Genomic DNA, 229,694 nt, shown 5'->3' on the forward strand with positions numbered 1-229,694 from the left:
GCCAGTGCCTCGGCCTCGGCCGCGGTCGCGCCAGCGCGCAGGCGTCCGCTCAGGTCAAGCTCCCACGAGACGTCCAGGCCCGCGCCGACGGTCTTGGTGTCTGGAAAACCCTGCTTTTTGGCAGTGTCGTAGTTGGTGCTGCCGTTGGCGCCGAAGGCGGACACGCCAACACTCGGGGACAGCCAGGAGCGACTGATCGTCTCGCCGGCGCGTGCGGCGCGCACGCGCTCGGCGGCGATCTTGATGTCCCGGTTCTCGCGCATCGCGCGGCGCACCAGATCTGTCAACACCGGGTCGTTGAAGGTCTTCCACCACGCGGCTTCGGGTTCCATCTCGGAGGCCGTGCTTGCGGCGAACTTTGCCGGCAGGTCTACCGACGGCTTGAGGACCTCCGTGGAGCAACCGGTCAAGATCAGGGCGATAGACGCGGCGAGCGCCGCACCAACGACGACGCCGACCAGGCGTTCGGCATGTTGGAAGGTTGTCTGCCCGGCGTAGCGGGTCAGCGGATGGGGGGGTGGAAGTCGCTGCATTGGGTTGGACTCGTGTAGATTCGAGATGGCATCAGCGTAGGGCCCGGTGTGCGCGAAGTCGTCAGCGAAGCGTCGCCGTTCGGTCGCCATATCGAGCGCTCATTTATGTTGGAGACGTCATTCGCCGTCGGCATCTGCCGTGTGCTCGCCGGCCGCTGACGCGAGGTCCGAGTCAATCGACTCCAGCAACGCTTCGGCGGACGAAAAATCGCGCTGACGCCCGGTGACCAGGTTTTCGAGGCGGCCCACGAGGGCCCCGGGCATGGCATCGCTACGCAGCTTCACGACGTACGAGCGGCGGTTCGGGTACTTGGATTCAGGGTTCAGGCTCATTGCAGACCAGGGGGGCAAGAAAGTTCGACGACAGCGTAGGCCGCCCCCTGGGTCGAGTCGTAAGCGAAAGGTCAGACTTCGGTCGGGACTGCGCCTGCCCCGCACAGAAGTCGTGTCGCTTCAAGCCAGCTTTGCAGCCTGAAGCAGCGAGCGTGCACGTTTCACCAGCTCGGTTCCGTCAGTTTCGGGTGACTGGTCAACCAGCGTCGCCAATGCCTGGTGATCCTCGGCCGTGGCGTTGTGGTGCCCGCACAGCTCGACCAGCGCGAGCAGCTCCAGCCACGGTGCTTCCTGGGTACGAGCCTCCTCAATCGCATGCCGAACCGCAGTGTTACCGGCGTCGAACCGGCCCTGCATCCGCGCAATCGCTGCCTCCAGTAGCAACAGTTGCGGCAGGTATACGCGCTCGCCCAGTTCTTCCCCCACCCGTAGTGCTTGCTCTAGCTCGACTCGCGCGGCGTCGCAATCACCCGCCAGCAGCAACGCCTCGGCGGCGTAGCCGAGCACCTCGCTGGCACCGGAGCGCATGCCGAGCCCGGTGTGTTCTTCGTAGGCCTCGCGGATGCGTCGGTAGCCGTCGCGCGGCGCACCATTGCGCGCATCGGCCCAGCCGCGCCACCAGCGGCAAGCCGTACGCCCCAGTGCGAGCGAATACTCATCGACCAGCTTCTGCATGTCGTCAGCCAGCGCTGCTACACGTACAGGGTTGCCCATCCGCACCTCGATCAACACCTCCTGCCAGGTGGCGACCAGCCAAGTCATGGGTTGGCGAAGCACCTGCGCGCGGGTCCGCGCCCGCTGCATGTGGGCTCGGCCTTGCTCAATCAGGCCAGAACGCACGAGTTCTATGGCCAGCATACCGTGCAGCATGACCTGAGGATCGGCCGCAAAAATCTCGTTCGCCCCGATGTCCAGCGGCTCGGCAATCGCGAGGGCGCGCTCTAGCCAGCTACGGGTTGTCTGCGTGCGACCCTGGAGGTGATGCACCTCGCCCTGCACGATGCACGCTGCGAGCATGAGCGCTGGATCGTTCGCCTCGCACGAGAGGGCTTCGGCACGTTCCGCCACCTCCAGCGCCAGCGCATAGTCACCGCGCAGACCAAGCAGATAGCCGAATCCGTGCAGCAGGCGACCGCGCATTGGATGTTCGGGTACATCCGCTAACAGCGTGTACGCGCGTTCGAACGCGTTCCTGGCTTCGTTGCCGACACCGACCGTGTGAAAAGCCGACACGCCCTGCAGCGTGGCCAAGGTGATTTCGAGCGTATCGCGCTCGGTCCCTTCTGGTGCCTGCGTCAGCAGGACCAACGCGCGCTCAGTGAGGGCGATGCACAAGGTCGGGCTGAAGTGCAGCAGCGCGGCTTCTGCGGCCTCGGCGTAGTAGCGCAGCGCGACCATCGGCTGCCGAGCCCGGTCGAAGTGCATTGCCAGCTCCGAGGCAGCGACCGGCATACCGGCTGTGCGCTCGCGTTCGAGGGCCGCGCCAACCTGGCGATGGAGGTGGGTGCGCAATGAGCGTGGCGTGCGGTCGTACAGCACCTGGCGGAAGAGGGCATGCCGGAACGAGTAGGGTAGCTCTACCGACTCTTCAACGTCGGTGGCCCGCGATCGTGTGAGCCATACCTGCTCGCGCACCAGTTCTTCGCAGGTGTCGGCCACAGATGCGAGGTCGCGCTCGAGGGCCAGCGAAACCGTCTCGATCCGGAATTCGACTCCGCACACCGCTGCCGCCGAGAGCAGCGCACGCTGCTCCTGCCCGAGCTTGGTGATGTAGTGATCGATGATGGCCGCGAGGTTCTCGGGGACCGCCAATCCTGCCAGCCGAGCCTCGATGGTGGCGTCGTCGTCCGTTGGGTCCATCACTTCACTGATGACTGACGATACAAACAACGGCACACCGTCAGTGCGCTCGTGCAGGGCACGTACGAAAGTTTCATCTTGCGCCAACGAGAGGGAATGCAGCGCAACATAGTCAGCGACCTCGGTTTCCGAGAACGGATCGAGCACCACTTCCTCGCACAGGCGTTGCAGGCGCAGTTCGTGGCGCAACGAGCTGAGCGGATGATCGAGCGCTACCACCTCGGCGAGGCGAAAGCTCGACAGCCACATAAGCCGCATGGGGCTACGTCGCCGCGCCAGATAGTCGATGAGCTGGACCGTCGCCCGATCGCTCCAGTGCAGGTCTTCGGTCACCAGCAACAGCGGGCGCTGCTCTGTGTAGCGGTCCAGCAGTTCGCCCATTTCTCGCAGCATGCGGTCCGGGCCGACGCCGGCAAGCTCGCGCCGCAATGCATCTCGCTCCTCCATAGTGCTCAGCCACGGCAGTTGCAGCAGCCAGGTCGGCGCCACGGCGCGCAACAGCGTCGGCAGGGTGGGGTCGCTGCGGCACAGATCGGCCAACGCCTCCAGCACCGGCAGGTACGGCTCGCCGGCACCGTAGTGTTCCACGCAATGGCCGCGTGCGCAGGCGATGCCGCCGCCAAGGCTGGCGAGGAAATGTTCGATCAACGTCGTCTTGCCAATCCCCGGTTCTCCGGCGAGCCAGACCACTGCACGTTGGCCACCGTAAGCCCGCTCCCACGCCCATTGCAGCTTTGAAACCTCGTCGGTGCGACCGATGAATGGTGGCGACGGATGCGCGCCAGCCGCGGGTAACGTCGTGGATGCAGGCGGCATCGAAGGGGCAGGGGACGGCGCGGCGATGAAGCGATAGCCGCGCCGCGACACAGTCTCGATGAAGCGGGGCCGCCTGGGGTCGTCGCCCAGCACCTTGCGCAGATCGCTGATGGCCGTCTTCAGCACCGAATCGCTGACAAACCGATGCCCCCACACTTCATCAAGCAAAGCATCCTTGGTCACCAGCGATCCCGGCTGGCGTGCAAGTGCGCAAAGCAGGGTGAAGGGCGTTGGCGCCAACGCCACGGCTTCTCCATTACGTGACAAGCAGGCGTTGGCCTCGTCGAGCTCGAAGTCGACGAAGCAGAGCTGGACTGGGTTCGGATGGGGCTGCGGACGCGCCACGTTGGATTCCTGAAGACTAAAACATAGTTGTGCGCTGTGAAGCATGGCTCCAATGACAACGCTGTTCGGCTCAGAAGCCAAGCCTCACCGGTCGGAAACTGACGCAAGCGTGACTTCACTCCTCTGGCATCCGGGATTCATCTCTTCGGACCGCTCGATTCGCAAGCCTCCTGACACTCTCAGCACAGCCCGCGTGGCCTCATACCGGTGTGGTAATGACCTCAAAAATTAATGACAAAAACATCAATATTGAAATATGTCTCAATTTTACATATCTTCACATTGCCTGACGATGAGACCTGCGCGTCCCACGACTTCAATCACAACAAGGGCTCGATATGAACAACAACAAGAAAGTATCCGAACTGCCTCCTACCGCCGTCGATGTGCTGGTCGTCGGTAACGGTCCGGTAGGTGCGACAATCGCGGCGCTGCTCGGCCGCTATGGGGTAAAGACACTGGTGCTGGACAAGACCCATGAGGTCGTACTGATGCCCCGCGCCATTGCCCTGGACAACGAGGCGCTGCGTATCCTGCAACTCGCCGGATTGTCGGAGGACGCTTTCGAGAAGATCGCTATCCCTGAAGTGAGGATGCACTCCCCGGTTCTCGGGCAATTCGGTCGCGCCAACACTGCAGGGTGTATCGACGGCCATCCCAAGCTTGTGACCTTCTATCAACCCGACCTCGAACGAGCGATGCGCAGCCAGGTTTCCCGGCTGAAGTCAGTGACCAGTCTGGGCGGCTTTGAGCTCGAGAGCCTGGTCGAGGAGTCGGACTGCGTCGTCGCCTCCGTACGGGATCAGGAGGGTCACTCGCACTCCGTTCGCGCCCAGTACGTGGTCGGTGCGGATGGCGCAAGCTCCAGGGTCAGAACACTGATTGGCCAGGAGTTCGAAGGGCAGACCTATGCGGAGGATTGGCTGATTGTCGATGTCATGAACCGGCATAAGTCAGCGATTGATCACATTGAGTTTCTCTGCGATCCACGGCGCCCAACGCCGCACATGCCCGCACCCGGCGGCAGGGAGCGCTGGGAGTTCATGCTGCAACCCGGCGAATCGCGTGAAGAGCTGGAAAGCCCGGAAAGCATAGCCCGGCTGATAGCGCCATGGATCAATCCGCGGGAGCTGGAAATCGAGCGCAAGGCTGTGTATCGATTCCATGCGCGCTGCTGCAACAGATTCAGCAAGGGACGTGTTTTCCTCGCCGGCGACGCAGCGCACATCACGCCCCCTTTTGTCGGGCAAGGTCTCGTAGCGGGACTTCGAGATGGCGCCAACCTGGCCTGGAAACTGGCCTGGGTCCTTCGCGGCTATGCCGCGCCTGCGGTGCTCGACACCTATGACGTAGAGCGCCGTCCTCATGCTCAGGCGATGATCAATCTAGCGAAACTCATGGGCCGCCTGGTGATGCCCAAGAACAAGATCGCAGCTTTCTTCATCCACGGCCTGATGCGCATGCTGACGTTGACCCCCGCTACCCGGAGGTACTTCGAACAGTTGGACATCAAGCCGAAGAACATCTTCAAGCACGGTCTGTTCGTGAAGCACAGTCGGGGCGACAAGCTGGTACGTGGCAGCCTGTTTCCCCAGGCCTGGGTTCGCAACATGCAAAAGCAGATCAAGCTGAGCGACGATGCTCTTGGAGACAACCTGACCCTGGTTGGATTCGGTGTTGACCCGCTGTCAGTGCTGACACCTGCTCAGATCGTTTCCTGGGAAAAAATGGGAGGCCACTTCTTACAGATCAGAACATGCGGCCAGCGCTCAGGCGGCAGTTGCGACTTCATCGAAGACTTGAACCATGACATCCTGCCGCTGGCTGCTAAAGGCACGCTGGTCGCGGTTCGCCCCGACCGTATCATCATGCACCACGCCCCTGGCGCAGAAGCGGCCAGTTTCCTCAGAGACTGCCGAGGTCTTTTGGCCAGCGAAGATGTCACTGCCGATAGCGTTTCCATTACCATCAACGAACCACCTCGATTAAGAGCCTGAAGATGCCGTCCCCCATTTTTCCTTCAGTAGCAACTGCGCAAGAGCCTCTCACTCGAGGCCACAAGAAGCGTGAACGCACCCGTCGCGGCCTGGTGGACGCGGCATTGCGTCTTGTCGCACGCAAGGAGGTGGGGGAGATCGCACTGCTCGAGGTCGCCGCAGAGGCCGAGGTATCCAACGGCACGATCTACAACTATTTTCGAACTCGCGATGAAGTACTCGAGGCGGTCGGCATCGCCATGGCGGCCGAGTTCTCCGATGCCATTTCCGCCCTGAGCTCGGACGTGCACTGCGGCGCACAGCGGCTTTCGATTGGCGTGCGCATGTTCGTATGCCGGGCCGCGTACGACCATCAATGGGCCAACGCATTGCTGCGCATCATCCATTCCGATCAGGCCATGCGCTCGCGATTGGCTGACCATGTGCTGGGCGACCTGCGTGAAGGTCTGCGCGCGGGCACTTTCGCTTACGAGGACGAAGGGATCGCCCTGGACTTGGTCGTATCCTGCACAACCGGAGCCATGCGCTCGGTTGTCGAGGGACGCACGGTGGCGGAGCACGATATGCGGGTCGCCGAGATGATTCTCAAGGCTCTGGGCGTAACACCTGCCAAAGCCAAGAGAATCGCCGGCAAGCCGCTACCCTGATGTCATCCTCGACCCGCTAGGACTGGCTGACCCATTGCCGATAGTTCTTCGCCTGGCGACGAGATTTCAGCTGATTGCCGATCAATGCCAAGAGTGGCGACGTCCCGGGTTTTGTCCGTTTCCCTTGGCTCAACAAGCCGAGCTGCTTCTTGACCACCGACGCCAATGCAAGCGATGCCAGCGCCTTGTTCTTCCAACGCACGACGATGGGCTCCACTTCGGTGTTCTGACCTGCCATCCACTGGCTTGGCAGGGCCGGCTCGATTGCCAATGCAGTGGCAAGCCCCACCATCGACACCGAGCCGCTCACCACTCGCTCCGCGACCTCCTTTCTACGCACGCCGCCGGTGACCATCAGCGGCATGCGCGCTATTTCTCCTATTCTCTGCGCGATCTCGAGAAAATAGGCTTCTCGAGCCAGACGGCTGCCATCGCGGGTCTGTCCCTGCATCGCCGGGCTTTCGTAGCTGCCACCTGACAACTCGACCAGGTCGACCGCTTTGGCGTTGAGCATTTCCACCACGCGAGCCGCATCCTCGGCATCGAAACCGCCGCGCTGAAAGTCCGCGGAATTGAGCTTCACCGCGACGCAAAAGGTCGGTGCCACTCGCTGACGTATGGCGTCGATGGTTTGCAGGAGAATTTGCGCACGATTTTCCAGGCTGCCACCCCAGCGGTCGCTACGCCGGTTGGTCAAGGGCGAAAGGAATTGGCTGAACAGGTAGCCATGCGCCGCATGAATCTCCACGCCGGTGAATCCGGCACGCTCGGCCAGCACTGCAGCATGGGTATAGCGCTCAATCAGCTCTTCGATCTCCTGCTCATTCAAGGCCCTGGGCGGCACAAAAGCCTTTGATAGACCGGGAATGTCGACGGCAACCGCGGAGGGCCCCCGTGCCGATTGCCCCATTGAAGCCAATAGCTGCCGTCCGGGATGATTGATTTGCATCCAGGCCTGGGCTCCGCGACTGCGGCAAGCATCGGCCCATAGCGTGAATTTGCCCAGGTTCCGATCGTCCTCAAGCACCACGCCAGCCGGTCCGGTCAAGGCGTGGCGATCAACCATGACGTTGCCAGTGATGATCAGACCGGCTCCACCGTCCGCCCAACGCCGATAGAGCCTGGCCAGCGCTTCCCCTGGAGCGTGATCCTCATTGGCAAGGTTCTCCTCCATGGCAGCCTTGGCGATTCGGTTTGGAATCACCGTGCCGTTAGGCAATCGAAGCGGTTCGAAGAGCTTTGAGCCGGTCATGTTCTGTCCTTCAGTTAATGAAAAATCGGCCAGCCGCCGCGAAGGGGCAATACCTGAGGAGCAACGCAGGCACGGCGCTCCTCAGGTTTATTGAGGTCCTGGTTTACATCGATGGGCCGGTTTGATGGCCCTACCGAGAAGATGGGCCAGAAGCACGACGCAGATGAACACGCGTGTTCATTTAAGTCAACATGTAGAAATCTAAAGACCCTCCATGGACCTGCCATATCACTCATAACATCCAGATTCATGAGGCATAGAACGGTTTTTATTGTGAGGCGCGCTCTTGATTCAAAAATCCTTGTTGACGGCAGCTGAACACGAGTGTTCAATTCGGCCATAAGGTAATTCTGGAGAGAGAGTGTGGAATCCCTAAATCCGATACAGCGCCGCATTCATCAAGCCGCCTTTCGCCTGTTCGCTGAAAAAGGCACCTCTGAGGTGAACATCCTCGACCTTGCGCAAGAGGCAGGAGTGGCGCGCGGAACGATCTATAGCAATATCGACAGCATGGGAAGCCTATTCGAGGAAGTCGCCGGCTATCTCGCGAGGGAGATGCATGAGCGCGTCAACAAGAGCTTCAACTCCCTCTCCGATCCGGCTCAGCGCCTTGCCAATGGCATTCGATTCTTCATTCGTCGAGCTCACGAGGACCCCCAGTGGGGGGCGTTCATACATAAATTCGCCATGAGCAACTCTTCGCTGCGCGAAATGTTTAGCAGCCAAGCGACTACGGATCTTCTGAGCGGACTTTCCAGTGGGCGGTACACGTTTGCGCAGGAGCAATTGCTCTCAATACTGACGCTAATATCGAGCAGCGTCCTCGGCTCAATTTTCCTGGTGCTGGAAGGGCACAGAACGTGGCGCGAATCGGGCTCTGACACGGCCGAGCTAGTGCTGCGGGCATTGGGTGTGCCGGCAGGGGAGGCGCGAGCGCTGGCGACCAAAGAGTTGCCGGCACTTCCCCCTCTCGACTGAGCGCGGTAACCGACTCAACAAAAAACACCTCTGGCATTTTCAGGGGGTCGGGGATCGCTTTGCCCTGAAAAACCGGAAAACAAGAACAATGAACAACAAAAATGAAATGCCCCAGTTGGCGACACAACATCCTGCCCGGCATCCGCAGCCGACGGTGAAGGCCCAGGATCTGACTCACTTGATCTTTCAACGGCCGGACTTGAACGAGGCGGCGCGTTTCCTGACTGACTTCGGCTTGACGGTCAGTCATCAGAACGCCGATACGCTCTATCTGCGCGCCACTGAACCGGCTCCCTATTGTTACCGTGTTCATCGTGCAGAACATGCGCGCTTTGTCGGGTTCGGACTGGCAGTCCAGTCTCTCAAGGATCTGCAAAAGCTGGCTCGAATCCCTGGCGCGTCAGCGGTCGAGAAATCGGTACATCCTGGAGGTGGACATTGCGTCAGGCTGACCGATCCTTCCGGGTTCATTGTGGAAGCTGTTTGCGACCAGGCTCAAAGTAAAACGCTGGTACACAGAGCCCCACTTCCTTGGAATCTGGCGCAAGAGCAGCCGCGCATCAACTCCACGCAGCGCCCGCCGATTGCACCGCCTGAAGTACTCAAACTTGGCCACATCGTGATTGAAGTGGCCGACTACCAGGCGACCTGTGCCTGGTATACGCAGCATTTCGGGTTTATTCCCAGCGATGTGCAGGTACTCCCCGACGGCACACCTATCGTCGCCTTCATGCGCCTTGACCTCGGTGATATTCCAACGGCTCACCATACGCTCGCGATAGCGCAAGGGTTCATGGCTACCTATAGCCATAGCGCCTATGAGGTCGTCGATGCAGACGCGGTGGGCATGGGGCAGCGCGTCCTGCGGGAGCGGGGTTGGGAGCACTCATGGGGAATTGGCCGGCACATCCTGGGCAGTCAGATCTTCGATTACTGGCAAGACCCTTGGGGCGATAAGCACGAGCATTACTGCGACGGGGATATCTTCACGGCCGTACAGCGTACAGGCATTCATCCCGTGAGCCCCGAGGCAATGGCGCAGTGGGGGCAGCGTATGCCCAAGAGTTTTACAAAGCCCAAGATGAACTTGACCAGTCTGCGTGCGCTGATCCGTAACCTGCGACGCAGTCCGGACCTGACAGTTCGCAAGTTGATAACGCTGATGCGGATGTTCGGGTAGATCCGCCAGCCCTTCCTCAGAACAACACCACAGTTCTCGCGCCGCCGCGCGCGGGACAACGCTGCTCCAGGAGTACCTTCAATGTCTGCTGTACACGTAGTCCGCTTTGAGTTTCAGAACGGTATCCACTGGGGCGTGCTACGCCAAGGCCGTATCACTGTTGTCCCCGGTGCTTTTGAATCCACCGGTGACTTCATTCGCCAGAACAGTCTCGACGACCTCGCTCGAATGAAAGGTGCGGAGTTGGATGAAGGCGAAGTGAAACTGCTGTCGCCGGTGACCCGTAACCAGCAGTTCGTCTGCCAGGGCGCCAACTACCGTCAGCACATGATCGAGTCGGGCATGGACCCGGATGCGAAGAAATTCAACATGATCTTCACCAAGGCGACGAGTTGCCTGGTGGCGGCTGACAGCGACCTGATCAAGCCGCGCAGCGTGCGCTTCCTTGACTACGAGATCGAACTGGGGCTGGTGATGAAACGCGCGATCACCGGCGCTGTTACTGTCACCGACGCCAATCTGCATGAGTTCATCGCAGGCGTCGTCATCGTCAATGACTACTCGGCTCGTGACATTCAGATTCCCCAGATGCAGTTCTACAAGGGCAAGAGCTTCCGCACTTTTGGCCCGGTCGGCCCCTACCTCTGCCTTCTGGGTGCCAAGGACATGCATTACCTGAAAGCACTGCAACTGCGCCTGACGGTCAACGATCAGGTACGACAGAACGACAGCACGGCCAACCTGGTTTACGGCCCCGCTGAAACCCTTACCGAGCTTTCCTCCCTGCAAGATCTCGCCGCTGGAGACCTGATCGCCACCGGCACTCCTGCCGGCTGTGCTCTAACGGTACCTTCGCCTGCCAAACAGCGCATTGCGGCCCTGATGCCAGAAGCCACCAAGTGGAAGCTTTTCCTCAAGGCGCAGGAGAGCCGGCCGCAGTATCTCAAGCCAGGTGACATGGTCGAGGCGCGCATTCGCAGCGCCGATGGCGTGATCGACCTCGGCGTACAACGCAACCGAGTCGTGGAGGAAGTCTGATGACGGTACAGACCCTGAGCGACATCGAGAGTCTCGAACGAATCCCCTTGTCGGAGCGCGGCTTGGCGGCCAGTACCTACGACGCGTTGCGACAAGCGGTCGAACGCACTCCCCACGCGCCAGCCCTAAGCTTCTTCGCCGATGCCGCCGATTTCAGGCGCATCTACCAGTGGACCTATTCTGAGCTTTTCGCGGATATAACCCGCGCGGCGAATGCTTTCCACGACCTGGGGATTAAACCAGGCGAGGTGCTTGCCTTCATCCTGCCCAACTTGCCGGAAACTCACTTCACTATATGGGGCGGCGAGGCGGCAGGCATCGTCATGGCGATCAATCCTCTGCTCGAGGCCAAGCAGATGGCTGGCTTGCTGAATGCCGCAAAGGCAACCGTGGTGGTGACGCTTGCGCCGACTGCGGGCAGCGATCTATGGCCAAAATTGGCCTCGCAGCTGGATCAATTACCAACAATCAGGCATGTCGTTTGGGTCAGCATGCAGGACTATGTCGTCGAACCTGTGCGTGAGGCCCTGAGAGCAGCGGCCCTAAAGGAGCGAGACTTACACAGCGGTATCGCGATCCACGATTTGCAATCGCTGATGAATACTCAGCCGCACACGCACCTGAAGAGCGGTCGGCAAATCCGCCCGGATGAATGCTCCTCCTACATCTGTACCGGTGGCACCACCGGGCTTCCCAAGATCGCCGCGCGCACCCATGGTTCTGAAGTATTCAATGCATGGGCCGTGGCCGCTCACTTGCAGCCGCGCAATGGTGGCCAGGTTATCTTTTGTGGTCTGCCACTATTTCATGTCAATGGACAACTGGTTACTGGACTGATGCCTTGGACTCAAGGCGACCATGTGATCCTTGGGACGCCTCACGGGTATCGTGGCGAGGGGGTGATCCCACGATTCTGGGAGATGGTCGAGCACTTCGGTATCAACTTCTTTTCCGGCGTGCCAACTGTCTATGCTGCACTTTTGCAAAATGAATGGCAGGGTCGCGACCTATCCAGTCTTCGCTATGCAATGTGTGGCGCCGCCCCAATGCCAGCGGAGCTTTTCCGAGAATTCGAGCGCCGGACCGGGGTGAAGATCCTCGAAGGCTATGGCCTCACGGAAGGCGCCTGTGTCTCCTCGGTCAATCCTCCCCATGGCGAGCGCCGTATGGGCTCCATCGGGATACGGATCGCCTATCAGAATATGCGCGCGGTCTTGCTCAATGATTCTGGAGAGTACCTGCGTGACGCCAATGTGGATGAAATCGGCGTCATCACGATCAGTGGTCCGAACCTCTTCGATGGCTATCTGGAGGAGAGTCATAACCGGGGTCTTTGGATCGATATCGACGGTCAGCGCTGGCTGAATACGGGCGATTTGGGTCGCCAGGATGCACAGGGTTACTTCTGGCTGACCGGACGCAAGAAAGAGTTGATCATCCGTGGCGGCCACAATATCGATCCCAAGCAAATCGAGGAGGCGCTGCAGGCACATCCCGCCGTAGCCTTAGCCGCTGCAATCGGCAGCCCCGATGCCTACTCGGGCGAGGTGCCGGTCGCCTACGTTCAACTGCGACCCGGGCAAGCCTGCAACGCCGAAGACCTTCAGGTGTTCGCTCAGCTCAACATCAGCGAGCGGGCTGCAGTTCCCAAGCGCATTGAAATCCTCGAAACGCTGCCACTGACTGCCGTGGGCAAGATATTCAAGCCCGCCTTGCAGCAGCGTGAGATTGGCAGGGTAGTCCAGCAGGAAGTGGAGCGCCTGTGTCTGCGGGAGATTGCGGTCGAGGTGGTACAGGATGGTCGTCGTGGGCTAGTCGCATGCATCCGGGCCGGGGCCGATGAGGAAAACCTGGCCCTCCTTCTAGGTCGCTACAGCTTTCAAGTGGAATGGCTTAAATGAGCCCGAATTCGCTTCCGTAAGTCCAGCAAACATGCCCTGGTACTAATCAGCCAGGGCCTTTTACACAACTTCGATCAACTCCAACCGGCACTGACAAGTGCACAGGAAGGCGAAGCCTTGCCTGCGTGCAATCAACAAAAACAATAAATAAGAGGTGGAATATGAAACTGAATAGCCGTGCGATCCCGTGTCTCTCTGCTCAGCGAAAGTGTGCGGCGTGGATTAAGTTCACCAGTACCATGGCACTACTCAGCGCCTCTACAATTGCAGGAGCCAATGGCATTGCCCTTAACGAACAAAGTGCCAGCAGTGCGGGAACTGCTTATGCGGGAAGGTCGTCATCCGCGCTGGACGCCAGCACCATCTACGGAAACCCTGCAGGTTTGACCAAGTTGCAGCGCAGTGAAATTTCCGGCGGGGCCGCGGTCGTCTCGGTGAGCAACGACATCAGTGATGCGCAGAGCAGTGTTGCAGGAACAAGTAAGGGGAACTCGGTACCTTTGGGGGTAGTGCCCTTCTTCTATATGTCGACGCCGCTTGATGATCGTCTTTCGATTGGTCTTGGCCTCTATGCTCCGAGTGGTCTGATCAATGACTACGAGAGCACTTTTCAGGGCCGCTACCATGGTTCCTATAGCTCGACCAAGGAGGTGACCCTGCAGCCCACCATTGCCTATCGGATCAATGATTACTTGTCCATTGGTGGCGGACCGACCATAAACCATTTCGATGCAAAACTTCAGAACTACTTGGCCACCGGCGCTCTGAACAACGGCCAGGACACACGGGTCACCATCAAGGGCGATGACACGGCATTGGGCTACAACGTCGGCCTCTTGGTCGACTTGAGTGATGCAACGAGTTGGGGGATTAACTATCACTCGAAGGTGAGCTATCAACTCAAAGGGCATACTACGGTTTCCGGCTCCCCGGCTGTTCTCCCGGTGGACGGAAGTTATCCCGCCAAGATAGCTATTGTTATGCCCGAATCAGTAGATACGTCCATCACCCATCATTTCGATAGTCGCTGGACCGGATACCTGGGGGCCACCTGGAAACGTTGGAGCCGGCTCGACAAGTTCGAAGCAATCAACAGCGATGTTTCCGCCGCTGGTCAGAGTGTCGGCCTGGGGAGTGTGGGCGAACCATTGAACTGGCACGACACTTGGTCCACCGCGGTTGGCGCATCCTATCAATTAACCCCGCAATGGCTGATGCGCGCAGGCTACGCCTATGATCCGTCGCCAGTAGGAAATGCCGATCGCAGCGTGCGCATTCCGGTTGGCAACCGCCAAGCCGTGACCTTGGGCGGCGCTTATTTGCCGAATCCCGATCTGACGATAGACTTCGCTTATGGTTATCTCTGGGATTCCAAAGTCTCGGTAAATCAGCGGAACACCTCCGGTCTTCAACCTGCATACAGTGCCAGTTACGAAAACAGTGCGAATGGAATTTCAGTGCAGGCAACATATCGGTACTAATCGACACGACACCCCATTTTAAGGGAGCCCATTTTCGCAAGCGCTCCCGAAGGTTTACCTTTAATCGACAGGCAACTATCCCAACTTGGGCTTGACGCAGTTTCGCCTGTCAATCAGCACCAACTGCCGCGAACACTTTCGCGGTAGTTGGTGGGTTGTCGGCAACAACCCATTCGAGAATTTGCCGGTCGATTTGAGGTACCGTAACCTTCAATGAATCGCTTCATGATCGCCCCCTGCGAAAGATACTCAAGGGTAAGAGACGGTTGTTGGCCCAGCTCTGCCAGTCGTCATCGGTGCTTTTGGCCAGAGCGGACATTGACGTCATACCGCGGACCTGTAGAAGCGTGCTTGCCCGCGAAAGCATCACAGCGGTGCGCCTGATAAACCACGTCGCCTGGATCGCGGGCAAGCCCGCTCATACGGGTCCGCGGCGCACTGGCTGCTTCTTTTTTTGCCATTGCGGCGGTGTTCTTCGAGCAGGTTCATCAGCAAGAAAATGTCCACGCTGAGACAGATGACGGCGAGCAAGTGAGACGGATGGGCAGCCTATCCACGACCAGTCGAGCGACCGATCAGCAATTGCCGGTCGTTCGCTAATCGCTTCCAGATCGATAGAGGGCCGGGGAGCCAGGAATACCACCTGGAATACCAAAACGGCTGGAACTCAAAAAACTTCTGCGGAGCCACGTAGCGCTGAAAGCCCCGTATTTACTGGATTTCAGGCACAAAAAAAGACGTCCGTGGACGTCTTTAGATGTTGAAGTGGTGGGCCGTACCGGGTGCCCGTCTACTTAGTTAGATGCCAAGCAAGGTAGCTGGGCAACCTGCATTCGCCATATTTCTTTTCCGGTGCGGGTTTGATCACGCAAGCACGCTCTAGCCCGCGTCTGGCGTTGCTGGACAGCTCAATAGCCTTTCTGTGTGGGTATTATGTTTTAGATAAACATTATCTATCGAATGGATGGCGGCCAAACATTGGATAACACAGCTACTGAATAGTCAGGCCTAGGGGTACCAACTCCTAGGCCAGGGAACGATGGTGCACCCAAGTGCATAAGTTAAGAAAATACTCAGCTTGTTGTTGATATGTAAATCAACAGCGGAGTAGTAACCATGCAGCGTCATCCTTCCAACAGAAACCTGAGCATTCATTGCGGTGAGACCTTTGAGGGTCTCCCGGTCATGGTCAGCAAAGGTCCTTTCATATACGAACATCTGGCAAAGCTGAAATTGACTATGGAGCGTGCTCTCGGTCAGTACCCACGAGTATTCGCATTTCGGTGTGATCTACGATTCCCTACTCACGTTCAGTTGAGTGAACAGGCCTACTCGAATGCTGCGATTGGCGATTTCATGGAGTCGTTCAAGTTCCAGATTGAGAGTAACCGCAATATGGCAACTCAACTGAACAAGCATGCACATACCAGCGAGGTACGCTACGTATGGGCTAGAGAGCAGGGGCAGGGCAGTCGAGTGCACCATTACCACCTGCTCATCCTGTTGAATCAGGATGCGTTCTATACAGTCGGAAGGCTTGGCTCTGCAAACTCCAACATGTTTCACCGACTGGAAGAGGCTTGGGCCAATGCGCTGAGGTTGTTGGTGGCTGAAGTGCAGGGTCTAGTCGAAGTGCCTGACAATGCTACGTACCGCATACAGCGTAATGACCCCGTTGGGCAGGCGGCGTTATTCGAGAGGGCAAGCTATCTCTGCAAAGCGGCAACCAAGCCATTTGGTAATGGCTATCACGTGTTTGACAGTAGCCGTAACTGAAAAAACAAACCCCAAACAGACTACAGCCGAACCCATGATCATGGGGTTCGGCTGTAGTCGACTGGCGTGAGGTTTACTGTTGGCGACAGGCCTTTGCAGCAGCCATCACGTCATGCAACACGCTTTCAGGTGTACTTCATTGTTCAGCCGCCAGCGCCTGGCTTTTCTACTGCGTTTTGCGCTCGTCTAGCCGCCTGGACTTCACTGACTGCTCGGGTGCAAACAGATCCGGCGCGTACTTATCTCGTCGACAAAGATCTAGGAGTAACACTTGGGCTTTGGCGTAGCTGAAGCTCTCCCGATACTCCTGCTTCAGGCCAGCTTGTACAACGCGGATGATCACGCGAGGGGAGTTCAAAGAGTATGCCGTTGGCGTTCTTGGCCTCGTCGGGGCTGAAAATCCCCTGCGCAGGCTCACGCGAACCTGCTGGCAGAAGGTGTCATGCTGCGGCTGGGCCAGTTTCTATGCGGCTCGGTCGCGTAGGCCGTGATTGCATCCCAGATGGGAGCAAGTTCTCGTACTGATCTCCCAGGCAGTCTAGGGCTTGTAGTGCTGACAGCTACGAGGAGATACATCGCTGCTACAGTTGGATGTGCCTAGGAGAATATATGCACGTTCTGACCAGGGAGCAGCGAACATTCGAGTTGGCCTTGCTGAATGCGGAATATGCACAGGAACGTTTGTGTGAAGTTCTGGTACCGGTTCATCGAATAGTGACGGGAGCCTGATATGCCATGGAGTCCAGGACAACTCGTCCGCCACATAGACGACCCGGCGAAAACCGGCACGGTCACCGATCAGACCCGGTTGCGCGCCTCCGGCTCCCAGTACCGGGTAAACTGGAGTGGCCGCCTGGACTGGCATTATGAGGAGGAGCTCGTCGCGGCTGAGTCGGGCGACAACGACGTCTACGAGCTGATCCAGGAAGGGCACTACGGGCGAGTGGACGACCTGCGAAGGCTGCTCACGCATGTCCACCTCGAGGGACGGCTGGCGAACGTCGTCTACGCCATGGGGTTAACCCAGACTGACTTCTATCCGCACCAGTACAAGCCGCTGCTGACCCTGCTGGATTCACCGGTCAACGGCCTGTTGATTGCGGACGAGGTGGGCCTGGGCAAGACGATCGAAGCCGGCTTGATCTGGACCGAGTTTCGTGCCCGTTACGACATGCGCCGGCTGCTCGTGGTTTGTCCCGCGATGCTGAGGGAGAAGTGGCGGCTTGAGCTGTCGTCGCGGTTCGGTCTCGAAGCGCGCGTCGTCGACGCGGCCGAGCTCCTGCAGGAGCTCGAGTCCAGCGAGCGCCGAGAACGGGCATGGATCATTAGCTACCAGGGCATCCGTGTACCTGGAGGTTGGGATCCCGCCGAGAGCGACGCGTCCCGGCGATCAGTCCGGGCCAGGCTCGCCGATCTTCTCTATCGCCATGCCGACCGGGAGCCCCTGCTTGATATGGTGACCTTCGACGAAGCGCACTACATGCGCAACGAAGGGACAGGTGCGTGGCGAACCGGTAGTCTGCTGCGCGACGTCAGCACGCATCAGGTGATGCTGTCGGCGACGCCGATCAACCTCGGCTCGGACGACCTGTTCAACGTGCTGCGCTTACTCGACCCAGACCACTTCGAATTCCCGGACGATTTCAGGAACGTCGTCTTGGCCAACAGGCCGGTAATCGCGGCCAGCGACATCGTGCGCAACCCATCGAGCGACGCTCTGGACATCGTGGAGGCGATTCACAAGATCAAGTCGTCGCGTTACTTCGAGAGATCCGAACGCGTCGACCGCCTGATCGAAGAGGCTGAGGCGGTCGACGAATGGACGAACGAAAGACGTGTCGAATTCGCGGCCAAGATTGAGCGGCTCAACCTGATCGCACACATCGTCACCCGAACGCGAAAGCGTGAGGTGGAGATGAAGAGGGTCTTGCGCGACGTCACCGTGTTCGAGGCGGAGATGTCGCCCATTGAAGCCGAGCTTTATCAGGCGATCACGGAAGGTACGCGGGAATACGCGCTGATAAACGGCATCGAACACGGTTTCCTCCTCAGTACGCCCCAGCGGATGGTCGCCTCCAGCCCTGCCGCACTGCTACGCACTTGGCGCGAGGATATGGTGGACGCGGACGCAATGGCCATCGCGTCGGACGAGGCGGACGAGGACGAAGACCGGGTACGGGACGCGTCGTCGGGGCTTAGGCGGTATCTGGCCGGTCGAGTATTCCGCGAGTTCGATGCGGGCGAACTCACTCGGCAGGATTCGAAATTCGCGGAGTTGAAGGATGCTTTGAGAAGGTTCCTGGCCGAGGATCGTGAGGACAAGGCGATTGTGTTCACGACCTTCCGGGGCACGGCCCGCTATCTCGTCAATCGACTTTCCGCCGAGAACGTCGAGGCAGGTTTGCTGATGGGGGGAGAGGAGTTCGACAAGGAGGCCGTGGTCAACGCGTTCCGGGAACATCGCACCTGCCGTGTGCTCGTCTGCACCGACGTGGCGGCAGAGGGTGTCGATCTGCAGTTCTGCAGACTCGTGGTCAACTACGACCTGCCGTGGAACCCGATGCGCATTGAGCAGCGTATCGGCCGTATCGACCGTATCGGGCAACAGTCGAACCGTATCCTGGTCTGGAACTTCGTACACAAGGAGACCATCGACGCCCTGATCCTCACCCGTTTGGCCAAACGAATAGGGGTCTTTGAGAGCGCGCTAGGTGAAACGGAAGAGATCATTGGCAAGGTCCGACGTCTCGAGGATGTACTGCTGTCCAAGCACCTGACGGCCGATGAGGAAACGCGCCTGATTGAGGAAGTGGCACTCGCGATTGAGAACTCCAAACGCAAACAAGAGGAGCTGGAGCGTGAGGCGATCCAACTGGTCGCCCACGGCCAGCAGTTGCTGGCACAGATTGAGGCGGCGCGTGGAGAGGGAAAAACAGTCACCCGGCACGACTTGATTCGATACGTGGACGGTTACCTCAGGACTGTTCCTGGCTGCCGGGTCGTTGCTGCACGTGGCGAGCCAGACACCTTTGACATAGGTCTGAGCCCGAGCTTGGCGGCGGAGTTGGACGAGTTCGTCAGAAAGGAGAATCTGGTCGGAAAGACCGGACTGGGCTCGGGGCAGACAAGGCGTTGCCGCTTTACCGACAGAATCACCGAGAAGCCGAAACCCGGTGAAGAGATCGTCCATCGCTTCCATCCGATCGTCCGCTTCCTGTCACACAAGGCCGAAAACTGCGAGGCTCGCTTTCCGCTCTATGCGTCCAGAGTCACCGCCAATGGCCTCACGGCGGGCCGGTACGCCGTGATGACCCGATTTGCAAGTTTTTCGGGCGTGAAGGAGGAAGAGCATCTCCTCGTCGCCGCCATAGCGCTAGATCGGGACACCCCCTTGGATGTTCGGGTAGCGGAAGCTCTACTCGATACGGTCAGGAAATCGGGCGTCGACTGGCCGACGGTTGCGCTCGATGTCTCTTCGGAGTCCGGGGTGGCCGCCGTAGAGCGATGCGAGGAAATTCTCAGAGATCGCTACAGGGCACTCAATGGCGAGAAGCGGCGCGAAAACCGTGATCGTGCCGACGTGCTATCGCAGCTATTGGAGGACCACGTCCGCAAGAAGCGTGACGGATTCGAGAAGCGCATTGAGGGTCACGAGACATTCGCTTCGCTGTATGGGAGCAGCCCGGATGGCAAACGACGCAAAGGTCTGGCGAACGCAGAGCGCAAGAAAATGGAGGACTTTCTGGCGAGGATGGAGACGCGCCGGGCAACGCTGATCAGGAAGAGCCAGACCTTTTCGGCGGAAACGCGCGAGATCTGCGTCTTACTCGTGGACGTAGTGCGGGAGGGGGAAAGGCCATGAAGAGCTGGAAGGAACAGCTACGGGACGTGAAACGAACGTTGCAGGGGGAGCATTCGAACGAGACGCGGGAAGAAAAGCCGACGATAGTCGACTTCATTCCCCCTACTTCTTGGTTAGAGGCCTCCGACAACAGCGGGGACGACACTCTACCTTCTGGCTCCAAATCATCGGTTACCCATGGGCGTCGAGATTCCTGCAAGCCGAATCGGTCCACTGCCGCAAGGACAGCTTCCGCTCCTGCCGGGGCGTGTTCCAAGGGAGGAGGGGCCGGTGCGAATAACCAAAAGGAAGATGCAGCGAAGAATTTGCCGGGTAATTCCCAGATATCAGATGATGCGCGATCACCCACACAGAACCATACGGAGCCGACGCCAGTCTTTCGGCCACATATCGATGGGGGACGTTCTTTGGCCATGCCCGGCTGGGCTGACGCCAGTAGCTCGTTGCAGCATCCCGAGCACCAGAGTGGGAGAACGGCGCCCATGGTGGTCAGAATCGGGGTGGATTTCGGAACCGCCTTCACGAAAGTAGCGATTCGGGCGGGCGTCGACCTAGTCCCCGTCGACTGGTCCGCGGTCACCGGTGACGAGTCGACAACCGGGCGATATGTGATACCCGGCTTCGTCCACCGTGCACAGGATGGCGAGTACTTCTGGCGGCGACTCGCGGAGACCGATATCCAGGGCAACCTCAAACTCCCGCTCATCGAGATGGCAGGTTCCGATGAGTGCCCGATGTCCGCCCTGGCTTATCTCGCATTGGTCATTCGCTACGCCAGGGCGTTTCTTTATCAGCACCCCGAGGTCGGGCGGAAACTAGCGGCCCGTTCGCTTCGTTGGGAGTTGAACGTCGGATGCCCCACCGAACCACACGAGCGACCGGAGATCGTCGACCTTTTCCGGCGCATAGCTCGGACCGCTTGGCAACTGGCGGGAGTAAGCCATCTTCAGGAGTCTAACATCACTGCCGCGTGGAGGAGTGGCGAAGCGGACGTCGGCCTCGAGACGGAGCCGGGCGTCGTGCCGGAGTTCGTGGCGCAGATCGCCGGTTACCTCGGTTCGCCCCAGGTGAGCGAAGGATTGCACGTGCTGGTCGATATTGGTGCGGCTACTCTCGATGTGGCGACGTTTAACGTCGTTTTGCCAAATGATCTCGACTCCTCGCCGCGAATTCCAATCTTCTTCTCCGCCGTCCGTCCACTCGGAACCCACTACCTGTACCACAACCGTCATTCCAGGCTCGACCTTGATTTTGCATGGGACGATGCGGCGCCTGTCGAGCCTGCCGATGGCTTCGCGAAACGACACGGCAAGCGTCGGGATGATGTCGATACTGTCGACTCGGAGTTCGCGAACCGAGTCGCGAGATGCATCGCCGGGGTGACCGATGGCACCCGTACCAACTCACGGGGAGATCCGCGAAGCTCTGCCTGGAGTGAAGGGCTGCCGATATTCGTCACCGGCGGCGGATCCAGTTGTGAACTCTATCGCCGGGCAATCGAAACCGGAGAGCTCAATCTGAAGCGAAGGATGTACTTACCGAGCAGCTTCCGATTCATCGAACTGGATCCACTCGGCGCGAAGTTCCCGCACTTCGGTATCGAAATCGGAGGCCGGCTCAGCGTCGCGATCGGTTTGACGGAGGATGCGGAAAGCATCGCCCGTGTCGTTCCACATCGCGATATCGGGCCGATTGTGCGGTCTGTGACGGAGCGTATCGACCATACGGAGCTCTATGACGACTGATGAATCGGTGTGAAGCCTTTTTGAATCGCCGAGCTCTAGCAGGGCATGCGCATCAGCCTGATCTGCAAAGGGCGCGGCGATGTAGCCAAAACGCCGATGTCCGACAAGTGCGCGCCCGCAAACTGACCATGCTGGCAAAAAGCATTGAGTATGGCTTTACCCATGTTCAGGCAGTGGATAAGGTGACGGACATCGCATCATGGCAGGCCGTGGTACCCCAGGGTTGACCGATTTACAGCGTTATCTGCGAGCACGAACGCTGCCGTTTCAGCCCTCGAACTCCATACCTGTACCCAAGTGAATTAGTGCTTTGCGCCCATAAAACGCGCCGGGCATAAGCTTTTGCTCATCCGTATCCATCAGTTAGATGATTACGGTGCTAAGGAGTTAAGAATGACCGCAATGGCGGAAGACAGCGGCTACCGCGATATCCCGGAACCGGGCCAGCTCGTCGAAGTTAGACGCCGGCAGTGGGTGGTGGCCGAAGTGGATGCTTCCAAACTGGGCAGTGTGCAGCAGCATGCCATCACGCTGGCTTCGATCGATGAAGATGCCCTGGGCGAAGAGCTCCAGGTGATCTGGGAGGCCGGGGTAATTTGAATTCGTTAAGTAAGATATTGATTTATAACATTAATATCTGTTTTTATTTTTAGTTGGAATACCAATTGGAATACTGCACTCCACTTGACCACCCGTTTGCATTCGATCTGACCACCGATTGCATCGGAGTTGACCAGCATGCTTCGTAATCATGATAGGCAGAGAACTGCCCGAAGCGGACATCCCGGTGGCATGCTTAGTGTGAGATTACGTCGTCTATTTCCCGAACTTCGCCCAGTCCCTCCCCAGTGATGCGTTCGGTCATGTGGGACCGGGCGCAGTCTTTAGGTCCCCGTCGCGTCATAGTGCTCCTTGATCAACACTAACATCTGCGCCTGGTGCCGGTTGATAGCAGGCGCATCCCATTCCATCTCGGCTTTGCCACTGAAGATGTGAGCAAGTTTGAGCGAGTCGTAACGGGGCTTGCCCTTGAAGTCTTCTCGCTTCTTACCGACGCGCTGGTTGCTATAGGACGAGTTTTCGCCAGGACTCAGCAGCACCAGGTTGCCAAAGCTGTCGAGGTGAACCTTAGCCAACTCAACGCCGAACTCCTCCCGCTGGGGATGGACATGCTCCACAGAGTTCTTCGAGGTGATTCGGTAGGCCGCCAGCTTGGACGCGTCAAAGAAACCGAAGCGGCTGCGCTCTCGCCAGAGAATGTATTCCAGTTTCTGGAACCAGTAATGCTCGAAGCGAGTGCCGTTGGGCTCGTTCAAGTCATCGATAACTGTGTCGATGCCCCGCATGGCGAAGTCATGACCGGCCAACAGCGCAAAACTGGCTTCCTTCTGACTGTCTTCGGCCAGGGACAGTTGATTGTCAATGCGCTCCAGCAGCGCCACGACCTGCGCTTGCGTCTTTGCCTCGCCAGCCACCAACGCCCCGAGAAACGGCGTCAACCAATACTGCGCGCTTCGCTCGCCGGTGAAGTTTCGCACACTCTGCAACTGGCTCAGGTCGCTGCTTTCCAGCCGGGTGCGGGCAAGCCGCCAGCCGTTGTCGGAGCGGCTTCGGCTGACGCTGGTTTGACGCAGATTCCAGACCTGGCTGTCAGGCTCCGGCAGCCATTTTACTACCCACAGGTCGAACTGATAACGCACCGCCCACAGGCATTCGATGAAGGCCTTAGCCTGTCTTTCGGTGGCGTGGGCGATGAAGTCGGCAAAGTAGTCGTTGAGCCGACTGTCATGCAGGCGCACCTCGACATCGTCCTGGCGGTGCTCCTTGAGATAGATGCGGTAGGCGTGCATCAGCAGGAGGCCAAAACTGATAATCGGGCGACAATAACGTACGGGCTCTTGCCGTGCTTTGGACTCGTCCGATTCGACCACTGACAGTTTGGCTAACTGTGCAATGGTCTTACCCTGCACATCCCCGGCGGGGACGCGTTTGAGCGGGAAGGTCGTCACACAATGCCTGGCCAGGTCATCCTGTTTCAGGCGTTTCCAATCCGCGTCCGGAAAGACATTGCGCAGATTGCGCTCGAAGAAGTCTTCCATGTTTTCACAGGCCTGCCAGATAGCATCGAAGCGCAGCTTCTGCGTCTCGATCACAGCCAGCAGACGGGACTTGAGAATGTCACTGTGCTCCAACTGCACGCCGCTGTTGTTCATGGTCGAAAACAGTCGGTTCAGGTCCATGCCCGGGGGCATGATGTTGTTCACCCATCGCACCTTCGCATACAGGTACTCGGCCACCTCGGCCAGATACGTCTCCCCCCGCTGGCTGCGCAATGCGCCCAACCGATCGGCAAGCGCCTTGCGGGCAGCGGACAGGTGCTTGATGTAAGCTTCGTCCGACTCAGAGGCCCTGCCCGTATTTTCCTCGGCATCAAGCCCGGCCCACGCCGCAAACAGTCGCTGCACTTCGTCACGAATGGCAAAGGTCAGCCGGGGCTGCTTGTTCCATACGATGAACTTCGCCAGCGCGTTGTCGGGCACCACCGCCGTCAGCGCGAGGGCAAGCAGCATCAAGGTGGTCATGCGCTGCTGACCGTCGATCACTTCATAGAGAGTGTGGGTGTGTCCTGAGTCGCGTGGGGTGACGGCGGACGTCAGTACCGTGCCGATATAGTAATGCGGCGCGTCGGTGTCGCAGGCCACCATGATCTGCTCCAACAGACCGACAACATCCTCGCTCGGCCAGACATAAGGACGTTGGTAGCTGGGGATGACCAGGGTGATCTCTGCAGCGCACAACAAGGCTGGCGCCTGGACATAGGAACGGACACTGGCACTCATTGCACACCTTCCTGGCTGGAGGAGAGTTTTTCGAGCATGCGGTTGATGACATGCTTGAGTTCACCATCAAAGTCCGTCTGAAGCGCTTCGCCCGGCTTGCTCAAGCCCATCGAAAAGTACGCCTGCACAGTACGCACGAACCGGTACTTCACACTATTCTCATCCAGTCGCTCGGCAATGGAATAACTGAACCTCTGCAAGATTTCGATCAGCTCGTCATGGGTGTAGCTGTAGGCGATCCAGTCCAACACCGGATTGTGCTTGGCAAAACTCTGCGCTGTGCTTTCACGCACGGCCTTTTCATTGCTCAACCGCGGCGAGAAAATCACCCTGAACAACCAGCACCCCGCCTCCAACAGCCCTTGTCGACCAAACTGGCTGACATACAGCAACACCGCACAGTCAAATAGCTTGCGTAAAAATTCGCTGCCGTTGGCCTTAACCACCAACTCGTCGTACAGCTGATGAAAAGGCGCAAGGCTGTCGTCATCACGCCTGATCAATACCGTCCGACGCAGTTCATGGAAATAATCGAAGTAGTGAATGGCATTGGTACCGGCATTGATTGGCTGACGCATCGCGTATCCACTGTCCACCTGCAAAGCCTGGCCCTGGCCAAAATGGCTGACCCGCGCGGTGCGATACGCCATATCTAGGCCCTGCCCGGTGCGCTCGGCCAACTCCGCGACGATCTCCTCACGCATCTGCAGTGGCTGGCGGTGGCTCGAGAGACTGCGCCACTTCAGCTGTTGCCAGTGACGCGCCTTCATCAGCGCATCCATCGTGTCGTCCAGCTTGCCCCAGGCCTCCCAGCGCCGCGCGTGCTTGTCCTGCTCCTGCCGCGACACCCCGCGCAAGTGATGCGCCTTGAGGATCGCTGGGCCGTCCAGTCGGACCCCGCCGGTGTTCTGCGTCTCGAAAAAGCGGTAGGCGTCATCTTCACTGCGGGTGACGACCAAGGTGATGTTCATCCGCGAGAAGTCCACCGATGGCAACGGCTGTTGCTCAAGCCAGCGCAGATTGCCCAGGGCGCGGGTCTGGGACTCTGGAGAGGCCAATTCGATGCCTTGGGCGAGATCTCGTTGCTTCAGCACATGTGCCAGCAATGCCAGGGTAATCAGGCGCTGCTGGCCATCTATGATGTTCAAGACGTCGGTGCGCATTCTTGGCGGGCGCGATTGGTGGACGATGATGCTACCCAGGTAGAAGTCGTGCTCAGGCGGCGTTGCACCCGTAGGCGGTGAGAAGTATTCGGTGAGATCGTTCAGTAGGCGTTGCAGGTGTTTGATCTGCCAGCGGTAAGGGCGCTGGTATTCGGGGATGGTCAACCGGCCTTCTATGTGGCGGTCGTCGCTGCCGCGGATCGACTGGCCGCCTAGCAAGGTGGCAACGGAGGTGCTGGCTACGACGATATCGGGGGTGACGAGGCCGCTTAGCAGCGTTTGAACTTCGTCCTTGATCGGCTGCGTCATGTGTAGCGTTTTTCCAGGAGTTGGCGGAACCTGCGGAAGGGGTGGAATGACAAGTCTCATCCCAAGTGATGGCTTGATGATGTCAGTGAGGCGAGGTGGAAACAAGCAGGCGATGCACGCAGGGGGACGCAGCCATCAAGGGCCACCAAATGTCGACAACATTTTACGGGACCGTGCTGCCTCTGACTTTTTGAAAAACAATGATTTAGGTGTTTTGAAAAACGTTCTGATCCCCCCATTTGTTCCCCCACTTTTTTGTGGTTTTTTGCACTTGGAAGCAAACCGTGGTGCCTCTGAGCGATGCACTGCTGCCTGGGGAGTGGTTTGAGCGCTGCTCGAAGTGTGGGAGCAAGGAATTGAGGATGCGGGCGGCAGGGTGGTTGGAGAAAGCGGTGGCGGAGTATTTGCGGCGGTGTTGATGGCTGTAAGTAAGGGCAGCAATTACACCTCGCGAGCGGACGTAGCGTTTACGCTGGTCTATGACCTGGTAAACGGCATTGTGAGGCCCTGAGTTTGATCAGATGAGCACCTCAGAAGGGGGCTTACATCCCAGTTGAAGATCCGGGCCTGATCGCTTGTATGCAAGCTGTAACAAGCGATCAGGCTTCAGCTCTAGGGCTGGGACTCAGGCCGCTTCCAGAATAGCCATACGACCATTGGGCAGGGACAGCAGCAGCCGGTTTTCTTCCGAGTGGATCAGTTGTTTGGCTTTGTGTTCGATGCGATGGAAGATTTCGGCCTTTTCGCCGATGCTGCCGCGGATCAGATTGCGGTGTTGTTCGTTTAGGAAGTTTTTGTAGAGATTCATGGCTCCCTGGTAGCGCTCGGCACCGTCCTCCAGGATTTGCTGGGCCAATTGTGGTTTGCCGACGCGGGCGGCCAGCAGGTATTCGGTGTGCATTCCCAGGGGCATGATTTCCAGCATCATGTGGGCGAAGTTGACCACCAGTTCGTAGTGTTTGTTGGTCAGTTCGTTGCTGTTATGCGCCAGGTTGAGGATATTGTCGATGAAGGACAGCGCGTGGTTGCGCTTGGCCGCTGAGGTGGCCAGCAGTGGGTAGGCCACTTCCCTGATCTCATGGGCCAGGCTGCGGTCCTTCAGCAGGGTGCGGGCAACTTCTATCCCTCCGATGTAATCGGTGACTTTGTCCATGTAATAGACAATGTTCTGGGCGTGCAGGTCTTTGGCGATTTCGTCGACGGTGTTCTGGATCTTGTCGAGTTTTGCGGCCAGATATTTGGTCTGGATGATCAACGCGCCGAGGATCACGCAGGTGGAAGCGGCTGCGGCCATGACGGTTGTCATTTGTGCGGCTTTGATCGCTTCTTCGGCGGACTTGATCATGGTTTCCTTGAATGGCAGGTGTTGAATAATCCCACTCTCGCCACTACCTGCTTTCCAGTAGGCCACGCCGTCATGGATCACAGCTTTACCCTGAGCCAAGGCGTCGAGCAGTTTTTTGGAGAAGGCGGCTTCATCGAGAACCCAGATTTTCTGCAGTAGGTCGGCGGCGGCTTGCATCAGAAACGGTCCTCTTTTTCGTATTTGCGGCGCATGTAGGCGATCTGGATGACCGCTGGAATGGTGACCCGATAGGCGGTGCCGCTTAGCAACGGTATGGTCACGGCGATAGCCGCGACCGGCCCGGCGAAGGCGGCCACGGCGCGTCCGCCAATCAACGCAGCGGCACCACCGGCGCCCATGACCAAGGCATTGCCGAAGTACTGGCGGGCGGAATTGGCGAGCCAAGCAGACCACTCGAAGGACCCTATGCCGCCTGAGCTGATAGCTTTGATGATTGCGGCCAGGGGCATAGATTCAATGGCCCCAGGAAGATTCATCGACTCCATGGCTTTGCGTTTTTCGGAGTCAGACATGCTGTCCCAAGACTGCTCGACCAGGCGTTCGATCAACTTGTTTTCGATGTCATAGGCAGACGATTTGCTATCGTACTTGGCTTTTGCCTTGTCGCAGACGTCGCAGAGCATTTCCTTGTACAGCACTCCCTGGCGGCGAAACAAGTTGACGATCGAATCGCCACCGAAATGCTGCAGTTCACCGGCCACCAGTTTCCAGCACTGGCGCCACTGGTCCGGCTGGCCCTCCAGTTTCTTGAATTGCTCATCGTTAGCGATCTCACTGGCAACTCGTTTTTCGCCATCGTTATCGAGCATCAGGTACTTGGCCAGCTGGCGGATGTCTTCCTCCGTGCAGTACTGGAGAAACGCCAGGTCGTCATCTTGTCTGTAGGTGATACCCATTACTGGAATCCTTTATCTGTGGTGAAAAGTGTGGCGAACACGGCCTAGCGATCTTCCTGTGTCACCCAGCGCACTTCGATGCGCCGTTGCTGGGCATCCTCTGGTGCGATACCTGGGATAGGCTGGGAGTCGCCGTAACCGGCCACCACGACGCGCTTGGCGCTGACAGTGTCGCCGAAAGGGATTCATACAATGCCACTCCCTTACAGACTCATGGTAACAACCAGACTGTACTGGGGCGGGCGGTTCGACCTATACCTACTGATCCACATGCTTCAAGAATCGGTAGCACATACGTGATCACCATGGGCCCGGCACTACCACCAGGTTCTCTGCGTGCAGCCTGGCAAAGCGGACTTGCCAGCAAAGGGTCTTTATTGGAGCCGATAGCGACCTGATTGGAATGCCCCTGATGTCCCTGAGTGAGCAGATAGTCCAGCGTCTGTTCAAATGCCTGCCGCGAAACACTGACAGTGCTGCTGTGTGTCGCTATGGTCACGTGAGTAGGGCTGACTGCCTGAACTTCAAAATCCGACCGGTTGGCAGGTGTATCTAAACGCTGGCCACTGAGGTTGGAAATTTGTGCCCAAAGTGCATTAGAAACTCGAGGAGTGGTCATCAATCTTGCTCCGGATAATTTTGAAAATACGTTTGTCGGCCGCTCGAAAAGTCCAGCCAAGCCCTACCGCTTCCCAATGCCCAATCCATTGGTAATCCGGCACTTGCTCGGTTCGACACCACCCCAATGGTTGGACGGAAACGGCCCGGCATTGACCACCGTTCCATCGGCAGTTTGCACCTCCAGGACTGCATTCCACAGTGACACCCGAGGGGCTTCGAGGAATGGATCGAGGCAGAGCAGGTGGGTGACGTTGGTCTGGGACTTGGCACCTGCTACTTCTACCACCTGACCTTGATAGCCAACGACCAGTAACCAATGACCTTCGCCGCCCGGCCAGTCGACCCCGATGATGGTGGAGTAGCCATTGGTTACTGCTGCCACCAGCTCGGTCACCATGGAGCGAGTGTTGCCGCTGAATTTCTCAAGGCTGATCTGGTTGCGAAAGCAGTCGACTAGCCAGTCCAGGTCACATCCGTTGGTACCGTTATTGATCAGACCGCCGAATTCGGCCAGGCGGTTATGGAATTTACCCAGCCGGGTACGGCCGTCGTTCAGCCCCATGTAGCTGGCCTCGAAGCGGCTGATGATGCCGTTGGCAACTAGCGCCATCAGAAGGCTGTAGGGGCCGCAGGCGCCGTCAAGGTCGCCTTGACGAAAATGCACTTGCTCCCCAGCTTCGTTAACCGGGCCACAGGGGGACAGGGACAGTTGGGGCATTACGTTCATCACATTCATGGTGCGCAGCATCCGATGCAGTAGGTTGGGTCGTTCTCAATGTTCAACAGGGACAGGGGATCAGGGCAGGTCACCGCCGTTAATGCTGGCCACCCTGCTTCCCCAAGTGCTTCAATCATCGCCGTCTGCACCCCAGATTCGCCCGCTCCACTCCATCGGTAACTTCGGTACCGAAACTCCGATATCTTTGAAATCCACCGCCGCTGGGCTCGCTGCGCCCATCCTCATACAAGCGTTCGTCGGGCCCGATGGGGTAGTCGATCAGTGGGGGCGGGTGCGACAAGGTGCGTCGTGGATTTGGCGATGGCATCGTGCATGTGAGCTGCCCGCAACGATGATGGCTAATTGCTTTGCCTCTGTCGAGAGTGCTGTATGGCTCGGTGCCGGACCTGGCGTGTGCCAGCAAGCATGAGCAGGCGTTTTCGCCGATCTACATCGGTACCATCAACGGCGGGGGGCTGGCGCTGGTGCAGCTTGGCAGCCTAGGTGACGTCACGGGATCCCTGCTACCGACGCTGCCCATGTCCTGGTGTGCAGCTGGTCCTGGATGCCGATGAGGCGCCAGGCTGGACGCAAACTACTGCCATTTTTTAGCCTTTATGCAGCCTGCAAGTTGGGATGAGCTGAGTGCCATCATGCAGCGCCCTATGGACTCGCCAAACCTCACCGGGCAAGCTTCGTGTTTTTGTGATGGCACGGAGATGGCAATGCCGAAAGAGATAGTATTCACCATCCGCCCACGCGGCCTTGTCAGTGCTCTGCTTGTATCGCCGTTAGTCGTCCTAGCCGCTTGGTGGATCTTCAATTGGCCTTGGGGAAATCCCAACGCGCCAGCATGGGTTCAGGCTGTGGGTTCCATCGCGGCCATACTGGCATCGGTGTGGATAGCAAATGCGAAGGATCGACGTGATGAGGAGAGGGCGCTGCGCGAAGTAGAGAAGGCAAAGGAGAAGATGACTTTTCTTCAAAATTCAATAAGCCATACCGCCCTATCCATGCACGACTTTGCTGTACGCCTGTTGGACTGCGTTCAGGGCTGGGGGGTGCTGACTAAAACAGTTGATTGGGGTCAGGTAAGGAGATCACTTGAAGGCTATTACGAGCAGCTGAATAAGCTGAGCGCATTGGATCTGCCCAGCGACCAGCTGGCGAAAGCTTATCTAAGCTTGTGGGGAGCAGTGAGAGAAGCTCATGCCGAGATCAGCATTTCGATGAGTGACAGTCAGCACGAGAATTTGGTCCCTAATGCCATTTCTGGCTGCAAGCGAATCATTAAAGCTGCCCACTATTGGTCTGAGACCACGAAGCTCGATTAGCGCTGTGTATTCCAACCACCTACGCGTGCACAGGTGGAGAGTAAGACAAACCGGCTTTCTGTGAGGTTGGTGATGCTGCCATGGGTGCCCCATAAGTGATACCAATTTGGAATGCGGCGCGTATCGACACCGGCGCTCCGTGAGGCGCGGGACAGTGAGTGCTGGTCAAGTGCCATTATTCTTCGTTAAAGTTGAAATAATTTGTTTGCGCTTATGCACATGATCGCTGCCAGAGCCAGTCTAAGGAATGACGCAATGTCCCAACGCTCTAACTTCTTCTTCCTTGCCGAACACGACCCGGTTTTCAACAAGTTGGCCGTAAGCGCCGAGCAGGCTTTCAGCAGCGATCCCAACATTACGCTGATCAAGCTCCGACAGTTGGGAGAAGCCCTAGCGCAGGACCTTGCCAGCCGTGCTGCCATCGAATTTGATGTCAAGACCACCCAGGCTGACCTTCTTTACAAACTGGGCCGTGAAATCCAGCTTGATCGAAATATTGTCAGCCTGTTCCATACGCTGCGCATTGAAGGAAACAAAGCGACCCACGGGTTCAGCACCTGCCACCGGGAAGCGCTCGATGGCTTGAAAGTCGCCCGCGAGCTCTGCGTCTGGTACCACCGCGCTGCTGGTAAAGCCGACAGGACATTCAAGCCTGGCCAATTCATCACGCCAGCAGACCCCAGCGCGCCGCTGCGCGAACTCCAAAGCGAAATTGATCAACTCAAGGCACAGCTGCGCGAGTCCGATCATCGACTGGAGGATGACCAGCAACTGGCAGATCTGCTCACGCGTGAAGCCGAAGAGCACGCAGAGCTCGCGCGTCTAATGGAAATCGAGTCGCGCAACTATAAACAGAAGGCGGACGAGCAGGAAAAGCAACTGTCCGATTTGCGGGCCGAGCATGAAAGGAATCTTGAGGCCTTGCGCAAAGAGCTGGCCTCTCAAGCCAAGGTCTCTCAAGCGTTTGCCAAGAAAGCCAAGCGAGCGACCAGACAGTTCGATCTGGATGAAGACCTTACCCGTATTCTCATCGACCAGCAGCTCAATGAGGCGGGCTGGGAAGCCGACTCTTTGGATCTCACCTATACCAAAGGCGGGCGTCCGGAAAAGGGCAAGAACAAGGCAATTGCCGAGTGGCCCATGTCCAATCTGAATTCCAAGGCAGACTATATTCTGTTCCGCGGCCTGATGCCGATTGCTGTAGTCGAGGCCAAGCGCAAGCGCATCAACATCGCGGAGCGCATTCCCCAAGCCGAACGATACGCTCGAGGGCTCGATCCCACCGCACACGTGACCGCCTGGAGCCAAGCGGGTCGCTCCGACGCATGGGAAGACGGAGAAGGCGGCCGCTTCCAAATCCCCTTCGCCTTTGCCTGCAATGGTCGCCCGTACATCCAGCAGCTTGCCGAGCAATCCGGCACCTGGTTCAGAGACCTTCGCAGCCCCGCAAATACCCGTCGTGCCCTTCAGGACTTCCACCGGCCAGACGATCTGCTCGATCTGCTCAAGCAGGACCGGGCAAAAGCCGAAGCCAAACTTCATACAGAGGGTTTCGGCTATCTGAAGCTGCGAGACTACCAGGAGAAAGCCATTCTGGCTGTCGAAAAGGCCTTGGCTGAAGACAAACGCAATTGTCTACTGGCCATGGCCACCGGGACTGGCAAGACCCGTACTATAATCGGCCTAATGTATCGCTTCCTGAAATCATCACGGTTCAAGCGCATCCTGTTCCTGGTAGACCGCAGTGCCCTGGGTGAACAGGCAATCGATTCGTTCCACGATATGCCACTGGAGCAAAATCAGACCCTCGCGCAAATCTACGACGTCAAGGTACTCGGCGACATGGCGGCCGAAGCGGAGACCCGCGTCCAGGTAGCGACCGTCCAGGCGATGGTGAGCCGCATCTTCCGCTCGGATAATCCACCGCCGGTTGGCGAATTCGATTGCATCATTGTCGACGAAGCGCACCGTGGTTATACGCTCGATCAGGAGATGACTGAAGGCGAGCTTTCCGTTCGTGACCATAGCCAATACCTTTCGCAATATCGTCGCGTACTCGACTATTTCGACGCCTGTCGCATTGGGCTGACCGCCACCCCGGCGATACAGACAACGGAGATCTTCGGAAAACCGGTGTTCACCTACAGTTACCGCGAAGCGGTCGCGGATGACTGGCTGATCGATCATGAACCCCCGATCAACTACAGAACCGAGTTAAGCGAAAACGGCATTCATTTTGACAGAGGCGATAAGGTCAGCGTAATCAACACGCAAACTGGCGAAGTCGACGTCGCCGAGCTGGAAGATGAGCTGGATTTCCAAATCGAATCATTCAACCGCCGAGTGATTACACCTGACTTCGACCGGGTCATCTGCGAAGCCCTTGCTGGAGATATCGACCCAAACGGCGAAGAGAAATCCATGATCTTTTGCGTCAGTCAGGCTCACGCGGAAAGGGTGAAAAACCTTCTCGACTCGGCCTTCAAGGATATCTACGAGGAGAGCTACAACCAGGCTGCGGTACAGGTCATCACAGGCCAGAGCGACCATGTTGAAAGTCGTATTCGCCATTTTAAGAACGAGAAATATCCCAATATCGCGATTACCGTCGACCTATTGACCACCGGTATTGATGTGCCCTCGATCTGCAACCTGGTGTTCATGCGTCGCGTGCGTTCTCGCATCCTCTATGAGCAAATGAAAGGCCGCGCGACCCGGCGCTGCGATGACATAGGCAAGACCGTATTCCGCATCTATGACCCAGTGGACCTGTACGCCAGCCTGGAATCGGTCGATACGATGCGGCCACTGGTAAAAGACCCGAGCATCACGTTGGAGCAATTGCTGGATGAAATTACCAGCGACCATAGCCACGAAGCGCCGGGCAACAATGAGCAGACGAGTCATGCCCATGACGTACTAGACCAACTCAACCAGCGCATCATGCGTATCCTACGCAAGGCCCAGCACAGAGCTGAGACGCGGCCGGACATCAAGCATAAACTCGATGAGCTACATGAACTCTGGGGAGTAGAGCCGGCTAGCCTACACCAGCATCTTCATGAGCTGGGCCCCCAGCAAGCAGCAAATTTCGTTCGTCAGCACAGCCAGCTGCTCAATCAGCTTGCCACGGTGAACGAGTTGCTCGGTACCTATCGTTATCCGGTGATCTCGCATCACCCGGATAAGCTGTTGGTCCGTGAACAAAGTTATGGTCATTACGGCAAGCCTTCCGACTACCTGGACAGCTTTCGCGAGTTCATCCACCTGCAGATCAACCAATCCGCGGCCCTGTCTGTAGTGGTAAACCGCCCGAAGGATCTGACACGTGAACAACTCCGCGAGATCCGCCTGTTGCTCGATCAGAATGCATTCGGTGAAGCCAGTCTGCGTAGCGCCTGGTTCAATAACAGTAATCAGGAAATCGCTGCCAGCGTGATCGGCTACATTCGTCAGGCTGCACTGGGTGAAGCGCTGATTCCTTTTGAGCAGAGGGTCGCCAACGCCATGCAGAAAATCTATGCCCTTCAACCCTGGAACCAGGTCCAGCGCAGATGGTTGGATCGCCTGGCGACCCAATTGGTCCATGAAATTGTGGTCGATAAGCAGCAACTGAACCGTGCATTTTCCAATGACGGCGGATTGAAAAGGCTCGACAAGCTGCTTGGAGGCCAGCTGGAGCAAGTGCTGGATACACTCGGCGATAACCTCTGGTCCGCCGCCGCGTGATCAGCCGTGGGCGTCGGGATGGTCTCTTGCAATGTCAGGCAGATCTCCATACGCTCCCGTGCCACATGCTGGCCAGCTTCGGCCACCGCAAAATTTTTCTTTCGATTTTTACATAGGTCGATGACTCGCATGGGGCTGCCACGCCTTTCCCGATCGACCCTATACCTTCTTTTCTCAGGGCAACCAATGACCAACAGCGATATCGTCCAGAAACTCTGGAACCTCTGCGACGTCCTGCGCGACGACGGCATCAATTACAGCGATTATGTGACCGAACTGGTCCTGCTGCTGTTCATCAAGATGGAATACGAGCAGGTTCAGAACAACGACGACTTCAACCACAAGCTGCCGGCCGGTGCCCGCTGGCCAGACCTGTCGAATAAGTCAGGTCTGGATTTGCTCAACCATTACCGCCAAATGCTCCTCGATCTAGGCAAGAGCAGCGATCAATTGATCGCCGCCATTTATACCGACGCCCAAACCCGTCTTAAGGAGCCACGCCATCTCGAACAAATGGTAAGGAGCCTAGATGGAATCGACTGGTTCAGTGCCCGTGAGGACGGCCTCGGCGACCTTTATGAAGGTCTGCTGGAAAAGAACGCCAGCGAAACCAAATCCGGTGCCGGCCAGTACTTCACCCCGCGCCCATTGATCGACAGCATCATCAACTGCATCAAGCCTCGGCCCGGTGAGGTCGTTCAGGATCCGGCTGCCGGCACCGCGGGGTTCCTGATTGCCGCCGATGCTTACATCAAAAGTAAAACCGACGACTATTACGACCTTGATGAGAAGGCTCGCAGCTTCCAGCGCAACCGTGCCTTTGTCGGCGTAGAGCTGGTACCGGGCACCCGTCGTCTGGCGTTGATGAACACCTTGCTGCACGGCATGGAAGGTGACGAAGAAGGCGTGGTGCACCTAGGCAACGCCCTAGGCCAAACCGGCGCCAACCTGCCCAAAGTCGATGTCATCCTTTCCAACCCACCGTTTGGCACCGCAAAGGGCGGTGGCGGTCCGACCCGTGATGACCTCACCTACAAGACCAGCAACAAGCAACTGGCCTTCCTGCAGCACATCTACCGCGGCCTCAAACCCGGTGGCCGTGCCGCCGTGGTATTGCCGGATAACGTGCTGTTCGAAGCCGGCGTCGGCACCGACGTACGCCGCGACCTGATGGACAAGTGCAACCTACACACCATTCTGCGCCTGCCAACGGGGATCTTTTACGCTCAAGGCGTGAAGACCAACGTGCTGTTTTTCCAGAAAGGCTCGGTCGATAACCCGCGTCAAGATCAAGACTGCACGCAGCGTGTGTGGGTTTACGATTTGCGTAGCAACATGCCTAGTTTTGGGAAGCGTACGCCGTTCGGTGCGGCTTACCTGAAGCCATTCGAAGTCGCGTTCGGTGAGGATGCCAACGGCAACAGCCCGCGCGCCGAGAATGTCGAAGGAATCGGCGAACTCAGCCGCTTCCGCGTATTTACCCGCGAACAAGTCCGGGAGCGCGGCGACTCGCTGGATATCATTTGGTTGAAAGATGCCGACAGCCTCGACGCTAATAAGCTGCCCACCCCGGAAGTACTGGCTGGCGAGGCCATGGCCGAATTGACCGAGGCGCTGCATGAGCTGGAAGAATTGATGAAGGCCCTCGGTGCGGGAGATGAAGTGGCGGCGCAAAAGCAGTTGATGGCGGAGGTGATGGGGTTGGTGGTGGTTCGGGAGAATGAGGATGAGTGAGTTGCCGAAGGGGTGGGTATCAACCACTATTGGCGGGGTTAACGCTTATTCAGGAAGCAACATTGACCCACTTAAAAGCCCCGAGCAGATGTTTGAGCTCTATAGCGTACCGATTTATCCGACTCGTAAGCCTGAGACTGTTAATGGCCAAGAAATAGGATCAACAAAACAGTCTCTTGAGCCGAATGATGTGCTGCTTTGCAAAATAAACCCACGCATTAACCGTGTCTGGAAGGTAGGGCCCGTCGGGGATTTTACACAGATAGGGTCGTCTGAATGGATCGTGATACGACAGTCACTAATTAATGCAGATTTTCTGAGATACCAACTGAGCGAAGGTGGCTTCAGAGAAGTACTGTGCGCAGAAGTATCCGGCGTTGGCGGCTCTCTGACACGAGCGCAACCAAAGAAGGTGATTAATTACAGCATCGTATTGCCGCCACTCGCCGAACAAACCCGCATAGCCAAAAAACTTGATGAACTTCTGGCTCAAGTCGACACCCTCAAAGCCCGTGTTAATGCCATCCCCACCCTGCTCAAACGCTTCCGCCAATCCGTCCTCGCCGCAGCGGTTTCCGGGCGGTTGACGGAGGAGTGGCGGAATACCAATGGGGCATTGCAACTTCAAAACCTGCAACAAGCATTGAGTTATCTGAAAAAATTCAAATCCGAGCAGATAAAACTTAAAAATGTCAAAAGCGACCTAGCTTTTGGAGAAAGCCCAACAGACGGTGAGTACCTAGGGAATATCCCTGACGTTTGGAAAAAACTCAGAATTAGAGATATATCTATAAAGATAACCGATGGCGAGCATGCAACACCAAAAAGGCAAATCCATGGTCATTATTTGCTTTCAGCAAGGAATATTGGTAACTCAGAGATCCTTTTATCGGATGTAGATTACGTCGGAGATGACGAGTACCAGCGAATTAGAAAACGATGCGACCCTTCTATTGGTGATGTGCTCATTTCATGTTCTGGCAGCGTCGGGCGCGTAGCGCTAGTTGACAAAAACGATGCATATGTAATGGTCAGAAGTGCTGCATTAGTTCGGCCGCTGAAAGAAATAGTTAACATAAAGTATCTAATGTACTTTCTTCAGTCACCACTTGCACAAGTCCAAATTGCGACCAGGTCAAAATCGACGGCACAAGCGAATCTTTTCTTAGGGGAAATTAAAGAAATAGAGTTTTCCTATCCTTCTTTAGACGAACAAGCCGAAATAGTCAGCCGCGTCGACCAACTCTTCGCCTTCGCCGACCAACTGGAAGCCAAAGTCGTCTCGGCCAAGACCCGTATCGACCACCTGACCCAAAGCATCCTGGCCAAAGCCTTCCGTGGTGAGTTGGTGCCCCAAGACCCGAACGACGAGCCTGCCAGCGTTCTATTGGAGCGCATCAAAGCCCAGCGTGCCGCTGCGCCCAAGGCAAAACGTGGCCGCAAGGCGTCGGTCTGAATTCAAGGAAGGAAGCGAATATGGCCATTCCCGATTTCCAGTCCGTCATACGTCCCGTATTGGCCGTGGTCGCCGATGCCTGCCTATCAGCCTCAAGGCCTTGCGTGAGCAGGTCATCGAGCAGTCCCTGCTAAGCGAGGTCGGACGCGATGAAATGCTGCGGTCAGGACGGCAGAGAGTAATCAATGCCTACCTACGTCTAGCCTAGCAACTGATCAGCAATTCTCGACCGTTCCCTAATCGCCTCCAGATCAATAGGGCGGTGAGTCGATAATAATACCGGGTGGCGTCGGAGTGGTCTTTCAGGTGCTGAGTGAGAAACCAGCGCACATGCTTGAGCTGCCAGGTCCAGGGATTATCGCGTTGCCATCGTCGTTGAATGGCCGCTTGCATGATTCGGGCTTGGCGTAGGTGGCGTTGCTGAGTAGCCTTCGAGCCGGTCAGTACGCCGCTCAGGAATAGAGTCATATCGAAGGGCTTGGTCACGCTCTACCTCCAATGTAGGCCGAGACCACATCGATCCGGTTATGCCCGAGCTCAAGGCTGATCTGTTGACGCGCCTGCTGATCAAGGTCACGGTCAATGCAGTAGCAATGGCCACCACTGACTGGTGCGGCGTGGCCAGTGAGTTGTTCGTAACGCTTGCAGGCGTAGGCCGCTCGCAGTTCATGGAAACCCTTCAGCCCGTGTTCATGCAGTATTTCGCGGGCGGGGAGTACGGTCTGTTGCAGGAACGCGGCGTAGCTTTCGTCTCGGGCCAGCAAGTTGCGGCTGCGGGGCGGCGATGCATGACGAGCCAACTGTAGAGCCGCTTTCACCGCTTCATTGGCCACGACCCAGCGTGGCGCTGAAGCCCCTGAGCGGCCGCCTTTGGTGCCGTCCTGGATGTTGATGCGGCCTAAGTGTTCGGCTTCGCGTTGCAAGCGTGGCAGGTCAGCCAGGATCGCTTCGCGCAGGCGCATGCCGGTTGCTCGGGTCAACAGGACAATCGCGGCCACCCGCTCGTGTTGCTGTCCGCCAAGCGCCTCCACGACTCGATGCACCTGTTGGCGGTCCTGACCATCCGGCGCGCGGGTGCGTACGGTCGAGCGCTGCAGTCCTAAGGCCTGGCTCGGGCTGGCGATCCTGACATCCTGATCACCACGCAGCGCAGCGAGGGTGCGGTTGATGCTGCTCAGGCGGTTCTGCGCGGTAGCGATGCAGAGTTCACCTTGCTGGACCTGCTGTCGTAGGTAAGCGGCGTAGTCTTGCAGCGTCCGTCGATCGATCTGGCGCGCATCGTTGTAACCTGGGCCGTCCACTGAGCGACACCAACGCACGAACGCTTGCCAGCGATCGCTATGCGCTCTGACCGTGGCGAAGTGGCCACCGGCAAACAGATCCTTGAGCGCTTGTGGGCCGGCGTAGCTCAGCTGGCGGCCATAGCCAAAGTTGCGACCATCACGCCGACCGACCAGTGCCATCGTCATCACCGTTTTCGTTTGTTTGCAGAAAGAGCAGCATGGCTTTCCAGTGGGGGCTGAGCCTGTCCACCTGCTGCCAGTGTGTCGGACGGATCAGGAGGGCGTTCTCCTGGTGTTCCAGTAGTGCCCCTTCCTCACGCAGTTGCTCGATCAGCAGGGCGATGTCGGCGGGGGCAAGAAGTGGTGTGGCGACAGCGGCGACAGTGGCTACAACCCGCGTCATTCTTGGCTTGGCGCGTGGCGACAAGGTGGCGACAGAAGCGGTGACACGCGGTGCTTCTGGTTGCGATTGATGTTGTGCCTGGTAGCAGCGCACCGCGTCATTGAGGCGAAACATGGCGGACCTCGAAAGTTTTGGCATCGCGACTGTTCACCCAGTTATGCGTGATCAGCTCGACGAGCAGTGTGGCGGTGTGATGGCTGCTCTTGCGTGCAAAGCGAGGGCCGTTGCGATTGAGATCGCGGATGGTGAATTGGGTCCAGCCTTTTTGCGTCAGCCAGCGCAGCAGTCGATCCGCTTCCTCGCGTAAAGTGTTGATTGGCTCTTGTTCGGTCAGGCGTTGGATCTCCGCCAGGTAGTAATCCATCAGTGTTGAGGCGCGTTGAATATGGGCCTCACTCACTACGCTCGCATCTTCAATTACCGCGAGCACACCGGCGATGCGCAGCACATTGGCCGCCGCTTTTCCTGCGACGGATTGGACGCACGCCAGCTCACCGAATTCGCCGGACTGGCATTCGATGGTGTCGTGAATATCAATCCAGGCAGTGCGAGCGCTGGCCGTCAGTTCCAGCCTAGCGGGGTTAAGTGAACCGTCTTTGTGTAGCGACAATGGCTTATCCAGCAGGGCGGTGATGCGCGTTTGGTAGCGCTGGACCTTGGCATCTCGCGTCAAGTCGACTGCCTTGTACAAACGCCCGCCGACCAGGCGTTCGGGCCAGCTGATTAGGCAGCGGCCCAAGATGCCTTGGCCATTGATCGCCGGGTCTTTGAGTAGCTGGTTGGCCAAATAAGGCTGTAGCATCAAATGCAGGCTGAGGCGGCGATCATAGGCACGCAGGCTTTCCCCGGCCATGGAGCGAGCCCGGTCGATCGGACTGCCATCCCACAGAGTAGACAAGGTGGTAATCGCCTTGAGCAGATTATCTTTGCTCATGGTGCTGCCGCCCAAGAACTGGCCACCTTCATCATTGAACAAGCCCATGCTGGGCAAACCATGGCACAGGCTTTTGATCAGGGCCTCAATGGTGGGTTCGGCAATGATCAGCCTCGGCGGGACTGGCTCAGATAGTTCGCTGCCTTCCGGATCCGCGTGTTTCTTTGAGGTTTTTGGTTTGGCCATGGTGTTGGTAGCGGCGCGATAAGCTTTGAGTTTTTCCGCATACAGGGTCCACTGCTGTCGTTCCCAGTCGCGCGCCGTCTTCAGTGCCAGATGATCCACCGCGCTTTTGCGATCACCCGAAGACGCCACCGTCAGCAGGTAAAGGGACAGCGGATAAGTTCGGCCGTCGAGTTGGACATTGGCATGACCCTGGCTTACCAGAGCAGCGCTTGCCAGCACCGATTGTGCAGCCATGGCGCGGGGCACGCAGATCACCTCGGCCAGGCGTTCGACCGCGGGGCCCAACAGATCCCCAAGTGCTTCGACCGGGTAGGGCAGTGGCGCTTGCTGGTATTCCAGCAAGGGTTGTGGGGGCTCGAACGCTTCGCACAGTTGCATCGCTATTCTCCTGAGATGATCAACGTTGTCTTCACTCATCCCGCCACGGTTGTTGAGTGTTATCAGGGATCAAGGCCCCTGCGACCTGTGAGGGTTGTCCGCTAACGCGGGACTGACGGCTCTTTACGACCGGGAGCTTGGGCATCTCAAGATCTGTAGCCTCCTGAACACTTCCGAAGAAGTGGGCGGGTGGAGGCTGCGCTGGCTGACGAGACCTGCGCCGCGAGATCCTGAGTCGGGTGAAAGCAGTGATTCGATGATCGGGGCATGCCTGACTGTCAGTCAGGTGCAGTCCATTCCCTGGGTTGCGGCACCATCATCTGGATCGCTGTTGTTGGTGACTTCGGTGTTTGTCACGCCGATTGTCACGAGGGGGATAGCCGCAAAGGCCCGTGTGAGCAGGGCTGCAGCAGTGGTAGGAGCGCCCGTCTCTTTAGGGGGCAAAGAGACGGGCAACAGGTTGGCGCAAGGAAATGGCCAAGCGGATAGGTTGCTGCAGGGCAGCTATAAAGGGGTATGAGTTGCCGCAGTGGCACTCTAATAGAAGTAGGCATCCATCACATCACTGTGAGCGTGCGAGCCGCCGGACGCTAATCGCACTTGGGGAGAACCACCACGGCGTGGCGTAGCCTCAAAGGTTCTAGCTACCTGGGTGCTGTCGAGGACAGCGCTGGTACGGTTCTGGTTTAGCGCTCGTTCTGCTGGCGGTCAACCGTATTTTGGGGGGGACTCTTGCGCCCATTGGTAGCGCTGGAAGGCCTTGGAGGCCGGTGGTTTTCCATGGCCGGTTGGTCGTTCGTCGGTTTTTAATGTGAGTCCATGCGAGTGGGAATGCGGAGCCTTCCCGCTCGCGTGGGCTTAGTCAAGAAAGCCCCAAGAGCGAGGCTTGCAATGGCGACAGTCGCCACCTCTGTCGCCATGCTGCACGCCACGGAATACGCGGGTTGTCGCCGGTGTCGCCGACGAAAGAGGCGTATAGAGCTATCGAGATTCAGTCTTGCTTAGCTAGGAAGCTGCGCAGGCTTCCAAGTAGAGCGCTTCAGGTGCCGGTGTTCTATCGTAACGTGACTACCGGCGATACCGTGTCGAGGCCCTCCTGAGGGACCACCCTAGCTGTGGACTGCGCCGCGCAAGAAACAAAAAGCCCCGCACGATGGCGAGGCTGGGAATATGGAGCGAGGGCGGATTTGAACCAGCGACCTTTATGTTATGAGTCAACGAGCTACCCGGCTGCTCCAACCCGCATCAGAAACGAAAAAGCCCGGTAAAGAGGCCGGGCTTTTCCTACGAAGGTGAAGTTGATCAGCAGATCATGACGGGTTTCTCAATGCCTAGTCTTGCACACGCTTCCTTGAGATTTTCGTCAGCCTCTTGGAATTGACGAACGCGTGCCAGCGTGTATTCGCGACCGGTCATGGCGTCTTTACGTGGCTTAGACTCGTTCTTGGCTTGATACTCACTAGCGCAAAAAGTCTTCATGATTCCTTTCCTTTACAAGGGAATAAAGCAATCTTTGTTGCTTTGGTATGCTTCTAACAGATGATGCAATTCATGCTTATAGGTCACCTGCGGCGTAGCTACTGTTGCCGCGTGGATCTGTGACAACCCTTGATGTTCAAGGTAACGGTAGAACAGGTCGTCAAACATATCCACCTGCTCACGAACGCTCGATCGAATTGCCTTATCTTTAAAATCGTCAATAAAGCAATAATAAGGCCCATTCGGCCATCTCGGCCGGTGGTACAGCAAGACCGCAGGCTTGAGCGGGTTTACCGACACTACCCGGCCTTCACCTGGATCGCCCTTCAGGTTGATAGGATCCAGAGCAAACCAGAGCCATAAAGTAGCAGCGCAGCTCATCGCAAATCGACCCACTGCAATCTCTACATCAGCATCCGTGCGTGCGAGCGCTTCAATGAGGGCTTGCAGTTGCATTACGTTACCGCCGGGATTAGCCCACAGATAGATGCGGTACTTCTTGCCCAGAGGCGCATTTCGCAGCACCTGAATCAGTGGTTCTACCGCCGGCTGTTCAATACTGGAAAGCTCGATGGTTTCCCTTTCGTCTTTCACCACATGCAGCTGAGGCGCTACGGATTCAACGGCAGTTCCGTCTTGCTCAGCGGTCGCACCTACGTCCATGAAAACCTATACCAAAGACGCAAAACGCGTCAAAAAATTTATCCATATACTGGCATTTGGCCAGCTCTATGGTTGCAAAAAACCCGACTCTCGGCCGGGTTTGTTGTGCAGACCCCTAAAAAGGGCGGGATCCAGTAATGGCGAGGAATTTCGCCTATTTCCTGAAACCTGTCAAGTAACACCATGTGTAAATCTACGGTGCCCGCCATCGCTTTCGCATGACGTGCGACTGATTTGTCGATCGCTCACGTCTATGAGGGTGAGTTAAGGATGGGCGCCATATCGGCCATCCGCTTGTAGCGGGCCTTGCCAACGGCCTGCAGGTCGCGCAGGTCAGCGATGGCGGTTCTGTGCAGTGCTGATGATTTTGGGGGGAGCGGAGCGTCCTCGGCCACCTGGTGCGCGGCCATCTCGCCGATGTTGATGATCTGGCGGAGGACCGACCAGTTCGTCATGTGGCGCATGTAGGTCATGGCATTGGCCACCGACGCTACGTCACGGCGTATGCCATCGCACTCTGGTCGCTGTGCAGACTGCGATGGATCGCACCAATCGTCACCGCGTCGACCGGCATATCGCTCAAAGTCTGGACCCGCCATCAATGATGCTTTGAGCCTATGGTGAGGCTTACATCGCTTATCGTCGAAGGACCGGTTCCGCCCCGAGAAAACTCACCGTATGGGCACAATTTTCCGATCTCTGGATTCATTGATCGCAGATGCCGATAGGTTGCCAGTGGCCGCTTTCTGGATGTGCTCACTCCACCAAGCCATCATCGGACGCCGGCGCTCGATGTAGTCAGCTCGGTTGTAAGCGCTTCGGACTTCGTCCTTGTCGACATGCGCCAGCGCGACTTCGATTAGCTCCGGATCCCACCCATGCTCGTTCAGGATGGTGCTGGCCATGGAGCGCATGCCATGGCTGACCAAGCGGTCCTGGAAACCCATGCGTTTCAACGCCATGTTGGCGGTCTGGCTATTGGCGTGAGTACGTGGGTTTCGGTCTGCCGGGAAGACATACTCCCGGTGACCGCTATGGGGCTTGAGCACCTCGAGCAATGCCATTGCTTGATCGCTCAACGGGATGCTGTGTGGACGGCGCTTCTTCATCCGCTCCGGTGGGATAGTCCAGACACGCCTTTCGTAGTCGATGTCTGCCCAGCGAGTGGTAGCCGCCTCAGCAGGTCGAGTCATGGTGTGCAACTGCCATTCGATCAGGCAGCGGGTCGTGCGCTTGATGCTGGCGTTTGCAATTTCCAGCATGAGCTCGGGTAGTTCCTCCGATGCTAGCGCAGCCATGTTCTCTTTCTTCGGCTTCTTGAACACCGCCCGAATTCCATTGAGCGGATTTGCGAATATCAGCCCGGAATTGACCCCGTAGGTCATGATCTCGTTGAGCCGTTGGCTCAATCGCTTCACGGTCTCCAGGCTGCCTTTGGCCTCGATTGGGCGAAGAACCTTGATGACCATCGGGGCGGTAATTTGCGAGAGCGGCGTTGTTTTCATGCTTGGAAAAACATGAAGCGTAAGCGAGCGCCAAATGTCCTCGGCATAGGCCTTGGTAACCGAGTCTTTCTTCAGCTCGAACCAGGCTGTGGCCACCTTCTCGAAGGTATGCTCAGTCTCGGCGAGCTTAGCTTGTTTTACCTCATCACGTTGAACTTTGGGATCAATGCCGAGGGCGAGCAGCTCACGCGCCTCCACAGCTTTTTTCCGAGCGTTGGCCAATGAGAGGTCAGGGTAGGGACCGAGCGCCATGTTGATACGGCTTCTGGTCAACGGTTCACGGTAATTGAAGTTCCACATCATCGAGCCGCTTGCTCTGACGCGAAGCTGAAGACCGTCACCGTCGCTGAGGACGAAATCCTTACCGGTTGCCTTGACCGCCTTTAGCTGACGGTCGGAGAGACGGGTTGCTTGGGTAGGCATGAGAGTTACCCCCTGCACCGTTTTGGTATCCTAAAAATAGCACCGGGTAGCCCGGGATACCACCTGGGATACCAAACCGTCTGGAACTCAAAAAACCTCGCTGGCCCTCAAAAGCGCTGTAAGTCCTTGATTTCATCGGATTTCAGGCACAAAAAAAGACGTCCGTGGACGTCTTTGATTGATCAATTGGTGGAGCCGGGGGGATTTGAACCCCCGTCCGCCAGTACTCCGCTGTCGGTACTACATGCGTAGCCGTGTCTATTAAGTTAACCCTCAGCGACCCGACGGGCAGGGTGCTTTGGGCGAGTTGTGTAAGTTTTAGCCGCTTCGTCCACAACGTACTGCACGGCGATTCTGTTCTATATGACAATCACTTTGGGTTTACAGACATCCCCTGATGATTGCTGGCACCGAAGTGACCAGGAGGGAAGGGCTAAGGCTGCTTACGCAGCGAGAGCGTATTCCCCGTAGGTTTCGTCATTGGCAACTATAAGTAGTTGCAACAGTGGATTTACGAGTTCTGTTACCAACTCGGCATGCACCTAGAGTTTCGCAACCGGCGTCGAATCCTAAACGGCCCCGAACCTGCTGTGCATAACCAGCAGGTAGGTGCAGTGTACGCCAATGCGCGCGGCGAGTCGACCTTCTGTCTGCGCCTGTGCGTAAGGGCCTGCTCTGGATTGGCTCTGGCCCGGCCCTATTGGCCATTCGTGTGACTTTGAATGTCCTGGAGCGCCTGCTGCGCCAGGGAAACACACTCTTTGTCATTGTTTGCGTTGTGGGCGGCCTTGGCTTGTTCGGTTTTGGTGACGACGACACCTTTGGTGGCAGCGTCCAGCGTGGTAGTGCTGGCCAGCTTGTTATTGACTGCTTGAAGGTTCATCACACATTGATCGCTATCGTTTGAAGCGAATGCCGGCGAGGCCAGCATTGTTGCGGTGATGAGCAGTCCAGCCAGGGCAGAACGCTTCATGGGTATCTCCTGGAACAGATGGTCTTTGAGCCACACTCGTTGAGGCTTAACACATGGACTGTGGCGGCGTGTAAGGGTTCTGTTTTGCTTGCAATGAGGTGAAGATTTTTCCGGGGAACGGGTACGAAAAAGGGGCAAAAATGCCCCTTTTTCAGTGCCTCGCTTTCAGACCGCTCTGGCCTGGGTGACCCGGTCCACGAGGTAGACCAGCCCATGATAATCGATCCCGCCATGCAGGCTCAGGCCAATTTCACAGGTGCGGCTGGTGGAGATGCCTTCGCTGCAATACTGCACCGCATCCTTCAATGTGCGTAGTGAATGAGCATTCAACTCTGGCGTGGTAAAGCCCTTGTCGCCGGCAAAACCACAGCAGTGTATGCCTTCGGGAATGACCACGTTGTTGCTGCAACGGCGGGCCAGATCGATCAGCGCCTGGCTTTCCCCAAGGTGTTGAGTACTGCACGTGACATGCACCGCGATGGGTTCTTCCTGAGGCGTGAAGTCGAGCCTGTCCATCAAGTGCGTGCGGATAAAACGCACCGGGTCGTAGAGGTCCAGCCGTACATCGCCGAGGTCTTGCACCAGGCGCAAGGTGCAGGGGCTGGTGTCGCAGTAGATCGGATCGAGCCCGCCGCGACTGGCGTGCAGCAGAGCGCCGATCAGTTCCTGACGCTTGTGTTCGGCTTGTTCGGTGTAGCCTTTGGAGGCGAACGGCTGACCGCAGCAAAGGTTGTCCTGATTGTCCGGGAACACTACTTGGTAACCGGCCTTTTCCAGCAGGCTGCGGGTCTTTTCGTAGAGCGATATCTGCTCTTTATCGCCCGCCGCTGGCCCCATGATTCGCGACACGCAGGCGGCCAGGTACACAACACGCGGACGTTGATCCGTCACTGGCGGACTGAAGCGAATCGCCCGTTCCGGTTGCGGCATGGCGTTGGTCCATTGCGGGACTTTGCCTTTGGACAGTTTGCTCAGCGCAGCAGACATCTTCGCCAGCCGCGGCGCACCCAGCAACCTGCGTGCACCGTTGGCGGCGTGCAGAGTGAAGCGGGCACTTTGCAGCGCAGTCTTGAAGTTCGTCGCCAGCCATTCGGCGGTTTTGGTGTGGTTAGCGCTGCGGCCGCGCAGCTTCTTCACCAGTTCGCCGGTGTTGATTCCCACCGGGCAACGTTGCGCGCACAGACCGGTGGCGGCACAGGTGTCGATGCCCTGATATTGGTAGGCCTCCTCCAGCTCCGAGGTATCAATGCCAGCGCGTTTTTTCGCCTGGATATCACGCCAGATCACGATGCGCTGGCGTGGGCTCAGGGTCAGGCCTTTCGAGGGGCAGACCGGTTCGCAGAAACCGCACTCGATGCACTTATCCACAATCTCGTCGGCGGCGGGCAGCGGCTTGAGGTGCTTGAGGTGGATTTGTGGATCTTCGCTGAGCACCACATCCGGGTTGAGAATCCCGTGCGGATCGAGCAAGCGTTTGAGCTGCCACATCAGTTGGTAGGCGTCGCTGCCCCATTCCAGTTCAACGAACGGTGCCATGTTGCGCCCGGTGCCGTGCTCGGCTTTCAACGAACCGCCGAACTCCACCGCCACCAGTTGCGCGACGTCGTCCATGAAGGCCTGGTAGCGCGCGACTTCTTCGGCGCTGTTGAAGCCCTGGGTGAAGACGAAGTGCAGATTGCCTTCCAGCGCGTGGCCGAACAGGATCGCTTCGTCATAGTGATGCTTGTCGAGCAGCTCGATCAAACGGTTCACGCCGATGGCCAGTTGTTCCACCGGGAAGGTCACGTCTTCGATGATCACCGTGGTGCCGGTTTTGCGCACCGCGCCGACCGCAGGGAAGGTGTCTTTGCGGATCGCCCAGAGTTTGGCGTTTTCCACAGGGTCTTCGGTGAAGTCGACCTGCTTTTCCACCGGGAATGAGGCCAGCGAGGCCATGATCTGCGCCAGTTGCTCCTGCAGTAGCGTTGAGGTGGCGGCGCGGGATTCGATCAGCAAGGCGCAGGCGTTGGCGGACAATTGCTGAACGAATGCCGGCATTCCGGGTTTGTCCTGCACCGAGCGCAGGCTGCGGCGGTCCAGCAGTTCGACGGCCGAGACCGGTTGGCTTTTGAGTACGGTGACGGCGTTGCAGCAGGTCTCGACATCAGGGAACACGATCAGTGCCGAGGCTTTGTTCGGATGGTCGATGACCGTGTCGTAGGTCACCGCGCTGATGAACCCGAGCGTGCCTTCGGAGCCCACCAGCAAGTGGCTGAGAATATCCAGCGGCTCATCGAAATCCACCAGGGCGTTGAGCGACAGGCCGGTGGTGTTTTTCAGGCGATATTTGTGGCGGATTTTCGCGGCCAGTTCGGTGTTGGCGCGAGTCTCGCGGCTGAGGGTCGCCAGCCGTTCCAGCAGCTCGGCATGACTGTCACGGAAGGCCGCAACGCTGTGGGCGTCTTCGGTATCGAGACAGCTGCCATCGGCCAGCACCAGACGAATGCCGGCCAGGGTGTGATAGGTGTTTTGCGCGGTGCCGCAGCACATGCCGCTGGCGTTGTTGGCGACGATGCCGCCAATCTTGCAGGCGTTGATCGAGGCCGGGTCCGGGCCGATCTTGCGTCCGAACGGCGCCAGCCAGGCATTCGCTTGCGCGCCGATGACGCCCGGTTGCAGACGGATCTGCGTGCCCTGGCCGCGAATCTCTTTGCCGCCCCAGGTGTCTGCGAGGACGATCAGCACCGAGTCGCTGATGGCCTGGCCGGACAGGCTGGTGCCCGCCGCGCGGAAGGTCACCGGTACCTGGTCGCGCTGGGCCAGTTTCAGCAGGGCGACCACCTCGTCTTCAGACTCGACGCGGATCACCAGTTTGGGGATCAGTCGATAGAAGCTGGCGTCGGTGCCGAACGCGAGTGTCGAGAGCGGATCATCGAAACGCCGATCTTGAGGAATCAGTAGCTGTGCATCACGCACAAAAGCGGCTGGCAGACTCATTGGTCCTCCAGGATCAGTACCACCAGGTCTTTCGGGCCATGGGCGCCGTAAGCCAGTACTTGTTCGATGTCGGCGGTCTTCGACGGGCCGGACACCAGCAGGGCGTTGGTCGGCATGCCTTGGGCCCATTCGAATTGCTGCTGCACCTGATAGAAGTTGTCATGGATTTCGCTGGCCTTAAGCAGGGCGAAATGCACCGGTGGCACCAGGCTCATCAAGCGGGGTTCTTCGCGGGTCGGCCAGATGATCAGGCTGCCGGTGGCGGCGATGGCACCGAGGGTGGTGGTGAAGCTGGCCGGAGTGTCGTTGAACAGCTCGGCTTTCCATTCTTCCACGGGACGGTCATAGGCTTTGAGCGTCGAGGGCTGCGGATTGCTCGCCCAGTGCTCGGTCACACGCTTGCCGTGTGGCGTCGTCGGCGCGATCAACAGGCTTGGTAGTTGGCGGTCACGCAAAAGTTGCGCGAGCAGCTCGGGCCACGCCTGTTCGGACGTCAGGTGGATTTCGGTGTGCACCGCTTCCATCTGTTTGCGCAGTTGGGCGATGCGTTGTTCTGGTGGATAAGTCCACGGCTCGGTCACCAGCGCTTCGTCGAAGTTGTCGGCCAGCGGCGTGGTGCCGGTCAGGCTTTTGCGCAGTTTGTTGAGGATGTTCTGTTTGGCGCTCATCAACGATCTCCCTGTTTGGCCAGGTGCTCGCGGGCCATGTCGTGCAGTGAACGGGCGGCAGGCTTGGGTGCGCTGTGGTTTTGCGTCCAGGGGCCGACATTGCTCGGTGTGAGGGCGCGCAGGCGGGTGGCGAAGAAGCCAAACAGTCGGTACAGCGTCGGCGAACTGTTGAGCCGCGCCCAGGTGTTCCAGATGAAGCGCTCTTTGCGCGAGTACTTGCTGCCTTGGCCGCGCATCACTTGATTTGGGCTGTCGGGGGCTTTGACGTTTTCTTCGCGCAGGCGGCGCAGCAATGCCGGGATTGGAATCTTCACCGGGCAGACTTCACCGCAAGCACCACACAGCGATGAGGCACTCGGATGATCGGGGACTTTCGCCAGACCGACCATGTGCGGGGTGATGATTTTGCCGATCGGGCCGGGGTAGACCTCGCCGTAGGCATGGCCGCCGATGCGGGTGTAAACCGGACAATGGTTCATGCAGGCGCCGCAGCGGATGCAGTTCAGGGTCTGGCGCAATTCGCTGTCGGCAAAGGCCTGACTGCGGCCGTTGTCCAGCAACACCAAATACACTTCTTGCGGACCGTCGAGCTCATGGGCTTTGCGCGGGCCGGAGATCATGTTGACGTAAGTAGTAATCGGCTGGCCGAGGGCCGAGCGGGTCAGCAGCGAGAGCAGGGGAACCACGTCGCGCAGGTTCTCGACGACTTTTTCGATCCCGGTGACGGCGATGTGCACGGGCGGAACGGTGGTCGACATGCGGCCGTTGCCTTCGTTCTCGACCAGCAGCAGGGTGCCGGTTTCGGCCACGGCGAAGTTGACGCCGGAGACACCGATGTCCGCTTCGAAGAATTTCTGCCGCAAGACCTTACGACCGATCTGAATAAGTTGGTCAACGTCCTTGGTGTACTCCACGCCAAGTTTGTCGTGGAACAAGGACGCGACCTGACCGGCATTCTTGTGGATCGCCGGCATAATGATGTGTGAAGGCTTCTCGTGGTCGAGCTGGACGATAAATTCGCCCATGTCCGACTCCAGGCATTCAATGCCTTGAGCCGCGAGGACATGGTTCATTTCCATCTCTTCGCTGACCATCGATTTGCCCTTGATCACTTGCCGCGCCTCGTGAGCCCGGATGATCGAGAGGACGAGGTCATTGGCCTCGTCCACCGTTTCCGCCCAGTGCACTGTCACACCGTTGCGGGTCAGGTTCTGTTCAAGCTGCTCGAGCAGGTCGGGCAACCTGGATAACGCACGAGCGCGGACGGCATTGCCCAGCGCTCGCAAGTGTTCTCTTTCGTGGGCGTCGCTGAACGACGCCGCACGTTTGCTCATCAGTGAATCCATCGCATTGCGAAAGTTGTTTCGCAGTTGCGTGTCCCCCAACGCCTGGCGAGCCCGGGCGCGGAAATCTTCCTGCGTTTCTACGTGCTCCTGATGAACAGGAATCAGCCTTGGCGTGCTCATCTCGCACCTCCGGTACGCTGCCAGAGGAAGCTGGCCAGATGCTGCCCGCGTAACGCTTCGTTCTGTTTTTCCAGCGAGCCGTTGATGTTCATCAAACAACCGCAGTCGGCACTCAGCACCTGGTGCGCGCCGGATTCCTTCAATGCACGGGTCTTGTCGGCGACCATCGCACCGGAGATGTCCGGCATTCGGACGCTGAAAGTCCCGCCAAAGCCACAGCATTCGCTTTCGTGGCTGTGTTCTACCCGTTCCACGTTGCTCAATTGCGCCAACAGCTCCCGGCCGTGCAGATGGGTGTTCATCTCACGACGCGCCGAGCACGAGGTGTGCAGCGCCACCTTGACCGGCTGGCCGCGGTCCTTGAGCTGCACCTTGCAGACGAACAACAGGAACTCGGCCAATTCGTAAGTCCGCGCCGCCAGGGCCTGAACCTGTTTCAAGGTGTCCGGCTCATCCTTGAACAAGTCGGCGTAGTGTTCACGCAACATTCCTGCGCAGGAGCCCGAAGGCACCACCACGGGATAGTCCCCGGCGAACAGCGCCAATTGCGCGCGCGCGACCTGCCGTGCCTGCTCGGTGTAACCCGAGGTGTAGGCCGGCTGCCCGCAGCAGCTTTGCCCTTGCGGATACTCGACACGAATGCCTTCGCGCTCGAGCAGGTGAATCGCGTCCATCCCGGCTTCGGGATAAAACAGGTCAACCACGCACGTTCCGAACAGATAAACCTTTTGCGGTTTCTCGCTCGGGTATTGGCGCGGTTCGGGCAGCGGCGGGGCGAGGCGGGTCGCGTTTGGCACTGCGTTGTAAAAAAGCTCGCTCATCAGGCGCGTCTCCGGGTGGTCCCGGTTATCTGTCTGGCGCAGCTGCTGAAATGTAGAGTGTGGAGCTTTCAGCAGCCTTGCAGACCGGGTTGTGAATAGCTGACGCCCAAGGCGTCGGTTTTTACCGTAATGCGTGTGGCTCTTAATGCACCAGCATGCCGGTGAACCAGTAAGCCTGAGCCAGGGTGATCAGGCCGACGATAGTGGCAAAGAATAGGCTGTGCTTGAGCGTGAAGCGGAACAAGTCGGATTCCTTGCCCACCAGACCGGTCGCGGCGCAGGCCACGGCGATCGATTGCGGCGAAATCATCTTGCCGGTTACGCCGCCGCTGGTGTTCGCCGCAACCAACAGGGTGTCGTTGACTCCGATCTGGTGCGCGGTGGTCGCTTGCAGCGAGCTGAACAGGGCGTTGGACGAGGTGTCCGAACCGGTCAGGAACACGCCCAGCCAGCCGAGGAACGGCGAGAAGAACGGGAATGCCGCACCGGTCGCGGCCAACACCAGGGCCATGGTCGACGACATGCCGGAGTAGTTGGTGACGAAGGCGAAGGCCAGGACCATGCCAATCGACAGAATCGGCCAGCGCAGCTCGTAGAAGGTTTCCTTGAAAGTGGTCAGACCAGTTTTAAGGTTGATCTTCAGGATCAGCATCGAGATCAGCGCGGAGAAGAAAATCGCCGTACCGGTCGCGGAAATCGGGTCGAGTTTGAACACCGCTGGAATCGCGGTCGGGGCGGCTACGATCGGGGCAGTCTTGATCACCAGTTGATCAAGGTGCGGGATCGCAAAGTTGAACACCCAGCTGTACATCGAACCGCCGGCGGCGAACATCGCCTTGAAGGGCTTGAGGGTCCAGATGGTCACCAGCGCGGTGAGGATCAGGAACGGCGACCAGGCCTTGAAAATCTCGCCAAGGCTGTAGGGCGAAGGCTGGGTCGTACGCGGTTGGCCGAAACCTCCGGCGCTTCTCACGGTTGCGGCACCGACGCTGGCGGTCGCTTCGGCGAACGAACGCTTGGGCTGCCAGACCTTGAGGAACAGGGTCAGAGAGACCAGGCTGACCAGTGCCGAGGTGATGTCCGGTAGCTCCGGGCCGATGAAGTTCGAGGTGAAGAACTGGGTCACGGCAAAGCTCAAACCCGCCACCAATGCTGCCGGCCAGGTTTCCTTGACGCCGCGCAGGCCGTCCATCATGAACACCAGCCAGAACGGCACGAACACCGACAACAGTGGCAGTTGGCGACCGGCCATGGCGCCGATCTTGACGGCATCGATACCGGTTACTTGCCCGGCCACGATGATCGGAATCCCCAGTGCGCCGAAGGCGACTGGCGCAGTGTTGGCGATCAGACACAGGCCGGCGGCATACAGCGGGTTGAAGCCCAGGCCTACTAACAACGCCGCGGTAATGGCGACCGGTGCACCAAAACCGGCGGCACCTTCCAGGAACGCGCCGAAGCAGAAGCCGATCAGCAGCACTTGCAGGCGTTGGTCGTCGGTAATCGACAGCACCGAGCTGCGGATCACTTCGAACTGTCCACTTTTGACCGTCAGCTTGTAGAGGAAAACCGCGGCGACGATGATCCAGGCGATAGGCCAGAGGCCGTAGGCAAATCCATAGCCCGCCGCTGCGAACGCCATGTCTACCGGCATCTGGAAAGCAAAGATCGCCACCAGGATAGCCAGAGCCAGGGTAATGCTCCCGGCGACGTGTCCTTTGAGGCGGAACACGGCCAAGGCCAGGAAGAAAAATACGATGGGGATAACTGCCGCGAGAGCAGACAAGCCGAGACTGCCGAGCGGGCTGTAGAGCTGTTGCCAGGTTTGCATATGGGATGGCCCCTAGTTGTTGTTGGTCAGGCACTGGTCAGCGTTCTTGGATAATTGGTAATACCAATTTACAATCGCTGTTGGCTAGGTTAAAAGCCTTATGAGTGGCGTGTCAATTTGTCGCCCTGAAACTTTTGTCGTAGGGGCTGCGCAAGTGCCTGCTGAGTAGCTCGATCAAGCGCTGTCTGGTAGGTGCTGGCACGGCGCCAATAGGCCAGAATAGAGAGCCCGGCGAGTCGTCGGGATGGTGGGGAGTGAGTTATGGGGTTTGATCAGATTCGTCAGCGCCGTTTGTCTGACGATATTGTCGAGCAGCTCGAGGGGATGATCCTTGAGGGCACGCTGAAGTCGGGTGAGCGGCTTCCGGCCGAGCGGGCGCTGGCCGAGCAATTTGGTGTGTCCCGTCCTTCATTGCGCGAGGCGATCCAGAAGCTGATAGCCAAAGGGCTGCTGGTCAGCCGTCAGGGCGGTGGCAATTATGTGGTGGAATCGCTGGGTTCGACCTTCAGCGATCCGCTGTTGCATCTGTTGGAAAGCAATCCCGAAGCGCAACGCGATCTGCTGGAGTTCCGGCACACCCTCGAAGGGTCATGTGCTTACTACGCGGCATTGCGGGCGACCGAAGTCGATCGCGAACGATTGGCTGCGGCGTTCGACGAATTGCAGGACTGCTATTCGCGTTCTGATGAAGTGAGCCGGGCGGAAGAGGGCGCAGCTGACGCGAAATTCCACCTGGCGATTGCCGAGGCCAGTCATAACGCGGTGTTGCTGCACACCATTCGCGGTCTGTTCGATTTGCTCAAGCGCAATGTGGTGACCAACATCGGCGGCATGTACAAACAGCGCACCGAAACCCGCGACATGCTGATCAGTCAGCACCGGGAATTGTATCTGGCGATTATCGAAGGGCGAGCGGAGCAGGCGCGGGAAGTCTCCAGCCGACACATTTTGTATGTGCAAGAAGTGCTGGAAGAAGTGCGTCAGGAAGTGCAGCGCATGGCGCGGGCGGAGCGGCGTAAGGGGATGTAGGTTCGGCTCATGATCGTTCCCACGCGCCCGCGTGGGAATGCATCCCGTAACGCTGCGCGTCACAAAGCGGAAGCAGGGCGTCCATGGCGGCATTCCCACGCAGAACGTGGGAACGATCAGGTAAGGAGATTAATCTTCCTTACCCTTGGATCGCACTGCACGCTGCAATTCACGATCGGAATCGCGTTCGCGCTCGGTGTGACGCTTGTCGTATTCCTTCTTGCCCTTGCCCAGAGCGATCTCGCACTTGATCAAGTGCTTGCTCCAGTAAAGCGAGAGGCAGACGCAGGCGTAACCCTTTTGCTGCACGGCGGCAAACAGCTTTTCCAGCTCACGCTGGTTGAGCAGCAGTTTGCGACTGCGAGTAGGGTCGGCGATGACATGCGTACTGGCGGTGGTCAGGGGAGAGATATGGCTACCGAGCAGCCAGGCCTCGCCATCCTTGAGCAGCACATAACTGTCGACCAGTTGTGCCTTGCCCGCACGCAAACTCTTTACTTCCCAGCCGGCCAGGACCATGCCAGCCTCGAACCGATGTTCGATGAAGTAATCGTGACGCGCCTTTTTGTTTTGCGCGATGGTCCCTGTTGGGTGTTTCTTCTGTTTAGCCATAGGGGCGGCATTATAGGGAGTTGCACGCGTGTCGGCTACGGTGAAGCTGCGTGCTTGAGCACGTTGAGTGAATCCCGGACAATGCGCCCTCTTTTTTGATCGGTTGGGCGTGTTAACGATGTCGACAGGCAAGGTTTCTGTCCACGGCGGATGGGCTAGTCGCTGGGACTCTATACTCGTTGCGACCGGCATCCGTCGCGGTTGGGTGACTTTCTGGCTGGCATTTATCTGCTGGTTCGTTGGTTTGGGGACGGTGTTCTCCTTCAATATCTGGCAACAAACAGCTGTGGAAGTGACGCTGACATGACGACACATATTCAACGTTCGGCCCTGCTGCCGTATCCGGCGCAAGCGCTCTATGACCTGGTCAATGATGTGGCGCGTTATCCGGAGTTTTTGCCTTGGTGCTCTTCTGCCGAGGTTCTGGAGGCCAGTGACGAGCATATGCGCGCCAGCCTTGCCGTCGCAAAAGGTGGGCTCAGCCAGCATTTCGTAACCAGCAACACCTTGGTCCCGGGGCATTCGATTGAGATGAATCTGGAAGAAGGCCCGTTCAATCAGCTACACGGTGTCTGGGTGTTCAAACCGTTGGGTGAGAAGGCCTGCAAGATCAGTCTTGATCTGGCCTTTGACTATGCCGGCCCGATTGTCCGGGCAACCTTGGGGCCGCTGTTCAACCAGGCCGCTAATACCCTGGTCGATGCTTTCTGCCAGCGCGCCAAGCAACTGCATGGTTGAGTCATTGATTGAGGTCGAGGTGGTGTATGCCGCTGTAGATCGTCAGGTGTTACTCAAGGTCGGTGTGCCGGCGGGTTCTACTGTGCGGGCGGCTCTGTTGCGTTCCGGGATCGGTGCGCAGTTTCCCGAGCTGGATCTGAAGAATTGTCCGCTGGGGATTTTCGGCAAGGTGGTCGCCGATCCGGACAGTCGTGCGGTGCAGGCGGGGGATCGAATAGAAATTTATCGTCCGCTTCTGGCCGATCCCAAAGAGGTCCGCCGATTGCGTGCAGCCAAGGCCGCGCAAGCGAAAGCGCGGGACCAATAGCTTTTATTTTACGACAGGCAACAAAAAACCCGGCATGCCGGGCTTTGTTGTCTGTCGCAAATTATTGCGGCGAGGTTCCCAGTGGTTCTGGAGTCGGGACTGGAGTGGTTTCCACTTTGTCCACGTCCTTCTGGATCTGGTCCAGCAGGGAGCCCGGCTTGACCGGTTTTTCTGGTTTCTCTGGTTTCGGCTTCTCGGCGTTTTCCGCTGGAGCCGCCACCGTAGTGCCGCTGCTCTTGCCGAGAATGGCTTCGTCACGGCTTACGCCAGGCCTGAAATCACCTGAAAGGCTGACGAGCTGGTCGTTGGAATTGAAGATTACGCTGATACGTTCCTGTTGGCGTTCACCGCCGCCTGGCTGCAGGCTATACAGATAATCCCAGCGATCGGCGTGGAACGTGTCGGTCAGCAGAGGGTTGCCCATAATAAACCGTACTTGCCGACGGGTCATTCCCGGGCGTAACTGGTCTATCATGTCCTGTGTGACGACATTGCCCTGCTGGATGTCGATTTTGTAAACCCCGGGGAATGAACAACCGGCGAGTGCGAGCAGTCCCACGAAGGTGAAACTGGTTAGCAGGAGCTTGGTGTTTTGCATCGGTGGGCGACTTCCACTATCTTGGCTGGGACAACGTAAACCCCGATCATACCCGCATTAAGAGAAGCTGCGAAGCAGCATCCGCGAGAAAGCTGACCATGGTTGAAAATAGCGAACTACGTAAAGCCGGCCTTAAAGTGACCCTTCCACGGGTCAAAATTCTACAAATGCTCGATTCTGCCGAGCAGCGACACATGAGCGCCGAAGATGTTTACAAGGCGCTGATGGAAGCTGGCGAGGATGTCGGTCTGGCCACGGTTTACCGTGTTCTGACTCAGTTCGAAGCAGCTGGACTGGTGGTCCGTCATAATTTCGACGGCGGTCACGCGGTATTCGAGCTCGATGACGGCAAACATCACGACCATATGGTCAACGTTGAGACCAGCGAAGTGATCGAGTTCTTCGACGAAGAAATCGAAAAGCTTCAGAAGGCGATCGTTGAGAAGCATGGCTTCGAGATGGTGGATCACAATCTGGTGTTGTACGTACGCAAGAAAAAGTAAGCATGTCGCGTGGGAAACCGCGAAACGATCGAAGGCGACTCTAGGGTCGCCTTCGTGCTTTCTGCTGCCTTAGATTTTGGCGGTGACAACCATCTTTTTCGCGTGTGCCAGGGACTCCTTGGTGAGATCAATGCCACCCAGCATACGCGCCACTTCTTCGACCCGTTCGGTTTTGCCCAGTCTGGATACAGCGGTGTGGGTGGCATCGCTGCCGCGTACTTTGTGCACGAAAAGGTGTTGATGGCCCTGGGCAGCCACTTGCGGCAAGTGGGTGACGGTCAGGACTTGCCCGCGCTCGCCCAGTCGGCGCAGCAGCTGGCCGACAATCTCGGCTGTCGGCCCGCCGATACCCACGTCCACTTCGTCGAACACCAGCGTCGGCACTCGGGACGTTTGCGCGGTAATCACCTGGATTGCCAGGCTGATGCGTGAAAGCTCACCACCTGACGCTACTTTGGCCAGCGCCTTGAGCGGTTGCCCGGGGTTGGCACTGACCAGTAGCTCCACCTGTTCCAGGCCATTAGGCAGTAGTTCATTGCTGGTGTTGGGGTGCAGCTCAATGGTGAAGCGTCCGCCGGGCATTCCCAGGCGCTGAATTTCAATTTCGACGGCGCTGGCCAGGCTCGTTGCAGCCTGATGGCGCAAATCGCTCAGCTCTCTGGCTTTCTCCTGATAATGCCGGGCGAATGACGCCAGCTCATCACTCAGTCGCTCGATGGATTCGTCGTTGGCGTTCAGCGTTTCGATCTCATCCAGCAGCTTTTGCTGCATGTCTGAGACTTCGGTGGGCTGGATACGGTGTTTGCGGGCCAGGGTGTAAATCGCATCGAGGCGCTCCTCGAGTTGCTGAAGGCGTGCCGGATCGGCGTCGAAGTGATCGAGAAACCGATTCAGTTCGCCAACGGCCTCTTCAACCTGAATCTGCGCGCTCGTCAGCAAATTGGTTGCCTCGCCCAAGGCGCCTGTTGAATTATTCACGCTCGACAGACGATTAAGGCTGGCCGTCAGGGCATTGAGGACATTTCCTGAATCGCTTTCACTGCACTGTTCGACAACTTGCCGGCAAATGCCCAGCAGGGTTTCGGCATTGGTCAGGTTTTTGTGTTCTTGTTCCAGCTGCTCCAGCTCATTCTCGCCAAGACCCAGGTTTTCCAGCTCTTCGAGTTGGTAGCTGAGTAGTTGATGCCGGGCACGCTGTTCATCGCCAGAATTGGAGAGATGCTCCAGTTCCTGTCGTGTCTGGCGCCAGCGTTGGGCGGCGAGCTGTACCTGGCGGGCCAGATCAGTAGCGCCAGCGTATTCGTCGAGCAGGCGACGATGGGTGTCGGTTTTCAGCAGGGACTGATGTTCATGCTGACTGTGAATGTCGATCAGCAGCTCACCGAGGGCTTTCAGGTCACCGAGCGGGCAGGGGCTGCCGTTGATGTAGCCGCGCGATCGCCCTTCGGCAGTGATTACCCGGCGTAGAATGCACGGGCCGTCGCTGTCGAGGTCGCGTTCGGCCAGCCATGCGCTGGCTTCTGGAATGTCCACCAGGTCGAAGGTCGCCAGAATATCGGCCTTGTCTGCGCCCGGGCGAACGACGCCGCTGTCGGCGCGATCACCCAGGGTCAGGCCCAGGGCGTCGAGCATGATCGACTTGCCGGCGCCGGTTTCGCCTGTGATTACGCTCATCCCGCGATCCAGTTCCAGATCGAGATGTTCAACGATGGCGTAGTTATGTACAGACAGGTGAACCAGCATAGAGGCCGCTCCCAGGCTTTAGGTGTGGATATTTATACAGTGTTTTGTTTCTGGCTGACAATGCCCTCCCTTAGCTTGATTTGTTTGAGTCGCGATGTTTTTTAGCGCACTCGGGAATTGTGATCTCCGGGCTTTATGAAGGGTTAAGGGCTTTTGCCGCTCTGTCAGCCCTTGAAGCTGAAAATTGCGACCCCATATACCGGGGCAGAAGAGCGAGTCGAGCTCGCGGACGAAATTGAAAGGAGAAAACTATGGCTGACGAACAGACGCTGGATACGCAAAATCTAGACGCCGATCAGGCTCCCGAGGCTTCGGGTGATGACCTGGCGGCTCGTGTGCAACTGCTCGAAGAGCAACTGGCTGGCGCCCATGATCAGGCTTTGCGTGTTGCTGCCGATCTGCAGAACGTCCGCCGTCGCGCCGAGCAAGACGTGGAAAAAGCCCACAAGTTTGGCTTGGAAAGATTTGCTGGCGATCTGCTGCCGATCATCGACAGCCTCGAGCGTGGTCTGGAAATGTCCAACCCGGACGACGAAAGCATCCGTCCGATGCGCGAAGGGATCGAACTGACCCTGAAAATGTTCCAGGACACCCTGAAGCGTTATCAGTTGGAAGCGATTGATCCTGAAGGCGAGCCTTTCAATGCGGCACTTCATCAGGCGATGGCCATGCAGGAAAGCGCCGACGTCGAGCCAAACAGCGTGCTCAAGGTGTTTCAAAAGGGTTATCAGCTCAATGGTCGTTTGCTGCGTCCGGCCATGGTCGTGGTCAGCAAGGCGCCTGCGGCAGTTTCGCCTTCGATTGACGAGCAAGCTTGAAATTAGCCGCAAGGCCCCCATTTAGAAGTCAAACGTTTTAGTGCTACCGCAGTTAGCCACCACTGCTGCGGCAACCAAATCCAAAGTTTCAGGAGAGTTAACATGGGCAAAATTATCGGTATCGACCTGGGGACCACCAACTCCTGCGTCTCCGTTCTTGAAAACGGCAAAGCCAAAGTCATCGAAAACGCTGAAGGCGCGCGTACCACGCCGTCGATCATTGCATATGCCAACGACGGTGAAATCCTGGTTGGCCAATCGGCCAAGCGTCAGGCTGTGACCAATCCGCACAACACCCTGTATGCGGTGAAGCGTTTGATCGGTCGTCGTTTTGACGAAGAAGTCGTACAGAAAGACATCCAGATGGTCCCTTACAAGATCGTCAAGGCTGACAACGGCGATGCTTGGGTCGAAGTCAACGGCCAGAAAATGTCTCCGCCTCAGATTTCGGCTGAAATCCTGAAGAAAATGAAGAAGACTGCCGAAGACTATCTCGGTGAGTCGGTGACCGAAGCGGTGATCACCGTTCCGGCCTACTTCAACGACAGTCAGCGTCAGGCCACCAAAGATGCGGGTCGCATCGCGGGTCTGGACGTAAAACGTATCATCAACGAACCAACCGCAGCCGCTCTGGCTTACGGTATGGACAAGGCCAAGGGCGATCACACCGTGATCGTTTATGACCTGGGTGGCGGTACTTTCGACGTTTCCGTGATCGAAATCGCTGAAGTCGATGGCGAGCACCAGTTCGAAGTGTTGTCCACCAACGGTGACACCTTCCTCGGTGGTGAAGACTTCGATATTCGTTTGATCGACTACCTCGTTGACGAATTCAAGAAAGAAAGCGGCATGAACCTCAAGGGTGACCCGCTGGCGATGCAGCGCCTGAAAGAAGCTGCTGAAAAGGCCAAGATCGAGCTGTCCTCCAGCCTGCAGACCGATGTCAACCTGCCGTACATCACCGCAGACGCTACCGGTCCCAAGCACTTGAACGTAAAAATCTCTCGCGCCAAGCTGGAAGCGCTGGTTGAAGACCTGGTTCAGCGCACCATCGAACCATGCCGTATTGCACTCAAGGATTCTGGTATCGACATAGGCGCGATCAACGACGTGATCCTGGTCGGCGGTCAGACCCGTATGCCACTGGTTCAGAAGCTGGTGACCGAGTTCTTCGGTAAAGAAGCTCGTAAAGACGTTAACCCGGACGAAGCTGTAGCCATGGGTGCTGCTATCCAGGGCGCGGTATTGGCTGGTGATGTGAAAGACGTTCTGCTGCTCGACGTCACTCCGCTGACGCTGGGTATCGAAACCATGGGCGGCGTAATGACTGCGCTGATCGAGAAAAACACCACGATTCCTACCAAGAAATCCCAAGTGTTCTCGACTGCCGATGACAACCAGGGCGCAGTGACTATTCACGTACTGCAGGGCGAGCGTAAGCAAGCCGCGCAGAACAAGTCTCTGGGCAAGTTCGACCTGGCCGAGATTCCACCAGCTCCACGTGGCGTGCCGCAAATCGAAGTGACCTTCGACATCGATGCCAACGGCATCCTGCACGTAGGCGCCAAAGACAAGGCTACCGGCAAGACTCAGTCGATCGTGATCAAGGCCAACTCCGGTCTGTCCGAGGACGAAATTCAGCAGATGGTTCGCGATGCTGAAGTCAACGCTGACGAAGACCGCAAGTTCGAAGAGCTGGCCAGTGCCCGTAACCAGGGTGATGCCCTGGTTCACTCGACTCGTAAAATGATCGTAGACGCTGGCGACAAAGTGACTGCTGAAGAGAAGACTGCGATCGAAGCTGCTCTGGTTGCACTTGAAGCCGCTGTTAAAGGCGACGACAAGGCTGCCATCGATGCCAAGGTTGAAGAGCTGTCCAAGCTGTCTGCCCCGATTGCTCAGAAAATGTACGCAGAGCAAGCCAATCCGGCGGACGCAGCGGCCAAGCCAGCTGAATCCGCTGGAAAAGCTGACGACGTTGTCGACGCTGAGTTCGAAGAAGTAAAAGACCACAAGTAAGCTAGCTTGTTGGTCGGCCGGTTGACTGCGTTCGGGCGGTGACTGGTAGGATGTCGCCGCGCGGGAGCTTGCTCCCGCGTTGGCGTGTCTGGAGTAAGTGAATTTTTTACAGCATGCGACAACGTTCGGGTGCTGGCGGTACGGTCGGGATGCTCCTGCTTTTCGGTCAACAAATACCGCACCCGCGGGCCAGTTTATTGGCCGCAAATCAAAGACCAGGATCGTTGAATTGACGTGAGTTGGGTCCGGGCCTGTATTGGGGCTCAACGAGTTTGGCGAGGCTCAGGAGGGGTTTGCCGAACGTCCTTAAGAGTGCAAAGAATTATGGCAAAGCGTGACTATTACGAAGTGTTGGGTGTGGAGCGCGGCTCCAGCGAGTCGGACCTGAAGAAGGCTTACCGTCGTCTGGCGATGAAGCACCACCCGGACCGTAATCCCGATGACAAAGCATCGGAAGATCTGTTCAAGGAGGCCAATGAGGCCTATGAAGTGCTGTCCGATTCCAGCAAGCGTGCTGCCTACGATCAGTATGGTCATGCAGGCGTTGACCCGAGCATGGGGGGCGGCGGTGCCGGTTTTGGCGGTCAGAATTTCTCGGACATCTTTGGTGATGTGTTCAGTGATTTCTTCGGCGGTGGTCGCGGCGGTTCTCGTGGCGGCGCTCAGCGCGGCAGCGATCTGCGTTACACCCTGGAGCTGAACCTGGAAGAAGCGGTGCGCGGCACGACCGTGAATATCCGTGTTCCGACACTGGTCAACTGCAAGCCTTGCGATGGTTCCGGTGCCAAGAAGGGCTCCTCGCCGATCACTTGCTCGACCTGTGGTGGTATTGGTCAGGTGCGGATGCAGCAGGGGTTCTTCTCGGTGCAGCAAACCTGCCCGCGTTGCCATGGCCAAGGCAAGGTCATTGCCGATCCATGCGACTCCTGCCATGGCCAGGGTCGTGTCGAAGAATCCAAAACCCTGTCGGTAAAAGTGCCGGCTGGCGTTGACACCGGCGACCGTATTCGCCTGTCTGGCGAAGGTGAAGCGGGTACTCAGGGTGGGCCGACTGGCGACCTGTACGTGGTCATCAATGTGCGCGAGCACGCGATCTTCCAGCGTGATGGCAAGCACCTGTTCTGCGAAGTGCCGATAAGCTTCGTTGATGCTGCACTGGGTGGTGAGCTGGAGATCCCGACGCTCGATGGCCGGGTCAAGCTGAGGATTCCTGAAGGTACGCAAACCGGTAAGCAATTCCGGGTTCGCGGCAAGGGCGTTGCGCCGGTTCGTGGTGGTGGTGCGGGCGACTTGATGTGCCGTGTTGCGGTCGAAACTCCGGTCAATCTGAGTCGTCGTCAGCGTGAACTGCTCGAAGAACTTCGCAATTCCTTGGCGGACGACAATACTCATTCGCCCAAAACGACCGGCTGGTTCGAAGGCGTGAAGCGCTTCTTTGGCGATCTGTAAGGAGACAGGCATGCGACGTATAGCTGTGATGGGCGCTGCCGGGCGCATGGGCAAGATCCTGGTCGAGGCGGTGCAGCAGCGCGCGCCGCTCACTGGTTTGACCGCAGCGATCGTACGTCCTGGCAGTACTTTGATCGGGGTGGATGCCGGTGAGCTGGCATCGCTGGGGCGTATCGGTGTGTCGTTGACCGGCAGCCTGGAGAAGGTGGCTGACGAGTTCGATGTGTTGATCGACTTCACGCTCCCGGAGGTCATGCTGAAAAACCTGGCATTCTGCCGCAAGGCGGGCAAGGCCATGGTGATCGGCACCACGGGATTGGGAGCCACGGAAAAGCAGCTGCTGGTCGAGGCGGGCAAGGACATTGCGATCGTGTTCGCGGCCAATTTCAGTGTCGGCGTAAACCTGTCGCTGAAACTGCTCGATATGGCGGCTCGCGTGCTGGGCGATGATGCCGATATCGAAATCATCGAAGCACACCATCGGCACAAGATCGATGCGCCTTCAGGTACGGCTTTGCGCATGGGCGAGGTCATTGCCAGTGCGTTGGATCGTGATCTGCAGAAGGTTGCGGTCTATGGGCGTGAAGGCCATACCGGTGCGCGCGAGCGCGAAACCATCGGCTTTGCCACCGTTCGTGGTGGTGATGTTGTCGGTGATCATACGGTGCTGTTCGCCTGTGAGGGCGAGCGACTGGAGATCACTCATAAGGCGTCGAGTCGCATGACTTTCGCCAAGGGTGCCGTTCGTGCCGCTTTGTGGCTCGATGGTCGTGCGCCTGGTCTGTATGATATGCAGGACGTGCTCGACCTGCGTTGAGATGTGCCGAAAACAGGGTTCGAACGTGAGTTTGAGCCCTGTTTTCAACCGCTAAGCGACGCCCTGTCGCATTCTCCTGCCTTTAAGGCTCATTAGCGGTGGACCAAAAAAGCCTTTTTCTGTAAGCTACAGCTTTAGTGTGTCCACTAAAAGCGCGCAGATAATTCGACGAAGAAGCGGGGTGACGTGTCTATACGTCATTCCGCTTTTTTGCAACCTGCGATTGCCCTTCAGGCTTTATTTACGGGAGGTCTTCTTGACTAAGCCAGCCATACTCGCCCTTGCTGATGGCAGCATTTTTCGCGGCGAAGCCATTGGAGCCGACGGTCAAACCGTTGGTGAGGTGGTGTTCAACACCGCAATGACCGGCTATCAGGAAATCCTTACCGATCCTTCCTATGCCCAACAAATCGTTACCCTGACCTACCCGCACGTTGGCAACACCGGCACCACGCCGCAAGATGCCGAGTCGGATCGTGTCTGGTCGGCCGGCCTGGTAATTCGCGACCTGCCACTGGTTGCGAGCAACTGGCGTAACACGATGTCCCTGTCCGATTACCTGAAAGCCAACAACGTTGTGGCGATCGCCGGTATCGACACTCGCCGCCTGACACGCATCCTGCGTGAAAAAGGTGCACAGAACGGCTGCATCATGGCCGGCGACAACATTTCCGATGAAGCAGCGATTGCAGCTGCACGCGGTTTTCCAGGCCTCAAAGGCATGGATCTGGCGAAAGTCGTCAGCACCCAGTCAAGCTACGAGTGGCGTTCCACTATCTGGGAGTTGAAAACCGACAGTCACGCAACCATCGACGCGTCCGAACTGCCCTACCACGTGGTTGCCTACGACTACGGCGTCAAGGTGAACATCCTGCGCATGCTGGTAGAGCGCGGTTGCCGCCTGACCGTCGTTCCGGCACAAACCCCGGCCAGCGAAGTCCTGGCGCTCAAGCCAGATGGCGTATTCCTGTCCAACGGTCCAGGTGATCCAGAGCCTTGCGACTACGCAATCCAGGCGATCAAGGACATCCTTGAAACCGAGATTCCGGTGTTCGGCATCTGCCTCGGCCACCAGCTGCTGGCCCTGGCCTCTGGCGCCAAGACCGTGAAAATGGGTCATGGTCACCACGGTGCGAACCACCCGGTTCAGGATCTGGACTCCGGCGTCGTCATGATCACCAGCCAGAACCACGGTTTTGCGGTAGACGAAGCGACCCTGCCAGGCAACGTTCGCGCGATCCACAAATCGCTGTTCGACGGCACCCTGCAAGGCATCGAGCGTACCGACAAGAGCGCATTCAGCTTCCAGGGTCACCCTGAAGCCAGTCCTGGTCCGAATGATGTGGCGCCACTGTTCGATCGCTTCATCAACGAGATGGCCAAGCGACGTTAATCGTTGGCCTTGAGCATGTAGCGAGAAGCTCCTGAGGGTGGCCCCGGTATCCGGCGGCCCCCGAAGGACTTCAGAGATTGATCAAGACGGCTTCTCCTCGGGGGATTGCCGTCGGACCTGCGGATTTGAGTGACTACCCATGCCAAAACGTACAGATATTAAAAGCATCCTGATTCTCGGCGCTGGCCCGATCGTTATCGGTCAGGCCTGTGAATTCGACTACTCCGGCGCCCAGGCCTGCAAAGCCCTGCGCGAAGAGGGTTACCGCGTCATCCTGGTGAACTCCAACCCAGCGACCATCATGACCGATCCGGACATGGCCGACGCTACCTACATCGAGCCGATCAAGTGGCAGACCGTTGCCAAGATCATCGAGAAAGAGCGTCCGGACGCGCTGCTGCCGACCATGGGCGGCCAGACTGCTCTGAACTGCGCCCTGGACCTGGAGCGTGAAGGCGTTCTGGAAAAATTCGGCGTAGAGATGATCGGCGCCAACGCTGACACCATCGACAAGGCTGAAGACCGTTCGCGTTTCGACAAGGCGATGAAATCCATCGGCCTGGCCTGTCCGCGTTCCGGCATCGCCCACAGCATGGAAGAGGCCAACGCGGTTCTCGATAAGCTCGGCTTCCCATGCATTATCCGTCCGTCCTTCACCATGGGCGGCACCGGCGGCGGTATCGCTTACAACCGTGAAGAGTTCGAAGAAATCTGCGCCCGCGGTCTGGACCTGTCGCCGACCAAAGAGCTGCTGATCGACGAATCGCTGATCGGCTGGAAAGAGTACGAAATGGAGGTTGTCCGCGATAAGAAGGACAACTGCATCATCGTCTGCTCGATCGAAAACTTTGACCCGATGGGCGTGCACACCGGTGACTCGATCACTGTTGCGCCGGCACAGACCCTGACCGACAAGGAATACCAGATCCTGCGTAACGCCTCCCTGGCGGTACTGCGTGAGATCGGCGTGGAAACCGGCGGTTCGAACGTGCAGTTCGGTATTTGCCCGGACACTGGTCGCATGGTTGTGATCGAGATGAATCCACGGGTATCCCGTTCCTCGGCATTGGCCTCCAAGGCCACCGGCTTCCCGATTGCCCGGGTCGCAGCCAAGCTGGCGATCGGTTACACCCTCGACGAACTGCAGAACGAAATCACCGGCGGCAAGACCCCGGCCTCTTTCGAGCCGTCTATCGACTACGTCGTTACCAAGCTCCCACGTTTTGCCTTCGAGAAATTCCCTAAGGCTGACGCTCGTCTGACCACGCAAATGAAGTCGGTCGGCGAAGTCATGGCTATCGGCCGGACCTTCCAGGAGTCCCTGCAGAAAGCCCTGCGCGGCCTGGAAGTAGGCGTATCCGGTCTGGACCCGAAGCTTGACCTGAGCAATCCGGAAAGCATGGGTGTACTCAAGCGCGAGCTGACCGTGCCGGGCGCCGAGCGTATCTGGTACGTCGCGGATGCTTTCCGTGCCGGCATGACTGTCGAAGATATCTTTGGCATGAACATGATCGATCCATGGTTCCTCGTACAGATCGAAGATCTGGTGAAGGAAGAAGAGCGGGTCAAGACTCTCGGTCTGGCCACCATCGACCGTGACGTGATGTACCGCCTCAAGCGCAAAGGCTTCTCCGATGCGCGTCTGGCCAAGCTGCTGGGTGTGACAGAAAAGGCCCTGCGTCGCCACCGTCACAAGCTTGAGGTTTATCCGGTCTACAAGCGTGTCGACACTTGCGCTGCAGAGTTCGCGACCGACACCGCTTACATGTATTCGACCTACGAGGAAGAATGCGAGGCCAACCCTTCGACGCGCGACAAGATCATGATCCTGGGTGGCGGTCCAAACCGTATCGGCCAGGGCATCGAGTTCGACTACTGCTGCGTTCACGCGGCACTCGCACTACGCGAAGACGGGTACGAGACCATCATGGTCAACTGCAACCCGGAAACCGTATCGACCGACTACGACACTTCGGATCGCCTGTACTTCGAACCAGTAACCCTGGAAGACGTCCTGGAAATCGTCCGTGTCGAAAAGCCGAAAGGTGTGATCGTTCAGTACGGCGGCCAGACTCCGCTGAAACTGGCTCGCGCTTTGGAAGAGGCTGGCGTGCCGATCATCGGTACTAGCCCTGACGCCATCGACCGCGCTGAAGACCGTGAGCGCTTCCAGCAAATGGTTGAGCGTCTGAACCTGCGTCAGCCGCCAAACGCTACTGTTCGCAGCGAAGACGAAGCAATTCGTGCTGCCGGCAAGATTGGTTACCCGCTGGTGGTGCGTCCGTCCTACGTACTGGGCGGTCGGGCGATGGAAATCGTCTACGAAGAAGAAGAGCTCAAGCGCTACCTGCGTGAAGCAGTGCAAGTGTCCAACGACAGCCCGGTGCTGCTGGACCACTTCCTCAACTGCGCCATCGAAATGGACGTGGATGCGGTCTGCGACGGCACCGACGTGGTGATCGGCGCGATCATGCAGCACATCGAGCAGGCTGGCGTGCACTCCGGTGACTCCGCGTGCTCGCTGCCGCCATACTCGTTGCCGGCGCACATCCAGGACGAGATGCGCGAACAGGTCAAGAAAATGGCTCTGGAACTGGGTGTGGTCGGCCTGATGAACGTTCAGTTGGCGCTGCAAGGCGAAGACATCTACGTCATCGAAGTCAACCCGCGCGCATCGCGTACCGTTCCGTTCGTGTCCAAGTGCATCGGTGTTTCCCTGGCGATGATCGCGGCTCGCGTCATGGCCGGTAAAACCCTGAAGGAAATCGGCTTCACCAAAGAAATCATCCCGAACTTCTACAGTGTGAAAGAGGCGGTGTTCCCATTCGCCAAATTCCCTGGCGTTGACCCGATCCTGGGCCCGGAGATGAAGTCCACCGGTGAAGTGATGGGTGTCGGTGACACCTTCGGTGAAGCGTTCGCCAAAGCCCAGATGGGTGCCAGCGAAGTGCTGCCGACCGGCGGTACCGCGTTCATCAGTGTGCGCGACGATGACAAGCCGTTGGTTGCCGGTGTAGCCCGTGATCTGATCAGCCTGGGCTTTGAAGTGGTCGCAACCGCCGGTACTGCCAAGCTGATTGAAGCGGCAGGCCTGAAAGTGCGTCGTGTGAACAAAGTGACCGAAGGTCGCCCACATGTGGTCGACATGATCAAGAATGACGAAGTCACGCTGATCATCAACACCACGGAGGGTCGTCAGTCGATCGCTGATTCCTATTCCATTCGTCGCAACGCCTTGCAGCACAAGATCTACTGCACTACCACCATTGCTGCTGGCGAAGCCATCTGTGAAGCGCTCAAGTTCGGTCCCGAGAAGACCGTGCGCCGCTTGCAGGATCTACACGCAGGATTGAAGGCATGATCAAATACCCAATGACCGTCCAGGGCGCTAAAGCCCTGGAAGAAGAACACGCTCACCTGACCAAGGTCGTCCGTCCGAAGCTTAGCCAGGACATCGGTACGGCCCGCGAGCTTGGCGACTTGAAGGAAAACGCCGAATACCATGCAGCCCGCGAACAGCAGGGCATGGTCGAGGCGCGGATTCGTGATATCGAAGGTCGCATGCAGAATGCGGTCATCATCGACGTCACGACCATTCCCCACACTGGCAAAGTGATTTTCGGCACTACCGTCGAAATCGCCAACGTCGAAACCGACGAGAGCGTGACTTATCACATCGTTGGTGAGGATGAAGCTGACTTCAAGTTGGGCAAGATTTCGGTCGGTTCGCCTCTCGCTCGCGCCTTGATTGCCAAGGAAGAGGGTGATGTGGTGGCGGTTAAAACGCCAGGTGGCGTTATCGAGTATGAGATTGTTGAAGTCCGTCACCTCTAAGAGAAGGCGCCCGCTGCAAGCGGGCGCCATGCTCTGGCAGCTGGCCCAGATGCTCTGGGTTGGCGGCGTCTGGCTGCTGCACATAGGTCTGCTGCCGGTGCTGGGTCAAATTGGCCTGGCGCCGTTACTGATCGAAGAGATTGGTAATATGTTGAGTGCGCTGCTGGTGGGGTTTTCAGCCGTTTGCGTGGTTCTGCAGATTCTGGTGCTGATTCAGGCCGAGGGTCGGGCCAGTCTGTGGCGGGATATTCGCGGGCAGTTGCTGTTAATGGCGTTGTATGCGTGTGCGATGTATTTCGTGGTGCGCGTGTGGCTGCCAGAGGCACATCACTGGCATTTGTTCAGCTATCTTGTTCTGGGTTTTTCCGGATTGGTACTGGTATTGCAGTCGGTGCCGGGGTGGAGTGGCAGGGTGCGCGAAGCACACCCTTGACCCTTGATATCACTTGAAGCGATGGACGTTCGACAGCTGCTTGTTGACGCTGAAGTTCTTGCGGTAAATCAATGCCATTTTGCCGATGACTTGCACCAGATCCGCCTTGCCGGCCTTGCACAGCTCGGCAATGGCTCCCAGGCGGGATTCGCGTTCGAGGATGTTGAGCTTGATTTTGATCAGCTCGTGATCGCTCAATGCGCGTTCAAGTTCGGCTAACACACCTTCAGTCAAACCGTTGTCAGCCACAGTCAAAACTGGTTTCAGATGGTGGCCAATGGATTTGTACTGTTTCTTCTGCTCTTGAGTGAGCGGCATAATCTGACCCCTGTGTCTGATCTTGTAAAAAGCGGCGGCCAGTTTACCCGAGCGAGTCCGGGACCGCCCAGTTAATCACGACCCGTTTATTTTTGAGTTTAATTTTGAGGTGGCCCGTGGCCCGTTCCAAGACAAGCCATAACTGGCTGAAAGAACACTTCAACGACCCGTACGTCAAAATGGCGCAAAAAGACGGGTATCGTTCGCGTGCCAGCTACAAGCTGCTGGAAATCCAGGAGAAGGACCGTCTTATCCGTCCCGGGATGAGTGTAATCGACCTCGGCGCGGCGCCAGGAGGGTGGTCGCAAGTGACCAGTCGTCTGATCGGCGGCCAAGGCCGACTGATCGCATCCGACATCCTGGAAATGGACAGCATCCCTGATGTGACCTTCATTCAAGGGGATTTCACCGAGGATGCGGTGCTGGCACAAATCCTCGAAGCCGTAGGTAATACACAAGTAGACCTTGTGATTTCCGATATGGCCCCCAATATGAGTGGATTGGCTGCTGTGGATATGCCACGTGCTATGTTCCTCTGCGAATTGGCGCTGGACCTTGCGGGTCGGGTTTTGCGTCCTGGTGGTGATTTTTTGATCAAGGTCTTCCAGGGTGAAGGCTTCGACGAGTACCACAAGGACATTCGCAAGTTGTTCGACAAGGTGCAGATGCGCAAGCCGCTGTCTTCCCGTGACAGGTCCCGTGAGCAGTATTTGCTGGGGCGCGGGTTTCGCGGAATTGAAGGTGCTGCGAGTGATGAGCGTCTTTAATGCAGGTGATAGTTTTTTTTGTGTCGCTTTACGAGTGAAGCATAAACGAAAATCGTGTAGTCAAGGTTTCACAAAGGGTTACAGACGGCGCCTGCCACATCTGTAGGTTCTGTAGTAAGTTAGGATGGTGAATATCATGCGAAGCGCGCGCCAATAGCGGAGCTTGCTTCAGAGGGTAGTTAATTGAACGATATGGCAAAGAATCTGATCCTGTGGTTGATCATCGCGGCTGTCCTGGTGACGGTGATGAACAACTTCTCCAGCCCTAACGAGCCACAGACCCTCAACTATTCCGACTTCATCCAGCAAGTGAAGGATGGCAAGGTCGAGCGCGTAGCGGTAGATGGCTATGTGATTACCGGCAAGCGCAATGACGGCGATAGCTTCAAGACCATTCGTCCTGCGATTCAGGACAATGGCCTGATCGGTGATCTGGTGGATAACCACGTAGTCGTCGAAGGCAAGCAGCCTGAACAGCAAAGCATCTGGACCCAGCTTCTGGTTGCAAGCTTCCCGATCCTGGTGATCATTGCCGTCTTTATGTTCTTCATGCGGCAGATGCAGGGTGGTGGTGGCGGGAAGGGCGGGCCGATGAGCTTCGGCAAGAGCAAGGCGCGCTTGCTATCTGAAGATCAGGTGAAAACCACTCTTGGCGACGTTGCTGGTTGCGATGAAGCCAAGGAAGAGGTTGGTGAACTCGTTGAGTTCTTGCGTGATCCGGGCAAGTTCCAGCGCCTTGGTGGTCGTATTCCTCGCGGCGTGCTGATGGTTGGTCCTCCGGGTACCGGTAAAACCTTGCTGGCTAAAGCTATTGCTGGCGAAGCCAAAGTGCCCTTCTTCACCATTTCCGGTTCCGATTTCGTCGAAATGTTCGTCGGTGTCGGTGCCAGCCGTGTTCGCGATATGTTCGAACAGGCGAAGAAACACGCTCCATGCATCATCTTCATCGACGAAATCGACGCTGTCGGTCGTCACCGTGGCGCTGGCATGGGGGGTGGTCACGATGAGCGTGAACAGACCCTTAACCAGTTGCTGGTAGAGATGGATGGTTTCGAGATGAATGACGGCATCATCGTCATTGCCGCGACCAACCGTCCTGATGTGCTTGACCCTGCATTGCTGCGTCCGGGTCGTTTCGACCGCCAGGTCGTTGTGGGCTTGCCGGACATTCGTGGTCGCGAACAGATTCTGAAGGTCCACATGCGCAAAGTGCCGATGGGTGATGATGTCGCTCCGGCAGTAATCGCTCGCGGTACCCCTGGCTTTTCTGGTGCGGACCTGGCCAACCTGGTGAACGAGGCTTCGTTGTTTGCTGCCCGTACTGGCAAGCGCGTTGTCGAGATGAAAGAGTTTGAGCTGGCCAAAGACAAGATCATGATGGGCGCGGAGCGCAAATCCATGGTCATGTCCGAGAAAGAGAAGCAGAACACTGCCTACCACGAGGCGGGTCACGCTATCGTTGGTCGTGTTGTGCCTGAGCATGATCCGGTCTACAAGGTTTCGATCATCCCTCGCGGTCGTGCGCTGGGTGTCACCATGTTCTTGCCGGAAGAAGATCGTTACAGTTTGTCCAAACGTGCGTTGATCAGTCAGATTTGCTCGCTTTACGGTGGTCGTATCGCTGAAGAAATGACCTTGGGCTTTGACGGTGTCACCACTGGCGCCTCCAACGACATCATGCGTGCCAGCCAGATCGCACGAAACATGGTTACCAAGTGGGGGTTGTCGGAAAAGCTCGGTCCGTTGATGTACGCCGAAGAGGAGGGTGAAGTGTTCCTGGGTCGCGGTGGTGGTGGCCAGCATGCCAGTTTCTCGGGTGAAACCGCGAAGCTCATCGACTCTGAAGTGCGAAGCATCATTGACCAGTGCTACGGTACTGCCAAGCAGATCCTTACCGACAACCGTGACAAGCTCGACGCCATGGCGGATGCCTTGATGAAGTACGAGACGATCGATGCTGAGCAGATCGACGACATCATGGCTGGGCGGACTCCGCGCGAGCCTCGCGACTGGTCGGATGGTGCGGGTACTTCCGGAACTCCTCCGGTAGTGCAGGGCGAACGTCCGCAAACCCCAATCGGCGGTCCAGCTGCTGACGTGTAAGGTTTTAAATGACTTCTGTACAGTCCTCGACCCGGTTGCCTTGCGGCAACCGGGTTCTTGATTTAGCCCGCACTCATGTGATGGGTATTCTTAACGTCACTCCTGATTCTTTTTCTGATGGCGGCCGCTTCAATCAGCTCGATGCGGCCTTGCGCCATGCCGAGGCGATGGTTGCGGCTGGTGCGACGCTGATTGACGTCGGTGGTGAGTCGACCCGGCCGGGCGCGCGGGTGGTTTCGCCGATCGAAGAGCTTGAGCGCGTTGCGCCCATTGTCGAGCGAATTCATCGTGAACTGGATGTGACTATTTCGGTCGATACCTCGACGCCCGCGGTCATGCGTGAAACTGCGCGGCTGGGTGCGGGTCTGATCAACGATGTGCGTTCACTGCGACGTGATGGCGCGCTAGATGCGGCGGCGGCCACAGGGCTGCCCGTGTGTCTTATGCATATGCTCGGCGAGCCGGGAGATATGCAGGACAATCCGCAATATCGAAACGTGACAAGCGAGGTCGGCGAGTTTCTGGCTGAGCGTATGGCTCAATGTGCGATGGTTGGCATCCCTCCCGAGCGGATCATCCTCGATCCGGGCTTCGGTTTTGCAAAAAGCCTGCAGCACAATTTGAGTCTTTTCAAGCATATGGAGGCTCTGCATGCCTTGGGGCGTCCCCTGTTGGTTGGGGTTTCGCGAAAGAGCATGATAGGGCTGGCGTTGAATCGTCCGGTTGGAGAGCGACTGCATGGCGGTCTGGCTCTCGCCGCATTGGCCGTGGTCAAAGGGGCGCGGATTTTGCGCGTGCATGACGTAGCCGAGACGGTCGATGTGGTGCGGATGATCGAAGCGGTAGAATCTGCCGATTAAGAGTGATGGAGCATTTATGACTAAAAAATATTTTGGTACTGACGGCATTCGTGGTCGGGTCGGCGAGTTTCCTATTACCCCGGATTTCATGCTCAAGCTCGGCTGGGCTGCGGGTATGGCATTTCGAAGCATGGGCGCCTGTCGGGTGCTGGTGGGCAAGGATACGCGGATCTCTGGCTACATGTTCGAGTCTGCCCTGGAAGCCGGGTTGTCTGCTGCGGGTGCCGATGTGATGCTGTTGGGGCCGATGCCGACACCGGCTATCGCCTACCTGACTCGCACCTTCCAGGCTGAGGCCGGTATTGTCATCAGTGCTTCGCACAACCCTCATGACGATAATGGCATCAAATTCTTCTCCGGGCAGGGCACCAAGCTGCCGGACGAAATCGAACTGATGATCGAAGAGTTGCTCGATATGCCGATGACGGTGGTCGAGTCGAGCAAAATCGGTAAGGTTTCACGGATCAACGACGCGTCAGGTCGTTATATCGAATTTTGTAAAAGCAGCGTGCCGACCGGTACCAGTTTTGCCGGTTTGAATATCGTTATCGATTGCGCACACGGCGCTACCTATAAAGTGGCGCCTAGTGTCTTTCGTGAGTTGGGTGCGCAGGTAACGGTGCTTTCAGCTCAGCCTAACGGTCTGAACATCAATGAAAACTGCGGTTCGACCCATATGGGGCAACTGCAGGCGGCGGTGCTTGCCGAGCATGCCGACCTTGGTATTGCCTTCGATGGTGATGGCGATCGGGTGTTGATGGTCGATCATACGGGCGCGGTAGTCGATGGTGATGAGTTGCTGTTTATCATCGCTCGTGATCTGCATGAGCGTAAGAAGTTGCAGGGCGGCGTCGTAGGTACTCTGATGAGTAATCTGGGGTTGGAGCTGGCTCTCGCAGACCTGGGTATTCCATTCGTGCGAGCCAATGTCGGTGACCGCTATGTGATAGCGGACCTGCTGGAGCGTAACTGGCAGGTCGGTGGCGAGAACTCTGGCCATATCGTCTGCTTCCAGCACACGACTACCGGTGATGCGATCATTGCAGCGCTGCAGGTATTGATTGCATTGAAAGGCCGTAAAGAGAGTCTTGCTCAGTCCCGCCAGGCGTTGCGCAAGTGTCCTCAGGTGTTGGTCAATGTGCGCTTTTCGGGCGGCGTAAATCCGGTCGAGCATACTACCGTGAAAGAGGCTTGCGCCCGTGTTACAACGGCTATGGCGGGTCGTGGACGGGTGCTTTTGCGCAAGTCCGGCACCGAGCCTTTGGTCCGCGTAATGGTCGAAGGCGATGATGAAGCGCAGGTTCGTGGTTATGCCGATGAGCTGGCAAAACTGGTTACTGAAGTTTGCGCCTGATTTTGGCTTGCCAGTGTTGATGCGGTTGGGTAACATCTGCGCCCACTTTGACCGACGAGGTACAGCATGCGTCGCCCTATGGTAGCTGGTAACTGGAAAATGCACGGTACCCGCGCCAGCGTCGCTGAGCTGATTAATGGCCTTCGTCATCTGGCCTTGCCAAGCGGTGTTGATGTCGCGGTATTCCCACCTTGCTTGTATATCAATCAAGTGATTGATGGCTTGAAAGGTCAGTCGATTTCGGTCGGCGCGCAGAATTCTGCGGTGGAATCCATGCAAGGTGCTTTGACTGGCGAGATTGCGCCAAGTCAGCTGGAGGACGCAGGTTGTTCTCTGGTGCTTGTGGGTCATTCCGAGCGTCGCCTGATTCTGGGTGAGTGTGACGGGACTCTCAATCGCAAGTTCGCCGCGGCGCAAGCATGTGGCTTGATTCCGGTGTTGTGTGTAGGGGAAACTCTCGAGCAGCGCGAAGCCGGGAAGACCCTTGAAGTTGTCGGGCGTCAGCTGGGCAGCATCATTGAGGGCTTGGGCGTAGGTGCATTTGCAAAGGCAGTAATCGCTTACGAGCCGGTCTGGGCTATTGGTACCGGGCTGACTGCATCACCGCAACAGGCGCAGGATGTGCACGCAGCCATTCGCGCCCAGTTGGCGGCAGAGGATTCTGAAGTCGCACGAGGTGTGCGGCTTCTATACGGCGGCAGCGTGAAGGCGGCCAATGCGGTCGAACTGTTCGGCATGCCGGATATCGATGGGGGGCTCATTGGTGGAGCTTCCCTGAATGCAGATGAGTTCGGTGCGATTTGTCGCGCCGCGGGAAACTGAGAAAATGCTGGAAACAGTCGTAGTCGTTTTTCATCTGTTGGGTGCTCTGGGCGTTGTTGCTCTGGTATTGCTGCAACAGGGTAAAGGTGCGGATGCTGGCGCGTCTTTCGGAGCAGGTGCTTCAAATACTGTGTTCGGAAGCCAAGGTTCCTCTACCTTTCTTAGTAAGTTTACTGCTATACTTGCCGCAGGTTTCTTCATGACCAGCTTAGGGTTAGGTTACTTTGCTAAAGAGAAAGCTCATGAGCTGACTCAAGTAGGTTTGCCAAATCCAGCGGTGTTGGAAGTTCCAAAGCAAAAACCGGCTTCTGATGATGTCCCGGTGCTTCAAGAGCAAAAGTCGGCAACCAATGCGACTGACGTACCTCCAGCTCAAGAGCAAAAGTAAGAAGAGTTTCATGCAGTAATGTTGTATTGCCGAGGTGGTGGAATTGGTAGACACGCAACCTTGAGGTGGTTGTGCCCATAGGGTGTAGGGGTTCGAGTCCCCTTCTCGGTACCAATTATCAGGAGAGCCCGCTGTTGCGGGCTTTCTTGTAGGTGGAGGTTCGATTGACCCTGCAAGGGATCGGTCGTATACTTCCGCCCCAGCTTTGTCGCGGGGTGGAGCAGTCTGGTAGCTCGTCGGGCTCATAACCCGAAGGTCGTCGGTTCAAATCCGGCCCCCGCAACCAGTTTTAGCGGAGCCCCTTTTTAGGGGCTTTTTGTTAGCTGGACACTTTCTACGCCGCTGTTCGACGGCGTTTCAAGGATGGGCGTTTCGCCCATTTTTTTATTTTGCATAGCATGCACATACATGCACGAGGGGGTTCAGGTGTCGAGCAAGCTAGAAGAGTTGCAGGCCTTGCTGGCCCCGGTGGTCGTGGCCCTGGGCTATGAATGCTGGGGTATTGAGTTTTCGGCTCAAGGTCGCCACTCAATGTTGCGCGTTTATATTGATAAAGAAGGCGGCGTGCTGGTGGACGATTGTGCCATCGTCAGCCGTCAGATCAGCGGTGTCCTGGATGTTGAAGATCCGATCGCCGTTGAATACACCCTTGAAGTTTCCTCGCCTGGCATGGAACGCCCACTGTTCACTATTGAGCAGTTTGCAAAATTTGCCGGTGAACAAGTGAAGATCAAGCTGCGCTCGCCTTTCGAAGGTCGACGCAACTTTCAAGGCCTTCTGCGCGGCGTAGAAGAGCAGGATATCGTGGTGCAGGTTGAAGACCATGAGTTCCTGTTGCCGATCGATATGATCGACAAGGCCAACATTATTCCCAGTTTTGACTGAGACGCGGATCCCGCGGATCCAATGGCTTGCGAAAGGCGAGGCGTACGATGAGCAAAGAAGTACTGCTGGTTGTTGAGTCGGTATCCAATGAAAAGGGCGTACCGGCAAACGTTATTTTTGAAGCGCTGGAGCTGGCTCTGGCCACCGCTACCAAAAAGCGTTTCGAAGACGAAGTTGACCTGCGTGTGGAAATTAACCGCCACACCGGTGCCTATGAAACTTTCCGTCGCTGGGCGGTAGTCGAAGAAGCAGATCTGGACGATCCGGCTGTCGAGATGTGGGTCGAGCAGGCTCAGGAAACCCAGCCGGGCGCTAAAGCTGGCGACATCGTTGAAGTAAAAATCGACTCGATCGAGTTTGGCCGCATCGCTGCACAGACCGCCAAACAGGTCATCGTGCAGAAAGTCCGCGAAGCAGAGCGTGCTCAAGTCGTTGATGCCTATCGCGAGCGCTTGGGAGAAATCATCTCCGGCACCGTGAAAAAAGTGACGCGCGACAATGTGATCGTCGATCTGGGTAACAACGCCGAGGCGTTGTTGGCCCGTGAAGACATCATCTCTCGTGAGACTTTCCGTGTTGGCGTGCGTCTGCGTGCGCTGCTCAAGGAAATCCGCACCGAGAACCGCGGTCCGCAGTTGATCCTGTCGCGTACCGCGCCGGAAATGCTGATCGAATTGTTCCGTATTGAAGTGCCGGAAATTGCCGAAGGCCTGATCGAAGTGATGGCAGCATCCCGCGATCCGGGTTCTCGTGCCAAAATTGCGGTCCGTTCCAAAGACAAACGCATCGACCCGCAAGGCGCCTGCATTGGCATGCGCGGTTCGCGCGTCCAGGCAGTGTCTGGCGAGTTGGGCGGCGAGCGTGTGGATATTGTCCTGTGGGACGACAACCCGGCGCAGTTCGTGATCAACGCCATGTCACCGGCTGAGGTCGCAGCAATTATCGTTGACGAAGATGCCCATGCCATGGACATCGCCGTTGGCGCAGACAATCTTGCTCAGGCCATCGGTCGCGGTGGTCAGAACGTGCGTCTGGCTAGCCAGTTGACTGGCTGGACCCTGAACGTGATGACCGAATCGGACATCCAGGCTAAGCAGCAAGCAGAAACCGGCGACATCCTGCGCAACTTTATCGACGAGCTGGAAGTCGACGAAGATCTGGCACAGGTACTGGTCGATGAAGGCTTCACCAGCCTGGAAGAGATTGCCTACGTACCGTTGGAAGAAATGCTCAACATTGACGGCTTTGACGAAGATACAGTCAACGAGCTTCGCGCTCGCGCCAAAGACCGTTTGTTGACTAAAGCCATCGCTACTGAGGAAAAGCTGGCAGACGCCCATCCGGCCGAAGACCTGCTCTCGCTTGAGGGTATGGACAAGGATTTGGCGATGGAACTGGCGGTGCGCGGCGTAATTACCCGCGAAGACCTGGCCGAGCAGTCTATTGACGACCTGCTCGACATCGACGGCATTGACGATGATCGTGCCGGCAAGTTGATCATGGCCGCCCGAGCCCATTGGTTCGAGTAATTAGGCGCGGCCTGAGGAGAGAAGTGCATGACGCAAGTCACGGTGAAACAACTGGCCGATGAGGTCAAAACACCGGTAGAGCGCCTGTTGCAGCAGATGCGTGAGGCAGGTCTGCCGCACACCGCCGCCGAGCAAGATGTGACCGACAGTGAGAAGCAGGCTCTGCTGACTCACTTGAAAAGCAGCCACAAGGCGAAAGTGGAAGAACCGCGCAAGATCACTTTGCAGCGCAAAACCACCAGCACCCTGCGTGTTGCTGGCAGCAAAAGCATCAGCGTTGAAGTGCGCAAGAAGAAAGTCTTCGTACAGCGCAGCCCGGAAGAAATCGAAGCCGAGCGCAAACGCGAACTGGAAGAACGTCGCGCAGTAGAAAATGCTGCTCGTCAAAAGGCTGAAGAAGAAGCCAAGCGTCGCGCCGAAGAAGAAGCGCGTCGCCAGCCTGCTCCTGTGCAAGTGTCTGCAAATGACGCTGTTGTAGTGGCGCCTGCTGCTTTCGTCGCCCCAGTGCAAGAGGCCCCTGTAGTGGCTGCTGCGCCGGCTGCCGACGCTCGCAAGAGAGATGAGCAGCGTCGCCCGGACAAACCACGCAGTGATGACAGCAGTCGTCGCGGCGATGGCGAGCGCAAGAGCAATGCTCCGCATCGTGCAACCGTTAAAGAGAAGGCTCCGGCTCCACGCGTTGCCCCTCGTACTACCGACGAAGAAAGCGATGGCTTCCGTCGTGGTGGTCGCGGCAAGGCCAAGCTGAAGAAGCGCAATGCCCACGGCTTCCAGAGCCCAACCGGCCCTGTGATTCGTGACGTACAAATCGGCGAGACCATCACTGTTGGCGAATTGGCTCAGCAGATGTCGGTCAAGGCCGCTGAAGTCATCAAGTTCATGTTCAAGATGGGCACTCCGGCGACCATCAACCAGGTACTCGATCAGGAAACTGCTCAACTGGTAGCTGAAGAACTGGGCCACAAAGTGACCCTGGTCAGCGACACCGCCCTGGAAGACTCCCTGGCAGAATCGCTGAAGTTCGAAGGTGAGGCGTTCGCCCGTGCGCCAGTCGTGACCGTAATGGGTCACGTTGACCATGGTAAGACTTCGCTGCTCGACTACATCCGTCGTGCCAAGGTAGCTGCTGGCGAAGCCGGTGGTATCACCCAGCACATCGGTGCTTACCACGTTGAAACCGAACGCGGCATGGTCACCTTCCTCGACACCCCTGGTCACGCTGCGTTTACCGCAATGCGTGCTCGCGGTGCCAAGGCGACCGACATCGTGATTCTGGTAGTTGCGGCGGACGACGGTGTAATGCCGCAGACCATCGAAGCTGTTCAGCACGCCAAAGCCGCCGGTGTTCCGCTGGTTGTTGCTGTGAACAAAATCGACAAGCCGGGTGCCGATCTCGATCGCATTCGTAGCGAACTGTCTGTCCACGGTGTTACGTCCGAAGAATGGGGTGGTGATACTCCGTTCGTTTCAGTCTCCGCGAAAATGGGTACTGGCGTTGACGACCTGCTGGAAGCAGTCCTGCTGCAAGCTGAAGTTCTCGAGCTGAAAGCAACCCCGTCCGCTCCTGGTCGTGGCGTTGTGGTTGAATCGCGCCTCGACAAAGGTCGTGGCCCGGTTGCAACCGTTCTGGTTTCAGACGGCACGCTGCGTCAAGGCGACATGGTTCTGGTTGGTTCGAACTTCGGCCGTATCCGGGCGATGCTTGACGAAAACGGCAAGCCGATCAAAGAAGCGGGTCCTTCGATTCCAGTCGAGATTCTCGGTCTGGACGGCACGCCGGAAGCTGGCGACGAGATGAGCGTAATGACTGACGAGAAGAAGGCACGCGAAGTTGCCCTGTTCCGTCAAGGCAAGTTCCGCGAAGTCAAACTGGCTCGTGCTCACGCTGGCAAGCTGGAAAATATCTTCGAGAACATGGGTCAGGAAGAGAAGAAGACGCTTAACATCGTCCTCAAATCCGACGTCCGCGGTTCTCTGGAAGCTCTGCAGGGCGCCCTCGGCGGCCTGGGTAACGATGAAGTGCAAGTGCGCGTAGTCGGTGGCGGTGTCGGTGGTATCACCGAGAGCGACGCCAACCTTGCACTGGCCTCCAACGCTGTACTGTTCGGTTTCAACGTGCGTGCCGATGCTGGCGCTCGCAAGATCGTCGAACAGGAAGGTCTGGATATGCGTTACTACAACGTGATCTACGACATCATCGAAGACGTCAAGAAAGCCCTGACCGGTATGCTTGGCAGCGACGTTCGGGAGAACATCCTGGGTATCGCTGAAGTCCGCGACGTGTTCCGTTCGCCGAAGTTTGGCGCGATCGCCGGTTGTATGGTTATCGAAGGTGTTGTGCACCGTAACCGTCCAATCCGTGTACTGCGTGAAGACATCGTTATCTTCGAAGGCGAGCTGGAATCCCTGCGCCGCTTCAAGGATGACGCTTCCGAAGTACGTGCCGGCATGGAATGCGGTATCGGCGTGAAGAGCTACAACGACGTCAAGGTCGGTGACAAGATCGAAGTCTTCGAGAAGGTTCAGGTTGCTCGCAGCCTCTAACTCGCGCACTTCAAGAGCCGTGATGGGCAGCCGCATGCAAATGCACGGCGCATCACCCGGACTCTAAACGCAACGCCCGGTCTGGCTTCTGTCAGGCCGGGCGTTTGCCGCTTTCAGACCACACGGGTTTCACCGTGAGGCAGTAACAGGTAACAATACATGGCAAAAGAATACAGCCGTACCCAACGTATCGGCGATCAGATGCAGCGTGAGCTGGCACAGCTGATCCGTCGTGAAGTCAAAGACCCGCGCGTCGGCCTGGTCACCATTACCGCTGTTGAAGTCAGCCGTGACGTCGGTCACGCCAAGATCTTCATCACCGTGATGGGGCAGGACAGCGCCGACGACATCGCTCAAAGCATCAAGGTGCTGAACTCGGCCGCCGGTTTCCTGCGTATGCAACTGGCTCGTGAGATGAAGCTGCGCAGCGTTCCACAGCTGCACTTCCACTACGACGAAAGCGTCGTGCGTGGCGCTCATCTGTCGGCATTGATCGAACGCGCGGTGGCTGAAGACAATCAGCACCTGGTTGCGGCTGAACCCGAAGACGCCAAGGAGTAATCGGTGGCTCAGGTCAAACGTATCCGTCGTAACGTCAGCGGCATCATCCTGCTCGACAAACCGTTGGGGTTCACCTCCAATGCAGCGCTGCAGAAAGTCCGTTGGTTGCTCAATGCCGAGAAGGCCGGGCATACCGGCAGCCTGGACCCGCTCGCCACTGGCGTGCTGCCGTTGTGCTTCGGTGAAGCCACCAAGTTCTCGCAATATTTGCTCGATTCGGACAAGGCTTATGAAACCTTGATGCAATTGGGCAAGACCACCACCACGGCGGACGCCGAAGGTGAGGTTTTGCAGACACGGGAAGTGACCGTCGGTCGCGCCGATATTGAAGCGGTTTTACCGAATTTTCGCGGTAAAATCAGTCAGATACCACCGATGTACTCAGCTCTCAAGCGTGATGGCCAGCCGCTTTACAAGTTGGCCCGTGCAGGTGAAGTGGTGGAGCGCGAAGCGCGTTCTGTTACTATTGCGCGCTTGGAATTGCTTGCGTTCGAGGGCGATACTGCCCGGCTTGCAGTGGATTGCAGCAAAGGCACTTATATCCGGACCCTTGTGGAGGATATTGGTGAGCAACTCGGTTGTGGCGCTTACGTTGCTCAATTGCGACGTACCCAGGCCGGTCCTTTCAGCCTGGCCCAGACGGTTACGCTGGAAGAGCTGGAAGCAGTACATGCCGAAGGCGGCAATGAGGCGGTTGACCGCTTCCTGATGCCATCGGACAGCGGCCTGCTGGATTGGCCACTGTTGCAGTTCTCGGAGCACAGCTCGTTCTACTGGCTTAACGGCCAGCCGGTACGAGCCCCGGATGCACCGAAGTTCGGCATGGTACGGGTACAGGATCATAACGGTCGCTTCATCGGTATCGGTGAAGTGAGCGAAGACGGGCGTATCGCGCCTCGTCGACTGATTCGGTCAGAATGACCGGACGAGGGTGGCTGTTAACAGGCACGGTCACTACTCATTTATAGATACAGGGATTTGTCCCTGGCCTGTTGAAGCTGTTTCTTTGAAACAGTTTCCTGATAAAAGGATTGCCTCATGGCTCTCAGCGTTGAAGAAAAAGCTCAAATCGTTACCGACTACCAGCAAGCTGTTGGTGATACCGGTTCGCCAGAAGTGCAAGTTGCACTGCTGACCGCCAACATCAACAAACTGCAAGGTCACTTCAAGGCCAACGGTAAAGACCACCACTCCCGTCGTGGTCTGATCCGCATGGTAAACCAGCGTCGTAAGCTGCTGGACTACCTGAAGGGCAAAGACCTGAGCCGTTACAGCGCTCTGATCGGTCGCCTGGGTCTGCGTCGCTAATAAGCGATTGCGCTAGAGGTTGGTTGTCTGTCGTGCGTCAGCGGGTTTCCCGCAGGCGCATGGCAGGCTCCCAGCCTCAAGTTTTATCTGGACAGTAGTTTTATCTGGACAATACAAGTCGGGCCGATTCCCGGCGTTGCCCAAGAATTTCGCAAGAAACCAGTTCCCCCAAGAGCCACAAAGAAGGTAGGACACCGTGAACCCGGTAATCAAAAAATTCCAGTTCGGTCAGTCGACCGTTACCCTCGAGACTGGCCGTATCGCCCGTCAGGCCTCCGGCGCAGTATTGGTCACCGTTGACGACGACGTCAGCGTATTGGTGACTGTAGTCGGTGCCAAGCAAGCCGATCCAGGCAAGGGCTTCTTCCCTCTGTCTGTTCACTACCAGGAAAAGACTTACGCTGCCGGTAAGATCCCTGGCGGTTTCTTCAAGCGCGAAGGCCGTCCTTCCGAGAAAGAAACCCTGACTTCCCGACTGATCGACCGTCCGATCCGTCCTCTGTTCCCGGAAGGCTTCATGAACGAAGTGCAGGTTGTCTGCACCGTCGTTTCCACCAGCAAGAAAACCGATCCGGACATCGCTGCGATGATCGGTACTTCGGCTGCGCTGGCAATCTCCGGCATTCCTTTCGATGGCCCGATCGGCGCTGCCCGCGTTGCGTTCCACGAAAGCACCGGCTACCTGCTGAACCCGACTTACGAACAACTGAAAGCATCGAGCCTGGACATGGTCGTTGCCGGTACTTCGGAAGCGGTATTGATGGTTGAATCGGAAGCCAAAGAGCTGACCGAAGACCAGATGCTGGGTGCGGTACTGTTTGCCCACGACGAATTCCAGGTGGTGATCAACGCTGTCAAAGAGCTGGCCGCCGAAGCTGCCAAGCCAACGTGGACCTGGGCTCCTCAGCCAGAAGCCACCGCACTGCTGGGCGCTATCCGTGCCGAGTTCGGCGAAGCGATCTCCCAGGCTTACACCATCACCGTCAAGGCCGACCGTTACGCTCGCCTGGGTGAACTGAAAGACCAGGTTGTTGCCAAGCTGTCCGGTGAAGAAGGCCAGCCTTCGTCCAGCGAAGTCAAAGCTGCTTTCGGTGAAATCGAATACCGCACCGTTCGCGAAAACATCGTAAACGGCAAGCCACGTATCGACGGCCGCGACACCCGCACCGTACGTCCGCTGAACATCGAAGTCGGTGTTCTGCCGAAGACCCACGGTTCGGCACTGTTCACCCGTGGTGAAACCCAGGCTCTGGTAGTCGCGACTCTGGGTACCGCCCGTGACGCACAGCTGCTGGACACCCTGGAAGGCGAGAAAAAAGACCCCTTCATGCTGCACTACAACTTCCCTCCGTTCTCGGTGGGCGAGTGTGGTCGCATGGGTGGCGCTGGTCGTCGCGAAATCGGTCACGGCCGTCTGGCCCGCCGTTCGGTTCAGGCCATGCTGCCAGCCGCTGACGTGTTCCCGTACACCATCCGTGTCGTATCGGAAATCACCGAGTCCAACGGTTCCAGCTCCATGGCTTCGGTCTGCGGCGCTTCCCTGGCGCTGATGGACGCTGGCGTGCCGATGAAGGCGCCGGTTGCCGGTATCGCCATGGGTCTGGTTAAGGAAGGCGAGAAGTTTGCCGTCCTGACCGACATCCTGGGTGACGAAGATCACCTGGGCGACATGGACTTCAAAGTAGCCGGTACCTCCAAAGGTGTTACCGCGCTGCAGATGGACATCAAGATCAAGGGCATCACCGAAGAAATCATGGAAATCGCTCTGGGCCAAGCCCTGGAAGCGCGCCTGAATATCCTCGGTCAGATGAACCAGATCATTGGCCAGTCGCGTACCGAGCTGTCGGAAAACGCTCCGACCATGATCGCGATGAAAATCGACACCGACAAAATCCGTGATGTCATCGGTAAAGGCGGCGCGACCATTCGTGCGATCTGTGAAGAAACCAAGGCTTCGATCGACATCGAAGACGACGGCTCGATCAAGATCTTCGGCGAAACCAAGGAAGCCGCTGAAGCCGCTCGTCAGCGCGTTCTGGGTATCACCGCTGAGGCCGAGATCGGCAAGATCTACGTGGGTAAGGTTGAGCGCATCGTCGACTTCGGCGCATTCGTCAACATCCTGCCGGGCAAGGACGGTCTGGTTCACATCTCCATGTTGAGCGATGCTCGCGTTGAGAAAGTGACCGACATCCTGAAAGAAGGTCAGGAAGTGGAAGTACTGGTACTGGACGTGGATAACCGCGGCCGTATCAAGCTGTCCATCAAAGACGTAGCAGCTGCCAAGGCTTCGGGCGTTTAATACTCCCTTCGCTTGATCGCTGAACACGCAAACGCCCCGACTGGTTCGGGGCGTTTTGCTGTGTGCAGGAAACGTAGCCGCTGCCGAACCCAGGCTCCGGCAGCTGCTACAGAGGGTTGCGCGCAAGTCTGTAGAAATTCAGATACGCAGCAAGTTGCCTGACCTGAAAGTCAGTGCTAGGTTTAGCCCACCGCCCGTGTAGCTCAGCCGGTAGAGCAGCGCACTCGTAACGCGAAGGTCGCAGGTTCGATTCCTGTCTCGGGCACCAGGCACCACCTGTTTTCAGATGATCCCGAATGGTTCTGAAGGCCAGATAAACCGGATTGCACGCGGTTTTTTCTGCGTCAGAGAGATCCTTGATGATCCAGATCCATCTTCCATTCCCCAGATCAGAGAGAACGAAATGACCATTAAAGAACTGACACAAGAAGCCCGGCACGAAGAGGCTCTCAAGAAATACATTCTTGATGCGCCCGAGTTGATGGACGAGATCAAAGACTTGAGCGCTGACGATCAGAAAGATCAGATTCAGTGGGCGTTCGAGGACGAGGCTGAAGCGCAGGGCTTGCAGCCCTGGGAGCTGACGCTAAAGTACACCTCAACGCCGGAAGAATACGAAGCGACACGCCTTGCATTGCACAAGGAAGCGGCCGAAGTGTTGGGCGTCGCGTGGGAAGAATACTGCGAGATGAACAATCTGGTGGTTTGATGCCAGCGCCAGCCTCATTGAGGCTGGCGTTTTGCTACATCAGAGACTCAAGCGCATCGACAGGTCCACGGCCTTCACATCCTTGGTCATTGTACCGATAGAAATGTAATCCACGCCGGTTTCGGCGATTGGGCGCAAGGTGCTTTCGCTGATCCCGCCGCTTGCCTCGAGTTTGGCTTTGCCAGCGTTAAGGCGCACAGCTTCGCGCATGTCGTCGTGGCTGAGTTCATCCAGCATGATGATGTCGGCACCGGCAGCGAGTGCTTCTTTCAGTTCCGCAAGACTTTCCACCTCTATCTCTACCGGTTTGCCCGGGGCGATCCTGTGCGCAGCAGTGATTGCCTGGGCGATGCCCCCGCAAGCGGCGATATGGTTTTCCTTGATCAGGAACGCGTCATACAGGCCGATGCGATGGTTGTGGCAACCACCGCAGGTCACCGCGTATTTCTGTGCCAGACGCAGACCAGGCAGAGTCTTGCGGGTATCCAGCAGCTTGACCTGGGTGTCGGCAACCTGGTCGGCGAAGTATTGCGCGCGGGTGGCGACCCCGGACAGCAATTGCAGGAAGTTCAGCGCGCTGCGTTCACCGCTGAGCAGCGATCGAGCGGGGCCTTCGAGGTGGAACAGCGCCTGATTGGGGCTGACGCGCTCGCCGTCACGCACCTGCCAGTGCACCGCGACCCGCGGGTCCAGTTGCCGAAATACCGAGTCGACCCAGGCGGTGCCGCTGATGACGGCCGCGTCGCGCGTGATGATGGTGGCTTTGGCAAGGCGTCCGGTCGGGATCAGTTGTGCGGTGATGTCACCGCTGCCTATGTCTTCAAGCAACGCACGGCGCACGTTGGCTTCGATTTCGGCGGTCAGGTCGGCGAGACGTAGATTCGGCATAACGGGCTCCACAAACAAAGTGGCCCGATTATAGGGCCATGCCGTGAGCTAACCCAAGGCGACATACACCTTCACTTCGCTCTGAACCCTGCATTTGGTCGCTTCAGCTAAGCCGTCAGGTTCGGGCCAGGGACGATTTTGAGGGGCTGCTTCAAAATGAAGTGCAGGGTCTGCTGGCACAAGTGGCATCTTTTACCAGATAATCTGCCTTGTAATTGACGTCATGGCTTTGACGTCGCTGTGTTCTTTCGATCGATGAATTGCCGCGCAGTGCATCCGTACCCGCCCCAAACCGGGCCGCGCGCGTTGCAGGCTGCCGATCATTTACACAGAACCGAAGGATGACCGTTTCAGGAGGCTTGGATGCACAATGACGGGAAGGTAGTGCCTTTGCACAAGGCTGCTACTGATCAGGCGACTCACTCGCCGCTCGCCCGCCTGCCAGTCATTCTGCTCCAGGTTCGCGACAAAGCCGCGCAGCGACTCAAGCATGGCCTGCAAGCGTTGTTCGATAATGCCTATGACACTTTGTTCGAAATGGCTGACAGAGCTCAGAACAATGTTGACCAGAGCACGTTCTTCGAAGCCATGCGCGATTTGCGTCTCAAGCGAAAAAGCATTGAGCGTGGCTTTCTCGAGAAATTTTTCGAGGCCTTTGCCGGCCTCGCTCAGTACGACATAACGCAAACGGCGTTTCCCCGGTCGGTGCTTTGCGACCCAATGCTACAGGCTCCCAACGACGAGCTGGAACGAACCGTAGCGTTGGAGGCCATGGTCGCCAAGGCGCTCAGTCGTGACGGCTTTGCCCTGGGCCAATTGACCGCGCGTTTGAGTGAGTTGCTCGGCAAGCGTCTCGATGATCAGCACAACCCGATGGGGCCGGCCATGCTCTGCGAGCATTTCCTGGAGGCCGGGCACAATCTGGGTGTGGAGACCAAGGTCAAGTTGATCATTCTCAAGCTGTTCGAGAAGTATGTGCTCAGCGATGGTGACCAGCTCTATGCTGAAGCCAATCAATTGTTGATAGTCACCGGCGTACTGCCCGAACTCAAGGCCGCTCCCACCCGCCGGGCTTCCGAGCGGGCGGCCGTCAACGCCGGTGCCGTGCAAACCGACCCTGGCACGGCCGAATCCAGCGGCGCACAGATCGACGAGGGGGTGCAGGAGGTTTTCGCGGCGTTGCAGGAACTGCTTTTACACGTCAGAGGCAGCGTTGCACCGACCTTCGAAGTCAGTGCGCAGACTCAGCCTATTTCGACCCGGGATTTGTTGCGCCTGCTCTCGCATCTACAGCAGTACGTACCAGAGCCCAGTGCTCAGGATGATTTCGATCTGCGTAATCAGCTTGAGCAATTGCTGACCCGAGTCAGCGTCAAAAGCGGCAAGTCCAGGGTCGTCGGCGTGGCTGATGAGGATGTGATCAACCTGATTGCGATGCTTTTCGAGTTCATCCTCGGTGATCGCAATTTGCCCGATTCGCTCAAGGCGCTAATCGGCCGCTTGCAGATTCCGATGCTGAAAGTCGCGGTGCTGGACAAGAGTTTTTTCAGTCGCGGCAATCATCCGGCCCGGCGCCTGCTCAATGAAATTGCCGCCGCCGCGGTGGGCTGGGGCGAGTGCGATGACTACCAGCGCGACAGTCTGTACCTGCGTATCGAGCAGCTCGTGCAGCGGCTGTTGAATGACTTTGTCGATGACCCGGCGATCTTCTCCGAGCTATTGGCCGATTTTCTGGCCTTCACCGCTGACGAACGCCGTCGCAGCGAATTGCTGGAGCAGTGCACCCGTGATGCCGAAGAAGGCCGCGCCAAAATGCAACTGGCCCACCAGTGTGTCGAACAGGAGTTGAATCAGCGGCTGTCGGGCCAGGAGCTTGAGAAGAGCCCGGCTATTGTGGGCAATGATGATTTGCCGACGATGGTTGAGGTAGTCCAGAAGATTGTTCTGAGGACCGCCGACGAGGGGCCTGTCGACGTTGCCGCTGTGTGCCTGGACAAGGATGACGCGGGCCTGCTTGAGGTTAATCAGCTGCGGCCAGGGTGTTGGGTCGAATTCCAGGAAGACGATGAAAATACGGCTCGATGCAAACTGGCAGCGATCATCCAGCCATCCGGCAAGTACATTTTTGTCAACCGTACCGGCATGAGAGTACTGGAGCGAACCCGCACCGCGCTGGCGCTGGAGTTCCACTGCGGGGCTGTTCGAAAACTGGATGACACCTTGTTGTTCGACCGGGCGCTGGAGTCGGTGCTTGGTAACTTGCGTCGACTCAATCGCAAGTGATCGCAACCTGAGTGCTGATCGCGGCATACTGGGCCATCAAAGTCGTTGTTCAAGGAATCTGTATGCAGTTGGACCCCGCTAGCGGTTGGTGTCAGGGCGTGCGTCATTGTCCGTCGCCAAACTTCAATGCGCGCCCCACAGGCGAGATTTCCCTGCTGGTGATCCACAACATCAGTCTGCCGCCGGCGCAGTTCGCAACGGGTAAAGTGCAGGAGTTTTTCCAGAATCGCCTGGATGTCACGGAGCACCCTTATTTTGCAGGGATAGCCGATCTGCGCGTGTCTGCGCATTTTTTGATCGAACGTGACGGTGCGATCACTCAGTTTGTCTCCTGTCTTGAGCGTGCCTGGCACGCGGGCGTCTCACGCTTCGATGAGCGGGAAGGGTGCAATGATTTTTCTTTGGGCATCGAATTGGAAGGTACTGACGAGTTGCCATTCACCGATGCTCAATATCAGGCGTTGATTGCCTTGACCCGGCAGTTGCAGAGCGCCTACACGGCGATCACTGTGCAGCGCATCTGCGGCCATAGTGATATTGCTCCCGGGCGAAAAACCGATCCGGGGCCGGCATTCGACTGGGTACGCTTTCGTGCAGCCTTGGATAAAGGGGACGAACAATGAGTTTTCTGGTGTTGCTGCTGGCGGTTTGGGTCGAAAAATTCTCGGCCTTGCGTCATCAGGTACAGCGCGACAGTGGATGGTTACGCGAGTTGGCCAAGCTTGAGGCCAGTCCGCGACTGACGAACCGACCCTGGTTAGTGTTAGCGCTGCTGGTTTTACTGCCGGTTACGGTGCTGGGATTAGGGCTGGTGGTGCTGGAACCGGTGTTCTACGGTTTGTTGGCGTTACCCGTTCATCTGTTAGTGGTGATTTACAGCCTGGGACGCGGCGACTTGTTGGGTGCTCTGGGGCCGTTTCGCGATGCCTGGCGTCGTGAGGACCTGCAAGCAGCGGCTCATGTTGCCAAGCGTGACCTGGATATTTGCGCTGACAGCGGCGAACAGTTGCTTGGGCGGGTTCAAGGATACTTGCTGTGGGAAGCCTATCAGAGCTTTTTTGCGGTGATTTTCTGGTACTTCCTGCTCGGTCCGGTCGCGGCGTTGAGCTATCGCTTGCTGGCATTGGCGGCTGAGCACGGGAAAAATCCGGCGCTGGCCGAGCGCGCCGAGCAACTGCGTCATGCCTTCGATTGGTTGCCGGTGCGATTGTTGGCAGCAAGCTTTGCGCTGGTGGGCAACTTTGTTGCGGTCAGCCGGGTGATGTTGCATGAGTTGCTCAACTGGAACATCAGTGCCGCTCAGTTGCTGGAGAAAGTCGGCCTGGGGGCTGGCGAGATCCCGGCACCAATGGTCGGCGCGGATGGTATTACCAGTCTGGACCGGTTATGGGAACTGCTGCTCCGGGCTGCGGTGCTTTGGTATGCCGGCTTTGCACTCTGGACTGTGTTTCTCTGAGACGTGCACAGAACCTGAGGTGAGAAAAACATTGCGGCGAGAGGGCTTAGCCCCTCGCCACAAAGGAGCTTCCCCCGTTCACCAGACCGATACTCACGCGGTTAACTTTAAGTTACAAAACCTCCCTTTGATTTGAGCTATACAGACGTAGCGCCGAATAGTGGCTATCTGCTGTCTTCGCGTGCCTGCCAATAAAAATAAAAGAAAAGGGAGACTTTCAGTGAAGAGCTTGCTCTATCCCGCTGTAGCGCTGATGAACCGCCTGAGCTTCGGTATGAAGTTCAGCCTGATCAGTGTTCTGTTTTTCCTGCCGATGCTGGTGACCAACTTCTATCTGGTCCGCGACTCCTATCGCGAATTCCAGGGCACCCAGGTCGAATTGCAAAGTCTTGACCTGTTGGGCAGCAGCCTGACGCTACGGCGTGATCTGGAAACCCTGAATAACCTGGTGCAGATCAATGTCACCCTTGGCCAGTCCGGCAAAGCGGGGGATGTCGAGCCGAAGATCAACGCCCTTGAACAGAGCGTCCTGGAACGCATGAAGGGGCTGGCGGCTGTGACCATCGACCCCGGGCAGATCAGCGTTTTCGATGGCAAACGCGATGAAATGATTACAGCCTTCAAGGCTCAGCAAGCCGAAAACTCTTTGCAAAGCAAAAGCGCGTTGATCGGCAAGTTGCTCGGCAGTGCGCAAGTGTTCAGCCAGATCATCGCCAGCCAGTCCGGATTGAGCCGCGACAATCAAAGTGACATGCGCCAATTGAGTGAGTTGGTCACAGGGGTCACCCCGCAAGTCACGCAAATCCTGGGCGAAGGCCGGGCCATAGGCAGCTATTCGCTGGGGTTGGGTTTCCTCAATTCGTCGTCGAGCACTCGTTTCGATGAGCTGTTACAGCAGATTGAAAAGCTCCAGGCCGAGTATGGCTTGAAGCTGCAGGATGCTTTGGGCTCGAGCAAAGCGGCCCACGACGCTCTGGACCCATTGGCCAGCGCCAGCAGGGCGACGCTCAAGCAAGGTAGCGAACTGTTCGAAGAGCAGGTGGTGATGGCCGATACCCTCGATGCTCCCTGGCAAGCTTTTTACGATCATGTCAGCGGATTAATGGCGCAGACCTACCAACTCAATGAGGCCACGTTGAAGTTCCTTGGTGCGCAATTGCAGCAGCGTCTGGAGCAGAACCGCACACAGATGGTGGCGTTGGTGGTTGCACTGGCCGCGGTGTTTTTATTGATCGTTTACCTCTACGGCGGTTTCTACGCTTCGACCCGCACTACCCTCAAACGCCTGGGAGCGGTGATGGATAAGGTCGCGGCGGGGGACATGACTGTCACTTTCACCGCCCACAGTCGCGACGAGTTGGGTGAATTAGGCAATGTGTTCAACGGTACCGTGGCGAAAATCCATGACCTGATCGAACTGGTGGGCAAGACCGTCAGTGAAGTCGAGCGTCAGGCCGGTCAGGTTGAATCGGTATCGGCTCGCAGCAATCAGGCCGTCGCCGGTCAGCGCAGCCAGATTGAACAGGTTGCCACGGCCATGAATCAGATGTCGGCGACTGCCCAGGAAGTGGCCCGTAGCGCAGCGGCGGCGGTCAGTAGCGCCCACAGCGTCAACGACGAAACGGTCAGCGGCCGTGGTTTGGTGGTGTCTCAGCAGGGCAGCATTGCTCAGCTGGCCGGCGAGATTGACCAGTCAGTATTGGTGATCAATCAGTTGGCGAGTGACAGCCAATCCATCAGCCGTGTACTTGAAGTGATCAAAAGCATTGCCGAGCAGACCAACCTGTTGGCGCTCAATGCGGCCATTGAGGCGGCGCGTGCCGGTGCACAGGGGCGCGGTTTTGCTGTGGTGGCCGATGAGGTCCGGACATTGGCCAAGCGTACTCAGCAATCGACTGAAGAAATCGAGCAAATGATTGCCAGGTTGCACAGCGGTGTCGGCGCGGCGGTGAAAGCCATGGGTGTTAGCCATCAGATGGCCAACGGAACGGTCAGCCAGTCGGAAAAGGTTCAGCAGGCGCTGGAAAACATCCTTGGAGCAGTAGGGATGATCGTCGATCAGAACCAACAGATCGCAGCGGCAGTCGAGCAACAAACCGCAGTGGCCCACGATATCGATCAAAACATCGTCGAGATCAACCGCGCCGGCGAGCGCACCGCTGAAGGTGCGCACCAGACCGAAGATGCCAGCCGTCAGCTTTCCGCGCAGGTGGTGCAGTTGAAGGCGTTGATCAGTGCGTTCCGGGTTTGAGGTCGGCAGCCATCATTGAGTGGGCAGCTTCCAGGCCATGTGGCGAGTGAGCATGATCCTGTAGGCTGCCAAGGCCTATTGCGACTGATTCCAGTTGAACAAATCACAGGCGTTGGCAGTGCTCGCCACCGCCAGTTGCTGGGGGCTGATGGCCATGATTTCGGCCAGCGCCGAACAGATCGCCGGTAAGTGCTGCGGGCTGTTGCGCTGGCCTGGATACATGGCGGGCGCCATATCCGGCGAATCGGTTTCCAGCACGACGGCATCCAGCGGTAAGCCTTTGATGACTTTGTGCATGCGCAGCGCCTGCGGCCAGGTCGCGGCGCCGCCCAGGCCCAGTTTGAAACCGAGTTTGATGTATTCGCGGGCCTCTTCCTGACTGCCGGCAAAGGCATGGATGATGCCCGCGCGCTTCAAGCGAAAACGTTTGAGGGTCGCGATCGTGGTCGCATGGCTACGGCGGACATGCAGCAGCGCCGGTAACTGAAAATCTGCCGCCAGTTGTAACTGCGCTTCAAACAGCGCTTGTTGCCGTTCGCGGTCGAGATGTTCGAGAAAATAATCGAGACCGATCTCTCCCACCGCACACAGCTGCGGATGGCCGGCCAGACGGGTCAGCCAGTCGCCAAGCTCGGTCAGGTCCGCCGGGCGATGCTCATCGAGGTACGCCGGATGCAAGCCGAACGCGGCATGCAGGTCCGGGTCGCTTTGCACCAGATCCCATACCCGCTGCCAATTTCGCTGATAAACCCCCAGCACCACCATTCGTCGCACCCCGAGGATGCGGCTGTCAGCCAGCAGCGCTTGGCGATCTTCGTCGAAATCCGGAAAGTCCAGATGGGTATGGCTGTCGATCAGCTCCACGTTCACGCCTCGTGAATACGCTGCTTAAAGGTCCGCGCGATGGCCAGGACACCCGGTTGATAGTGTTGTTCTTCAATCGCCGCCAACGCCAGTTGCAGCGCTTTGTCCGCGATCAGTTGATGCTGCTGGGCCATGGCGTTCACCGGCAGCGGCAGGAAGTCCAGCAACTGGGTGTCGCCGAACGTACCGAGGCGCAGCGGTCGGGATTTGAGCGGGAAGTCATGCAGCGCATCGAACACGCCCTGGAGCAGCACATAGGAGGTGGTTACCAGCGCATCGGGTAAGTGGCCGAGGCGTTGTAGTAACTCCTCCATCAGCTGTCGTCCGCAATCGCGACTGAAGGCTTCGCCGTGCTCGATCAGGATCTTGCCGTCAAATCCGGACAAGGCCTGCTTGAAGCCTGCTGCACGTTCCTGGCTGATGCTCAGCTCGGGACGCGCACCGATGAGCGCGATCTGTCGAGGTGCGGGTTGCAACAGACTGCGGGTGAGTTGCAAGCTGGCTTCTTGATCATCGCTGATCACCGAGCAGAAATGCTCGGGCTCCATGACCCGGTCGATGGCAATGATCGGCAGGCCCTTGGCCTGCAACTGGCGATAGCTGTCATCATCGGGCGGCAGGCAGCTGGCGACGAACAATGCATCGCAACGTCGGGCGCGGAATAATTGCAGCAATTGTCGCTCGCTGTCTGGCGCATCGTCGGAACTGGCAATCAATAACTGATAGCCGCGTGCGCGGGCACCTTGTTCGAGCAATTTGGCGATCCTGGCATAACTGGGGTTTTCCAGGTCGGGCAGGATGAAACCCAAGGTACGCGTATGCCGGCTGCGTAGCCCGGCCGCTTGTGGGTTAGGCGTGAAGCCATGTTGTTCGACCACCGCCTGCACACGCTCGACGGTGCTGCGGCTGATCCGTTGTTGTTCGGCCTTGCCGTTGATGACATAGCTGGCGGTGGTGACAGACACACCGGCCAGTTGGGCGATATCACTGAGTTTCAACCCGGGATTTCCTTGTTGTTTTGGAGCTTGCCCCGACATTTTGTCCAATCGTAACCGAAATGAGGGGGCGACCATCGTCGCAACTGCGACCGACAGATAGGGCTTCAAGGATGAGCGATTATCGAGTAACGTGCCAAACATTCTAGATTAAACGTTTCAGCAAGCGTGTTTTCAGGGGTATAAAGGAGTTGGGCCGGTTCTGCCGAGAAGCCGCCCGAGGCTGTTCTGACAATAAGCCTAAGCTGATTCATTCAAAACAATACCTAGCGCGAACTTGCGCTAAATAGGAGAAAGCATGCTCGAGCTCACCATAGAGCAGATATCCATGGGCCAGTCGGCTGTGGATAAGTCCGCGGCACTGCACCTGCTTGCCGAACATCTTGTCGCTGATGGCCTGGTCGAAGAGGGTTACCTCGGCGGTTTGCAGGCGCGGGAAGCCCAGGGCTCGACCTTTCTCGGTCAAGGTATTGCGATCCCCCATGGCACCCCTGAAACCCGCGATAAGGTGTTCACCACCGGTGTGCGCCTGTTGCAGTTCCCGGAAGGGGTGGACTGGGGTGATGGCCAGATCGTCTATCTGGCGATCGGCATTGCCGCCAAATCCGATGAGCACCTGCACCTGTTGCAACTGCTCACCCGCGCCCTGGGTGAAACCGATCTGGGCCAGGCTCTGCGCCGCGCCAGTTCCGCCGAGGCCCTGTTGAAGCTGCTGCAAGGTGCGCCGCAAGAGTTGGCGCTGGATGCGCAGATGATCGGGTTGGGCGTGCCCGCCGAAGATTTCGAAGAGCTGGTTTGGCGTGGCGCGCGTTTGCTGCGTCAGGCCGACTGTGTGAGCAATGGTTTTTCCGCAGTACTGCAACAGGTTGAAGCACTGCCGCTGGGCGACGGCCTGTGGTGGTTGCACAGCGAACAGACGGTCAAGCGTCCAGGCCTGGCCTTCGTCACGCCGGACAAGCCGATCCGCTACCTCGGCCAACCGCTGAGCGGTCTGTTCTGTCTGGCCAGCCTGGGTGAAGCCCACCAAGCCTTGCTCGAACGCCTTTGCGCGTTGCTGATTGAAGGTCGCGGCCACGAGTTGGGACGAGCTACCAGCAGCCGCGCGGTCCTGGAAGTACTCGGTGGCGAATTGCCGGCGGACTGGCCGAGCGCCCGGATCGCCTTGGCCAATGCCCACGGCTTGCATGCGCGTCCGGCGAAGATTCTGGCGCAACTGGCGAAAAGCTTTGAAGGCGAGATTCGCGTGCGGATCGTCGACGGCAAGGACAGTGCGGTGTCGGTGAAGAGCCTGAGCAAGTTGCTCAGCCTCGGCGCCCATCGTGGCCAGGTGCTGGAGTTTATCGCTGAACCGAACATCGCTGCCGATGCCTTGCCCGCGTTGCTGGCGGCCATCGAAGAAGGGCTTGGCGAAGAAGTCGAGCCGTTGCCGGCGGTCAGCGCACCGCGTGAAATCGTCGCTGAAGTGGAGCCGGTGCTGGTAGTTCCGGCCTCGGGCAGTCTGATTCAGGCGATAGCCGCCGCACCCGGGATTGCCATCGGTCCGGCCCACATTCATGTTCTGCAGCCGATCGATTACCCGTTGCGTGGTGAGTCCGCCGCCATTGAACGTGAGCGTCTGAAACAGGCGCTGGCCGATGTCCGTGGTGACATCGAAGGGCTGATTCAGCGCAGCAAGGCCAAGGCCATCCGCGAGATTTTCATTACTCACCAGGAAATGCTCGACGATCCGGAGCTGACCGACGAAGTCGACACTCGCCTCAAGCAAGGTGAAAGCGCCGAGGCTGCATGGATGGCGGTGGTCGAGGCAGCGGCCAAACAACAGGAATCGCTGCATGATGCGCTGCTGGCCGAGCGTGCGGCGGACTTGCGAGATGTCGGTCGCCGGGTGCTGGCGCAGCTGTGTGGCGTCGAAACCCGGGTCGAACCTGAGCAACCGTACATTCTGGTGATGGATGAGGTCGGCCCCTCGGATGTGGCGCGTCTCGATCCAGCGCGGGTTGCCGGGATTCTTACCGCTCGTGGTGGCGCCACCGCCCACAGTGCGATTGTCGCGCGGGCGCTGGGCATTCCAGCGCTGGTCGGTGCCGGCGCTGCGGTATTGCTGCTGGCGCCGGGCACGCCCCTGTTGCTCGACGGTCAGCGTGGCCGCCTGCATGTGGACGCCGATGCCGCGACATTGCAGCGCGCCACCGTAGAGCGCGATACCCGCGAGCAACGTCTGCAAGCCGCAGCGGCCCAGCGCCACGAACCGGCGTTGACCACCGATGGCCACGCCGTTGAAGTGTTCGCCAATATCGGTGAAAGCGCAGGTGTCGTCAGTGCCGTGGAGCAGGGCGCCGAAGGCATTGGCTTGCTGCGCACCGAACTGATTTTCATGGCCCACACGCAAGCGCCGGATGAGGCGACCCAGGAAACCGAATACCGCCGTGTGCTCGATGGTTTGGCCGGCCGGCCTTTAGTGGTGCGTACCCTGGATGTTGGCGGTGACAAACCGCTGCCTTACTGGCCGATCGCCAAGGAAGAAAACCCTTTCCTCGGTGTTCGCGGCATTCGTCTGACCCTGCAACGTCCGCAGATCATGGAAGCCCAGTTGCGCGCCTTGCTGCGCGCCGCTGATAACCGGCCGCTGCGGATCATGTTCCCGATGGTCGGCAGCGTCGATGAGTGGCGCCAGGCCAGGGACATGACCGAGCGCCTGCGTCTGGAAATCCCGGTGGCCGATCTACAATTGGGGATCATGATCGAAGTGCCGTCGGCGGCGTTGCTCGCTCCGGTATTGGCCAGGGAAGTGGATTTCTTCAGCGTCGGTACCAATGACCTGACCCAATACACCCTGGCCATCGACCGCGGCCATCCGACGTTGTCGGCCCAGGCCGATGGCTTGCACCCAGCCGTGTTGCAACTGATCGACATCACCGTGCGTGCGGCCCATGCCCACGGCAAATGGGTCGGCGTGTGTGGAGAGCTGGCGGCTGATCCGTTGGCCGTACCAGTGCTGGTGGGGCTTGGCGTGGATGAATTGAGTGTCTCGGCGCGCAGTATTGCCGAGGTCAAGGCGCGGGTTCGCGAGCTCGGTTTGAGCCAGGCAAAAATCCTTGCTCAGCAGGCGTTGGCCGTGGGCAGCGCCAATGAAGTGCGTGCTTTAGTGGAGGCACTGTAATGGCTAAGATTCTTACCCTTACCCTGAACCCGGCGCTGGACCTCACCGTCCAGTTGGCCTGCCTGGAGCCCGGTCAGGTCAACCGCAGTGATGCCATGCACACCCACGCCGCCGGCAAGGGTGTGAACGTGGCGCAGGTGCTGGCCGATCTCGGGCATCAGCTGACCGTCAGCGGTTTCCTCGGCGAAGACAATCTACAGGCCTTCGAAACCCTGTTTGCCCGGCGTGGTTTTGTCGATGCGTTCATTCGCGTGCCCGGAGAAACCCGCAGCAATATCAAACTGGCTGAAAGCAATGGGCGTATCACCGACTTGAATGGGCCGGGCCCGCTGGTCAGTGAAGCCGCTCAACAGGCGTTGCTTGATCGTCTCGATCAGATCGCCGTCGGGCATGATGCGGTAGTGGTCGCTGGCAGTCTGCCGCAGGGCGTCAGTGCGCAGTGGTTGCAGACGTTGCTGATCCGCCTGAAAAATCTCGGCTTGAAAGTTGCCCTGGATACCAGCGGCGAAGCCTTGCGTGCAGGGCTCGCGGCAGGTCCATGGCTGGTCAAGCCCAATACTGAAGAGCTGGCCCAAGTGCTGGATTATCCGGTCGTGTCGGTGGCTGCGCAAACCGAGTCGGCAAGCCGGTTAAGGGCGCAAGGTGTCGAGCATGTGGTGATTTCCCAAGGTGCCGACGGTGTGAACTGGTTCAGCGTCGGTTGTGCCTTGCAGGCACTGCCACCGAAGGTCCGTGTCGCCAGTACCGTCGGTGCTGGCGATTCATTGCTGGCGGGGATGCTGCACGGTTTGCTCAGTGCTCATACCCCTGAACATACCTTGCGCACGGCCACCGCGATTGCCGCCATGGCCGTTACCCAGATCGGTTTTGGAATCAACGATGCCGCGCAACTGGCGCAGCTCGAACAGGGTGTTCGTATTCATCCCCTGACAGAACAATAAGAGGGTTCGTAATGAAGTTAGCCATTGTTACTGCCTGCCCGAATGGCATGGTCACCAGTGTGCTCTGCGCGCGTTTGCTCGACGCAGCGGCGCAACGCCAGGGTTGGAGCACCAGCGTCGAAGTGCATGACGCGGCGCATCCGGAACGCCAGTTGTCGGCCGCGACCATCGAAGCTGCTGAGTGGGTGCTGGTGGTCAGCAGCGCGCCGGTGGATATGTTGCGCTTTGTTGGCAAGCGAGTGTTTCAGAGCTCGCCGGCTCAAGCGCTGCAAGACGTCGAAGCGGTATTGCGACGCGGTGCCGAGGAGGCGCAGATCTATGCCGCGCCCGACGCGGTTGCCACGCCGGCCGCCGTTGGCAAAAGCGCGCCACGGCTGGTCGCAGTGACCGCTTGCCCGACCGGCGTCGCTCATACCTTTATGGCGGCCGAAGCATTACAGCAAGCGGCCAAGCGCCTGGGCTATGAGCTGCTGGTGGAAACCCAGGGCTCGGTCGGTGCACGTAATCCCTTGAGCGCAGCGGCGATTGCCGACGCCGATGTGGTATTGCTGGCGGCGGATATCGAAGTCGCCACTGAGCGTTTTGCCGGCAAGAGGATTTACCGCTGCGGCACGGGCATCGCCTTGAAACAGGCCGAAACCACGCTGAATAAAGCGTTGGCCGAGGGGCAGCAGGAAAGTGCTGCGACCGGCACCAAAGGTCCGGCCAAGCAAGAAAAAACCGGTGCCTACAAGCACCTTCTGACCGGTGTGTCGTTCATGTTGCCGATGGTGGTGGCCGGTGGGTTGATGATCGCCTTGTCATTTGTCTTCGGTATCACGGCGTTCAAAGAGCCAGGGACCCTGGCCGCGGCGCTGATGCAGATCGGTGGCGAGAGCGCATTCAAGCTGATGGTGCCGCTGCTTGCCGGTTACATCGCCTACTCGATCGCAGACCGTCCGGGCCTGGCGCCGGGGATGATTGGCGGTCTGTTGGCCAGTACCCTGGGGGCGGGTTTTATCGGTGGGATCATTGCCGGTTTTATCGCCGGTTATGCCGCGCAAGCGATCAATCGCTGGGCGCGCTTGCCGCAAAGTCTCGAAGCGTTGAAGCCAATCCTGATCATCCCGTTGCTGGCGAGCCTGTTCACGGGGCTGGTGATGATCTACGTGGTGGGTAAACCGGTTGCCGGGTTGCTTGAAGGGCTGACTCACTTCCTCGACAGCATGGGCACGACCAACGCGATTCTGCTCGGTGTGTTGCTCGGCGGCATGATGTGCGTTGACCTTGGTGGGCCGATCAACAAAGCCGCTTATGCGTTCTCGGTGGGCCTGCTGGCATCGCAAAGTTATGCACCGATGGCCACTACCATGGCTGCCGGTATGGTGCCGCCGATTGGTATGGGCATCGCTACGTTCATCGCCCGCCGCAAGTTTGCCCAGGCCGAGCGTGAAGCCGGCAAAGCGGCATTTGTGCTCGGCCTGTGCTTTATCTCCGAAGGGGCGATCCCGTTTGCCGCCAAGGACCCGTTGCGGGTGATCCCGGCGAGCATCGCCGGCGGTGCGTTGACTGGCGCAATGTCGATGTACTTCAGCTGCAAGCTGATGGCGCCGCACGGTGGGCTGTTCGTTATGCTGATCCCGAATGCAATCAACCATGCGTTGTTGTATCTCTTGGCGATTGTCGCCGGGAGTTTGCTGACGGCGGTGACGTATGCGCTGATCAAGCGGCAGGAAGTGGTCGAGTTGGCGTTAGAGCCGGTCAAGGCCTGAGGTCTCTGGCTTAATCCTGTAGGCGCGAGGCTGGCCCGCGAAAAGGTCAACGCGGTCTAGCTGGAGCACCGCGTTATGATCATTCCCACGCTCAGCGTGGGAATGCCGCTCTGGACGCTTTGGATGTGACGCGCAGCGGCACGGATGCATTCCCTCGCGGGAGCGATCAGTTACTCGGTGTATCAGTACACATCCCGTCGATAACGCCCTTGCTCGATCAGCTTCTCAACCTCTTGAGCCCCCAGCACGTCATTGAGCACCTGATCCACACCCGCCGCCATCCCTTGCAGGCTGCCGCAGATATAAATGGCCGCACCATCGGCCAGCCACTTTTTCAACTCTTCGGCTGCGTCGCGCAGTCGATCCTGCACATAGATCTTCTCTTGCTGATCCCGCGAGAACGCCAGGTCCAGGCGCGCCAGATCGCGGCATGCCAGCCATTCGTGCAGCTCGTCCCGGCAATGGAAGTCATGCTCGGCATTACGCTCACCGAACAACAACCAGTTGCGTTGCTGACCATCGGCGATGCGTGCTTTGAGCAGGCTGCGCAGCCCCGCCAGCCCGGTGCCGTTGCCTAGCAGGATTAGCGGTCGTGGTTCTGCGGGAAGATGGAAACCGCTGTTGCGCCGCACCCGCAGGCTGATGGCAGAACCCAGCGGCGCATGTTCGGTCAGCCAGCCGGAGCCGATGCCCAGACTGCCATCGGCGTGACGCTCCTGACGCACGATCAGTTCCAGTAGGCCGTCGCTGGCGATCGAGGCAATCGAGTATTCGCGCATGGCCAACGGCACCAGGGCATCGACCAATGCCTGGGTTTGCAGACCGACCAGATGAACACGATTGTCGGGCAGCTGGCGACCTGCCAGGGCCTGGGCCAGGGTTTCCTGCAAGCCGTCGAGCTGGACTGGAGCTGTCGCAGGCAGGCTCATCCCACTCAGAAAATGCTCGACTGCAGCACCGCTGTTGCGCGGCAGGATTTCCACCAGATCGCCGGCCAGCCAACTGCTGGCGGTTGGCGCGGTCAGCCCCAGCAAATACACGCCTGAGCCACTGCTGTCAGGGTTGAGTAGCCTGCGCTGGCTCAGCGTCCAGTTGTCGAAACTCGGTGCTTTCCAGGTGTCCACCGGGGTATGCCCGGTCAGCTGACCGAGTTGCTGTTGCCAGTGCCGCAGGGCGTAGGGGTCGCCGCTGTCGACTTCAATCGGGGCGAACAGCGTGGCGCCGCCATGTTCTGCGAGCCAGGCGTGCAGACGTCGGGCAAAGCCACAGAAGTGCTGATACTGCCGATCACCGAGACCCAGCACCGTGTAATTGAGGTTGTTTAGTGTCAACGCCTGTCCGAGCACTTTGCGTTCGAAGCCTCGGGCGCTGTCCGGTGCTTCACCGTCGCCGAAAGTACTGACCACGAACAACGCGTGGTTTGACTCTCGCAAATGCTGTTCGCTGACATCCGCCAATGGCTGCACCTTGACCGGCACCCCGGCGGCCTGCAATTGGCCGGCGGTTTGCCACGCCAGCTGTTCGGCAAAACCGCTTTGGCTGGCGAAACCGATCAGCCAGGCCGGTGCATCGCTGTTGTTATGACCCAGGCCTTTGCGGGCGTCTTTTACCTGGCGTTTCTTGCGTCGACGATCCAGGTACAACAGCCAGCCGGTGACAAAGAACAGCGGCATGGTCAGGGCGGCGAGGGTCAGCACAATGCGCCCCACAATCCCGAAGTAACTGCCGACATGCAGCGCGTAAATACTGGTCAGCAGTTGTGCCTTGAAGCTTTTGTCGGCATAGCGATCATGCCGGCTGACAGCGCCATTGGCCGGATCGAGCATGATCTGGTTCAGCGCACGATCATGGGGCGAGTTCTTCAGCAGGTAAAACACCGTGGCCGGTTGTCCGGCCACTGGCGGCATGCGGATGTTGTAGGCACTCAAGCCTGGGCCGGCAGTGCTGTAGATGCTGCTCCACATCGCGCGGTAATCGGCGGTCGGTGCCGGGCCGGACGGCGGTGCGCCTCGGCCGCCTTTACGCATCTGGCTATCGGGAGAATCCGAGAGCAGCTTGTTCAGGCCTTTGTTGTACCACTCATAGGACCAGGACAATCCGGTCAATGCCGCCAGCAGATAGAAAATCAGGCACCAGGTACCGACCACCGAATGCAGGTCCCAATTGAAGCTGCGGCCTTTTTTTGCCCAGTCGAAGGTCAGCCAGGCGCGCCAGCTTGCGACCTGCCGCGGCCAGCGCAGATAGAGGCCGGACAGGCAGAAGAAAATCAGAATCAGCGTGCAGGCGCCGGTGATTTGCCGGCCGGTATCGCCCATCGCCAGGAAGCGGTGCAGCTGCAGCATCAGGCCAAAGAAGTCCTGACCTGTAGCATCGCCCATGAAGTCGCCGGTGTAGGGGTCGAAGTAGCGCATCTGTCCGCGACGCTCGCCGGGCGGCGGGGTGAAGAACACCCGCGCGGCGTTACCGCTGTCGGTTTCGACCCAGAGCATCGAGACCTTTTTGCCTTCAGCGGCCTCGATTTTCTCCACCAGTTCGGCAGGCGGCAGCACACCGGCCAGCGGCTTCCCGACCTGCAAGACCTGTGGGTTCAGTGCCCGCAGGATCTCGTCCTGAAACGACACCGCCGCACCGGTAATGCCCATCAAGGCCAGCACCAGCCCGGCACTGATGCCGAAGAACCAATGCAGCTGGAACAGGGTTTTCTTCAACACGTCGACCGCCTTGTTCATCTGAAACTGTTTGTTCAAGAAAAATTCACGGCGTGCATTATGCCGTGGGTTGTCGAGAAACATTCCTCTTTACATGCAAAAGCCCCGCTCATCGTGATGAGCGGGGCCTGGCGACTTCACATGTGAATCAGAATTCATGAGAGTGGCAGGCTCAGCGCTGTTGAGCGCGAGCGATCCGCAGATCCAGGCGCTGGCCACGGATTATCAGCAGCGGGCAGTCGAGTTGGCGGGATAAGTTAGATTTAGATCGTTCCCACGCTCCCGCTTGGGAACGCAGCCTGTGACGCTCTGCGTCACATTGGACGCAGAGCGTCCATGGAGTCATTCCTACGCAGAGCGTGGGAACGATCAACGGCACACAAAAAAAAAAGCCCATGACACGTCATGGGCTTTTTAATTTCAGCGATCTGCGTTTAAACGTAGAACGACTTCAGCGGCGGGAAGCCATTGAACTCAACGGCGCTGTAGCTGGTGGTGTATGCGCCGGTGGACAGCCAGTACAAGCGGTCGCCGATGGCCAGGTTCAGTGGCAAGCCGTACTTGTAGTTCTCGTACATGATGTCGGCGCTGTCGCAGGTTGGGCCGGCGATGACCACTTCTTCCATCTCGCCTTTTTTCTCGGTCCAGATCGGGAACTTGATGGCTTCGTCCATGGTTTCGATCAGGCCGGAGAATTTGCCCACATCCGTGTACACCCATCGCTCTACGGCGGTACGGGATTTACGGGCTACCAGCACCACTTCGCTGACCAGGATGCCGGCGTTGGCGATCAGCGAACGGCCTGGTTCCAGGATGATTTCCGGCAGGTCGTCACCGAAATCTTCCTTGAGGAAACGGATGATTTCTTCGGCGTAGGTTTCCAGGCTGTTGGTGCGGGTGATGTAGTTGGCCGGGAAGCCGCCGCCCATGTTGATCAGCTTGAGGTGGATGCCGTCTTCTTCTTTCAGACGTTCGAAGATCACTTTGACCTTGGCGATTGCTGCGTCCCAGACGCTGATGTCGCGCTGCTGCGAACCAACGTGGAACGATACGCCGTATGGCACCAGGCCCAGGTCGCGAGCGAGGATCAGCAGGTCCATGGCCATGTCGGTCTGGCAGCCGAATTTGCGCGACAGTGGCCAGTCAGCCGTGGTCGAGCCTTCGGTGAGGATGCGCACATAGACTTTCGAGCCCGGTGCAGCCTTGGCGATGTTGCGCAGGTCCGCTTCGGAGTCGGTGGAGTACAGACGCACGCCCTTCTCGTAGAAGTAGCGGATGTCCCTGGATTTCTTGATGGTGTTGCCGTAGCTGATGCGATCCGGGCTGACGCCCTGGTTCAGGACTTTATCGAGCTCGTAGATCGAGGCGATGTCGAAGCTCGAACCTTTCTCTTTGAGCAGGTCAATGATTTCGACGGCCGGGTTGGCCTTGACCGCGTAGTAAACCTTGGCAAATTCGAAACCAGCGCGCAGGTCGTCATAGGCCTGGGCAATCATCGCGGTGTCGATGACCACGAACGGGGTTTCTTGTTTGTCGGCGAAGGCCTTCATTTTCTGAAAGGTTTCGCGCGCGAAATAGTCTTCGACATTGATCGACATACTTGGGAGCTCCTAATGGCAAACGGGTAAAAACAATGGGTGCAAATGAACGTCCTCCGTATCCCCACTTTGGTTCGCCTACTTCCCAAGGCATGTCCGCCGAAAGCAAAAAGGTCAACCGTGCAGAGCGCTACGGGTGACCTTGCTGTCTCGTCGTCAGTACTTGAGCCGGATGGATCGTTTCCAGCATGGACGTTCGGCGCGAACTTTAGGGCGTGAGGAGCTTGAGATCAACAAAAAATGTCGCGTTTTTGCACGCGTCCGTCGCGAGCTCCTGGCCAGCCACTTATGTAACCGACCCAGATGACAGGCTGATGTTCCCCGATCGGGGGAAATGGGCGGGATTTTCTGACAGACCGAGTCCTTGCCCGCGATGTCGTCAGATCAGGCCGGCGCCGCTTTGTCAGGCTGATGGGTTGGTTTTCGGTTCCTGATGTGCTCAACGGTTCGGTTCCGGGTTCAACTTGGGCTATAATCGCGGCCCTTTTTTTGAATCACCTGCCAGGCGATTTCCCATGACCAAACAGGCCGCCGAAGTCGCGAAACGCCGCACTTTCGCCATTATTTCCCACCCCGATGCGGGTAAAACCACCATCACCGAGAAGTTGTTGCTGATGGGCAAGGCTATTGCGGTGGCCGGTACGGTCAAATCCCGTAAGTCGGACCGTCATGCCACCTCCGACTGGATGGAAATGGAAAAGCAGCGTGGTATCTCCATTACCACGTCGGTCATGCAGTTCCCGTATCGCGATCACATGATCAACCTGCTCGACACCCCGGGCCACGAAGACTTCTCCGAAGACACCTACCGCACCCTGACTGCGGTCGACTCGGCGCTGATGGTGCTCGACGGTGGTAAAGGCGTCGAACCACGGACCATCGCCCTGATGGACGTCTGCCGTTTACGCGATACACCGATTGTCAGCTTCATCAACAAACTCGACCGGGACATTCGTGACCCCATCGAGCTGCTCGACGAGATCGAAGCGGTCCTGAAGATCAAAGCCGCGCCGATCACTTGGCCGATCGGTTGCTACCGCGACTTCAAGGGCGTGTACCACCTCGCCGACGACTACATCATTGTTTACACCGCCGGCCACGGCCACGAGCGCACCGATGTGAAAATCATCAAGAAGCTCGATTCCGATGAAGCCCGCGCGCACCTGGGTGATGAATACGACCGTTTCGTCGATCAACTGGAACTGGTGCAGGGTGCTTGCCACGAATTCAATCAACAGGAATTCATGGACGGCCAGCTGACCCCGGTGTTCTTCGGGACCGCCCTGGGCAACTTCGGTGTCGATCACGTGCTCGATGCCGTGGTCAACTGGGCGCCCAAGCCGCTGGCCCGTGTCGCGAACGAGCGTACGGTCGAGCCGGTTGAGGAGAAATTCACCGGCTTCGTGTTCAAGATCCAGGCAAACATGGATCCTAAACACCGTGACCGGATTGCCTTCATGCGTATTTGTTCCGGCAAGTACGACAAGGGCATGAAAATGCGCCACGTACGGACTGGCAAGGATGTGCGGATCGGCGATGCGCTGACCTTCTTCTCCTCCGAGCGTGAGCAACTGGAAGAAGCCTTCGCCGGCGACATCATCGGCCTGCACAACCACGGCACGATCCAGATCGGCGACACCTTCACCGAAGGCGAGGTACTGGGTTTCACCGGGATCCCGCACTTCGCCCCGGAACTGTTCCGTCGCGTGCGTCTGAAGGACCCGCTCAAGTCCAAGCAGCTTCGACAAGGCCTGCAACAGCTGGCCGAAGAAGGCGCAACCCAGGTGTTCTTCCCGGAGCGCAGCAACGACATCATCCTTGGTGCCGTTGGTGTGCTGCAGTTCGATGTGGTCGCCAGCCGCTTGAAAGAGGAATACAAGGTCGAGTGCGCTTATGAGCCGATCACCGTGTGGTCCGCCCGCTGGATTGATTGCAGCGATAAGAAGAAGCTGGAAGAGTTCAGCGTCAAGGCTGTGGAAAACCTCGCCCTCGACGGCGGCGGTCACCTGACTTACCTGGCCCCGACCCGGGTCAACCTGGCCCTGATGGAAGAGCGCTGGCCGGACGTGAAATTCCGTGCGACGCGTGAGCATCACTAAGCACTGGCTGGTGACACCCGAAAGCCCACTGTGAAAACAGTGGGCTTTTTTTTTGCAGGCGACTTCGATCTTTGTGGCGAGGGAGCTTGCTTCCGCCGGCCAGTCCGCGCTCGGGCGAAGCAGTCGTAAAGTCGCTGCATGCGGTGTGTCTGGAAGAATGGGATAGATCGTTCCCACGCTCTGCGTGGGAATGCCTCACTGGACGCTCCGCGTCCGCTTCGGCAGTGACGCAGAGCGTGGGAACGATCATTGGCAGATCTGACACCCAGTAATCAAAAAACGGGCGCCTCTGAGGTCGCCCATTCTTGATGTGGAGGGATTTCCGAGGCGGGTGTAGGACGTGCGGTGCTGGCCCGAAAAACATCGCAGCCTGCGGCAGGACCTACAGTGGAGCGAGGTCAATTGTGGCGAGGGAGCTTGCTCCCGTTGGGCTGCGGCCCTGAATTCATCCGGCACGGTGTTTCAGGAACACCGCATCTAACTGTTTCACTTCTGCTGCGCCCGAGCGCGGACCGACCAGTGGGAGCCAGCTCTCTAGCCACAAGTATTGGTCATTCATTAAATAGCGATTTGAAATAAACATTAGTCCAAACCCGTCTGTTGACGAAGGGCATTTGGTGACCTCCATTAGTGTCATATCTGGTGTATCCCGAATATCCGGACTAGATTTCAGACAGCGCTGCGGTCCTTGCGCACAAGGTCTGTGGCTTCGGTGATTCACCTACGAAAGGATGGAATCAGCTATGAGCATTTTTCAACGCATGGTTTTACTGATCAAAGTGCTGGTGTTGCTGTCGGTGGGCACTTCGGCAGCGTGGGCGAGCAGCGGCGCGGCACAGGACCAGGGTTTCTGGGCGGCAAAAAGTGTTCAGGGCAGTGGTTTGATAGCCGCCAAGTCCGAATCCGAATCTGGGGGGCAGGATCAGGGCGGCAGTAAAGGCGATGACGACTCGACCACCGACGATAATCCCGAAGACGATACCCAGGGTTAAGGATCCAGACAAAAGAAAACCCCTCTTGCCGGACTGATGCGCAATCCTGATGGAGGGGTTTGGATAACTCGTTGAAAGCGCCCCCAAGAGGGCGCTTTTTCATGCCCGGCTTATACGACGAATTGCTCGGCGTAATGGCAGGCCACCTGGCGGTTGTCGAGTGAGCGCAGGGCCGGTTCTTCGGTGCTGCAGCGCTCGGTGGCGTACGGGCAGCGCTTGTGGAAGGCGCAGCCGGACGGCGGATTGAGCGGGTTAGGCAATTCGCCGACGATCTTGATTTTCGGCTTGCTCGGGTCCGGATGGATGGTCGGTGTAGCCGACAGCAGTGCCTGGGTGTAAGGGTGCAGAGGACGAGTGTAGATGTCTTCTTTGGGACCCATTTCCACCGGACGGCCGAGGTACATCACCAGCACCTGATCGGCGACGTGGCGCACTACCGCGAGGTTGTGAGAGATGAACACGTAGGCAGTGTTGAACTCTTGCTGAAGGTCCATGAACAGGTTGAGTACCTGCGCCTGAATCGACACGTCGAGGGCCGAAGTCGGTTCGTCCGCCACCAGCACTTTGGGTTGCAACATCATCGCTCGAGCCAAGGCAATCCGCTGGCGCTGACCACCGGAGAACATGTGTGGGTAACGCTGGTAGTGCTCAGGGCGCAAGCCAACCTGTTTCATCATCGCCTGGACTTTCTCGCGACGCTCGGCGGCGGACAGACTGGTGTTGATCAGCAGCGGTTCAGCGAGCTGGTCGCCGATTTTCTGCCGTGGATTCAACGAGGCGTAAGGGCTCTGGAAAACCATCTGCACGTCTTTGCGCAGCTGCTTGCGTTCGGCCTTGTTGGCACCGGCCACTTCTTGCCCTGCGATTTTCAGCGAGCCGGAGGAGGGTTCTTCGATCAGCGTCAGGGCGCGGGCCAGGGTCGATTTACCGCAGCCCGACTCGCCTACAACAGCGAGGGTCTTGCCGGCTTCCAGTTCGAACGACACGCCATTGAGCGCGCGAACCAGCGCGGTGCCTTTGAACAGGCCTCGGGAAACTTCGTAGTGACGGGTAAGGTCGCGGGCGGTGAGAACGACGCTCATTACGCCACCTCCTGATTCAAGGGGTAGAAGCAGCGGGCGAGGCTGTTGGTTTTCGGGTCCAGACCTGGACGTTGTTGACGACAGCTGTCCTGCACGTACGGGCAGCGCGGCGACAGCAGGCAGCCTTGCGGACGGTCATAACGGCCGGGAACGATGCCCGGCAGGGTGGCCAGGCGCGAGGAACCCAGGCTGTGCTCGGGAATGGCCTTGAGCAGCGCTTCGCTGTACGGGTGCGCCGGGATGTCGAACAACTGCGGCACCTGACCGACTTCTACCGCTTGGCCGGCGTACATCACGCACACGCGCTGAGCGGTTTCGGCAACCACCGCCAGGTCGTGAGTGATCAGCACCAGGCCCATGTTGTGCTCTTGTTGCAGGTTGAGCAGCAGATCCATGATCTGCGCCTGAATCGTCACGTCCAACGCGGTGGTCGGTTCGTCAGCGATCAGCAGTTTGGGTTCGCCGGCAATCGCCATGGCAATCGCCACACGTTGGCTCATACCGCCGGAGAGTTGGTGCGGATAGGCGTCCATACGGCTCGCGGCGCCCGGGATTTCGACTTTTTCCAGCAGCTCGATGGCGCGCTTGCGGGCGGCCTTGCTGGACATTTTCAGGTGCAGACGCAGCACTTCTTCGATCTGGAAACCCACGGTGTAGCTCGGGTTCAGTGCGGTCATCGGATCCTGGAAAACCATCGCCAGGTCCTTGCCGACAATGCGCCGACGTTGGCGGGCGCTGAGCTTGAGCATGTCCTGGCCGTCGAAGCTGAGGGCGTCAGCGGTGACGATGCCCGGGTGCTCGATCAGGCCCATCAGCGCCATCATGGTCACGGACTTGCCGGAACCCGATTCGCCAACGATGGCCAGTACTTCGCCCTTGTCCACGGAAAGGTCGAGACCGTCGACCACCGGTACGGCGTTTTTGTCGCCAAAGCGAACGTTGAGATTCTTGATTTCTAGCAGTGACATTTGAATCTCCTCAGGCGGCGTTCTTGAGTTTCGGGTCCAGCGCATCGCGCAGGCCGTCACCCATCAAGTTGATTGCCAGCACGCTGAGCAAAATGGTCAAACCAGGCAGGCTGACGACCCACCAGGCGCGTTCGATGTAGTCGCGAGCCGAAGCCAGCATGGTGCCCCACTCAGGGGTTGGCGGTTGTACGCCAAGGCCGAGGAAGCCCAGGGCTGCGGCATCGAGAATCGCCGAGGAGAAGCTCAAGGTCGCCTGAACGATCAGCGGCGCCATGCAGTTAGGCAGCACGGTGATGAACATCAGGCGCGGCAGACCGGCACCGGCCAGGCGCGCGGCGGTCACGTAGTCGCGGTTTAGTTCGCCCATCACCGCAGCGCGGGTCAGACGGACATAGGACGGCAACGAAACCACGGCAATGGCGATGACGGTGTTGATCAGGCCAGGGCCGAGGATGGCAACAATCGCCACAGCCAGCAGCAAGGAGGGCAGGGCCAGCATGATGTCCATCAGGCGCATGATGGTCGGGCCGAGCACGCGCGGGAAGAATCCGGCGAACAGGCCCAGCAGAATGCCCGGAATCAGCGACATGACCACCGATGACAGACCGATCAGCAGCGACAGGCGTGAGCCGGTGATCAGCCGTGACAGCAGGTCACGCCCCAACTCATCGGTACCGAGCAGGAACTGCAGCTGGCCGCCTTCTAGCCAGGCTGGCGGGGTCAGCAGGAAGTCACGGAATTGTTCGCTGGGGTTGTGTGGGGCAACCCATGGCGCGAACAGTGCGCAAAACACCACGAGGATCATGAACAGCAGACCGGCGACCGCCCCTTTGTTTTTCGAGAAGGCTTGCCAGAACTCTTTGTACGGTGATGGATAAAGCAGGCTTTGATCGACTGCTATTGAGGATGTTGGAGTGCTCATTAGTATGATCTCAGCGCTGGTGACGGATGCGTGGGTTGGCAAAGCCGTAGAGGATGTCCACCACGAAGTTGACCATAATCACCAGGCAGGCGATTAGCAGGATGCCGTTTTGCACCACCGGGTAGTCTCGGGCGCCAATGGCTTCAATCAGCCATTTGCCGATGCCGGGCCAGGAGAAAATGGTTTCGGTCAGAACCGCGCCGGCCAGCAGGGTGCCGACTTGCAGACCGACAACGGTCAGTACCGGGATCAAGGCGTTACGCAGACCGTGCACAAATACCACGCGCGCTGGCGACAGGCCTTTGGCCCGGGCGGTACGGATGTAGTCTTCGCGCAGCACTTCGAGCATCGAGGAGCGGGTCATCCGGGCGATCACCGCCAGCGGGATGGTGCCGAGCACGATGGCCGGCAGGATCAGGTGATGCAGGGCATCGAAGAAGGCGCTGGTGTCATTGGCCAGCAGGGTGTCGATCAGCATGAAGCCGGTTCTTGGCTCGATGTCGTAAAGCAGATCGATCCGCCCGGAGACTGGCGTCAAGCCCAGCGATACCGAGAAGAACATGATCAGGATCAGGCCCCACCAGAAGATCGGCATCGAATAACCCGCAAGGGAGATGCCCATCACTCCATGATCGAACAGCGATCCTCGCTTCAAGGCGGCGATCACCCCGGCCAGCAGCCCGAGGACACCGGCGAACAGCAGGGCGGCCGAGGACAGCTCCAGGGTCGCCGGGAACAGCGAGGTGAATTCGGTCCAGACGCTTTCACGGGTACGCAGGGATTCGCCAAGGTCGCCGTGGGCGAGTTTGCCGATGTAGTCCAGATACTGGGCATACAGCGGTTTGTTCAGACCCAGGCGTTCCATTGCCTGGGCATGCATCTCAGGGTCGACCCGACGTTCGCCCATCATCACCTCCACGGGGTCGCCGGGGATCATGCGAATCAAAGCGAAAGTCAGCAAGGTGATGCCGAAGAAGGTGGGGATCAACAACCCCACGCGGCGGGCAATAAAACTAAACATCTTCTGGTGTACCTCATCAGCCGGTTAGGCGTGTCCGGCACCGCTGGGATCAACGGTGACGGACGTTTCTTATCTACTTCACCAGGGTGGTAGCGAAGTTGTTAGTGGTCAGAGGGCTAATGTGATAACCCTCGACGTTCTTGCGCATGGCAGTAAACATTCTTGTGTGTGCCATGCTGATCCAGGGCTGGTCCTGGTGGAAAATCTCCTGGGCTTGCTCATAGAGCGCCGCACGTTCGGCCGGGTCAGTCTTCTCACGGGCCTGGTCGATCAGCGCCTGGAACTTCTCGTTGCACCAGCGGGCGTAGTTTTCGCCGTTTTTCGCCGCCTCACAACTGAGCATAGGCGTCAGGAAGTTATCCGGGTCGCCGTTATCGCCCGCCCATCCGGCGGACACCATATCGTGTTCACCGTTTTTGGCGCGCTTGAGCATTTCCCCCCATTCCATGACGCGGATGTCGAGTTTGATCCCGACCTTGGCCAGATCGGCCTGCATCATCTGTGCGCCGAGCATCGGGTTGGGGTTGGTCGGGCCGCCGCCGTTACGGGTGAACAAGGTGAATACAGTGCCTTCCGGCACGCCGGCTTCCTTGAGCAGGGCGCGGGCCTTGTCCACGTCGTGGGGCGGGTTCTGCAGTTTACTGTTGTAGCCCAACAAGGTCGGCGGATACGGGTTGACGGCGGTCAGGGCGTTACCCTTGCCGAACAGCGCGTTGACATAGGCCTGCTTGTCGAAGGCGATTTCGACCGCCTGACGTACTCGCACGTCGCTCATGTACTTGCGGGAGGTATTGAGCGCGGTATACGAGGTGGTCATCGCTTCGATTTCATCGACCTTCAGGTTTGGATCAGCCTTGAGGTTTGGAATGTCATCGGGTTTTGGGTAGAGGGCGATCTGGCACTCGTTGGCCTTGAGCTTCTGCTGACGCACATTGTTGTCGACGGCGATGGCCAGGATCAGCACTTCACTTGGTGGTGCGCCACGGAAGTAATCGGGGTTGGCTTTGAAGCGAACCTGGGCATCCTTGGCGTAACGCTGGAAGACAAACGGGCCGGTGCCGATCGGTTTGCTGTTGAGGTCGTTGGTCTTGCCAGCCTTGAGCAACTGGTCGGCGTACTCGGCCGGGAAGATCGAGGAGAACGCCATGGCCACGTCAGGCAGGAACGGTGCCTCGGGACGGGTCAGGGTGAACCTGACGGTGTAGTCGTCGAGTTTTTCGACGCTTTTGAGCAGCTCTTTGAAACCCATGCTTTCGAAGTACGGAAAGCCCACGCTGGACTTGTCATGCCATGGGTGTTTCGGGTCCAGCTGACGCTGGAAACTCCAGACCACGTCGTCGGCATTCATGTCGCGGGTCGGCTTGAAGTAGTCAGTGGTGTGGAACTTCACACCTTTGCGCAGGTGGAAGGTGTAGCTCAGGCCGTCCGGGCTGATGTCCCAGCTTTCGGCCAGCGCAGGGGCGATTTCGGTCGTGCCGGGTTTGAAGTCCACCAGACGATTGAAGATGGTTTCGGCTACCGCATCGGCTGTGACTGCAGTCGTGTACTGGACCATATCGAAACCTTCCGGGCTGGCTTCGGTGCAGACCACCAAGGGTTTGGCCGAAATACCGACAGCGACACTCAACAGCGCGGCGGCAATAGCGGCTTGTAAGGGGAGCATCTTCATTAGGAGCCCTCTGCAATCAATTGAACCAGACTGGCTTGAACGGGGGATTCATCATGAATCCGCCGTTCAACTGGCGCTTTAGAGAATGTTGAATGGAATGGTGGTGACCAGACGGAATTCGTTGATGTTGCCGTCGCCCTGATTCTCACTGGCGCGGTGCGTGGTGTAGGTCGCGCGAACGGCGGTGGCTTTCAGCGGGCCGCTCTGTACGGCGTAGGACGCACCGATGCCGTATTCATAGTGGTGCTCGCCATCCAGGTTTTTCACGTCATAGGCGGTGCCGGTGTAATGCGTACCGTCGATGCCCCAGCCGCGGGCCTGGTAGATGTTGAACTTCAGGCCTGGAACGCCGTATTCAGCCATGTTGAGGCCGTAGGCGATCTGGAAGGACTTTTCGTTCGGGCCGTTGAAGTCCGAAAGCAGGGAGTTGGCCAGGTAGATACCGTTGGTTTCGTGCAGGTAGTCGAAGTACTCGTCACCGTTAATTCCCTGGTAGGAGAACGTCAGGCTATGGGCCTGGTGAGTCAGGCCGAACGACAGCGAGTAGGCATCGTTGTCGATTTCACCCATCTCTTTTTTGCCGGTGTCGACGGTTTTGTAGTAGTTCAGGCCAGTGGTCAGGCTCAGAACCGAGCTATCGCCCAGTTCGTGAGTGGCGCCGAAGTAGTACTGGTTCCAGAAGTCTTCGACATTGGAGGCATACAGGCTGGTCTTCAGGCTTTTCAGCGGCTGGTAGTTGAGGCCGACGATGTTCACGTGGTCGGTTTCAGCGCCGTTGTTGGAGTATTCCGAGCGGAATTTCGACAGGCTTTGCTCGGTCCGTGGCGACACGCGATCGAAGGTACCGGCATCGAACGACAGGTTATTGAACTCTTCGCTGTGGATGCTCACACCTTCGAAACTTGAAGGCAGAGGGCGGTTGCCGATGACATCGACAATCGGTGTGCTGAAGTTCTGGCGACCGGCAGTCACGGTGGTGTTGGATACACGCGCCTTGACGTTGGCCAGACCCAGTTTGCTCCATTGATCTAGCGGATCACCGCTGCTGTCAGTCAGGGTCCGGTTGCTCCCACTGGCGCCACCGTTACCAGCCGCGACGTCGTGACGGCTGCGATCCAGAGCAATCGCGTTGTACGCCGCGACTTCAGTACTGAAACCTACAGTGCCTTGGGTAAAGCCCGAGGTGTAATTGAGGATTGTGCCTTGAACCCAGTTGATACGACGTGGAGTCGTGGTGAGCGCGCCGTCTTTTTGATATTTGAAGCGGTCATCACGACGCTTCAACTCGTTTGCATACCAGTTACGGGTAGTCCCCGACAGGCTTTGCCCTTCGATAAAACCTTTGGTATCGGCCTGTGCGCTGGTGCTGTTGAGCTGGGTTGGAACGAAGTCCTGGCTCACGCTTTCTGCGTAGGCGGTGGCCGTAATGCTGCTGATGGCCAAGGCTAATAACGCGGTGCTGCTCAATCTCATGGGTGAAGCTCCGTTCTTTCTTTTTTTGATGCCGGTTTTTGCTCGTCCGGCTATTGGTTTTTAATTCAATCAAGGCATTGCAAACGTTTGCTAGAGGCCAGTTGGCCGATTTCAGGCAACACGATTGCTGGAGAGCGAAATTCGCGCTCCGGGATTCGGTCAGTTATTTACGAAGTGATGCCGACAGCCGGGCTACCTTCCGTGCAGAACACCAGGCTATTGCTGGAGGCCTGACTGATCGATGTGCCGGCCAGCAAGCCTGTGCCCGGCAATGCGGATGTAACCAAGGTGTGGCGCATGACGCTCCTTCTCTTGTTAGTGTCTTGATCAGCGAGCAATCGCCCCGTCCCGGGACGTGCGGGTATCACTGATCCCAAACCATCGCGTACAGCAGTGCCGGCCAAAATCGTATAACTGCCGTGCCTCGACGGTATGAGTCGCAGGCGAGGCGGTAAATGCGTAAGGCCTGAAAGACGCGTAGGAAAAGGCAATACGCCCTACAGCCGCTGCTGTAGTACGCAGCGGTTTCGGATGTAAGCGGATTCTGCGGTCCTGGCAGGTAAAGCAACGGCGACGTCAGGGACGCCGCCGTTGCCAGACCTTATTTGCTGACGCTGACGCCGTAGAAGGAGTTCAAGCCAAACGGGCTGATCTTGAAGTCCTGCACGTTGTTGCGCATGGGTTGGAACACCGTCGAGTGAGCGATAGGTGTCATTGGAACGGCGTCTTTGAGGACGTGTTGCGCCTGTTTGTACAGTTCGGTGCGCTTGGCCTGATCGGTGGTGCGCTTGGCTTCTTTCACGATGCCGTCAAACTTCTTGTCACACCACTTGGAGAAGTTATTGCCCTGCAGCGAATCGCAGCCGAACAGCACATTCAGCCAGTTGTCCGGGTCACCGTTGTCGCCGCTCCAGCCAATCAGCATCGCGCCGTTTTCGCCGCCTTTGGAGCGCTTGATGTACTCGCCCCACTCATAGGTCACGATCTTGGCCTTGATACCGATCTTGGCCCAGTCGGACTGCAGCATTTCAGCCATCAGTTTGGCGTTCGGGTTGTAAGGACGCTGCACCGGCATCGCCCACAGGTTGATCTCGGTGCCTTCCTTGATGCCGGCTTCCTTGAGCAGCTCTTTGGCTTTCTCAGGGTTGTACGGCACATCCTTGATGGTGGTGTCGTAAGACCACTGGGTTGGCGGCATGGCGTTGACCGCCAGTTGACCCGCACCCTGGTAAACCGAGTCGATGATTTGCTGTTTGTTGACGGCCATGTCCAGTGCCTGACGCACTTTCAGTTGAGCCATCGGGTTCGGCTGATCGCTGCCCTTGATCTTGTCCATCACGTTGTAGGCGATATAACCCAGGTTGAAACCAGCCTGGTCAGGCACCTTCAGAGTCTTGTCTTCTTTCAGCGCCTTCAGGTCGGCCGGGCGTGGGAACAGAGTGATCTGGCACTCGTTCTTTTTCAGCTTCTGAATACGCACCGACGGGTCGGTGGTGATGGCGAAGATCAGGTTGTCGATCTTGACGTCGTCAGGCTTCCAGTAGTCCTTGTTCCCGGTGTAACGGATGTTGGAGTCTTTCTGGTAGCTCTTGAACACGAACGGACCAGTTCCGACCGGCTTCTGGTTGATATCGGCGGCTTTGCCTTCCTTGAGCAACTGGGCAGCGTACTCGGCGGACTGGACCGAAGCGAAGCTCATGGCCATGTTCTGGATGAACGCGGCATCAACTTCTTTGAGGGTGAACTTGACGGTGTGATCGTCGACTTTATCGATCTTGGTGATGTTGGTGTCCATCCCCATGTCGGTGAAGTACGGGAATTCGGTCGGGTACGCCTTACGGAACGGGTCATCCTTGTTAATCATGCGATTGAAGGTGAACAGCACGTCGTCGGCGTTGAAGTTACGCGTCGGCTTGAAATACGGTGTGGTGTGGAACTTCACCCCGTCGCGCAGATGGAAGGTGTAGGTCAGGCCATCCGGGGAAATGTCCCAGCTGGTGGCCAGGCCAGGAACAACGGCGGTGCCGCCACGTTCGAACTGGCTCAAACGGTTGAACATGGTTTCTGCTGAGGCGTCGAAGTCGGTTCCGGTGGTGTACTGACCAGGATCGAAACCGGCCGGGCTCCCTTCGGAGCAGAACACCAGGTTAGTCGCAGCTTGGGCGAAAGGTGCGCTAGCTAACAAGCTTGCGCCGACTAAAAACGGAATGACCGCGTGTTTAAGCATGGTGGCCTCATGATTTGTTGTCATTTTTGGAGTTAGAGGACGACCTCGTGAGTCGACCTGCGGATACTTATGCAGGCCCCATACCCAATGCAAGATCCTGAGCGGTCACAAGTCTGAAACAGTGGTACGAACGTACACGAATGTCGCATTGTTGTAAGTTCTGACGCATTTTACCGTTTGCGAGCGGTTTACTCGGTGCATTGGGCGCACCGAATGAGGTCAACCGGGGGCGTCTGACGCACCCGGTTGGGGCAATGGTGTTACTTATTTATACCCACACCGTAGAACGGAGTCAGGCCAAACGGGCTGATTTTGAAGTCCTGCACTTCCTTGCGCAGCGGCTGGAATACCGTCGAATTCGCAATCGGTGTGATAGGTACTTGTTCCTTAAGAATTTTTTGGGCCTGTTGATAGAGCTTTATACGTTCTTGAGGATCGGTACTGACTTTGGCTTTTTGTACTAGCTGGTCGTAGGCCGGGTCGCACCATTTGGCGTAGTTGCTGCCTTTGACCGCGGCGCAACTGTAGAGCACACCGAGCCAGTTATCCGGGTCGCCGTTGTCTCCCGTCCAGCCATAAATCATGGTGTCGTGTTCGCCGCTCTTGGCGCGCTTGATGTACTCACCCCACTCAAAACTGACGATGTTGGCCTTGATCCCGACCTTGGCCCAGTCCTGCTGGATCATCTGTGCTGACATCCGCGCGTTGGGATTGGAGGCGCGCTGCACCGTCATCGCCCATAAATCGATGGTGGTGCCGGGGGCAATGCCTGCTTCTTTCAGTAGCGCACGGGCCTTGACCGGGTCGTGGGGCGCGTCCTTGATGTTCGGGTCATAAGACCATTGCGCAGGCGGCAGAGCGTTTTGCGCCAGCTGCCCGGCACTTTGGTAGACGGCTTTGATGATCGCCGGCTTATCGATGGCCATGTCCAGGGCCTGGCGAACCTTGAGCTGGTCCAGCGGCTTGTGGGTCACGTTGTATGCCAGGAAGCCCAGGTTGAAACCGGCTTGTTTGAGCACTCGCAGGTTTGGGTCCTGCTCCATGATTTCGATGTCGGCCGGACGCGGATAGCCGCTGACCTGGCATTCGCCAGCCTTGAGTTTCTGCAGGCGCACCGAGGCGTCCGGGGTGATCGAGAAAATCAGATTGTCGAGCTTCACATCCTCGGGTTTCCAATACGCGGTGTTTGCGCCGTAGCGGATCTGCGAATCCTTCTGATAGCGCTTGAACACAAACGGCCCGGTGCCGACCGGTTTCTGATTGATGTCTGCGGCTTTGCCTTCTTTAAGCAACTGCGCGGCGTATTCGGCGGACTGGATCGAAGCGAAGCTCATCGCCAGGTTCTGCACGAAGGCTGCGTCGACGTTGTTCAGGCTGAAACTGGCGGTGTGTTCATCGACTTTATTGATGCTCTTGATCGTGGTGTTCAGGCCCATGTCGGTGAAGTAGGGCGACTCGGACGGGTAAGCCTTGCGAAACGGGCTGTCGGCGTCGAGCAAGCGCTGGAAGGTGAACAGCACATCGTCGGCGTTGAAATCGCGCGTCGGCTTGAAGTAGTCGGTGGTGTGAAATTTCACCCCTTCACGAAGATGAAAGGTGTAGGTCAGACCGTCCCTGGATACATCCCAACTTGTCGCCAGTCCAGGTTCAACTTCGGTGCCGCCGCGTTTGAACTGCGTGAGGCGGTTGAAGACGGTTTCGGCGGAGGCGTCGAAATCGGTGCCGCTGGTGTACTGGCTGGGATCGAAGCCGGCGGGACTGGCCTCGGAGCAGTACACCAGTGTGGTCGCGGCCTGAGCCAGTGGCGCGCAGGCGAGGAGGCTGGCAGCGAGCAGTAGCGGTTTGAAGGTGATTCTTTCCATGGAGTCCCCTGGGATGGCCGTTTAGAGCGGTTTTGATGAGTACGGTGGTCGTCGAGAGTAGCGCTGTTGGGGTGTGTGGAGTCAAATTGTCGGTAGGCGTGAATCGATCGCTTGTCTGCGAAGGCGGCCTGGCTCTTGCTGGTGTACACAGATCCCTTGTAGGAGCAGCCGGTCGACGCTCGATTGCTCGCGATGGCGGCCTGACAGCCGACCAATCTCTTGCCGGTGTACATATCCATTTCTGCGGTAACGGCCACTTAGGGTTTCGCCCTTACGGCGAGGCCCTTTTGGCAAACGCCCCAAAAGGACCCAAAAGGGCTTGCCCCGAGCGTACGGCACCTCGCCAAGGCTCGGCGTTCCCTCGCTCCGGCGCTCATCAGGGGGCGCCGCATTGCGGCGGAATCAGCTTCGCTGACGGCGCTACGCGCCACCCCCCTGATGAGCACCTCCACTCGGCCTTCCGAAGGGGCGGGCAGATCAAAAACAAGGCGAGGCGGCCTACCGGCCGGCCTGTTTTTTTGGGGGGTGCGTTTCTCCTACAGAAAGCGCTGTCGGCCGAGTCTGCGGGGGAGAATTTTCCGACGAACTCTGGCGGTTGCGTGGGAGTTGGAGCTTGCCTAACCTTTGGTCGTCGCTGCGAATCAGCGATAGGGCGTGAGAACCCAGGAATCAGTAGGCGCAAAGCGCCAGCACCACCATAATCGTTGTCGGCGTTTTTTTTCGTCTGCAAAATGCGTTATGGCGGCTGTGTGCGGGCAGACTTCGGTCTGGCCGGAGTCCTACTGTCCGGTATTCTCACCCCGTACATAGCTGCCACCTCTTTGTCGAGTGAGACCGGCAAGTGATGGCTCCCATTTCAGTAGGAGCATATGCATGGACAAGATCGTCCCAGACCCACCCTTCAATATAACCACGCCAATCCCGGATGCTCTGAGCGCCGAAGACCTGCTCAAGGACCGTGCCGCTGCGGATAGGGCCCTTGATCATTACCTGGCGCCATCACTTGATAAATCCCCTGGCACGCGGTCGGTCAATATCTTCACCGTAGCCCCCGACCTCGACACCGAATTGCTGCTGGCCAGTGCCTCCGAGACTCTCGCAAGCGCCAATGCCATCGCCTGCGACCTGGCCTTCGATCTCGAAGACTCGCGACGCAGTGTGGTGTTGGGGATTTATCAGATGATCGAGTTGAGCAAGCTGTTGGTGGATAAGGCGCTGGATCAGGCCTACCGGGTCAATCCGTAGCGAGAGGGATGATCGTTCCCACGCTCTGCGTGGGAATGCAGCCCGTGACGCTCCGCGTCACAAGAGCAGACGCAGAGCGTCCAGTGAGGCATTCCCACGCAGAGCGTGGGAACGATTAAGGCATCAACACTTCAATCGAACCATCGGCCGTCATGCTGACCTGGCTGGTGCCGGGTTCGACTTCCGGGGTCACCGGCGCTGAATCCATGCTGGCGGCTTTCATCATCATCGGTGCGCGCATGTAGGGGCGCGGGTAACCGTTGCTGTTGAGGTTCAGGTTGACGATTTTGTAACCCTTGCCGCCCAGTGCCTCGGTGGCCAGTTGTGCGCGGGCCTGGAAGGCGCCGACGGCTTCTTTGAGCAAGGCGTCTTCGCTGGCCTTGCGGGTCGGGTTGGCGATGGCGAAATCCATGCCGCCCATTTTCAGGTCCGTCAGCAGTTCGCCGGTCAGCCTGGACAGCGCGGCGAAGTCCGGGCTTTCCAGGCGCAGTTCGGCACGTTCGCGCCAGCCGGTGATTTTCTGGCCTTTGCTGTCGTAGATCGGGTAACTGTTGCGGCTGCCCTGACGCAAGGTGATGTCCTTGACCTGACGAGCCTGGCCCAGCGCCTTGTTGATGGTGGTGCTGATGTCGGCGGCGAGTTTGGCCGGGTCGGTATTCTGCTGTTCGCTGTAGAGGGTCACGATCATCAGGTCGCGGGCGACTTCCTGGCTGACTTCGGCGCGCAGGGAAATCTGGTTGTAATGAAGCTCATCGGCGGCCAGGGCCGGCAGGCTGGCGAGGGCGCCAGTGCTTAGGGCAAGTAGGGCAGCGCTGCGGCTGAATGTATGCATGGAAACTCCTTGAGTGCAATCCGCAGGGGCTATGGTCCGAGCCTGCGTGAAACCATCAGACTGTAGCTTCTATTCTCCGGTTCACCTGGTTACAACTTCTATACATCTAAGGCTGATGACGACCGCTTCGCGGTCGATCGCAGGCAAGCCTCGCTCCTACATATTGCGCGGTCCCTGCAGGAGCGAGGCTTGCCTGCGAGGCGCCCTGACAGCCGCCGAAGATCCCGACTGGACTGTGGCCGTTTGCCGCAGTTTGCCTGTGGGAGGCGCGGCTTGGTTATACTCATCGCGATCCGCCTGGAGCGCTCATCAGGAGAGCTCATGCTCGCCCCCGTTCAATTGCTTTCCGCCACTCGCCAGAACCTTTGGCGTCTGACTTTTATCCGCACGCTGGTACTGGCCGCCCAAGCCGGTTCGGTGGGGCTCGCCTACTGGTTCGATTTGCTGCCGTTGCCCTGGCTGCAATTGGCGGTGACCCTCGGTTTTTCCATGGTGCTGTGCGCTTTCACCGCCATTCGCCTGCGCACATCGTGGCCGGTGACTGAGCTGGAATACGCCCTTCAACTGGCCTGCGACCTGTTTATCCACAGTGCCTTGCTGTACTTCTCTGGCGGCTCGACCAACCCTTTCGTTTCCTATTACCTGGTGCCGCTGACCATCGCCGCAGTGACCTTGCCTTGGCGTTATTCGGTGGTTCTCTCCGGCATCGCCTTGGCGATGTACACCTTGCTGCTGGCGCAGTTCTACCCGCTGGATACCTTCCCGATCGCCCGGGAGAAGATGCAGATCTACGGCATGTGGTTGAGCTTTGCCCTGGCAGCGGCGGTGATTACGTTCTTCGCGGCGAGGATGGCCGAGGAACTGCGTCGTCAGGAAGAGTTGCGGGCGATCCGCCGCGAAGAAGGCCTGCGCGATCAACAACTGCTGGCCGTGGCCACGCAAGCCGCCGGTGCCGCCCATGAATTGGGCACGCCGCTGGCGACCATGAGCGTGCTGCTCAAGGAAATGCGTCAGGACCACCACGACCCGTTGCTGCAGGATGATTTGAGCGTGCTCCAGGACCAGGTAAAACTGTGCAAAGAGACCTTGCAGCAATTGGTCCGCGCCGCTGAAGCCAATCGCCGTTTGGCGGTGGACATGCAAGACGTCACCGACTGGCTCGACGAAGCGCTGAACCGCTGGCACCTGATGCGTCCGGAGGCCAGTTACCGCCTCCAGCGTCTGGGCCAGGGCCCGGTGCCGCGATTGGCGCCGCCGCCGGACCTGACCCAGGCGTTGCTCAATCTGCTGAACAATGCCGCCGATGCCTGCCCCGAAGGCCTGGAAGTGCATCTGGATTGGGACGCCGAAAACCTCACCATCAGTATTCGCGACCACGGCGCCGGTGTGCCGCTGGCGATTGCCGAGCAAATCGGCAAGCCATTTTTTACCACCAAGGGCAAAGGTTTCGGCCTGGGCCTGTTTTTGAGCAAGGCCAGCGTGACACGCGCCGGCGGCTCAGTGAAACTCTATAGTCATGAGGAAGGCGGTACGCTCACCGAGCTGCGCCTGCCCCGTGTTGCCCGAGGAGACGAACATGAGTGACGAGATCCAAGTCGAAGGCGAAGAACTGCCGCATTTATTGCTGGTAGACGATGACGCTACCTTCACCCGCGTCATGGCGCGCGCCATGAACCGCCGCGGTTTTCGCGTGAGCACCGCAGGTTCTGCCGAAGAGGGGCTGACCATCGCCCAGCAGGACATTCCGGACTACGCCGCACTGGATCTGAAAATGGACGGCGACTCGGGATTGGTGCTGCTGCCCAAGCTGCTCGAGCTCGACCCGGAAATGCGCGTGTTGATCCTGACGGGCTATTCGAGCATCGCTACGGCGGTCGAGGCCATCAAGCGCGGCGCCTGCAATTATCTGTGCAAACCGGCGGATGCCGATGACGTGCTGGCAGCTCTGCTTTCCGAGCATGCCGACCTCGACACCCTGGTGCCGGAAAACCCGATGTCGGTGGACCGTCTGCAATGGGAGCACATCCAGCGCGTGCTGACCGAGCACGAAGGCAACATCTCCGCCACTGCCCGCGCCCTGGGCATGCACCGTCGTACCCTGCAGCGCAAACTGCAGAAACGTCCCGTTCGCCGCTGAACGGGCGCTGAACGAATATCTCCAGACTCGCGATAACCCGGGCTGATCATCTATGATCGGCTCGACGCGTGTTCTTTTCCCTATAGAGCCTGAACAATGAATCAGAACGCTGAATATTCTGCGGTCAACGACGCTGTGAGTGGGCAATTCCTGCGGCGGGTCTGGCGCATGACTACGCCGTACTGGCGCAGTGAGGAGAAGGGTAAGGCATGGACGCTGTTAATAGCCGTGATCGCGCTGTCATTGTTCAGCGTGGCGATCTCGGTGTGGATCAACAGTTGGTACAAAGACTTCTATAACGCGCTGCAAAAGAAGGACGATGCGGCGTTCTGGCAGTTGATTCTGTATTTCTGCGGGATCGCCGCAGTGGCGATCCTCGGGGCGGTGTATCGGTTGTACCTGACGCAGATGCTGACCATCCGCTGGCGGGCCTGGCTGACCGAGCATCATTTTGCCCGCTGGCTTGGAAGCAAGAACTACTACCAGTTGGAGCAGGGCGGTTATACCGATAACCCGGACCAACGGATTTCCGAAGACCTCAACAGCTTCACCTCCAACACCTTGAGCCTTGGGTTGGGGTTGATCCGCACCGTGGTCAGTCTGGTCTCGTTCTCGATCATTCTCTGGGGCGTGTCGGGTAGTATCGAAGTCTTCGGCTACACCATTCCCGGTTACATGTTCTGGTGCGCGCTGGTGTATGCGGTAGTCGGCAGTTGGCTGACTCATTTGATCGGCCGGCGCCTGATCAGCTTGAACAACCAACAACAACGCTTTGAAGCTGACCTGCGTTTTTCCCTGGTCCGGGTCCGTGAAAATGCCGAGAGCATTGCGCTGTATAACGGTGAACCCAACGAGAACAAACGGCTGAGTACCCGTTTTGGCATGGTCTGGCAGAATTTCTGGGAGATCATGAGGGTGTCAAAACGCCTGACATTCTTCACAGCCGGTTATGGTCAGATTGCTATTATCTTCCCGTTCATTGTCGCGGCACCGCGTTACTTTACCGGCAAGATCGAGCTCGGCGAGCTGATGCAAATCAACTCGGCGTTCGGCAACGTTCAGGAGAACTTCAGCTGGTTCATTACCGCGTACTCCGAGCTCGCAGCGTGGCGCGCCACCTGTGACCGGTTGCTGAGCTTTCACCAGGCCATGAGCGAAAACGAAGAGCGGCCGCCGGCAATAGATGTGCAGAGTCAGGGCGATGAGCTGAAAGTGCACAACCTGGGGCTGGACCTGGCCGACGGCCGTCATTTGCTGGCCGGCGCCAACATGAGTGTTGCGGCGGGCGAGCGACTGATGCTCAGCGGCCGTTCCGGTAGCGGCAAAAGTACCTTGCTGCGGGCCATGGGGCACCTCTGGCCCAGCGGCCACGGCAATATCCGCTTGCCGGCCCAGCGCTATCTATTCCTGCCGCAAAAGCCTTATTTGCCGATTGGAAGCCTGCGCGACGCCCTGAGTTATCCACAGCCGGGTGACGTTTATCCTCACGAGCGTTATGTGCAAGTGCTGGAAACCTGCCGTTTACCGCATCTGATCCCGCGTCTGGATGAGAGCAATCACTGGCAGCGCATGTTGTCGCCGGGCGAACAGCAACGCTTGGCCTTTGCCCGCGCGCTGCTCTATGCCCCGCATTGGCTGTACATGGATGAAGCCACCTCGGCGATGGACGAAGAAGACGAAGCGGCGCTTTATCAAGCCTTGATTCATCAGTTGCCGGGCTTGAGTATCGTCAGCGTCGGGCATCGCAGCAGTCTCAAGCGTTTCCACCCACGGCATGTGCGCATCGAGGGTGGTCACTTGGTCGAGCAAGCGGTGACGGCGTAGTCAACAGTGATCGTACAACCCGGTTGAGCTATGATACGGGTTCAGCCGTTTGCCGAGAAAGATGTTCACCATGGAAAACCAGATCGAGGTGCCACGCCTTCCGCGCAAACGTCGCAGCCTTGCGCAAGAGTTGGTGACGGTGTTGTCCGAGCAGATCCGCGACGGTCAGCTGCAGCGCGGTGACAAGCTGCCCACCGAGTCGGCGATCATGGAGGCTCATGGCGTCAGCCGCACCGTGGTGCGCGAAGCGATTTCGCGCTTGCAGGCCGCAGGGCAGGTCGAGACTCGCCACGGTATCGGCACCTTTGTGCTGGACACACCGAGCCCGAGCGGTTTTCGTATCGATCCGGCGACCGTGGTGACCTTGCGTGATGTGTTGGCGATTCTTGAGCTGCGTATCAGTCTGGAAGTGGAGTCTGCCGGCCTCGCGGCGCAACGTCGTAGCGCCGAGCAGTTAGCGGCGATGCGCGCAGCACTGGATGCGCTGAACGAAAGTGCCGCCCGTGCCGGTGATGCGGTAGCGTCGGATTTCCAGTTTCATCTGCAGATCGCACTGGCCACCGGCAACCGTTACTTCACTGACATCATGACCCACCTGGGCACCAGCATCATTCCTCGCACCCGGCTCAACTCCGCGCGTCTGGCCCATGATGACCAGCAGCACTACATGAGCCGTTTGAGTCGTGAACACGAAGAAATTTATGAAGCGATTGCTCGCCAGGACTCGGACGCAGCCCGTGCGGCCATGCGTTTGCACCTGACCAATAGCCGCGAACGTCTGCGCCACGCCCATGAAGAGGCAGAGGCGCAGCGGGGGTAGGTTGGTGATCGTATGAGGCTTTACGCAACTACGTTTGCAGAAACCGGGTCAGATTCAATTCCGTCTACGGTGTAGGTAACGCGCCCCCTTTTGCCCTCCTGAGTGGCATAGACACCGCGATCAATGAGGACATCAAGCACTGCTCCAGTGCCGGATACTTTATCACTCCAGTTGGAATTTGGCCCCGCAGTCCATTTCACCAAGACCTCCTTACCCACAGGGAAGTTTTGAGTATCGATTCTGGCTAGAATGCCGGCAGAGTTAGCTTGGATAGAGATCACACCGTTCAGCGGCTGCCCGGAGCGGTTTAACAAAGTAGGTGCTACATAAGTTTTTTGTTTCACTGTCATGATGAAATTTCCTTCTTTCAATAATTGAAGACATCTGAGGTTCTCAGTCGTCCGACTTGACTTGGCCGCGACCAGGTCAAGCTGGAATCTATGCCGGCGCGAACCCTGTCGCTACTATCAGAAATGATAGTAGCGACAGGCGGTCATCGAGCGGATTCAGCCGCTCTTGAGAATCGAACGATCCACTCTCACCGCCAGTTGTCCTCCAACGGGCTTGGCATTGAACGCCACATTCCCTTGTTCATCCACGCTCGCCCTGGCAATCGGCGCGCCATTGGAAAGCAGTTCCAGCGGTGCGCCTTTGAGGGATTGGCCTGAGGCCAGTTCGAGGGTCAGGTTAATAGTCATCAGTGATTACGACCGCTTCGCGGCCGGACGTAGCCTTTGGCAACTGCTACGGGAAGATCATCGAGCCAATCAGATGAATTGCAGTTGACGATTATAATTTAAGTTGTACGATGACGTACGACATCGGCCAAGGCTGACGTACCTCTTCATCACAACGTGCTTCCCAGGGTGTTCGAATAATGAATCCACAAGAACTGAAGTCCATCCTCTCTTCCGGTCTGCTGTCTTTTCCGGTGACCGATTTCAATGCCCAGGGCGACTTCCATCGCGCTGGCTACATCAAGCGTCTCGAGTGGCTGGCCCCGTATGGCGCCTCGGCCTTGTTCGCGGCGGGTGGCACCGGTGAGTTCTTCTCCCTGGCGGCCAGCGAGTATTCGCAAGTCATCAAGACGGCCGTCGACACCTGCGCCGCCAGTGTGCCGATCCTTGCCGGTGTCGGCGGCTCTACCCGCCAGGCCATCGAATACGCTCAAGAAGCCGAGCGCCTGGGCGCCAAAGGTTTGTTGCTGTTGCCGCATTACCTGACTGAAGCCAGCCAGGACGGCGTCGCCGCCCACGTTGAGGCGGTGTGCAAATCGGTAAAAATCGGCGTGATTGTCTATAACCGCAACGTCTGCCGTCTGACCGCGCCATTGCTGGAACGCCTGGCTGAGCGCTGCCCGAATCTGATTGGCTACAAGGATGGCGTGGGTGATATCGAGTTGATGGTGTCGATCCGTCGTCGCCTCGGCGATCGCTTCAGCTACCTTGGTGGCTTGCCGACCGCAGAGGTCTACGCCGCGGCTTACAAGGCGTTGGGCGTACCGGTTTACTCCTCGGCGGTGTTCAACTTCATTCCGAAAACCGCGATGGATTTCTATCACGCCATCGCCCGTGAAGATCACGCCACCGTCGGCAAAATCATCGATGACTTCTTCCTGCCGTACCTGGATATCCGCAACCGCAAGGCCGGGTACGCGGTGAGCATCGTCAAGGCCGGAGCAAAAATTGCCGGCTACGACGCAGGCCCTGTGCGCACTCCGCTGACTGATCTGCTGCCAGAAGAATACGAAGCACTGGCTGCGCTGATCGACAAGCAAGGTCCGCAGTAAGAATTTTCCTGGGCCGCCGAGCAATCAGCGGCCATCGTGCAAGGAGATTGCTCGTGTCAGATACAAAACGATTCGATAACTACATCGGCGGCCAATGGGTCGCTGGTACCGACTACTCGACCAATATCAATCCATCCGAGTTGTCCGATGTCATTGGCGAATACGCCAAGGCCGACCTGGCTCAGGTACACGCCGCCATCGACGCTGCCCGTGCCGCGTTCCCGGCCTGGTCGACGTCCGGTATTCAGGCGCGCAGTGATGCGCTGGATAAAGTCGGCAGCGAGATCCTCGCCCGTCGCGAAGAACTCGGCACGCTGCTCGCTCGGGAAGAGGGCAAAACGTTGCCCGAGGCTATTGGCGAAGTGTCCCGCGCCGGCAACATCTTCAAGTTCTTCGCCGGTGAATGCCTGCGCTTGTCGGGCGATTACCTGCCGTCGGTGCGTCCGGGCGTCAACGTTGAAGTCACCCGCGAAGCCCTGGGTGTGGTCGGTCTGATCACGCCGTGGAACTTCCCGATTGCCATTCCAGCCTGGAAGATCGCCCCGGCGTTGGCCTACGGTAATTGCGTGGTGCTCAAACCGGCCGACCTGGTGCCGGGTTGCGCTTGGGCGTTGGCGGAAATCATCTCCCGCGCAGGCTTCCCCGCTGGCGTGTTCAACCTGGTGATGGGCAGCGGCCGAGTGATCGGTGACGCTATGGTCAACAGCCCGAAAGTCGACGGCATCAGCTTCACTGGCTCGGTCGGCGTGGGTCGGCAGATCGCGGTCAGCTGTGTATCGCGCCAGGCTAAAGTGCAACTGGAAATGGGCGGCAAGAACCCGCAGATCATTCTCGACGATGCCGACCTCAAGCAAGCGGTCGAGCTGGCGGTACAGAGCGCGTTCTACTCCACCGGGCAGCGTTGCACCGCCTCGAGCCGTTTTATCGTCACCGCAGGGATTCACGATACATTCGTCGAAGCCATGGCCGAGCGTATGCGCTCGATCAAGGTCGGCCATGCGTTGAAGTCCGGAACCGATATCGGTCCGGTGGTCTCTCAAGCGCAGCTTGAACAGGATCTGAAGTACATCGACATCGGCCAGTCCGAAGGTGCGCGACTGGTCAGTGGCGGTGGCCTGGTGACCTGCGATACCGAAGGCTACTTCCTCGCACCGACGCTGTTTGCCGACAGCTCGGCCCAGATGCGCATCAGCCGTGAAGAGATCTTCGGACCGGTGGCCAATATCGTTCGTGTAGCGGATTACGAGGCAGCGCTGGCCATGGCCAACGACACCGAATTCGGTCTGTCGGCGGGCATCGCCACCACCTCGCTGAAGTATGCCAACCACTTCAAGCGCCACTCCCAGGCCGGGATGGTGATGGTCAATTTGCCGACCGCCGGCGTTGATTACCATGTGCCGTTTGGTGGTCGAAAAGGTTCATCCTATGGTTCTCGCGAGCAAGGTCGCTACGCGCAGGAGTTCTACACCGTTGTAAAAACCAGCTACGTCGGTTCGTAACACGCACCACCCTGTAGGAGCAGCCGGTCGACGCTCGATTGCTCGCGATGCACTCGAAATTACCGCGGTATTCCTGATGCCCCGCGTTATCGTTAACGACCATCGCGAGCAAGCTCGCTCCTACAGAAATCAAAAATCATTACCCGCAAAAAAAATAATTAGTGGGAGTACATCTACATGCAAGCGACCAAGCCGACGCATGTCCGCTATTTGATTTTGCTCATGCTGTTTCTGGTGACCACAATCAACTACGCCGACCGCGCAACCATCGCCATCGCAGGCTCCAGTCTGCAAAAAGACCTTGGCATCGACGCCGTCACCCTCGGCTATATCTTCTCCGCATTTGGCTGGGCCTACGTGGCCGGGCAAATCCCCGGCGGCTGGCTGCTCGACCGTTTCGGTTCGAAAAAAGTCTATGCCCTGAGCATTTTCACCTGGTCGCTGTTCACCGTGCTGCAAGGCTATGTGGGTGAGATCGGTGTATCCACCGCCATCGTCGCATTGTTCATGCTGCGCTTTCTGGTGGGCCTGGCCGAAGCGCCATCCTTCCCCGGTAATGCGCGCATCGTTGCGGCCTGGTTTCCGACTGCAGAGCGCGGAACGGCGTCGGCAATCTTCAACTCGGCGCAATACTTTGCCACGGTGATCTTCGCCCCGCTGATGGGCTGGATCGTCTACCGCTTCGGCTGGCAGCATGTGTTCGTGGTAATGGGCGCAATCGGCATTGTGTTCTCGCTGGTCTGGCTGAAAATTATCCACAGCCCGCGCCAGCATCCAATGATCAACGACGCCGAGTTCAAACACATCGCCGATAACGGCGGCCTGGTCGACATGGATCAGGACAAAGGCAAGGGCAAGCGCACCGACGGTCCAAAATGGGACTACGTGCGTCAGTTGCTGAGCAACCGGATGATGCTCGGCGTGTACCTGGGCCAATACTGCATCAACGGTATCACCTACTTCTTCCTGACCTGGTTCCCGGTGTACCTGGTTCAGGAGCGCGGCATGACCATTTTGAAGGCGGGTTTCATCGCTTCTTTGCCGGCCATCTGCGGTTTTATCGGTGGCGTATTGGGCGGGATTATTTCCGACTACCTACTGCGCAAAGGTCATTCCCTGACCTTCGCCCGCAAGGCACCGATTATTGGCGGTTTGCTGTTATCCACCAGCATCGTGGCCTGCAACTACGTCGATATCGAGTGGATGGTGGTGGGTTTCATGGCCCTGGCGTTCTTCGGTAAAGGTGTTGGCGCGCTCGGTTGGGCGGTGGTGTCCGATACCTCGCCGAAACAGATCGCCGGCCTCAGTGGTGGCCTGTTCAACATGTTCGGCAACATCGCTTCGATTACCACGCCGATCGTGATCGGCTACATCATCAGCTCTACCGGTTCATTCAAATGGGCGCTGGTGTTTGTCGGTTGCAATGCGCTGGTGGCGGTCTTCAGTTATCTGGTGATCGTCGGCCCGATCAAACGCGTGGTGCTCAAGGAGCCGCCGAGTGCCGGCCCGGAACTTAATAAATTTTCTCAAGCTCATTCCTGAGGAGCGGCGTCATGCAGTTGATTGAACATTCCGACTCGCCGCGCTACATCCGTCTGCACGAGCTGGATAATGTAGTGATCGTGGTCAACGACCAGGGTGTGCAGGCCGGTACCGAGTTCCCGGACGGCCTGGTGACTGTGGATTTCGTCCCGCAAAGCCACAAGGTGACGCTGGAAGATATTCCCGAAGGCGGCCAGGTGATTCGTTACGGTCAGACCATCGGTTACGCCTTGCAGCCGATCCCGCGTGGCAGCTGGGTCAAGGAAGATCAACTGCGCATGCCCACCGCGCCGCCGCTGGACAGTTTGCCGCTGTCCACCGAGGTACCGGCCGCACAAGCACCACTGCAAGGCTTCACGTTCGAGGGGTATCGCAATGCCGACGGCACTGTTGGCACGCGCAATATTCTGGGTATCACCACCACCGTGCAGTGTGTGACCGGTGTGCTGAATCATGCGGTCAAGCGTATACGCGATGAGCTGCTGCCCAAGTACCCGCATGTCGATGATGTGGTGGCGCTGACCCACAGCTACGGCTGCGGTGTGGCGATTACCGCCACCGATGCCTACATCCCGATCCGCACCGTGCGCAATCTGGCGCGCAACCCGAATCTGGGCGGCGAAGCGCTGGTCATCAGTCTGGGTTGCGAGAAGTTGCAGGCCGGCCAGGTGATGCATGAGAACGACAGCTCGGTGGACCTCAGTGAGCCGTGGTTGTATCGCTTGCAGGACTCCAGCCACGGTTTCACCGAGATGATCGAACAGATCATGGCGCTGGCCGAAACCCGTTTGAAGAAACTCGACCAGCGCCGTCGCGAAACCGTGCCGGCGTCCGAATTGATTCTCGGCATGCAGTGCGGCGGCAGTGATGCGTTTTCCGGGATCACCGCCAACCCGGCGCTCGGTTATGCTTCGGACTTGCTGTTAAGAGCGGGTGCGACGGTGATGTTTTCCGAAGTGACCGAAGTGCGCGATGCCATCTACTTGCTGACCTCGCGCGCCGAAACCGAGGAGGTGGCGCAGGAGTTGGTGCGCGAGATGGACTGGTACGACCGTTACCTGGCCAAGGGTGAAGCGGATCGCAGCGCCAATACCACGCCGGGCAACAAGAAGGGCGGGTTGTCGAATATCGTCGAGAAGTCGTTGGGCTCCATCGTCAAATCCGGCAGCAGCGCGATTAACGGCGTGCTTGGTCCGGGCGAACGCTTCAAGCGTAAAGGCCTGATCTTCTGCGCGACGCCGGCGAGTGATTTTGTCTGTGGCACCCTGCAACTGGCGGCCGGGATGAACCTGCATGTGTTCACCACCGGGCGAGGTACGCCTTATGGCCTGGCTATGGCACCGGTGGTGAAGGTCTCGACCCGTACCGAACTGGCCCAGCGCTGGCCGGACCTGATCGACATCGATGCCGGGCGCATTGCCACCGGCCGCGCCAGCATCGAAGAACTGGGTTGGGAGCTGTTCCACTTCTACCTCGACGTCGCCAGCGGCAAGAAACAGACCTGGGCCGAGAAGCACAAATTGCACAACGACATCACGCTGTTCAATCCGGCGCCGATTACCTGACCTTATGATTATTCCCACGCTCGCGCGTGGGAACGATCCTGGATTGCGATGCGGCTTATCTGTCGCTGCTGGCTTATCATTAGCCCCCTAATGACAGGCACAAGGTTCACCAGGCATGCTGGCAATCTTTCTCGAAACACTGAATATCACCGCGCCAGTGTTTGCCATGTTGTTTTTGGGTGTGTTGCTCAAACGCATCGGCTGGATCGACGACAACTTTATCCACACCGCGTCGGCACTGGTGTTCAACGTCACCATGCCGGCGTTGTTGTTTCTCGGCATCCTGCATGCCGATCTGCATTCGGCGTTGCAGCCATCATTGCTGATCTATTTCGCCATCGCCACGTTGGTCGGTTTTGCCATTGCCTGGGGTTGGGCGATCTGGCGCTGCCCGCAGGAAGACCGTGGGATCTACGCCCAGGGCGCGTTTCGTGGCAACAACGGCGTTATTGGTCTGGCCTTGGCAGCGAGTATGTATGGCAGCTACGGGATTTCTCTCGGGGCGATTCTCGCGGGGCTGGTGATTGTGTTCTACAACACCCTCTCGACCATTGTGCTGGCGGTCTACAGTCCGGTCATCAAGTCTGATCCATGGAGCGTCTGCAAAAGCGTGTTCAGCAACCCGCTGATCATCAGCGTGTTTTCCGCGGCGCCGTTCGCCTATTTCCGGATAGGCCTGCCCAACTGGCTGGAAACCTCCGGCGGGTATCTGGCGCAGACGACTTTGCCACTGGCACTGATTTGCATCGGTGGCACGCTGTCGCTGGCGGCGTTGCGCAAAAGTGGTGAGCTGGCGTTGAGCGCAAGCCTGGTGAAGATGATTGGTTTGCCGGTGCTGGCTACATCTGGGGCCTGGCTCTGCGGCTTTCGCGGGGCGGAGTTGGGGATTCTGTTTCTGTACTTCGGCAGCCCGACTGCCGCCGCCAGTTTCGTCATGGCCCGACAGGCCAACGGCAATCACGAATTGGCGGCCGCCATCATCGTGATCACCACGTTGATGGCGGCAGTGACCACCAACATCGGGATCTTCTTGTTGCAGTGGGGTGGGTGGATCTAGGCCTTGGATCTTCATAGCTCTTTAGATCCATTCGCGGGCAAGTCGGATCTGCCACCGAAAGTCCCGGCTAATTACTCGGCCTGCTGATACTCATCAATCACTTCCTGCGCCGCACGAAACGCATCGATTGCGGCCGGCACACCGGCATACACCGCACAGTGCAGCAGCGCTTCGCGAATCTCTTCTACGGTGCAGCCGTTGTTCAGTGCGCCGCGTACGTGGCCTTTGAGTTCCTGCGGGCATTTGAGCGCGGTGAGGGCGGCGAGGGTAATCAGGCTGCGGGTTTTCAGCGGCAAACCTTCGCGGTTCCAGACACTGCCCCAGGCATGTTCATTGACGAAGTCCTGCAACGGTTGGGTGAACTCGGTGGCATTGCCCAGCGCGCGGTCGACGAAGGCGTCGCCCATCACCTGGCGACGTATTTCGACACCTGCTGCTTTTGAAGGCGTAGGCTTGTTGTCGGTCATAGCGATTCCCTCTTGTGTTGGCGGCGCCAGGCGCTCAGTGACGTGAACAGCAGAAATGCCACCAGCGCCGGCAGGACGAAAAACAGCATCAAGTGTTCCAGCTTGCCGGCCAGCGGCATGCCTGTGGTGAACGACACCACGTGTAGTCCGTAAGCCAGATACAAGCTCAGAAACAGCACACCCTCGGCGCGGGTAATCCGGTAGCCCGAATAGAACACCGGCAAGCACAGCACGGCGACCCCGAGCATTACCGGCAGGTCGAAATCCAGCGCATTGGGCGACACAGATAAAGGTGTTGGCGCCACCAGCGCGGTGACGCCCAACACCCCCAGCAGGTTGAACAGGTTGCTGCCGATCACATTGCCCACGGCGATATCGCGTTGACCGCGCAAGGCGGCGATCAGTGAGGTGGCAAGCTCCGGCAGCGAGGTGCTGACTGCAATGATGGTCAGCCCGATGATTCGCTCCGATAACCCAAGCTCGGTAGCGACCTTGACTGCCGCATCGAGCAGCAGATGGCCGGCGTACGCCAGCAGGGCCAACCCGCCCAGCATCATCACCAGGCTGCTGAACCAGGGGGCGCGAATCCTGGACGTTCCATTGTCGTGGTTGTGTTGAGGGCGAGCAGCACGCCGCGACTGGCGCAGCAACAGCCCGAGATACAGAACCAGTGCCATCAGCAGCACCGCCCCATCCAGTGGCGTCAGCTCTTCGTTGTGGGCCAGTACGAATACCAGCAGGCTGGCGCCGATCATCAACGGAATGTCCAGCCGCACCAGTTGCCGGGAAACCCGCAGTGGAATGATCAGTGCCGAGAGGCCAAGGGTGACCAGGACGTTGAAGATGTTGCTGCCGATCACGCTGCCGACGGCGATGTCGGTGTTTTCCGATAAGGTTGCTTGCAGGCTCACGGCCATCTGTGGGGCACTGCTGCCGAAGGCGACGATGGTCAGGCCGATGATCAGTGGGCGGACTTTCAGCCGGGTCGCCAGGCGTACGGCGGCGCGGACCAGCAGTTCGGCGCCGGCGATCAACAGTACCAGACCACAGAGCAACTGGATCACTTTGAGCAGCGGTAAATCGGCTAATCCGAATATGGTCAGGGCTCCGCGGCTCAGTTGTTCAAGGCTTGCACGCGAACCCGCGTGGTGCCACTGCGCAGCATCCCCAATTGTGCGGCAGCATCACGTGACAAGTCGATCAAACGGCCGCGCACATGCGGCCCGCGGTCGTTGATGCGTACCACCACGGTCTTGTCGTTGTTCAGATTGGTGACTTTCACTCGTGTGCCGAACGGCAGTTGGCGATGAGCGGCGGTCAGGGCGTGCTGGTTGAAGGGTTCGCCACTGGCGGTACGTTTGCCATGATGCTTGGCACCGTAATAGGACGCGCCGCCCGTTTCGTCATAACCGCGTGGATCGATGTCATGGCTGGCACAACCGGCCAGCAGAGAGAGCAGGGCGCAAGCGCTAAACAGACGCTTCATAGGGGACTCCCGAAGTTGATCGTTCGCCGATCGTTCCCACGCTTCTGCGTGGGAATGCCTCACTGGACGCTCCGCGTCCGCTGTTGTGACGCAGAGCGTCACGGGCTGCATTCCCACGCAGAGCGTGGGAACGATCACTGTGGTCAGCCTTCGAGCTTGCTTTTCAGCAGTTCGTTGACTTGTTGCGGGTTGGCCTTGCCTTTCGATGCTTTCATCGCCTGACCGACGAAGAAGCCGAACATCTTGCCGCGTTTGGCTTCATCAGCCGCGCGGTATTGTTCGACCTGTTCGGCGTTGGCCGCGAGCATCTCGTCGAGCACTTTGGAGATTTCGCCGGTGTCGGTTACTTGCTTCAGACCACGCTTGTCGATGATCTCGTCAGCGCTGCCTTCGCCGTTGGCCATGCCTTCAAAGACCATCTTGGCGATCTTGCCGGAGATGGTGTTGTCCTTGATGCGCAGCAACATACCACCCAACTGCTCGGCTGAAACCGGCGCTTCGTCGATTTCCAGACCTTGTTTGTTCAACAGGCTGCCCAGCTCGACCATGACCCAGTTGGCCGCCAGCTTGGCGTCGCCGCCGATGCTCACGACTTTCTCGAAGTAATCCGCTTGCTCACGGCTCGAAGCCAGCACGCTGGCGTCGTAGACCGACAGCCCGAACTGCTCCTGGAAGCGCTCGCGTTTCTGCGGTGGCAATTCCGGCAAGGTGGCGCGGATGTCGGTGAGGAACGAGTCCTCGATGACCACCGGCAACAGGTCCGGATCGGGGAAGTAACGGTAGTCGTTGGCTTCCTCTTTGCTGCGCATGGCGCGGGTTTCGTCTTTGTTCGGATCGTACAGGCGGGTCTGCTGAATGACCTTGCCGCCATCTTCGATCAACTCGATCTGGCGACGCACTTCGGTGTTGATCGCCTTCTCGATGAAGCGGAACGAGTTGACGTTCTTGATCTCGCAGCGCGTGCCGAATTCAACCTGGCCTTTGGGGCGGACCGACACGTTGCAGTCGCAACGCAGCGAGCCTTCGGCCATGTTGCCGTCGCAGATGCCCAGGTAACGCACCAGTGCGTGGATCGCCTTGACGTAAGCCACGGCCTCCTTGGCGCTACGCATGTCCGGCTCGGAGACGATCTCCAGCAGCGGCGTGCCAGCGCGGTTCAGGTCGATGCCGGTGGCGCCGCTGAACTCTTCATGCAGGCTCTTGCCGGCGTCTTCTTCCAAATGCGCGCGGGTGATGCCGACGCGTTTGACCGTGCCGTCTTCCAGCGGGATGTCCAAATGGCCTTTGCCGACGATCGGCAACTCCATCTGGCTGATCTGGTAGCCCTTGGGCAAATCCGGGTAGAAGTAGTTTTTGCGGGCGAACACGTTGTGCTGGCCGATGTGTGCATCGATCGCCAGGCCGAACATCACCGCCATGCGCACCGCTTCCTGGTTCAGCACCGGCAAGACGCCGGGCATGCCCAGGTCTACCAGGCTGGCCTGGGTATTCGGCTCGGAGCCAAACGTGGTGGCGCTACCGGAGAAAATCTTCGATTGGGTGGCGAGCTGGGTATGAATCTCCAGCCCGATCACGACTTCCCATTGCATGTGTTTCTCCTCAGAAGCCTGTCGGGGTGCGGGTGTGCCAGTCAGTGTTGAGCTGATACTGGTGGGCGACGTTCAACAGACGGCCTTCCTGGAAGTACGGGGCGAGCAATTGCACGCCGACCGGCAGACCATCGACGAAACCGGCTGGCATGGACAAGCCCGGCAGGCCCGCAAGGTTGGCGGTGATGGTGTAGACGTCTTCCAGGTACGCAGCGACCGGGTCGCTGTTCTTGGCGCCGAGTTTCCAGGCCGGGTTCGGCGTGGTTGGGCCGAGGATGATATCGACCTCATTAAAGGCAGCCATGAAATCGTTCTTGATCAGGCGACGAATCTTTTGCGCCTTCAGGTAGTAGGCGTCGTAGTAACCGGCCGACAGCGCGTAGGCGCCGACCATGATCCGGCGCTGCACTTCCGGGCCGAAACCTTCACCGCGCGAACGTTTGTAAAGGTCGGTCAGGTCTTTCGGGTCTTCGCAGCGATAGCCGAAACGCACACCGTCAAAACGCGACAGGTTGGAGGACGCCTCTGCTGGAGCGATCACGTAGTACGCAGGGATCGCGTGCTGCATGTTCGGCAGGCTGATTTCCTTGACCAGCGCGCCGAGCTTTTCCAGCTCCTTGACGCTGTTGTGGATCAGTTCGGCGATGCGTGGATCGAGACCGGCGCTGAAGTACTCCTTCGGTACGCCGATGCGCAGGCCCTTGAGCGAACCGTTGAGGCTGGCGCTGTAATCCGGCACGGGCTCGTCGATGCTGGTTGAGTCCTGCGGATCGAAACCGGCCATGCCTTGCAGCAGGATCGCGCAGTCTTCAGCGGTACGCGCCAACGGACCGCCCTGATCGAGGCTGGAGGCGTAAGCGATCATGCCCCAGCGCGAAACACGACCGTAGGTCGGTTTCAGGCCGGTGAGGTTGGTCAGTGCTGCCGGCTGTCGGATCGAGCCACCGGTGTCGGTGCCGGTCGCCGCAGGCAACAGACGAGCGGCAACCGCCGCCGCTGAACCGCCGGACGAACCGCCTGGAACGTGTTCCAGGTTCCACGGGTTTTTCACTGCGCCGTAGTAGCTCGATTCGTTGGCCGAGCCCATGGCGAACTCGTCCATGTTGGTCTTGCCCAGCGTGACGGCGCCGGCGGCAGCCAGTTTGGCGACCACGGTGGCGTCATACGGCGCCTTGAAGTTGTCGAGCATCTTCGAGCCGCAGCTGGTGCGAATGCCCTGGGTGCAGAACAGGTCTTTGTGAGCGATCGGCGCGCCGAGCAGGGCACCGCTCTCACCGTTGGCCCGGCGTGCGTCAGCGGCTTTCGCCTGCTGGAGCGCCAGGTCCTCGGTGAGGCTGATGAAGCTGTTGAGCTGCGGGTCGAGCCGGGCAATACGCGCCAGCAGAACCTTGGTCAGCTCTTCGGAGGAAAACTTTTTGTCGGCGAGTCCGCGGGCGATCTCGGCCAGAGTCAATTGATGCATTGCAGGCTCTTTCCCTTTAGTCGATGACTTTCGGAACCAGATACAGGCCGTTTTCGACCGCTGGTGCGATGGACTGATAGGCCTCGCGATGATTGGACTCAGTCACGACGTCTGCGCGCAGGCGTTGGCTGGCTTCCAGTGGGTGGGCCAGAGGCTCGATACCGTCGGTATTCACAGCCTGCATTTCATCGACCAGGCCGAGAATACTGTTCAGGGCGGAAGTAATATGTGGAAGATCGGCTTCATTGAGGCCAAGACAGGCCAGATGAGCGATTTTTTCCACGTCGGAGCGTTCAAGCGCCATGGGATTCTCCAGTGGAAAACAGAACGGATGCTATCCGTGTGTTAGATTGTCGGAACACTACCGCATTTCTACGGTCATAAGGCCGCGATTGTGGGGCTTGGTGCACAGAAAAGCGGCCAATTTAACATATTGGCGCCTTGCCCAAAATCCCTGTCGTTGTTAGAGTTTGCCGCACTTTTTTACCCACGCGTTGCCTAGGGTCCCTTCCCCATGTTCAAGAAACTGCGTGGCATGTTTTCCAGCGATCTTTCAATTGACCTGGGCACTGCCAACACCCTTATTTACGTGCGTGAGCGCGGTATCGTCCTGAATGAACCATCGGTTGTGGCCATTCGGACGCACGGTAATCAGAAAAGTGTCGTTGCCGTCGGCACTGAAGCCAAGCGCATGCTCGGCCGTACACCCGGCAACATTGCTGCCATTCGTCCGATGAAGGACGGCGTGATCGCCGACTTCAGCGTCTGCGAAAAAATGCTGCAGTACTTTATCAACAAGGTTCACGAAAACAGCTTTCTGCAGCCTAGCCCTCGTGTGCTGATCTGCGTTCCATGCAAATCCACCCAGGTTGAGCGTCGCGCCATTCGTGAGTCGGCTCTGGGTGCCGGTGCCCGTGAAGTGTTCCTGATCGAAGAACCAATGGCTGCTGCCATTGGTGCCGGTCTGCCAGTTGAAGAAGCCCGCGGCTCGATGGTCGTCGATATCGGTGGTGGTACCACTGAAATTGCGCTGATCTCCCTCAATGGTGTGGTTTACGCTGAATCCGTACGGGTTGGCGGCGACCGCTTCGACGAAGCGATCATCACCTATGTGCGTCGTAACTACGGCAGCCTGATCGGTGAGTCCACCGCTGAGCGCATCAAACAGGAAATCGGTACGGCCTACCCGGGCGGCGAAGTCCGTGAAGTCGATGTTCGCGGTCGTAACCTGGCTGAAGGCGTTCCACGCGCATTTACCCTGAACTCCAATGAAGTGCTGGAAGCTCTGCAAGAGTCCCTGGCAACCATCGTTCAGGCCGTGAAGAGCGCTCTGGAGCAATCGCCTCCGGAACTGGCTTCCGATATCGCCGAGCGTGGTCTGGTGCTGACCGGTGGTGGCGCCTTGCTGCGTGACCTGGACAAGTTGCTGGCCCAGGAAACCGGTCTGCCGGTAATCGTTGCCGAAGACCCGCTGACTTGCGTTGCTCGCGGCGGTGGCCGTGCATTGGAAATGATGGATAAGCACACGATGGATCTGCTTTCCAGCGAGTAATTTCGCGGGATGCATCTATGCTGTTCCGCTCTCAGGCAGCACTTTGCAGTGCTGCCTGTTGGCGTTCATCTTCTGTCAATCTGCTCCAGGCCGGTTTGATGCCGTATGAATAACGAGAACATTTGCCTGGGAGGAGCGGCTTATTAAACCGCTTTTCGCCAAAGGCCCCTCATTGGGCGTGCGCGTGTTGGTGCTGGTCGTGCTATCGGTCGCGCTGATGGTGGTCGATGCCCGCTTCACACTGCTCAAGCCGGTGCGTAGCCAGATGTCGCTGGTGCTGATGCAGTCTTACTGGATCACCGACCTGCCACAGCGGCTATTGCAAGGTGTTGCCAGTCAATTTGGCAGCCGTACCGAGCTGGTCGCCGAAAACGAAAAACTCAAGACCGAAAACCTGCTGTTGCAGGGCCGCATGCAAAAACTGGCGGCCTTGACCGAGCAGAACGTTCGGCTGCGCGAGTTGCTCAATTCTTCCGCGCTGGTCAACGAAAAGGTCGAGGTGGCCGAGTTGATCGGCATGGACCCCAATCCGTTCACCCATCGCATCATCATCAATAAAGGTGAGCGTGACGGTGTGGTCCTCGGCCAGCCGGTGCTCGATGCCCGTGGGTTGATGGGCCAGGTGGTCGAGTTGATGCCGTATACCTCCCGTGTGCTGCTGTTGACTGACACGACCCACAGTATCCCGGTCCAGGTGAACCGTAACGGTCTGCGCGCCATCGCCAGCGGTACCGGCAATCCGGAGCGCCTGGAGTTGCGCCATGTGGCGGATACCGCAGACATCAAGGAAGGCGACCTGTTGGTCAGCTCCGGCCTCGGTCAGCGATTCCCGGCGGGCTATCCGGTGGCGACGGTCAAGGAAGTGATTCATGACTCCGGCCAGCCATTCGCGATCGTTCGGGCAGTTCCAACCGCAGCGCTGAACCGTAGTCGTTATTTGTTGCTGGTGTTCAGCGATAACCGTACCGCCGAAGAGCGGGCCAACGACGCCGCACAGGCTCAGGAAGCGCAAGATCGGCAAAACGGTACCGCCCCGATAATTCCGGCAACCGTTCCCAAACCTGTCACGCCGCCAGTGCCAGCTGTAGCTCCGGCTGTTGCAACGCCAGCGTCTGCTGCCGTGCCAGCCAAACCGGTTGCCCATACCCGTGCGCATCCCGTCAAACCGGCTACCCCGGCAGCGGCGAAGCCACCTGCTGCGGCTCCGGCGGCCACCACTCGGGAGAGGCAGTAATGGCAGGTATTCATTCGCGCAATGGCTGGATGGTCTGGCTGACCTTTGCCATTGGCTTGTTACTCAGCGTTTCGCCGTTGCCGCAGTTCATGGAAATTCTCCGGCCACTGTGGCTGGCGCTGCTGTTGGCGTTCTGGACTCTGGCGCTGCCGCACAAGGTCGGCATGGTCACTGCCTGGTGTCTCGGTCTGGCGGAAGACGTGCTGTACGGTACGTTGCTCGGGCAGAACGCCTTGATTCTGACCTTGATCACTTTCCTGGTGCTGTCATTGCAGCAGCGTTTGCGCATGTTCCCGATGTGGCAGCAAAGTCTGGTGATACTTGTGATCTTCGGCCTGGCCCAGCTGGTTCAGCTGTGGCTCAGTGCTTTGACCGGTAACCGCCAGCCGACTCTGGCGCTGGTATTGCCAGCATTGGTCAGTGCTTTACTCTGGCCGTGGGTCAGCTTCGGTTTGCGTGGATTGAGTCGCCGCTACAAAATCAATTGATCCGGTCAGGCTTGGGGTCTGTTGACGCTTGGTGGCGGTTCGTCACCAAGCGTCAACAGACCCTACCCACACCTCGACAGGGAGATGTCTTGATGTATCCGCTTTATCTGGCCTCTGGCTCACCACGTCGACGTGAACTGCTGACGCAGATCGGCGTGCCTTTTACCGCTATCAGCGCGGATATCGATGAAACCCCTCTGATTGACGAATCTCCGGCGGCCTATGTCGAGCGTCTGGCTCGCGGCAAGGCTGAAGCCGGGCACGGGGTGCTTGCGGTCAGCGAATCCGACGCACCGATTTGTGTGCTGGGTGCAGATACCGCCGTGGTACTTGACGGGCACATTCTCGGTAAGCCGGTTGATGAAGCAGATGCCCTGGCCATGCTCATGGCCCTGTCCGACCGCGAACATGAAGTGCTGACCGCGATAGCCGTGCTCGACGGTCAACGTTGTGAGTCGCGCGTGGTTCGCAGTCTGGTGCGGTTTCGGTCGATCAGTGGCGAAGAAGCAGCGGCCTATTGGGCCAGTGGCGAGCCGCAGGACAAGGCCGGCGGTTATGGGATTCAGGGGCTGGGTGCGGTGTTTGTCGCAGGGCTCAATGGCAGTTATTCAGCGGTCGTTGGCCTGCCGGTGTGCGAAACCGCAGAACTACTCGGCCATTTCGGCATACCCTGTTGGCAAAACCTTACAGTGCGCTAAGCGCCGTACCTGACTGACGCGGCCATTATCGTGAATACGCTTGAGCGAGACCCTGCCATGAGTGAAGAGATTCTGATCAACATCACGCCGATGGAATCGCGCGTGGCGGTGGTTGAAAACGGTGTTTTGCAAGAGGTTCATGTCGAGCGCACCCAGAAGCGCGGGATCGTCGGCAACATCTATAAAGGCAAGGTGGTCCGGGTTCTGCCAGGTATGCAGGCGGCGTTCGTCGATATCGGTCTGGACCGCGCGGCATTTATTCACGCTTCGGAAATCTCCATGCGTGAAGGCCCGGCGGTGGAAAGCATCGGCGCCCTGGTCCATGAAGGGCAAAGCCTTGTCGTGCAAGTCACCAAGGATCCAATCGGTTCCAAGGGCGCGCGCTTGACCACTCAGTTGTCTATTCCGTCGCGTTATCTGGTGTACATGCCGCGCACCGCCCACGTCGGCATTTCCTTGAAGATCGAAGACGAAGCCGAGCGCGAGCGGCTCAAGCAGGTGGTCAGCGACTGCGTGGCGAAGGAAGGTATCAAGGAAGCCGGTGGCTTCATCCTGCGTACGGCCGCTGAAGGCGCCGGGGCCGATGAGATCCTGATGGACATCCGCTACCTGCGAAGATTGTGGGATCAGATCGCGGAGCAGATCAAGACCATCAGTGCGCCGAGCGTCATTTATGAAGACCTGGGCCTGGCTTTGCGCACCTTGCGCGATCTGGTCAGCCCGAAGATTGAGAAAATTCGCATCGATTCCCGGGAAACCTTCCAGAAAACCACTCAGTTCGTCGCCGAACTGATGCCGGAAATCGCCGACCGCCTTGAGCACTATCCCGGCGAGCGGCCGATTTTTGATCTGTACGGTGTCGAAGACGAGATCCAGAAGGCCCTGGAGCGCAAAGTGCCGCTCAAGTCCGGCGGCTATCTGGTGGTCGATCCGGCGGAAGCCATGAGCACCATCGACGTCAACACCGGGGCTTTTGTCGGCCATCGCAACCTTGAAGAGACAATCTTCAAGACCAACCTCGAGGCCGCGACGGCGATTGCCCGTCAACTGCGCCTGCGCAATCTCGGCGGAATTATCATCATCGACTTCATCGACATGGAGGACGAGGAGCACCAGCGCCAGGTGTTGCGCACACTGGAAAAGCAGCTGGAGCGTGATCACGCCAAGACCAACATTATCGGTATTACCGAATTGGGCCTGGTGCAGATGACCCGCAAGCGTACCCGCGAAAGTCTTGAGCAGGTGCTGTGCGAACCGTGCAGCAGTTGTCAGGGCCGCGGCAAGTTGAAGACTCCGGAAACGGTTTGCTATGAAATTTTCCGCGAAATCCTGCGCGAGGCTCGGGCTTACGAGGCTGTGGGCTATAGAGTGCTGGCCAATCAAAAAGTAGTTGATCGGTTGCTTGACGAAGAGTCGGGGAACGTTGCGGAGCTGGAAGGGTTTATCGGACGGACTATCCGTTTCCAGGTCGAAACCATGTACTCCCAGGAACAATATGACGTGGTGCTGCTCTGAATCGGCGTGCTGTACTTTTATTGGAAGCGGCTGGATTGAGCGTTTTGCATGACTACGCCATGGGGGCCACCTGACATGGAGCGTTTGATACGCTTTTTTGTTGCTTTGACTCGCTGGGGGCTGGGACTTTGCGCCTTGATGTTGGTGTTGACTGCGCTGTACGTCAGCCTTGGTCGCGAACTCATTCCGCTGGTCGCCGAGTATCGAGGTGATGTCGAGGCCAAGGCCCGCGAAGCGACGGATATGCCATTGAGCATTGGCAGCCTCGAAGGCAGCTGGAGCGGTCTGGCGCCGATTCTGCTGGCCCGCGATGTGGTGGTCAGTAAGGGTGCCAATGGGTTGCGCCTGGATCATGTGCGGGTAGTGCCGGATGTCTGGGCCAGCCTGCTGGCTCGCGAGGTCCGTATCGCCCATCTCGAACTCAACGGCCTGAAACTGAGCCTGAAGGAAGACCAGAACGGCCATTGGGCACTTGAAGGGTTGCCGGTTCAGCAGGGTCAACCCGTCGATCCCGAGCAACTGCTCAATCGCATGCAAATGGTTGTTCAGCTGTCGGTGCTGGACAGCCAGGTCACTTTGCAGCCGTTCAATGAAACCCCACTGACCCTGACGAATGTCGGCCTGAACCTTAAAACCGGTCTGACCCGCCAGCGTCTCGATGCTCGCTTGACCCTGCCCGACGGCCAGCCCATGGCTCTGAGCTTGCGCACTCGTGTACGTGCCAGCCACTGGCGAGATGCTGAGACGGATGCTTACCTGAGCCTGCCGCAAAGCGATTGGGCGCGCTGGCTGCCCGCGCGGTTGACCCAGCAATGGAAGTTTTCCGAGCTCAAGGCCGGTGGCGAGCTTTGGCTGAGCTGGGCTGAGGGCACTGTGCAAAGCGCTGTGGCCCGCCTCAATGCCCCGCAAGTCAAAGGCGCCTACACCGGGCGAAAGCCGCTGACGATTCAGAATCTGGCGCTCAACGCCTGGTTCCAGCGTAGCGACGAAGGCTTCAGCGTACTTCTCGATTCGTTGGCCATGAACCTCGGCGAAACCCGTTGGGAGTCGCATGTGCAGCTTCAGCAGTTCGCCGCCACCGACAAAGCCGAAGAACGCTGGCGTGTCCAGGCTGATCGCCTTGATCTGACGCCGATCACACCTGTGCTGGATGCCTTGGTACCGGTGCCGGACAATGTCGAGGTGGTGATCGACAACCTCAAAGTCACTGGCGCCCTGCGCAATGTGCTGGTCGATTATCGCCCACAGGCAACCGACGACCAGCGTTTGAGTTTCGCCGCCAACCTGGAGCGGGTTGGCTTCAACGCTTATCACGGCGCTCCGGCGGCACGTAATGTGAGCGGTAGCATCAGCGGCGACCTTGGACAGGGCGAGCTGCGTATGGACAGCAAGGATTTTTCCCTGCACCTGGACCCGATCTTCGCCAAGCCATGGCAGTACATCCAGGCCAATGCGCGGCTGACCTGGAAGCTCGACAATGAAGGCTTCACCCTGATCGCACCGTACCTGAAAGTGCTGGGCGAGGAGGGCAAGATCGCCGGCGATTTCCTGATCCGTCTGCATTTCGATCATACCCAGGAAGACTACATGGACCTGCGGGTCGGTCTGGTCGAGGGCGACGGTCGTTATACCGCCAAGTATCTGCCGGCAGTCCTCAGTCCGGCTCTGGATGAGTGGTTGCGTACGGCAATTCTCAAGGGCGCGGTGGATGAAGGCTTCTTCCAGTACCAAGGCTCGCTGAACCACGGCGCCATCGACAACGCGCGCAGTATCAGCCTGTTCTTCAAGGTTCACGACGCTGAACTGGCGTTCCAGCCGGGTTGGCCGCACGTCGGCAAGGTCAGCGGTGATGTGTTTATCGAAGACAGCGGCGTACGAATTCTGGCAAGCAAAGGCCAATTGCTCGACACCCAGGTTCGCGACATCTACGTCAATATTCCCCATGTACCCGCCGGACAAACCAGCCGCCTGTTTCTCGACGGCGAGTTTGCGGGTGGCCTGGGCGACGGTTTGAAGATTCTGCAGGAAGCGCCGATCGGCACCGACTCGATTTTTGCCGGTTGGCAGGGGGAAGGTGACTTGCAGGGCAAGTTGAAGCTGGATATTCCGCTGGCCAAAGGCGAGTTGCCGAAAATCCTGGTGGACTTCAAGACCGCCAAGGCTCGGCTGAAGCTGAGCGAACCCGAACTTGAACTGAGCCAGCTCAAGGGGGATTTCCGCTTTGACAGCAGCAAGGGTTTGAGCGGGCAGGGCATTACAGCGCAAGCTTTCGATCGGCCGATTACCGCGCAGATTTTTGCCGATGGCAAAGCGGGCAGCCTCAACACCCGCGTCGTTACCAAGGGTCAGGTGACGGTGAAGAAGCTCACCGAGTGGCTGAAAGTCAGCCAGCCGTTGCCGGTTTCCGGCGACATTCCTTATCAGTTGCAACTGACGCTCAACGGCGCGGATAGCCAGCTCATGGTCAACTCCAGCCTTAAGGGCGTCGCGGTGGATCTGCCTGCACCTTTCGGCATGCCGGCCAGTGAAGGCCGCGACACCGTGTTTCGGATGACCCTGCAAGGGCCTGAGCGGCGTTATTGGGTCAACTACGGCGACCTCGCCAACTTCACCTTCGCAGCGCCGAGCGGCGGCATTGCCGATGGGCGCGGCGAGCTGTTTCTGGGCGCCGACAATGCAGTGTTGCCGGATGTTAAAGGCTTGCGTGTGCGCGGTGTGCTGTCGGAGCTGGATATCGAGCCCTGGAAAGCCTTGGTCGATCGCTATGCCGGCCAGGCCCCCGGCGACAGCGCCAGGCAACTGTTGAGCAGTGCCGACGTCCAGGTGAGCAAGCTCATCGGGTTTGGCAGCACACTCGATAAGGTCTCGTTGCAGTTGAATCGCAAACAGGCCTCTTGGGCTTTGCAGATCGATAGCCAACAGGCCAAAGGCAGTGTCGGCATCCCCGACGCCAAGGACGCTGCGGTGGCAATCGATCTGCAATATGTGCGTTTGCCGGCCATAGATCCCACCGTTCAGGCCGACGAAAATTCTCCGGACCCGCTAGCGTCAGTCGATCCCAGGAACATCCCGGCGCTGGATATCTCCATCGTCCAGTTGTTCCAGGGTAATGATCTGATTGGCGGCTGGTCGCTCAAGGTACGCCCTACCGCCAAAGGTATTGCACTCAACAGTCTGGATCTGGGCCTCAAGGGCATGGTGTTGCAGGGCACAGGCGGCTGGGAGGGCCCGCCAGGGGCCAGCAGTAGTTGGTACAAGGGGCGTCTGGGCGGCAAGAATCTTGCGGATGTGCTGAAGGGCTGGGGCTTTGCCCCCACCGTGACCAGTGAAGATTTTCATATGGATGTGGACGGTCGTTGGCCCGGCTCTCCGGCCTGGGTCGGACTCAAGCGCTTCTCCGGAAGCCTCGATGCAACGTTGCGAAAAGGTCAGTTCGTTGAAGTAGAGGGCGGTGCACAGGCCTTGCGGGTGTTCGGCTTGCTTAACTTCAACTCGATTGGTCGACGTCTGCGTCTGGATTTCTCTGACCTGTTCGGGAAAGGCTTGAGTTACGACCGGGTAAAAGGCCTGCTGGTGGCCAGTAACGGGGTGTACGTTACCCGTGAACCGATCACCCTGACCGGACCGTCGAGCAATCTGGAACTCAATGGCACGCTGGACCTGGTTGCCGATCAGGTCGATGCCAAGCTGTTGTTGACGTTGCCAGTGACCAACAACCTGCCGATCGCCGCGTTAATCGTCGGTGCGCCGGCGATTGGCGGGGCATTGTTCCTGATCGACAAGCTTATCGGTGATAGCGTGTCCCGTTTCGCCAGTGTGAAATACAACGTCAAAGGCCCGTGGAAAGAACCGAAAATCACCTACGACAAGCCTTTTTGAAAAACCACGCCTGGGGCTATGGGAGTAGCATGACTCCATGCGTTTTTTGTAGCAGTTGCCGCCAGGCTACGTCCGGCTGCGAAGCGGCCGTAGAGTCTGACACTGCGATTCTTCTGGTTAACCGCGTACGCCGCAGACGCAGGCTTCGCCAGCTGCTACACAGGGTTTTGCAGAGTCTGCACCGGGCGTGCAGAACCAACCGAGAAAGGATACGCCATGTCTCTTGCGGTGATTCAAATGGTCAGCCAGAGCGATGTTCTGGCCAATCTGGTCCAGGCCCGGCGCTTGCTGGAGCAAGCAGCGGCTGGCGGTGCCCGGCTGGCGGTGCTGCCGGAAAACTTCGCTGCCATGGGCCGCCGTGATATTGCCGACATTGGTCGTGCCGAAGCCTTGGGCAGCGGTCCGATCCTGCCCTGGTTGAAACAGACCGCTCGCGACCTCAAGTTATGGATAGTGGCCGGCACATTGCCGTTGCCGCCCCAGGATCAACCCGACGGCAAGGTCAATGCCTGCTCCTTGTTGATCGACGAACACGGTGAGGCGGTGGCGCGTTACGACAAGCTGCATTTGTTCGATGTGGATGTGGCCGACAATCGCGGTCGTTATCGTGAGTCGGATGACTATGCTCATGGAGATGCGGTGGTGGTCGCAGACACACCTGTCGGCCGAGTGGGCCTGACGGTGTGCTACGACTTGCGCTTCCCGGAGTTGTACAGTGAGTTACGCGCAGCCGGTGCCGAGTTGATCACCGCGCCCTCTGCATTTACCGCGGTGACCGGTGCGGCTCATTGGGAGGTGCTGATCCGCGCACGGGCAATCGAGACCCAGTGTTATGTGCTGGCGGCTGCCCAGGGTGGGATTCACCCGGGACCGCGAGAAACCTTTGGCCATGCAGCGATTATCGACCCTTGGGGGCGTGTGCTGGCCGAGCAGGATCAGGGCGAGGCTGTGCTGCTGGCCGAGCGCGATAGCAGCGAACAGGCGTCCATCAGGGCGCGGATGCCGGTGGCCAGCCATCGGCGCTTTTTCTCGCAGGGCGCACAGCGACCTGCCTCAGAACGATGAATTTAAGGCGCAAAGCATATGAGCGAGTTGTTGTCCTCAGTCAGTGAACACCTTTTAGCGCCGGGTGGCGTGACCATTGAAAGCCTGCAAGCAGTGCTCGGCGATCTGGCCGGGCCGGGCATCGATGCCGCCGACCTGTATTTCCAGGGACAGATTTCCGAGTCCTGGGCGCTGGAAGACGGCATCGTCAAGGAAGGTAGCTTCAACCTTGACCAAGGCGTCGGTGTGCGTGCGCAGTCGGGCGAGAAGACCGGTTTTGCTTACAGCAATGCCATTACTCTCGAAGCCCTGGGCCTGGCCGCCCGTGCTGCCCGTTCGATTTCCCGTGCCGGGCAGAATGGCACCGTGCAGGCGTTCAGTACCCAGGATGTCGCCCGACTGTATGCGCCGGATAACCCGCTGGAAGTCATCAGCCGTGCCGAGAAGGTCGAGCTGCTCAAGCGCGTCGATGCCGCGACCCGGGCGCTGGACCCGCGCATCCAACAAGTCACCGTGAGCATGGCCGGGGTCTGGGAGCGGATTCTGGTCGCATCCACCGACGGCGGTCTGGCGGCAGACGTGCGTCCCTTGGTGCGATTCAATGTCAGCGTCATCGTCGAACAGAATGGTCGCCGCGAACGCGGTGGTCACGGCGGTGGCGGTCGTACCGATTACCGTTACTTCCTTGGCGAGGACCGCGCCATGGGTTATGCCCGTGAAGCATTGCGCCAGGCGCTGGTCAATCTCGAGGCGATTGCGGCACCGGCCGGTACGTTGCCGGTGGTCCTCGGTTCCGGTTGGTCGGGTGTGCTGTTGCATGAAGCGGTAGGTCATGGCCTGGAAGGTGACTTCAACCGTAAAGGCAGTTCGGCTTACAGCGGCCGCATGGGCGAAATGGTTGCTTCCAGGCTCTGCACCATCGTCGACGATGGCACTTTGGCCGGTCGCCGCGGTTCCTTGAGCGTCGACGACGAAGGCACTCCGACCGAGTGCACTACTCTGATCGAAAACGGTGTGCTCAAAGGTTATATGCAGGACAAGCTCAATGCCCGCCTGATGGGCATGGCCCGCACTGGCAACGGTCGTCGTGAGTCATATGCGCACTTGCCAATGCCGCGGATGACCAACACTTACATGCTCGCTGGTGAAAGCGATCCGGCCGAAATCATCGCCTCGGTGAAGAGGGGTATCTACTGCGCCAATCTCGGCGGCGGTCAGGTGGACATCACCAGCGGCAAATTCGTGTTCTCCACCAGCGAGGCCTATCTGATCGAAGACGGCAAGATCACCGCGCCGGTCAAAGGTGCGACGTTGATCGGTAACGGGCCGGAAGCGATGAGCAAAGTGTCGATGGTCGGTAACGACCTGGCGCTGGACAGCGGGGTAGGGACATGCGGTAAGGATGGGCAGTCGGTGCCGGTGGGTGTCGGCCAGCCAACCTTGAAGATCGACGCGATCACCGTGGGTGGCACGGGCGCTTGAGCTTGAGAGGGAGCCTTGGGTGGGTGAACCGCGAAGCGGTACAACCCACCCGGGGTCGAAGACTAACGCAGACCGCGTTGTGTCTCGTCCAGCTCACGGATGTACTTGAAGATTTTTCGGCTGGCAGCAGGTGGCTTGCTTTGCGCAAGCTCATGCTGGGCCTGACGGATCAGGGAGCGCAGTTGCTGGCGATCCGCGTCCGGGTAGTCGATGACGAACTTCTCCAGGACACCGTCATCGCCCGCGATCAAGCGATCGCGCCAGCGTTCCAGACCGTGGAAACGTTCGTTGTACTGCCGAGTGGAGGCGTCGAGTTGATCAAGCAACACCAGAATGGCGTCAGTGTCCTGATCGCGCATCAGTTTGCCGATGAACAGAATGTGCCGTTTACGCGCGATATTCGCGGTGTGCTTGGGCGCTTCAGCCAAAGCCCGGCGCAAGGCGTCGGTCAATGGCAGTTTTGCCAGCAAGTCAGGCTTGAGTGTTGTAAGGCGCTCGCCAAGATCAACCAGAGCATGCAGCTCGCGTTTGACCTGGGATTTGCTTTTTTCTCCCCCGTCGAGGGAGTCGTCGTAAGAATCAACCATGGTGGCAGTCCGCAAAGAAACGCCGCCATGATAACCAGTCGGGGGCCGCTTGTCCGGCCCGGTCGCTCGAAGGCCCCAGCCGAACGCAGAATTTGAGTGGAGAAAACCATGAGTGCAGTTGAAAGCGTCGGTCCACAAGCCTTGCCGGCACTGCAAGAACAAGTCGAGCAGATCATCGCCGAGGCCAAACGCCAGGGCGCCAGCGCCTGTGAAGTCGCGGTTTCTCTGGAGCAGGGTCTGTCGACCACGGTCCGCCAGCGGGAAGTCGAAACCGTTGAGTTCAACCGTGACCAGGGCTTTGGCATCACCTTGTATGTTGGCCAGCGCAAAGGTTCGGCCAGCACCTCGGCCAGCGGTCCGGAGGCGATTCGCGAAACCGTCGCCGCCGCCCTGGCCATCGCCAAACACACCTCGGAAGATGAAAGCTCAGGTTTGGCCGATGCAGCCTTGATGGCCAAGGATCTGCCGGACTTCGACCTGTTCCACGCCTGGGACATCACTCCGGAGCAAGCCATTGAGCAGGCACTGGCCTGTGAAGCGGCGGCGTTTGCCACCGACAGCCGAATCAAGAACGCCGATGGCACATCCCTGAGCACCCATCAGGGTTGCCGTGTGTATGGCAACAGTCACGGATTTATCGGCGGTTACGCGTCGACCCGTCACAGCCTGAGCTGCGTGATGATTGCCGAAGCCGATGGCCAGATGCAGCGCGATTACTGGTATGACGTGAATCGCCAGGGCGAACTGCTCGCTGATCCGGTCAGCATCGGCCAGCGTGCTGCGCAACGGGCGGCCAGTCGTCTGGGCGCGCGTCCGGTTCCAACCTGCGAAGTGCCGGTGCTGTTTTCCGCAGAACTGGCTGGCGGTTTGTTCGGCAGTTTTCTCGGGGCGATCTCCGGCGGCAATCTGTACCGAAAATCGTCGTTCCTCGAAGGTACGTTGGGCCAACGGCTGTTCCCTGAATGGCTGACCCTGGATGAACGGCCACACCTGATGCGTGGCCTGGGCAGTTCGGCCTTCGATGGCGACGGTCTGGCAACTTACGCCAAACCTTTCGTCGAGAACGGTCATTTGGTTTCTTACGTGCTGGGCACGTACTCCGGTCGCAAACTGGGCATGCCGAGCACCGCCAACGCTGGTGGCGTGCATAACCTGTTCGTTAGCCATGGCGATGAAGACCAGGCTGCGCTGCTGCGGCGCATGGGGCGCGGGCTGCTGGTCACCGAATTGATGGGTCAGGGCTTGAACATGGTGACTGGCGACTATTCCCGTGGTGCCTCGGGTTTCTGGGTGGAAAACGGCGAGATTCAGTTCGCCGTGCAAGAAGTGACCATCGCCGGCAACATGCGTGACATGTTCCAGCAGATCATCGCCGTTGGTAATGACCTGGAATTGCGCAGCAATATTCGTACGGGGTCAGTGCTGATCGAGCGGATGACAGTGGCCGGTAGCTAAACGACCGCAGCTTCAAGCGAAGGCGCGTCACCCAATGGGAGGCGCGCCTTTTTTTGTGGGAGTATCCGGTGATTGCTCCGCGGATCTGGCAATTTGTATTTGCCATCATTGCTCACAACATCCCGGAAGGCATGGCGGTCGGCGTGTCTGCCGGCGGTGGGATGCCCGACGCCGACAGTTTGGCCATGGGCATCGCTTTACAGGATGTGCCGGAAGGTTTGGTGATCGCTTTGGTATTAGCCGGGGCAGGGATGTCGCGGGTCAAGGCGTTCCTGGTCGGCGCGGCTTCAGGTTTGGTTGAGCCGGTCTTCGCGTTGTTGGGTGCCTGGCTGGTGAGTCTGGCCGAGTTGCTCTTGCCTCTGGGGTTGGCGTTGGCTGCAGGCGCGATGCTGCTGGTGGTGACTCACGAGGTGAGCCCGGAGTCACGGCGCAATGGCCACGACAAGCTGGCCAGCCTGGGGCTGTGTATCGGGTTCTGTCTGATGACAGTCATGAATACCGCGCTTGCGTAGGCGCCGCCGAAGGCTCGGGCCGCCGAGCTTTTATTCGCCTTCGTCGAAGAAGTTATTGATCAGCGCAACCAGCGCATTCAGCGCTTCCTGTTCTTGTTCGCCTTCAGTGCACAGATGGATTTTGGTGCCTTTACCGGCAGCGAGCATCATCATGGCCATGATGCTTTTGCCATCGACCATGGATTCAGGGGTACGTCCGGCTTTTATCTGGCAGGGATATTGACCTGCTACGCCGACAAACTTGGCAGATGCTCGGGCATGTAAACCCAGCTTGTTGATGATTTCAATTTCCAGAGCGGGCATCGCGGTGTGAATCCTTTAGCTTAGGTCGCGGTGGCGAACCTGGACGTTCTTCAGGGACTTTTGTAGAGCCTGGCCCAGACGTTCGGTCAGGTAGACGGAGCGGTGATGCCCGCCGGTGCAGCCAATGGCAATGGTGACGTAGGCGCGGTTGCTGGCGGCAAAGCGGGGCAGCCATTTCAGCAAATACGCAGAGATATCCTGGAACATTTCTTCGACATCCGGCTGAGCAGCCAGATACTCGGCAACCGGCTGGTCCAGCCCGGACTGATCGCGCAACTCCGGTTTCCAGTATGGATTGGGTAGGCAGCGCACATCGAATACCAGGTCAGCATCGACCGGCATTCCGCGTTTGAAGCCGAAAGATTCGACCAGAAACGCCGTGCCCGGCTCCGGCTGGTTCAGCAGGCGAAGTTTGATGGTATCGCGCAGTTGATACAGGTTCAGATGGGTGGTGTTGAGCTTCAGATCAGCGAGGTCGGCAATCGGCCCAAGCAGGTTGGTCTCATCATCAATGGCTTCGGCGAGCGACCGATTGGCGGTGCTCAGGGGGTGGCGTCGACGGGTTTCCGAGAATCGCTTGAGCAGGGTTTCCTCGTCGGCGTCCAGATACAGCACGTCGCATTGGATGTGCCGGCTGCGCACTTCTTCCAAAAGCTCCGGAAAGCGCGACAGATGGCTGGGCAAGTTACGGGCGTCGATGGAAACCGCAACCAGCGGTTGCGCCAGTTCAGTGTGAATCAACGCACGTTCGGCCAATTCCGGAAGCAGGCCGGCCGGCAGGTTGTCGATGCAGTAGTAACCGTTGTCCTCCAATACATCGAGGGCGGTGCTTTTACCGGAGCCGGATCGGCCGCTGACAATGATCAAACGCATGATTAATGACCGTTCTGCTCGTCCAGGACAACCTGGTACAGGGCTTCATTAGTTGCGGCGCTGCGAAGTTTTTCGCGCACTTCCTTGCGATCAAGCATGCTGGCAATTTGCCGAAGCAGTTCCAGATGCGCATCGGTAGCGGCTTGCGGGACCAGCAGGACAAACAGCAGGTCGACCGGAGCACCATCGATGGCGTCGAAATCTATGGGGGCGTCCAGGTGCATCAAGGCACTGATGGGCGATTCGCAGCCTTTGAGGCGGCAGTGGGGAATGGCGATGCCGTTGCCAAAACCGGTTGAACCAAGTTTTTCACGGGCTATCAGACTCTCGAAGACATCTTGCATTCCCAGATCCGGCACTTCGCGGCTGATCAGGTTGGCAATTTGCTCGAGGGCGCGCTTTTTACTGCCGCCCGGCACGTTCACCAAAGAACGGCCGGGGGTCAGGATGTTTTCAAGTCGAATCATGGGTTGGGAGTGTTAACGACCTGTTGCGCCCTGGAGGAGGCTCTGGGTCTTTTCCTTGTGCTTTTTGAGTTGGCGATCCAGCTTGTCGGTGAGTGCGTCGATTGCCGCGTACATGTCGTCATGCTCGGCGTTGGCGACCACTTCATTGCCGGGGATATGCAAGGTAGCTTCGATTTTCTGCTTCAGCTTTTCGACGGTCATCGTGACTTGCACATTGGTGATCTTGTCGAAATGCCTTTCCAATCGTTCGAGTTTTTCGCCGATGTAGATGCGCAGGGGTTCGGTCACTTCCAGTTGGTGTCCACTGATGTTGACTTGCATACAGCTTCTCCTTCGTTGCCAGTGCATAAAGCGGCAGGCAGAAATGCCTGCCACTGGAACGCTGTGGCGTGGCCCGTTACATCAAACGCTTACGTTCGCTCGAAGGCGCGATCCCAAGGGATTCGCGGTATTTGGCGACGGTGCGACGGGCTACCTGAATGCCTTGTGCCTCCAGTAAACCAGCGATCTTGCTGTCACTCAACGGCTTTTTCTGATTTTCCGCTGCAACCAGTTTTTTGATGATCGCGCGGATCGCTGTAGACGAGCATTCACCGCCTTCAGAGGTGCTTACGTGGCTGGAGAAAAAATATTTCAGTTCGTAGATGCCGCGCGGGGTATGCATGAATTTCTGGGTGGTGACCCGGGAAATTGTCGATTCGTGCATGCCGACCGCTTCGGCGATGTCATGCAGCACCAGCGGTTTCATCGCCTCATCGCCGTACTCGAGAAAGCCCCGTTGATGCTCGACGATCTGGGTGGCGACTTTCATCAGGGTTTCGTTGCGGCTTTGCAGGCTTTTGATGAACCAGCGCGCTTCCTGCAACTGGTTGCGCATGAAGGTGTTGTCGGCGCTGGTGTCGGCCCGGCGCACGAAACCGGCGTACTGCGGGTTGACCCGCAGGCGCGGTACGGATTCCTGATTCAACTCCACCAGCCAGCGTTCGTTGTCCTTGCGTACGATGACGTCGGGGACGACGTACTCGGCTTCACTGGATTCGATTTGAGAACCTGGGCGCGGGTTGAGGCTTTGCACCAGCTCGATGATCTGCCGCAGTTCGTCCTCTTTGAGCTTCATACGGCGCATCAGCTGGCTGTAGTCACGGCTGCCAAGCAGGTCGATGAAGTCGGTGACCAGGCGTTTAGCCTCGGTCAGCCAAGGTGTTTTGGCTGGCATTTGACGCAGCTGCAGCAACAGGCATTCGCTGAGGTTGCGCGCACCGATACCGGCGGGTTCGAATTGCTGGATGCGGTGCAGGACGGCCTCAATCTCGTCCAGTTCGATGTCCAGTTCCGGGTCGAAGGCTTCGAGGATTTCCTCAAGAGTTTCGTCCAGGTAGCCCTGATTGTTGATGCAATCGATCAGGGTAACGGCGATCAGGCGATCAGTATCGGACATCGGTGCCAGGTTCAGTTGCCAGAGCAAATGACTCTGCAGGCTCTCACCGGCCGATGTGCGGGTGGTGAAGTCCCACTCGTCGTCATCGTTACTCGGCAGGCTGCTGGCACTGGTCTGGTAAACATCTTCCCAAGCGGTGTCGACAGGTAATTCGTTGGGGATGCGCTCGTTCCAGTCGCCTTCCTCGAGGTTATCCACCGTCGGGGCGGTTTCCTGGTAAGAGGGTTCCTGAACATCGGTATTGGCTTTCTGCTCGACGTTGTCGGCCAGAGGGTCGGCGTTATCGAAGTCGTCGCCTTCTTCCTGGCGTTCGAGCATCGGATTGGACTCCAGTGCCTCCTGAATTTCCTGTTGCAGGTCCAGGGTCGACAATTGGAGCAGGCGGATGGCCTGTTGCAGCTGCGGTGTCATCGTCAGCTGCTGGCCCATTCTCAAGACTAGCGATGGTTTCATGGCAGGGGCTTAACACCTTATTTGCCGGCGCACATGCGCCATCCACTACAGGGCGCCGAAGCGCCAAACATAAGCAAATTATATGCCTGAAACTGAAGTGTTTGCCTAGAGCGCGGTAACAATAAAAATTTACAGGATCTCATTGCTACTGGCGCTCTGACTATTGGCTGAACACCTGAGGGCGCGTGTTTGCCTAAAGCGCGGTAACAATAAAATTTATAGGGTTTTATTGATAGCGGCGCTCTGACGACTTGCCCAACACCTCAGCGCTTACAGGCGGAACTCATGGCCCAGATACACTTCCTTGACCAGCTCGTTGGCCAGGATGGTGGCGGAGTCGCCTTCGGCGATCAGTTGACCGTCGTTAACGATGTAGGCAGTCTCGCAGATATCCAGGGTTTCACGGACGTTGTGATCTGTGATCAGCACGCCGATGCCCTTGGCCTTCAGGTGATGAATGATCTGCTTGATGTCTCCCACCGAGATCGGATCCACACCGGCAAACGGTTCATCGAGCAGGATGAACTTCGGTGCGGTGGCCAGGGCTCGGGCGATTTCCACGCGACGACGTTCGCCACCGGAGAGGCTCATGCCGAGGTTGTCGCGGATATGGTTGATGTGGAATTCCTGCAGCAGGCTTTCCAGCTCCTGGCGACGTCCGGCCTTGTCGAGTTCCTTGCGGGTCTCAAGAATGGCCATGATGTTATCGGCAACCGACAGCTTGCGGAAGATCGATGCTTCTTGCGGCAGATAGCCGATGCCGGCCCGTGCGCGGCCGTGCATCGGCTGGTGGCTGACGTCCAGGTCGTCGATCAGTACGCGACCCTGATCGGCCTGGACCAGCCCGACGATCATGTAGAAACAGGTGGTCTTGCCGGCACCGTTAGGGCCGAGCAAGCCGACGATCTGGCCGCTGTCGATGGACAGACTGACGTCACGCACGACCTGGCGGCTCTTGTAGCTCTTGGCCAGATGCTGAGCTTTCAGAGTTGCCATTACTGGGCCTTCTGCTCGTCAGTTTTCTTTTTCGGCTGGATCACCATGTCGACCCGCGGACGTTGCTGGGTGACCTTGTTGCCGGTGGCGCGACCGGCGTTAGCGACCTGTTTGACGGTGTCGTAGACGATTTTCTCACCTTCGGTGGTGTTGCCGTCGTTGATCACTTTGGCCTTGTCGATCAGCACGATACGGTTTTGCGCGGCGTGATACTGAATGGTCACACCATAAGCCTGGACAGGCTTTGGATCAGTCGCCTTTTGCAGCTGTTCGAAGTAAGCCAGGTTGCCCACCGAGGTCACTACGTCGATTTCACCTGCCGGGGTGCGAGTGATGGTCACGGTATTACCGGTGATCTTCATCGAGCCCTGGGTAATGATCACGTCGCCCTTGTAGGTGGCCACGCCATTCTTGTCGTCCAACTGAGCGTCGTCGGCCTGAATGCGGATGGGTTGCTGGCTATCAGTCGGCAGAGCCCAGGCGCTCACGCTTCCCAGTGCTGCGCTCAGGCTGAGCAAAATAGGGAGGGTTTTAACGAGCCTCATACTGTCCTCTTACGTTCGATAGCAGGTGCATCCTGCCTTCTTCCAAATACGCTTTCATTCCCTTGCCAGTAGTCGCGCCACCAGCGCCGTCGATTCTAACGGCTTGCTCGGTCTGCGCATATTGCTTCTGAGGGAATACGGTCATACGGCTACTGGTAATAATGGTCGTACGATCTTTCTCGTCGGTACGTGCAATACGTACCGAATCAATCAGTTCTACTTCAGTGCCGTCCGGATTGACTTCGCCGCGTTCGCTCTGGACGTGCCAGGGGAAAGTAGTGCCGCGATAGATGTGCAAGTCGGGCTTGGTCAGCATCGTCACTTCGGTCGCTTTCAGGTGTTCGACCTTGTCGGAAGTCATTTCGTACTGCAACTTGCCATCGGGCAGAAACTGCACACTGTGGGCGTTGATGGCGTAGTAGTCGATAGCGTTTTCGTCGACGACTGCCGCTGGCCGCTCGAGAAAGCGTTCCGGGCTGATGTTCCAGTAGCCAACGGCCGCGAACAGGGCGGTGATGACTCCGAAAATCAGAATGTTGCGAGTTTTTTTGCTCAGCATAGGTGGCTCTACAGGTAGGCGGCGTTGGCCGCTTCAAGGCTGCCTTGGGCGCGCAGGATCAACTCGCAAAATTCGCGCGCAGCCCCTTCGCCGCCACGGGCCTGAGTGATGCCGTGCGCATGTTCACGAACGAAGCTGGCGGCGTTGGCGACCGCCATACCCAAACCGACACGACGAATCACGGGAAGGTCGGGCAGGTCGTCACCCAGGTAGGCGACTTGTTCATAGCTTAGGTTGAGTTGAGCAAGAAGCTCGTCCAGTACCACCAGTTTGTCTTCGCGGCCCTGATAAAGATGAGGAATACCGAGATTTTTCGCACGGCGCTCGACCACCGGGGTCTTGCGGCCGCTGATAATGGCGGTCTGTACGCCCGCGGCCATCAGCATCTTGATACCTTGGCCGTCGAGAGTGTTGAAGGTCTTGAATTCGCTGCCGTCTTCAAGAAAGTACAGGCGGCCATCAGTCAGTACGCCGTCGACGTCGAAAACCGCGAGTTTGATGTTTTTGCCGCGTAGCAGTAGGTCTGTGCTCATTACATTACTCCCGCACGCAGCAAATCGTGCATATTCAAGGCGCCAACCGGGCGATCATCGCTATCGACCACCACCAGTGCGCTGATTTTATTGTCTTCCATGATTTTCAGGGCTTGGGCCGCGAGCATTTCGGCGCGCGCGGTTTTGCCATGAACGGTCATCACTTCATCGATAGTGGTGCTGTGGATGTCAATGGTGCGATCCAGTGTTCGACGCAAATCGCCGTCAGTGAAGATCCCGGCCAGACGCCCGTCGGCCTCGAGAATCATGGTCATGCCAAGGCCTTTGCGGGTCATTTCCACTAAGGCGTCTTTGAGCAAGGTGCCGCGCGGCACTTGAGGCAGTTCCGTGCCCGAGTGCATGACATTTTCCACTTTCAGTAGCAGGCGACGACCCAGGGCACCGCCCGGATGGGAGAAGGCGAAGTCTTCAGCGGTAAATCCCCGTGCTTCAAGCAAGGCGACCGCCAGTGCGTCCCCCATTACCAGGGCTGCGGTGGTGGAGGACGTCGGCGCCAGGTTCAGTGGGCAGGCTTCGTGCTCGACGTGAACATTGAGATTGACCTCTGCGGCCTTGGCCAGTGCCGACTCGGGATTGCCGGTCATGCTGATCAACTGAATGCCCATTCGCTTGATCAGAGGCAACAGGGTGACGATTTCATTGGTAGAGCCGGAATTGGACAGGGCGAGGATGATGTCGTCGCGGGTGATCATGCCCATGTCACCGTGGCTGGCTTCCGCCGGGTGTACGAAAAATGCCGTGGTGCCGGTGCTGGCCAGGGTTGCGGCAATTTTATTGCCGATGTGCCCTGACTTGCCCATGCCGACCACAACCACGCGGCCTTTGCTGGCCAGAATCATCTCGCAAGCGCGTACGAAATCTGCGTCGATATGAGCCAGCAAGCTTTCTACAGCTTCAGTTTCGAGGCGAATGGTACGTTGTGCTGATTGAATCAGGTCGCTGGATTGGCTCATATCAGAAATCGTATACCCAGATGAAAAGGCGGCGATTATAACGGTAATGATCAGTTCCCTCACGTAAGTTCGTCGGGCTTTGCGTGATTTGCCTGTCTTGATCCTGAACAGGCACGGCTTCGGCCTTGGGCGCTCTGCATCAGCAGTGATATAGTTCGCCGCCAGTTCGGCCTGCCTAGGGAGCCAGGCGTCCTAGTGAGAGGCTGCATCGCAAGGAGTTTAGATGAGTGCCGATAACGCCTACGCGGTCGAGCTGAAGGGACTGTCCTTCAAGCACGGTGCGCGCAGCATCTTCAATAACGTTGATATTCGCATTCCGCGAGGCAAGGTCACCGGCATCATGGGACCTTCCGGCTGCGGTAAAACCACGCTGTTACGCCTGATAGGCGCGCAGTTGCGGCCCAGCGCCGGTGAAGTCTGGGTCAACGGTCAGAACCTGCCGAAGCTATCGCGCAGCGACCTGTTCGACGCGCGCAAGCAAATGGGCGTGTTGTTTCAAAGCGGCGCATTGTTCACGGATCTGGACGTTTTCGAGAACGTTGCCTTTCCGTTGCGCGTTCATACCCAATTACCGGATGAAATGATCCGCGACATCGTTCTGCTCAAATTGCAGGCGGTGGGGCTGCGGGGTGCCATCGATTTGATGCCTGACGAGCTGTCGGGCGGCATGAAACGTCGCGTCGCGTTGGCACGAGCCATTGCCCTCGATCCGCTGATTCTCATGTATGACGAACCCTTTGTCGGGCAGGACCCTATCGCCATGGGCGTACTGGTGCGCCTGATCCGTCTGCTTAATGACGCTCTGGGGATCACCAGTATCGTGGTTTCCCACGATTTGGCCGAAACCGCGAGCATTGCCGATTACCTGTATGTGGTCGGCGATGGACAAGTGTTGGGGCAAGGGACTCCTGAGGAATTGATGAACACCGACAACCCGCGCATTCGCCAATTCATGAAAGGCGATCCAGACGGCCCGGTTCCGTTCCACTTCCCGGCGCAGGATTACCGCGCAGATCTTCTGGGGAAGCGCTGATGCACAAGACTTCATTAATCGAGAGGATTCGCCTCTTTGGTCGATCCGGCATCGACATTGTCGAGTCGCTGGGACGTTCGACGCTGTTTCTGTTTCACACACTGCTGGGTCGCGGGAGCATCGGCGGCGGGTTTGGCCTGCTGGTAAAACAATTGCATTCGGTGGGTGTGATGTCCCTGGTGATCATTGTGGTCTCCGGGATATTCATCGGCATGGTACTGGCACTGCAAGGCTTCAATATCCTGTCCAGCTACGGTTCGGAGCAGGCGGTCGGGCAGATGGTTGCGCTGACGTTGCTGCGTGAATTGGGGCCGGTGGTCACCGCCTTGCTGTTTGCCGGGCGTGCCGGTTCGGCCCTGACCGCCGAAATCGGCAACATGAAATCCACCGAGCAGCTCTCCAGTCTGGAAATGATTGGCGTGGACCCGCTCAAGTACATCATTGCCCCGCGCCTCTGGGCCGGCTTCATTTCGCTACCGCTGCTGGCGATAATTTTCAGCGTGGTAGGGATCTGGGGTGGCTCCTGGGTAGCTGTCGACTGGCTTGGAGTGTATGAAGGCTCCTACTGGTCGAATATGCAAAATAGCGTGAGTTTCCACGGCGATGTGCTCAATGGTGTTATCAAAAGCATCGTTTTCGCTTTTGTAGTGACCTGGATCGCCGTTTTTCAAGGCTATGACTGTGAGCCCACATCCGAGGGGATCAGTCGTGCCACCACCAAGACGGTGGTGTATGCCTCATTGGCCATTCTCGGCCTCGACTTTATTCTGACCGCCTTGATGTTTGGAGATTTCTGATGCAAAACCGCACCCTGGAAATCGGTGTCGGCCTTTTCTTGCTGGCTGGCATCCTGGCTTTGCTGCTGCTGGCTTTGCGGGTCAGTGGCCTGTCCCCGAGCGCGAGCAGTGACAGTTATAAACTTTATGCGTATTTCGACAATATCGCCGGTTTGACTGTCAGATCCAAAGTGACCATGGCCGGTGTAACCATCGGCAAGGTCACGGCTATCGATCTGGATCGCGACAGTTTCACCGGTCGGGTCACGTTGCAGCTGGAAAAGCGTGTAGATAACCTGCCGACTGACTCCACTGCATCTATCCTGACCTCTGGCCTGTTGGGCGAGAAATACATCGGCCTCAGCGTGGGTGGGGAGCAGACTCTGCTCAAGGATGGTGGAACCATCCATGACACCCAGTCGTCGCTGGTGCTTGAAGACCTGATCGGTAAATTCCTGCTCAATACCGTTAGCAAAGACCCCAAATGAGGAGTTTTTTCATGATCTCTATCTTGCGACGTGGCCTGTTGGTATTACTCGCGGCATTGCCGTTGGTCGCTAACGCCGTGGCTGCGCCTTCCGCGCACGATCTGGTACAGGACACCACCAATCGATTGCTCGCCGATCTGGCGGCCAATAAAGAGAAGTACAAACGGGATCCGAGCGGCTTTTACGACTCCTTGAACAGCATCGTCGGGCCTGTAGTGGATGCCGAGGGCATCTCCAAGAGCATCATGACGGTCAAGTACTCGGGCAAAGCCACGCCTGAGCAAATGAAAACCTTTGAAAATAACTTCAAGAGGGGCCTGTTCCAGTTCTATGGCAACGCCTTGCTCGAGTACAACAATCAAGGCATCACCGTCGATCCAGCCAAGGATGAGTCGGGAGATCGTACAAACGTTGGCATGACGGTCAAGGGCAGCAATGGCGCGATCTACCCTGTGTCTTACACACTGGAAAAGATCAATGGCGAGTGGAAGCTGCGTAACGTGATCATCAACGGCATCAACATCGGCAAGCTGTTCCGTGATCAGTTCAGCGATGCAATGCAGCGCAATGGCAATAACCTGGACGCGACCATCAATGGTTGGGCCGGTGAAGTCGCCAAAGCCAAGGAAAAGACCGAAGCTGAAACGACTCAGAAGAAGCCCGCCCAATGAGTGAGTCGGCTGTCAGCATGGGCGAGGCCGGTGAGCTGATGCTCAATGGCATACTCGATTACCGCACCGGGCTGGATCTGCGCAAGCAGGGCCAGGTGTTGATCAAGTCGAGCGAGGCGTCAGCCTTGGTGCTTGATTGCTCGGGTGTGCAAAAGTCCAGCAGCGTCGGTTTGTCGTTGTTGCTGTGTTTCATGCGTGACGCGCAAGCGGCGGGCAAGGCGCTGAGCATCCGTGCCCTGCCTGACGACATGCGTGAAATCGCTCAGGTCAGCGAGTTGACCGAGCTGTTGGCGCACCCTTAACTATCATCAATAAAGAGGCCCCCCGTCAGAGTCCTGCTATGCGGGGTTCGCAGGCGCGGGGCTTTTTTGTATGATGTCCGACCCGTGCGCACAGGGCGCCGATTGAGGTTGAGCATGCAGGCCAACGAAGTGAAGAGCTTCCTTGAAGGAAAGCTGTCCGAGACTCTTTTATCAGTGCAGGTAGAAGTTGAGGGCGAAGGCTGCAACTTTCAGCTGAACGTGATTAGTGACGAGCTGGTGGCTTTGAGCCCGGTCAAGCGTCAACAGAGCATCTATGCCCATTTGAACCCATGGATCGCCGATGGCAGCATCCACGCGGTCACTATGAAATTTTTCAGCAGCGCGGCCTGGGCCGAGCGCACCTGAGCCCAAGGGCGTCGAGATTCTTATGGATAAATTGATTATTACCGGCGGCATTCGTCTTGATGGCGAAATTCGCATCTCCGGGGCAAAGAACTCTGCCCTGCCGATTCTGGCTGCAACCTTGCTGTGCGATGGGCCTGTAACCGTCGCCAACCTGCCGCACCTGCACGATATCACCACCATGATCGAGCTGTTCGGTCGCATGGGCATTGAGCCGGTGATCGACGAAAAACTCAGCGTTGAAATCGATCCGCGTACCATCAAGACCTTGGTCGCACCGTACGAACTGGTGAAAACCATGCGTGCCTCGATTCTGGTGCTGGGGCCGATGGTTGCCCGTTTCGGTGAAGCCGAAGTCGCGCTGCCTGGCGGTTGCGCCATTGGCTCGCGTCCGGTCGACCTGCACATCCGTGGCCTCGAAGCCATGGGCGCAACCATCGAAGTCGAAGGCGGCTACATCAAGGCCAAGGCGCCTGAAGGCGGCCTGCGCGGTGCACACTTCTTCTTCGATACCGTCAGTGTGACCGGTACCGAAAACATCATGATGGCTGCCGCGCTGGCCAACGGTCGCAGCGTGCTGCAAAACGCCGCCCGCGAGCCCGAAGTCATCGACCTGGCGAACTTCCTGAACGCCATGGGTGCCAAGATCTCCGGTGCCGGCACTGACACCATCACCATCGATGGCGTGGAGCGTCTGCACCCGACGATTTACAAAGTGATGCCTGACCGCATCGAAACCGGTACCTACCTGGTGGCTGCTGCTGTCACGGGCGGCCGCGTGAAGGTCAAGGACACCGATCCGACCATCCTTGAAGCCGTACTGGAAAAACTCAGGGAATCGGGTGCCGAAATTACCACCGGTGAAGACTGGATCGAACTGAACATGCACGGCAAGCGGCCAAAAGCCGTCAACGTGCGTACTGCTCCGTACCCGGCGTTCCCGACCGACATGCAGGCGCAGTTCATCTCGCTCAACGCCATTGCCGAAGGCACTGGTGCGGTGATCGAGACCATCTTCGAAAACCGCTTCATGCACGTGTATGAACTGCACCGCATGGGTGCCAAGATCCAGGTCGAAGGCAACACCGCGATCGTTACCGGCACCGAGAAGCTTAAAGGCGCGCCAGTCATGGCCACCGACCTGCGGGCTTCGGCCAGTCTGGTCATCTCGGCACTGATCGCCGAAGGCGACACGCTGATCGACCGCATCTACCACATCGACCGTGGTTACGAGTGCATCGAAGAGAAGCTGCAGATGCTCGGCGCCAAGATTCGCCGCGTACCGGGCTAGTTTCTTGCGTCATGGGCACATGGAGGTGCCCGATAGTTGGTTTCGTTTCAAGTCGAGCCTGTAATGTTCAGGTTCGATGTTTGTCCGGCGCCGTTTGTGACCGGGCATAAGTATCCTGATAAGGACTTACGTTTCCCATGTTGACCATCGCACTGTCCAAGGGCCGCATTCTCGATGACACTCTGCCGCTTCTGGCTGAAGCGGGCATTGTACCGACCGAGAATCCGGACAAGAGCCGCAAGCTGATCATCCCCACGACCCAGGCCGATGTGCGCTTGCTGATCGTGCGCGCTACCGATGTGCCGACCTACGTCGAGCATGGTGCCGCCGATCTCGGTGTGGCCGGTAAAGATGTGTTGATGGAGTACGGCGGCCAAGGCCTGTACGAGCCATTGGACCTGCAGATTGCCCAATGCAGGCTGATGACCGCTGGTGCCATTGGCGCGGTTGAGCCCAAAGGCCGGCTACGGGTGGCGACCAAGTTCGTCAACGTTGCCAAGCGTTACTACGCCGAACAGGGCCGTCAGGTCGACATCATCAAGCTTTACGGCTCGATGGAACTGGCTCCGTTGATCGGTCTGGCGGACAAGATCATCGACGTCGTAGACACTGGCAACACGTTGCGGGCCAATGGCCTGGAGCCTCAGGAGTTGATCTCGATGATCAGTTCCCGTCTGGTGGTCAACAAGGCCTCCATGAAAATGCAGCACGCCCGTATCCAGGCGCTGATCGATACCCTGCGCAAAGCGGTAGAGTCGCGACACCGCGGCTGACCCATCCGCGCGACCCCGGTCGCGCCCATCTATCCGTGTCATAGCCAGAATTCTCAGGTGCCCACGCGGATGGCTTGGTAGTCTTGCGGCGCCTGAGATTTGCAAAACCCAGCTTTGCAAAACCAAGCTTTGCCCATTTGAGCATTCGCCAATTATTGAGGCCCTCGCTATGACCGCTCCCACTGCAATTCGCCGACTCAACGCTGCTGACCCGGATTTCGCGCATCATCTGGATCATCTGCTGAGCTGGGAAAGTGTGTCTGACGACTCGGTCAATCAGCGGGTGCTGGATATCATCAAAGCCGTGCGCGAACGCGGCGACGCGGCGCTGGTGGAATTCACCCAGCGCTTCGACGGCCTTGAAGTGACATCGATGGCCGATCTGATTCTGCCCCGTGAGCGTCTGGAGCTGGCCCTGACCCGGATCACCGTGCCCCAGCGTGAAGCGCTGGAAAAAGCTGCTACGCGAGTACGCAGCTACCACGAAAAACAGAAACAGGATTCCTGGAGCTACACCGAGGCCGACGGCACGGTGCTGGGCCAGAAGGTCACGCCGCTTGACCGCGCCGGTCTGTACGTCCCCGGAGGCAAGGCTTCCTATCCGTCTTCGGTGTTGATGAACGCGATCCCGGCCAAGGTCGCGGGCGTGACCGAAGTGGTCATGGTCGTACCGACCCCGCGCGGTGAAATCAATGAACTGGTGCTGGCCGCAGCCTGCATCGCCGGTGTTGACCGGGTATTTACCATCGGTGGCGCCCAGGCCGTTGCCGCCTTGGCTTATGGCACCGAAAGTGTACCCAAGGTCGACAAAGTCGTCGGCCCGGGCAACATCTATGTGGCCACCGCCAAGCGCCACGTGTTTGGTCAGGTCGGTATCGACATGATTGCCGGCCCGTCCGAGATTCTGGTGGTCTGCGACGGTCAGACCGATCCGGACTGGATTGCCATGGACCTGTTTTCCCAGGCTGAGCACGACGAAGATGCCCAGGCCATTCTGATCAGCCCGGATGCCGGGTTCCTCGACAAGGTGGCGGCGAGTATCGCCAAACTGCTGCCGACCATGGAACGCGCCGAAATCATCGAGACCTCGATCAACGGCCGTGGTGCGTTGATTCAGGTTCGCGACATGCAGCAAGCCATCGACGTGGCCAACCGCATTGCCCCGGAGCACCTGGAGCTGTCGGTCGCCGATCCGCAAGCCTGGTTGCCGCAGATCCGCCATGCCGGTGCAATCTTCATGGGCCGTCACACCTGCGAGGCCTTGGGCGACTATTGCGCCGGTCCCAACCACGTGTTGCCGACTTCCGGCACTGCGCGTTTCTCCTCGCCGCTGGGGGTGTATGACTTCCAGAAGCGTTCGTCGATTATTTTCTGTTCGCAGGCGGGCGCTTCCGAACTGGGCAAAACCGCTTCAGTGCTGGCCCGCGGCGAGTCCCTGACTGCCCACGCCCGCAGCGCGGAATACCGGATCGTTACCAATGAAGAGGGGAAACAAGCATGAGTAAATTCTGGAGTCCCTTCGTCAAGAATCTGGTGCCTTACGTGCCGGGTGAGCAGCCGAAGCTGGCGAAATTGGTCAAGCTCAACACCAACGAAAATCCTTATGGTCCATCGCCTAAAGCCTTGGCGGCGATGCAGACCGAATTGAACGACAACCTGCGTCTGTATCCGGATCCGAACAGCGACCTGCTCAAGCAAGCCGTTGCCAAGTACTACGGGGTGCAGAGCAATCAGGTGTTCCTCGGCAACGGTTCCGATGAAGTGCTGGCCCATGTTTTCCACGGCTTGCTCCAACACGATCAGCCGCTGCTGTTTCCGGACATCAGCTACAGCTTCTATCCGGTGTACTGCGGCCTGTACGGTATGGCATTCGAAGCGGTGGCGCTGGATGAGCAGTTTCAGATTCGCGTCTCGGACTATGCCAGGCCTAACGGCGGGATCATTTTCCCCAATCCGAATGCGCCAACCGGTTGCCTCTTGGCGCTGGACGCGGTCGAGCAAATCCTCAAGGCCAGCCCGGACTCAGTAGTCGTTGTCGACGAGGCCTACATCGACTTCGGTGGCGAGACGGCGATCAGCCTGGTGGATCGTTATCCGAATCTGCTGGTGACTCAGACACTGTCCAAGTCGCGTTCCCTGGCGGGTCTGCGAGTCGGTCTGGCGGTCGGTCATGCGGATTTGATCGAGGCGCTGGAGCGGATCAAGAACAGCTTCAACTCCTACCCGCTGGATCGTCTGGCGATCGTCGGCGCGGCAGCCGCGTTCGAGGATCGTGAGCACTTCGACAAGACCTGCAAGCTGGTTATCGACAGTCGTGAACACGTGGTTGAGCAATTGCAGGCAAAGGGTTTTGAAGTGCTGCCGTCGGCGGCGAACTTCATCTTCGCCCGTCATCCGCAACACGACGCGGCAGGCCTGGCGGCCAAGTTGCGTGAGCAAGGCGTGATCGTGCGCCACTTCAAGCAGGAGCGAATCGCTCAGTTCCTGCGCATCTCCATCGGCACGCCAGAGCAGAACCAGGCGTTGCTGGACGGCTTGGGCGACCTGTAGTTGGTTTTGATTGATCGTTCCCACGCTCCGCGTGGGAACGATCTTTGCCTTACTCGTGATGCGCTTCACCCAAAAACGTCAGTGAACTGAACAATCCCCGCGACGCCACATCGGCATTGTCTTTCAGCGGGATTTCCACCTGCGCTGCAATCACATTCAGCCCTTCATTACGCACCAGCACCTGTGCCCGACCTTCGGCATCCGTTTCGGTACTCAGGGTGTTCGGCGCGTTGCGATAATCGCCAATCAACTTCACCCCGGCCGCAGGTTTGCCATCGAGCAGCACGCGCACCTGCAGTGACTGGCCCGGGCCGACGGTGAGCGGATCGACTTCCGGCAGGATCAGCAGTTTGATCTGATCCAGCTTCGGTAACGTGGCCCCCGGCTGATAAATCGCCAGGCTGTACTTGAAGGTCTGGGTCGAGGCGATCGCTCCCGGTACTTTGCTGCGTCCCTGATTGACCCATTGCTTGTCAGCGGTCTGCGACCACATACCGTTATCCAGCGCCACGGCCAGCACGGCGGGCGGCTTGAGTGGTTGAAGGCGCGCATGATCGGCCAAGCGTTGTACGGTGACCGGGATCATCTTGCCTGCGACGTCATAGGCCCAGGCACCGCTGATTTTCTGCGCTTTGAAGGCATTGTCCTCGGCGCCATGGCCGTAGATGACTTCGACATTACCACGGCGTTGTTCGGTCCACAGGCCGTGGGCCGAGACTTGAGTGGCGAACAACGCGCCGAGCAGACCCAGCAGAGCCAGTGTTTTTGGTTGTTGCATGGCGATTCCCTTTTACAGATTGAGTGTCAGGCTGACGGTGAAATTGCGCGGCTCGCCGGGGTTGACCCAGTAATTGCTGTAGGAGCGCTCGTAATATTCCTCGTCGAAGAGGTTGTTCAGATTCAGCCCCACGGTGACGTTTTCGCTGGTCTTGTAATGGGCCAGCAGGTCGACGGTGTGGTAGGCGGGCAGTTCGAAATCGCCACCGGCTTCGCCTGAGCGGTCACCCACATAGGTGAACGCCGTGCCGACATCGGCGCCGCGCATCAGGCCATCCTGAAATACATACACGCCCAACAGACTACCGCTGCGTTTGGCTACACCGAGAATCCGGCTGCCGGTGGGGATTGCTTTGTCGCCTTTTGTGACCTCGGCATCGATATAGGCGAAAGCACCGATCACTCGCACGGCGTCACTGAGTTGCCCGGTGACTTGCAGGTCAATGCCCTGGCTGCGGGCCTTGCCCATGGCGCGGTAGTTGTCGGTGGCCGGGTCGAGGGTCAGAACGTTTTCTTTCTCGATGTGGAAAGCGGCGAGGGTGGTGCTCAGGCGATCGTCGAACAGCTCGCTCTTGATACCGGCTTCATAGCCGACGCCTTCCTCTGGATCGAAGAATTTGCTGCTGACGTCCAGGCCGTCGTTCGGTTTGAACGAGGTGGACGCATTGGCGAACAGGCCGACTTGCGGTGTCAGTTGGTAGAGCAGACCCGCGCGTTGGGTCAGAGCGTCATGGGTTTGCCGGGTACTGGCGTTCCTCGTGAAGTCGTCGATCTTCTGTTCGAAGTGCTCCAGGCGAACGCCGAGCATGCCTCGCAGACGTTCGCTGAAGACGATCTGGTCTTGCAGGTTCAGCGCCTGGCTTTCGACATGTTCGAAGAAGTCTGTGCCCGAGCGCGCACCATCGGGTTTCGGCTGGCCGTAAACCGGGTTGTAGATATCGATGGCATACGGGCTACCGGCGATAGTGGTGACCCGTTCATTCTTGCGGTAGTTCTCGTATTCGCTGCCGATCAGCAGCTCGTGCTGCCAATTGCCGATGTCGAACAGACCGCGTAGTTCAAGCTGGGTAATGCTGTCGTGCCAGTCGCTATCGCGCTCCCGGTAGCGACGGTTGACGGTGTGCTGATCGGCGTTCAGCGGGCGGGCTTCCGAGGCGAAACCCCAGAGTTTGCCCTGCTTGTAATGACTGGCCAGGCGCAGTTTCCAGGCATCGATCAAATGATGTTCGAGCGCGGCCTGGAGCATGTTGTTGTGGTTATCAATGTCATCGTCGTTGGGCTCGCCGAGGAAGGTAGAGCGCGATACACCGCTCCACGTGTTGTTCGGTGCAACGATGCCGCGATCGAATGTCGAGCTGTGGCGTACGAATTCACTTTCCACCAGCAGGCTGGTATCCGGGTCGGGTTGCCAACTGAACGACGGCGCGACGAACACCCGCCGACTGTCGACGTGATCGCGCAAGCTGTGGTTGTCTTCTACCGCGAGGTTGACCCGGGACAGCACATTGCCTTGCTCGTCGAGGGGGGTGTTGACGTCCATTGCACTACGGTAGCGATCCCAACTGCCGGTGCTGGTTTGCAACGTCGTGAAGGCTTCGGGTTGCGGTTTTTTGGTGACGATATTCACCGTGCCGCCGGGATCGCCACGACCATACAGGCTGGCTGCCGGCCCTTTGAGTACTTCGATGCGCTCGATGTTGGCGGCATCCGGTGTGCTTGGGAAACCGCGGTTGGCGCTAAAGCCGTCCTTGTAGAACTGCGAAGTGGTGAAGCCGCGCACGCTGTATTCGTAGAGGGTCAGGCCACCGAAGTTGTTTTGTTTCGAGACGCCGCCGGCAAACTCCAGGGCGCGTTCGACGCTGGTGCTGCCCAAATCCTTGAGCACGCTGGCGGGGATCACACTGATGGACTGCGCAATATCCCGAATGGCCGTATCGGTTTTGGTCGCGCTGGAGGAACGAGTGGCGCGATAGCCCTTGACCGGGCCGGTGGGGGATTCGTAGTCGGCGGTGACGCTGATGGCGTCGAGTTCCAGCGGTTGTGGTTCTTCGGCGAAGACCGGATCCCCCAGCAGACCAAGGGCCAGGCCTGCCAGGGAAGCAGTTTTGCGAGACGTCATGACATCGTTCCAATAGCAGTATTGAAACAATATAACATGACCAATGAGAATGTATGCTTTTAGCCCGGCGAGCCGGGCTGGCGCTTACTGCTCTTCTTTGACGGGCGCTGGCGGCGGACGCAGACCGATTTCCGCCGTGAGCTTGAGATCCTGGCCGTTGCGGATGACCTGGATGGTGACCTTGTCGCTCGGCTTGATCCGCGCCACCTGGTTCATCGAGCGGCGCCCGTCACCGGCCGGTTCGCCGTCGATGCTGAGGATCACATCGCCCAGTTGCAGACCGGCTTTCTGCGCCGGGCCATCACGGAAAATTCCGGCGACCACAATGCCCGGACGTCCGGAGAGGCCAAAGGATTCCGCCAGTTCCTGAGACAGCGGCTGTACTTCGATGCCGAGCCAGCCACGGATCACCTGGCCGTGCTCGATAATCGACTTCATCACTTCCATGGCCAGTTTGATCGGGATGGCAAACCCGATGCCCTGAGAGCCGCCGGATTTGGAGAAGATCGCCGTGTTGATCCCGGTCAGGTTGCCATTGGCGTCTACCAGTGCACCGCCCGAGTTACCGGGGTTGATCGCGGCGTCGGTCTGGATGAAGTCTTCGTAGTTGTTCAAACCCAGCTGATTGCGCCCGGTGGCGCTAATGATGCCCATAGTGACGGTCTGGCCGACGCCGAACGGGTTGCCGATGGCCAGCGCGACGTCGCCGACGCGGATGTTTTCGGAGCGGCCGACGGTGATCGAGGGCAAATTCTTCAGATCGATTTTCAGGACCGCAAGGTCGGTCTCCGGATCACTGCCGATCACTCGGGCCAGGGTTTCGCGGCCATCCTTGAGGGCCACCACGATTTGGTCAGCGCCGGTGGTAACGTGGTTGTTGGTCAGCAGGTAGCCTTCCGGGCTCATGATCACGCCCGAGCCGAGGCTGGACTCCATGCGCTTTTGCTTGGGTGCGTTGTCGCCGAAAAAGCGCCGGAACTGGGGATCCTCGAACAGTGGATGAGCGGGTTTGTTGATCACCTTGGTGGTGTACAGGTTGACCACCGCAGGCGCGGCAGTGACCACCGCATCGGCGTAGGACACAGGCCCCTGCAGGGTGCTGGTGGTTTGCGGAGCTTGCTGCAGGTTGACGTCAAGGCTTGGCAGCCCGACCCATTGCGGGTAACGCTGAATAATCAGCAACGCGATAAGCACGCCGGCCAACAGCGGCCAGCCAAAAAAACGCAGCGCCTTGAGCATTAAGCAAGTCCTGAGAGGTTACGAAGGACCGCATACGGCCCATAATGTCGCGCATTATAGAGGCGCGCGAGCGCCTCTGAACGGGATATTTAGGAGTCTTTTATGGCCGTCGCCCTGAGCACCCTGGTAGAAGAAGCGGACCGTTACCTCGGCAGTTCGCGGATTGCCGATTACTGCCCCAACGGTTTACAGGTCGAAGGCCGGCCGCAGGTCATGCGCATCGTCAGCGGCGTCACCGCCAGTCAGGCGTTGCTGGACGCCGCAGTGGAGGCCAGGGCTGATCTGGTGCTGGTGCATCATGGCTACTTCTGGAAGGGCGAGAACCCGTGCATTACCGGGATGAAGCAGCGCCGGCTGAAGACCTTGCTCAAGCACGACATCAGCCTGCTGGCGTATCACCTGCCACTGGACCTGCATCCCGAGGTCGGCAATAACGTGCAGCTGGCGCGTCAACTGGACATCACGGTCGAAGGCCCGCTGGACCCGGAAAACCTCAAGGTGGTCGGCATGGTCGGGTCCTTGGCCGAGCCTGTGACCGCGCGTGATTTTGCCCGTCACGTGCAGGAAGTGATGGGCCGCGAGCCGCTGTTGATTGAGGGCAGCGAGATGATTCGGCGTGTCGGCTGGTGCACCGGCGGAGGCCAGGGTTATATTGATCAAGCGGTATTGGCCGGTGTCGATCTGTACCTGAGCGGTGAAGCTTCGGAGCAGACCTTCCACAGCGCCCGGGAAAACGACATCAGCTTTATCGCCGCCGGTCACCACGCCACCGAACGCTATGGTGTGCAGGCGCTGGGGGATTACCTGGCGCGGCGTTTTGCGCTCGAGCACATCTTTATCGATTGCCCGAATCCGATTTGAACGCTCAAACAGGCGGGTATATTCATATACCGTTTCGATCTACTTGGTGTCCTCAATAGAAGCGGACGCTGTGCTAGCATGCCCCGCTCGAACACGGCCCGCTGGCCGTCCATAAGATCGTTTTCGTGAGTAGCCATGGTCGACAAACTGACGCATCTGAAACAGCTGGAGGCGGAAAGCATCCACATCATCCGCGAGGTCGCCGCCGAGTTCGATAACCCGGTGATGCTGTACTCCGTCGGTAAAGACTCCGCTGTAATGCTGCACCTTGCGCGCAAGGCATTCTTCCCCGGCAAGCTGCCGTTCCCGGTGATGCACGTCGACACCCAGTGGAAATTCAAGGAGATGTACAGTTTCCGCGACCGCATGGTCGAAGAACTGGGCCTGGACCTGCTGGTGCACGTCAATCCGGAGGGTATAGCGCAGGGCATCAACCCGCTGACCCACGGTAGCGCAAAGCACACCGACATCATGAAGACCGAAGGCCTCAAGCAGGCTTTGGACAAATACGGCTTCGACGCCGCTTTCGGTGGCGCCCGTCGCGACGAAGAGAAGTCTCGTGCCAAAGAGCGCGTGTATTCCTTCCGTGACAGCAAGCACCGCTGGGACCCGAAAAACCAGCGCCCCGAGTTGTGGAACGTCTACAACGGCAACGTCAACAAAGGCGAGTCGATCCGGGTATTCCCGCTGTCGAACTGGACCGAGCTGGACATCTGGCAGTACATCTACCTTGAAGGTATCCCGATCGTGCCGCTGTACTTCGCCGCCGAACGCGATGTCATCGAGATGAACGGCACGTGGATCATGATCGACGACGAGCGTCTGCTCAATCACCTGAGCGATGAAGACAAGGCTCGCATCGTCAAGAAGAAGGTCCGTTTCCGCACACTTGGCGACTACCCGTTGACGGGCGCGGTCGAGTCCGAGGCCACCAGCCTTACCGACATCATTCAGGAAATGCTCCTGACGCGAACTTCCGAGCGCCAGGGCCGGGTCATCGATCACGATGGCGCCGGTTCCATGGAAGAAAAGAAACGTCAGGGCTATTTCTAAACAGGGTGTCTCACATGTCGCATCAATCTGAATTGATCAGCGAGGACATCCTCGCCTATCTGGCCCAGCACGAACGCAAGGAAATGCTGCGCTTTCTCACCTGTGGCAACGTCGACGACGGCAAGAGCACCCTGATCGGGCGTCTGCTGCACGACTCCAAGATGATCTACGAAGATCATCTGGAAGCCATCACCCGCGATTCGAAGAAAGTCGGCACCACGGGCGACGATATCGATCTGGCATTGCTGGTCGATGGCCTGCAGGCCGAGCGCGAGCAGGGCATCACCATCGATGTCGCCTACCGTTATTTCTCGACCGCCAAGCGCAAATTCATCATCGCCGACACCCCCGGCCATGAGCAGTACACCCGCAACATGGCCACCGGCGCATCGACCTGCGACCTGGCGATCATTCTGGTAGACGCCCGTTACGGCGTGCAGACCCAGACCCGTCGCCACAGCTTTATCGCCTCGTTGCTGGGCATCAAGCACATCGTTGTCGCCATCAACAAGATGGACCTCAACGGCTTCGATGAAACCGTGTTCGAGTCGATCAAGTCCGATTACCTGAAGTTCGCCGAAGGCATCGCGTTCAAGCCGACCACTATGGCGTTTGTCCCGATGTCGGCGCTCAAGGGCGACAACGTGGTGAACAAGAGCGAGCGTTCGCCCTGGTACACCGGTCAATCGTTGATGGAGATTCTCGAAACCGTCGAAATTGCCAGTGACCGCAACTACGCCGACTTGCGTTTCCCGGTGCAGTACGTCAATCGTCCGAACCTGAATTTCCGTGGTTTCGCCGGTACCCTGGCCAGCGGCATCGTGCACAAAGGCGATGAAGTCGTGGTTCTGCCGTCGGGCAAGAGCAGTCGCGTCAAATCCATCGTCACCTTTGAAGGCGAGCTGGAACACGCAGGCCCAGGTCAGGCGGTGACGCTGACCATGGAAGACGAGATCGATATCTCCCGTGGCGACTTGCTGGTGCATGCCGACAATGTCCCGCAAGTGACCGACGCTTTCGACGCCATGCTGGTGTGGATGGCTGAAGAGCCGATGCTGCCGGGCAAGAAATACGACATCAAACGTGCTACCACGTACGTGCCGGGTTCGATCACCAGCATCGTCAATCGCGTCGATGTGAACACCCTGGCCGAAGGTCCTGCCAGCGCGTTGCAGTTGAACGAGATCGGTCGGGTGAAGATCAGCCTCGATGCAGCCATTGCGCTGGACGGTTACGACAGTAACCGCACCACCGGTTCGTTCATCGTCATCGACCGTTTGACCAATGGCACTGTCGCGGCGGGCATGATCATCGCCCAGCCTCTGGCTCATGACAGCGTCACTCACCACGGCAAACTGGCTCATGTTGCCACCGAAGAGCGTGCCCAGCGCTTCGGCCAGCAACCGGCCACCGTGCTGTTCAGCGGCCTGTCCGGTGCCGGCAAAAGCACACTGGCCTATGCGGTTGAACGCAAATTGTTCGACATGGGCCGTGCGGTGTTCGTACTCGATGGCCAGAACCTGCGTCATGACCTGAACAAAGGTTTGCCGCAGGATCGCTCCGGGCGTACCGAGAACTGGCGTCGTGCGGCTCACGTCGCGCGTCAGTTCAACGAAGCCGGCCTGCTGACGTTGGCGGCGTTCGTCGCACCGGATGCCGAAGGTCGCGAACAGGCCAAGGCGCTGATCGGCGGCGATCGTTTGCTGACTGTCTATGTCCAGGCTTCGCCGACGGTCTGCGCCGAGCGTGATCCGCAAGGCTTGTACGCGGCGGGCGGGGACAACATCCCTGGCGACTCCTTCCCGTACGACGTGCCGCTGGACGCTGACCTTGTGGTCGACACCCAGTCGCTGTCGCTGGAAGAGTGTGTCAAGCAAGTGCTGGAACTGCTGCGTAACCGCGGCGCGATCTAAGCTTCACGCGCACTGAAAAGCCCGCAACCGAGTGATCGGTTGCGGGCTTTTTGTTGATCCGGGATTGATCGTTCCCACGCGGAGCGTGGGAACGATCATGTACAGGCGGTCAGCGTTTGCTCGGATACTCCAGATGCATCTGCGCCAGCAATGCATCCTTGTTTTCCCACAGCACATTGATCCACTGCTGAAACTCCAGGCGGTACTCATCATCCTGGTCGTAGTTCTTGCCGATGAATTGCGCTGGAATCCGTACTTCCTCGAAATGCACCACAAGGTCATTCACCTTGCCGCACAGCAAGTCCCAATAACCGGGACGCCCGGCCGGGTAGTGGATGGTGACGTTGACGATCGACTCCAGCTGTTCGCCCATGGCATCCAGCACAAAGGCGATGCCGCCGGCCTTGGGCTTGAGCAGGTAGCGCAACGGTGAGTTTTGCTGTGCGTGTTTGCCTTCGGTGAAGCGCGTGCCTTCGACGAAGTTGAAGATACCGACAGGATTGTCGCGAAACTTCGCGCAAGTCTTGCGGGTGGTTTCCAGGTCTTTGCCTTTCTTTTCCGGGTACTTGGCCAGATAGGCCTTGGAGTAGCGCTTCATGAACGGGAAGCCCAGCGCCCACCAGGCCAGACCGATCACCGGGACCCAGATCAACTCCTGCTTGAGGAAGAACTTCAGCGGACGGATACGCCGGTTCAGCACGTACTGCAGCACCATGATGTCGACCCAGCTCTGATGATTGCTGGTGATCAGGTACGAGTGCTGATAGTCCAGGCCATCAAGGCCGCTGAGGTGCCAGCGAGTCCGACGCAGCAGGTTCATCCAGGCTTTGTTGTTGCTGATCCAGGCTTCGTGGATATGGCTCATCAGCCAGTCGGTGAAGCGTTGGGCGGCCGGGAACGGCAGCAGCAGTTTGACGATTGCCACGATAAACAGCGGGGTGCAGCAGGCAATAGTGTTCAGCGCCAACAGCAGCGAGGCGATCACGCCGCGCACCGGTGCGGGTAGAAAATCCAGCATTTAGAGGTCCAGAGGTCGGTTGGCGGCTTGAATCGCAGTCAGGGCAATGGTGTAGACGATGTCGTCGACCTGAGCGCCGCGCGGCAAATCGTTTACCGGTTTACGCAGGCCTTGCAGCATCGGTCCGAGGCTGACGCAATCGGCACTGCGCTGCACGGCTTTGTGGGTGGTGTTGCCGGTATTCAGGTCGGGAAAAATGAACACCGTTGCCCGACCGGCCACCTGACTGTTCGGCGCCAATTGCCGAGCCACGACTTCGTTGGCCGCGGCGTCGTACTGTAACGGGCCGTCGATCAGTAGCGAGTTCTGCGTTTCATGGGCGAGCAAGGTGGCTTCGCGGACTTTCTCGACTTCTTCACCGCTGGCCGACTCGCCACTGGAATAGCTGAGCATCGCCACCCGGGGGGTGATGCCGAATGCCGCGGCGGAGTCGGCGCTTTGCAGCGCAATCTCGGCCAGTTCACTGGCGCTCGGGTGCGGGTTCATGATGCAGTCGCCGTAAACCAGCACTTCTTCCGGGAACAGCATGAAAAACACCGACGAAACCAGCGTGCAGCCGGGCGCCGTCTTGATCAGTTGCAGGGCCGGACGAATGGTGTTGGCGGTGGAGTGAATGACCCCGGATACCAGCCCGTCGACCTCATCGAGCGCCAGCATCATGGTGCCGATCACCACGGTGTCTTCCAGTTGCTGCTCGGCCATCGGGGCGTTGAGGCTTTTGGTTTTGCGCAGTGCGACCATTGGTTCGACATAGCGCTGACGGATCAGGTCCGGATCGAGAATCTCCAGGCCTTCAGGCAACTCGATGCCTTGGGCGCGCGCGACGGCCTGCACGTCCTCGGGCTTGGCCAGTAACACGCAGCGAGCGATACCGCGAGCCTGGCAGATCGCCGCCGCCTGTACGGTCAAGGGTTCGCTGCCTTCAGGCAGGACGATGCGTTTGTTGGCAGCCTGGGCGCGCTGGATCAATTGATAGCGGAACACTGCCGGCGACAGACGCATTTCCCGTGGCGTGCCACAGCGCTGATGCAACCAGTTTGCGTCCAGGTGGCTGGCGACGAAGTCAGTGATGATCTCCGCACGTTCGCGGTCGTCGATCGGAATTTCCTTGTTCAAACCGTTCAACTGGTTGGCGGTGTCGTAGGAGCCGGTACTCACCGACAATACCGGCAGACCGGCCTGCAAGGCGCCTCGGCAGAGGTCCATGATTCGTGGGTCGGGCAGGGTGTCGCTGGTCAGCAACAGGCCGGCCAGCGGCACGCCGTTCATTGCCGCGAGGCTGACGGCGAGGATGATGTCGTCGCGATCGCCGGGGGTCACCACCAGCACGCCTGGCTTGAGCAGTTCCACGGTGTTGCGCATGGTGCGAGCGCAGATGATGATCTTGGTCATGCGCCGGGTTTCGTAGTCGCCGGCGTTGAGCACTTGTGCGCCCATCAGGTCCGCTACGTCGCGGGTGCGTGGGGCGTTCAGTTCAGGCTGGAACGGGATGCAGCCGAGCAGACGGAAATCGCCGCTGCGCAGCAACGGCGAATGCTCTTTCAGGCGAGCGGCGAAGGCCTCCATGCTTTCATCGGTCCGAACCTTGTTGAGGATCACGCCGAGGACTTTCGGGTCTTTCGGACCGCCGAATAGCTGCGCCTGCAACTCGACCCGACCGGACAGTTCGGTAAGCACTTCGTTTTCCGGTGCCGAGACCAGAATCACTTCGGCATCCAGGCTTTTCGCCAGATGCAGGTTGACCCGGGCGGCGTAGCTGGCGCTGCGGGTTGGCACCATGCCTTCGACAATCAGCACGTCTTTGCCAATCGCGGCCTGCTGGTAAAGGGTGATGATTTCTTCCAGTAGCTCATCGAGTTGACCATCGCCAAGCATTCGCTCGACGTGGGCCAGGCCCAACGGCTGTGGCGGTTTCAGGCCGTGGGTGCGGGCCACCAGTTCGGTGGAGCGTTCAGGCCCGGTGTCGCCGGGGTGCGGCTGGGCAATTGGCTTGAAGAAACCGACTTTCAGCCCGGCCCGTTCAAGGGTACGCACCAGCCCGAGGCTGATAGAGGTCAGACCCACACCAAAATCGGTGGGCGCGATAAAAAAAGTTTGCATGCGGATTCTCTGGAGGTGCATGGCAAGGGTGAACGCCTATGACTGGCCTTCTACCGATATTTCAGACGTCAAGGTTATCGCTAACCGAGCCTTGAGCGCACCAACCGCAGTCAAAGGGTTGGCCTATTTTTTCCTGACGTCGCGCAGGATCCATTACCCAGGCTCGGGATTGCCACGGTGGCTGGTGGCGAAGGTGCTGGGTATGGCCGCAGGAAAGCTCGGCAACCCAGTGTCCGTCCTCGTCTTGATGGAAGCCATCGATCGTCGATCCTTTCGAAGCGGGCCGTCTGTCCGGGTTCCGTTCGCTTTCGGGCGATTGCTTCGCTAAACTTGACCGTTCTTCATTCTTTTGCAAAAGGTCTCGCCCCATGCTGATCGCTGCCAATAAGGCTGTCTCTATCGACTATACCCTGACCAACGATGCTGGTGAGGTCATCGACAGCTCCGCCGGCGGCGCGCCGCTGGTTTACCTGCAAGGCGCAGGTAACATCATCCCGGGCCTGGAAAAGGCTCTGGAAGGCAAGAAAGTCGGTGATGAACTGACTGTTGCCGTAGAACCTGAAGATGCCTACGGCGAATACGCTGCCGAACTGGTCAGCACGCTGAGCCGCAGCATGTTCGAAGGCGTCGACGAACTGGAAGTGGGCATGCAGTTCCACGCTTCCGCTCCGGACGGCCAAATGCAGATCGTCACCATCCGCGATCTGGACGGCGACGACGTTACCGTCGACGGCAACCACCCGCTGGCTGGTCAACGCTTGAACTTCCAGGTCAAAATCGTTGATATCCGCGACGCCAGCCAGGAAGAAATCGCCCATGGTCACGTCCATGGCGAAGGTGGTCATCACCACTGATTTTCTGCGCTAAGCTCGGATCGCTGGAGAGGCGCCCGAGGGCGCCTTTTTAGTCTTCGGCTGTTCGCGGCTGCAAAGCGGTTGTACTGTCGAGTGGCTATTTCGAGAAGAACACGGGAAATTTGGAGTCCGTCATGAGTGCTTTTCACGACCTTAATCTAAAAGCTTTGGATGGCCAGGACCTGCCTCTCGCGCCCTTCAAGGGGCACGTCGTACTGGTGGTCAACGTCGCCTCCAAATGTGGTTTGACGCCACAATACGCGGCGCTGGAAAACCTCTACCAGCAATACAAGGACCAAGGCTTCAGTGTGCTGGGTTTGCCGTGCAATCAATTTGCCGGGCAGGAACCAGGTACTGAACAAGAGATCCAGGAGTTCTGTAGCCTCAACTATGGCGTAACGTTTCCGTTGTCCAGCAAGCTGGAAGTGAACGGGCATGATCGTCATCAGCTGTACCGTCTGTTGGCGGGCGAGGGCGCGGAATTCCCCGGTGACATCACCTGGAACTTCGAAAAATTCCTCCTGGGTAAAGACGGTCGCGTGCTGGCGCGTTTTTCGCCACGTACGGCTCCCGATGATCCAGCCGTGGTTCAGGCGATCGAGAAAGCCCTGAGCTGAGCGTTGCAACAAGAAGTGCCGGGCATCAGCGCCCGGCCAGTTTCACCCCCCGCCTTTCGGATGTTTCGCACTTCCACTCTTTCGCCAGCTTTTGCACCTTAATCACGTTGATCAATAGTGCTGGGCGATTCTCTCGATGAACAATATTATAGCCATCATAAGGCGTTCGATCGGCCGCTAATCCGCGTCGATGCGCTGACCTTTGATTCGAGCCCGCTTTCTTGTGGAGTGCCGCATGCCTGTTCAAGCCTTGTTCAAACCGTTTCAGCTCGGAACGCTTCAACTGCCGACCCGAGTGGTGATGGCACCGATGACCCGTTCGTTTTCCCCGGGTGGCGTGCCGAACTCAAAAGTGATCGAGTATTACCGTCGTCGCGCCGCGGCCGGCGTGGGCCTGATCATCACTGAGGGCACGACGGTCGGTCACAAAGCTTCCAACGGTTATCCCAACGTTCCGCATTTCTATGGTGAAGTCGCGCTGGCCGGCTGGAAGAAGGTTGTCGATGCGGTGCACGCCGAGGGCGGCAAGATCGTTCCACAACTCTGGCACGTCGGCAGTGTGCGACGTATCGGCACCGAGCCGGATGCCAGCGTGCCCGGCTATGGCCCTTCGGAAAAACTCAAGGACGGTCAGCTCGTCGTTCACGGTATGACCAGGCAAGACATTGATGACGTCATCGCCGCGTTCGCCCAGGCCGCCAAAGATGCTCAGAGTATCGGCATGGACGGTGTGGAGATCCACGGTGCCCACGGTTATCTGGTGGATCAGTTCTTCTGGGAAGGCAGCAACCAGCGCACCGATGAATACGGCGGCAGCCTGGCCAATCGTTCACGTTTTGCCATTGAGTTGATTCAGGCCGTGCGCGCTGCGGTCGGCCCGGGCTTCCCGATCATCTTCCGTTTCTCCCAGTGGAAGCAGCAGGACTACACTGCCCGCCTGGTACAAACCGCGGAAGCCTTGGGTGAGTTCCTCAAGCCATTGTCCGATGCCGGCGTGGATATCTTCCATTGCTCGACGCGACGTTTCTGGGAGCCGGAGTTCGATGGTTCCGAGCTGAACCTGGCCGGTTGGGCTCGCAAGCTCACCGGCAAGCCGACCATCACCGTAGGCAGCGTGGGCCTGGATGGCGAGTTCCTGCAGTTCATGGTCAACACCGACAAAGTTGCTCAACCGGCGAGCCTGGGAAAACTGCTGGAGCGTCTGGGCAACGATGAATTCGATCTGGTTGCAGTCGGCCGTGCACTGTTGGTCGACCCGGACTGGGCGTTGAAGGTTCGCGAAGGCCGCGAGCAAGACATCCTGCCGTTCAGCCGTGAGGCGTTGATGAGCCTGGTTTAAGCGGCGACCAGGCTGACACCATATCGCGGGCAAGCCTCGCTCCTACAGGATTTGGGTCGATCACAATAATTTTGATCTCGCCGGACCTTGCAGGAGCGAGGCTTGCCCGCGGTGCTCTTCCTGGCAAGCCCCGCGCAACTGGCCTTCAAACTGTTCGATGACCGTTGCCCAACCTTGCCGGCTGGCGTGCTGGCGTGCATTGAGCCGTACCCGACGCAAGGTTTCGCGCTCTTCCAGCAGCCAGATGGCAGCATCGCAGAACGCGTCTTCGTCGCCGGGCATGGCGAGTACGCCGTTGTAACCATGTCGAATGTGTTGGGCCGCCGCTGCTTGATCGTAAGCCACCACCCCCAATCCCGACGCCAGGGCTTCGAGCACCACGTTGCCGAAGGTTTCGGTCAGGCTTGGAAACAGAAACAGGTCCCCCGACGCATAGTGGCTGGCTAATGCTTCCCCACGTTGCGAGCCGCAAAAAATCCCTTCCGGCAATTCTTTCTCCAGTGTCGCGCGTTGTGGTCCTTCACCAATCACGATCAGTTTCATCCGCTGCTGTGGATAAGTGGCCTGCAAGGCATCGAAACTACGCTTGAGCAATCCGAGGTTTTTCTCTGACGCCAGGCGTCCTACGTGAATGACTGCAATATCGTCGTTACCCAGGCCCCAGGTTTCCCGCAGCGCGTTCAGGCGTTTGGCCGGGTTGAACAGCTGGTTGTCCACGCCACGCGAGAGCAGTGCCAGGCGCTCGAAGTGCCGACGTTCCAGCTCCAGGCGTTGGCTGGTGCTGGGCACCAGAGTCAATTTTGAACGGTTGTGGAACCAGCGCAGATAATGAGTCAGCAGCCGGGTTATCAGACTGAGTCCGTACTGGTTGGAGTACTGTTGAAAATTGGTGTGAAAACCACTGACCACCGAGATACCCAGGCGTCGAGCGGCCCGCAGTGCAGACAAACCCAGTGGCCCTTCAGTGGCGATGTACAGCACATCGGGGCGATGGCGCTGCCAGCGACGCAGCAATTTGTGCATCGAGGAGTGCCCCCATTGCAGGCCGGGGTAGCCGGGCAACGGCCAACCGCGACAGAGCAGCAGTTGCTCGTCACTCGGCCGGCTCTGGTCACAGTCCTGACGCGGCCGGACCAGTTCGACCTGATGTCCGCGCGCGCGCAAACCATCGAAAAAGCGGCCAAGCGTATTGGCCACGCCGTTGATTTCCGGAGGGAAGGTTTCGGTGATCAGAGTGATACGTAGAGCTGTCGTCATGGCCTCAGTGTCGGCTGAGGCCATGTCGTCATTGTGTCGCTGGGATGATGGATTTGTGACGGTGCTCAGACTTGCCTGACCACCAGCTTTTCAGCACCGCGCTCGCGGACCCAGAACAAGGTCGCCCCAGCCACGGCGGCGGGCATCATCAGGATGTTCACCACCGGAATCAGCAACGCCAGATAGACGATGCCGCCAAAACTCATGCTCTGCCAGCGCTTCTCGCGCAGCCAGGCAAGCATCTCGTTCCAGCCCAACTGGTGGTTGTCCGCCGGGTAGTCGATGTACTGGATTGCCATCATCCACACGCCGAACAGCAGCCACAGTGGTGCGGCGACCACGTTGACCACGGGAATGAACGAGAGGATGAACAGCCCGATGGTTCGCGGCAGGAAATAGCCGAGCTTGCGCATTTCCCGGGCCAGAGTGCGCGGGACCATGGCGATCAACTCGCGCCAGCTGAATGACGGGAAGTCGTCGGTGCCGCGCACCACCACTTCGACTTTCTCCGCGAGAAAACCGTTGAAGGGTGCAGCGATGACGTTAGCCAGCAGGGTGAAGGTGAAGAACACCATCAGCGCCACCAGCACCACGAACAGCGGCCAGAGGATGTAGCTGAGAAAACTCAACCAGTGCGGCAATGAAGGCATCAGCGCATCGACCCACAGGCTGAACTGATGACCGGCCAGGTAGATCAATCCGACGAACAGCACCAGGTTGATCGCCAGGGGTAACAGGACGAACAAACGCAGGCGGGGGCTTAAGACCAGCTTCAGGCCTTCGCGCAGGTATTGCGGGCCAGACAGAGCGGGGGCGGGCATAGCGTGTTCCTTGCGATGAGAAAACTTGCCGACCTTAACGGCTTTGCTCCCTAGGCGAAAGCGCAGTAATGGTGTCGACATTAACTGTAACAAAGGCGCCCTCAGTCAGGACTGTTGCAGATAGAGACCGCCTATGAGCTGGATTGTTAATCCGTATTTCCTTAATCTTCGCCCCCTCGATACGCTGCACCCATTATTTTCAGGACTGTCTCGCTTCCCCAAGTGCTTTCACAGTCCTTTTTTTATTCCAGCCGGTTTTCCGGCGTTCCGCGCCAGATGCCCAGGGCCGGTCAATAGGAGTGAGTCATGTCTGATGTACGTCATTCGCGAGTGATTATTCTCGGTTCCGGCCCTGCCGGTTACAGCGCTGCGGTCTATGCCGCTCGTGCCAACCTCAAGCCGCTGCTGATCACCGGCATGCAGGCCGGCGGTCAGCTGACCACCACCACCGAAGTCGACAACTGGCCGGGCGACGTCCATGGCCTGACCGGCCCGGCGTTGATGGACCGTATGCGTGAGCATGCTGAACGCTTTGAAACCGAAATCGTGTTCGACCACATCAACGCAGTCGACTTTGCGGCCAAGCCTTACACCTTGACCGGTGACAGCGCCACCTACACCTGCGACGCGCTGATCATCGCCACTGGCGCCAGCGCTCGTTACCTGGGTCTGCCTTCAGAAGAAACCTTCATGGGCAAAGGCGTTTCGGCCTGCGCTACCTGCGATGGTTTCTTCTATCGCAACCGTGAAGTCGCTGTGGTCGGTGGCGGCAATACCGCCGTTGAAGAAGCGCTGTACCTGGCCAACATTGCCAGCAAGGTCACGCTGATCCACCGTCGCGAAACCTTCCGCGCCGAGAAGATCCTGATCGACAAACTGCACGCGCGGGTTGCCGAGGGCAAGATCGTCCTCAAGCTGAATTCGACCCTCGACGAAGTGCTGGGCGACAACATGGGCGTGACCGGTGCGCGTCTGAAGAACAACGATGGCAGCTTCGACGAGCTGAAAGTCGATGGCGTGTTCATTGCCATCGGCCACACCCCGAACACCTCGTTGTTCGAAGGTCAGCTGACATTGAAAGACGGCTACCTGGTGGTTCAGGGCGGCCGTGAAGGCAATGCCACTGCGACCAGCATCGAAGGTATCTTTGCTGCCGGTGACGTGGCTGACCACGTTTACCGTCAGGCGATCACTTCGGCAGGTGCCGGCTGCATGGCCGCGCTGGACGCAGAGCGTTATCTGGATGACCTGCAGAACGCCAAGTTCTGAGTCTGATGAAATGAAAAAAACCGGCCTTGGCCGGTTTTTTCATGTTCGCAGTTCATTGATCGTTCCCACGCGTAGCAAAGGAATGCAGCCCCGGACGCTCCGCGCCCATTGCGGAGCGTCCAATGAGACATCCCCACGCAGAGCGTGGGAACGATCATCCATCTTGAATTAGCGGCGTTGCAGAGGCTGCGCCGCGAACTTCACACCCGCCAGACCATGAGCCATCAACGCCCGGATATTGCCGTGGTCGGTGCCATCCGGGGTCGCTACGACCGAGCGGTAGTGCTCGCCGAACGCCAGCAAGGCTTCCTCGTCGCTCAAACCTTCCAGCAGCGCCAGGCCCAGGGTCTTGCACGAACCTTCGTTCTGCCCGGCAGCATTTTCTACGCCGCCGTTGTTGAAGGCTTGTGGCTGGTAATCGTAGCCAGCGGCGATAAACGCCAGGGTCTCGGCAAAGGCGTGTTCGTCGCTTTTGAGGCTGGCGCGCAGGGTGTTCAGATCAGTCATGGGTTTTTCCTTTGGCAAACGCCGCTTGTTGTTCGGCGTTGGCTTCTTGCTGGTATTGGGCTTTCCACTCGGCGTACGGCATGCCGTAAACCACCTCGCGGGCGTCGTCGAGGCTGACCTCGATCTGGCGATCATCGGCCTCGGCCTTGTACCACTTGGACAGGCAGTTACGGCAGAAACCGGCGAGGTTCATCAGGTCGATGTTTTGCACATCCTTGCGGCTGTCCAGGTGCGCGACCAGGCGGCGGAAGGCGGCGGCTTCGAGTTCCAGGCGTTGTTGCTCGGTCATGATGGGCTCTGTGCGATCTATCGTGGCGCGGATGATAAAAGCCTGGCGGACAATTGGCCAGACGGCGGTCAGCGGCTCGCGGCGAGGGTGATCGACACCGACTCGGCGAAACGCAGGGCATGGGGTTTGTCGACTTCGACTTCGGCGTACAGCACCGATTCGTTGGTCATCACCAGATCGAGCAACTCCTGGGTCAGGCGTTCGAGCAAGGCAAAACGATTGCCCTCGACGTGGGCAATGATCGCTTTGGTGATTGTGCGGTAATTCAGCGCGTGGTCGATGTCGTTGTCGCGCACAGCGTCCTGTGCGGCATAGAGGATGGTCAGGTTGATCAACACATCCTGCTTGTTGAGGATTTCGTCCTCATTGATTCCGATGAAGGTCCGCAAACACAGGTCCTTGACCCGGATGCGTGCCATTCCTGGCTGAAGTTGTGGCATTGCTACTTGCTCCGTCCAATCAATTGCAGGAACTCCTGGCGAGTGTTGCTCGAGTCGCGGAAGGCACCGAGCATCACCGAGGTATTCATGGTCGAATTCTGTTTCTCGACGCCGCGCATCATCATGCACATATGCTTGGCCTCGATCACCACCGCGACACCGGCGGCCTGGGTCACTTGCTGAACGGCGTCAGCGATTTCCCGGGTGAGGTTTTCCTGGATTTGCACGCGGCGGGCGAACATGTCGACAATTCGCGCGATCTTCGACAGCCCCAGGACCTTGCCGGTCGGAATATAAGCCACATGAGCCTTGCCGATGAAGGGCAGCAGGTGATGTTCGCAGAGTGAGTAGAGTTCGATGTTGTCGACGATTACCATCTCGTCGTTATCAGAGTCGAACAGTGCACCGTTGACGATCTCCTCGACGCTCTGCGCATAGCCATGACAGAGGTACTGCATGGCCTTGGCTGCGCGGGCAGGCGTCTGGAGCAAACCCTCGCGATCCGGGTCTTCACCCAGGCCTATCAGGATTTCCCGGTAATTTTGGGACAGGGATAACGTCATACAACATCCTCGCAGGGGCGGCTTATTTGACGTGCCTTCCGCCGTTGACGGTCAGGGTCGTGCCGGTGACATAAGGGTTGTCCAGCAAATAGCGCAGGCTCTGGTAAATCACCTCGCTGCCGGGTTCGATACCCAGCGCGGACTTGGCCAGTGCCCTGGCGCGGTACGCCGCGTCGTCGTCCGGGTTGAACATCAGCAGGGCCGGGGCAATGCCGTTGACCTTGATTCGCGGCGCATATTTCGCTGCGAAGGACAGGGTCAGGCTGTCCAGACCGGCTTTGCTGGCGCAGTAGGCAATGTGCTTGCTGCTGCCCTTGCGGGTGACATCGTCGCTGATATGCACGATGTCCGCCGGGCTGGAGCGTTCCAGCAAGTCAGCACAATGCAGGTTGATCAGATAGGGCGCAAGCATATGCACGCTGAACATTTGGGTGAATGCGGCTGTTTCGCTGCCAGGCGTTTCTGCCAGCCAGGATGAAGCGTTGTGAACAATCGCCCGCAGGCCAAGGGTGTGAGTTTTCAGTTCGGCAATGAACTTCAGGATGCCGGCCTCGCTGGAGAAGTCGGCAAACAACGCAATGGCACCGCGCTCGCGCAGGGTCTGCACGCCCGGCCGCTCGCTGCGGTAGCTGATGATGACCGGATGACCTTCCTCCAGCAGCCGCAATGCGCAATGCAGGCCAACGCGCTGGCCGGCGCCGGTGATCAGGATCGGGGCAGGGGAAAGAGTCATGGAACGCTCGCGTCGAGGTATAGGTAAAACTATACCAGCGACGATACCTGGTCACCTAAAACGAAGGGGGGACAGCCTCGTGTGCAGAAAAATCGTCCGAACGCGGCCCGAGCCATCGGTGCAGGAGCCGGCGCTGGCTGCGATCTTTTATGGAGTTTGCGTGGAAGGTGCGCCGGGCAATGATCGTGCAGGCGTGCTGTTCAGCCAGCCGGATAAAAGATGGGTCGACAGCGGAATAAAGAAGTACACCATCAATGGCGTCAAGGCCAGGGTGCTGAAGAACACCCGACTCAACAGCCCCAACTCGCCCAACAATGGCCCCAACAGCAGGTTGAACAGCAGCGAGACTGGAAAGAATGCCAGCCAGATCGCTACGGCCTGCTTCCAGCGAGGAGGGCGGTGACCGGCTGCGCCAAACCAGCCATCGATGCCGCTGACCCGATGTTCCGAAGGATGAGCGAACAAGTCGCTACCCCGCGCCAGCCAGGCGCCGCGCGAGGCGGAGTGTTCCCAGGCATGCAGGGTCTGTTCATTGGCAAAGCGGAAGATAATCTGGAATTCGTCATCATCGGGCGGCGGAGCAAGCACGCCAGAGCCGAGATAGCCGGGGAAGTCGGTGGCCAGTTGTTCGCCTTCGCCAAGCCAGGCGATCAAATCCTGGTAACGACCGTTGGCGACGCGGCGCGCCACCATCAGAGTGACGGGGGAGGTAGACATTGTGTATCTCCGAATTGTAAGCGCAGCCCCGGATAGGGGACTCACTTCACGCAGCGCCGGGGTGGTGGGCTGCGTTTAAGTACATGCAAGGATTATTCCTTGTTTCGGCGAATATACCAGCGACGTTTGTCGACTATGCCCTTGGAAGAACGGTACTTTTGGAGCATAAAATGGGATCCAATTTGTTAGCAGATATTTCCGCGTCCAGATGATCTCCATTACTGAACTCGCCCGCGATTCACTCATCTCCCACCAACTTGAACGGGAAGAGTTGTTCCCGATCCGGGAAGTGGCACGGCTGACGGGCGTCAACCCGGTGACCCTGCGCGCCTGGGAGCGTCGCTACGGTTTGATTGTTCCCACACGCACCGAAAGTGGGCATCGGTTGTATTCAATGGTCGAGATCGAGAAGGTCCGCAGCGTCCTTGGCTGGATCGAACGTGGTGTTGCGGTCAGTAAAGTCGGCAAGATCCTGAGCAAAACCAGCGCAGCTCAGACGCTGTCCAACGCCATTCCTGGTGAAGACACCCAAAGTGAGTATGCGCATTGGCAGACGCAACTCAAGACGGCGGTCAGCGAGTTTGATGACCTGCAACTGGAACGGCTGTATGGCCAAGTGTTTTCAAGCTTCGAGCTGAGTGTCGTGTTCCAGGACGTCCTGATGCCGCTCTGGAAACAATTGCTGCACCAGAAGGAGATGTTTGGTCAGACCAGCGAGTGGCTGTTCCTGGATGGCTTTTTACGCGCTCGGGTCTCGCAACGTCTGGTGTTGATACGCGGCTCGCAACGGCAGCGGGTGCTGGTGACGGCCATCGCCGGACAGTGCCGTGAGCTCGAATTGCTGGTGGCTGCCCTGTTCATGGGAAGCATGGAGGTCGGTGTCAGGGTACTGACGGTGGGGCAACCGTTCGATGAGTTGACCCTGGTCTGCGAAAAGATCAAACCCCAGGCGCTCGTGCTGTTCTCCAACCATGCACCTGCTCCCGAGTTACTCAGGCGCTTGAATCGTCTGGCCATTACCCTGAATTGTCCGGTAATGCTGGCTGGCGACGCGGCGAATCTGGCGCAGGAGAGTCTGGCGGGGTCGTCGATCGGGTGTCTGGGCAGCGATGTTCAGGTGATGCCGCAACGCTTGCGGCGACTCCTGAGCGGCGCGTTGGATACCTGAAAGAAAGCGTCAGATGTGAAGTGCAGGATGGGTCAGACGATGCTGCTGAAGGATGAACTGGCGCAGGCGTTCGGTTTCGTTCTTGTCACTCTGGTTCAGACGATAAGCGTAGTAGCCGTGCTCGGTTTCGCGCTCGAAGGTGCCGCGCAGAGCGATGCGCTCATAACCCGAAGGGCTGAACCAAAGGGCGAAATGCTTCGCTGGTTTGGTTCGATTGCGAATTTCCACCAGTACCCCTTTGAATGACACTTCGTGGACCCACAAGGCACCGGGTTGACCCTTTGCGTTTTCCAGTGCAACCGGCTCTTCGAGCGTCAAACGCCAAGGTCGAACCATAGGCCCGTCTTCATAAATGCTGGGTACACCGAGGCGTAAATGCATCGCATGAAACTCGTCTTCCACCAGGTGCAGCGGAAAAGTAATCTGCTGGTTTTCGAAATGTGCCTGGATGGTGACTTGCTCATGGGCGGCAAGGCGCGTGAGCAGATCGCGGATTTGTGAACCGCCGTTGACCAACAGGCTCGATGTCGCATCCCGCACGTTGAGTTGCGGGTTGTGCTGCATGGTCTGGATGAAATCCAGCTCATCCTGGGTCAGGAGGGTGTCACGGTGCATGATTTACTCGAAAAAAATAATTACAAATTCATTGGTGATTGTAGTTAATGACCATTAATTCGATGACTTGTTTAAGCCGTTCGTCGCTTTGAACGCTTTGAGTTCGGCTTGAACCTCGGCCAATTGCGCTTCCAGTTGTACTACGCGTTGCTGAGCCTTGACCTGAACAGTGACGTCTCTGCTTCCTGTCTAGGACGCTGCATTTTAAGACATCATCGTGAGCTGTCCACTTGCCGTCAGCTGTTAATATTCTGATCTTTACTCAGCTTCAGGATCAGATTGATGAAAGTCGCCATCCTTTCCGGCTCGGTGTACGGCACGGCTGAAGAAGTCGCCCGGCATGCCGCAAAACTTCTAAATGCAGCAGGTTTCCAGGCTTGGCACAACCCGCGTGCGAGCCTGGCCGATGTCCTGGCATTCGGCCCCGAGGCGTTTCTTGCCGTGACCTCGACCACGGGCATGGGTGAGTTGCCGGATAACCTGCAACCGCTGTATTCGATGATTCGTGATCAATTGCCTGCTGCCTGGCGCGGTCTGCCGGGAGGGGTGATCGGTTTGGGCGATTCGAGTTACGGCGATACCTTCTGCGGCGGCGGTGAGCAGATGCGAGAGCTGTTCGCCGAACTGGGCGTGCGCGAAGTCCAGGAAATGCTGCGTCTGGACGCCAGCGAGAGCGTGACCCCGGAAACCGACGCCGAGCCGTGGCTTGCTCAGTTCGCTAGCGCTCTGCGCGGCTGACCGGGCTGTTGAATCTGTTCGCGGCCCCCTCTACTGGCGCCGATGCTTTGATATTAAATTGAACGTATTGATACGAAACTCAGCTCTGACCCGCTCGGCCAGTAAGCTGGCTGCCAATGCAACTACCCCAGGCCCGGTGGCTGACTAGACTGATTGGACGTTAGTAAAAATAATAAAAATCGAAACCTGCCGAGGTCACTGCCGTGAGCGTAGCCCCCGTTCCATCGACACAGAATGTGAAAGACCAGGTCAGCGCCGCCGAGTGGCAGACCCGTGTGGATCTGGCAGCCTGCTATCGGCTGGTGGCGATGCATGGTTGGGACGATCTGATCTTTACCCACATTTCGGCCAAGGTGCCGGGCACTGAAGATTTTCTGATCAATCCCTTTGGTTTGATGTTTCACGAAATCACCGCGTCCAGTCTGGTGAAGGTCGATCAGGCCGGCAACAAGCTGATGGACAGTCCCTACGAGATCAATCCCGCGGGCTACACCATCCATAGCGCGGTGCATGAAGTGCGTCACGATGTGGTTTGCGTCCTGCATACCCATACGGCTGCTGGCGTGGCGGTTTCGGCACAGAAGCAAGGCGTGTTGCCGATCAGCCAGCAATCGCTGTTCGTGCTCGCAAGCCTTGCCTGTCACGGCTATGAAGGTGTGGCGCTGAATCACGAAGAGAAGGCGCGACTGCAAGCCGATCTCGGTGAAAACAATTTTTTGATGCTGCACAACCACGGTCTGCTGACCTGTGGTGGCACGATTGCCGATACCTTCCTGATGATGTTCACCTTCCAGCGAGCCTGCGAAATCCAGGTGCTGGCGCAGAACGGCGCGGCGGAGCTGATTACGATCGAGCCGCAGATTCTGGCAGGGGCCAAGGCCATGATCGCCGGGGTCACGAAAAGCGCTCAAGGCATGGGTGGCATGCTGGCCTGGCCAGCGCTGCTGCGCAAACTCGATAAACAAGACTCGGGATACAAACTCTAATGCATCTCGCCGAGATCCCTCTTTGCGTCTGGCGAAAGCGCGGGAAGAGCTTTGTGTTTCGCGGCCAGACCATTCGCTACTGGATGGCGGGGCAGGGGGAACCGCTGTTGCTGATTCATGGCTTCCCGACCGCCAGTTGGGATTGGCACTATCTCTGGCAGCCGCTGGCTCAGCGCTACCGGGTGATTGCCTGCGACATGCTCGGCTTTGGTGACTCGGCCAAACCGCGGGATCATGAGTACAGTCTGCTGGAACAAGCGGACCTGCAACAGGCGCTACTGGAGCATTTGGGTATCGAGCAGCCGGTGCATGTGCTGGCCCATGATTATGGCGATAGTGTTGCCCAGGAACTGCTTGCCCGTCATTACGAAGCCAGTATCCATATTGCCAGTTGCGTGTTTCTCAATGGTGGCCTGTTCCCGGAGGCCCATCGTCCGGTGCTGATACAGAAACTCTTGCTCAGCCCCTTGGGCTGGATGATCGGCCGGGCGTTCAGCCGTGACAGGCTGGTCAAGAGCTTCAGCCAGATCTTCGGTCCTCAGACCCGGCCCAGCGAAAGTGTGCTGGATGACTTCTGGAGCCTGGTCGACAACAACCATGGGACGCGGATCCTGCACAAATTGATCAGCTACATCCCGGAGCGTCGGGTGCAGCGCGAGCGGTGGGTCAGCGCCATGCAGCGTGGTGACGTGCCGCTGCGGGTCATTGATGGTGAGGTCGATCCGGCTTCCGGTGCGCACATGGTTGTGCGCTACCGGGAGTTGATCCCGGAACCGGACACCATTCTACTGGCCCGGATCGGCCATTACCCCCAGACCGAAGCACCGGTGCAGGTGCTCAAACATTATCTGGATTTTCGTGACCAGCTTATTTCCCCACCCAGGAAAATGGTGTGCTCCTGAACTCGTTTCTACGAGGTTTTGCGTTCGACGATTCTCACTTTCAGCCACCAATCATCCCCCTGCCTTATCGCGCACCATTCAGCCTGCGCCGTATTCATTGTGACCAGCAAGCCTGTGCCTGACACTCAACGTATTGTCCATTGGCCTGCTGGAGTTCCGTATGAATGAGTCTGTGCGCTTCGAAGATAAAGTCGTGATCGTCACCGGTGCAGGCGGTGGCCTCGGACGGGCTCATGCACTGCTGTTCGCTAAACATGGTGCAAAAGTGCTGGTCAACGATCTCGGCGGTTCGGCTCAGGGCGAAGGCGCAAACGCATCGGCGGCAGACCGTGTGGTGGCAGAGATTCGTGATGCAGGCGGGATCGCCCAAGCCAACCACGACTCGGTCACCGATGGCGACAAAATCGTTCAGAACGCTATGGATGCATTTGGCCGCGTTGACGTAGTCGTAAACAACGCCGGTATCCTGCGGGACAAAACCTTCCACAAAATGGACGACAGCGACTGGGACCTGGTTTACCGCGTGCATGTCGAAGGCGCCTACAAAGTTACCCGCGCCGCCTGGCCGCATTTGCGTGAGCAACGTTATGGCCGGGTTATCTTCACCGCCTCAACCTCAGGCATTTACGGCAACTTTGGCCAGTCCAACTATGGCATGGCCAAACTCGGCCTTTATGGCCTGACCCGCACTTTGGCCATCGAGGGCCGCAAGAGCAACATCCTGGTCAACGCTATCGCCCCCACCGGCGGCACGCGCATGACCGAAGGGCTGATTCCGCCGCAAGTCTTCGAACAACTCAAACCGGAACTGGTCAGCCCGCTGGTGGTGTACCTGGCCAGCGAAAATTGCCAGGAAACCTCCGGCCTGTTCGAAGTGGGCGGCGGCTGGATGGGCAAAGTCCGCTGGGAACGCAGTCTCGGCGCAGGCTTCGATCCCCGTGAAGGCTTCTCGCCGGAAGACGTCGCCGCCCATTGGCAACAGATCTGCGACTTTGAAGGTGCAGCTCATCCGAAGGACAACATCGAAGCGTTGAAGGAAATGATGGAGAACTTGCAGAAGTATTCGTTGTAAGAACTGCACGTCACCAAGCCGCTGATCTGCAGCGGCTTGGTGAGTTCTGTGTTTAGACGTATCTTTTTTCTGTTACGAACTTTGGTTCTTTCCAGTTAGGGCCTTTGGTTGCCAGTCCTTTTTCACCGTTGGCCAGTACACCTTCTTCGAAAAGTCGTGCATAGACTTTTTGAAGTTCTCCGTGCTGGATGGCTTCACGATTGTAGCGTCTGATCATCATATCTAAGTGTGGAGGTGCTTTTGCTAGTGCAAAGACAGACACAATATCTTCTAATGACTCATTTTTAACGATCTGCTCAATAGTGTTCATTGCTGCATGTCCTTCAGAAGACTTTGAAAATATTTTCTGTCCTGTTCGTCTGCTGCGGCTAAAGCTTCTTCTGTGTAAAGTAGTGAGTTATCGTCTTTAACTTTGTAATCTTCGAGAGCTGCAGTATGAGCGTTGTTCCATGTAGGGGAATCTTGTTGCGGTGTATCTGTGTCGCTGTAACCTAAAGCTCTAAATCTATCCAGTTCTCTAGTTTCATGAGTGTAGTAACGTTTGTCAATGTCAGTGAAGTCGAGTTCTCCCTTCAGAATTTTTTCCAGTCGTTCGATCATCACGTTGTTAGCGTCAGAGGCTGCAAGTCGACCAGTATGAAGTTTTACCAAATCTATTCCTCCTTGAGAGATGATGGCAGAACTCCATTCCAGATCCTGAATCGGTCCTCCCGCCTGATCTGGATTGAAGTCGCGTCCACTGTGCTCCCCCGTGGCAGTGGCGCCATCGTAAGGGCTGCTGAACACCACATAGAGAGGCGGTATGGCGGAATCATCCGGGAACACCGTGATGAAATTTTCCCAACCCGTCACCAGGGCGGGGAGTCTGTCTATGCGCCCCTCCACCGGTACAACTGTGGCACCGGGATAAACGGGGAGGTCAGGCTGTGCAACTGGCAATTGGGTAGAGCTGTTACCTGGCGTCACCGCAGGTGTCCAGGTCAGTGTGCTGGTCGACGAGTTGGGCGGGGTCACACGATAGACATTGAGCTGCGCATCGTAGGTCGCCAGCCTCACCGGCACGGTTGACGGTAGTTTCACACCGTCGGTTGTCGCAACGAAGACCTCTATTCCTGTCTCTGTTGGTTTGAAACCAATACGCATTGGCAGGTCTGTTCCTCCGCTTTCAGCGGCGATCGCCCAAAGCTTCTGATGTTGTACGGGCGCCAGTTCCGCCAAGGGGATGCTCATGGCCAAACGTTCACTGTTCCCCAGTCTGGAAGGAACAAGCAGCGCGGCAAATCCGACCAGTACAGGACCGAGCATCGTCAGTGCCGCCGCACCTGCTGCTATCAGTGCCGATCGCAACGCAGTGATGATCGCAATCGATGTTTCGGGGGCGAGGAGGATAACAGTCGAAGCAAAGGAGATAACGGGTCTGGATGCTGCAGATGCACCAGAAGCTGGGTAGGTGCTGGTGGTCTTGAGCGCGTCCTGACGCAGACGCTCCTGCGCCCATAGGATTTCTTGCTGTTCGGTTTCAAGGCGAAGCAGTTCCGCCTGGCGCTGAGCCTCTGCCAGTTCCGCGAGACGAGCCTGTTCGGCGGCGATGTGCTGAGCAGCCGCTTTTGCAGCAGCCTCAGCCTGCTCGTTGGCCAATCGTTGAGCTTCTGCCAATGCTGCAACCCGCGCCTGCTCTCGAGCCCGGGCCTCTGCTTGCGCGTTGATGCGGGCCAATTCGGCAGCGACCCTCTGGGCTTCCTGTTCCGCAGCCATTCGTGCCTGATCATCTGCCTGCACAGCGCGGAGAAAGTTCTGCACATTGACGGATTGCTGGTTGAGCAACTGAATGGTTTGGGACAACAATCGTGCGTCGTGGGCCGCCCTGTACGACGTGGCCCACGCCTGCATCGCAATACCATCGGGGACAACCACCTTCTCCAGGGTCAAGGCTTTTGGGTAGAACTCCTGCAACGGCCTGTCAATTGGGTCGAAGCCATAAAATTCATTGGCGATAGCCGTTTTGTAATGGAACTCAGCCGTCTTTCGAATCAATAGTTTGTTACGCACGCCCAACTCGCGAATGATCGCTTCAGCGGGCGGAAGCGGGTTGGTTGGACCTTCCAGCCTTGTTGCGGCCAGTTCATTCTCAATGGTTTGCGGTAGTTGGTTGGATAGGGTTTTATACTCCTCTGCCAATGTACTGGCGGTGGTTTTCAGTTTGTGCAAATTTATTCCGACTGCCGGCTGGAAGCCGGGCTTGGACGTTCTGTCGAAACCTCCCCCAATGGGGTCTTTACCGGGTGGTGGCTGAGCACCAACGTAGATTGCTGGAAGTACATTTTCCTGACGGTCAGACATGTTTTGTTCTCCGTGATATTGATCAGTGTCAACTTACTTAGAGATGAATGGTTTAGGCTCGATGTTCGAGCGTAAAAATTGTTTGTTGAGTATTGATTTTCTTGTGCATTACTTGTCCTGCGTTGGATGCGAAAAGTTAAGCGTTTGAGCAAGTGCTTACATGTTAGCGAATGGCGTTTGGTAATGGGTCTGAGAAGTGTGTAGGTTATTTCCTGTTTTTGTTGCGTGCGTCGAAGGTTTGGTTTTTTGTTAATAATTGAAATATGTGAATTAAAGGTGGGATGTTTTTTTATGTGTCAGCTAAAAGTTATTTGTTTTCTGTAGAGGCTTTCTGGTTTGTTGCTGGTCGCAGTTCTGCGTGTAAAGCTCGCCCTGCGACCACTTTACTTTTCAGTACATTGGGGCGAGAGGAATCAGGCGCAGATAAAGTTGCGGGCAGATGGAGCAAGCAAAAAAAAGCCGCTGCATCAGCAGCGGCTAAAATAAGACGTTAGATAAAGGAGCAATAAATCAACGTCAGTGAACTCAGTGGTAACAGCTTGAATAAGTTTTTTCAAGCTGTCCGAATGCTATCAATCAGAAGTGGAGTATTCACACTTCACTGTTTGCTCTTTCTGGCTGTTTGCCGTGAAAGCCCGGCAAGAATAAACACTTATCTCCCCGTGAAAAATAGTGATTCAGAACAATGACTGTTACAGCTTCAGCAACAGTCACCGTTCAGACTGCGCGCGTCCCCGTAGCAGCTGCCGAAAGCTGCGTCCGAGCCTGGGTCGCGTCCGACCGACGCACACGCAAAACCAGACACCGTGTTTTTCAGGATAACCAGGTCTGCATGATTTACGACTGCTGCGCAGCCGGACGCAGCCTTCGGCAGCTGCTACAAAAGCCGGTGCTATCCATCCCCCTGATAACGTCCCATCCAGCCCACGCATGCTCCGCTGCAAGCCCTGGCAGGCGCAGGCATTCATCCTTTCGAGGTACAACGCGAATACCTCCTTGGTGCGCTTATCGCTCCCGATTGCCGACAGTAGGGTGAGGCCTTCTGTCACTCATTTATCTCGTTGCATATGGTGAAAACTCATGCCCGGTGGATTCACGGCAAGCTTGGGGTGGAACGCCGGACTCAGGCGGTCGCCAAGGCCAGGCAGCTGGAACTGATGTGACGTGTATATGCCTTTAATATCTGGCGCTGTGAAACTCAGTGAGTGAGTCTTGGATGAGTAAAAACTGTACGTGACTCGAATGAACTGTGTGGGCCTATGATGTTCTTTTTACGAAATCATACATATTTCAGTGAGCGATGCTTTTGTAATCGGCTATAAATTTATTCGCGGCAAGAATAAGTGGTGCCTTGAATCTGCTCTGTCGGTCCATCCTTAATTAACCAAAGGGAGTCTTCGGAGCCGATTTGTCCCTTGCGAACAGTATGAGGTGGTTTGTAAGTAACGTTTGATTATCAGAAGGCTCATGTATTGATATTCCAGACTTGGAGTCTGGGCACGTGAGCGTTAAAAGGAGCAGTTATGAGTGACCGATATTTTCACAAGAATGATCCGCGTATTACCGAGCTTCACAAAGGCCATATTGCACATGCAGTGCGCGTACTCTTGGGTGAGCGTCTTGAAAAGCTGGGGCTTCACCCTGAAAGGACATACATCACCAGTGTTGATAATCTTGTCTCTCAGCAAATTTTCGGATCGCGGACGCTGTTCGACGAGGTGCTGGAGAAGGTTCAGGAGAACGATCGACCCACGTATAGCCAAGGGAATGTCGGTATTTTTACCGAGTCGTATTCGTTTGCACCTGAACATAAGGTGAAGGGGTTGGACATTATTCAGTTTGAAAACATGCTCATCAACATCGTCGATGTATTGAATTAACGATGTTGACGCTGCACCGGACGACTCTATTGAACCGTCCGGTCAGCGCTCATACCCCATTCTCCAACTCACCGCCTGCGTCGCCGCCAACAAACGCTGCGCGGCCGGGCCATTCTCATCGGCATGAAACAACGACGTCGGTCCGACCACCGTCAGCACTGCCGCCACATTTCCGACCGCGTTGAACACCGGTGCCGACAACGCGTCCACACCCGGCATCAACAGGCCATGGACATGATGCAGACCGCGTAAACGGATCTGTTCGCACACTGCCGCGTAAGCCTTCTCATCGGCCAGCAGATGACCAGCGCTCGCTTTCAGTTCCTGCTCGCGCAACTCGATGGTTTCGCGGTTCGGCAGGAAAGCGCTGAACACCAGTCCTGTCGATGAGCTGAGCAATGGCAATACCGAGCCCAATTGTGTGACCACCGTCACTGCGCGCACCGCCGGTTCGATATGCACCACGGTCGCACCCTGATTACCCCATACCGCGAGGAAGCACGTTTCGTTCAGCTCGTCGCGCAACTCGGCCAGCGGCAGCGCGGCGACTTTCAGCACGTCCATACTGCTAAGAGCGGCCAAACCCACGCGCAATGCTTCACGGCCCAGGCCGTAATGGTTGGTGGCGGTATTTTGCTCAGCAAAACCGCTGGCAATCAGCGCCTGCAAATAGCGATGGACCTTGCTCGCCGGCATCTTCACGTGTTCGGCCAGACGCGACAAAGAAGTGGCCGGCGACAGTTCCGCCAGGGCCTTGAGGATGTCAGTACCGACCTCGGCCGAGCGGACTTTCTGTTTACCGTTGCTGTCGCTGGTGTTCTTTTCCATGGAGGCGGTGTGATCCCGAGACGAATGGACGTCTTTATAGCTTGACGCTCAATACCAATCAAATTACGTTATGCGTAATCTAATTACGATAAAAACAATGCAGGCGTGCTGAGACTTCTGGATCGGAAGGTACAGCGCTCTGCTCACTCCACTCAGGAGGCTCCATGGACCTCGATTCCTCGGCGCAAGCCTTGGCTTATCAGTCAGGCTTTGGCAACGAATTCAGCAGTGAAGCGCTGCCTGGCGCGTTGCCCGTCGGCCAGAATTCTCCGCAAAAAGCGCCCTACGGTCTCTACACCGAACTCTTCTCCGGCACCGCGTTCACCATGGCTCGCAGCGAAGCGCGGCGCACCTGGATGTACCGCATTCAGCCATCGGCCAACCACCCGGCGTTCGTCAAGCTGGATCGGCAACTGGCGGGCGGCCCGCTGGGTGACGTCACGCCTAATCGCCTGCGCTGGAACCCGTTGGACATTCCCGGCGAACCGACCGATTTCATCGACGGTCTGGTGAGCATGGCTGCCAACTCGGCGGCGCAGAAGCCGGCCGGGATCAGTATCTATAACTACCGCGCCAACCGCTCGATGGAGCGGGTGTTCTTCAACGCCGACGGCGAGTTGCTGGTGGTGCCGGAGCAGGGCCGTCTGCGTATCGCCACCGAACTGGGTGTGCTTGAGCTGGAACCGCTGGAAATCGCCGTGCTGCCTCGCGGTATGAAATTCCGTGTCGAGCTGCTCGATGCCCAGGCTCGCGGCTACATCGCCGAGAACCATGGCGCACCCCTGCGCCTGCCGGACCTGGGGCCGATTGGCAGCAACGGCCTGGCCAATCCGCGGGACTTCCTGACCCCGGTCGCCCATTACGAAGACCTCAAGCAGCCCACTACCCTGGTGCAGAAATTCCTCGGCGAACTCTGGGGTTGCGAGCTCGATCATTCGCCGCTGAACGTGGTCGCCTGGCACGGTAACAACGTGCCATACAAATATGACCTGCGGCGTTTCAACACGATCGGCACGGTCAGCTTTGACCATCCCGATCCATCGATCTTCACCGTCCTTACGTCGCCGACCAGTGTCCACGGCCTGGCCAACCTCGACTTTGTGATCTTCCCGCCACGCTGGATGGTGGCCGAGAACACCTTCCGTCCACCGTGGTTCCACCGCAACTTGATGAACGAGTTCATGGGGCTGATCCAGGGCAGCTATGACGCCAAGGCCGAAGGCTTCCTGCCGGGTGGTGCGTCCTTGCACAGCTGCATGAGCGCCCACGGGCCAGACGGCGAGACCTGCACCAAAGCGATCGCCGCTGAGCTTTCGCCGAGCAAGATCGACAACACCATGGCTTTCATGTTCGAAACCAGTCAGGTGCTGCGCCCGAGTCGCTTCGCCCTCGACTGCCCGCAGTTGCAGAATGACTACGATGCTTGCTGGGCGTCGTTGCCCGCTACCTTCAATCCGAACCGGAGATAACCGATGAATCAGCCAACCATCACTCGTAGCTGGGTTGCCTCCGCCAACGGCCACGCCGATTTCCCGCTGCAAAACCTGCCGTTGGGTGTGTTCAGCATCAATGGTTCTTCACCCCGCAGCGGCGTGGCGATCGGTGAGCACATCTTTGATCTGGAAGCGGCGCTGGAGGCCGGTCTGTTTGACGGCGCAGCACGCACGGCGGTCGAAACTACCCGCGGTGGCCAGTTGAACGCGTTCTTCGAGCTGGGCCGCAGTGCTCGCCTCGCTTTGCGCGAACGTCTGCTGGAACTGTTCGCCGAAGGCAGCACCCTGCACGGCAAGATCGAAGCCCAAGGCGCGAAGTTGCTGCCACTGGCTGCGAACTGCCAAATGCACTTGCCAGCGAAGATCAATGATTACACCGACTTCTATGTCGGCATCGAGCACGCACAAAACGTCGGCAAACTGTTCCGTCCCGACAACCCGCTGTTGCCGAACTATAAATATGTACCGATCGGCTACCACGGCCGCGCATCGACCATTCGCCCGTCCGGCACCGACGTGCGTCGGCCGAAAGGCCAGACCCTGCCGGCCGGTCAGACCGAGCCGACTTTCGGCCCATGTGCGCGCCTGGACTATGAGCTGGAACTGGGTATCTGGATCGGTCAGGGCAACGCCATGGGCGACTCGATTGCCATTGGCGATGCTGCGGAGCACATCGCCGGTTTCTGCCTGCTCAACGACTGGTCGGCGCGGGATATCCAAGCGTGGGAGTACCAGCCGCTGGGTCCATTCCTGTCCAAAAGCTTCATCACCAGCATCTCGCCGTGGGTGGTGACGGCCGAAGCCCTGGAGCCATTCCGTCGTGCCCAACCGGCCCGTCCGGAGGGCGATCCACAGCCGCTGCCGTATCTGCTCGACAAGCGTGATCAGGCCACCGGTGCCTTCGATATCGAACTGGAAGTGCTGTTGCTGACCGAGTCGATGCGCGAACAGAACCTGCCGGCCCATCGCCTGACTTTGAGCAACACTAAACACATGTACTGGACCGTGGCGCAGATGGTTGCGCACCACAGCGTCAACGGCTGCCAGCTGCAGGCCGGCGATCTGTTCGGTTCGGGCACCCTGTCGGGGCCAGAGAATGGTCAGTTCGGCAGCCTGCTGGAAATCACCGAGGGCGGCAAAAAGCCGATCGAACTGGCGTCGGGCGAAGTGCGTAAATTCCTCGAAGACGGCGACGAAATCATCCTGCGTGCTCGCTGCAGTGCTGACGGTGTTGCCTCCATCGGTTTCGGCGAATGCCGCGGCAAAATCCTGCCGGCACGTTAAGAGGTTCTAGCCATGGAACTCTATACCTACTATCGCTCGACCTCGTCCTATCGGGTGCGCATCGCGCTGGCGCTCAAGGGGCTGGATTACCAGGCGCTGCCGATCAACCTGATCGCCGCCCAAGGTGGCGAACATCGGCAGCCGGCGTACCTGAGTGTCAACCCGCAGGGCCGCGTACCGGCCTTGCGCACCGATGAAGGCGACTTGCTGATTCAGTCGCCGGCGATCATCGAGTACCTCGAGGAACGTTATCCACAGGTGCCGTTGCTGTCCAAAGATCTGGCCACCCGCGCGCACCAGCGTGGGGTGGCAGCGTTGATCGGTTGCGACATTCATCCGTTGCACAACGTCAGCGTGCTCAACCTGCTGCGCCAATGGGGCCATGACGAGGTTCAGGTGGTGCAGTGGATCAGTCACTGGATCACCCAAGGGCTGGCGACGGTCGAGCACTTGATCGGCAACGAAGGTTACTGCTTTGGCGGCGAGCCGGGGTTGGCGGATGTCTACCTGATCCCGCAGGTGTATGCGGCCGAACGGTTCAACATTTCCCTTGAGGGCTATCCACGGATTCGTCGGGTGGCCGCGTTGGCTGCTCAGCATCCGGCGTTTCTCAAGGCGCATCCGGCGCAGCAACCCGATACACCGTAGTGTGAGGGTTGATGATCGTTCCCACGCTCTGCGTGGGAATGCCGCCATGGACGCTCTGCGTCCGTCAATTCAGACTCAATGCACAATCGAATTAGGCGGTAAATGCCCCAACCGCTCGGTCAGTCGCAACCGCTGTATCGGGTCTTCACTGAGCAGCAACGCATGCTCAAGATCGAAGCGCTCGGCATTTGGGCAATCCAGACGTTGATACAGGCTGGCGCGGGCCAGGTAATCGGCTGCGCTGGCGTTACCCAGCTCCAGCACACGTTCGGCGTCGATCAGTGCGCCGAGGTTGTCGTTGTTGGCGAGGTGTAACTGGCGCAGGTTGCGCGACAGGCGCTGCAACATGTGAATCGGCTCGGCGGTGAGTAAATGCTCTGCGCCAAGCTTCATGTTCGGACCATATTGGCGTTGCAGCAGCTCACGGCAATCATTGGGATATAGCCGTCGCCCGCCGCACGGGTCGAGCAGATGGTCAGTACCAGGCACTCGCAGCAGGAAATGCCCCGGGAAGTTGACGCCGACCAGGGGGATTTCCAGACGCCTGGCCAGCTCCAGGGCAACCAACCCCAGCGCCAGCGGTTGTCCGCGTCTGCGTTCCAGTACTTTATTGAGCAGTGCAGCCTGGGGTCGCAGCGGGGTGGAATCATCCTGCGCAAAGTGCAGGTCATTCATACGGCGCAACAAGGGCTGCCCGAGCTCAGTCACCGGCAACATCGGCAAACCGGAGCTGACCCGTTGCTGCAGCTCTATGAAATTGTGCAACAGCACCTCTGGCTCTACCGCCGGATCGTGCTCGACAGCGATCCACAGTGCCGCTTCAAAGAGCGCCGGTGGAGAGCGTTGCAGACAGGCGAAAAAAGCTTGGCGGGGGGTCATCAAAATCTCCGGTGAATGCCTCGTTTTAGCCCCGTCGCCGGCTTTCGTCCAGTGCCGTGCGCATGACGTTGCAGGTTATGTCTGAAAGCCTTCAAACAGCCTCGGCTTATTCCCGTGTGCTTCAGCAATCTTTTACCGGAAGCCTATACTGGCGACATAAGCTTTATTCGGGAGCCCGATGATGTTTGCTCTCATGCAAAGCACTCGCCTTGAATCGCTGCACCTGAGCGTCGACCCAAAGACCGGGTTGAAGGCGGTGATTGCCATTCATTGCAGTCGCTTGGGACCAGCCCTGGGCGGTTGTCGTTACCTTGCCTACCCCGACGACGAAAGCGCTGTGGTCGACGCTGTGCGTCTGGCCCAGGGAATGAGTTACAAGGCTGCATTGGCCGGTCTGCCTCAAGGCGGCGGCGTAGCGGTGATCGTTCGCCCGCCTCATGTCGAAAGTCGCGCCGCCTTGTTTGAATCTTTCGGCCGCTGCATCGAACAGCTTGACGGTCGCTACATCACCGCCATCGACAGTGGTACCTCGGTTGCCGACATGGATTGCATTGCCCAACAGACCCAGCATGTCACCAGCACCACCGCTGCGGGCGATCCTTCGCCGCACACCGCCATGGGCGTGTTCGCCGGAATCCGCACCACTGCCATGGCCCGTTTGGGCAGCGATAACCTTGAAGGTTTGCGCATTGCCATTCAAGGTTTGGGTAATGTCGGCTTTGCACTCGCCGAGCAATTGCACGCCGCAGGTGCCGAATTGCTGGTCAGCGACATTGACCCCGGCAAAGTACAGTTGGCCATGGAGCTATTGGGGGCTCATCCAATTGCCAATGAAGCGCTGCTCAGCACCCCGTGCGACATTCTCGCGCCTTGCGGTCTGGGTGGTGTGCTCAACAGCCACAGCGTCGCCCAATTGCGCTGCGCGGCGGTAGCCGGTTCCGCGCACAATCAGTTGACCAACCTGCTAGTCGCCGATCAACTGGAAAATCGCGGGATTCTGTATGCACCGGATTACGTGATCAATTCCGGTGGGTTGATTTACGTTGCGCTGAAACATCGTGGCGAAGAGCTGACGACCATTACCGCTCACCTCTCGAAAATCGGCGCACGGCTGACCGAAGTCTTCGCCCACGCCCAGGCCGAAAAACGCTCCCCGGCGCGGGTGGCTGACGAGTTGGCGGAGCGCCTGCTATACCGATAGGAGAGAGCAAAGACCCCACGACGGCCGACTTGCTCGAAAGGCCCGCGCCACAAGCACCGGGCTCAACAGCATCACGCTTATCCGGCGTGCAAGGAGCGGTGCCATGCCCAATAAGGTCGACCTTCCCTATACCCGCTATTTATCTCCCGACGGCAAACTGCTTGGTGAGCTTCCTGCCTGGGCGGATGATTTCAACCTGCTGACGCGCCTCTACCGGCAGATGGTGTTGACGCGCCTGTTCGATCAGAAAGCCGTCGCTCTGCAACGCACCGGGCGCATTGGGACTTACGCGCCGACCCTGGGCCAGGAGGCGATCGGCGTCGCGATTGGCAGCCTGATGCGCCCCGAAGATGTGCTGGTGCCCTATTACCGCGACACCGCCGTGCAATTGATGCGCGGGGTACGCATGGAAGAAATTCTCCTGTATTGGGGGGGCGACGAGCGCGGCAGTGACTTTGCCGAACCTGCGGTGGCCCAGGATTTCCCCATCTGTGTGCCGATCGCGACCCAGGCGCTGCATGCCTGTGGCGTCGCCAGTGCATTCAAGATCCGTGGCGAGCATCGGGTGGTGGTGACCACCTGTGGCGACGGCGCCACCAGTAAAGGTGATTTCCTCGAAGCCCTCAACGTGGCCGGAGCCTGGCAGTTGCCGGTGGTGTTCGTGGTCAACAACAACCAATGGGCGATCTCGGTACCGCGGCGGATTCAGTGCGGCGCGCCGACTCTGGCGCAGAAGGCGATTGGCGCCGGGTTCCACGGCGAGCAGGTCGACGGCAATGACATGCTCGCGGTGTATGAGCGCATGCAAATCGCCCTCGAGCGGGCGCGTCACGGCAAAGGCCCGGTACTGCTGGAATGCCTGAGTTATCGTCTCGGCGACCACACCACCGCGGACGACGCCACGCGTTACCGCCCGGCCGATGAGGTCAAGCAAGCCTGGCTTGAAGAACCGATCAAACGCCTGCAAACCTTCATGGCCGGGCAGGGTGTCTGGGATGAAGGTCGCGAGCAGGCGCTGATCGCCGAATGCCAGGGTCTGGTGCAGCGTGCTGTGGATAACTTCGATGCGGCTGGCAATCAAGCGCCGGAAGCGGTGATGCGATACGTCTATGCACAGTGGCCGGCGGCCTTGGCGGAACAGCGCGAATGGTTTCTCGAAAGGATTGCGCGGCGCGCGGGAGGTTCGGCTCATGAGTAACGAAAAAGTCAGCCTCCTGGAAGCCGTGAACCTGGCCATGCACCGGGCCATGAGCGAAGACGAAAATGTCATCGTCCTCGGCGAAGACGTCGGCGTGAACGGCGGTGTGTTTCGCGCCACCCAAGGATTGCGGGACAGCTTCGGCTTCAAACGGGTCATCGACTCGCCACTGGCGGAAACCATGCTCGGTGGACTTGTGGTGGGCATGGCCGCTCAAGGCTTGAAACCGGTGGTGGAAATCCAGTTCATGGGTTTTATCTATGCCACCATGGAGCACCTGGTGTCCCACGCCAGCCGCATGCGCAACCGCACGCGTGGGCGGATCACTTGCCCGATGGTAATGCGCTCGCCGATGGGCGCCGGAATTCGTGCGCCGGAGCATCACAGCGAAAGTACCGAAGCATTGCTTGCGCATATTCCGGGGCTACGGGTGGTAATTCCATCGTCGCCGGCAAGAGCCTATGGCTTGCTGCTGGCGGCCATCGATGATCCCGATCCGGTGGTGTTTCTCGAGCCAACCCGGCTCTATCGCATGAACCCGCAACCGCTGGTCGATGACGGCAAACGCCTGCCGCTGGATACCTGCTTCACCCTGCGCGAAGGCAACGACATCACCTTGATCAGTTGGGGCGCCAGCGTCATGGAAACCTTGCAGGCCGCCACCGCGCTGGCCGAGCAGGGCGTTTCGGCGGAGGTAATCGATGTCGCCTGCGTCAAACCTTTGGACCTCGACACCCTTGAAGCCTCGGTACGCAAGACCGGTCGCTGCGTGATCGTCCATGAAGCACCACGCTCCTGTGGCGTCGGCGCGGAAATCGCTGCGAGCCTCTACGAGCGGGTATTGCTGCAATTGCAGGCACCGATCCAGCGAGTCACCGCGCCGGATATTCCGCCACCGCTGTACCGGCTCGAACACCTGTATATCCCCAGCGTCGAGGACATTCTTTACGCCTGCGATACCGCGCTGAATTTCGCCTGAGCCCGAGGAGGGAGCAATGAAATATTTCAAACTGCCCGATCTGGGCGAAGGTCTGCAGGAAGCGGAGATTGTCGAGTGGCACGTCAAGGTCGGCGATACGGTGAAAGCCGATCAACTGCTGGTCTCGGTGGAAACCGCCAAGGCCCTGGTGGATATCCCCGCGCCCTATGACGGTGTGGTGGCAAAAACCTACGGCGGCGAAGGCGACATCCTGCATGTTGGCGAGCCCTTGCTTGGCTATGAAGGTGAAGCTGATGCGGGCACCGTGGTCGGGCGCCTCGAAGGCGGCGGCAACAGCCAGGACGATCAGTTTTTCGTTGGTGCCGCGCCCTCGACCCGCGAACACATGGCTACTCGCGCCACTCCGGCGGTGCGTCAACTGGCACGGCAACTGGGCGTCGACTTGAGTGCGCTGAGCGGTTCCGGCGCTGATGGCTTGATCACCCGCAGCGATGTCGAGAACGCGTCCCAGACCGAGCGCGAAAAATTCGGCGGCGATAAGCTGCGTGGCGTACGTCGCAGCATGGCGTTGAACATGGCCAGGTCCCACGCTGAAGTGGTGCCGGTGACAATCTTCGGTGATGCCGATTTGCATCGCTGGGGGCACGCCAGGGATCCGTTGATTCGTCTGGCCAAGGCCATGGCCGCCGCTTGTGCGGTGGAGCCAGTGCTCAACAGTGCGTTCGATGGCAAGTCGCTGTCGATCAAGCAGCACGAAACACTCGACCTGGGGATCGCCGTGGACACACCGGATGGCTTGTTCGTGCCGGTGCTGCGTGACGTGGGCAATCGTAAATCGGCAGACCTGAAAGAGGGCATGAGTCGTTTGCGAGCGGACGTGCAGGCTCGCTCGATACCGCCCAAGGAGATGATGGGCGCGACCCTGACGCTGTCCAATTTCGGCACCTTGTTCGGACGTTATGCCAACCCGGTGGTGGTGCCGCCGCAAGTGGCAATCCTCGCTGCCGGCGGGATTCGCGACGAACCGGTGGCGGTGAACGGCAAGGTGGCGGTGCATCCGGTGCTACCGCTGTCATTGACCTTCGATCACCGGGCAGTCACGGGAGGCGAAGCGGCGCGCTTCTTCAAGGCGTTGGTCGAGGCTCTGGAAAAGCCTGAGGATTAGACTTTTCATTCGCCCATGAAAAAGGCCCTGAGCCATTTGACTCAGGGCCTATTCAATTCGGGCGTTGCTTACTTGGCGGACTTGGCGGTTTTCGCGGGCTTAACGGGTTCAGCTGCTTTAGTCGCTTCAGTCGCTTCAGTCGCTTCAGTTGTTTCAACCACTTCAACCACTTCAACCGATTCAGTTACTTCAGCCGGCACGTTGAGCAACTCGGACAGTGCATCCGGTTGGCTCTTGAATGCCCTGGCGAACACATCGCGGTTTTTCGCCATGTAGATCCCGGCTTCTTCCACTTGCTGTTCGGTCAGCGACGGAACCGCTTTTTGCAACACTTCAGCCAGCAACTCAGCCAGTTCGAGCATTTTGTCATGACGGTCAGCTTCGGCTTTATCCATGAACAAGCGCTCCAGATCTCGGCTGCTGCGGTATACCACTTCGACGGCCATTCACCACCTCACATGCCTTTACGATAGTTGTCTTGGCGACTACTGTATTTTTATACAGCTAAAAGGATAAGCGAATCCCTGCGCTTTGGGTAGTGGCTTTTTAATGTAGTCGGGATTTTGGGTTTGTCAGGTAAACCGAGGTGCCTCATTCGCGGGCAAGCCTCGCTCCTGCAGGTACTGCGTTCATGTAGGAGCGAGGCTTGCCCGCGATGATGGCGCCGGTACAGGTGCCGCAGAAAAGTGCCTCATATCACCCCGTCACCATCTCACTTCTCAGGCTCTGGCCTTTTTTCTGCATGCAGAGAAACCGTCACGTCAAACCCGCATGATCTGGTCGAACCGACCTAAGGAAATACCATCGTGAAAATCAATTGGGCCGAGAACCTTCGCCAAAATGTCCATCAGCTGGCCGAGTCGCTGGGCAATCTGTTCGTCGAAACGTTCCACTACCTGGCGCTGTTCGCCATTGGTGCGGTGACGGCCTGGGCGGCGGTGATAGAATTCTTGCAGATGATCGAGGCGGGTCACATCAAGATCGATGACATTCTGCTGCTGTTCATCTACCTCGAACTGGGGGCGATGGTCGGGATTTACTTCAAGACCAACCACATGCCAGTGCGCTTCCTGATCTACGTGGCGATCACCGCGCTGACCCGCCTGCTGATTTCCAATGTCTCCCACCACAATCCGCCAGACGTTGGCATTATTTATCTGTGCGGCGGGATTCTGCTGCTGGCATTTTCGATTCTGGTGGTGCGCTACGCCTCGTCGCAGTTCCCCTCGGTGAAGATTGCAAACCCGCAGCGCAAAGCCGGTGCGGGTTCCAGCGAGCATTCGGAAATCGAGGAGGGCGAGCGTTAATTCCGCATTGCCAGAGGGGGCTGACCGCCCGGCCAGCTCTTGCGTGGAGGAGATGGAAGTTCGAGGTTGTCGCTGTCGGTCATCGCCTCGAGAATTGCCATGGCGCTGTGGCCCTGTTCGATGGCAATGCCGAACTGAATACTTTGCACCAGTCGTTTCAGGCGCTGCGGGTCGTTGCGTTGCTCGATGCTGATCATGCGTTTGGCCACCACACGGCCAGCGTTGGAAAGGGTCAGCATGATGCTGCCGTCGAGCCCTTGAATGCTCAGATTGACCTGATAATGCGGGGCAAAAGCATCGGTAATGATCTGAAAAGGATTGTCCATAATGCGTCACCGCGTGATTGGATCTTGCAGTCATTGACCGGTCGTGATCGGGATTGGTTCGTACTTCCAGACCATCGGCAGGCCGTTCGCTGAGGTTTCATAAGTCCATTTTCCTCCTGACCGACAAAGCAAAGGGCATGCCGGGAAAATCGTCAGACAATAGACCGGCAATAAAAAGGCGGGCTCACGGGCCCAATGCCAGTCAGTTAAGGAATTTCAGGTTCAGCGCTGTCCCCCGTAGCAGCTGCCGAAGGCTGCGTCCGGCGGCGAAGCCGTGGCAAATCCTGCTTCCACGATTTGTCTGGAATACCGCAGTGACTGTTTTACGACTGCTGCGCAGCCGGACGCAGGCTTCGCCAGCTGCTACGGTTCGCGTAATGTCTTGACTGACTGGCATTAGGCTCACGGGCCCGCCTTTCAAAACACTGCCCGTTTCAGGGCATGAACGAGAAGATGATCGCCGAAAGCGCCACCAAACCGATCACGACCACGAACACGTTCGACAGCTGCCCGGAGTACTGGCGCAGCGCCGGCACCCGGCGAATCGCATACATCGGTCATCAGTATCGCCTAATCATTGTTTTTACTGGGGCTCACGGAAAAAGGACGGTTAAGGAGTGCTCGTCAGCATTCCACCCAGCTCACCGCCAGGCCGCCCCGTGAAGTTTCTTTGTATTTGTCATGCATGTCGGCGCCGGTATCGCGCATGGTGCGGATCACCCGCTCCAGGGAAATGAAGTGTTTGCCATCGCCGCGCCAGCACCGGAAATCGAGGCGTTTTTCTTGCACAGAATCCCCACCGCTGCCGCGCCGAGGAAGAACGCTCTGACATCGTCATCGCAGGCTTCGGGATTGAACTTCATGTCGTAATGCAGCACTGCGGGGATGATTCCGGCGGCGCCGGCGGGCGGTGCATGACTGGCTGGTGGAGGAGGGGATTTTTCGCAGCATGCACCCGTTGGGCGAGGGGCAATTGTGAAAATTGGAGAGGGAGAGCCGAGGCGACCCAACTCCCGACATTAACAGCGCTTTTGCGTGTTGTCCGGCTTTTTTTGTGAATGAAAATTTATCTTTTTTTAGGGGTTGAATTGTTCTGCGCGCAGCCCGACTCTGTAAGCAAGAGGTCACGGTCATCACGCCTCAAGGCGTTGCCGGGGAACCTCTCGCGAGCTAGCTGAAATAAGGGATGAACTATGCAAATCCAAGTCAATAGCGATAACCATATTCAAAGCAGCATCCGACTGGAGGAGTGGGTACGTACTACCATTGAGAGCACGCTCGAACGTTACGAAGAAGACCTGACACGGGTCGAGGTTCACCTGCGGGACGAGAACGGCGACAAACCGGGTCCCCACGATATGCGCTGCCAGCTTGAAGCGCGGCCAAAAGGCCATCAACCGATTTCGGTCACCCATAAAGCCGATACGCTGGACCAGGCGATCGAAGGTGCAGCCACCAAGCTTGAGCACGCGCTGGAGCATCTGTTCGGCAAACTGCGCGGTAAACGCGCCACCGTGACGCCAATCCAGACTGGCGCTCATGCAGATGCGCTGCTTGAAGAAGAGTTTCTGGAAAATGAACAGGCCGCGCTCAATAGCTGACGCCTGACATACCTTTACCACCCCAATGAAAACGGGCCTGCAATCGCAGGCCCGTTTTGTTTGTGGCAATTGGTGCCTGACTCTTGATCGTTCCCACGCTCCCGCGTGGGATTGATCGTTCCCACGCTCTGCGTGGGAACGATCATCGCCGATGCAAAAACCTCAAAGATTGCGTGCGATGCTCAAGGCCGAATAGGTCTGGGCGACGGGCATGATTTCGATGGAGTTGATGTTCATGTGTTCCGGTTGCTGGGCAATCCATGCCACGGTATTGGCCAAATCCTGCGGCAGGATGGCGTCGACGTCCTTGTACAGTGCCGCGACCGCTTCCAGGTTGCCATCCAGGCGCACCACGGAGAAATCCGTCCCCGAGCAAAGCCCCGGTTCGATATTGGTCACGCGCACTTTTGTCCCCGCAAGGTCTGCCCGCAGGTTCAGGCTGAACTGCTTGACGAAGGCTTTGCTGGCGCCATACACGTTGCCGCCGGGGTAGGGGTAAGTACCGGCAATTGAGCCGATGTTGATGATCAGGCCGGTATTGGCTTCGACCATGGCGGGTAGAATCTTGTGCGTGACCATCGTCAACCCGGTGATGTTGGTTGCGATCATCCGCTCCCAGTTCTGTGCGTCGGCGTTCTGTGCCCGTTCGATGCCCAGAGCCAGACCGGCATTGTTCACCAATACATCAATCTGCAAAGACGAATCACGAATGGTTTCGATGGCTGCATCCAGCGATGCCGGATCCGTGACATCCAGGGTCAGGGGAATGAAGTTCTCTCCCAATTCCTGCTCAAGTTCCGCCAACTTGTCAGTGCGGCGTGCGCCACCAATGACGCAATAACCGTCAGCAATCAGTTTACGGCAGATGGCTTTGCCGAACCCGGCGGATGCGCCGGTTACAAATGCGGTTTTCATGGTGTTCTCCCGTTGAAAAAAATCAGGCCAGGTACTTCACGCCAAGGCTGGCGAACAGACAGAGCATCGACAGCACCAGCACTTGGCGCACCACCTCGTTACCCTTGCGGATCGCCAGGGCACTGCCCACGTGATTACCCAGGATGTTGCACAGCACCAGTGGCAGTGCCAGCAGATAGACGACTTTGCCGGCCATGACGAAAGCCACCAGTGCACCGATATTCGAGGCGAAGTTGAAGGTTTTGGAATTGGCGGAGCTCGATACCAGATCCATCTTCAACAGGTAATGAAAGGCGATGATGAACATGCTGCCGGTGCCTGGCCCAAAGAAGCCGTCGTAGAAACCGATCACCAGGCAGGTCAGCGGGACCACGGTGTAGAGCACCCGATTGCTCAGGGTGTGTTCTTCGACGGGGCGATCTTTGGGGGTCAGGAAAATCAGGATGCCGATCGGAATCAGCGCGAGGATGATTTTTCCCACGGTTTCCTGAGAGATTGAAATGATCAGGTGCGCCCCGAGGTAGGCACCCAACAGGGAAAACGGTACCCCGACCAGTGCCACTTTCCAGACCATTTTGCTGTTGGCCAGAAAGTTTCTGATGGCGGCGATCGTACCCAGGGTGCTGACCAGCTTTTCCTGACCGAGCGCGACCTGAGGCGGCAACCCGACCAACAGGAAACCCGGCACCAGAAACAACCCGCCACCACCGGCGATGCTGTCGACAAAGCCTGCAACAAAGGCGATAGATCCCAGCATCAGGATCGCGAATATCCAGTGTTCAGCCCAAAAAGATCCCAGCAATTCCATGGTGATACCTGACGAGTGTGAGTTGAAAAATCAAGAAAGGACTTCGTACAGATGATCGGCGCGGGTGAAGCGCACCCGGTTCAAATCGTTGACGGCGAACAGGCGCATCAACCAGCGATCGGCGCCGTCGTTCTGCGGTTCGAAACCATCGCGGGCATGCAGCACACGCTGATTTTTAAAGATCATGAAGTCGCCCGGCAGGAGCAGATGTGGCTCATCGAATTGCCGCGATTCCACCAGGGTTTTCAGGGCATTGAGCGCGCATTGCGCCTGGGTGTTCATGGCATAGGTGTTTTCGCAGTCGAAGCGGCACAGCCATTCACCGGACGAGCCACGCACCAGTACCGGCAAGTTGGCCGTGGTGCGGCGATTGCTGGCGAAGGAATCGGGATGTCTGATCTCGAACTGCGGCAACGTCAGTGCGTGGACGGTTTGCGTCGGCAGGGCTGCAACGAGATCGTCGACGTTGACCAGTGTGGTGTTGATCCGCGGGTCGCAACGCATGCCGAAGAACGACAGGTATTCCGGGCAGCAGGACACCGCGTCGACGTTTTCCGCAGAGAGTGGAAGGTCAGGATTGTCCACGTGATAAGAGAAGCGCAGCTTCGAACCATGGGAGCTTTTCTGGGTGCCCGAGGCGCGTGCCGGAATCACGTGACGGAACAGTCGTCCATCGTTCTCGCCTTCGTACACCACCGGGTTGATGCCCAGCAGGCTGTGCATGGACAGGCTCACCAGGCAAGCCACTGGTGTGCTTTTCGGGCTGAGCACGCCTGAGTAAGGCGTCGGCGGAATATCGCGGTCTCGGGGGCAGTTCCTGATGATCAGCGAGCTCAGCTGTTGGTCTTCGACGAATGAGCGGATTTGCTGGGTCAGTGATGAGCCGAGAACATCCTGGGCCTGTTCCTTGAGCTGAAAGTAGATGTCCTTGTTGGCTTCGAAGTCGAGCGGCGTGTGGTTCAGTACGGCCTGCCATGCGCTGGAAATGACCCATGGCAATCTGATTTCCAGCTTGGTGACAGCCTCGGCGGCGAGCTTTAAATTTGCGCTTTCCATTTCCAGTGAAACCCCATGTTCCGATGCTTGGTGCCGTTAGATTTCGTGCGACGCTGGCAGGCGTGCACGACATTATGATTTTGCCGGTGGCGTCTGTCGGAGCGCGGCCGGGTGTTCGTATCGACTCTCGGGGTGCATGGAATGCGCCTCTTGATTGAGTCGATGTAATAATTGTAATTACAAAAATTAAATCGATTCAATTTATTTCTTTGGGGCGATCTACCGCAGCATCGCAAAATGATGTTTAACGTGATGATTAAAAAGGGATTTTTCCGACGGAATTTTATTTTTGAATTCCAGCGCTCTGAGCGCTCAGGCGAAGATTTTATTGGGCATCGCTAAACGACTTGCGCCTGAATATCAGGCCGTGATGCGGGATCAGTAGCAGTGAGTCCACTCATGGGCGCGCGCGCTTTCAGGCATTTTTCAACAGATGTTTTTCTAGGGGTGTAATCGTATTAATAGGTGAATATTGATTCGATTGTGGTGCGATTACTCTTATTGAATTTTTCATGTTAGGCTTTCGCGTTCATGCAATTTCTGGTGTTGTCCCTATGTGGGTTCCTCAATACAGCGGCCAAGCACAACCGGTCTATCTGATGATCGCCGACGCCATCGAGCGCGACATCGTCGCCTCCAGACTCGAGCCAGGCGATCGGCTCCCAACCCTCAAAGAACTGGCTGAAATCCTGAAAGTCACGCCGGGCACCATCGGCCGCGCCTACGATGAAGCGGGCAAGCGCGGGTTGGTGATTGGCGAGGTGGGGCGCGGTACGTTCGTGCTGCACAAGAAAGTCTCGAGTGCAGAGCCGCGCGTGCTGAAGAGTCCCGGGAGCAAGGCCGTGACCGGGCAGATCGATCTTTCGATCATCAAACCCAACGATGCCGGAATGACCGACTGGTTACGCGGCTCGATCGTCGAACTGGCGCAGTCGCCGGACCTGGGGCGCATCCTCGATTACACCACTGATGGTGGTCATGCCGTTCACAAAGAGGCCGGTGCCGCCTGGGTGCAACGCAGCTTGCCGGACGCCAACTGGCAGCAGATCGTGCTGACCGCTGGCGCGCAACATGGTTTGTTGGTCGCCATCAGCAGCCTGTCGACCAGTGATGACGTCATTCTCTGCGAAGAGTATTGCTATCCCGGCATCATCTCCCTGGCCCATAGCCTCGGCCGTCGTTTGAAAGGTGTTCGGGTTGACGAATTCGGACTGGTGCCGGAGTCGTTTCGCGCCCTGTGTGCCGAGCACCGGCCGGCCTTGTTGATCTGCGTAACGACCCACCAGAACCCGACCAACTCGATCATGCCGGATGAGCGACGGGCGCAGATTGCGCAGATCGCCCGTGAGTTCGACGTGTTCATCGTCGACGACGACATCTATGGTTTTCTCGAAACCCGTAACGTCCACAAGCCGCTATCGGCTTACGCCCCCGAGCGCTCCATCTACCTGACCAGCTTGTCCAAAAGCATCTTGCCGGCGCTGCGTATCGGTTACCTCTATGCGCCTGCGGAGACCTTGTCGCGGTTGTCTTCGATGGTGCGCAGCAGTGTCTGGATGCCGTCGCCGTTGATGGCGCAACTGGCGAGCAACCTGATCAACAGCGGCATGGGCGCAGGTCTGGTGAAAGTGCAGCAGGATGAGGCTGCGGTGCGGCAGAAAATGGCGCTGGAAATTCTGGGCGCTTATGACATTCGCAGTCAGACCAACAGTTTCCATATCTGGCTTGAGTTGCCGGAGCCCTGGACCAGCGACGAGTTCGCCAATCTGGCGCGGGCCAATGGCGTGACTGTGGTCAGTGGCAGCCAGTTCCTGGCGCAACGCACGGCGTCGACCCGTGGTGTGCGGATTGCTCTGATGACTCCCACTCGCGACGAATTGGGCTTTGCCCTGACCAAGCTGGCCAGTCTGTTGGCAGCGCCGGAGCCGCGGTTGTTCTACTGACGGACAGGTCTGCGCTTGCGCATTTGTGGCTGCCTCGTCGATGTCTTTTGCGTATGAGAATATTTATCATTAATATTGGCGTTTTGTTGAACCACGAACTAGTGCGGCTGCTTGAGACCATTGCGCAGCACTAGTTGAGCCAGCTATCAATGATCACTACGCCCCCCGAATCCCAGGACGCCGACAGCGCTGAAGCGTTGGGCGGCCGCGCGCATTTCCTGCAGGTGTTTCTATCGCAGCGCCCGCAGATGGAAGCGCTGGTCAGTCGCCGGGTAGGTTGCCGGGCGACCGCGGCGGATCTGGTGCAGGACTTGTTCCTGCGTTTCTGGCGTCGGCCCCTGGTGCAGGTTGAAGAGCTCAGCACCTATTTATTGCGCTGTGCCGGCAACATCGCCATCGATCATTTACGCAGCGAAGGTGCGCGGGGGCGGGTCAACGAAGGTTGGCTGCCGGAGCAACAGGACAATCAAGGCACCGAACCGCAAGCGGCGCTGGAAGCCAGCAATGACCTGCGCCACGTCGAAGCGGCGTTACGCAGTTTGCCGGAGCGCACGCGGCAGATCTTTCTGCTCAACCGCATTCACGGCCGCAAGTACGCTGAGATTGCCAAGGCCATGGGGCTGTCTCAAAGCACCGTCGAAAAACATATGATGCGCGCCCTCGATGCTTGCAAGGCAAGCCTGCGGGAGCCCTCGACACCACGTACGCCAGGGAAAGCACCGTGATGAACACCGCAAGCGTCACCCCGACGCCCGCCCAGGAACAGGCCGCGCTGGCCTGGCTGAGCCTGTTGCATGACCAGCCGAGCAGTGGCGATCAGGCTACGTTCAGGCGCTGGTTGCAGGCCGATCCAGCCCATGTCGAGGCTTATGCCCAGGCTCAGGTGGTCTGGGAGTTGAGTGAAGCGCCAGCGAGCAAGCTGGCACAGGAAGAGGCCTTTGCCTTGCAGGGTTATCTCAACGCCATGAACCGTTCCGGGCGCACTTCGCTGCGACGCTGGTCTGGCGCGTTGGCGATGGCCGCCTGTTTGTTGTTGATGATTTCCCTGGGCGCCGGTTGGCAGCCCTCGCGCTGGATCGATGATTTGGGCGCGGATTATGTCTCGGCGCCTGGCGAAGTGCGTACCGCCACCCTTGCCGATCAATCGCAAGTCACCCTGGATGCCGACAGCGCCATCGCCGTTGATTTCAGCCGGGGAGAGCGTCATATCCAGCTGCGTCGCGGCGCCGGGTTTTTCAGCGTGACCCATACCGGCGAACCGTTCGTCGTTGAAGCCAACGGTGGTGAGGCGCGAGTGCTCGGCACCCAGTTCGAAGTGCGGCTGCAACCGACGGGCGCGCAGGTGACGGTACTGTCCGGGCGGGTGGGCGTCAGCGCGAGCAAAGACACCGCACAACAGGTGCTCGGCGCCGGTCAGCAAGTGGTCTATGCCTCGGGCGCTGCCAGCAATTTGCATTCGGTCGACAGCGAAGCGCAGCTTGCCTGGCGCCAGGGCTGGCTGAATTACTACAAGGCACCGCTGGCCGACGTGGTCAAAGACCTGAGGCGCTATTACCCGGGGCGGATTGTTCTGCTCAATGATGAACTGGCTGCCCGCCGGGTCAGTGGCAGCTTTCCCAGCAAGGATGCGCAGCTGGTGTTGAATTCCCTGCAAGGCGTTTTGGGCTTTGAGCAGCACAGTGTGTTGGGGCGTCTGATTATTTTGCGTTGAAGCCTCCTGGCAGAAAATCGTTCCCACGCGGTGCGTGGGAACGATCTCCACAATCTCCAATCTCGGACCTGAAAATATTTTCACATTTTTCGTGAGGTAAACCCGGGCGACATCCGTGTAGTGCTTGAAAGTGCGATTCATTCGCATCCGTAGCGTTCTACACACAGGTCATGAGCATGAAGTCCAGGGCAAGGTCGGCGGCAAGCGGTTCGGTAAAACAATGGCTCGGTGCATCTGCACTGGCTGTTTCGGGTTTGGCCCTGTTGCCGCTGAGTGTGGCGTTGGCCGCGGATACCGTCGGTGCGCAACACAGCGCGCTGTTCAACTTCGCGATCGCGGCCAAACCGCTGCCCCAGGCGCTGAGCGACTTCAGCCGGGTCACGGGCATCAGTGTGGTCTACACCGATGAAGCGCCCTATGGCCTCCAGGCGCCGGCCGTCAGCGGTCAGCTGAGTGCCGTGCAGGCCATGCAGCGCTTGTTGAGCCATTCCGGGTTCACCTTCCGCCAAACCGACGCCCACACCCTGGCTCTCGAACCGCTGCCTACTGAAGGCACGTTGAATCTGGGCGCGACCACCATCACCTCGTCCGAACAGCAACCGATGAGCTATCAGCCGCCGCCCACCAGTTCGGTGATGCGCTCCCAGGCGTTGCTGCAAGAAATTCCACAGACCGTCAACGTGATCCCGGCCCAGGTCATTCGCGATCAGGCGCCACGCAATCTGGATGACGCGCTGGCGAACGTCAGCGGCATCACTCAGGGCAACACGCTGGGCAGTACTCAAGACTCGGTGATGACCCGCGGTTTTGGCGACAACCGCAACGGTTCGATCATGCGTGACGGTATGCCAGTCGTGCAGGGCCGAGGCTTGAACGCCTCGGTGGATCGCGTCGAAGTGCTCAAAGGGCCGGCTTCGCTGCTCTATGGTATTCAGGACCCGGGCGGTGTGGTGAACATGGTCAGCAAGAAGCCCGAGCTTGAGCAATACAACGCATTGACCCTACGCGGTTCGACCTATGGCTCCGGTAAGAACGGCAGCGGTGGCAGCCTCGACAGCACGGGCGCGCTGGGAGATTCGGGGCTGGCTTACCGGTTGGTCCTGGACCATGAAGACGAAGATTACTGGCGCAATTTCGGCACCCACCGCGAGTCCCTGATCGCGCCGTCCCTGGCCTGGTTCGGTGAAAGCACCAAACTGTTGTTCGCCTATGAACACCGCGAATTCCTCTCGCCGTTCGACCGTGGCACCGCCATCGATCCCAATACCAATCACCCGGTGGACATTCCCCGTGGCCGGCGTCTGGACGAACCGTTCAACAATATGGAAGGGCGCTCGGACCTGTATCACTTCGAAGCCGACCACGACCTGAACGACAACTGGAAAGCCCACTTCGGCTACAGCTGGAACCGTGAAACCTACGACGCCAGTCAGGTCCGGATCACCGCCATCGACACTAAAAAAGGCACGCTGACCCGCAGCATGGATGGCACCCGGGGCGCCATCAGTACCGATCGCTTCGCCACCGCCAGCCTCGATGGCAAGGTCGATGTGGCCGGCATGCGGCATGACCTGGTGTTTGGCCTGGACGATGAATACCGCAAAATTTATCGTTCCGACCTGATCCGCCAGAAGAGTCAGACAACCTTCAGCTACGTCAACCCGGTCTATGGTCGTGAAGTCGAAGGCAGCACCGTCAGCCCGGCCGACAGTGCCCAGACCGATTTGCTGCGCAGCGATTCGTTGTTCATGCAGGACTCGATTCACCTCACCGACCAGTGGATTCTGGTGGGCGGTGCGCGCTTGCAGGAGTACGACCAGTTCGCCGGCAAAGGTCGACCATTCAAGGCCAACACCGATGGCAACGGGCAGAAATGGGTGCCGCGTGCAGGCCTGGTGTACCGCTACACCGATGAGTTGTCGTTCTACGGCAGCTACACCGAGTCGTTCAAGCCCAACTCGACCATCGCACCGTTGAGCGGCAGCGCGGTGGTGCTCGATGGCAGCATCGCGCCAGAAGAGGCCAAGTCCTGGGAGCTGGGTGCCAAGCTCGACATAGCGGGCCGTGTGACCGGCAACATCGCGCTGTTCGACATCAAGAAGCGCAACGTGCTGGTGGCCAACTCCGAAGGTTTGACGACAATTTACAGCACCGCCGGGGAAGTGCGCTCCCGAGGTCTGGAACTGGACATGAGCGGTCAGTTGAGTGATCGCTGGAGCATGATCGGCAGCTATGCCTACACCGATGCCGAAGTCACCGAAGACCCGGACTACAAGGGTAAACGTCTGCAAAACGTGGCGAAAAACAGCGGCTCGCTGTCAGCGGTCTATGACTTCGGCACGATCGTTGGCGGTGACCAGTTGCGGGTGGGTGCAGGCGCGCGTTATGTCGGCGAGCGGGCCGGTAACGCGGCGAATGATTTCGACCTGCCGGGCTACACCGTGGCCGATGCCTTTGCCACCTACGAAACCCGGGTCGAAGGTCAGAAGGTCAAGTTCCAGCTCAACGTGAAGAACCTCTTCGACCGCACTTACTACACCTCGGCTGTCAGCCGGTTCTTTGTGTCGATGGGCGATTCGCGGCAGGTGTCGTTGTCCAGCACCCTGGAGTTTTGATGAAGCGCATGAGCCTGTTGTTTCTGGCGTTTGCTTTGAGCAATGCGGCACTGGCCGCCGCGCCGCAGGATGCCCGGCTGTATCACCGCGAGCAGCAGGTGATGTTGCCGGGGTCGGGGGACAGCTGGGGGTTCGCCGCGCTCGATCCCGCGCGACCGTATCTGTTTCTCGCGCGTCGGGAGAACGGCCTGAGCGTGTTCGATGTGGATAAACAGCGTCTATTGAAAACCGTAGAAGGCACCGAGGGGGCCAACGGTGTGGTGTTCGTTGCGCCGTTGAACCGCTTGTTCGTGCTCAACACCGACGGCAGTCTGGGGGTGATCGAGTTATCCACACTGCGGCTGCTGAAAAGGATTCCCGTCGCGCAAAGCAACCTCAACAGTGCGGTGTACGACCCCCAAAGCGGGCAGGTGATTATCGTCAGCGGTCGGCGTGCCAATCGCTCGACGTTGTTCGTGTTCGATCCCAAACAGGAACGTATCACCGCCGCCCATGAGCTGGACGTCAAGAAGATCGATCCGCTGTTGCTCAAGGGCGATGGCAGTTTCTTTTTGCCAATGCGCGATGAAGGCAAAGTGGCGCGGTTTTCGACCAGCACCTTCGAGACCCTCGATACCTGGCAATTCGCTGGTTGCCCACGCCCCAGCGCCTTGGCGCAGGACACTGAGCGCCAGCGTTTGTTTGTGGCTTGTCGCGGCGACACGCCGCAGCTGATTGTTGCTGATCGGGTGAGCGGCGCCATCAAGGCCAGTCTGCCGATTACCCGTGATGTGAATGCCTTGGCCTATGACGCGGATAATCGCCGGTTACTGATTCCCAGTGGTGTCGATGCCAACCTGAGCGTTGTCGATCAACTCGACGCTGACCATTACGCCCTTCGAGGCAGCGTCAGCACGCAACCGATGGCGTACAACATGGCCTTCGATCCGTTGAGCAAAAAGGTCTACCTGCCGGCGATGAACTTTACTCAACCCGCGCCGGGCAAGAGTGAGCCCAAGCCCGATCCGCTGTTTCATGCCGATACTTTTTCAGTGATGACGCTGGCGCCTTGAGTTTTTTGCGCCGGAATGATTGTGCGGGAAAGTCCTTCTTCACTCGCAAAAAGCTAGCGCAAAAACGCCTGCCGATATTCCCCCGGCGTTCCACCCACCGCTTGCCGAAAGCGGTTGGTGAAATGGCTGGCGCTGGCAAAACCACAGGCCAGAGCAATCTCGCCCAGCGGTTGCGAAGTGGTGCGTAGCAATTGCCGCGCATGAGTCAGACGCCGCGCCAACACGTATTGATGAGGCGGCAAGCCAAAGCTTTCACGGAACATGCGGGCGAAGTGGTATTCCGACAGCGCACACAAACCTGCCAGTTGACCAAGGCTGATCGGCTCGGCCAATTGGTTGTCGACGTACTCCACCAGTTGCCGTCGTTGGTGCGCGGCCAATCCACCTTTGAGGCGCAAGCCCTGACGCATGCCGACCTGGCTGAGCAGGGTATGGCTGAGCAGCTCGTGGGCCAGGCTGCTGGTCAGCAGGCGTTCGCCGGGTTCGTTCCAGTTCAGCTGGATCAACTGGCGAAATCGCCGGGCCTGCGTCGGGTCGTCGAGGAAGGTGCTTTCCTGCAATTGCAGCTCGCGGGGTTCGCGATCCAGCAACGTGACGCAACCGAGAGCGAATTGCTCCGGGCTGAAGTACAGGTGAGCCAGGCGGATTTCGCCGTTGATCACCCAGGCGGACTGGTGTTCGGCGGGCAAGATGCAGAGTTTGTCCGGACCACCCTTGGTGCCGGGAAGTTCACGGCGAAAGGTCCCGGTGCCACCGGCGATGTAGCAGGACAAGGTGTGGTGGCTCGGCGCCTGGTAGTCCTGGGCGTCGTGATGGTTGCTCCACAGGGCTGCAGCCATGCCGTCACCGAGCTCGGCGCTGTGCTCCAGACGAGCATTGGGCGAGCGGTTCAAGGCTTGAAAGACTTGCAGGTTTTCCAGTGTGGGCATGATCGTTTTCTCCAACGCTTTGCATCCTACTCCGTAGCCTGCGCGCTGTGAGCCCGCGATCTGACAAAAGCGCAAGTTTATGCAAGCGCGTCCAGGCTTGCGGTCTGAGACTGGTAGCCATACTCAGGAGTCCTCGCCATGAACATCACCTTGTACCTGCTCACTGTCCTGATCTGGGGCACCACCTGGATTGCTCTGAAGCTGCAATTGGGCGTAGTGGCGATTCCGGTGTCGATCGTCTATCGCTTCGGTCTGGCGGCGCTGGTGCTGTTCGTCATACTGCTGCTCAGCCGTCGCCTGCAAGTCATGAACCGGCGCGGGCACCTGATCTGCCTGGCGCAGGGCTTGTGCCTGTTCTGTGTGAACTTCATGTGCTTTCTGTACGCCAGCCAATGGATTCCCAGCGGCCTGGTCGCCGTGGTGTTTTCCACTGCGACGTTGTGGAATGCCTTGAATGCCCGGGTGTTCTTCGGCCAGAAAGTCGCGCGTAACGTGTTGATGGGCGGCGCTCTGGGCCTGCTGGGTTTGGGCTTTTTGTTCTGGCCAGAACTGGTCGGCCACACGGCCAGTCCGCAAACCTTGCTCGGTCTAGGTCTGGCGCTGCTGGGGACCATGTGCTTCTCGGCCGGCAACATGCTTTCGAGCCTGCAACAAAAGGCCGGTCTCAAACCATTGACCACCAACGCCTGGGGCATGACCTACGGGGCTGCGATGCTGTCGCTTTACTGTCTGGTCAAAGGCATTCCCTTCGACGTGGAATGGAGCACGCGCTACATCGGTTCGTTGCTGTATCTGGTGATTCCGGGCTCGGTGATCGGCTTCACCGCCTACCTGACGCTGGTCGGGCGCATGGGCCCGGAGCGGGCAGCGTATTGCACCGTGTTGTTCCCGGTGGTGGCGCTGAACGTTTCGGCGTTCGCTGAGGGCTACCAGTGGACCGCACCGGCGCTGGCCGGGTTGGTGCTGGTGATGCTGGGCAACGTACTGGTGTTTCGCAAGCCCAGGCCGCTGGCGGCGACGGCCCCCGGCAAACTGGCCTGACCCGTTTTTGTAGGAGCGAAGCTTGCTCGCGATGAACGATGACACGGTGTGACAGGTAAACCGCGTTGACCGCATCGCGAGCAAGCTTCGCTCCTACAGAAGACCACCGATTATCTCAACCCTTCCACACCTGCGGATTGACCAGGTCCTGCGGCCGCTTACCCAGCAATGCACTGCGCAGGTTGTCCAGGGCGCGATTGGCCATGGCTTCGCGGGTCTCAAAGGTGGCCGAGCCGATGTGCGGCAAGGTCACCGCATTTTTCAGCTGGAACAGCGGTGACTCGGCCAACGGCTCCTTCTCGTAGACGTCCAGTCCGGCGCCACGAATCTTGCCGTTTTGCAGGGCTTCGATCAGCGCCGGCTCGTCGACCACCGGACCCCGGGAAATATTTACCAGAATCGCGCTCGGCTTCATCAGCGCCAGTTCGCGCTGGCTGATCAGGTGTTTGGTTTTTTCGCTGAGGGGCACTACCAGGCAGACGAAATCGGCTTCGGCCAGCAACTGATCGAGGCTGCGAAATTGTGCACCTAGCTCCTGCTCCAGCTCGGTCTTGCGGCTGTTACCGCTGTAGATCACCGGCATGTTGAAACCCAAACGCCCACGACGGGCGATGGCCGCGCCGATGTTGCCCATGCCGACGATACCCAGGGTTTTGCCATGCACATCGCAGCCAAACAACGGCGCACCGACGGTGGCCTGCCATTGCCCGGCCTTGGTCCAGGCGTCCAGTTCGGCGACGCGCCGGGCGCTGCTCATCAACAGCGCGAACGCCAGGTCGGCGGTGCTTTCGGTGAGCACATCCGGGGTGTTGGTGAGCATGATCCCGCGTTCGTTGAAGTAGGCCAGGTCGTAGTTGTCATAGCCGACCGAAACGCTGGAGACCACTTCCAGTTTTGCGGCGTTTTCCAACTGAGCGCGACCAAGCTTGCGGCCAACGCCAATCAAACCGTGAGCGTGGGGCAGGGCTTCGTTGAATTGGGCATTGATGTCGCCCTGTTTCGGGTTCGGAACGATCACGTTGAAGTCCAGCTGCAGGCGCTCGACCATTTCAGGCGTGACACGGCTGAAGGCAAGTACGGTCTTTTTCATCGCAGGAAAGCTCATCGGGCGGAGGAGAATGCCAAGCAAGCTATCATTTTTGGCGGGGGGTGCGCGAGACCTGCACGTTTGATCGTTCCCACGCGCAGCAAAGGAATGCAGCCCGTGACGCTCTGCGTCACAGAAGCAGACGCAGAGCGTCCATGGAGGCGTTACCACGCGGAGCGTGGGAACGATCTCTCATCGCATAGATCCTTGAGATCAGTTAGCCAGCCTTGCCCCATTCATGCTCCCGCTCAGGTCATACGCTGCCAGCTCTGCCTGATGCGCCGCGAGAATTTCCGGCAGTGAACCGCGCAGGTACTCGACCCAGGTTTTGATCTTGGCATCCAGGTACTGTCGCGACGGGTAGATGGCGTACAGGTTCAGTTCCTGGGAGCGATACTTGGGCATCACCCGCACCAGGGTGCCGTTGCGCAGACCTTCGATGGCTGCGTAGACGGGCAGCACGCCAACCCCCATGCCACTGGTAATGGCAGTCTTCATCGCGTCGGCCGAATTCACCAGAAACGGAGAACTGTTGATGGTGACCATTTCCTGGCCTTCGGGACCATCAAACAGCCACTTCTCCAGTGGAATCACCGGGCTCACCAGGCGCAGGCACGCGTGGTTGAGCAGATCGCTGGGTTTCTGTGCACAGCCATTGGCTTTGACGTACGCCGGCGAGGCGCAAACGATGCTGTAGGTGATGCCCAGTCGTTGCGAGACGAAACCCGAGTCCGGCAGCTCGCTGGCAAGCACGATGGACACGTCATAACCCTCGTCCAGCAGATCCGGTACGCGGTTGGCCATGGTCAGGTCGAAGGTCACGTCCGGGTGGGTTTTGCGATAACGCGCAATGGCGTCGATCACAAAGTGCTGCCCGACCCCGGTCATGGTGTGCACTTTCAACTGCCCAGCCGGGCGCGCGTGGGCGTCACTGGCCTCGGCTTCGGCTTCCTCGACATAGGCCAGGATCTGTTCGCAGCGCAGCAAGTAGCGTTTACCGGCCTCGGTCAGGGCGATACGTCGGGTGGTGCGGTTGAGCAAACGGGTTTGCAGGTGGGCCTCAAGGGTGGAGACCGCGCGCGAGATGTTGGCAGTGGTGGTGTCCAGTTGCACGGCCGCGGCGGTGAAGCTGCCGGCTTCGGCGACACAACTGAAGGCGCGCATATTTTGCAAAGTGTCCATGGGGTGCTCTCTTTGGAGATTGCAAATTGTGACACGAAGTTTCTATTTTTACAGGCACTCCTGTGAACCTGACCAACGGATTATCGCGTTAACGGTAACAAAGATTCACAGGAATCCCGGCTTATCGCCATCCCTGCCGCCCCCTAGAATTGCGCCACCACCCGGAAGATCCCCCACGTCAGGAAATTGCAGCAGTGCCGCGTCGCATCAGCAGAGAACTGAGGACTCTCAGTGTTTGGGCTTTATCGTTAGCAATCAGCGGCTGCATCGGAACCGGAGGAATTGCCCCGCAAGGCAAGACACTCACCGCCAACACATTGGCCACCGACGAGGCGATCCAGAGCGCCGCGCAGGATGCTCACTGGCCGATCGCCCAGTGGTGGCAGGCCTATGGCGACCCGCAATTGAACCGCTGGGTAAACCTCGCCGTGCAGGGTAGCCCGAGCATGGCCATGGCCGCTGCCCGAGTACGCCAGGCCCGGGCGATGGCCGGGATTGCCGAATCTGCCGAGTCGTTACAGATCAAAGGCGAATCGACCCTCAAGCGTCATAACTGGCCCACCGACCAATTCTATGGCCCCGGTGAACTGGCCAATACCACCACCTGGGACAACAATGCCGCGTTGGGCTTCAGCTATGCCCTTGACCTATGGGGCCGCGAAAGCAACGCCACCGAACGCGCTGTGGACATTGCCCACATGAGCGTCGCCGAAGCACGCATGGCCCAGCTGGAGCTGCAGAACAATGTGGTTCGTGTCTATATTCAGCTGTCCCTGCATTACGCTCAGCGGGACATCGTCGAGGCGACCCTGAAGCAGCAACAGCAGATCCTCGACCTGGCGCAAAAGCGTTTGAATGGTGGCATCGGCACACATTTCGAAGTCAGTCAGGCCCAGACGCCGTTGCCGGAAACCCATCGGCAACTGGATGCGCTGGACGAAGAAATCGCGCTGAGTCGCAACCAGCTCGCCGCACTGGCAGGCAAAGGACCGGGGGAGGGCGCGCAGTTGCAACGGCCAACGCTGTCGTTGGCTGCGGCGCTGAAACTGCCATCGGCGTTGCCCGCCGAACTGCTCGGTCAACGTCCGGATGTGGTCGCCAGTCGCTGGCAAGTGGCGGCTCAGGCGCGCGGCATTGATGTCGCCCACGCAGGTTTTTACCCCAACGTCGATCTGGTCGGCAGCCTTGGCTTTATGGCCACCGGCGGTGGCGCGCTGGAGTTTTTGACCGGCAAAAAGCTCAACTACAACGTCGGACCGGCGATTTCGTTGCCGATCTTCGATGGCGGGCGTCTGCGCTCGGAGCTGGGAGAAGCCTCGGCCGGTTATGACATCGCCGTCGCCAAGTACAACCAGACCCTGGTCAATGCGTTGAAAAGCATCTCCGACCAGTTGATCCGTCGCGAGTCGATGGACAAGCAGCAAGGCTTCGCCGCCGAGTCGGTGGCTTCGGCGCAGAAGACTTACGACATCGCGATGATCGCTTTTCAGCGTGGGCTCACCGACTACCTCAACGTGCTCAATGCCCAGAGCCTGTTGTTCCATCAGCAGCAGATCCAGCAACAGGTCCAGGCCGCACGCCTGAGCGCCCATGCTGAACTGGTCACCGCATTGGGGGGCGGGCTCGGCGCAGGCCTGGACGTGCCTGACGACAGCAAAACCGTGCCAGGCAAGACCCCGGCAGCGCTGGCTGCCTTCGATCACTGACGCTCGGCTATAGAGAACGATGCAATGACTCCCTTGCCTGCACCGCTGCGCTGGCTGTATTCCCTTGAATGGCGCCGTGGTTTTTTCGACTGGGCACGCAGCGATGGCGTGACCTGGGTCTACATCTTCAAGGTGTTGATCGCTGCTTTTCTGACCCTGTGGCTGGCCATGCGCCTGGAGTTGCCGCAACCGCGTACGGCAATGATCACGGTGTTTATCGTGATGCAACCGCAGAGCGGCCATGTGTTCGCCAAAAGCTTCTATCGCTTGCTCGGTACCCTGACCGGGTCTGCGGTGATGGTTGGGTTGATCGCCCTGTTCGCGCAGAACACTGAACTGTTCCTCGGCTCGCTGACGATCTGGGTCGGCATCTGTACGGCTGGCGCGGCGCGCTGTCGCAACTTTCGCGCCTACGGTTTTGTGCTGGCCGGTTACACCGCGGCGATGGTCGGTTTACCAGCGCTGGCCCATCCCGATGGTGCGTTTATGGCTGCCGTGTGGCGGGTGCTGGAAATCTCTCTGGGCATTCTCTGCTCTACGCTGGTCAGTGCCGCGATCCTCCCGCAAACCGCCAGCGCCGCCATGCGCAACGCGCTGTACCAGCGCTTTGGAGTGTTTGCGCTGTTCGTCACCGATGGCCTGCGCAGCCGCAGCCAGCGCGATGCGTTCGAAAGCAGTAACGTGCGCTTCATCGCTGAAGCGGTCGGCCTTGAAGGCCTGCGCAGCGTCACCGTATTCGAAGACCCGCACATGCGTCGGCGCAACGGTCGCCTCAGTCGTCTGAACAGCGAATTCATGGGCATCACCACGCGCTTCAACGCCTTGCACCAATTGCTCGAGCGTTTGCACAGCAGCGGCACGGAGCATGTGGTGGCGGCGATCAGGCCCGGTTTACAGGACCTGGCCGAATTACTCGACGGTTTCTCCGCTCGGGCGCTGACCAGTGCCGATGCGCAACGGCTGGCCGCGCAACTGGCGACCTTTAAAGAAGGTTTGCCGGCGCGAGTGCGCAGCCTGCGGGCGACCTTTGAGGAGAGCAACCCGAGCGACGCCGAGCAGCTGGATTTTCACACCGCATATGAGCTGCTCTATCGCTTCGTCGACGACCTGCACGGTTATGCACAGACCCACGCTTCGCTCGCCGAACACAGTCACGAACGCGAGCGCTGGGACGAACCCTACACACCGCAAACCAACTGGCTGGCTTCGGCGGCTTCGGGGATTCGTGCGGCGTTCATTCTGGTGGTGCTCGGCAGTTATTGGGTGGCAACGGCCTGGCCCAACGGCGCCACCATGACCCTGATTGCCGCGGCGACCGTCGGCCTGTCAGCCGCCACACCCAACCCCAAGCGCATGGCGTTTCAGATGGCGTGCGGGACCTTGCTCGGTGCGCTCATCGGTTTCGTCGAGATGTTTTTCATCTTTCCCTGGATCGATGGTTTTCCATTGCTCTGCATGATGCTCGCACCGGTGATCGTGCTTGGCTCTTTCCTCACTTCACGGCCGCAATACGCCGGGGTCGGCCTGGGGTTGCTGATCTTTTTCAGCACCGGTTCCGTACCGGACAACCTGACCGTCTACAACCCCTATGC

At 58.3% G+C, this 229,694-nt stretch carries 200 protein-coding genes, 3 tRNA genes, 1 other RNA gene and 5 pseudogenes (1 of these 209 running past the window's edge); 117 read left to right on the forward strand and 92 right to left on the reverse strand.

From position 1 onward, the window contains the following. From AC07VR_RS00005 to AC07VR_RS00015, 3 genes are all read right to left on the reverse strand, one after another. Positions 1–533 (reverse strand): TolC family protein (locus tag AC07VR_RS00005; RefSeq protein WP_495010368.1); only part of this gene is annotated, 533 nt, incomplete at its 3' end. Between the two features lie 117 nt (positions 534–650). Continuing rightward, positions 651–866 carry a hypothetical protein gene (locus AC07VR_RS00010; RefSeq protein WP_494995378.1) on the reverse strand — a complete coding sequence of 72 codons (216 nt, stop codon included), beginning with the start codon at positions 864–866 and terminating at the stop codon, positions 651–653. Between the two features lie 120 nt (positions 867–986). Then, positions 987–3,887 (reverse strand): AAA family ATPase, encoded by a 2,901-nt coding sequence (locus AC07VR_RS00015; RefSeq protein WP_495010180.1) that lies wholly within the window; start codon positions 3,885–3,887, stop codon positions 987–989. A 338-nt stretch (positions 3,888–4,225) separates the two neighbouring features. On the opposite strand from AC07VR_RS00015, the gene mhpA reads away from it, so the two are divergent. Together mhpA and AC07VR_RS00025 are read left to right on the forward strand one after the other, a co-directional pair. Continuing rightward, complete coding sequence (mhpA, locus tag AC07VR_RS00020; RefSeq protein WP_495010181.1) at positions 4,226–5,884, forward strand: bifunctional 3-(3-hydroxy-phenyl)propionate/3-hydroxycinnamic acid hydroxylase MhpA; 1,659 nt, start codon at positions 4,226–4,228, stop codon at positions 5,882–5,884. Between the two features lie 2 nt (positions 5,885–5,886). Beyond that, a complete protein-coding gene (locus tag AC07VR_RS00025) occupies positions 5,887–6,531 on the forward strand; it encodes a TetR/AcrR family transcriptional regulator (RefSeq protein ID WP_494995375.1) in 645 nt (214 codons plus the stop codon). Between the two features lie 16 nt (positions 6,532–6,547). Here the strand turns inward: AC07VR_RS00025 and AC07VR_RS00030 are convergent, their stop codons facing one another. Next, complete coding sequence (locus AC07VR_RS00030) at positions 6,548–7,783, reverse strand: NADH:flavin oxidoreductase/NADH oxidase family protein (protein WP_495010182.1); 1,236 nt, start codon at positions 7,781–7,783, stop codon at positions 6,548–6,550. A 363-nt stretch (positions 7,784–8,146) separates the two neighbouring features. Between AC07VR_RS00030 and AC07VR_RS00035 the strand changes: the two genes are divergently transcribed. The 9 genes from AC07VR_RS00035 (at position 8,147) to AC07VR_RS00075 (ending at position 22,344) form a co-directional block, all read left to right on the forward strand. Beyond that, the gene (locus tag AC07VR_RS00035; protein WP_495010183.1) at positions 8,147–8,761 is read left to right on the forward strand and encodes a TetR/AcrR family transcriptional regulator; all 615 of its coding nucleotides are present in this window, start codon (positions 8,147–8,149) and stop codon (positions 8,759–8,761) included. Positions 8,762–8,849: 88 nt separating this feature from the next. Continuing rightward, the gene (locus tag AC07VR_RS00040; protein ID WP_495010184.1) at positions 8,850–9,941 is read left to right on the forward strand and encodes a VOC family protein; all 1,092 of its coding nucleotides are present in this window, start codon (positions 8,850–8,852) and stop codon (positions 9,939–9,941) included. Between the two features lie 81 nt (positions 9,942–10,022). Continuing rightward, positions 10,023–10,979: a fumarylacetoacetate hydrolase family protein gene (locus AC07VR_RS00045; RefSeq protein ID WP_495010185.1), complete on the forward strand. Its 957-nt coding sequence runs from the start codon at positions 10,023–10,025 to the stop codon at positions 10,977–10,979. Then, the gene (locus tag AC07VR_RS00050) at positions 10,979–12,880 is read left to right on the forward strand and encodes an acyl-CoA synthetase (RefSeq protein WP_495010186.1); all 1,902 of its coding nucleotides are present in this window, start codon (positions 10,979–10,981) and stop codon (positions 12,878–12,880) included. The genes AC07VR_RS00045 and AC07VR_RS00050 overlap by 1 nt, the downstream gene beginning before the upstream one ends. A 161-nt stretch (positions 12,881–13,041) precedes the next feature. Next, positions 13,042–14,361, forward strand: coding sequence for an outer membrane protein transport protein (locus tag AC07VR_RS00055; RefSeq protein WP_495010187.1), 1,320 nt, complete (start codon positions 13,042–13,044; stop codon positions 14,359–14,361). A 1,116-nt stretch (positions 14,362–15,477) separates the two neighbouring features. Then, positions 15,478–16,137 carry an inovirus Gp2 family protein gene (locus AC07VR_RS00060; RefSeq protein WP_495010188.1) on the forward strand — a complete coding sequence of 220 codons (660 nt, stop codon included), beginning with the start codon at positions 15,478–15,480 and terminating at the stop codon, positions 16,135–16,137. A 730-nt stretch (positions 16,138–16,867) separates the two neighbouring features. Then, complete coding sequence (gene drmD / locus AC07VR_RS00065) at positions 16,868–19,999, forward strand: DISARM system SNF2-like helicase DrmD (protein WP_495010189.1); 3,132 nt, start codon at positions 16,868–16,870, stop codon at positions 19,997–19,999. Between the two features lie 482 nt (positions 20,000–20,481). Next, positions 20,482–21,744, forward strand: coding sequence for a hypothetical protein (locus AC07VR_RS00070; RefSeq protein ID WP_495010190.1), 1,263 nt, complete (start codon positions 20,482–20,484; stop codon positions 21,742–21,744). A gap of 393 nt (positions 21,745–22,137) precedes the next feature. After that, positions 22,138–22,344 carry a hypothetical protein gene (locus AC07VR_RS00075; RefSeq protein ID WP_495010191.1) on the forward strand — a complete coding sequence of 69 codons (207 nt, stop codon included), beginning with the start codon at positions 22,138–22,140 and terminating at the stop codon, positions 22,342–22,344. 284 nt (positions 22,345–22,628) lie between these two features. Here AC07VR_RS00075 and AC07VR_RS00080 read toward each other — a convergent pair whose 3' ends face one another. Continuing rightward, the gene (locus AC07VR_RS00080) at positions 22,629–24,584 is read right to left on the reverse strand and encodes a DUF262 domain-containing protein (RefSeq protein ID WP_495010192.1); all 1,956 of its coding nucleotides are present in this window, start codon (positions 24,582–24,584) and stop codon (positions 22,629–22,631) included. Next, entirely contained in the window at positions 24,581–26,056 is a 1,476-nt protein-coding gene (locus tag AC07VR_RS00085; RefSeq protein ID WP_495010193.1) for a DUF262 domain-containing protein, read from the reverse strand. The genes AC07VR_RS00080 and AC07VR_RS00085 overlap by 4 nt, the downstream gene beginning before the upstream one ends. Positions 26,057–26,102: 46 nt before the next feature. On the opposite strand from AC07VR_RS00085, the gene AC07VR_RS00090 reads away from it, so the two are divergent. Continuing rightward, positions 26,103–26,384 carry a hypothetical protein gene (locus tag AC07VR_RS00090; RefSeq protein ID WP_495010194.1) on the forward strand — a complete coding sequence of 94 codons (282 nt, stop codon included), beginning with the start codon at positions 26,103–26,105 and terminating at the stop codon, positions 26,382–26,384. Between the two features lie 297 nt (positions 26,385–26,681). On the opposite strand, the gene AC07VR_RS00095 is transcribed toward AC07VR_RS00090, so the two are convergent. The 4 genes from AC07VR_RS00095 to AC07VR_RS00110 form a co-directional block, all read right to left on the reverse strand. After that, positions 26,682–27,578, reverse strand: coding sequence for a hypothetical protein (locus AC07VR_RS00095; protein WP_194933453.1), 897 nt, complete (start codon positions 27,576–27,578; stop codon positions 26,682–26,684). Then, a complete protein-coding gene (locus tag AC07VR_RS00100) occupies positions 27,578–28,318 on the reverse strand; it encodes a DUF3944 domain-containing protein (RefSeq protein WP_223528185.1) in 741 nt (246 codons plus the stop codon). The genes AC07VR_RS00095 and AC07VR_RS00100 overlap by 1 nt, the downstream gene beginning before the upstream one ends. A 211-nt stretch (positions 28,319–28,529) precedes the next feature. After that, positions 28,530–28,937 (reverse strand): hypothetical protein, encoded by a 408-nt coding sequence (locus AC07VR_RS00105; protein ID WP_495010195.1) that lies wholly within the window; start codon positions 28,935–28,937, stop codon positions 28,530–28,532. 63 nt (positions 28,938–29,000) lie between these two features. Then, on the reverse strand, positions 29,001–29,657 hold the full coding sequence (locus tag AC07VR_RS00110) for a hypothetical protein (protein ID WP_495010196.1): 657 nt from the start codon (positions 29,655–29,657) through the stop codon (positions 29,001–29,003). A 368-nt stretch (positions 29,658–30,025) separates the two neighbouring features. Here AC07VR_RS00110 and AC07VR_RS00115 point away from each other — a divergent pair, with 368 nt between their 5' ends. From AC07VR_RS00115 to AC07VR_RS00135, 5 genes are all read left to right on the forward strand, one after another. Continuing rightward, the gene (locus AC07VR_RS00115) at positions 30,026–30,232 is read left to right on the forward strand and encodes a hypothetical protein (protein WP_495010197.1); all 207 of its coding nucleotides are present in this window, start codon (positions 30,026–30,028) and stop codon (positions 30,230–30,232) included. A 150-nt stretch (positions 30,233–30,382) separates the two neighbouring features. Beyond that, positions 30,383–30,991, forward strand: coding sequence for a hypothetical protein (locus tag AC07VR_RS00120; protein ID WP_495010198.1), 609 nt, complete (start codon positions 30,383–30,385; stop codon positions 30,989–30,991). Between the two features lie 213 nt (positions 30,992–31,204). Continuing rightward, entirely contained in the window at positions 31,205–34,720 is a 3,516-nt protein-coding gene (gene hsdR, locus AC07VR_RS00125; protein WP_495010199.1) for a type I restriction-modification system endonuclease, read from the forward strand. 186 nt (positions 34,721–34,906) lie between these two features. After that, entirely contained in the window at positions 34,907–36,454 is a 1,548-nt protein-coding gene (locus AC07VR_RS00130) for a class I SAM-dependent DNA methyltransferase (RefSeq protein ID WP_495010200.1), read from the forward strand. Then, entirely contained in the window at positions 36,447–37,910 is a 1,464-nt protein-coding gene (locus AC07VR_RS00135) for a restriction endonuclease subunit S (protein WP_495010201.1), read from the forward strand. Before AC07VR_RS00130 ends, AC07VR_RS00135 begins: the two co-directional genes overlap by 8 nt. 204 nt (positions 37,911–38,114) lie before the next feature. On the opposite strand, the gene AC07VR_RS00140 is transcribed toward AC07VR_RS00135, so the two are convergent. The 15 genes from AC07VR_RS00140 to AC07VR_RS00210 form a co-directional block, all read right to left on the reverse strand. Further along, positions 38,115–38,396, reverse strand: a complete 282-nt coding sequence (locus AC07VR_RS00140) for a hypothetical protein (RefSeq protein WP_495010202.1) — start codon at positions 38,394–38,396, stop codon at positions 38,115–38,117. Continuing rightward, complete coding sequence (locus tag AC07VR_RS00145) at positions 38,393–39,373, reverse strand: integrase domain-containing protein (RefSeq protein WP_495010369.1); 981 nt, start codon at positions 39,371–39,373, stop codon at positions 38,393–38,395. The genes AC07VR_RS00140 and AC07VR_RS00145 overlap by 4 nt, the downstream gene beginning before the upstream one ends. Beyond that, positions 39,351–39,710: a hypothetical protein gene (locus tag AC07VR_RS00150; protein ID WP_495010203.1), complete on the reverse strand. Its 360-nt coding sequence runs from the start codon at positions 39,708–39,710 to the stop codon at positions 39,351–39,353. Before AC07VR_RS00150 ends, AC07VR_RS00145 begins: the two co-directional genes overlap by 23 nt. After that, the gene (locus tag AC07VR_RS00155) at positions 39,694–41,094 is read right to left on the reverse strand and encodes a YfjI family protein (RefSeq protein ID WP_495010204.1); all 1,401 of its coding nucleotides are present in this window, start codon (positions 41,092–41,094) and stop codon (positions 39,694–39,696) included. The genes AC07VR_RS00150 and AC07VR_RS00155 overlap by 17 nt, the downstream gene beginning before the upstream one ends. Positions 41,095–42,396: 1,302 nt before the next feature. Next, positions 42,397–42,573: a hypothetical protein gene (locus AC07VR_RS00160; RefSeq protein WP_495010205.1), complete on the reverse strand. Its 177-nt coding sequence runs from the start codon at positions 42,571–42,573 to the stop codon at positions 42,397–42,399. Positions 42,574–42,585: 12 nt separating this feature from the next. Beyond that, positions 42,586–43,236: a hypothetical protein gene (locus AC07VR_RS00165; protein ID WP_495010206.1), complete on the reverse strand. Its 651-nt coding sequence runs from the start codon at positions 43,234–43,236 to the stop codon at positions 42,586–42,588. Positions 43,237–43,487: 251 nt separating this feature from the next. Beyond that, positions 43,488–43,709 carry a hypothetical protein gene (locus AC07VR_RS00170; protein ID WP_495010207.1) on the reverse strand — a complete coding sequence of 74 codons (222 nt, stop codon included), beginning with the start codon at positions 43,707–43,709 and terminating at the stop codon, positions 43,488–43,490. A gap of 198 nt (positions 43,710–43,907) precedes the next feature. Further along, complete coding sequence (locus AC07VR_RS00175) at positions 43,908–45,164, reverse strand: integrase domain-containing protein (RefSeq protein WP_495010208.1); 1,257 nt, start codon at positions 45,162–45,164, stop codon at positions 43,908–43,910. Positions 45,165–45,351: 187 nt separating this feature from the next. Beyond that, positions 45,352–45,745: a transfer-messenger RNA gene (gene ssrA, locus AC07VR_RS00180) on the reverse strand. Between the two features lie 116 nt (positions 45,746–45,861). Next, positions 45,862–46,137 (reverse strand): PA2433 domain-containing protein, encoded by a 276-nt coding sequence (locus AC07VR_RS00185; RefSeq protein WP_494995368.1) that lies wholly within the window; start codon positions 46,135–46,137, stop codon positions 45,862–45,864. 165 nt (positions 46,138–46,302) lie between these two features. Then, positions 46,303–49,113 carry an FAD-binding and (Fe-S)-binding domain-containing protein gene (locus tag AC07VR_RS00190; protein ID WP_495010209.1) on the reverse strand — a complete coding sequence of 937 codons (2,811 nt, stop codon included), beginning with the start codon at positions 49,111–49,113 and terminating at the stop codon, positions 46,303–46,305. After that, positions 49,110–49,781 (reverse strand): LutC/YkgG family protein, encoded by a 672-nt coding sequence (locus AC07VR_RS00195; RefSeq protein ID WP_495010210.1) that lies wholly within the window; start codon positions 49,779–49,781, stop codon positions 49,110–49,112. Before AC07VR_RS00195 ends, AC07VR_RS00190 begins: the two co-directional genes overlap by 4 nt. After that, positions 49,781–51,247: a LutB/LldF family L-lactate oxidation iron-sulfur protein gene (locus AC07VR_RS00200; protein WP_495010211.1), complete on the reverse strand. Its 1,467-nt coding sequence runs from the start codon at positions 51,245–51,247 to the stop codon at positions 49,781–49,783. The genes AC07VR_RS00195 and AC07VR_RS00200 overlap by 1 nt, the downstream gene beginning before the upstream one ends. Continuing rightward, positions 51,244–52,068 (reverse strand): (Fe-S)-binding protein, encoded by an 825-nt coding sequence (locus tag AC07VR_RS00205; protein ID WP_494995364.1) that lies wholly within the window; start codon positions 52,066–52,068, stop codon positions 51,244–51,246. Before AC07VR_RS00205 ends, AC07VR_RS00200 begins: the two co-directional genes overlap by 4 nt. Positions 52,069–52,210: 142 nt before the next feature. Beyond that, complete coding sequence (locus AC07VR_RS00210; protein ID WP_494995363.1) at positions 52,211–53,899, reverse strand: lactate permease LctP family transporter; 1,689 nt, start codon at positions 53,897–53,899, stop codon at positions 52,211–52,213. Between the two features lie 261 nt (positions 53,900–54,160). On the opposite strand from AC07VR_RS00210, the gene AC07VR_RS00215 reads away from it, so the two are divergent. Then, on the forward strand, positions 54,161–54,928 hold the full coding sequence (locus tag AC07VR_RS00215) for an FCD domain-containing protein (protein ID WP_495010212.1): 768 nt from the start codon (positions 54,161–54,163) through the stop codon (positions 54,926–54,928). Between the two features lie 129 nt (positions 54,929–55,057). On the opposite strand, the gene smpB is transcribed toward AC07VR_RS00215, so the two are convergent. After that, positions 55,058–55,540 (reverse strand): SsrA-binding protein SmpB, encoded by a 483-nt coding sequence (smpB, locus tag AC07VR_RS00220; RefSeq protein ID WP_494995361.1) that lies wholly within the window; start codon positions 55,538–55,540, stop codon positions 55,058–55,060. A gap of 67 nt (positions 55,541–55,607) precedes the next feature. On the opposite strand from smpB, the gene AC07VR_RS00225 reads away from it, so the two are divergent. The 3 genes from AC07VR_RS00225 to AC07VR_RS00235 are packed head-to-tail and all read left to right on the forward strand — an operon-like array spanning position 55,608 to position 56,585. Next, entirely contained in the window at positions 55,608–55,847 is a 240-nt protein-coding gene (locus AC07VR_RS00225) for a hypothetical protein (RefSeq protein ID WP_494995392.1), read from the forward strand. Beyond that, positions 55,844–56,278 carry a type II toxin-antitoxin system RatA family toxin gene (locus AC07VR_RS00230; RefSeq protein WP_419118805.1) on the forward strand — a complete coding sequence of 145 codons (435 nt, stop codon included), beginning with the start codon at positions 55,844–55,846 and terminating at the stop codon, positions 56,276–56,278. Before AC07VR_RS00225 ends, AC07VR_RS00230 begins: the two co-directional genes overlap by 4 nt. Beyond that, complete coding sequence (locus AC07VR_RS00235; RefSeq protein WP_495010213.1) at positions 56,271–56,585, forward strand: RnfH family protein; 315 nt, start codon at positions 56,271–56,273, stop codon at positions 56,583–56,585. Before AC07VR_RS00230 ends, AC07VR_RS00235 begins: the two co-directional genes overlap by 8 nt. 61 nt (positions 56,586–56,646) lie before the next feature. Here the strand turns inward: AC07VR_RS00235 and AC07VR_RS00240 are convergent, their stop codons facing one another. Next, positions 56,647–57,183, reverse strand: coding sequence for an outer membrane protein assembly factor BamE (locus tag AC07VR_RS00240; RefSeq protein WP_494995359.1), 537 nt, complete (start codon positions 57,181–57,183; stop codon positions 56,647–56,649). A gap of 98 nt (positions 57,184–57,281) precedes the next feature. Between AC07VR_RS00240 and fur the strand changes: the two genes are divergently transcribed. Next, complete coding sequence (gene fur, locus AC07VR_RS00245; RefSeq protein ID WP_150641005.1) at positions 57,282–57,686, forward strand: ferric iron uptake transcriptional regulator; 405 nt, start codon at positions 57,282–57,284, stop codon at positions 57,684–57,686. Between the two features lie 69 nt (positions 57,687–57,755). Here the strand turns inward: fur and recN are convergent, their stop codons facing one another. After that, the gene (gene recN, locus AC07VR_RS00250; protein ID WP_494995358.1) at positions 57,756–59,429 is read right to left on the reverse strand and encodes a DNA repair protein RecN; all 1,674 of its coding nucleotides are present in this window, start codon (positions 59,427–59,429) and stop codon (positions 57,756–57,758) included. Between the two features lie 251 nt (positions 59,430–59,680). On the opposite strand from recN, the gene grpE reads away from it, so the two are divergent. The 8 genes from grpE to AC07VR_RS00290 all read left to right on the forward strand — a co-directional run bounded on the left by grpE (position 59,681) and on the right by AC07VR_RS00290 (position 70,192). Further along, positions 59,681–60,247, forward strand: coding sequence for a nucleotide exchange factor GrpE (grpE, locus tag AC07VR_RS00255; protein WP_494995357.1), 567 nt, complete (start codon positions 59,681–59,683; stop codon positions 60,245–60,247). Positions 60,248–60,349: 102 nt separating this feature from the next. Further along, positions 60,350–62,266: a molecular chaperone DnaK gene (gene dnaK, locus AC07VR_RS00260; RefSeq protein WP_494995356.1), complete on the forward strand. Its 1,917-nt coding sequence runs from the start codon at positions 60,350–60,352 to the stop codon at positions 62,264–62,266. 324 nt (positions 62,267–62,590) lie between these two features. Further along, positions 62,591–63,715 (forward strand): molecular chaperone DnaJ, encoded by a 1,125-nt coding sequence (gene dnaJ / locus AC07VR_RS00265; RefSeq protein ID WP_494995355.1) that lies wholly within the window; start codon positions 62,591–62,593, stop codon positions 63,713–63,715. A gap of 10 nt (positions 63,716–63,725) precedes the next feature. Further along, a complete protein-coding gene (gene dapB / locus AC07VR_RS00270) occupies positions 63,726–64,532 on the forward strand; it encodes a 4-hydroxy-tetrahydrodipicolinate reductase (protein WP_494995354.1) in 807 nt (268 codons plus the stop codon). 256 nt (positions 64,533–64,788) lie between these two features. After that, on the forward strand, positions 64,789–65,925 hold the full coding sequence (carA, locus tag AC07VR_RS00275) for a glutamine-hydrolyzing carbamoyl-phosphate synthase small subunit (RefSeq protein ID WP_495010214.1): 1,137 nt from the start codon (positions 64,789–64,791) through the stop codon (positions 65,923–65,925). 139 nt (positions 65,926–66,064) lie between these two features. Next, entirely contained in the window at positions 66,065–69,286 is a 3,222-nt protein-coding gene (gene carB, locus AC07VR_RS00280; RefSeq protein WP_494995352.1) for a carbamoyl-phosphate synthase large subunit, read from the forward strand. Beyond that, a complete protein-coding gene (gene greA, locus AC07VR_RS00285; RefSeq protein WP_494995351.1) occupies positions 69,283–69,759 on the forward strand; it encodes a transcription elongation factor GreA in 477 nt (158 codons plus the stop codon). Before carB ends, greA begins: the two co-directional genes overlap by 4 nt. A 28-nt stretch (positions 69,760–69,787) precedes the next feature. Next, positions 69,788–70,192: an MFS transporter gene (locus AC07VR_RS00290; protein ID WP_494995350.1), complete on the forward strand. Its 405-nt coding sequence runs from the start codon at positions 69,788–69,790 to the stop codon at positions 70,190–70,192. Positions 70,193–70,201: 9 nt separating this feature from the next. Here AC07VR_RS00290 and AC07VR_RS00295 read toward each other — a convergent pair whose 3' ends face one another. Continuing rightward, positions 70,202–70,510 carry a YhbY family RNA-binding protein gene (locus AC07VR_RS00295; protein ID WP_494995349.1) on the reverse strand — a complete coding sequence of 103 codons (309 nt, stop codon included), beginning with the start codon at positions 70,508–70,510 and terminating at the stop codon, positions 70,202–70,204. 116 nt (positions 70,511–70,626) lie between these two features. On the opposite strand from AC07VR_RS00295, the gene rlmE reads away from it, so the two are divergent. The 17 genes from rlmE to AC07VR_RS00380 all read left to right on the forward strand — a co-directional run bounded on the left by rlmE (position 70,627) and on the right by AC07VR_RS00380 (position 86,642). Then, positions 70,627–71,277 (forward strand): 23S rRNA (uridine(2552)-2'-O)-methyltransferase RlmE, encoded by a 651-nt coding sequence (gene rlmE, locus AC07VR_RS00300; protein WP_419118816.1) that lies wholly within the window; start codon positions 70,627–70,629, stop codon positions 71,275–71,277. Positions 71,278–71,469: 192 nt separating this feature from the next. After that, the gene (gene ftsH / locus AC07VR_RS00305) at positions 71,470–73,380 is read left to right on the forward strand and encodes an ATP-dependent zinc metalloprotease FtsH (protein WP_494995348.1); all 1,911 of its coding nucleotides are present in this window, start codon (positions 71,470–71,472) and stop codon (positions 73,378–73,380) included. An 8-nt stretch (positions 73,381–73,388) separates the two neighbouring features. Further along, entirely contained in the window at positions 73,389–74,240 is an 852-nt protein-coding gene (gene folP / locus AC07VR_RS00310) for a dihydropteroate synthase (protein ID WP_495010215.1), read from the forward strand. A 16-nt stretch (positions 74,241–74,256) separates the two neighbouring features. Beyond that, the gene (gene glmM / locus AC07VR_RS00315) at positions 74,257–75,594 is read left to right on the forward strand and encodes a phosphoglucosamine mutase (RefSeq protein WP_494995346.1); all 1,338 of its coding nucleotides are present in this window, start codon (positions 74,257–74,259) and stop codon (positions 75,592–75,594) included. 66 nt (positions 75,595–75,660) lie between these two features. Next, on the forward strand, positions 75,661–76,416 hold the full coding sequence (gene tpiA, locus AC07VR_RS00320) for a triose-phosphate isomerase (protein ID WP_495010216.1): 756 nt from the start codon (positions 75,661–75,663) through the stop codon (positions 76,414–76,416). Positions 76,417–76,420: 4 nt separating this feature from the next. Beyond that, positions 76,421–76,804 (forward strand): preprotein translocase subunit SecG, encoded by a 384-nt coding sequence (gene secG, locus AC07VR_RS00325; RefSeq protein WP_419118821.1) that lies wholly within the window; start codon positions 76,421–76,423, stop codon positions 76,802–76,804. 28 nt (positions 76,805–76,832) lie between these two features. Then, a tRNA-Leu gene (locus tag AC07VR_RS00330) sits at positions 76,833–76,918 on the forward strand. 95 nt (positions 76,919–77,013) lie between these two features. Beyond that, positions 77,014–77,090, forward strand: a tRNA-Met gene (locus tag AC07VR_RS00335). Between the two features lie 140 nt (positions 77,091–77,230). After that, positions 77,231–77,689 (forward strand): ribosome maturation factor RimP, encoded by a 459-nt coding sequence (gene rimP / locus AC07VR_RS00340; RefSeq protein ID WP_419118832.1) that lies wholly within the window; start codon positions 77,231–77,233, stop codon positions 77,687–77,689. A 47-nt stretch (positions 77,690–77,736) separates the two neighbouring features. Continuing rightward, complete coding sequence (gene nusA, locus AC07VR_RS00345) at positions 77,737–79,218, forward strand: transcription termination factor NusA (RefSeq protein ID WP_489068704.1); 1,482 nt, start codon at positions 77,737–77,739, stop codon at positions 79,216–79,218. Positions 79,219–79,245: 27 nt separating this feature from the next. Next, positions 79,246–81,762 (forward strand): translation initiation factor IF-2, encoded by a 2,517-nt coding sequence (gene infB / locus AC07VR_RS00350; protein ID WP_494995344.1) that lies wholly within the window; start codon positions 79,246–79,248, stop codon positions 81,760–81,762. A gap of 159 nt (positions 81,763–81,921) precedes the next feature. Then, on the forward strand, positions 81,922–82,323 hold the full coding sequence (rbfA, locus tag AC07VR_RS00355) for a 30S ribosome-binding factor RbfA (RefSeq protein WP_494995343.1): 402 nt from the start codon (positions 81,922–81,924) through the stop codon (positions 82,321–82,323). A 3-nt stretch (positions 82,324–82,326) separates the two neighbouring features. Then, positions 82,327–83,244: a tRNA pseudouridine(55) synthase TruB gene (gene truB, locus AC07VR_RS00360; RefSeq protein ID WP_495010217.1), complete on the forward strand. Its 918-nt coding sequence runs from the start codon at positions 82,327–82,329 to the stop codon at positions 83,242–83,244. 117 nt (positions 83,245–83,361) lie between these two features. After that, a complete protein-coding gene (gene rpsO / locus AC07VR_RS00365) occupies positions 83,362–83,631 on the forward strand; it encodes a 30S ribosomal protein S15 (RefSeq protein ID WP_009042128.1) in 270 nt (89 codons plus the stop codon). 196 nt (positions 83,632–83,827) lie between these two features. Further along, positions 83,828–85,933 (forward strand): polyribonucleotide nucleotidyltransferase, encoded by a 2,106-nt coding sequence (gene pnp / locus AC07VR_RS00370; RefSeq protein ID WP_494995341.1) that lies wholly within the window; start codon positions 83,828–83,830, stop codon positions 85,931–85,933. 192 nt (positions 85,934–86,125) lie between these two features. Next, positions 86,126–86,201 (forward strand) — tRNA-Thr (locus tag AC07VR_RS00375). A 135-nt stretch (positions 86,202–86,336) separates the two neighbouring features. Then, positions 86,337–86,642 carry a DUF6388 family protein gene (locus tag AC07VR_RS00380; RefSeq protein ID WP_494995340.1) on the forward strand — a complete coding sequence of 102 codons (306 nt, stop codon included), beginning with the start codon at positions 86,337–86,339 and terminating at the stop codon, positions 86,640–86,642. A gap of 39 nt (positions 86,643–86,681) precedes the next feature. Here the strand turns inward: AC07VR_RS00380 and nadC are convergent, their stop codons facing one another. Next, positions 86,682–87,530 carry a carboxylating nicotinate-nucleotide diphosphorylase gene (gene nadC, locus AC07VR_RS00385; protein WP_495010218.1) on the reverse strand — a complete coding sequence of 283 codons (849 nt, stop codon included), beginning with the start codon at positions 87,528–87,530 and terminating at the stop codon, positions 86,682–86,684. A gap of 363 nt (positions 87,531–87,893) precedes the next feature. Here nadC and AC07VR_RS00390 point away from each other — a divergent pair, with 363 nt between their 5' ends. The 4 genes from AC07VR_RS00390 (at position 87,894) to AC07VR_RS00405 (ending at position 93,520) form a co-directional block, all read left to right on the forward strand. Further along, entirely contained in the window at positions 87,894–89,813 is a 1,920-nt protein-coding gene (locus AC07VR_RS00390) for a DUF1631 domain-containing protein (RefSeq protein ID WP_495010219.1), read from the forward strand. Between the two features lie 62 nt (positions 89,814–89,875). After that, on the forward strand, positions 89,876–90,436 hold the full coding sequence (gene ampD / locus AC07VR_RS00395) for a 1,6-anhydro-N-acetylmuramyl-L-alanine amidase AmpD (RefSeq protein WP_494995389.1): 561 nt from the start codon (positions 89,876–89,878) through the stop codon (positions 90,434–90,436). Next, positions 90,433–91,269, forward strand: coding sequence for a regulatory signaling modulator protein AmpE (ampE, locus tag AC07VR_RS00400; RefSeq protein WP_494995337.1), 837 nt, complete (start codon positions 90,433–90,435; stop codon positions 91,267–91,269). The genes ampD and ampE overlap by 4 nt, the downstream gene beginning before the upstream one ends. 1,546 nt (positions 91,270–92,815) lie before the next feature. Then, positions 92,816–93,520, forward strand: a complete 705-nt coding sequence (locus AC07VR_RS00405; protein ID WP_495010370.1) for a methyl-accepting chemotaxis protein — start codon at positions 92,816–92,818, stop codon at positions 93,518–93,520. A 75-nt stretch (positions 93,521–93,595) separates the two neighbouring features. Here AC07VR_RS00405 and AC07VR_RS00410 read toward each other — a convergent pair whose 3' ends face one another. Both AC07VR_RS00410 and cra read right to left on the reverse strand, forming a co-directional pair. Next, entirely contained in the window at positions 93,596–94,384 is a 789-nt protein-coding gene (locus AC07VR_RS00410; protein ID WP_495010220.1) for a TatD family hydrolase, read from the reverse strand. 2 nt (positions 94,385–94,386) lie between these two features. Beyond that, the gene (cra, locus tag AC07VR_RS00415; protein ID WP_494995335.1) at positions 94,387–95,382 is read right to left on the reverse strand and encodes a catabolite repressor/activator; all 996 of its coding nucleotides are present in this window, start codon (positions 95,380–95,382) and stop codon (positions 94,387–94,389) included. Positions 95,383–95,677: 295 nt separating this feature from the next. On the opposite strand from cra, the gene ptsP reads away from it, so the two are divergent. Genes ptsP through AC07VR_RS00430 form a run of 3 tightly spaced genes read left to right on the forward strand, consistent with a single transcriptional unit; the run spans position 95,678 to position 101,231 of the window. Continuing rightward, on the forward strand, positions 95,678–98,539 hold the full coding sequence (gene ptsP, locus AC07VR_RS00420; RefSeq protein WP_495010221.1) for a phosphoenolpyruvate--protein phosphotransferase: 2,862 nt from the start codon (positions 95,678–95,680) through the stop codon (positions 98,537–98,539). Continuing rightward, entirely contained in the window at positions 98,539–99,480 is a 942-nt protein-coding gene (gene pfkB / locus AC07VR_RS00425) for a 1-phosphofructokinase (protein ID WP_495010222.1), read from the forward strand. Before ptsP ends, pfkB begins: the two co-directional genes overlap by 1 nt. 11 nt (positions 99,481–99,491) lie before the next feature. Next, entirely contained in the window at positions 99,492–101,231 is a 1,740-nt protein-coding gene (locus tag AC07VR_RS00430; protein WP_495010223.1) for a PTS fructose-like transporter subunit IIB, read from the forward strand. A gap of 182 nt (positions 101,232–101,413) precedes the next feature. Here the strand turns inward: AC07VR_RS00430 and AC07VR_RS00435 are convergent, their stop codons facing one another. Further along, positions 101,414–103,942 carry a PepSY domain-containing protein gene (locus AC07VR_RS00435; protein WP_495010371.1) on the reverse strand — a complete coding sequence of 843 codons (2,529 nt, stop codon included), beginning with the start codon at positions 103,940–103,942 and terminating at the stop codon, positions 101,414–101,416. A gap of 431 nt (positions 103,943–104,373) precedes the next feature. Continuing rightward, positions 104,374–105,537: a type III PLP-dependent enzyme gene (locus AC07VR_RS00440; RefSeq protein WP_494995331.1), complete on the reverse strand. Its 1,164-nt coding sequence runs from the start codon at positions 105,535–105,537 to the stop codon at positions 104,374–104,376. A 515-nt stretch (positions 105,538–106,052) separates the two neighbouring features. Here AC07VR_RS00440 and AC07VR_RS00445 point away from each other — a divergent pair. Together AC07VR_RS00445 and AC07VR_RS00450 are read left to right on the forward strand one after the other, a co-directional pair. Further along, positions 106,053–107,636, forward strand: coding sequence for a peptide chain release factor 3 (locus AC07VR_RS00445; RefSeq protein WP_494995330.1), 1,584 nt, complete (start codon positions 106,053–106,055; stop codon positions 107,634–107,636). A 743-nt stretch (positions 107,637–108,379) separates the two neighbouring features. Continuing rightward, positions 108,380–108,628 (forward strand): hypothetical protein, encoded by a 249-nt coding sequence (locus AC07VR_RS00450; protein WP_495010224.1) that lies wholly within the window; start codon positions 108,380–108,382, stop codon positions 108,626–108,628. Between the two features lie 110 nt (positions 108,629–108,738). Here the strand turns inward: AC07VR_RS00450 and AC07VR_RS00455 are convergent, their stop codons facing one another. The 9 genes from AC07VR_RS00455 to AC07VR_RS00495 all read right to left on the reverse strand — a co-directional run bounded on the left by AC07VR_RS00455 (position 108,739) and on the right by AC07VR_RS00495 (position 119,852). After that, positions 108,739–109,710, reverse strand: a complete 972-nt coding sequence (locus AC07VR_RS00455; protein WP_495010225.1) for a peptide ABC transporter ATP-binding protein — start codon at positions 109,708–109,710, stop codon at positions 108,739–108,741. Beyond that, entirely contained in the window at positions 109,710–110,678 is a 969-nt protein-coding gene (locus AC07VR_RS00460) for an ABC transporter ATP-binding protein (protein ID WP_494995327.1), read from the reverse strand. The genes AC07VR_RS00455 and AC07VR_RS00460 overlap by 1 nt, the downstream gene beginning before the upstream one ends. A gap of 10 nt (positions 110,679–110,688) precedes the next feature. After that, positions 110,689–111,600: an ABC transporter permease subunit gene (locus tag AC07VR_RS00465; protein ID WP_494995326.1), complete on the reverse strand. Its 912-nt coding sequence runs from the start codon at positions 111,598–111,600 to the stop codon at positions 110,689–110,691. A gap of 10 nt (positions 111,601–111,610) precedes the next feature. After that, positions 111,611–112,621 (reverse strand): ABC transporter permease subunit, encoded by a 1,011-nt coding sequence (locus tag AC07VR_RS00470; protein WP_494995325.1) that lies wholly within the window; start codon positions 112,619–112,621, stop codon positions 111,611–111,613. A gap of 73 nt (positions 112,622–112,694) precedes the next feature. Continuing rightward, positions 112,695–114,290: an ABC transporter substrate-binding protein gene (locus tag AC07VR_RS00475; RefSeq protein WP_495010226.1), complete on the reverse strand. Its 1,596-nt coding sequence runs from the start codon at positions 114,288–114,290 to the stop codon at positions 112,695–112,697. A gap of 78 nt (positions 114,291–114,368) precedes the next feature. Next, positions 114,369–115,763 carry an OprD family porin gene (locus AC07VR_RS00480; protein ID WP_495010227.1) on the reverse strand — a complete coding sequence of 465 codons (1,395 nt, stop codon included), beginning with the start codon at positions 115,761–115,763 and terminating at the stop codon, positions 114,369–114,371. 167 nt (positions 115,764–115,930) lie between these two features. Further along, positions 115,931–116,062 (reverse strand): hypothetical protein, encoded by a 132-nt coding sequence (locus AC07VR_RS00485; protein ID WP_494995391.1) that lies wholly within the window; start codon positions 116,060–116,062, stop codon positions 115,931–115,933. A 302-nt stretch (positions 116,063–116,364) separates the two neighbouring features. Further along, entirely contained in the window at positions 116,365–117,990 is a 1,626-nt protein-coding gene (locus AC07VR_RS00490; RefSeq protein ID WP_494995322.1) for an ABC transporter substrate-binding protein, read from the reverse strand. 260 nt (positions 117,991–118,250) lie between these two features. Continuing rightward, positions 118,251–119,852, reverse strand: a complete 1,602-nt coding sequence (locus AC07VR_RS00495; RefSeq protein WP_495010228.1) for an ABC transporter substrate-binding protein — start codon at positions 119,850–119,852, stop codon at positions 118,251–118,253. 873 nt (positions 119,853–120,725) lie between these two features. Here AC07VR_RS00495 and AC07VR_RS00500 point away from each other — a divergent pair. Then, entirely contained in the window at positions 120,726–121,097 is a 372-nt protein-coding gene (locus AC07VR_RS00500; protein WP_495010229.1) for a DUF6124 family protein, read from the forward strand. Positions 121,098–121,212: 115 nt separating this feature from the next. On the opposite strand, the gene AC07VR_RS00505 is transcribed toward AC07VR_RS00500, so the two are convergent. Further along, positions 121,213–121,929, reverse strand: coding sequence for an SIMPL domain-containing protein (locus AC07VR_RS00505; RefSeq protein WP_495010230.1), 717 nt, complete (start codon positions 121,927–121,929; stop codon positions 121,213–121,215). A 321-nt stretch (positions 121,930–122,250) separates the two neighbouring features. Here AC07VR_RS00505 and AC07VR_RS00510 point away from each other — a divergent pair, with 321 nt between their 5' ends. From AC07VR_RS00510 to AC07VR_RS00525, 4 genes are all read left to right on the forward strand, one after another. After that, positions 122,251–123,513, forward strand: coding sequence for an ATP-binding protein (locus AC07VR_RS00510; protein WP_494995212.1), 1,263 nt, complete (start codon positions 122,251–122,253; stop codon positions 123,511–123,513). Further along, on the forward strand, positions 123,506–124,066 hold the full coding sequence (locus AC07VR_RS00515; protein ID WP_494995211.1) for a response regulator transcription factor: 561 nt from the start codon (positions 123,506–123,508) through the stop codon (positions 124,064–124,066). The genes AC07VR_RS00510 and AC07VR_RS00515 overlap by 8 nt, the downstream gene beginning before the upstream one ends. Before the next feature lie 96 nt (positions 124,067–124,162). Next, a complete protein-coding gene (locus AC07VR_RS00520) occupies positions 124,163–125,890 on the forward strand; it encodes an ABC transporter ATP-binding protein/permease (protein ID WP_494995210.1) in 1,728 nt (575 codons plus the stop codon). Between the two features lie 70 nt (positions 125,891–125,960). Next, complete coding sequence (locus AC07VR_RS00525; protein WP_495010231.1) at positions 125,961–126,710, forward strand: FadR/GntR family transcriptional regulator; 750 nt, start codon at positions 125,961–125,963, stop codon at positions 126,708–126,710. A gap of 20 nt (positions 126,711–126,730) precedes the next feature. Here AC07VR_RS00525 and AC07VR_RS00530 read toward each other — a convergent pair whose 3' ends face one another. Next, positions 126,731–127,060, reverse strand: a complete 330-nt coding sequence (locus tag AC07VR_RS00530) for a hypothetical protein (RefSeq protein WP_495010232.1) — start codon at positions 127,058–127,060, stop codon at positions 126,731–126,733. A gap of 156 nt (positions 127,061–127,216) precedes the next feature. After that, positions 127,217–127,408 (reverse strand): hypothetical protein, encoded by a 192-nt coding sequence (locus tag AC07VR_RS00535; RefSeq protein WP_495010233.1) that lies wholly within the window; start codon positions 127,406–127,408, stop codon positions 127,217–127,219. Between the two features lie 179 nt (positions 127,409–127,587). Between AC07VR_RS00535 and kdgD the strand changes: the two genes are divergently transcribed. The 5 genes from kdgD to AC07VR_RS00560 all read left to right on the forward strand — a co-directional run bounded on the left by kdgD (position 127,588) and on the right by AC07VR_RS00560 (position 134,162). After that, on the forward strand, positions 127,588–128,499 hold the full coding sequence (gene kdgD / locus AC07VR_RS00540) for a 5-dehydro-4-deoxyglucarate dehydratase (RefSeq protein WP_494995208.1): 912 nt from the start codon (positions 127,588–127,590) through the stop codon (positions 128,497–128,499). A 53-nt stretch (positions 128,500–128,552) separates the two neighbouring features. After that, complete coding sequence (locus AC07VR_RS00545) at positions 128,553–129,998, forward strand: aldehyde dehydrogenase family protein (RefSeq protein ID WP_494995207.1); 1,446 nt, start codon at positions 128,553–128,555, stop codon at positions 129,996–129,998. A gap of 177 nt (positions 129,999–130,175) precedes the next feature. After that, positions 130,176–131,540 carry an MFS transporter gene (locus tag AC07VR_RS00550; RefSeq protein ID WP_494995206.1) on the forward strand — a complete coding sequence of 455 codons (1,365 nt, stop codon included), beginning with the start codon at positions 130,176–130,178 and terminating at the stop codon, positions 131,538–131,540. 11 nt (positions 131,541–131,551) lie between these two features. After that, on the forward strand, positions 131,552–133,105 hold the full coding sequence (gene garD / locus AC07VR_RS00555; protein ID WP_495010234.1) for a galactarate dehydratase: 1,554 nt from the start codon (positions 131,552–131,554) through the stop codon (positions 133,103–133,105). Between the two features lie 115 nt (positions 133,106–133,220). Further along, on the forward strand, positions 133,221–134,162 hold the full coding sequence (locus tag AC07VR_RS00560) for an AEC family transporter (RefSeq protein WP_494995204.1): 942 nt from the start codon (positions 133,221–133,223) through the stop codon (positions 134,160–134,162). A 71-nt stretch (positions 134,163–134,233) separates the two neighbouring features. Here the strand turns inward: AC07VR_RS00560 and AC07VR_RS00565 are convergent, their stop codons facing one another. The 6 genes from AC07VR_RS00565 to gatC all read right to left on the reverse strand — a co-directional run bounded on the left by AC07VR_RS00565 (position 134,234) and on the right by gatC (position 139,470). After that, positions 134,234–134,629, reverse strand: a complete 396-nt coding sequence (locus tag AC07VR_RS00565; protein WP_494995203.1) for a carboxymuconolactone decarboxylase family protein — start codon at positions 134,627–134,629, stop codon at positions 134,234–134,236. After that, a complete protein-coding gene (locus AC07VR_RS00570) occupies positions 134,626–135,693 on the reverse strand; it encodes a calcium/sodium antiporter (RefSeq protein WP_495010235.1) in 1,068 nt (355 codons plus the stop codon). Before AC07VR_RS00570 ends, AC07VR_RS00565 begins: the two co-directional genes overlap by 4 nt. 50 nt (positions 135,694–135,743) lie before the next feature. Next, complete coding sequence (locus tag AC07VR_RS00575) at positions 135,744–136,115, reverse strand: septal ring lytic transglycosylase RlpA family protein (RefSeq protein WP_494995201.1); 372 nt, start codon at positions 136,113–136,115, stop codon at positions 135,744–135,746. Between the two features lie 143 nt (positions 136,116–136,258). Next, entirely contained in the window at positions 136,259–137,704 is a 1,446-nt protein-coding gene (gatB, locus tag AC07VR_RS00580) for an Asp-tRNA(Asn)/Glu-tRNA(Gln) amidotransferase subunit GatB (RefSeq protein ID WP_494995200.1), read from the reverse strand. Positions 137,705–137,714: 10 nt separating this feature from the next. Further along, positions 137,715–139,166 (reverse strand): Asp-tRNA(Asn)/Glu-tRNA(Gln) amidotransferase subunit GatA, encoded by a 1,452-nt coding sequence (gene gatA / locus AC07VR_RS00585; protein WP_494995199.1) that lies wholly within the window; start codon positions 139,164–139,166, stop codon positions 137,715–137,717. A gap of 16 nt (positions 139,167–139,182) precedes the next feature. Beyond that, positions 139,183–139,470, reverse strand: coding sequence for an Asp-tRNA(Asn)/Glu-tRNA(Gln) amidotransferase subunit GatC (gatC, locus tag AC07VR_RS00590; protein ID WP_003197816.1), 288 nt, complete (start codon positions 139,468–139,470; stop codon positions 139,183–139,185). 210 nt (positions 139,471–139,680) lie between these two features. Here gatC and mreB point away from each other — a divergent pair, with 210 nt between their 5' ends. The 8 genes from mreB to tldD all read left to right on the forward strand — a co-directional run bounded on the left by mreB (position 139,681) and on the right by tldD (position 151,058). Further along, the gene (gene mreB, locus AC07VR_RS00595) at positions 139,681–140,718 is read left to right on the forward strand and encodes a rod shape-determining protein MreB (protein ID WP_002555108.1); all 1,038 of its coding nucleotides are present in this window, start codon (positions 139,681–139,683) and stop codon (positions 140,716–140,718) included. Positions 140,719–140,860: 142 nt separating this feature from the next. Continuing rightward, complete coding sequence (mreC, locus tag AC07VR_RS00600; protein WP_494995216.1) at positions 140,861–141,952, forward strand: rod shape-determining protein MreC; 1,092 nt, start codon at positions 140,861–140,863, stop codon at positions 141,950–141,952. Further along, entirely contained in the window at positions 141,952–142,440 is a 489-nt protein-coding gene (gene mreD / locus AC07VR_RS00605) for a rod shape-determining protein MreD (RefSeq protein ID WP_494995198.1), read from the forward strand. The genes mreC and mreD overlap by 1 nt, the downstream gene beginning before the upstream one ends. Before the next feature lie 92 nt (positions 142,441–142,532). Beyond that, complete coding sequence (locus AC07VR_RS00610) at positions 142,533–143,138, forward strand: Maf family protein (protein ID WP_494995197.1); 606 nt, start codon at positions 142,533–142,535, stop codon at positions 143,136–143,138. Positions 143,139–143,195: 57 nt separating this feature from the next. Next, entirely contained in the window at positions 143,196–144,653 is a 1,458-nt protein-coding gene (rng, locus tag AC07VR_RS00615) for a ribonuclease G (protein ID WP_494995196.1), read from the forward strand. Between the two features lie 75 nt (positions 144,654–144,728). Further along, positions 144,729–148,532 carry a YhdP family protein gene (locus AC07VR_RS00620; protein ID WP_495010372.1) on the forward strand — a complete coding sequence of 1,268 codons (3,804 nt, stop codon included), beginning with the start codon at positions 144,729–144,731 and terminating at the stop codon, positions 148,530–148,532. Positions 148,533–148,748: 216 nt separating this feature from the next. After that, positions 148,749–149,597, forward strand: coding sequence for a carbon-nitrogen hydrolase family protein (locus AC07VR_RS00625; protein ID WP_495010236.1), 849 nt, complete (start codon positions 148,749–148,751; stop codon positions 149,595–149,597). Positions 149,598–149,615: 18 nt separating this feature from the next. Then, the gene (gene tldD / locus AC07VR_RS00630) at positions 149,616–151,058 is read left to right on the forward strand and encodes a metalloprotease TldD (RefSeq protein ID WP_494995193.1); all 1,443 of its coding nucleotides are present in this window, start codon (positions 149,616–149,618) and stop codon (positions 151,056–151,058) included. 62 nt (positions 151,059–151,120) lie between these two features. On the opposite strand, the gene yjgA is transcribed toward tldD, so the two are convergent. Next, positions 151,121–151,645, reverse strand: a complete 525-nt coding sequence (gene yjgA, locus AC07VR_RS00635) for a ribosome biogenesis factor YjgA (RefSeq protein WP_494995192.1) — start codon at positions 151,643–151,645, stop codon at positions 151,121–151,123. Positions 151,646–151,753: 108 nt separating this feature from the next. On the opposite strand from yjgA, the gene pmbA reads away from it, so the two are divergent. Beyond that, complete coding sequence (gene pmbA, locus AC07VR_RS00640; RefSeq protein ID WP_495010237.1) at positions 151,754–153,100, forward strand: metalloprotease PmbA; 1,347 nt, start codon at positions 151,754–151,756, stop codon at positions 153,098–153,100. Positions 153,101–153,159: 59 nt separating this feature from the next. Next, a pseudogene (locus AC07VR_RS00645) lies at positions 153,160–153,612 on the forward strand (ZIP family metal transporter); the annotation flags it as partial. Between the two features lie 30 nt (positions 153,613–153,642). Here the strand turns inward: AC07VR_RS00645 and AC07VR_RS00650 are convergent. The 10 genes from AC07VR_RS00650 to AC07VR_RS00695 form a co-directional block, all read right to left on the reverse strand. Continuing rightward, positions 153,643–153,915 carry an HPr family phosphocarrier protein gene (locus AC07VR_RS00650; RefSeq protein WP_494995190.1) on the reverse strand — a complete coding sequence of 91 codons (273 nt, stop codon included), beginning with the start codon at positions 153,913–153,915 and terminating at the stop codon, positions 153,643–153,645. Positions 153,916–153,930: 15 nt separating this feature from the next. Next, a complete protein-coding gene (rapZ, locus tag AC07VR_RS00655) occupies positions 153,931–154,788 on the reverse strand; it encodes an RNase adapter RapZ (protein WP_494995189.1) in 858 nt (285 codons plus the stop codon). Positions 154,789–154,790: 2 nt separating this feature from the next. Beyond that, positions 154,791–155,255, reverse strand: a complete 465-nt coding sequence (gene ptsN, locus AC07VR_RS00660) for a PTS IIA-like nitrogen regulatory protein PtsN (protein ID WP_494995188.1) — start codon at positions 155,253–155,255, stop codon at positions 154,791–154,793. A 12-nt stretch (positions 155,256–155,267) separates the two neighbouring features. Further along, positions 155,268–155,576 (reverse strand): ribosome hibernation-promoting factor, HPF/YfiA family, encoded by a 309-nt coding sequence (hpf, locus tag AC07VR_RS00665; protein ID WP_494995187.1) that lies wholly within the window; start codon positions 155,574–155,576, stop codon positions 155,268–155,270. Positions 155,577–155,652: 76 nt separating this feature from the next. Beyond that, the gene (locus tag AC07VR_RS00670) at positions 155,653–157,146 is read right to left on the reverse strand and encodes an RNA polymerase factor sigma-54 (protein WP_495010238.1); all 1,494 of its coding nucleotides are present in this window, start codon (positions 157,144–157,146) and stop codon (positions 155,653–155,655) included. Positions 157,147–157,416: 270 nt separating this feature from the next. Beyond that, positions 157,417–158,142 (reverse strand): LPS export ABC transporter ATP-binding protein, encoded by a 726-nt coding sequence (gene lptB, locus AC07VR_RS00675; protein WP_058436531.1) that lies wholly within the window; start codon positions 158,140–158,142, stop codon positions 157,417–157,419. Then, positions 158,142–158,687, reverse strand: a complete 546-nt coding sequence (lptA, locus tag AC07VR_RS00680) for a lipopolysaccharide transport periplasmic protein LptA (protein ID WP_494995185.1) — start codon at positions 158,685–158,687, stop codon at positions 158,142–158,144. Before lptA ends, lptB begins: the two co-directional genes overlap by 1 nt. After that, complete coding sequence (gene lptC / locus AC07VR_RS00685) at positions 158,674–159,246, reverse strand: LPS export ABC transporter periplasmic protein LptC (protein WP_494995184.1); 573 nt, start codon at positions 159,244–159,246, stop codon at positions 158,674–158,676. The genes lptA and lptC overlap by 14 nt, the downstream gene beginning before the upstream one ends. A gap of 8 nt (positions 159,247–159,254) precedes the next feature. Further along, the gene (locus tag AC07VR_RS00690; protein WP_494995183.1) at positions 159,255–159,779 is read right to left on the reverse strand and encodes a KdsC family phosphatase; all 525 of its coding nucleotides are present in this window, start codon (positions 159,777–159,779) and stop codon (positions 159,255–159,257) included. Next, on the reverse strand, positions 159,779–160,753 hold the full coding sequence (locus AC07VR_RS00695; protein ID WP_495010239.1) for a KpsF/GutQ family sugar-phosphate isomerase: 975 nt from the start codon (positions 160,751–160,753) through the stop codon (positions 159,779–159,781). The genes AC07VR_RS00690 and AC07VR_RS00695 overlap by 1 nt, the downstream gene beginning before the upstream one ends. Positions 160,754–160,976: 223 nt before the next feature. Between AC07VR_RS00695 and AC07VR_RS00700 the strand changes: the two genes are divergently transcribed. From AC07VR_RS00700 to hisC, 10 genes are all read left to right on the forward strand, one after another. Then, on the forward strand, positions 160,977–161,786 hold the full coding sequence (locus AC07VR_RS00700) for an ATP-binding cassette domain-containing protein (RefSeq protein ID WP_494995181.1): 810 nt from the start codon (positions 160,977–160,979) through the stop codon (positions 161,784–161,786). After that, complete coding sequence (mlaE, locus tag AC07VR_RS00705) at positions 161,786–162,583, forward strand: lipid asymmetry maintenance ABC transporter permease subunit MlaE (protein WP_495010240.1); 798 nt, start codon at positions 161,786–161,788, stop codon at positions 162,581–162,583. The genes AC07VR_RS00700 and mlaE overlap by 1 nt, the downstream gene beginning before the upstream one ends. Then, on the forward strand, positions 162,583–163,050 hold the full coding sequence (gene mlaD, locus AC07VR_RS00710; protein WP_494995179.1) for an outer membrane lipid asymmetry maintenance protein MlaD: 468 nt from the start codon (positions 162,583–162,585) through the stop codon (positions 163,048–163,050). The genes mlaE and mlaD overlap by 1 nt, the downstream gene beginning before the upstream one ends. 11 nt (positions 163,051–163,061) lie before the next feature. Next, a complete protein-coding gene (locus AC07VR_RS00715; protein WP_494995178.1) occupies positions 163,062–163,721 on the forward strand; it encodes an MlaC/ttg2D family ABC transporter substrate-binding protein in 660 nt (219 codons plus the stop codon). After that, a complete protein-coding gene (locus AC07VR_RS00720) occupies positions 163,718–164,023 on the forward strand; it encodes an STAS domain-containing protein (protein WP_494995177.1) in 306 nt (101 codons plus the stop codon). The genes AC07VR_RS00715 and AC07VR_RS00720 overlap by 4 nt, the downstream gene beginning before the upstream one ends. 114 nt (positions 164,024–164,137) lie before the next feature. After that, positions 164,138–164,389 carry a BolA family protein gene (locus tag AC07VR_RS00725; protein ID WP_095077854.1) on the forward strand — a complete coding sequence of 84 codons (252 nt, stop codon included), beginning with the start codon at positions 164,138–164,140 and terminating at the stop codon, positions 164,387–164,389. 22 nt (positions 164,390–164,411) lie between these two features. Beyond that, complete coding sequence (murA, locus tag AC07VR_RS00730) at positions 164,412–165,677, forward strand: UDP-N-acetylglucosamine 1-carboxyvinyltransferase (RefSeq protein ID WP_494995176.1); 1,266 nt, start codon at positions 164,412–164,414, stop codon at positions 165,675–165,677. A gap of 137 nt (positions 165,678–165,814) precedes the next feature. Then, on the forward strand, positions 165,815–166,450 hold the full coding sequence (gene hisG, locus AC07VR_RS00735) for an ATP phosphoribosyltransferase (protein WP_494995175.1): 636 nt from the start codon (positions 165,815–165,817) through the stop codon (positions 166,448–166,450). 169 nt (positions 166,451–166,619) lie between these two features. Beyond that, positions 166,620–167,951, forward strand: a complete 1,332-nt coding sequence (gene hisD / locus AC07VR_RS00740) for a histidinol dehydrogenase (protein ID WP_494995174.1) — start codon at positions 166,620–166,622, stop codon at positions 167,949–167,951. Continuing rightward, positions 167,948–169,000, forward strand: coding sequence for a histidinol-phosphate transaminase (gene hisC, locus AC07VR_RS00745; protein WP_494995173.1), 1,053 nt, complete (start codon positions 167,948–167,950; stop codon positions 168,998–169,000). Before hisD ends, hisC begins: the two co-directional genes overlap by 4 nt. Before the next feature lie 49 nt (positions 169,001–169,049). On the opposite strand, the gene AC07VR_RS00750 is transcribed toward hisC, so the two are convergent. From AC07VR_RS00750 to algW, 3 genes are all read right to left on the reverse strand, one after another. Then, positions 169,050–169,778 (reverse strand): DUF4198 domain-containing protein, encoded by a 729-nt coding sequence (locus AC07VR_RS00750; RefSeq protein ID WP_495010241.1) that lies wholly within the window; start codon positions 169,776–169,778, stop codon positions 169,050–169,052. A 12-nt stretch (positions 169,779–169,790) separates the two neighbouring features. Beyond that, entirely contained in the window at positions 169,791–171,896 is a 2,106-nt protein-coding gene (locus tag AC07VR_RS00755) for a TonB-dependent siderophore receptor (protein WP_495010242.1), read from the reverse strand. Positions 171,897–171,980: 84 nt separating this feature from the next. Further along, on the reverse strand, positions 171,981–173,135 hold the full coding sequence (gene algW, locus AC07VR_RS00760; RefSeq protein ID WP_494995170.1) for a Do family serine endopeptidase AlgW: 1,155 nt from the start codon (positions 173,133–173,135) through the stop codon (positions 171,981–171,983). A gap of 102 nt (positions 173,136–173,237) precedes the next feature. Between algW and AC07VR_RS00765 the strand changes: the two genes are divergently transcribed. The 3 genes from AC07VR_RS00765 (at position 173,238) to cysN (ending at position 176,962) form a co-directional block, all read left to right on the forward strand. After that, positions 173,238–173,996, forward strand: a complete 759-nt coding sequence (locus AC07VR_RS00765; protein WP_495010243.1) for a Nif3-like dinuclear metal center hexameric protein — start codon at positions 173,238–173,240, stop codon at positions 173,994–173,996. Between the two features lie 135 nt (positions 173,997–174,131). Beyond that, positions 174,132–175,049 carry a sulfate adenylyltransferase subunit CysD gene (cysD, locus tag AC07VR_RS00770; RefSeq protein WP_494995168.1) on the forward strand — a complete coding sequence of 306 codons (918 nt, stop codon included), beginning with the start codon at positions 174,132–174,134 and terminating at the stop codon, positions 175,047–175,049. Positions 175,050–175,063: 14 nt separating this feature from the next. Continuing rightward, positions 175,064–176,962 (forward strand): sulfate adenylyltransferase subunit CysN, encoded by a 1,899-nt coding sequence (gene cysN, locus AC07VR_RS00775; RefSeq protein WP_494995167.1) that lies wholly within the window; start codon positions 175,064–175,066, stop codon positions 176,960–176,962. Positions 176,963–177,071: 109 nt separating this feature from the next. On the opposite strand, the gene yihG is transcribed toward cysN, so the two are convergent. From yihG to AC07VR_RS00790, 3 genes are all read right to left on the reverse strand, one after another. Continuing rightward, entirely contained in the window at positions 177,072–177,980 is a 909-nt protein-coding gene (gene yihG, locus AC07VR_RS00780; protein ID WP_494995166.1) for a 1-acylglycerol-3-phosphate O-acyltransferase, YihG family, read from the reverse strand. After that, positions 177,981–180,080 carry a phosphate acetyltransferase gene (gene pta / locus AC07VR_RS00785; RefSeq protein WP_494995165.1) on the reverse strand — a complete coding sequence of 700 codons (2,100 nt, stop codon included), beginning with the start codon at positions 180,078–180,080 and terminating at the stop codon, positions 177,981–177,983. Between the two features lie 61 nt (positions 180,081–180,141). Next, complete coding sequence (locus tag AC07VR_RS00790; RefSeq protein ID WP_494995215.1) at positions 180,142–180,450, reverse strand: DUF3565 domain-containing protein; 309 nt, start codon at positions 180,448–180,450, stop codon at positions 180,142–180,144. Here AC07VR_RS00790 and AC07VR_RS00795 point away from each other — a divergent pair. The 3 genes from AC07VR_RS00795 (at position 180,449) to AC07VR_RS00805 (ending at position 182,890) form a co-directional block, all read left to right on the forward strand. After that, complete coding sequence (locus tag AC07VR_RS00795) at positions 180,449–180,934, forward strand: FKBP-type peptidyl-prolyl cis-trans isomerase (RefSeq protein WP_020297166.1); 486 nt, start codon at positions 180,449–180,451, stop codon at positions 180,932–180,934. The genes AC07VR_RS00790 and AC07VR_RS00795 overlap by 2 nt on opposite strands. A gap of 134 nt (positions 180,935–181,068) precedes the next feature. Next, positions 181,069–181,551: a glutathione peroxidase gene (locus tag AC07VR_RS00800; protein WP_495010244.1), complete on the forward strand. Its 483-nt coding sequence runs from the start codon at positions 181,069–181,071 to the stop codon at positions 181,549–181,551. Between the two features lie 235 nt (positions 181,552–181,786). Beyond that, on the forward strand, positions 181,787–182,890 hold the full coding sequence (locus tag AC07VR_RS00805) for an NADH:flavin oxidoreductase (protein ID WP_495010245.1): 1,104 nt from the start codon (positions 181,787–181,789) through the stop codon (positions 182,888–182,890). 60 nt (positions 182,891–182,950) lie between these two features. On the opposite strand, the gene AC07VR_RS00810 is transcribed toward AC07VR_RS00805, so the two are convergent. Beyond that, positions 182,951–184,171 (reverse strand): glycosyltransferase family 4 protein, encoded by a 1,221-nt coding sequence (locus tag AC07VR_RS00810; protein WP_495010246.1) that lies wholly within the window; start codon positions 184,169–184,171, stop codon positions 182,951–182,953. Positions 184,172–184,212: 41 nt separating this feature from the next. Then, positions 184,213–184,968, reverse strand: coding sequence for a sulfate transporter CysZ (gene cysZ, locus AC07VR_RS00815; RefSeq protein ID WP_495010247.1), 756 nt, complete (start codon positions 184,966–184,968; stop codon positions 184,213–184,215). A gap of 306 nt (positions 184,969–185,274) precedes the next feature. Here cysZ and trxB point away from each other — a divergent pair, with 306 nt between their 5' ends. After that, on the forward strand, positions 185,275–186,237 hold the full coding sequence (trxB, locus tag AC07VR_RS00820; RefSeq protein WP_494995160.1) for a thioredoxin-disulfide reductase: 963 nt from the start codon (positions 185,275–185,277) through the stop codon (positions 186,235–186,237). Between the two features lie 168 nt (positions 186,238–186,405). Here trxB and AC07VR_RS00825 read toward each other — a convergent pair whose 3' ends face one another. The 6 genes from AC07VR_RS00825 to AC07VR_RS00850 all read right to left on the reverse strand — a co-directional run bounded on the left by AC07VR_RS00825 (position 186,406) and on the right by AC07VR_RS00850 (position 189,486). After that, positions 186,406–186,744 (reverse strand): HopJ type III effector protein, encoded by a 339-nt coding sequence (locus AC07VR_RS00825; protein ID WP_495010248.1) that lies wholly within the window; start codon positions 186,742–186,744, stop codon positions 186,406–186,408. After that, positions 186,737–187,033: a DUF1244 domain-containing protein gene (locus AC07VR_RS00830; protein WP_494995158.1), complete on the reverse strand. Its 297-nt coding sequence runs from the start codon at positions 187,031–187,033 to the stop codon at positions 186,737–186,739. Before AC07VR_RS00830 ends, AC07VR_RS00825 begins: the two co-directional genes overlap by 8 nt. A 68-nt stretch (positions 187,034–187,101) precedes the next feature. Next, positions 187,102–187,473 (reverse strand): dihydroneopterin triphosphate 2'-epimerase, encoded by a 372-nt coding sequence (folX, locus tag AC07VR_RS00835; protein WP_494995157.1) that lies wholly within the window; start codon positions 187,471–187,473, stop codon positions 187,102–187,104. A gap of 2 nt (positions 187,474–187,475) precedes the next feature. Next, positions 187,476–188,036, reverse strand: coding sequence for a GTP cyclohydrolase I FolE (gene folE / locus AC07VR_RS00840; RefSeq protein WP_494995156.1), 561 nt, complete (start codon positions 188,034–188,036; stop codon positions 187,476–187,478). A 22-nt stretch (positions 188,037–188,058) separates the two neighbouring features. Next, a complete protein-coding gene (folM, locus tag AC07VR_RS00845; protein ID WP_494995155.1) occupies positions 188,059–188,769 on the reverse strand; it encodes a dihydromonapterin reductase in 711 nt (236 codons plus the stop codon). Positions 188,770–188,916: 147 nt separating this feature from the next. Then, positions 188,917–189,486: an antibiotic biosynthesis monooxygenase gene (locus AC07VR_RS00850; protein WP_495010249.1), complete on the reverse strand. Its 570-nt coding sequence runs from the start codon at positions 189,484–189,486 to the stop codon at positions 188,917–188,919. Positions 189,487–189,694: 208 nt separating this feature from the next. Here AC07VR_RS00850 and AC07VR_RS00855 point away from each other — a divergent pair, with 208 nt between their 5' ends. Further along, the gene (locus AC07VR_RS00855; protein WP_495010250.1) at positions 189,695–190,654 is read left to right on the forward strand and encodes a MerR family transcriptional regulator; all 960 of its coding nucleotides are present in this window, start codon (positions 189,695–189,697) and stop codon (positions 190,652–190,654) included. Between the two features lie 9 nt (positions 190,655–190,663). Here AC07VR_RS00855 and AC07VR_RS00860 read toward each other — a convergent pair whose 3' ends face one another. Then, a complete protein-coding gene (locus AC07VR_RS00860; RefSeq protein ID WP_494995152.1) occupies positions 190,664–191,269 on the reverse strand; it encodes a hypothetical protein in 606 nt (201 codons plus the stop codon). A gap of 282 nt (positions 191,270–191,551) precedes the next feature. On the opposite strand from AC07VR_RS00860, the gene AC07VR_RS00865 reads away from it, so the two are divergent. From AC07VR_RS00865 to AC07VR_RS00880, 4 genes are all read left to right on the forward strand, one after another. Next, positions 191,552–192,007 (forward strand): flavodoxin, encoded by a 456-nt coding sequence (locus AC07VR_RS00865; RefSeq protein WP_495010251.1) that lies wholly within the window; start codon positions 191,552–191,554, stop codon positions 192,005–192,007. Positions 192,008–192,210: 203 nt separating this feature from the next. After that, on the forward strand, positions 192,211–192,993 hold the full coding sequence (locus tag AC07VR_RS00870) for a class II aldolase/adducin family protein (RefSeq protein ID WP_494995150.1): 783 nt from the start codon (positions 192,211–192,213) through the stop codon (positions 192,991–192,993). Beyond that, a complete protein-coding gene (locus AC07VR_RS00875; protein ID WP_495010252.1) occupies positions 192,993–193,895 on the forward strand; it encodes an alpha/beta fold hydrolase in 903 nt (300 codons plus the stop codon). Before AC07VR_RS00870 ends, AC07VR_RS00875 begins: the two co-directional genes overlap by 1 nt. A gap of 160 nt (positions 193,896–194,055) precedes the next feature. Then, positions 194,056–194,967: an SDR family oxidoreductase gene (locus AC07VR_RS00880; protein ID WP_495010253.1), complete on the forward strand. Its 912-nt coding sequence runs from the start codon at positions 194,056–194,058 to the stop codon at positions 194,965–194,967. Between the two features lie 52 nt (positions 194,968–195,019). On the opposite strand, the gene AC07VR_RS00885 is transcribed toward AC07VR_RS00880, so the two are convergent. Continuing rightward, positions 195,020–195,277, reverse strand: coding sequence for a hypothetical protein (locus tag AC07VR_RS00885; protein WP_495010254.1), 258 nt, complete (start codon positions 195,275–195,277; stop codon positions 195,020–195,022). Continuing rightward, complete coding sequence (locus AC07VR_RS00890) at positions 195,274–197,307, reverse strand: S-type pyocin domain-containing protein (RefSeq protein ID WP_495010255.1); 2,034 nt, start codon at positions 197,305–197,307, stop codon at positions 195,274–195,276. Before AC07VR_RS00890 ends, AC07VR_RS00885 begins: the two co-directional genes overlap by 4 nt. A 1,052-nt stretch (positions 197,308–198,359) precedes the next feature. Between AC07VR_RS00890 and AC07VR_RS00895 the strand changes: the two are divergent. Together AC07VR_RS00895 and AC07VR_RS00900 are read left to right on the forward strand one after the other, a co-directional pair. Then, a pseudogene (locus AC07VR_RS00895) lies at positions 198,360–198,470 on the forward strand (hypothetical protein); the annotation flags it as partial. 360 nt (positions 198,471–198,830) lie between these two features. Continuing rightward, the gene (locus AC07VR_RS00900) at positions 198,831–199,187 is read left to right on the forward strand and encodes a hypothetical protein (protein WP_495010256.1); all 357 of its coding nucleotides are present in this window, start codon (positions 198,831–198,833) and stop codon (positions 199,185–199,187) included. A 42-nt stretch (positions 199,188–199,229) separates the two neighbouring features. Here the strand turns inward: AC07VR_RS00900 and AC07VR_RS00905 are convergent, their stop codons facing one another. Further along, positions 199,230–200,015: an IclR family transcriptional regulator gene (locus tag AC07VR_RS00905; protein WP_494995144.1), complete on the reverse strand. Its 786-nt coding sequence runs from the start codon at positions 200,013–200,015 to the stop codon at positions 199,230–199,232. A gap of 164 nt (positions 200,016–200,179) precedes the next feature. On the opposite strand from AC07VR_RS00905, the gene hmgA reads away from it, so the two are divergent. Genes hmgA through maiA form a run of 3 tightly spaced genes read left to right on the forward strand, consistent with a single transcriptional unit; the run spans position 200,180 to position 203,440 of the window. Continuing rightward, the gene (hmgA, locus tag AC07VR_RS00910; RefSeq protein WP_495010257.1) at positions 200,180–201,484 is read left to right on the forward strand and encodes a homogentisate 1,2-dioxygenase; all 1,305 of its coding nucleotides are present in this window, start codon (positions 200,180–200,182) and stop codon (positions 201,482–201,484) included. A gap of 3 nt (positions 201,485–201,487) precedes the next feature. Then, positions 201,488–202,792 (forward strand): fumarylacetoacetase, encoded by a 1,305-nt coding sequence (gene fahA / locus AC07VR_RS00915; protein WP_495010258.1) that lies wholly within the window; start codon positions 201,488–201,490, stop codon positions 202,790–202,792. A 12-nt stretch (positions 202,793–202,804) separates the two neighbouring features. After that, positions 202,805–203,440, forward strand: a complete 636-nt coding sequence (gene maiA, locus AC07VR_RS00920; RefSeq protein ID WP_495010259.1) for a maleylacetoacetate isomerase — start codon at positions 202,805–202,807, stop codon at positions 203,438–203,440. A 75-nt stretch (positions 203,441–203,515) separates the two neighbouring features. Here maiA and AC07VR_RS00925 read toward each other — a convergent pair whose 3' ends face one another. Further along, on the reverse strand, positions 203,516–204,319 hold the full coding sequence (locus tag AC07VR_RS00925) for a SirB1 family protein (protein ID WP_495010260.1): 804 nt from the start codon (positions 204,317–204,319) through the stop codon (positions 203,516–203,518). A gap of 181 nt (positions 204,320–204,500) precedes the next feature. Between AC07VR_RS00925 and AC07VR_RS00930 the strand changes: the two genes are divergently transcribed. The 4 genes from AC07VR_RS00930 (at position 204,501) to AC07VR_RS00945 (ending at position 208,823) form a co-directional block, all read left to right on the forward strand. Next, the gene (locus AC07VR_RS00930; RefSeq protein WP_494995139.1) at positions 204,501–205,520 is read left to right on the forward strand and encodes a Leu/Phe/Val dehydrogenase; all 1,020 of its coding nucleotides are present in this window, start codon (positions 204,501–204,503) and stop codon (positions 205,518–205,520) included. Between the two features lie 103 nt (positions 205,521–205,623). Further along, the gene (gene pdhA / locus AC07VR_RS00935; protein ID WP_494995138.1) at positions 205,624–206,718 is read left to right on the forward strand and encodes a pyruvate dehydrogenase (acetyl-transferring) E1 component subunit alpha; all 1,095 of its coding nucleotides are present in this window, start codon (positions 205,624–205,626) and stop codon (positions 206,716–206,718) included. Continuing rightward, positions 206,711–207,697, forward strand: a complete 987-nt coding sequence (locus tag AC07VR_RS00940) for an alpha-ketoacid dehydrogenase subunit beta (RefSeq protein ID WP_494995137.1) — start codon at positions 206,711–206,713, stop codon at positions 207,695–207,697. The genes pdhA and AC07VR_RS00940 overlap by 8 nt, the downstream gene beginning before the upstream one ends. Before the next feature lie 16 nt (positions 207,698–207,713). Continuing rightward, a complete protein-coding gene (locus tag AC07VR_RS00945) occupies positions 207,714–208,823 on the forward strand; it encodes a dihydrolipoamide acetyltransferase family protein (RefSeq protein ID WP_494995136.1) in 1,110 nt (369 codons plus the stop codon). Positions 208,824–209,029: 206 nt separating this feature from the next. Here the strand turns inward: AC07VR_RS00945 and AC07VR_RS00950 are convergent. Continuing rightward, positions 209,030–209,269 (reverse strand): annotated as a pseudogene (locus AC07VR_RS00950) (YebG family protein); the annotation flags it as partial. A gap of 360 nt (positions 209,270–209,629) precedes the next feature. Here AC07VR_RS00950 and AC07VR_RS00955 point away from each other — a divergent pair. Then, entirely contained in the window at positions 209,630–210,130 is a 501-nt protein-coding gene (locus AC07VR_RS00955; protein ID WP_494995135.1) for a phosphate-starvation-inducible protein PsiE, read from the forward strand. Here AC07VR_RS00955 and AC07VR_RS00960 read toward each other — a convergent pair. The 3 genes and pseudogenes from AC07VR_RS00960 to AC07VR_RS00970 form a co-directional block, all read right to left on the reverse strand. Next, on the reverse strand, positions 210,127–210,456 hold the full coding sequence (locus AC07VR_RS00960) for a DUF3509 domain-containing protein (RefSeq protein WP_495010261.1): 330 nt from the start codon (positions 210,454–210,456) through the stop codon (positions 210,127–210,129). The genes AC07VR_RS00955 and AC07VR_RS00960 overlap by 4 nt on opposite strands. A 434-nt stretch (positions 210,457–210,890) precedes the next feature. After that, positions 210,891–211,013, reverse strand: a pseudogene (locus AC07VR_RS00965) (HAAAP family serine/threonine permease); the annotation flags it as partial. Positions 211,014–211,080: 67 nt separating this feature from the next. Beyond that, positions 211,081–211,370, reverse strand: a pseudogene (locus AC07VR_RS00970) (L-serine ammonia-lyase, iron-sulfur-dependent, subunit alpha); the annotation flags it as partial. 279 nt (positions 211,371–211,649) lie between these two features. Here AC07VR_RS00970 and AC07VR_RS00975 point away from each other — a divergent pair. Next, on the forward strand, positions 211,650–212,057 hold the full coding sequence (locus AC07VR_RS00975) for an HPF/RaiA family ribosome-associated protein (RefSeq protein WP_494995133.1): 408 nt from the start codon (positions 211,650–211,652) through the stop codon (positions 212,055–212,057). A gap of 162 nt (positions 212,058–212,219) precedes the next feature. On the opposite strand, the gene AC07VR_RS00980 is transcribed toward AC07VR_RS00975, so the two are convergent. From AC07VR_RS00980 to AC07VR_RS00990, 3 genes are read right to left on the reverse strand one after another with little or no spacing between them, the layout of a single operon-like run. Continuing rightward, positions 212,220–212,972, reverse strand: coding sequence for an SDR family NAD(P)-dependent oxidoreductase (locus AC07VR_RS00980; RefSeq protein WP_494995132.1), 753 nt, complete (start codon positions 212,970–212,972; stop codon positions 212,220–212,222). Positions 212,973–212,994: 22 nt separating this feature from the next. Then, on the reverse strand, positions 212,995–213,780 hold the full coding sequence (locus AC07VR_RS00985; RefSeq protein ID WP_494995131.1) for a sulfite exporter TauE/SafE family protein: 786 nt from the start codon (positions 213,778–213,780) through the stop codon (positions 212,995–212,997). Positions 213,781–213,810: 30 nt separating this feature from the next. Then, positions 213,811–214,836: a TauD/TfdA family dioxygenase gene (locus AC07VR_RS00990; protein WP_495010262.1), complete on the reverse strand. Its 1,026-nt coding sequence runs from the start codon at positions 214,834–214,836 to the stop codon at positions 213,811–213,813. Positions 214,837–215,390: 554 nt separating this feature from the next. Between AC07VR_RS00990 and AC07VR_RS00995 the strand changes: the two genes are divergently transcribed. The 5 genes from AC07VR_RS00995 (at position 215,391) to AC07VR_RS01015 (ending at position 222,157) form a co-directional block, all read left to right on the forward strand. Next, entirely contained in the window at positions 215,391–216,779 is a 1,389-nt protein-coding gene (locus AC07VR_RS00995; RefSeq protein ID WP_494995129.1) for an aminotransferase-like domain-containing protein, read from the forward strand. 149 nt (positions 216,780–216,928) lie between these two features. Further along, a complete protein-coding gene (locus AC07VR_RS01000) occupies positions 216,929–217,504 on the forward strand; it encodes an RNA polymerase sigma factor (RefSeq protein WP_494995128.1) in 576 nt (191 codons plus the stop codon). Beyond that, entirely contained in the window at positions 217,504–218,490 is a 987-nt protein-coding gene (locus tag AC07VR_RS01005; RefSeq protein WP_495010263.1) for a FecR family protein, read from the forward strand. Before AC07VR_RS01000 ends, AC07VR_RS01005 begins: the two co-directional genes overlap by 1 nt. A 176-nt stretch (positions 218,491–218,666) precedes the next feature. Further along, positions 218,667–221,105 (forward strand): TonB-dependent siderophore receptor, encoded by a 2,439-nt coding sequence (locus AC07VR_RS01010; protein WP_495010264.1) that lies wholly within the window; start codon positions 218,667–218,669, stop codon positions 221,103–221,105. Further along, positions 221,105–222,157 carry a YncE family protein gene (locus AC07VR_RS01015; protein WP_495010265.1) on the forward strand — a complete coding sequence of 351 codons (1,053 nt, stop codon included), beginning with the start codon at positions 221,105–221,107 and terminating at the stop codon, positions 222,155–222,157. Before AC07VR_RS01010 ends, AC07VR_RS01015 begins: the two co-directional genes overlap by 1 nt. 53 nt (positions 222,158–222,210) lie before the next feature. On the opposite strand, the gene AC07VR_RS01020 is transcribed toward AC07VR_RS01015, so the two are convergent. Further along, positions 222,211–223,086, reverse strand: coding sequence for a helix-turn-helix domain-containing protein (locus tag AC07VR_RS01020; RefSeq protein ID WP_495010266.1), 876 nt, complete (start codon positions 223,084–223,086; stop codon positions 222,211–222,213). Between the two features lie 138 nt (positions 223,087–223,224). Here AC07VR_RS01020 and AC07VR_RS01025 point away from each other — a divergent pair, with 138 nt between their 5' ends. Beyond that, positions 223,225–224,127 (forward strand): DMT family transporter, encoded by a 903-nt coding sequence (locus AC07VR_RS01025; RefSeq protein ID WP_495010267.1) that lies wholly within the window; start codon positions 223,225–223,227, stop codon positions 224,125–224,127. 115 nt (positions 224,128–224,242) lie between these two features. Here AC07VR_RS01025 and AC07VR_RS01030 read toward each other — a convergent pair whose 3' ends face one another. Together AC07VR_RS01030 and AC07VR_RS01035 are read right to left on the reverse strand one after the other, a co-directional pair. Further along, positions 224,243–225,217, reverse strand: a complete 975-nt coding sequence (locus AC07VR_RS01030) for a 2-hydroxyacid dehydrogenase (protein ID WP_495010268.1) — start codon at positions 225,215–225,217, stop codon at positions 224,243–224,245. Positions 225,218–225,427: 210 nt separating this feature from the next. Continuing rightward, positions 225,428–226,396 (reverse strand): LysR family transcriptional regulator, encoded by a 969-nt coding sequence (locus AC07VR_RS01035; protein ID WP_494995120.1) that lies wholly within the window; start codon positions 226,394–226,396, stop codon positions 225,428–225,430. A gap of 194 nt (positions 226,397–226,590) precedes the next feature. Between AC07VR_RS01035 and AC07VR_RS01040 the strand changes: the two genes are divergently transcribed. After that, positions 226,591–228,102: an efflux transporter outer membrane subunit gene (locus AC07VR_RS01040; protein ID WP_494995119.1), complete on the forward strand. Its 1,512-nt coding sequence runs from the start codon at positions 226,591–226,593 to the stop codon at positions 228,100–228,102. Between the two features lie 24 nt (positions 228,103–228,126). Beyond that, positions 228,127–229,694: the 5' portion of an FUSC family protein gene (locus AC07VR_RS01045; protein WP_495010269.1), read on the forward strand. 628 nt of this gene lie beyond the right edge of the window; only the first 1,568 of its 2,196 coding nucleotides appear in the window; it begins with the start codon at positions 228,127–228,129; its stop codon lies off the right edge, out of view.

It is taken from the genome of Pseudomonas sp. GW821-FHT02H09 (assembly GCF_059421425.1).

Excerpts from the sequence above, each read along its gene's own strand:
- cysN (WP_494995167.1), top strand. The coding sequence starts at position 175,064 with ATGTCGCATCAATCTGAATTGATCAGCGAGGACATCCTCGCCTATCTG.
- hisG (WP_494995175.1), top strand. The coding sequence starts at position 165,815 with ATGTTGACCATCGCACTGTCCAAGGGCCGCATTCTCGATGACACTCTG.
- AC07VR_RS00455 (WP_495010225.1), bottom strand. The coding sequence starts at position 109,710 with ATGAGCGTCGTTCTCACCGCCCGCGACCTTACCCGTCACTACGAAGTT.
- recN (WP_494995358.1), bottom strand. The coding sequence starts at position 59,429 with ATGCTGGTTCACCTGTCTGTACATAACTACGCCATCGTTGAACATCTC.
- fur (WP_150641005.1), top strand. The coding sequence starts at position 57,282 with ATGGTTGAAAATAGCGAACTACGTAAAGCCGGCCTTAAAGTGACCCTT.
- carB (WP_494995352.1), top strand. The coding sequence starts at position 66,065 with ATGCCAAAACGTACAGATATTAAAAGCATCCTGATTCTCGGCGCTGGC.
- AC07VR_RS00805 (WP_495010245.1), top strand. The coding sequence starts at position 181,787 with ATGCCTGTTCAAGCCTTGTTCAAACCGTTTCAGCTCGGAACGCTTCAA.
- AC07VR_RS00885 (WP_495010254.1), bottom strand. The coding sequence starts at position 195,277 with ATGAACACTATTGAGCAGATCGTTAAAAATGAGTCATTAGAAGATATT.
- AC07VR_RS00480 (WP_495010227.1), bottom strand. The coding sequence starts at position 115,763 with ATGAGATTGAGCAGCACCGCGTTATTAGCCTTGGCCATCAGCAGCATT.
- AC07VR_RS00295 (WP_494995349.1), bottom strand. The coding sequence starts at position 70,510 with ATGCCGCTCACTCAAGAGCAGAAGAAACAGTACAAATCCATTGGCCAC.
- AC07VR_RS00055 (WP_495010187.1), top strand. The coding sequence starts at position 13,042 with ATGAAACTGAATAGCCGTGCGATCCCGTGTCTCTCTGCTCAGCGAAAG.
- AC07VR_RS00980 (WP_494995132.1), bottom strand. The coding sequence starts at position 212,972 with ATGAAAACCGCATTTGTAACCGGCGCATCCGCCGGGTTCGGCAAAGCC.
- AC07VR_RS00195 (WP_495010210.1), bottom strand. The coding sequence starts at position 49,781 with ATGAGCGCCAAACAGAACATCCTCAACAAACTGCGCAAAAGCCTGACC.
- AC07VR_RS00755 (WP_495010242.1), bottom strand. The coding sequence starts at position 171,896 with ATGACGTCTCGCAAAACTGCTTCCCTGGCAGGCCTGGCCCTTGGTCTG.
- gatB (WP_494995200.1), bottom strand. The coding sequence starts at position 137,704 with ATGCAATGGGAAGTCGTGATCGGGCTGGAGATTCATACCCAGCTCGCC.
- ptsP (WP_495010221.1), top strand. The coding sequence starts at position 95,678 with ATGCTCGAGCTCACCATAGAGCAGATATCCATGGGCCAGTCGGCTGTG.
- AC07VR_RS01025 (WP_495010267.1), top strand. The coding sequence starts at position 223,225 with ATGAACATCACCTTGTACCTGCTCACTGTCCTGATCTGGGGCACCACC.
- lptC (WP_494995184.1), bottom strand. The coding sequence starts at position 159,246 with ATGCTGAGCAAAAAAACTCGCAACATTCTGATTTTCGGAGTCATCACC.
- AC07VR_RS00890 (WP_495010255.1), bottom strand. The coding sequence starts at position 197,307 with ATGTCTGACCGTCAGGAAAATGTACTTCCAGCAATCTACGTTGGTGCT.
- AC07VR_RS00530 (WP_495010232.1), bottom strand. The coding sequence starts at position 127,060 with ATGACAGTGAAACAAAAAACTTATGTAGCACCTACTTTGTTAAACCGC.
- AC07VR_RS00795 (WP_020297166.1), top strand. The coding sequence starts at position 180,449 with ATGCTGATCGCTGCCAATAAGGCTGTCTCTATCGACTATACCCTGACC.
- AC07VR_RS00865 (WP_495010251.1), top strand. The coding sequence starts at position 191,552 with ATGAAAGTCGCCATCCTTTCCGGCTCGGTGTACGGCACGGCTGAAGAA.
- folP (WP_495010215.1), top strand. The coding sequence starts at position 73,389 with ATGACTTCTGTACAGTCCTCGACCCGGTTGCCTTGCGGCAACCGGGTT.
- infB (WP_494995344.1), top strand. The coding sequence starts at position 79,246 with ATGACGCAAGTCACGGTGAAACAACTGGCCGATGAGGTCAAAACACCG.
- AC07VR_RS00100 (WP_223528185.1), bottom strand. The coding sequence starts at position 28,318 with ATGGGTATCACCTACAGACAAGATGACGACCTGGCGTTTCTCCAGTAC.
- rapZ (WP_494995189.1), bottom strand. The coding sequence starts at position 154,788 with ATGCGTTTGATCATTGTCAGCGGCCGATCCGGCTCCGGTAAAAGCACC.
- AC07VR_RS00040 (WP_495010184.1), top strand. The coding sequence starts at position 8,850 with ATGAACAACAAAAATGAAATGCCCCAGTTGGCGACACAACATCCTGCC.
- pdhA (WP_494995138.1), top strand. The coding sequence starts at position 205,624 with ATGCCCAATAAGGTCGACCTTCCCTATACCCGCTATTTATCTCCCGAC.
- mreB (WP_002555108.1), top strand. The coding sequence starts at position 139,681 with ATGTTCAAGAAACTGCGTGGCATGTTTTCCAGCGATCTTTCAATTGAC.
- AC07VR_RS00075 (WP_495010191.1), top strand. The coding sequence starts at position 22,138 with ATGACCGCAATGGCGGAAGACAGCGGCTACCGCGATATCCCGGAACCG.
- AC07VR_RS00460 (WP_494995327.1), bottom strand. The coding sequence starts at position 110,678 with ATGTCACTGCTAGAAATCAAGAATCTCAACGTTCGCTTTGGCGACAAA.
- AC07VR_RS00575 (WP_494995201.1), bottom strand. The coding sequence starts at position 136,115 with ATGAAGCGTCTGTTTAGCGCTTGCGCCCTGCTCTCTCTGCTGGCCGGT.
- AC07VR_RS00625 (WP_495010236.1), top strand. The coding sequence starts at position 148,749 with ATGTCTCTTGCGGTGATTCAAATGGTCAGCCAGAGCGATGTTCTGGCC.
- lptA (WP_494995185.1), bottom strand. The coding sequence starts at position 158,687 with ATGAGGCTCGTTAAAACCCTCCCTATTTTGCTCAGCCTGAGCGCAGCA.
- AC07VR_RS00185 (WP_494995368.1), bottom strand. The coding sequence starts at position 46,137 with ATGAAGCGTTCTGCCCTGGCTGGACTGCTCATCACCGCAACAATGCTG.
- AC07VR_RS00475 (WP_495010226.1), bottom strand. The coding sequence starts at position 114,290 with ATGAAGATGCTCCCCTTACAAGCCGCTATTGCCGCCGCGCTGTTGAGT.
- greA (WP_494995351.1), top strand. The coding sequence starts at position 69,283 with ATGATCAAATACCCAATGACCGTCCAGGGCGCTAAAGCCCTGGAAGAA.
- AC07VR_RS00720 (WP_494995177.1), top strand. The coding sequence starts at position 163,718 with ATGAGTGAGTCGGCTGTCAGCATGGGCGAGGCCGGTGAGCTGATGCTC.
- AC07VR_RS00105 (WP_495010195.1), bottom strand. The coding sequence starts at position 28,937 with ATGACCACTCCTCGAGTTTCTAATGCACTTTGGGCACAAATTTCCAAC.
- gatC (WP_003197816.1), bottom strand. The coding sequence starts at position 139,470 with ATGGCGCTTGAACGCTCCGACGTGGAAAAAATCGCTCATCTGGCCTGT.
- AC07VR_RS01030 (WP_495010268.1), bottom strand. The coding sequence starts at position 225,217 with ATGAAAAAGACCGTACTTGCCTTCAGCCGTGTCACGCCTGAAATGGTC.
- AC07VR_RS00110 (WP_495010196.1), bottom strand. The coding sequence starts at position 29,657 with ATGCCCCAACTGTCCCTGTCCCCCTGTGGCCCGGTTAACGAAGCTGGG.
- AC07VR_RS00085 (WP_495010193.1), bottom strand. The coding sequence starts at position 26,056 with ATGACGCAGCCGATCAAGGACGAAGTTCAAACGCTGCTAAGCGGCCTC.
- AC07VR_RS00200 (WP_495010211.1), bottom strand. The coding sequence starts at position 51,247 with ATGAGCACGCCAAGGCTGATTCCTGTTCATCAGGAGCACGTAGAAACG.
- AC07VR_RS00230 (WP_419118805.1), top strand. The coding sequence starts at position 55,844 with ATGACGACACATATTCAACGTTCGGCCCTGCTGCCGTATCCGGCGCAA.
- hmgA (WP_495010257.1), top strand. The coding sequence starts at position 200,180 with ATGGACCTCGATTCCTCGGCGCAAGCCTTGGCTTATCAGTCAGGCTTT.
- drmD (WP_495010189.1), top strand. The coding sequence starts at position 16,868 with ATGCCATGGAGTCCAGGACAACTCGTCCGCCACATAGACGACCCGGCG.
- ftsH (WP_494995348.1), top strand. The coding sequence starts at position 71,470 with ATGGCAAAGAATCTGATCCTGTGGTTGATCATCGCGGCTGTCCTGGTG.
- AC07VR_RS00905 (WP_494995144.1), bottom strand. The coding sequence starts at position 200,015 with ATGGAAAAGAACACCAGCGACAGCAACGGTAAACAGAAAGTCCGCTCG.
- AC07VR_RS00505 (WP_495010230.1), bottom strand. The coding sequence starts at position 121,929 with ATGCATACATTCAGCCGCAGCGCTGCCCTACTTGCCCTAAGCACTGGC.
- AC07VR_RS00520 (WP_494995210.1), top strand. The coding sequence starts at position 124,163 with ATGAATCAGAACGCTGAATATTCTGCGGTCAACGACGCTGTGAGTGGG.
- AC07VR_RS00900 (WP_495010256.1), top strand. The coding sequence starts at position 198,831 with ATGAGTGACCGATATTTTCACAAGAATGATCCGCGTATTACCGAGCTT.
- AC07VR_RS00030 (WP_495010182.1), bottom strand. The coding sequence starts at position 7,783 with ATGACCGGCTCAAAGCTCTTCGAACCGCTTCGATTGCCTAACGGCACG.
- AC07VR_RS00430 (WP_495010223.1), top strand. The coding sequence starts at position 99,492 with ATGAAGTTAGCCATTGTTACTGCCTGCCCGAATGGCATGGTCACCAGT.
- AC07VR_RS00875 (WP_495010252.1), top strand. The coding sequence starts at position 192,993 with ATGCATCTCGCCGAGATCCCTCTTTGCGTCTGGCGAAAGCGCGGGAAG.
- ampD (WP_494995389.1), top strand. The coding sequence starts at position 89,876 with ATGCAGTTGGACCCCGCTAGCGGTTGGTGTCAGGGCGTGCGTCATTGT.
- AC07VR_RS00535 (WP_495010233.1), bottom strand. The coding sequence starts at position 127,408 with ATGACTATTAACCTGACCCTCGAACTGGCCTCAGGCCAATCCCTCAAA.
- kdgD (WP_494995208.1), top strand. The coding sequence starts at position 127,588 with ATGAATCCACAAGAACTGAAGTCCATCCTCTCTTCCGGTCTGCTGTCT.
- AC07VR_RS00560 (WP_494995204.1), top strand. The coding sequence starts at position 133,221 with ATGCTGGCAATCTTTCTCGAAACACTGAATATCACCGCGCCAGTGTTT.
- AC07VR_RS01005 (WP_495010263.1), top strand. The coding sequence starts at position 217,504 with ATGAACACCGCAAGCGTCACCCCGACGCCCGCCCAGGAACAGGCCGCG.
- AC07VR_RS00150 (WP_495010203.1), bottom strand. The coding sequence starts at position 39,710 with ATGTTTCGCCTCAATGACGCGGTGCGCTGCTACCAGGCACAACATCAA.
- AC07VR_RS00290 (WP_494995350.1), top strand. The coding sequence starts at position 69,788 with ATGCTCTGGCAGCTGGCCCAGATGCTCTGGGTTGGCGGCGTCTGGCTG.
- AC07VR_RS00090 (WP_495010194.1), top strand. The coding sequence starts at position 26,103 with ATGACAAGTCTCATCCCAAGTGATGGCTTGATGATGTCAGTGAGGCGA.
- AC07VR_RS00860 (WP_494995152.1), bottom strand. The coding sequence starts at position 191,269 with ATGCACCGTGACACCCTCCTGACCCAGGATGAGCTGGATTTCATCCAG.
- yihG (WP_494995166.1), bottom strand. The coding sequence starts at position 177,980 with ATGCTGGATTTTCTACCCGCACCGGTGCGCGGCGTGATCGCCTCGCTG.
- lptB (WP_058436531.1), bottom strand. The coding sequence starts at position 158,142 with ATGGCAACTCTGAAAGCTCAGCATCTGGCCAAGAGCTACAAGAGCCGC.
- mlaD (WP_494995179.1), top strand. The coding sequence starts at position 162,583 with ATGCAAAACCGCACCCTGGAAATCGGTGTCGGCCTTTTCTTGCTGGCT.
- maiA (WP_495010259.1), top strand. The coding sequence starts at position 202,805 with ATGGAACTCTATACCTACTATCGCTCGACCTCGTCCTATCGGGTGCGC.
- AC07VR_RS00750 (WP_495010241.1), bottom strand. The coding sequence starts at position 169,778 with ATGCAACAACCAAAAACACTGGCTCTGCTGGGTCTGCTCGGCGCGTTG.
- AC07VR_RS00155 (WP_495010204.1), bottom strand. The coding sequence starts at position 41,094 with ATGCAACTGTGCGAAGCGTTCGAGCCCCCACAACCCTTGCTGGAATAC.
- AC07VR_RS00790 (WP_494995215.1), bottom strand. The coding sequence starts at position 180,450 with ATGGGGCGAGACCTTTTGCAAAAGAATGAAGAACGGTCAAGTTTAGCG.
- AC07VR_RS00050 (WP_495010186.1), top strand. The coding sequence starts at position 10,979 with ATGACGGTACAGACCCTGAGCGACATCGAGAGTCTCGAACGAATCCCC.
- dnaK (WP_494995356.1), top strand. The coding sequence starts at position 60,350 with ATGGGCAAAATTATCGGTATCGACCTGGGGACCACCAACTCCTGCGTC.
- AC07VR_RS00825 (WP_495010248.1), bottom strand. The coding sequence starts at position 186,744 with ATGACTGATCTGAACACCCTGCGCGCCAGCCTCAAAAGCGACGAACAC.
- AC07VR_RS00495 (WP_495010228.1), bottom strand. The coding sequence starts at position 119,852 with ATGGAAAGAATCACCTTCAAACCGCTACTGCTCGCTGCCAGCCTCCTC.
- pta (WP_494995165.1), bottom strand. The coding sequence starts at position 180,080 with ATGCAAACTTTTTTTATCGCGCCCACCGATTTTGGTGTGGGTCTGACC.
- hisC (WP_494995173.1), top strand. The coding sequence starts at position 167,948 with ATGAGTAAATTCTGGAGTCCCTTCGTCAAGAATCTGGTGCCTTACGTG.
- rng (WP_494995196.1), top strand. The coding sequence starts at position 143,196 with ATGAGTGAAGAGATTCTGATCAACATCACGCCGATGGAATCGCGCGTG.
- AC07VR_RS00940 (WP_494995137.1), top strand. The coding sequence starts at position 206,711 with ATGAGTAACGAAAAAGTCAGCCTCCTGGAAGCCGTGAACCTGGCCATG.
- AC07VR_RS00550 (WP_494995206.1), top strand. The coding sequence starts at position 130,176 with ATGCAAGCGACCAAGCCGACGCATGTCCGCTATTTGATTTTGCTCATG.
- mlaE (WP_495010240.1), top strand. The coding sequence starts at position 161,786 with ATGCACAAGACTTCATTAATCGAGAGGATTCGCCTCTTTGGTCGATCC.
- pfkB (WP_495010222.1), top strand. The coding sequence starts at position 98,539 with ATGGCTAAGATTCTTACCCTTACCCTGAACCCGGCGCTGGACCTCACC.
- AC07VR_RS00235 (WP_495010213.1), top strand. The coding sequence starts at position 56,271 with ATGGTTGAGTCATTGATTGAGGTCGAGGTGGTGTATGCCGCTGTAGAT.
- tpiA (WP_495010216.1), top strand. The coding sequence starts at position 75,661 with ATGCGTCGCCCTATGGTAGCTGGTAACTGGAAAATGCACGGTACCCGC.
- AC07VR_RS00975 (WP_494995133.1), top strand. The coding sequence starts at position 211,650 with ATGCAAATCCAAGTCAATAGCGATAACCATATTCAAAGCAGCATCCGA.
- folE (WP_494995156.1), bottom strand. The coding sequence starts at position 188,036 with ATGACGTTATCCCTGTCCCAAAATTACCGGGAAATCCTGATAGGCCTG.
- AC07VR_RS00810 (WP_495010246.1), bottom strand. The coding sequence starts at position 184,171 with ATGGCCTCAGCCGACACTGAGGCCATGACGACAGCTCTACGTATCACT.
- yjgA (WP_494995192.1), bottom strand. The coding sequence starts at position 151,645 with ATGGTTGATTCTTACGACGACTCCCTCGACGGGGGAGAAAAAAGCAAA.
- AC07VR_RS00610 (WP_494995197.1), top strand. The coding sequence starts at position 142,533 with ATGTATCCGCTTTATCTGGCCTCTGGCTCACCACGTCGACGTGAACTG.
- AC07VR_RS00995 (WP_494995129.1), top strand. The coding sequence starts at position 215,391 with ATGTGGGTTCCTCAATACAGCGGCCAAGCACAACCGGTCTATCTGATG.
- AC07VR_RS00165 (WP_495010206.1), bottom strand. The coding sequence starts at position 43,236 with ATGGACGTAGGTGCGACCGCTGAGCAAGACGGAACTGCCGTTGAATCC.
- folM (WP_494995155.1), bottom strand. The coding sequence starts at position 188,769 with ATGACTCTTTCCCCTGCCCCGATCCTGATCACCGGCGCCGGCCAGCGC.
- folX (WP_494995157.1), bottom strand. The coding sequence starts at position 187,473 with ATGCCACAACTTCAGCCAGGAATGGCACGCATCCGGGTCAAGGACCTG.
- AC07VR_RS00145 (WP_495010369.1), bottom strand. The coding sequence starts at position 39,373 with ATGGCACTGGTCGGTCGGCGTGATGGTCGCAACTTTGGCTATGGCCGC.
- AC07VR_RS00930 (WP_494995139.1), top strand. The coding sequence starts at position 204,501 with ATGTTTGCTCTCATGCAAAGCACTCGCCTTGAATCGCTGCACCTGAGC.
- tldD (WP_494995193.1), top strand. The coding sequence starts at position 149,616 with ATGAGCGAGTTGTTGTCCTCAGTCAGTGAACACCTTTTAGCGCCGGGT.
- AC07VR_RS00925 (WP_495010260.1), bottom strand. The coding sequence starts at position 204,319 with ATGACCCCCCGCCAAGCTTTTTTCGCCTGTCTGCAACGCTCTCCACCG.
- AC07VR_RS00470 (WP_494995325.1), bottom strand. The coding sequence starts at position 112,621 with ATGTTTAGTTTTATTGCCCGCCGCGTGGGGTTGTTGATCCCCACCTTC.
- algW (WP_494995170.1), bottom strand. The coding sequence starts at position 173,135 with ATGCTCAAGGCGCTGCGTTTTTTTGGCTGGCCGCTGTTGGCCGGCGTG.
- rpsO (WP_009042128.1), top strand. The coding sequence starts at position 83,362 with ATGGCTCTCAGCGTTGAAGAAAAAGCTCAAATCGTTACCGACTACCAG.
- hsdR (WP_495010199.1), top strand. The coding sequence starts at position 31,205 with ATGCACATGATCGCTGCCAGAGCCAGTCTAAGGAATGACGCAATGTCC.
- hpf (WP_494995187.1), bottom strand. The coding sequence starts at position 155,576 with ATGCAAGTCAACATCAGTGGACACCAACTGGAAGTGACCGAACCCCTG.
- AC07VR_RS00800 (WP_495010244.1), top strand. The coding sequence starts at position 181,069 with ATGAGTGCTTTTCACGACCTTAATCTAAAAGCTTTGGATGGCCAGGAC.
- AC07VR_RS00450 (WP_495010224.1), top strand. The coding sequence starts at position 108,380 with ATGAGCATTTTTCAACGCATGGTTTTACTGATCAAAGTGCTGGTGTTG.
- nusA (WP_489068704.1), top strand. The coding sequence starts at position 77,737 with ATGAGCAAAGAAGTACTGCTGGTTGTTGAGTCGGTATCCAATGAAAAG.
- AC07VR_RS00700 (WP_494995181.1), top strand. The coding sequence starts at position 160,977 with ATGAGTGCCGATAACGCCTACGCGGTCGAGCTGAAGGGACTGTCCTTC.
- hisD (WP_494995174.1), top strand. The coding sequence starts at position 166,620 with ATGACCGCTCCCACTGCAATTCGCCGACTCAACGCTGCTGACCCGGAT.
- AC07VR_RS00565 (WP_494995203.1), bottom strand. The coding sequence starts at position 134,629 with ATGACCGACAACAAGCCTACGCCTTCAAAAGCAGCAGGTGTCGAAATA.
- AC07VR_RS00620 (WP_495010372.1), top strand. The coding sequence starts at position 144,729 with ATGGAGCGTTTGATACGCTTTTTTGTTGCTTTGACTCGCTGGGGGCTG.
- AC07VR_RS00215 (WP_495010212.1), top strand. The coding sequence starts at position 54,161 with ATGGGGTTTGATCAGATTCGTCAGCGCCGTTTGTCTGACGATATTGTC.
- AC07VR_RS00715 (WP_494995178.1), top strand. The coding sequence starts at position 163,062 with ATGATCTCTATCTTGCGACGTGGCCTGTTGGTATTACTCGCGGCATTG.
- AC07VR_RS00485 (WP_494995391.1), bottom strand. The coding sequence starts at position 116,062 with ATGCGCCACACCTTGGTTACATCCGCATTGCCGGGCACAGGCTTGCTG.
- AC07VR_RS01015 (WP_495010265.1), top strand. The coding sequence starts at position 221,105 with ATGAAGCGCATGAGCCTGTTGTTTCTGGCGTTTGCTTTGAGCAATGCG.
- AC07VR_RS00465 (WP_494995326.1), bottom strand. The coding sequence starts at position 111,600 with ATGAGCACTCCAACATCCTCAATAGCAGTCGATCAAAGCCTGCTTTAT.
- AC07VR_RS00880 (WP_495010253.1), top strand. The coding sequence starts at position 194,056 with ATGAATGAGTCTGTGCGCTTCGAAGATAAAGTCGTGATCGTCACCGGT.
- glmM (WP_494995346.1), top strand. The coding sequence starts at position 74,257 with ATGACTAAAAAATATTTTGGTACTGACGGCATTCGTGGTCGGGTCGGC.
- AC07VR_RS00405 (WP_495010370.1), top strand. The coding sequence starts at position 92,816 with ATGTCGGCGACTGCCCAGGAAGTGGCCCGTAGCGCAGCGGCGGCGGTC.
- AC07VR_RS00945 (WP_494995136.1), top strand. The coding sequence starts at position 207,714 with ATGAAATATTTCAAACTGCCCGATCTGGGCGAAGGTCTGCAGGAAGCG.
- AC07VR_RS00205 (WP_494995364.1), bottom strand. The coding sequence starts at position 52,068 with ATGAGCGAGCTTTTTTACAACGCAGTGCCAAACGCGACCCGCCTCGCC.
- dnaJ (WP_494995355.1), top strand. The coding sequence starts at position 62,591 with ATGGCAAAGCGTGACTATTACGAAGTGTTGGGTGTGGAGCGCGGCTCC.
- AC07VR_RS00725 (WP_095077854.1), top strand. The coding sequence starts at position 164,138 with ATGCAGGCCAACGAAGTGAAGAGCTTCCTTGAAGGAAAGCTGTCCGAG.
- grpE (WP_494995357.1), top strand. The coding sequence starts at position 59,681 with ATGGCTGACGAACAGACGCTGGATACGCAAAATCTAGACGCCGATCAG.
- AC07VR_RS00380 (WP_494995340.1), top strand. The coding sequence starts at position 86,337 with ATGACCATTAAAGAACTGACACAAGAAGCCCGGCACGAAGAGGCTCTC.
- AC07VR_RS00060 (WP_495010188.1), top strand. The coding sequence starts at position 15,478 with ATGCAGCGTCATCCTTCCAACAGAAACCTGAGCATTCATTGCGGTGAG.
- AC07VR_RS01035 (WP_494995120.1), bottom strand. The coding sequence starts at position 226,396 with ATGGACACTTTGCAAAATATGCGCGCCTTCAGTTGTGTCGCCGAAGCC.
- AC07VR_RS01000 (WP_494995128.1), top strand. The coding sequence starts at position 216,929 with ATGATCACTACGCCCCCCGAATCCCAGGACGCCGACAGCGCTGAAGCG.
- AC07VR_RS00670 (WP_495010238.1), bottom strand. The coding sequence starts at position 157,146 with ATGAAACCATCGCTAGTCTTGAGAATGGGCCAGCAGCTGACGATGACA.
- nadC (WP_495010218.1), bottom strand. The coding sequence starts at position 87,530 with ATGCCGAATCTACGTCTCGCCGACCTGACCGCCGAAATCGAAGCCAAC.
- cysD (WP_494995168.1), top strand. The coding sequence starts at position 174,132 with ATGGTCGACAAACTGACGCATCTGAAACAGCTGGAGGCGGAAAGCATC.
- ampE (WP_494995337.1), top strand. The coding sequence starts at position 90,433 with ATGAGTTTTCTGGTGTTGCTGCTGGCGGTTTGGGTCGAAAAATTCTCG.
- AC07VR_RS00490 (WP_494995322.1), bottom strand. The coding sequence starts at position 117,990 with ATGCTTAAACACGCGGTCATTCCGTTTTTAGTCGGCGCAAGCTTGTTA.
- trxB (WP_494995160.1), top strand. The coding sequence starts at position 185,275 with ATGTCTGATGTACGTCATTCGCGAGTGATTATTCTCGGTTCCGGCCCT.
- ptsN (WP_494995188.1), bottom strand. The coding sequence starts at position 155,255 with ATGATTCGACTTGAAAACATCCTGACCCCCGGCCGTTCTTTGGTGAAC.
- AC07VR_RS00830 (WP_494995158.1), bottom strand. The coding sequence starts at position 187,033 with ATGACCGAGCAACAACGCCTGGAACTCGAAGCCGCCGCCTTCCGCCGC.
- AC07VR_RS00960 (WP_495010261.1), bottom strand. The coding sequence starts at position 210,456 with ATGGACAATCCTTTTCAGATCATTACCGATGCTTTTGCCCCGCATTAT.
- AC07VR_RS00070 (WP_495010190.1), top strand. The coding sequence starts at position 20,482 with ATGGTGGTCAGAATCGGGGTGGATTTCGGAACCGCCTTCACGAAAGTA.
- AC07VR_RS00130 (WP_495010200.1), top strand. The coding sequence starts at position 34,907 with ATGACCAACAGCGATATCGTCCAGAAACTCTGGAACCTCTGCGACGTC.
- AC07VR_RS00515 (WP_494995211.1), top strand. The coding sequence starts at position 123,506 with ATGAGTGACGAGATCCAAGTCGAAGGCGAAGAACTGCCGCATTTATTG.
- AC07VR_RS00080 (WP_495010192.1), bottom strand. The coding sequence starts at position 24,584 with ATGAGTGCCAGTGTCCGTTCCTATGTCCAGGCGCCAGCCTTGTTGTGC.
- AC07VR_RS00855 (WP_495010250.1), top strand. The coding sequence starts at position 189,695 with ATGATCTCCATTACTGAACTCGCCCGCGATTCACTCATCTCCCACCAA.
- AC07VR_RS00095 (WP_194933453.1), bottom strand. The coding sequence starts at position 27,578 with ATGCAAGCCGCCGCCGACCTACTGCAGAAAATCTGGGTTCTCGATGAA.
- AC07VR_RS01020 (WP_495010266.1), bottom strand. The coding sequence starts at position 223,086 with ATGCCCACACTGGAAAACCTGCAAGTCTTTCAAGCCTTGAACCGCTCG.
- AC07VR_RS00175 (WP_495010208.1), bottom strand. The coding sequence starts at position 45,164 with ATGCCTACCCAAGCAACCCGTCTCTCCGACCGTCAGCTAAAGGCGGTC.
- AC07VR_RS00690 (WP_494995183.1), bottom strand. The coding sequence starts at position 159,779 with ATGAGCACAGACCTACTGCTACGCGGCAAAAACATCAAACTCGCGGTT.
- AC07VR_RS00120 (WP_495010198.1), top strand. The coding sequence starts at position 30,383 with ATGCCGAAAGAGATAGTATTCACCATCCGCCCACGCGGCCTTGTCAGT.
- AC07VR_RS00135 (WP_495010201.1), top strand. The coding sequence starts at position 36,447 with ATGAGTGAGTTGCCGAAGGGGTGGGTATCAACCACTATTGGCGGGGTT.
- gatA (WP_494995199.1), bottom strand. The coding sequence starts at position 139,166 with ATGCATCAATTGACTCTGGCCGAGATCGCCCGCGGACTCGCCGACAAA.
- AC07VR_RS00190 (WP_495010209.1), bottom strand. The coding sequence starts at position 49,113 with ATGAGTCTGCCAGCCGCTTTTGTGCGTGATGCACAGCTACTGATTCCT.
- AC07VR_RS00045 (WP_495010185.1), top strand. The coding sequence starts at position 10,023 with ATGTCTGCTGTACACGTAGTCCGCTTTGAGTTTCAGAACGGTATCCAC.
- AC07VR_RS00010 (WP_494995378.1), bottom strand. The coding sequence starts at position 866 with ATGAGCCTGAACCCTGAATCCAAGTACCCGAACCGCCGCTCGTACGTC.
- AC07VR_RS00525 (WP_495010231.1), top strand. The coding sequence starts at position 125,961 with ATGGAAAACCAGATCGAGGTGCCACGCCTTCCGCGCAAACGTCGCAGC.
- AC07VR_RS00170 (WP_495010207.1), bottom strand. The coding sequence starts at position 43,709 with ATGACCTACATGCGCCACATGACGAACTGGTCGGTCCTCCGCCAGATC.
- AC07VR_RS00445 (WP_494995330.1), top strand. The coding sequence starts at position 106,053 with ATGACCAAACAGGCCGCCGAAGTCGCGAAACGCCGCACTTTCGCCATT.
- dapB (WP_494995354.1), top strand. The coding sequence starts at position 63,726 with ATGCGACGTATAGCTGTGATGGGCGCTGCCGGGCGCATGGGCAAGATC.
- AC07VR_RS00765 (WP_495010243.1), top strand. The coding sequence starts at position 173,238 with ATGGCCGTCGCCCTGAGCACCCTGGTAGAAGAAGCGGACCGTTACCTC.
- AC07VR_RS00985 (WP_494995131.1), bottom strand. The coding sequence starts at position 213,780 with ATGGAATTGCTGGGATCTTTTTGGGCTGAACACTGGATATTCGCGATC.
- AC07VR_RS00695 (WP_495010239.1), bottom strand. The coding sequence starts at position 160,753 with ATGAGCCAATCCAGCGACCTGATTCAATCAGCACAACGTACCATTCGC.
- AC07VR_RS00850 (WP_495010249.1), bottom strand. The coding sequence starts at position 189,486 with ATGTCTACCTCCCCCGTCACTCTGATGGTGGCGCGCCGCGTCGCCAAC.
- mreD (WP_494995198.1), top strand. The coding sequence starts at position 141,952 with ATGGCAGGTATTCATTCGCGCAATGGCTGGATGGTCTGGCTGACCTTT.
- AC07VR_RS00440 (WP_494995331.1), bottom strand. The coding sequence starts at position 105,537 with ATGTCGATCAATGTCGAAGACTATTTCGCGCGCGAAACCTTTCAGAAA.
- rbfA (WP_494995343.1), top strand. The coding sequence starts at position 81,922 with ATGGCAAAAGAATACAGCCGTACCCAACGTATCGGCGATCAGATGCAG.
- cysZ (WP_495010247.1), bottom strand. The coding sequence starts at position 184,968 with ATGCCCGCCCCCGCTCTGTCTGGCCCGCAATACCTGCGCGAAGGCCTG.
- fahA (WP_495010258.1), top strand. The coding sequence starts at position 201,488 with ATGAATCAGCCAACCATCACTCGTAGCTGGGTTGCCTCCGCCAACGGC.
- AC07VR_RS00650 (WP_494995190.1), bottom strand. The coding sequence starts at position 153,915 with ATGCCCGCTCTGGAAATTGAAATCATCAACAAGCTGGGTTTACATGCC.
- AC07VR_RS00160 (WP_495010205.1), bottom strand. The coding sequence starts at position 42,573 with ATGAAGACTTTTTGCGCTAGTGAGTATCAAGCCAAGAACGAGTCTAAG.
- AC07VR_RS00990 (WP_495010262.1), bottom strand. The coding sequence starts at position 214,836 with ATGGAAAGCGCAAATTTAAAGCTCGCCGCCGAGGCTGTCACCAAGCTG.
- garD (WP_495010234.1), top strand. The coding sequence starts at position 131,552 with ATGCAGTTGATTGAACATTCCGACTCGCCGCGCTACATCCGTCTGCAC.
- AC07VR_RS00210 (WP_494995363.1), bottom strand. The coding sequence starts at position 53,899 with ATGCAAACCTGGCAACAGCTCTACAGCCCGCTCGGCAGTCTCGGCTTG.
- secG (WP_419118821.1), top strand. The coding sequence starts at position 76,421 with ATGCTGGAAACAGTCGTAGTCGTTTTTCATCTGTTGGGTGCTCTGGGC.
- murA (WP_494995176.1), top strand. The coding sequence starts at position 164,412 with ATGGATAAATTGATTATTACCGGCGGCATTCGTCTTGATGGCGAAATT.
- smpB (WP_494995361.1), bottom strand. The coding sequence starts at position 55,540 with ATGGCTAAACAGAAGAAACACCCAACAGGGACCATCGCGCAAAACAAA.
- AC07VR_RS00510 (WP_494995212.1), top strand. The coding sequence starts at position 122,251 with ATGCTCGCCCCCGTTCAATTGCTTTCCGCCACTCGCCAGAACCTTTGG.
- mhpA (WP_495010181.1), top strand. The coding sequence starts at position 4,226 with ATGAACAACAACAAGAAAGTATCCGAACTGCCTCCTACCGCCGTCGAT.
- AC07VR_RS00025 (WP_494995375.1), top strand. The coding sequence starts at position 5,887 with ATGCCGTCCCCCATTTTTCCTTCAGTAGCAACTGCGCAAGAGCCTCTC.
- AC07VR_RS00500 (WP_495010229.1), top strand. The coding sequence starts at position 120,726 with ATGGACAAGATCGTCCCAGACCCACCCTTCAATATAACCACGCCAATC.
- pmbA (WP_495010237.1), top strand. The coding sequence starts at position 151,754 with ATGAGTGCAGTTGAAAGCGTCGGTCCACAAGCCTTGCCGGCACTGCAA.
- AC07VR_RS00390 (WP_495010219.1), top strand. The coding sequence starts at position 87,894 with ATGCACAATGACGGGAAGGTAGTGCCTTTGCACAAGGCTGCTACTGAT.
- AC07VR_RS00240 (WP_494995359.1), bottom strand. The coding sequence starts at position 57,183 with ATGCAAAACACCAAGCTCCTGCTAACCAGTTTCACCTTCGTGGGACTG.
- AC07VR_RS01010 (WP_495010264.1), top strand. The coding sequence starts at position 218,667 with ATGAAGTCCAGGGCAAGGTCGGCGGCAAGCGGTTCGGTAAAACAATGG.